Origin of the sequence: Ancylomarina subtilis (genome assembly GCF_004217115.1) — a bacterium.
GTDB lineage: Bacteria > Bacteroidota > Bacteroidia > Bacteroidales > Marinifilaceae > Ancylomarina > Ancylomarina subtilis.
Window position 1 is genome coordinate 499,781 of record NZ_SHKN01000001.1, and the last position, 230,686, is coordinate 730,466.

Below are 230,686 nucleotides of genomic sequence, written 5' to 3' on the forward strand. Positions count from 1 at the left end.
TGCAAGACTTTTGCTTGTCTTGTTGTGATCCCTCTGGGGTTCGAACCCAGGACCCCATCATTAAAAGTGATGTGCTCTACCAGCTGAGCTAAGGAATCAGTAAGAAGCTTTGTTTTCAAAAGCGTTGCAAATATAGATTCTTTAAATTAAATACGCAAACGGCAAATGCTCGTAATGCCCCGTTATTTTGATGCTGGAGCACGTTGAGAGCCCTTATGACGCTGGTTCGTAAAATGATATCAGAAAAGAAAAAAAACTGAAAAAAAACACATTTTCTTTTGTCAATGAATTCGCCTTTATGATAAGATTTGAAATGGGGCATTAAATCTGATTTTGTTTCTTGCAAGTTAAAACCTTTTTAGATTAATCTAAAGCTTTGTTTTAGAATAAACTGGCAGTGCCATTTGAGAAAAAATGAGAAAAATATAAGCCTGTTTAACCGTTTTGAGTGCATAATGGTCCGAAATTTCTAATTTCATAGCTTCAACTTATAATTTGTTCGAGATTGTACAATAAAGATTAAAAAAAATTAAATTTGTGCTTCTGTAAAAAGAAGATGAATTAAAACATGAAACATCTTCTAATCGCACTTCATAAAAAAAAAGAAAGAATAAGCATATGATCGATAAAATTGTTATTGTCACTGGAGCATCATCCGGAATAGGGAAGGCTTTGGCATTTGAGTTTGCATCGCGTGGATCGAAATTGGTCTTAGCCGCTCGTAATATTGAAAAACTAAGAGAGGTTGAGAAGACTCTAAGGGAACAAGGGACTGAAGTTCTCTCTGTAAAAACGGATGTAAGTATAGAAAGTGACTGTCAACAATTAATTTCAGAAGCGGTTGCCAAATTTGGACGGATTGATGTTTTGATTAATAATGCAGGTATTTCGATGCGTGCCTTGTTTAAAGATTGTGAACTATCCGTTTTGAAGAATCTGATGGATGTGAATTTTTGGGGAACGGTATATTGTACAAAGTATGCGATGCCCTATATCACACAATCGAAAGGATCAGTTGTAGGGGTTATTTCAATTGCAGGTTATGTGGGTTTGCCGGGACGTACTGGATACTCGGCGTCTAAATATGCCATTCGTGGTTTCCTTGATACACTTCGGGTTGAAAACTTAAAGACCGGTGTGCATGTTTTAGTGGCCGCTCCCGGATTTACAGCTTCGAATGTTAGGAATGTAGCTTTAACGGCAGATGGCAGCTCTCAGGGCGAAACACCGCGGGATGAAGCCAAGATGATGACGGCTGAAGTTTGTGCAGCACATATTGCTAAAGCGGTTGTAAAACGCAAACGTGAGTTAATTCTTACCTTTGTAGAAGGTAAATTTACGGTTTGGTTGAAAAAATGGTTTCCTTCTTTGTTGGAGAAATTAACTTATAATCACATGGCTAAAGAGCCAAATTCAGGATTGGAATAATTGACATACTGAAGCTTTGATCGTTTTCCATTCATTATTGTAATACATGGACATTTTTGGATCTGCGATATTAATCATCAAAAAATTTTATAGAATAAAAGGCAAGTGTTACATTTGCCCAAAATTATAATCATAAATCATGGGAAGAGCATTTGAATTTAGAAAGGCACGCAAATTTAAGCGTTGGGATAAGATGGCTAAGACCTTTACCCGAATAGGAAAAGAAATTGTAATGGCTATTAAAGAAGGTGGCCCTGATCCTGCATCTAATTCTCGCCTTCGTGCAGTAATCCAAAATGCTAAGGCAGCCAACATGCCTAAGGAGAATGTTGAGCGTGCGATTAAAAAAGCGACTTCTAAAGAACAAAAAGACTATAAAGAGATCGTTTATGAAGGATATGCACCACATGGTATTGCGGTATTGGTAGAAACAGCTACTGATAATCACATGCGTACTGTTGCGAATGTGCGTAGTTACTTTTCTAAAACAAAGGGAAGTCTTGGAACAACAGGTAGTGTTGAGTTCATGTTTGAGCATAAGTGTCATTTCAAAATTGAAAATACAGGTCAGGATCTTGAAGAACTAGAACTTGAAGTGATTGATTTGGGTGTAGAAGATGTATTTGCCGAAGAAGATGGCATCATGTTATATGCTCCATTCGAAGAGTTTGGTCGGATACAGGCATACCTTGAAGGCAATGATATTACACCACTAAGTTCGGGTTTTGAGCGTATTCCAATGGATACGAAAGAGCTGAGCGAAGAGCAAGTTGCTGATGTAGAGAAGTTGCTTGAAAAATTGGAAGAGGATGACGATGTGCAGCATGTTTTCCACAATATGGCCTAAGTCATACATTATTCAACAAAAAAGACCTTCAATAGCTGAAGGTCTTTTTTTTGTTTTTAAGAAAAATGGATTGTTGGGTGTTATTCCATTGTGTCAGTAAGAGATTTAAAACCTTTTCCTAATATCTCGTTTGTCTCCATAACAGTGATGAAGGCATTCGGGTCGATATGTTCAATAAAGTCTTTTAAAATTGATAGTTCACGTCGATTAACGACGATAAATATCATATTTTTATCTTGGCCGTCATACATGCCCTGACCTTTAAGGTAGGTTCCGCTTCGCTTCATATCTATCACAACCTTATCCCGAATTTCTTCGGTTTTATCTGAGATAATAAAAAGAGCTTTCTCAAATGTTGATCCCTGTATGGTGATGTCAATCACACGACCAGAGATGTATAGAACAATTAAAGAGTAAAGTGGAATTTGCCAATTCATTTCGACAGACAAACTGCATAGTATGATAATTAAATCAACGTAGATGATCATTTGTCCAACTGGGAGCTTGGTGTATTTGGATAGACTCATGCCAATGACGTCAGTTCCTGTGGAGGTGGCTTTCGATTTTAAGATCAACCCAAAGCCAAAGCCAATAAAGATACCACCAAATACACAGGATAGCAGTATATCATCAACCAAGGGAACAATTCCCCACCATTGGGTCAGAAGATCAATAAACAAAGCACTAAGAATAAAGCCGAAAATAGTTTTGAAGCCAAAACGAGGTCCCAATATCTTAATTCCACCCAATACCAAAACGATATTGACGATTAAACCTGTCAGACCAACAGGAATACCGCCCTCATACTGACGAAACATATCGTTTTGAAATGCCATAAAATGATAGGCGATATTGGAAAAGAAGTCTGAATATTCGGAAGCATCTAAAACATCAAACGGGCCGTGAGGGAATAAACCAATAGAAAGTTTGTGTACAATAATTCCGATACCGTTGGCACCTCCAGGGACTATAAAGTAGGGTGTGATAAAGAAAACATAACCCAGAGCCAGAATAAGAGCCCCAACCGCAAGTTGGGCATAATTATAAAACCATTTGCCAGAGAAAAGCTTGTCGTTTTGAATGAATGCCATGAAAGTCTTTGATTTTTAAGTTGTAAGACGAGTATGTGCACCCGTTTGCACTGTGCTCACTACAAAGCAAATAAGAATTTTCTAAATAATAGGGATTAAAGCGGTGAAATTTAAATTTATCTTATGGCAGGAACGTATTAAGCAAAAAAATCTGTGAACCCAAGCCTAATAGACTTTGAGATTCACAGATGTTTTTTTTAGGCTTTCTGTCGTTTACCTATTAAAGACCCGAACTTCTACGTCTTCTAATAGATTTGTAATTATTGATTTTGTAGCTTAAGCTTAATTTGAAAATAGGAGCGTCCATATCTACTTTATTGACTAGTATCAAATCTTCGTTCACATATGTCTTTTTCAGATCAGCTGTATTGAAGATGTCATTAATCGTAAGGTTGGCAGCAAGTCGTCTTTTGAAGAAGCTGTGCTTTATTGCTATTGTGGCTTTAAAACTATCATCGTTTTCGCCTTGTGCCCATTTTGATTTAGATTTGTAGAGCAAGTTTAATTGTATCTGAGTAATTTTACTAAGAGTGAAATATGAGATTTGTCGTAAATTCCAATTGGTATTTGAGGTTGAGAAACTGTACCTGTCCATGTAGTCACCTTCCACCTTATAATGCGAAACATCAGCAATAAGAATACTTTTCCACCATTTTGTAAGAGGTGAAATAAGAGATGATTCTAATCCAATTGTGTGATCAGTACCAATATTTTCAATGCCTGATAGAATGATGTCCGAGTTGTTTTCAACTAGAGTTTTAATATGTTCCATTTTATCTTCGGTCATTCTGTAGTACGTTTCAAAACTCAGACTATGCTTACCTAATTTTGTTTTGTAATTCAGTTCAAAAGAATTAATATACTGCGGTTTCAGATTTGGATTTCCCATTGTCCAATTATAACGGTCGTTCCAAATTACGAAAGGTTCAAGATTTGAACTTGAAGGTCTTTTTATGCGCCTTGAATAGTTGGCTGATAAACTACTTGTTTTATTCAATTTCAGATTGGAGTGTACACTTGGAAAGAAGTCCCAACGATTAATTCTAAAATTATCTCCAGCATACTTAATATCTCTATTGGTATTTTCAGCTCGAAAGCCCAATTGATAACTGAACTTATTCACTTTGCCTGAATATAGAGTATAAAGAGAATGAATTGTTTTATTATTATCGGATGTTTGCTCAAACTCAGGATGTGGGATATTTGTGCTCCCGAGTGTTTCTTCTAAGGTGCGATCACAATTGTATTCTTGCTTTTTAAACTCGTAGCCAGCTTCAAATTTATTATTTTTAGAGAGTGGGAGCGTGTAATCCGTGGTTATATATATGCCTTTAGCATCTTCATTAAATAAAGATTTAAATTGATTCTGAGGATCGTTTTCTCTCTTATTATCACTTAATATTGTTTTGTCATATTTCCTCTGTGTATAGTCGATAAAGATGTTTAGTTGATGTCCCTTTGTATTGAATTTTTTTAAGTAGTTAATAGTGGTCACAAAATAGTTGTTTTCACTCTCTGCTTCTTCCTTACTATTTTCGAAAATATGTGCGCCATTACTTTTATATTCATCGTATCGTAAATCATTGATGTTTTCGTAAAGTGCTCGACCATATTGCCCTGTAATACTAATTGAATTCATAGAATCAAGTTCCAAATCATAAGCACTTGATAGGTTTAGTGTTTTGGGTTTTCGATCCATGTCACCCGTAGCATCAAGATGCTCTTCTGGATTTGTATTGAGAATAGTTTTATTAATAGTTCTTTTTCCACCAATAGTTCTAATTGTATAATTAGCACCTAGTGAAAAATTATTTTTCTTTTGCTTCATATTAAGCATGCCGCTTGTTGAGAAGTTTTCGTGGCTACCAGGGCTTAGGTTGAAAGCAGCACTTGTTCCTTTAAGAGTGAATTTTTTACTAACGATATTAATTATACCTGCTTCACCATCTGAGCTATATTTTGCTGAAGGATTGGTGATGATTTCAATATTCTCAATTTGACTGGTAGGTATTTGGCTTAAAATTTCCTGAGCACTTCTTTGGCTTCGTTTGCCATCAATTAGAACCGTAAAATCGGAACTGCCTCTTAAGTTTACATTTCCATTGACATCAACATTTACCGAAGGTACCGTTTCCAGAACATCTATTGCTGTTCCTCCTGATGCTGAAAGCTGTTTGCTTACAGTAACAACCTTTTTGTCGATTTGATAGTTTATTGCGTCTTTATCGGAATTAACAACAATTTCTCGAAGTGCTTTGGTCGAAAGGTTCAGTTTTATGTCATTGAGTTTATTCTCTCGTTTATATGATCGGATGGCAATATCCGAAACGATCTTTTTTTCATAACCTATAAAGGATACTTCAATATAATAGTTTCCTGCATTTAGTTTTTTGATTTCGAAAAATCCGTCTTTATTTGTAATTGTACCATCAATTAATTTTGAATCATCTTGTTTAAATACAGAAACCGTGGCATATTCAATTGATGCGTTAGATTTCATGTCTTTTATATATCCATTTATAACTCCAAACTTTTCGTTATTGGTGGTTGTTGTAGCATAAATAGGATAGGTAGATAATAAAATAATGAATAGGGAAATGAGACGTTTCATAGATGTTGAAATTGACGAATGCATAAAAAGTTTATGCTAATTGGTATTTTAGTTAGTTAAAGGTTAAATATTGGTAGTGCAAATATAAGCTTGTTTTTCAATAAACCTAATTAATAACTTGTGTTTTTTTTACATAAAACTTGATTGCTATTGACTATAATGAAAAAGGCTGCTCTCAATTTATTGAGAACAGCCTTTTTTAAGTTATTATAGCTGAAGAATTAAATGTCTTTCAGGCAAGATGCAATGCCATTTTCAATTCTTGCATTAATATTGCTTGTATCGGCTTTTACAAATTTTTCTCCGATAATTTGTTCGTAAAGCTCAATATAACGCTCTGAAATTTGTTTGATACGATCTGCGTTCATTTCAGGAATTTCTTGTCCGTCTTTACCCTGGAATCCATTTTCCATTAACCATTCACGCACAAATTCTTTGGAAAGTTGTTTCTGGGGTTCGTTTCGGTCAATTTTTTCCTGATAGCCTTCTGCATAGAAGTAGCGAGATGAGTCAGGTGTATGAATTTCATCAATTAAATAGATTTGACCATCTTTTTTACCAAACTCATATTTGGTATCAACCAAAATCAAACCTTTCTCAGCAGCAATCTCAGTTCCTCTTTGGAAAAGAGCAAGGGTATAAGCTTCTAATTTTTCGTAGTCCTCTTTACTTACGATTCCTTGTGAAAGAATTTCTTCTCTTGAGATATCTTCGTCGTGACCTTCATGAGCTTTGGTTGTAGGTGTGATGATCGGTTTCTCAAATTTTTGATTCTCAACCATACCTTCAGGAAGTGCGACACCACAAAGTGTGCGTTTGCCAGCTTTATATTCTCTCCAGGCATGTCCGGTTAAATAACCACGAATCACCATTTCAACCATGAAAGGCTCTGCAAGGTGGCCAACTGTTACCATTGGATCCGGAGTCGCGATTTTCCAATTTGGAACGATATCAGCCGTTGCATCCAAAAATTTGGCCGCAATTTGATTTAAAACTTGTCCTTTGAAAGGAATACCTTTAGGAAGAACAACATCGAATGCTGAAATTCTATCAGACACAACCATGGCCAGGTACTCGTCGTTGATATTATATACGTCACGAACTTTTCCTACGTATAAATTCTTTTGATTGGGAAAGTTGAAATCTGTTTTTACAATTGCTTCGTTCATCTTTACAGATTGATTTATAATTTATAAAATGGTAATTTTTTAATTAAATAGGAGTTTGAGCTCCTTTGCCTGCAAATTTAAAAGATTTATTCCTCTTTTTTCCACTTTTTCGCCTTGTTTTCTTCATCTATTTCGTAGGCGCTTACAATTTTTTTAACCAAAGGATGTCGGACAATATCCGACTTGTCGAATTCGATCATAGCAATGCCTTTGATATCCTTCAAAATATGGAAAGCTTGCACCAAACCGGATTGTTGTTTTTTTGGCAAATCAATTTGAGTAATATCACCTGTAATCATAAATTTTCCACTTATTCCCATTCGTGTCAGAAACATTTTAAGCTGTTTACTGGTCGTGTTTTGAGCTTCGTCCAATATTACAAAAGCATCATTCAGCGTTCGTCCTCTCATATAGGCCAAAGGAGCAATTTGAATGATTTCAGCTTCTAAATAACCAGCTAGTTTTCTAGGAGGAATCATATCCAGAAGAGCATCGTATAAGGGTTGCAAATAAGGATCAATTTTTTCTTTCAAATCACCTGGAAGGAAACCTAAATTTTCTCCTGCTTCCACAGCGGGTCGACTCAGAATGATACGTTTAACTTCGTTGTTGCGAAGTGCTTTTACAGCGATGGCAACAGCTGTGTAGGTTTTCCCTGATCCCGCAGGACCAATGGCAAATATCATATCGTTATTTTTAGACGCTTCAACCAGTTTTTTTTGATTAGGCGTTTTGGAACGGATGATTTTACCATTATTACCAAAAAGAATCAAGTTTTTAGGGTCCTCAGGATTCTCAATTTCTTTGTTGTTTTCGAGTACAATCCGTTTTAGATTGGCTGCAGTCAAAACATTATATTGGTTGTAATGTTGAAGGATGAGATTAATCTTGTTTTCAAATAAATTCAGAGTTTTGACTTCACCTTTTACTATAAGTTCATTTCCTCTTCCAACAATCTGCAGTTTGGGAAACAATTCTTTTAGAATATCAAGTTTAGTATTGTTAATACCATAAAAGTCAAGTGGGTCAATTGAGCCTATAGATATTGTTCTTTCTATCATAAATTTTGATCGAGATTTATTACATTTGAGCCTACAAATTAGTTATTTTTTTCGATTGATTTAGATTTTATCCATTTGCACTTACAGGCTTTCTTTAAATTATTGACTGATAAGCAGCCACTATTTAATTATAGGATGAAAACCAAGCTTTTATAAAAAGATTTTATTCATGGGTGTTATTACGATATGCAGCGACTGGAATGATCGCGATTATTATTTGGGGGCTTTAAAGGGACGTTTGTTGTCGCTTTGTGAGGGGGCGCAAGTTGTCGATCTAAGTCGGAACATTGAATTATACAATATTTCTCAAGCCGCTTTTATTGTAAAAAATGCCTATCATTATTATCCCGAAGGTAGTATTCATATTATTACAGTGAACTCTGAAGAGGGCGCCGAGCAGTCACATGTGGTGGTGAAAAATAACGGACATTATTTTATTGGAACCGATAATGGCATCTTTAATTTGATGTTTAGGGATCAGCCTGATGAAATTATAAAACTGAAGGCGGATGAAATTGACAGTCGACTGATGAACTTTCCGGAATTGGCTGTTTTTGCACCGGCAGCGGCTCATCTATTTCATAAAAAGCCTTTGTATGACATGGGTGAAAAGATCAGTACGCTTTATAATATGGTACCTATTCGAGCCTTGATTCAAAAAGATACAATGACGGGAAAGGTTATTTATATCGACTCGTATAGCAATGCTGTTGTAAATATCTCAAAAGAGCGTTTTTATTCAAGTTTGGAAGGTCGGGATTTCGAAATACTGGTACAGAGTAATCAGCATTTAATCACAAAAATAAGTCAGCATTACAGCGATGTGCCAGAGGGAGACATTCTGGCTATATTCAATTCAGCGGGTATGCTGGAGATTGCTATGAATAAAGGTGAGCTATCTAAATTATTGCAAATAGATACAAATTCAGATATTAGAGTTAAATTTCATGATCGTTAGATTTGTTAAATTAGAAATACAGAATCAGCATATTGATGATTTTAAAGCATTGACTGCAGGGGAGAAAGAAGATATTGTGGCTTTTGAAGGCTGTTCTTTTCTCGAGATTTTGCAGGATGTGAATAATAAGAACCTCTTTTTTTCTCATAGTCATTGGCAATCAGAAGATGCACTTAACAGGTACCGGGAATCTGATTTTTTCAGAGGGAACTGGACACAGGTTAAAGAATGGTTTGCCGCAAAACCCGAAGCATGGAGCCTGGAGAGATAAGAATAACAGAAATGAGTGTTAAAAAAACGCAAGGAATGGATGAAAATTTGAAAGCTTTTGAAGAGCTGCTACATATTATGGACGAACTGCGTCTGAAATGTCCATGGGATAAAAAACAGACCCTTGAAAGTCTGCGAACCTTAACTATTGAGGAAACTTACGAATTGGCTGATGCCATTTTAAAAGATGATAAGCAAGAGATTAAAAAGGAGTTGGGTGACTTGCTTCTACACATTGTGTTTTATGCCAAAATTGGTTCGGAAACCAATGACTTTAATATTGCTGATGTTTGTAAAGGTATTAGTGAAAAGTTGATTTATCGTCATCCCCATATTTTTGCTGATGTACAGGTTGCAGATGCCCGTGAAGTGGAAGAGAATTGGGAGCAATTGAAACTGAAAGAGAAAAATGGCAAAGGAACGGTTTTAGAAGGAGTTCCTCAATCCTTACCCGCCATGGTTAAGGCCAATCGCATTCAGGATAAAGTTAGAGGTGTTGGTTTCGATTGGGAAGAGAAAGAACAGGTCTGGGATAAGGTGAAAGAGGAGATTGCTGAGCTCGAAGTTGAGATTAAAGCAGGTAATCAGGATAAAATCGAACAGGAATTTGGAGATTTATTCTTTTCACTCATTAATACGGCTCGTTTGTATGGGGTCAATCCGGAAAATGCTTTGGAACGAACCAACACGAAGTTTACCAAACGTTTTAATTATTTGGAGAGTCAAACCATCAGCCAGGGACGCAATCTAAAGGAAATGAGTTTAGAGGAAATGGATGTGATTTGGGAACAAGCCAAGCAATTCGACCGATAAGCAGTTCTGATTTATTAAGCCAAGCGACGCCTTTTATTCTATGAGATTTTTAAGTTTTATTTTTCTTCTGATTAGCCTCAATGCCTTTTCTCAACAACAGATGACTTTGTCTGTAAAAGTTGAGAATCACATTTCCGAACAATTTTATCTTCAAGGGGGGAGTGAAATGGGACTGGTTACTATTGACAGTTCCCGAGTGAAAGCTTTTGGGACTCTTTTTATTCAATGGAAGGGAAGACCTGATTTTTATCGTCTATCTGATGGTAAAGGGCATTTCCTCGACTTTAGGATGACAAATTCGAGTTTGTCCTTTGAGATAAAAGGCCGGTTTTCTGATGCTGAGTATATTTTTGACTCAGAGGATAAGAATAATCAGGTTCAATACTATTTGTCCGAATTTGATTATTACAAAAGTGAGGCAGAGAGCTTGGCAAAAGCATACAATCAGGCCCAGGCTGATGATCAGAAAGAAGTTGAAAAGACCTATAAAACCTTACAGAAAGAGAGCGAAAATTTAATCAAAGATTTGTGGTCGAAAAGAACGAATGATTGGTCCTTACAGCTTGCTTTGGCACATGCTGACAGGCTTCCGGATCTGGACAATAAAATAAAAACAGGCCCATTTATCGATCAGTTTTTTGAATACTTTGACTTTACGGATAGTTTGATCGTTGGGTCACCTTGTTTTTATGCCAAACTAGACCGCTTCTTTGATTCAAAGCAAATGCAATATTTAATTGAAAGCAATGATTCTAAGGAGATTGAGCTTGCTATTCAACATATTTTTTGGCTGTCAGAAGTGAATAATCATGCCCAGGAATGTCTGATGAATTACCTTTTGAATAGATTTCCTCATAAAACGCATGCTAGCATACACGAGCAGGTTATTAAAACGTATAAGATGGCCAACAGTTGCGAATATGTGTTGGCCAGTAAGAGTATGAGAGAGAGAATGGAAAATGATAAGAGTTTTACCAAAGGATCTAAGGCTCCAGACTTTGTCTTAAGCAATTGTTTGAACTTGAATCTGGAATCTTTTTCAAAAGTCAATAGCGATCTGACTCTTTTGATTGTGTGGTCGGCACATTGCGAGGAATCTCTTGATTTGCTGACACGGATAAATCGTTTGTATCATACTTATCAGGAAAAGGGGCTGGAAGTGGTTGCCATTTCAATCGATCACAATCTTATGGCTTGGGAAAATTTTGTTGAGGAGCATAACTATTCATGGGTAAATGCCTGTGATAAGGCGGGATTGAAATCAGAATTTGCTATGGCTTACAATATTACTTCTACGCCCAATATGTTTTTGATTTCTGCTGATCAGATCCTGGTTTCGAAACCACTTACTTTTTATCAACTTAAAAGGGAGATTGAAGATTTCCTTGATTAAGCCCTCAGTTTCCTGAGAATTAGTTTCCCTCTGGACTTAAAGCCGGGCGTTCCTTCATTCATATGTTCTTCTATAATCAGAGATAATTCGTTTTTGATATCGGGTTCTTGCTGAGAAAAATTAAACAGGATCTGCATGGCATAAACACGTACAGCCACAGGTGTCGCATTGGAAATGAGCAAATCGAAACAACGGTTAATAAAATCGCCGGATATTGTTTCAGGAAGTGGTTCTGAACTAATTAGTTTCAGGAGTTGTCTTTGCTTACTCTGGCATTCCAAATTGGGAATAAGTTCAATCATTTGTGAGATATAGGGGCGAACTAATTCGGGTGCCTCATCATAAACTTTATCCATCAACCAGGTGGCTCGCCAGGTATTCTTCTCAGGGCGTAAAGCGAACTCCCAGAGCTCAGTCATATATTTGGGTTCTTTAGATATATCTTTTGCGATGAGCATGGCGGCTTCTTTACCCGGGAAAGTAGAGAGGATTGCTTCAAAATCCATAGGTTATTTTTATTTTTTTGTAAGCTTATTAATGATCTCTTCGTATTCTTTTAAACGATGTTCCCTAATCGGTCTGATTTTGGGTTCAGTTGTGAAGTGTAATAACAAACAGGGGCTTATCGATTTGTATTCATCAACATACTCATAAGCTTTCAATTCATTATTTTTGATTCGCTGCTTTATTTTATTGTGGTAGGGATACATCTGAATTTGTATTTAGAAATATTTAGACGACTTTAATCTAATCAAATATCTTTTTAAATCTTTGAGGAAGTTCATCCTTCAGGTGTAAATTTTCATTTGTAAAGGGATGTATAAATTTTAAAGAATAGGCATGGAGGTACAAACCTTTCCCCTTTAAAATTAGATTCTCAATTCCATAGGTTTTGTCTCCTAGTATTGGATTCCCAATACTTGACAGATGAATACGCAATTGGTGTCTCCGTCCCGTTTGAGGTTCCAGTTGAACCAGATTGAGTTTTCCAAATCGTTCTGATGTAACAGATTGGCATACTGTGTAATTCGATTGTGATTTTTTGCCATCAATCTCTGAAATGATTTCTCCTTTAGATTCCATTTCGCCTATAGTGATTGCATAGTAGTTTTTGTTAAGCTCTTTGTTTTCGAACATCTTGTTGAGAGTACGAATACTACTATTTGTTTTACCAACCAATAGAATACCAGTGGTTGCATAATCCAATCGGTGAACAGGTTGGGGCCTGGTTGCATCTGAAAGGGGACTTGGCTTGATATTTTGAACCAGGGCGTTGGCAATGGTTTTAAAATGATTACCACTCACCAATATGCCTGCAGGCTTATGAATCACAGCTAGATAATCATCTTCAAATAAGACATCAAGAGGAAAGATGAGTTTTTTCTTAGGAGCGACTTCTTCCGGAATGAAAATGTTAATGGTTTCACCTCCTTTTATAAAAGTAGCTGTACTTGCAATATGGCCATTAACCCTAATCTGTTTTTTCTTTAAGGCTTTTTTTAGGGCCGATTTGGTTAAGGCTGCATTAAAAATCCCGACACCATATTCTTGCAGACGTGTAGGAGTGATTTGTTTGGGAACAAGATGACTTTCGCTTGGTTTTGTGGTGTTTTTCTTCATATTTAATACTGGTCTTGCTTAGTTTATTTGGATTTCGGGTTGTTATTTTATCAATAACACGTTAAGCAAGCCTTTTTTTTTCAAACAGCTGAATATACGACATATTTAGGGATCGGTCAAGTTTAGCTGTTTTGTTTTCTCATTCTCTCTTTTACAACATGATCAAGCAATAGGGGTTGAATGAATGGGTAGGTCAGTTCAGCTGGCATTTCACTGTAAGCCTTCTTTTCAGTTATCTCGAGTGTTAAAGCTTCACCAAATTCCTGAACGTCGGCATAAGCAAGCAGTCCGTAGGTTTTTTCTGAATCGACGCTCACCGAATAGATGCATATGGCTTTTAAACTAAAGCGAGTCGCTCCGGTTTCTTCAATCAATTCCCTTTCGGCTGTTTTCAGAATATCCTCATTGGATTCTCGTCTGCCACCGGGAATCTCCCATGTTGTCCGTTCTCTGTGTTTCACAAAAATCCAATTGCCCTTACTATCTGCTGTGACAATAACGGCATATTTTAACGAGTCATTTGCAACTTCATTTAGAGTATGGAATTCAACTTTTAGCATTTGTTTATTTTGAGATTTTCCACATATCGACGAGGATATGATATGGTCTTTAGAAGTGAGACTTATTAAATATTTAAGGTATGCGATGGCGGCTGGTTCTATCCATTAGCTTTTGTCAAAGCCAATGATTCAAATTAATGGTAATATTTATTGATTTTTGTTTTCACATGAAAGAAACGTACGATTCCAATTAGCATAACTAGGAATGCTATTATAATAAAGAAGTAGGCTAATAAGATTAGATTGTGCAACATGTCAATTTTTAGAATCGCAAAGCCCGAACTCAGGAAAACAATGCATGTCCTGAAATAAGCTAAAAACGTACGTTCGTTAGCCAATTTTGTTCTTTCTATAGCTAAGAGGTCCGTTTTGTTAATTTTCTCATGATCCATACTTTCTGTTTTTTGAATAGTGCCTAATTTGTTTTACTACTATTTCTTGTTGAATATCTTTAGCCGTTGATATTAAAAAGGTAAATTTCCCAGATCTACATTTCCTCCGGATAGGATGATGCCAATTTTCTTGCCTTTGAATTTGTCCTTTTCTTTCAGAAGGGCGGCCAGAGCCACAGCGCTTGAGGGCTCAACAATGATTTTCATGCGTTCCCATATCAGTCTCATGGCAGAAACAATCTCGTCTTCTTCTACACGGATGATTTTTTCAACGTAATCGCGAATAATGGAGAAAGTCTTGTCTCCCAAGGAGGTTAATAGCCCATCAGCAATGGTTTGAGGATTGGCTTGCGGAATCAGTTCTCCTTTTTCAAGTGATTGCCAGGCATCGTCAGCTCCTAAAGGTTCACCAGCGATGACTTTGGTTTTAGGTGAAAAGTGGCAGGCAGCCAAAGCTGTTCCTGAAAGCAGACCACCACCACCAACAGGAGCAATAATATAATCCAAATCATCATGTTCTTCAATCAACTCCATCGCAGCTGTCCCTTGGCCCTGAATCACCTGATAGTCGTTGTAGGGATGTAGAAATGTAGCACCTGTTTCTGCAACGACTTTATTTAGGGTCGTTTCTCGGGCTTCAAGATTTGCTTCACATTCTATAACTTGTCCACCATAACCTTTTACCGCTTTTTTCTTAACCTCAGGGGCATTTTCGGGCATAACGATATAGGCTTGTATTGCTTGCAATTTTGCTGAGAGTGCCAGAGCTTGAGCGAAGTTTCCCGACGAATGGGTTGCAACGCCACGTTTCTTTTGCTCATCGCTCAGTTGCAGAATGGCATTGATCGCGCCTCGCATTTTAAAGGCACCCATTTTCTGGAAATTCTCACATTTGAAATAGAGCTGTGCGCCTGCAATTTGATCAATTAAACCAGAACTTAAAACGGGTGTATTATGGATATATGGCTTGATTCGTTGATGTGTGTCGAGTAGATTTTTTTTACTGATGTGCATGATTTAGGCTTGAGTTTGTTATTGGATATAAGCTAAACGTAAATCTACAAAATTTGAATCAGACTTGACTTGACCAGAGGTAAAATCGTCCTTTGATTTGTCTTGCGATCACTAGTCAAAAAATCCCAAGCTCATTATCTGAACTTGGGATGATATATAAAGTCTTAAAAGGTTTACGCTTTCATGGCTTCCAATGATTCCTTAGCGGCCTGAATGGTTTTATCAAGCATCTCGTAAGTTAATGAGTTTGAAAGGAAATAACTTTCGAATGATGATGGTGGCAAGTAAATGCCGCGTTTCAACATTTCGTGGAAGAATTTAGGAAACAGCTCATTATTGGCCGTAGCTGCTGTGTCGAAATCAACCACATCCACATCGGTGAAGAAAACCGAGATCATAGAACCACAACGGTTAATTTTGTATGCGAATCCTGAATCAGCTAAGACTTTATCCAAGCCTTTGTGAAGGTATTCACACTTATCAGCCAGTTCGGTGAAATGCTGGGGTTTCTCATTCAATTCAGTCAGTAGGGTATAACCTGCAATCATGGCAATTGGGTTACCTGAAAGCGTTCCAGCCTGATATACGGGTCCAACAGGAGAAACCACCTTCATAATCTCGTCAGGACCTGCGTAAGCCCCAACCGGCATACCGCCGCCAATCACTTTACCAAAGGTGACCAAATCAGCTTTAACGCCAAAGTATTCCTGAGCACCCCCTTTAGCCAGACGGAAACCGGACATCACCTCGTCGAAGATCAATAGAATCCCTTCTTCGTCGCAAATTTGACGCAATTCTTCGAGGAATCCTTTTTTAGGCAATACACAACCCATATTACCCGCAATGGCTTCGATGATAATTGCGGCAATCTCACCCTTATTATCAGCCACAACTTGCTTGACGTTTTCAATATCGTTGTATTTGGCAGTCAGGGTATCGTTAGCCGTACCCGGCGTAACACCTGGTGAGTTTGGCTCACCAAAAGTACTGGCACCACTACCTGCTTTAATCAAAAACGAATCGGAATGACCATGGTAGCAACCTTCGAACTTGATAAATTTATTTTTCCCTGTATAACCACGAGCCACACGAATAGCCGACATACAAGCCTCTGTTCCTGAATTCACCATTCTCACCTTATCGATATTGGGAACCATATCCACAATCAGCTTGGCAATATCAATTTCCAATCCGGTTGGTGCCCCAAATGAGGTTGAATCTTCAACCTTATTCTTAATGGCTTTAATCACACTTGGGTGAGCATGGCCCAAAATCATTGGCCCCCATGACGAAATGTAATCGATGTATTCATTATCATCTTCGTCGGTCAGTATACTGCCTTTTGCTTTTTTGATAAAAACGGGTGTGCCACCTACGGATTTAAAGGCTCTAACGGGTGAGTTAACACCTCCGGGAATGTACTGCTGAGCTTGATCGAACAGTTCGGAACTTCTTTTGTATTGGTGCATATTAGTCAGTTTTATGAGTTTAAATATTGATTACAAGATTGTATTAAAGCGTAAACATTGGTTTGATCGGCCAGCATCACATTATCGGAGTAGTCGACAAGCGCCACAGCCGTTGTATAACCAATGGCAAAGCAGGGCTGGTTGTTCTTTAGTTGGTAGTTCTTAAAAAAACTGTGAACCGCACTTGGGCTGCAAAAACAGATGGCATCATAGTTCTCCAAATCGATTTCGGGCTGAATTAAATGCGTTTCGTAAACCTGTATTTCCTTATAAGGGGTGTCGTGCTCTTCGAAAAAGTTGATCAGCGTATCCTGACGCAGGTTGCCCGTAAAATACAAGAACGATTCAGAACTTTGCTCTTCGAGTAGGTGTGATAAGGCTTCGGCATTCTGACGTTGGGGAATCTCGGCTGTGAGATCGATGTTTTTGAGCAGTTCTGCTGTTTTTTCTCCCACAGCATAGCATTTATTCACCTTGTCAAACTGAATCTTTGCTTGAAATTGCATCAGACTCCGAACCGCATTTTGGCTGGTGAATATCCAATTGGGGTAATCTCCGGAATTGATGATATCGATGGTCTTTTGATCAAGCTGACACAAATCGATACGGATAAAAGTGTGATGATCAATCAAACAGTTTAGCTTCGTCCCAAATTCAACTTGTTCTGAATTCAGGTTTCGGGTAAAAAGGATGCGTTTAGGTGTCTTTGTCATGTGTAATTTTAATGATTCGAGCTGTCGAAGCAAACAAATTTAATAAATCATCGCATTATTTCAACATGAGATTGCCTCTATCTTAGGTAAAATTAATTACAGCCTGTCAAGCGTTAAAAAACGATAATCTATTTGCCATTGAGATGAAGCTTTTATACTTTTAGTCGAATTATAAAAGGGCATTTTCATTGTTCTTTTATCAGCTGATCGTTGAATTTAGAAAGGCGTTTGTTATATAACAGATATAATAAAAGCTCCGGATTTGAGTTCTAAATTGTAAAAAGAAACTTATGGTGGCTATAACACAAGAAGAAGAGGAAAGAAGACAAATACTCTATCGATATAAAAATCTCCTGAAATCATGTAAGAATATTATTTCTCAGGATGATATCAAACTGGTTCGAAAGGCTTTTAATTTAAGCCTGGAAGATCATGAAGGAAAGCGAAGAACCAATGGGGACCCAGCCATTTTCAGGACACTTGAAATTGCAGAGATTGTGGTGTCTGAACTGGGCTTGGGACGTACATCGGTTATTTGTTCCATGCTTTACGATATTGTTCAGAAAAAGCATATTAGTATTTCAGAGGTTAAATCGATGTTTGGTCCTAAGGTGACTCAAATTATTGAGGGCTTGGTCAAGGTTACTGAGATTTATGCACAAAATCCGACTTTGCATACGGAGAATTTCAGAAAGCTGCTTTTGAGTTTTGCTGATGATGTTCGCGTTGTGCTGATTATTCTGGCCGATCGATTGTTTCAGTTGCGTAATGCGGGAAATAAGAGCCGGGACATACAAATCTCTCTGGCCAAGGAAATCAACTTTCTTTATATCCCATTGGCGCATCGTTTGGGCATGTATCAGGTTAAATCATCAATGGAAGATTTAGCTTTACGATATCTTGAGCCTGAAATATATTTTGAGCTGGAGCAGAAACTTAAGGATACTGAAGAGGAACGTGAGGCCTATATTAAAGACTTTGTGGCGCCTATTCGCACAGAGCTGGATAATTTGGGAATCAAGTATAAGATAAAAGCCCGTACCAAGTCGATTGCTTCTATTCTGCATAAGATGAAAAAGCAGCAGGTTGAGTTCGAGGAAGTTTACGATATTTTTGCCATCCGAATTATTATTAAAGCTTCGGAGAAGAAAGAAAAGTCAGAATGCTGGCAGGTTTATTCGGCTGTTTCTGATTTGTATCGTCCCAATCCACAACGTATGCGCGACTGGATTACCATCCCCAAATCGAATGGGTATGAGTCTTTGCACACTACGGTGATGGGCTTGCAGGACCGATGGGTCGAAGTTCAGATTCGAAGTAAGCGAATGAACAATATTGCCGAGAAAGGTTTTGCGGCTCATTGGAGATACAAAGGCGATAAGGGCGATGGTGGTCTGGATAATTGGCTTCAGGATATTCGGGAAGTTCTTGAAAGTAGAGAGGACAGTAGTGTCGACTTAATCGATGATTTTAAAGCGGATTTATACAGCAAGGAAATTTATGTTTTTACGCCTAAGGGGGATTTAAAGCAATTAAAATCAGGCTCTACCTTGCTGGATTTTGCCTATTCCATTCATTCTGATTTGGGTGATAAGTGTATTGGCGGAACAGTCAATCAGCGTAATGTTTCCATTCGTCAGGTTTTGCAGAATGGCGATCGGGTATCCATAACCACCTCCAATAATCAGAAGCCTAAATCGGACTGGTTGAGTTTTGTGGTCACCACAAAGGCAAAGAATAAAATTCGTCAAACCATCAACGAAGAGCGGGTTAAGGAAGCTGATCTTGGAAAAGAGATGCTGATGCGCCGAATGAAGAACTGGAAAATTGAGTTCTGTGATGAGAATATCCGAAAATTACTGAATCGTTACAAATACAAGTTGGCTTCTGATTTGTATTACAATATTGCTATAGAAACGCATGATCTTTCAGAGATTAAAGAGATCATGGTGAAAAAGGAGGAAGAAAAAGCCACTGTTGAGCACAAAATCGCAGCCCCTAAAGCTCAGGAAAAAGGGGGTGAGGATGTTTTGATTGTGGATGAGAATATTGCCAATGTGGACTACACCCTGTCGAAGTGTTGTAATCCGATTTTTGGGGATGAAATCTTTGGTTTCATTTCTATTGGGAAAGGTATTCGTATCCACCGTGTATCCTGTCCCAATGCCAATGAGATGCTGACGCGTTATCCTTACCGTGTGGTTAAATCAAGCTGGACATCTAAAGGAAGTGCTTCCTATCAGGCCGTTTTGCATATTACAGGAGAGGATGAGTTGGGTATGGTGAATAACATCTCAGAGGTGATCACCAAAGACCTGCGGGTTAAGATGCGTTCCATTCAGGTTGAGACCAATGCCGGTGGTTTTGAGGGTAAATTAACGGTTGTGATTTCAAATATCGACCATTTGAATAACCTGATAGCCAAACTGAAACAAATTAAAGGTGTCAATAAGGTATCACGTTACGATATGGTTGTCTAGTCGTAAAAAGAAAAAAGCAGTGTATCGTCAGCTTAAGGTCAGAAGATTTTGTGGCGATACTCAATTAAATAAAAAGCCCTCTATAGTTCGTTTATCACTATAGAGGGCTTTCGTTTTTAGTCGATTGACTTACAGCTGATATTTCAGCAAATCAGCCAGTGCAAGCTGATATTCTTTCTCAACCTGCAGGTAGGTGTCGAAGCTGTCATAAAAATAGAGGCTTTCCATAAAGTATTCGATACTTGATATCTGCCCATAGTCCAGAGCTTTCTTTAAGAGCTCATCCATATGATTGCCTTCCAGAATCATTTGGTATTCAGATAGCGAAGCTTTTAGGTTTTGAACCTTCTGATAGGTTTTGTGCACATCTGACAAAAGAATTTTCTCCTGCGCCAAAAACTCACTCTCCTGGCTCAATTGATTCAATTTAGCAAACTTAAGCTTGTTTCGGCTTTCCCAAAGTGGAATGCTGATGCCAATATTGATGCCATTGAATGCTTTGTTGATATCCGAATTGAGATATCGGTAACCCAAATTGAATTTGGGTAAAACCTGATTCTTAACCAAGGCTGTTTGTTTTGAAGCAATATCCATATTGGCTCGCATCAAATCCAGTTTTGGACTGCCATTTAAAATGTCCAGTTCAAGTTTTGAATAATCCTCTTCCAAAGCAAGCTCCGGGTAGAGGGTGGTCTTGAAAACAATGGCTTGTCCACCGTTGAGCTGTTTGAGTTCCTCATTCAGATTGCTGATTTGAGTCTCACAAAGCTGAACCTGATTCTTGATGTTTAACAGAACAATCCTGACCTTATTCATTTCCAAGATATTGGCATCACCTTTTTCCAGTTTCTTCTGAAAAAACTCGACTAACTTTTGAGCATTCTCATAGCGAATGCTCAATTGTGCCTTCAGTTTGTTCTGGTAAATCAGATTGAAACAGGCCTTTTGAGCTGCCAGAAGAATATCCTGACGGCTTTGCTGTAAGAGGTTATCCAGATTAGCCGTCTTGGCTTTCTTCAGTTTATTCTTATGAAGATAAACCGTTGGAAAATCAAAGGCCTGACTGATCAGAATCTCATAAGGATTTCCTTCCTGATCTGAAAAGTTCTTTTCGTAGGCGATCTCAGGATTGGCCAGATTCAAGTCTGTTTTGTAGCCTACTTTCTGTGATTCGATGTATTGATTTTGAGCTTTTAAACTCAGATTATTCATCTCAATGGCCTGCAACACGTCTTTTAGGTCTGATTGAGCCTGAACATTCAGACTCAATACCAGTGCCAACAGACCGATTATTAATGCTCTCATATTGATTTCTTTTTAGAGTTTAATAACAGGTAAACAATAGGAATAAGGTAGATGTTCAGAAGGGTAGAGGTCAACAGACCACCCAAAATAACAACTGCCATCGGGCTTTGAATCTCGTTTCCGGGCTGATCACCTCCCAAAGCCATAGGAATCAGGGCTAGGGCAGCAGTCAGAGCGGTCATCAGAATGGGACTCAAGCGATGAATAGACCCCTGAATAATAATCTCCTTGAGTTCTATGCCCTTATCCAGCATATTCTGATAATTTGAGATGAGCAGAATCCCATTACGGGTGGCAATACCAAAGAGGGTAATGAAACCGATAATGGCCGGGATACTCAACATGCCCGAGGTGAAATAGATGGTGAAAACACCACCAATCAGTGCCAAAGGCAGGTTTAATAGAATGATACCCGCCAATTGGGCTGAACGGAACTCCTGAAACAGAAGCAAGAAAATGATCAAAAAGGAGATGATAGAGGTTAAAGCCAGAGTTCTAGAGGCATTTGCTTCACTCTCAAATTGCCCGCCATATTCAACTCGATATTCCTCTGGAAGTTCGATATCCTGATCAATCGCTGCCTTAATATCATTGACAACGGAACGCAAGTCTCTTTCTGCAACATTGGCTGATACAACCAATTTACGTTGCACGTTCTCACGGCTTACGGTATTGGGTCCCGATTGAGATTGAATATCGGCCACGTAACTTAAGGGAATCTTTTTGCCGTCCCAGGTGTCAATCAGGGCATTGCGGATGGCATCAATACTGCCACGATTCTCTTCATCGTATTTTACAACCAGATCGAAAGCCTTGATGCCCTCGAACACATCAGATACCTTTTCACCCGCAAAGGCGATATCGATAAAGCTCGTGAAACTCGCTATCGAGATGCCATACTTGGCCAGCATATCCCGTTTAGGGCGAATCTGGATTTGAGGGATTTCTACCTGCTGTTCCACATTCACATCCACAACCCCTTCGATTGGAGAAATGGATCCCTTAATTTGATTAGCCATCTGGAACATCTTCGACAAGTCGGGACCAAATATTTTAATGGCAATATTCGCCTTGGTTCCCGAAAGAATATGGTCGATACGGTGACTCAAGGGCTGGCCAATGGCAAAGTTAACCCCGGCAATTTTACTCAGTTTACTTCTGACTTCGGCAAGGAATTCAGCCTTGGTGCGTTCAGTCAATGTAAAAGGCACCTCAATTTCCGAGGTGTTTCCTCCAAATGAGTGCTCATCCAGTTCAGAACGCCCTGTACGTCGGGCTGTTAATCGAACTTCGGGTATTGTTAATATGGCTTTTTCAGCGATCACTTTAATCTTATTCGACTCCTCAAGAGAGATTCCCGGTTTTGTAATGGCTGTAATGGTTAAGGAACCCTCATTAAAATCAGGTAGGAAATTACGTCCCAGACCACTCAGGATAATAAGTGAGCCGATAAAGAGAACACTTGCTGAGCCTAGAATAAGGTATTTGTATGCCAAAGCCTTTTTCAGTGAATTCTCGTAGGCCTGATTCAAATTTCTAACCAGCCAGCTTTCTTTATTTTTGCGATTCAACATTTTGTCTCCCGTCAGCATAAAGCTGCACATGACAGGTGTCACCGTTAGTGCAGTGATGAGAGAGGCGAAAAGCGATACAATAAAAGCAATCCCCAGAGGTTGAAGCATACGTCCTTCCATGCCTGTTAAAAAGAAAAGGGGAACAAAAGCTGCAATAATAATAAAGGTGGCATTGATAATGGACGAACGAATCTCACAGGAAGCCTTATAAACAACAGCAAGAGAGCTCTCTCTTTCTTTTTTAGGCAAAAGATAATTTTGGCGAAGCCGTTTGTAAACATTCTCCACATCGATAATCGCATCATCCACCAGATCGCCAATTGCAATAGCCATACCTCCCAAGGTCATGGTGTTAATGGTAATACCCAAAAACTTAAGGGTGATAATGGTGAATAGGAGTGAGAGTGGAATCGCTAAAAGAGAAATCACCGTGGTTCGGTAATTCATCAGGAAGACCAATAAGATGACAATAACAAAAACAGACCCCTCGTATAAGGCTCCCTTTACGTTACCAATGGAATTGGTGATGAAATCTGCCTGACGGAAAATGTGGGAGTTGACTTTGACATCAGCCGGCAATGACTTTTGAATGTTGGCAAGAGCCTCGTCCAGCTTGTCTGTTAACTTCAGCGTATTAACACCAGGTTGCTTTTTTACAGTCATTAAAACAGCCGGTTCAGCATTGACGCTACCCAAACCAATTTTTGGAGCCGGCGCTTCAACCAGCTTGGCAATATCGCTGATGCGAACGGGTGATTTTTGATAAACCTTTACAACCGAATTGCCCAATTGATCAAGATCAGATGTCCGGGCAATCCCACGGATGTTGTACTGATTGCCAAATTCGTTGATGAAACCACCTGCCGAATTTTCGTTGGTGGCATTCGCAGCCTTCATCAGTTCGTCCATACTGACCTGATAGTATCGCATTTTCTGAGGATTGGCCAAAATCTGGTACTGCTTGTAGTCTCCACCGATGACCACCACCTGAGCCACCCCGTTAAGAGCCAGCAGTTGGGGGCGAACACTCCAGTCAGCAAGGGTTCTTAAGTCCATGGCCGAGCTTTTGTCCGATTGCAAACTGATCATCATGACCTCACCCATAATGGAGGATTGCGGGGCCAGAGTTGGTTTGCCTGCACCTTTTGGAAGTTGGTCCGAAATCGCCATCAACTTCTCGCTTACAATCTGACGGGCACGATAGATTTCCGTTCCCCATTCAAACTCCACCCAAACAATGGAGAATCCGGCTGAGGAAGAGGAGCGTAGGCGTCGGATATTGGTTGCGCCGTTTACGGCTGTTTCAATTTGAAATGTAACCAGCTTTTCCACCTCTTCGGGTGCCATGCCGTGTGCTTCGGTCATCACAACCACCGTGGGGGCGGTCAGATCAGGAAACACATCCACATCCATATTGGCTGTTGTGTAGCTTCCTCCTAAAATCAGAAGAAGAGTTGCAAACATCACCAACATACGGTTGTGTAGTGCGTATTGTATGATTTTATTTAACACAGTCTTTTTAATTTAATGATTGAAGATTTTCGATGCTTGATTCTCACCGAAATCTTTTAAAAAATTGTTTATTTCTTAAGCAGAAACCCCCCATTCTAATGGTTGTGGTTGTGGGCAGGTAGTGTTCCGGCCAAGGAAGCCAGTTTCACAAAGTAAACCCCTTTGCTGACCACACGTTCACCGGCTTTTAATCCGCTTGTGATTTCAATTTCCTTACCATTATCAGCTCCTATGGTCACAAAACGTTTTTCGTAGCTTTCTCCGTCGGTTTGTACAAATACAAAAAAGACGGACTGATCTTCCAAAACGGCTGATTTGCTAATGCTTAAAACCTTTCGGGTACTTTCCGACTGCAGGTAAACATCGACGTAAGAACCCATGAAAAGCTCCGGAATCTTATTGATTTCGAAATATACCGGTGTGGTGTAGTCTTCTTCGTGGATATCACGACCATAGGCAATTAGCTTACCCTTAAGTTCTGTTGTGTTGTAAATTTCATCACGATATGGCAACTTGAAGTTTGCCGAATGTATTTTTGATAACTGTGTTAAATGTTTCTGATACAAGTCAGCCTTAAGGATCAATTTTGAATCCCTGTCAACTATGCCAATGATCTGACCTTTTTCTACGTATTCGCCTTCGTTTACAAAAACTTTACAGATATAGCCCGTTGCTGGTGAGCTCACTTTAATTCCCTTTGTGCTGTAATCTCTGGAAATCAGTTGGTAGTTCACTTCAGCTTTCTCAAAATTCGATTTCGCTTCATTAAATTCCTTTTCGGAGATGATTTGATCAGCTCGTAAGGCTTGCGCTCTTTTAAAGTCAGCTGATGTTTTCTCATAGTCCGAACGGGCATTGATAAAACGGCTGGTCAGCGAATTATCCGAAAGGCCTTGTCCTGAAATAAAGAAGATGGCTTCGCCTTTCTTTACGGTCTTCCCGTTAACGATGTCTGATGATGGCATACGAATAATACCCGAAGACTGTGCAGAGATGCGAATCTCGCTATTGCTCGATGCAATCAGTTCGCCGGTTGTTTTGATCACTTTATTGAAAATACCATAAGCCACTTTCTCTGTGCCAAAGTCAATTTTCCAGGCTTGCTCTTTCAGAAATTTGATTTGATTTTCTTTGTGTTGAGTTTCCAGGGCCTCTTCGGCTTGTTCTTCGTTGGCGTAGACCTCAATATTCTTAGCAACGAAACGTTCTTTCCCGAATTGAGATTCAATTTCAAACACAAGGGTGTATAAACCGGCAGCCTTTGGTTTCAGACTCGGTGTGAAAATGCCCAAAGAAGCCGGCGCTTCAACCGTATTGCGAATACCCTTGCCGTCCTTTATCAGGGATACAGTCAATTTGCCTTCAGCATAGGGTTTGTAGCTGTCCAGACGAGTCAGGTGAGTTAAAAATTCAGAAACCTGTCCCGCAACCAGGGGGTGAAACTCGGCAAAAAGTTCAGTCTCCGGATTATAAAGGCTAAGCGTTTGGCTTTCATGTTCGTCATGTGTTTCGGCTGTCACTTCACCATGGTCGTGTCCGTCATGATCATGGCCTTCGTGACCTGAAGAAGCCGATGGCTTGCAGCTGATAATGGACAGGGATAGCCCCAGAGCGATTAAATATATTTTATTCATTGTGTGTGTATTAAAACGATGTATTGTATAAACTTATTGGCCTTTGCAATAAGTCGGGTCATTCATTTTTATGAGGGTGTTTTTTATTGATAATTATTGCCCAAAAAGAGGTGTATAGGGGAGGCCAAAGCCTCCCTATACCATCTTTTAATGCTGATGATCATGCCCCTCGTGTGCAGTATCTTCTTTTTCGGAACCGCAGCACGATTTCTTCTCATCTGCTGTACATGTTGTTGTACTCTCAGTGCAGCCGGCAGCGGTTGAATCCACTTTGAATTCCTCCTGATTGTGCTCGTGTGCCTCTGTACCATGATCGTGCGTGCAGCCTGCTTCATGCGTATGAGCTTCCTCTTTCTTGCTTTTTGCACCCGTGCTGTTGCAAGAGGTGAATACCAAACCACTAATGGCTAAAACAAATAATAATTTTCTCATGTGTTTCGATTTTTGAATGCTTCACAGCCTTAACCCTCTATGCTTTTTTCTCTGGAATGAGAACTGCTTAAACATAAGGCTTGCTTGTGAGATTCGTGTTGCGAGGAACAATGCCGTTTTTATACAATGCTTCGTAAAAAACGACACAGAAACCTCCTGGATTAACGTGTAAATAATTATCAATAAATGTTGTATGCTTATACAACGGGGATTCTTGTTTTGGAGTGATACAAAATCATAGTTTGACTGACTCAGCTTAAAAGCCGGCACAACGTTCGTGGAGGCCAACAAGAGTATGGCACCCGCTAAAAAAAAAGGCGATTTTGTAAAACAGTTTAGACCTGCGGAGGCCCACGCAGGCCTGAGGATTCCCTATTGGGTTCGGGGATTAGCGAACAATTGGATACGTAATGTTTGATGGGCGTATCCTCACCCATTTGCATCATATCAAGGATGATATGTGTCAGTATAACCTGAAATTTAAAGTCTTTGAAGAAACGCAAATTAACGAAGGTACAGCAAGAATCCTCATTTTCCTGATGAGAATGAGCCAGTTGCTGTGTGGTTCCATGTCCCTGACAATGTAAAGGGGTGGCTTCAATCTGATCATGAGTCCGGTTTACAAAATTTGCCGAGGTATGCGTATTGTGATGATGGTGAGGGATAATATCATGAGCCAGCATGACCAGCATGGGCACGACCAAAATAAGGCTCAATATGTTATTATTTATTTTCCTCACAAAAACTGAATTAAGTTTCAAAACTAGTTTATTATTCTGTTTAAGCAAACTTAATGATATGAAAAAATGTTAATTTATTTATTGCTGTCCCATAAGATCTTTTAAATAATTCGCTGTTTGTCAGCCTTTTATTCTAATTGGTTTTATTTGTATGTTAGGGGGCTTTGTTATATTACACGCGATTTATATTTGAGTTGGAATAGCTGCTAGCATTGCGGTGGATGAAATATTTAAATTTATATACTTTGTCCAATAAAATAAGTTTATTGAAAAACATAATTTTTAAAGGAGATATTATTCTGCTACTTTTGGTTTACTAACGATTCCTTAGATTCATAAGGTTTGATAAGATTAATAAAACAAGAATGAAATGAACTATAGCGAAATAGAAAATTGGTTAAAAGCCTCAAAAGGCAGGTATACCGAACTGTATAAGGGGAGTCCTTCGGTGTATCGCATGCGCCTGTTGCTATTCTTTTTGAGAATGTTCTTTGGTTTGGTTGCCATTGTTTCGGGCATTCTGCTTTTGTTTTCTTTATTTATGAATATTGGTCAGAGCATTGCTAATGTTTTTAATCTGACTGATGTGCCCCTTTATGAAGAAGGGAAATTGAGTTTTCTAAGTATTACTTTGGGTATCCTTATGGCCGTGTCATTATTTAGTTTGTGGCTGATTAAGCTGGTTCGTCGCAGAAACAATCACATGTCTGATTTGTATTCTCTTTTGGATACGCACTTTGCTGAAGGAGAAAAGCTCTTGGATGAATACAGGCATACGATCAGCTAATTAGGACGTTCTAACAGGTTCACAAGGAGACTAAAAATAAAGAGAGAAGAAAGACTTATGACTTATAGAGTAGGTCTACTGTTAATAAAAATACCATCTAGCTTGTACAATAGTTGTGACGATTCTAGAATAAAAGGAGTGAGTTTTTTGCAAGTTTTGATGAAGGGAATGGTAGCTTCGACAATTTTAATCGGTTTAATAAAGCGAGTAAGGAATTATTTGGTTTAATAGAGTGGTGAGATTATAAGTGTATAACAGATAGGTGTATAGTTGTTTTTTTAAGTTGATAAGATCACAATGGCAAGCTTTTTTTGTCGTTATCATTTGAAATAGATCTGTTTTTTTTGCTAAATTGATATGGGTATTCATACATTTTTAAAAAAGAGATTATGGACTTTGAGAAAATTCAATTAGTTGACATAAGAGATCTGCTTTCGAATAGTGTATATAATATTTTGATTGATAATAATATCTCAACTGTTGGTGATGTTCTGAATTTTTCTATTTCCTCCTTTGAATCAATTCGTGGTGTTGGACCACATAAGGGACACGATTATGAGCTGTTTAAACAGTTGTTAAAGAAAAAGCCTGCCAAAGTAATTAAAAGATATAAAGAAACATTGCCTCGGGTAATACCTGAGAATCTTTGTGCTATTGATATTGAATGCGTAGAACATTTAATGCACAAGTCTGTTTTTAAATTGCTTATTAGCAATGAATATAAAAAGCTGGGAGATCTTACTGATCTGTCTGTTGAAAAGTTTATGCAGTTTAAGACTTCAGGTAAGATCAAGGCTGAAAAATATGCTGATTTTCTTGTTGTTGCTCTTAAAAAACCAGACTTGATAATTCAGGCTTATCAGGTGAGTTTACCTGTGATTATTCCATCTGAGTTTCAGGTCGACGATTTTTATAATGGATTTTCATTGTTTATTAATGAGTGCTACAAATTAAGAATTCGTCATGCTGGTTCATCTAAAAAAAAGCGTATTATAGAAAAAAGTAAACGTATCGTTCAAAATCACTTTGCTGTCGCAGATAATAATGGTAAGGCTCAGTCTTGTTTAGAAATTTCTAAGCTATTGAATGATATATCTGTAGAGAGGGTAAGACAGCTTCTATATATTGAAATAGATTATTTCAAAAAACTATTTGCTGAAGGAACAGATTCAGGCAGTGGTATAATTATCTCAGAAGCTTTATTATCATTTTACACAGATTTAAAGGCCTGCTTATTCTCAAAGGTTTATGCAGAGGATCTGTTGTATAAAATAGTGAGAGATAAATTTTTTAATCTTAATTCGGATTCAAAACAGCATGGTTATTTGATATTTATGCTGCGAATTTTAGGTTTTTATCTAGAAAGAAGTAGTCATGATCTCTTAAGCCATGAATCTGTTTTCCTAAAATTATCAGAACTTAGAGATCCATTTAAAAAAAGATATTTTAATCTATCTGCACAAGTTTGTCGATTTTTAAATAACTATGTTTTATCTATTGATATTAATTCTCTTTTTATAGAGATAAGCAAGACAGTTGATTGTTCTTTAGATGAGATTTTGTTGGTTTGTGAGAACAGTTCTTTTGTTGATAATTTGTCTGTTAATGATGCTTACTTTTTTCAAATGAAGTTCTCACGTTTATCCTCTTTCGAAAAAATGGCATATCGGGTATTAAAAGAAGGTGAAGAGAAGCCTATTTCTAGATATGAGCTTGCAAGAAAGATTAATGAAAGACTAATTGAGACAGATAGACATGTAACAGCAGATAATTTAGTTGCTCAATTGGTTGTTCATGAGCGATTTAAGTGTCAGGTAAGAGTGTCTTGGGTGCTTAAAGAGTGGGATGTGAATATTGATAAAATTAAAGATGTGTTGGCTAAGTGTTTCCGAATAGAAAAAAAGCCATTAAGTATTATTGAAATTCATGATATTCTATTACATGTCTTTAAAAGAGACAATATTAGTATTGAAACTGTGCGTCAGTACATGCATCGACCTCATTTTTTTTCAATTACTAATGATGGTGAAAGGAAGTATATTTCTAAAGAATATGCTCATGTTTATTCTGACTTTTCAGTTAGGAGAAATAGCAATAAGCTTAATTGGCGATTAGTTTTAGATATTTTAAATAAATATCCAGCTTTAAGTTTAAGTAATCTACTTGCACATTGTCAGCGTGCTAATATAGACGTTAGTATGAATATGTTATCAAAATATTTATCTAATAAAGATTGGGTGAAGATAAGCTATGATGGTTTGAGAAAATACTCTGTTGTTTCTAATTATGTTGAAATATTGGAGGCTGAAGAACAAGCTAAACCAGTCAATAAAATAAAGTTTTCTATTTTGGAAAAATTAGATAGAAATGATAAAAAACCATTGTCTGATATAATTAAATTCTGTGAGTTAAAGCATAATATGACCAAGCCAAATGCATATAAGTTGGTAAGTAAAATGGAGGCTGATATGGAGATTATTAAAGACGTTATTGACCGTAAAACTTATGTGAGAAAATATTAACAGGTATCAGATAACTCAATTGGTCAAATACCTTATAGATATACTAATTTGAAAAATATTAGGGTCCCAGTGTATAATAAAATTGAAGTGTTGAGGGTAACTCAATAACATAAACTAAGGGGAAACTCTTTTGTAATCTGCATAAAGTCAAGCACTATTTAATCTAACTAGTTACTTCCGCTTGCCTCACAACAAAATCATGACAGCTGCTTAAATGTTTTACCTTTAATACACTTACTTCAAATTGGTTGCTGATATAATTTATAAAACAACATTATCATGAATTACAGCGAAATAAAAAACTGGTTATAAGCCTCAAAAGAGAGGTGTTCCGATTTATCTAAGGGCAGTCCTTCGGTTTACCGTATGCGCTTGTTGTTATTCTTTTTAAGGCTGTTCTTTGGTTTTGTTGCCATTGCCTTGGGCATCCTGCTTTTGTTTTCCTTATTAATGAATATTGGGCAGAGCATTGCTAATGTTTTTAATCTGACTGATGTGCCCCTTTATGAAGAAGGGAAATTGAGTTTTCTAAGTATTACTTTGGGTATCCTTATGGCTGTGTCATTATTTAGTTTGTGGCTCATAAAGTTGGTTCGTCGCAGAAACAACCACATGTCTGATTTGTATTCTCTTTTGGATACGCACTTTGCTGAGGGAGAAAAGCTCTTGAATGAATACAGGCATATGATAAGCTAATGTCAACTTAATCCTAAACCTGACAGGTTTACTAACATCTTGTAAATAAACCTGTCAGGTTTTTTTTTGGATAAGAAGAATTGACTGTCCCGAATTAATTGGGACAGGATCTGTTAGCGTTGAATAAGGTTGGGGATAAGGAATTTAACGCTGTTAGGTACCTGTATTCTGAAAGGTTGGCAAAATATTCAGACCTGACAGATTTACTAATATCATGTGAATAAACCTGTCAGGTTTTTTTAGGATAAGAAGAGAATAAGGTTGGGGGTAAGGAATTTAACGCTGTTAGGTACCTGTATTCTGAAAGGTTGGCAAAATATTCAGACCTGACAGATTTACTAATATCATGTGAATAAACCTGTCAGTTTTTTTTTGATAAGAAGAATTGACTGTCCCGAATTAATTGGAACAGGATCTGTTAGCGTTGAATAAGGTTGGGGGTAAGGAATTTAACGCTTTTAGGTACCTGTATTCTGACAGGTTTCCAAAACCAGTCAGGTCTATTTTTAAATCCCCAACCATTCCTCCAATTGCATCGTTTCAACTGCTTTGTTATGCATGTATTTAAAGTTCACTTCATCGTCGAACCATTCTAAGGTTTCATTACGATTTAGTCTTGTGGGTTTTAGGCTAAGGCAAGTCAAATATGAACTCCATCCGTATTCAGCAGGATTACTGCAAAAATCATGGTGAACGGGATTGTTATGGATATACAACACTAATTGCATTAAATAGGATTCATCTTCAATTATCTTCCTTTTGAAGGGGCGTTCGAAGAGGGCACCGTGGCGCTTGTTTCGTTTGTTAAAAGCCTTGGTGTAAGCATTAAATAGGTTTGAAAAATATTGGTGTGGTGGTTTCAGGCCCGACAGGTCTATTTCATCAACGTCTTTTATTCTGACCAATAAATGAAAATGATTTGGCATCAGTACCCAGGCAAATGTATCTGCAATCAGATTGATATACTTTTCGTATAAATTAAGGAAGTAAGTGTAATTGTCTTCTTCAGTAAATAAATTGCAGCCGTTTATTCCACGATTGTAGATATGATAATATCTGCCAGCTTCGAGCGTGTCTATAGTTTGCATATCCAGATTCCAATCATTTAAATTAGATATAAGATTAATAAAATTAGATGATTATATGTGAAAACGCAAGCCTCTATGACCCTCTATGATTTTATTTAAACACTACAGCCCTAACAAATATTAGAAATCTGTCAGGGCTGTTGGCTTGATGTATGAGGTTTGATTAAAGTTTTCGCAGTCTCTCATTGATGGCCTTCCAATAGGCCTTATGAAAGCTCATGCTTTCGTGATCCAACCAGTCGGCAAATGTTTTGGCTTCACCCTTTGGGGTAAAACGCACCTTGTTTTTCGGATTGTAAAAGTCTGTTCTTTCGGGATGAAACTGGATGCCCCACACATTGGGGTAAGTTTTGTGGCTGATGGCCTCAATAATTTTTCCATCCATAGAGCGTGCCGATATTCTAAAGCCTTTGCCTAATTTTTTAATGGCCTGATGATGATAGGAATTAACCATAGGGCATGCCTTTTTCTGTATTCCCGTTAGTTTAGTGAAGGTGTTTCCTTTGAACCTGATATGGTGAAAGTGAAAACCGGATAGTCCCCGTTTTTCATTTTCGGGCATATGGTTGTAATAGTTTCTGTGTATTTCATTCTCCCCGAGCTGATCCAGGCCTTCACTTTCGTTGCCATGATAGACTTCGGAGGGGATATCCTGTATCAGGCTGCCACCTGTAGCCACATTCATGCTTTGCATGCCCAGGCAGATCCCATGAACCAAATAATCGGGCTTTTGTTTCAGGAAAGCTTTAGGTTGATGATTTTGTCTGCCTCCCAACAGGTGATAGATAAAGGAGAGCTCGAAATAATGACGATAAGGATCGTAAACTTTGGTTAGCGGGTTTTGTTCCTCATGATATAAGGCTGCCGGTATATCGGGGCCTCCAAAAAAGAAACTGGCAACACTGTGAGTAAACAGCTCGTAAAATTTATCGGTCAGCTCGTTTTTCTGAAACAGGCTGTCGGCATATAAACTGTCGTTCAACTCCACCAAATACATATTAAAAGCCTTTAGGGTATCCAATACGGCCTGCGATTCAGCATAATCGTATTCTTCTTTGCTATGGTAAAGTCCCACCAGCTGAATAGAATCCAGATCGAGTAAACCTTTATTTGAAAGGGTGCTTAAAATATTGATATTGCCAGCAGTAGGATGAGCAATCAGTATGCGTTTGTTCAGATGGTCGGGTAGAGGCTTTAGCAGTTGAGCCTGCAAGAGACTGACAGGCAATAGCAGAATTAAGAGTAATTTGAATTTCATGATTTTCCTTTTGTATTAGACAGTAGCTGCAGAGAGCACAATCAAAAATAAGATATAATCTTGGTTTATACTTAATTCTCCTTTCTTTAAATTGATTTAAGATGTACAGATCGAAGATGCTCTTAGTGTCAATTAACTTTTATTATCTCTAATGTGGGAGTCCAAAAATGCTTGAGACTGATTTGATATGACTTGTGATAAAAGTGGCTTATTTATATTTAGACGTACGATAAATTAGGATGAAACACTCTTTTTTTCAAAGTTTAGGCTCCTAAAATTTGTTCTTTATAAATTAATATTATAATTTACAAGTTGTTTACTTATACAGACTTAAGTAAAATTAAGTCTGAAAACAAGCTGACTATACCAAATACACACTCGTATGACAAGCAAGCAACTGTTCCCGAAAGAGATGCTTGAGACTCGGCAGTCTGAGTCTTCCGATGCCTTTGTTTATTTTGAAAAGCGCTTATCTTTTGTTCTTACGGAATATCTTTATGAATCCCCCTCTGTAGATTTGCTAAGTCAGGCTGAAAAACAAATGATCTTTGATTTGTTGTGGTCGGTTCTTCCCCCAAAAAGACAGCCTGAAAATGCGATAAGTGACTCCGAATTAAACATGATAGAAGAGGGGTATCAGGAAATCATTCATGAATTTCGGCTTATGTATGAAGGAAAGCCGATTAGTTTGTTGGATTTTAATATATTAGCGGCATTTTATCATGTGCTGTATCATAGAATTGAATCGAAAGGTCGTGCACGAAAATTGAAACAAGCCTTTGCGGTTCCAAGTTTAGAGGGGATTTCCTTATTGAAAAAAGTACCCGGGTATTATTCAGGCTGTATGGCTATATTATTAAGTCGACTGAATGATGTTAGGAAAAAGTATTATGTCTTTGAAATGAAACGATCAGAAGATCCGGTTCATTTAAATATGACGCTGAGTCCTGTTCTTTCGGTTTATTGGGTCAGACAAGAATCGCTGGTGATACATCGCTCAAGGCGTTTGGTCTATAAGCTGTTCAGGCCGGGATATGCTTCAGGAATTCAAGGGCTGATGATCCCCAAGTCCAAGTTGGGACAGCATTATCAGGGGGCAAAAGATGCCTTGCATCTGTATATTCAAGATGATGCCATAAAAGGATTGGCGACAAGTTTGGATATATTCGATCAGAGGTCGGTGAATACCATTCTGAACCTGAACTTAGCGCTCTGGAATGATATTGAATACTATGAGGATAATCTGTTGTTGCCGCTTCAGATTTGTCAGATTCATGTGGGGTATTGGGTTTGTAATGTTGTAGAGGACAAGTTGGTGGCTCGCACATTTCGCTTAATCACCCATAACAATACCCCCCAGGGAGATCGTTTATCAGACGTTTTGGGACGTTCTAAGTTAGACATAAAGAACTGGAATAGTGATAGATTGGGCTTTTTTACTAAAGTGGAAAATCAAGAGGTCATCAGGTTATATAAAGAGGCAGGTTTTAATGAACTGTTTCGATTGAAGGATTTTAATTTAAATATCGAAGTCATGCAAGAAGCGAATTATAAAGATTTTCTGGCTTACATCAGGGAAGGTGAGCAAACGGAAGCTTGTGTTGGAGGAAGAAGTCATGAGGCACTGGAATTACAAAATCAGTCTTTAGGTAAATTAGTATACTTACTGCTTTTGAATACTGCGGGTTGGATAGCGGGTCTGTTTTTTAAGATGATGTATTCGGTTGTCTTTTGGTTTAGGGGGCTAAGCAAATTGCATTCTGAAGAGAAGTTTGAGGGTGTTAATCAGAAGACGGTTGGACTTCCGAATGATGAATTGCCTATGCAAAAGGAATACGATTTAAGCCATGATCAGTCAAAAGTTCTAGAGGAGCAAATCGGTTGATCGAATTGTTTTAGATTGCTTTTGTTATAAGATTTTACTCAAGTTATAAATTGTATACGATTACCTATATGCATGTGAAGATTAGCGACTGCACACAGATTGGGTATTAAAACTACTATTCGCATCTATTCTGCACGTTCTTTCTACTTGATTAGCCTTTTATCCTAAGTTAAAACTTAGGGTAAAAGGTTTTCTATTTTGATGCAATTGTAAAATGTATGCCTCAAGTTTTATGCACAAAAAATAGAAGCAATAAAGATGCATGCATAAAAATTGGTACGCCGTTTTCTTATATGACCGTTGATTGCTCATAAAGACTTTCGCCTTGTTGCGAGTGCTATAGACATTGGACAGATTCTGTCGGAATAAAAGACTTAAAGTTCTGTATTTAACTGAAAAATTTTTTTATAGAAAGTTTTATTCTTATTTTAGCTATAGGCTTCATTAACATATGGTTAAAATGAAAATAGTTACACGATGGATATTAGTTGTTAGTCTGCTTCTCCTTTTTTCTGCGAAAGAAAGTTTAGTTGCTCAGCGTACGGTATTCAGTATGAGTGAATATAACAAAGAAAATGGCCTGCCCGAAGAGTTGGTGAAAGATATCATAACTGATAGACAGGGGATACCGCATTTTGCTACAGATAATGGCTTATATGCATTAACACACAATGAATTCCACAAAATAACAATACCAGAAGGAAAGTCGTCCTATTTTAAAGCCTTCTTTTCTTTAAACGATCAGTCGATTTTGGTCGTTTCTGATGATGCCATCTATAAATTGATTCCAGATATTGAGGATAGTCGATTAGAGTTATTTATAGAATGTAATCAGGGGGCTGAAACGCCACAATACCCTAAAAATATTTACCAGGACTCCAGAAATCGAATTTGGATAGCCGACCACAGCAATATCTTTTTGTATACAGATGGTGGGCTAAAGAAGTTTGTGATGGATGAGAAGAATAAGTCAAGCTCTTACTTACGGTCTTATCAGTTTATGGAGTTGGATCAGGGGCAAATGATGGCGGTTTCTCAGAAGGGTTGGTTTTATCGATTCAATGAAGATTTGAATGCTTTTGAGGAGATGAATGATGAAGCAGAATTTTTGGTGCATTCACTCTTCCTGTATAAGAGTAATGAGTTTATTTTGGGAACCTCAAAAGGATTAATGAATTATAAGTATGATTCGGAAGGTGATCTTGTCGAGAAAAAAGTGCTGGACTCCTATATTATTGGTTCCTGTATTATTCCTATAAAAGAAGATTGTTTCCTTGTGGGGACCTGGTTTCAGGGACTTGTAGAGATATCTTTAGGTTCAAAACTTAAGGCTTACCCTGTTGGTGGTTTCCCTTCTTTTTCAGTAAATAATATGCATCGGGATCGTTTTGGATGTGTGTGGGCGGCGACCAATTCAGGTATTGTACATCTTGAGAAAGAATTCTTTTCGACTCAGCTTCTTAATCAGAATGCGGGTTGGGTAAAGGATTTTGTCACCGGTGATGATGGTGTTTATTTTCTTAATCCCCAATCTGTGTGTCGGATACATTCGGATTATAATGTTGATACTTACTTGGAATTTGATGCAAGAAATTCAACGAAACTGGGCATTTGGAATAATCTTGTTCTTGTAGGCAATTCAGAGGGGGAAGTTCGTTGTTATAAGAAGAATAAGTTGTTGTATCGTTTTAAGGTCTCGGATGACGATGTGACGGATATTGCCATTAATTCGTCGAGCGAGGCCTGGGTAATAAGTAATTCTGAGCTTTTTAGACTTGATCTCTCAGATGGTAGTCAGAGGTCTTATTTAAAGCAGTTCGGGGGAGAACGGCTTGTTCGTGATGTGGAATATCTCAATAAAAATGATCTGGTTATCAGTGGGGCTAATCAGAATTCTTACCTGTATTTCTACGATAGGTTTCAAGATAGCATTATAAATGCCAGTGTTGAAACTGATTTTTTGAAGGGCAAGGATTTTTGGACCAGAGATATTGAACTGGATGGAGATTCAATATTCACAGGAACATCTCTTGGTTTAATTAAGTATTTTAATGGGGCTGTTGAGCGAATTGATTTGGGTGATTTTACCGAAAAGGAAGTCAACTCGATAACTAAAGACAAACAAAATAATTTGTGGTTGAGTCAAAGTAATGGGGTGATCAGAAAGTCAGCTGATGATATCACTTTATTCACAAATAAAGATGGGTTGCCGTCAAAAACAGTTCATATTGGTAATATGAGGGTTGATACCAGAGGGGTATTATGGGTTGGAACTAGTAATGGTTTAGCTTATGCTGATGTAAAACAAAAACCGAGGCAAATACCCAAACCACTCCTTTATGGTGTTTTAGATGAGAAACACGTCTTGCTTTCAGATCGCGTTTATGATGTAATAAAAAATACAACGATCATTATTAATGTGAGTAGTTTGTTTTACCCACAAAAAAAGAATCAGTTTGAATATTGTATTTGCCCCGAAATAAGCAATGAAACCCAGTGGCTACCTCTGATTACCGAGAATCAAATTATTATATCCGATTTAAAGGTCGGTGATTATCAACTTAAAATACGGACAAAACATTCAGGTAATTATTATTGGAGTGAAGTGGCACATTTATCAATTCAAGTGAATCAAGTTTGGTATCTGAGATGGTACAGTGTTGTGCTTTTCATCTTATTTCTGCTTGCTATAGTCTATCTGACCTACCTGACTAGTAAGAATAGGGCTTACAAAAGGATGTTAAATTTGAAGCGAATGATTGATGAGAAAACGAAGGACCTGAAAGACGTTAATCAGGAATTGGAATCGGCCAATTTAGCTAAGGATAAGTTTATTTCGATTATTGCCCATGATTTACGTAACCCTTTTAATGCCATACGAGGTTTTTCTCAAATGTTGTTGGATCACACGTCGGTATTAGATGCAGAAGAGAAGGACGAAATAATTGAGATGATTTATAAAAGTTCGGATGATACTTTTAAACTCTTGGAGAATCTCCTGGACTGGGCTAATCTTCAAAAAGGAAATCTGAAAGCGACACCTGAGTCTTTTAACCTCAGGGACTTGATGCAAAGAAACCTTGATGTTCATAAGAAACTATCCGCAATTAAAAAGATAAATATTGAAGGTCATTTTCCTAATGTTATTGTTTTTGCAGACCACTGCATGATAGATACTGTGATCCGAAACCTTCTGTCGAATGCAATTAAATTTTCCTATCCTGAGGATGTTATCAAGCTTGAAATAGAAGAGCTGGATGATATGGCTCTGATTCGAATTAAAGATCATGGAGTAGGAATGAGTCCGGAAAAAATTGATCAGCTTTTCCGTATTGATGCCATTAGTTCAACGAATGGGACTTCGGATGAAACGGGCTCGGGCTTTGGCTTGATGCTGTCTAAGGAATTTGTAGAGCTAAACGGAGGCAGAATAGAAGTTCGTTCTGAAAAGGATAAGGGAACGGTCTTTTCGGTATATATCCCCCTAGATAAATAACTTACATCAATCAGTCTCAACAGAGCGATCTGTTCTTTAGTCATTCCTGCTTTGTTTTATTTTCATAATTATCATCCGGGAAGTAAAATACGTATTTGTCTTTTATTATGTTTTAGGAAGAATCTTTAGGAAACATGTATCTGTCTAACAGTTTACAAATGGGTCTTTTAAGATCATTATTGTCCTTTAATAACCTTGTGTTGTAGTTTATTTGATTGTAATTCAGTGTTTTGTATTTTTGTAATCCAGAGATTGCAAAATAATTAAATAATGCTTGCATAGCAATATTTAAAGTCTTTACTTTGCGGCCGTAAAAATGAAGGGGAAGCCTGATATTTCCTAGTAATTTTTACCGGATTATCTTTAATGGATAACCGATCTACACAACCAAAAGAACAAAAACTAGTTAGCATGACTAAAATGCAATTCAAGGCCGGAGAGTGGCAAAAAAAGATTAACGTTAGAGATTTCGTTAGCAATAACTTGACTTCTTACGAAGGAGATGCTTCGTTCCTGACTGAAGCAACAGAGCGTACAAAGAAATTATGGGACATCTGTAAGGATGCCGTTAAAGAGGAACGTGCAAACAATGGCGTTCGTTCAATAGATACTGAAACGGTATCAACTATTGCTTCTCATGGAGCAGGATATATCGACAAATCATTGGAGTTAATCGTAGGTCTTCAGGCTGACGAGTTGCTTCGTAGAGCAATGAAGCCTTATGGTGGTATTGCTGTTGTTGAAAAAGCATGTACTGAGCAAGGTCTTGAGGTTTCGGACCGAGTTAAGGATATCTTTCGCAACTTTGCAAAGACTCACAACGATGGTGTTTTTGATGCTTATACTGACGAAATTCGTAAATTCCGTTCATTGGGATTCTTAACTGGTCTACCAGATAACTATGCTCGTGGTCGTATTATTGGTGATTATCGTCGTGTAGCACTTTACGGTATCGATCGTTTGATTGAAGCTAAAAAAGAAGACTTACAAGGTTTAACAGGAACCATGACTGATGATTTGATTCGTCTTCGTGAAGAGGTTGCTGAGCAAATCAAAGCTTTAGGTCAGATCAAAGAGTTGGGTGCTAAGTACGACTTGGAGTTAGGTCGTCCGGCTGAGACTGCACAGGAAGCAATTCAGTGGGTATACATGGGTTACCTTGCTGCCGTTAAGGAGCAGGATGGTGCAGCTATGTCATTGGGTAACGTTTCTACTTTCCTTGATATTTATATCGAAAGAGATCTTCAGGATGGAACCATTACTGAAGAATTGGCTCAGGAAATGCTTGACCAATTTGTAATGAAGTTACGTATGGTTCGTCACCTTCGTATGAATGCTTACGATGAGATTTTCGCTGGTGATCCAACTTGGGTAACTGAGTCAATCGGTGGTAGAACAATGGACGGTAGAACAAAGGTAACTAAGACTTCTTTCCGTTTCTTAAATACATTATACACTTTAGGAGCTTCTCCAGAGCCAAACATGACTGTGCTTTGGTCTGATTGTTTACCTGAAGGATTCAAAAAATTCTGTGCTAAGGTTTCAATTGATACGTCATCTATTCAGTACGAGAATGACCAATTGATGCGTGATACTCGTAAATCGGATGATTATGGTATCGCTTGTTGTGTATCTTATCAGGAAATTGGAAAGCAAATTCAGTTCTTTGGAGCACGTTGTAATTTGGCTAAAACACTTCTTTTGGCTCTTAATGGTGGACGTTGTGAAAAAACAGGTACACTACTTATCGAAGGGATTCCTGCTTTGTCAAGCGAGGAGTTGAACTTCGACGAAGTAATGGCTAATTACAAAATTGCGATGAGAGAAATGGCTCGTGTTTATAACGACTCAATGAACATCATCCACTACATGCACGATAAGTACTACTACGAGAAAGCACAGATGTCTCTAGTTGATACCAATCCTGCCATTAACCTTGCTTACGGTATTGCTGGTCTTTCTATCGTAGCTGACTCACTTTCTGCTATTAAGAACGCTAAAGTAACTGCCGTTCGTAATGAAGAAGGTTTAACTTGTGATTTCAAAATCGAAGGTGATTTCCCATACTACGGTAATGATGATGATGCAGTAGACTGTTTTGCAGTTGAGATTCCAAACATCTTCAATGGTATGTTGAAAGAATTGCATACATACAAGAATGCTGAGTCTACGATGTCTATCCTGACCATTACTTCAAACGTGGTTTATGGTTTGAAGACTGGTGCGACTCCTGATGGTAGAGCTGCAGGTGTACCTTTTGCTCCTGGTGCTAATCCAATGCACGGACGTGATTCAAACGGTGCGATTGCTTCTTTGAACTCTGTAGCTAAGATTAACTACGAAGATTCATTGGACGGTATCTCAAATACCTTCTCAATTGTTCCTAAGTCATTGGGTGCTACCGAAGAGGCTCGTACTGAGAATTTGGTGACTATGATGGATGCATATTTTGTTAAAGGTGCTCATCACCTTAATGTAAATGTATTGAATCGTGATCTTCTTATGGACGCTATGGAGCATCCTGAAGAATACCCACAGTTGACAATCCGTGTTTCAGGTTATGCAGTTAACTTCGTAAGATTGACTCGCGAACAGCAATTGGAAGTTATTTCTCGTTCTTTCTTCGAGAAAATGTAATGATTTCCATTTGGAATGATATAATTCCGGGGCTCCTATGGGGTTCCGGAATCTTTTTATAGAAAGATTCATTTTTACTTAAAAACAAACATACAAATGCTAAACGTTCATTCATTCGAATCGCTTGGAACCTATGACGGACCAGGTATTCGACTCGTCGTTTTTTTGCAGGGCTGTGCATTTAAATGTTTATACTGTGCGAACCCCGATACCATAACTTTCAAAGGAGGAACTCCAACCCCCAATGCTGAAATTATGCGAAAGGCTCGCAATCAAAGACCTTTTTTCGGTAAAACAGGAGGGGTTACAATTTCAGGAGGAGAACCTTTGTGGCAAGCAAAAGATCTTTCTGTCCTTTTTCAGGAGTTAAAAGATGATGGTTTCAATACCTGCATCGATACCAATGGGAATGTATTTAATGATGATGTGAAAAATCTGTTGAAGAATACAGATCTGGTCTTATTGGATATCAAACATATAAACCCGGATTGGCACAAAACCATCACGGGTAAAACCAATGAAACAACTTTAAAATTTGCAAAGTACTTAAAGGAGACCAATACATCAGTATGGCTTCGTTATGTTTTAGTACCGGGTTATTCCGATCAGGAAGACTATTTACATGAAATGGGAAAATATTTTAAAGAATATTCGAATATTAAAAAATTAGAGATTCAGCCTTACCATAAACTTGGTGTTCATAAATATGAGCATTTAGGTATGGAATACAAACTTGATGGGGTGCCGGAGAATACATCTGAGCAATTAACCCGAGCTGAAGAGATTTTGAGTTTGTATTTTAAGGAGGTTATTATTAATTAAAAATAGAGTTCAACTCTTAGTTAAATACTTAAGTAATGTCATTTAATACATTTGAGGAAACTGTTGAAACAGTTGAGCATAAAGCATATGTGACACCTAAAGAGTCAAATCCATCTGTAGAATATCTCGGGTTTAATTCACCCAAAGAAACGGTTGAAGTTGTTAATCATACAGCTGAGGCTAAAAGAGATACGGCTTCAAAGAAAGTTTTTGTTTTGGCTATTTTAGCTGGTGGATATATTGCCATGGGGAGTCTTTTAGCTTTGGTCGTTGGTGGTGCAATGCCAGGATTGGCACAAAGCAATCCGGGTTTACAAAAGTTCTTTTTTGGGGCGGTGTTTCCGTTGGGACTTATTTTATGTGCTATAGCCGGGGCTGAACTTTTTACGGGGAATACAGCTTATTTTATTCCTTCAGTCTTATCTAAACGCATGTCTGTAAAGGTTCCTTTAAAAAACTGGACTATTGTTTATATAGGGAATTTTATTGGGTCAATTATAGTGGCTTATTTTCTGGTATATCTGACTGGAGTTATCATGCATTCTCCTTCAATGGATTCGGCAATAAATATTGCCATTGCAAAAACTTCAAATCCCTTTTATAAGACTTTTTTGAAAGGAATTGCATGTAACTGGATGGTTGCTTTGGCTATGTGGCTGGCTTATGCAGCGAAAGATACAACTGGTAAGATTCTGGGTATTTGGTTTCCTGTTATGGCTTTTGTTGCGATGGGTTTTGAACACTGTGTTGCCAATATGTTTTTTATTCCGGTTGCCATTTTTCATGGTGCAGACATAACCTGGATGGATTTTATTGTGAAAAACTTAATCCCGGCGACTTTAGGTAATATTGTAGGAGGGGCCTTATTCGTCGGAACAGCCTACTGGTATGCTTACGATAAAAAATAAAAACAATTATAAATTGTACATGAAGCAGTAATCTTAGGGTTGCTGCTTTTTTTTATCTTTTGATTTAGTGTGAATACAGATACGATAGACAGAACGGACTCAATTCTTTCAATTTATAAGGGAAAACTTCATATTAATGATAGATGATAATATTTATCCTGAATTTAAATACAAATCAGGCTTTATTTTATATTTTTGCCTTACAATACAGATGAACAATTTAAGCGTACAGTTTTAAGATATTCATCTAGAAAGAACAAATACAAACACCAAAATAAATCAAAATGATTACACGTTTAGATCAAATCATTGACGTTCTTAAGAACAACGAAAAGAAAAGATTGGTAGCTGCTTATGCTAATGATTCTCATACAATTGGAGCTGTAAATGATGCTGTTGAATTAGGTATCGTTGACGCAACTTTAGTTGGTGACGAAGCTGAAATTGAAAAAACTTGTAAGGCACATAACTTTGATATGTCCCGCTTTACAATTGTTCATGAGCCTAATGAACTTAAGGCTGCGCAAAAAGCTGTTGAGTTGATCAACAATGGTGAAGGCGATATGATTATGAAAGGCCTTGTAAGTACGGATAAGTACATGAAAGCCATTCTGAATAAAGAAAAGGGGTTGATGCCTCCAAAGGCTGTTTTAAGTCACGTAACTGTGATGGAAAACCCGAATTACCATAAGTTATTAGTTGTAAGTGATGTTGCTGTAATCCCACAGCCAGATTTGAATCAGAAAATTGCAATCACAAACTATGTAATTAAAGTTGCTCAATCGTTAGGAATTGAAAAGCCAAAAGTAGCTATGATTGCTGCTTCAGAGCAAGTATTGCCTAAGATGGATGCCTGCGTTGATGCAGCTATTATTTCTAAGATGGCTGATCGTGGTCAGATTAAAGGCGCTTATGTAGATGGTCCTTTGGCTATTGATGTGGCTATCGATAAAGAATCTGCTGAGATTAAGAAGCTGGATTCAATGGTTGCTGGTGATGCAGACTGTATGGTATTCCCAAATATCGAAAGTGGTAATGTATTCTATAAGGTAAACACCAAGTTAGCGAATGCCGAACTGGGAGCAATGGTTATGGGAGCGAAGGTTCCGGCTATTCTTTCTTCTCGTGGTGATAGCGTAAAAACAAAATTGTATTCTATTGCGATGGCAGCTCTTGTGGCTTCGAAATAAAAGCAATTATAGATCATATAAAGCAAAGAGGGCTAATTCATCAGAATTAGCCCTCTTTAATTAGATCAACTTTGAGCTTAAACAAGTGTTTTAGCGACTTCAATTGCTGCATCAAAATTTGGAGCATCAGTTACTTCAGGAACATACTCAACATACTGAATGGTGTTTTCTTTGTCAATAACAACTACACCACGAGTCAACAAACGTAATTCCTCGATTGAGAAACCATACTTGTATCCAAAATCCATTTCTTTGTGATCAGATAATGTGATTAGATTATCGATACCTTCTGCACCACAAAAACGGCCTAATGCAAATGGTAAGTCGTTTGACAAAGTAATGATTTGAACATTGTCTCCTAGATTAGAAGCTTCTTTGTTGAAACGGTGAGCCTGAGCAGAACAAACACCAGTGTCAACAGATGGGAAGATAGATAAAATCTTTACTTTTCCATCGAAATCTGATAATGATACTGGTGCTAAACCCTGATTTAAGGCTGTGAAATTTTCTGCTTTATCGCCTTTTTTCACTGGGTTTCCAACTAAGGTAATCGCACCACCGGCGAATGTCACTTTTGTATTGTCTTTCTTCATTTGATTTGTATTTTAATGTTATAACAATTGTTTAAATAAGAAATCAGGATTGTAAATTCCTTTTTTAATCTTTCGAGTATCAAAGATATGTAATATTGATTATTTAAACTAAATAGCAATAGAGATTTTTGTTGAATGATATGAAATAAATAATGCCAGCAATGCTGGCATTATAATAGTTTATTCAACTTCTTTATTTTGTTTTAAAATCTTAGTTGTGATTTTCCCTTTGTTTTTGTCCAAGCCAACTGATATGGTGTCTCCCTCAGTTAAAGAGGCTCGGATAATAACTTCGGCCATTTCATCTTCCAGATATTTTTGAATGGCACGTTTCAGAGGACGGGCTCCGTATTGAATGTCATAGCCTTTTTCGGCAATAAAGTCTTTGGCTGCGCCAGAAATTTTAATATTATATCCTAAGCTTTCAATACGGCTGTACAGACCTCTCAGTTCGATATCTATAATTTGGTGAATGTGTTTTTCACTCAGGCTGTTAAACATGATTAGATCATCCACACGGTTTATAAATTCGGGAGCAAAAGCCTTGCGAAGTGCTTTCTGAATAATATTATTGGCATAGTCGGTGTCTCCACTGTTCTTCGATTGGAATCCAATTCCTTTACCAAAGTCTTTAAGTTCTCTTGATCCGATATTAGAGGTCATGATAACAATACAATTCTTGAAATCCACTTTTCGCCCTAATGAATCCGTTAACTGACCATCGTCAAGTAACTGAAGCAGGATATTAAAAACATCAGGGTGGGCCTTTTCGATTTCGTCCAATAAAATAACAGAGTAGGGCTTACGTCTGACCTTCTCAGTCAACTGTCCACCTTCCTCGTAACCAATATATCCCGGAGGTGCACCAATCAATCGGGATACAGCAAATTTCTCCATGTATTCACTCATATCAATGCGAATAAGAGCCTCAGAGCTATCAAATAGATATTCCGAAAGGACTTTTGCCAGTTGTGTCTTACCAACGCCGGTAGGGCCTAAAAAGATGAAAGAACCTATAGGCTTGTTGGGATCTTTTAAACCCGCTCGATTTCGTTGAATGGCTTTTACAATTTTCGCAATTGCATCGTCCTGACCAATGACTCTTTTTTGGAGCTCATTATTCATTTGAAGCAGGCGAGAACCTTCGGCCTGAGCAATACGCTTGACGGGTACGCCAGTCATCATAGCAACAACCTCAGCAATGTTTTCTTCAGCAACTCGTTCTTTTTGTTGACTTAGATCTTTTTCCCATTTAGCTTTTTCGTTTTCCAGCTCGTCCATCAACTGTTTTTCCTTGTCGCGGAAACTGGCGGCGAGTTCAAATTTCTGAGCTTTGACAGATTTAATTTTCTGTTGGCGGGTTTCCTCAATATTAGTTTCTAGTTCTTCAATAATTTTGGGGACCAGAATGTTGGAAATGTGTACACGTGATCCAGCTTCATCAAGCGCATCAATTGCTTTATCGGGCAGGTGACGATCACTGATGTAACGTGTCGTCAGCTTGACACAGGCTTCAATAGCATCCGGAGTATAGAATACATTGTGATGATCTTCGTATTTTTCTTTAATGTTATTAAGTATTGAAATGGTCTCTTCCATTGAAGTGGGTTCAACCAAAATTTTCTGAAATCGTCTTTCCAGAGCGCCGTCTTTTTCTATATTCTGACGATATTCGTCTAAGGTTGTGGCACCGATACATTGAATTTCACCACGAGCTAAAGCCGGTTTGAGCATGTTTGCAGCATCAAGAGAACCTGTTGCTCCACCAGCCCCCACGATGGTGTGAATCTCATCTATAAAGAGGATGATATTGGTGGTTTTGGCCAGTTCATTAAGAATCGCTTTCATTCTCTCTTCAAACTGTCCGCGGTATTTTGTTCCGGCGACAATAGAAGCCAAATCAAGCGTAACCACACGTTTGTCAAAAAGGACACGAGAGACCTTTCTCTGAATGATACGTAAAGCCAGTCCTTCGACTATAGCCGATTTACCAACACCAGGTTCCCCAATAAGAATTGGGTTGTTTTTCTTGCGCCGGCTAAGAATTTGGGCTAAACGCTCAATTTCAATTTCACGTCCAACAATCGGATCAAGAGTCCCTTCTTCAGCGGCCTGAGTGATATCTATGCCAAAATTGTCAAGAACAGGCGTGTTTGATTTTCCTGTAGTACCAGATTTGGGGTTACTGCCATGCATGCCACCACCAGATCCTTCTCTTTCTTCAGAAGGAAAATCGGCTTGAGCTTTTGGTAAAGTAATATTGATATTATTCTTCACAGTATTATAATCTATGTTTTTAGCATCTAAGTAGCGTGTTACCAAACATTTTTCATCCTTTAAAATCGCCAATAACAGGTGACTGGTATCTATGGTTTGGTTTTTCAAAGCCTTTGCTTCAAGGTAAATGAGTTTTAAAACACGTTCGGCTGATTTTTGTAATGGAATATCTTCCTGACCCAATCGGTCTAGGGACGTGTTTTGTAGCTTAAATTCCAGGTCTTGCTTGAGGTCAAGCAGATTGATTCCTAGTGAACTAAGAATGCTGATTGCTACACCTTCACCTTCACGTAGAATCCCTAAAAAAAGATGCTCCGTACCAATGGCACTATTGCCTAATCTTTCAGCTTCATCTTTGCTAAAAGACAGGACATCTTTTACACGGGGTGAAAACTTTGAATCCATATATAATAATGTTTTAATTGTGTGCTTATGCTATTCGTCTTTGGTGAATTTAATAAGAATATTTTTATTCGAACTAAACTTAAGTCAAAAATATGGGTAATTTAATGGTCATTGTGACTAAAAGACGAAGATTAAAGGACTTAACCTGATCGATCTTGATGCAGGTGAAATATTTATCTTAATTGACCCTTAAATACCGGCCTATTTATTATCAAAATTTCGCATATTTTTTTACTTTTGTCTTTCTGTGATTTGAACTGTGAAATGAATGTTTCATCTGATCAAAACTCAGGAATTATATTTCCCATTAAAAGAATAGAATCTAAAAGACAAAATATATGACCACGGGAGAAAGAATCATACGCATTAATATTGAAGAGGAAATGAAATCGGCTTACATCGATTATTCGATGTCAGTAATTGTTTCCCGAGCTTTACCAGATGTTAGAGATGGACTTAAGCCTGTTCACCGCCGAGTGTTATTCGGAATGAATGAATTGGGTATAGCAGCCAATAAACCTCATAAAAAATCAGCGAGAATCGTTGGTGAGGTTTTAGGTAAGTATCACCCTCACGGTGACAGTTCAGTTTATATGGCCATGGTTAGAATGGCTCAACAATGGTCTTTGCGTTATCCTTTGGTAGATGGACAGGGGAACTTTGGATCGGTTGATGGTGATAGCCCTGCGGCTATGCGTTATACCGAAGCCAGAATGAAGAAAATTGCAGAAGAAATGTTGGGTGACTTGGAGAAAGACACTGTGGACATGTCTCCAAACTTTGATGAAACACTGCAAGAACCAACCGTTCTTCCAACACGTATACCTAATCTATTAGTCAACGGAGCCTCGGGTATTGCTGTAGGTATGGCAACCAATATGCCACCACACAATTTAACTGATACGATTGATGCTACCATCGCTTATATCGATAACAATGATGTTTCGGTTGAAGAGTTGGTTGATATCATTAAAGCTCCGGATTTCCCAACAGGAGGAATTATCTATGGCTATCAGGGTGTAAAAGAGGCTTACGAAACAGGTAAGGGACGCGTTGTTGTACGAGCTCAAACAAATATTGAAGTTACGGATTCTGGTCGTGAAAAGATTATTGTTTCAGAAATCCCATATATGGTTAATAAGGCCGAATTGATTATGAAAGCGGCTGACTTAATCAATGATAAGAAAATTGAAGGTATTTCGAATGTAAACGATGAGTCGGATAGAAACGGTATGCGTATCGTTTTTGATTTGAAACGTGATGCCATTGCGAATGTTGTTTTAAACAAATTATTCAAGTATACACAAATGCAATCATCGTTCTCGGTGAATAATATTGCACTTGTGAAAGGACGACCAAAATTGTTGAATCTTAAAGATTTGATTTTTTATTTTGTTGAGCATCGCCATGATGTCGTTGTTCGTCGTACACAATTTGAATTAAGACAAGCTGAAGCCAGGGCTCATATTCTCGAAGGTTTAATTATTGCTTCGGATAATATTGATGAAGTAATTAAAATTATCAGAGGCTCTAAAAGTCCTGATATTGCACGTGCGTCTTTGATAGAGCGATTTGAATTGTCAGAGATTCAGGCTCGTGCAATCGTTGAAATGCGTCTTCGTCAGTTGACAGGGCTTGAACAAGATAAACTAAGAGCGGAATACGAAGAAATCATGAAATTGATTGATCATTTAAAAGCAATTTTAAATGACCATGATGTTCGTATGGGTATTATCAAAGAAGAACTTCTTCAGGTAAAAGCTAAGTATGGCGATGAAAGAAGAACTGAAATTGTATATGCTTCAGAAGATTTTAATCCTGAGGATTTCTATGCCGATGAAGAAATGGTGATTACGATTTCGCATATGGGCTATATTAAGCGTACACCACTCACTGAGTTTAAAACTCAAAATAGAGGAGGTGTGGGAGCGAAGGGGTCTCATACCAGAGATGAAGATTTCCTTGAGCATATGATTATGGCGACCATGCATAATACCATGTTGTTCTTTACTGAAAAAGGGAAATGTTTCTGGTTGAAGGTCTATGAGATACCTGAAGGATCTAAACAATCAAAAGGTAGAGCGATTCAAAACCTACTTAATATTGAGCCAGATGATAAAGTGAAAGCATACATTAATGTATTGACTCTGAATGAAGACGAATACATTAATAATAACAACATCATTTTATGTACAAAGAAAGGGGTTGTGAAGAAAACGTCTCTTGAAGCTTATTCTCGTCCTCGTGTTAATGGTGTAAATGCGATAACCGTTCGTGAAGGTGATCAATTGCTTGAGGCAAGATTGACCAATGGTAATAAAGAAATCTTAATCGCTGCACGATCAGGAAAGGCCATCCGTTTTGCTGAAGATCAGGTAAGAGCAATGGGACGAACTGCCTCTGGAGTACGTGGAATTACTCTACGCGACGAAGCTGACGAGGTTGTTGGCATGGTTTGTGTTGAGAATTCTGACGAAGATATCATGGTGGTTTCTGAAAATGGTTACGGTAAACGTTCCAATATTGATGACTACCGAATTACCAATCGTGGAGGTAAAGGTGTTAAGACCATTAATATCACTGAAAAAACAGGTGAGTTAATTGCATTGAAATCTGTGAGTGATAATGATGATTTGATGATTATTAACAAATCGGGTATTGCCATTCGTTTAGCTGTTGCTGGATTAAGAGTAATGGGACGAGCTACACAAGGTGTTCGTTTGATTAATTTGAGTAAAAAAGATGATTCAATTGCTGCCGTTGCAAAAGTTAATGCCGCAGAAACTGAAGAATTAATCACTGAAGGCGATGAAAATGAACCGATTGTTGATCAGTCTGACAATCAAGTTGAGACTCTAACTGAAGAACAGGTGGAGGAACAAGTTGAAAAAAAGGACGAAGAGCAGTCAAATAACACCTTAGATGGTGAGCAGACGAGTCTATTTTAGAACTTAGATTTATTATAAAGAAAATAATCTTGTTTCAATTGTCGATTTATGGATTAAATTTGTGCAAGATTCTTATACAAACAAACTATAAAATGGGGCTTTCTTATTGGTCTACAGATCTTAAGAAAGCTTCGAAAGCAAAACAAAAACTATTTACTGATGAAAAAATTATCATTCATTATGGTTCTTCTTTTGTGTGTTTCAATGGTAAACGCTCAGAAGAGTAAAGTAACAGGAGCTAGTAACTACCTAACTTCTGGGAAACTGGACAAGGCAAAAGAAGCTATTGATGCAGGTATTGGTCACGAAAAATGTGTTGCATGGCCAAAAGCATACCTGATAAAAGGTAAAGTATATCAAGCTATCTTTGAGAGCCCACTTCCAGCTTATAAAAAATTATCTGATGCGCCATTACAGGTAGCTTATGATGCTTACATGAAATGCATGGAGCTGGATGTTAAGAATAAATATGCTAAGGCTGTTAAAGCTCAGATGACTAACTTGATTCCAGATTATACGAATAAAGCTGTTGAATATTATAACGGTGAAGATTATAGTGGAGCTTTAGGCGCATTTGAGAAAGTTTTAGAGATTGAAAACATGGACTTGTTTAAAGCAGACAAGTTAGCTGTTGATACTGCTGTAATCTTTAATGCGGGTCTTGCTGCACAAAAAGCAAATAATCTTGAAGCTGCTGCTAAATACTACAAGCAAACTATAAGCTATAATTATGGTGGCGCAAAAGCTTATGCTTATTTGTCTAAAGTATTGGCCGATAGTGATAAAGCTGAGGAGTCATTAAAATACCTTCATAAAGGTTTTGAGTTATTTCCAAACGATTCATACATGCTTGTTGAGTTGATCAACCATTATCTACTTGGAGGGGAGCCTAGCGAAGCTGCTGAATATCTTGATAAAGCAATTGCTTTAGATCCTGAGAATGGTTCGTACTACAGAGCAAAAGCAAATTTGTATGAAAAGACAAACGAAATTGAGAAAGCTAAAGAAATGTATAATATTGCTTTAGCTAAAGATCCTAAGGATTATATTTCTTATTATAACCTTGGTATTCTTCATCTAAACGTTTGTGAGGAAGCACGTAAGGCTGCTAATGACATTATGGATCAGAAAAAATATGATGCTGCTGTCAAGAACTTATTCAAATTATACGAAGAAGCACTTCCGTATTTTACTAAGGTGCTTGAAATCAAGCCAGATGAGCAGAATTCAATCACATATCTTAAGGAGATTTATTTCAAACTTAGAAATGAAAAGCCTGAGTACATGAAGAAATATGAAGAGTACAAAGCAAAAGCAGAAAGCTTGTAAATAATAATTGCTAATTTTTTTTAAAGCCTCCAGGAGTTTTCTCTTGGAGGCTTTTTTTATAGATATCAATATAGGGTAAAATAAACGAATGCATCTTATTTATCATAATATGAATTATAAGACTTTTGTAAAGGGGATCTATTTATGGCTACATTATAAAAAAATGACATAGTAGTCAGAAAACTATATTTAGAATACGTGTTTTAAATATTTAGTTGTCCTTAACTAAATCAGATTGGTTAAATTTAATGACATTTTAACAACTTACTTTATTATAGTAGCCTTCGAGTTGTTTGTCCGGATACAAATTGAAAGTTTATGATGACAAATTCTAATACTGTAGAAATAATTAGTGACAAACGTATTGAGCAGTTATTTAATGAACACTATTCGATATTGACTGTATATGCAAATAAATTTCTTAAAAATTTAGAAGAATCTCGTGAAGTTGTTCAGGATGTTTTTGTCAAGCTTTATGACAGAAAAGAACGTATTAGTATACACACTTCAGTTAAATCTCACCTGTATCAATCTGTTAAAAATGCGTGTTTAAACATTATTAAGCAAAATCAGAACAGGTCTCTGCATCATGAGAATATTCTGTATCTAAGTAATGCAGCCAGTTATGAGATTGATGATGTATTTGAACAAACCGAATTGGAATATCAGCTTTATAAGGCTATTAGTGAGCTTCCTGAACAATGTCAACGCATATTTAGAATGAATCGTATTGAAGGATTAGATAATCAAGAGATTGCAGATTATTTACAGATTTCGAAACGAACTGTGGAGACACAAATCTCGAAAGCACTAAAAAGCCTGAGATTAAAATTGAGTCCCACTCTCCTTCACCTTATGATTTTATGGCTGATTTATAATACTAACTGAAATATTTTTAGGTCTAAGTACGTGTTTTGATTTTGATTTTGTCTTAGTATAAGAAAACCTTTAAAATGAAAAATATTAATATAGATGAAGATTTGTTACGTGTAAATCTTCAAGATCGTGCTAATGAGAAAGAAAAGGCTGCGTTGGTGTTCTGGATGTCTGAATCTTCTGAGAACAAAGAACTGTTTGTAAGAATGACAGAGCTTTGGTCTTCAGCTTCAAATACAGAAGTGTTTGAGCAGATTGATTTGGAACTCGATTGGAAGAGAATTCAAATGAAGCGGAAAAAGAAGACTCCTATAATGAAATATGGATTGCAATATGCTGCAGTTGTTTTAATCTGTTTTGGCCTTAGTTTTCTTTATTTATACAACACCACACCCGGATTTGGTAAATTATCGAAAGTTCAAACCGCAGAATCTAAGGATAAAGTTGAATTAGCTGATGGAAGTCAGATTCAGTTGAATGTGAATAGTAAATTGATATATCCCAACCATTTTGGAGACAATAAACGCCTGGTTAAACTAAAGGGTGAAGCATTTTTCAATATAAAACGGGATACTTCGAAGCCATTTATAATTGAATCAGGTAAAACTCTGATTAAGGTTTTGGGAACCAGTTTTAATATTAGGAACATAACTGGTAATCAAACTCTTGTGAGTGTTAATACAGGCGTGGTTAGTTTTAAAGTTAAGAATAATGGTCAAGAAATAATCTTGAAAAAAGGGCAAGTCGGCTTATTTAAGGACAATCAACTTACCTTACTGAATAAACCGAATAGAAACTGTGATTCCTGGCGCACGGGTTCTTTGAGTTTTAAGAACACCCCTTTTATTCAGGTGCTTGAAGATATTGAGAGACTGTATAAAGTTAAATTTAAGAACGAAAACAAAAAGCTTGAAAACTTGAAGCTTACTATCGATTTTAATAATTACGACTTAGATAAAGTTTTAAAACAGTTAGAACTTTTAATACAGGCTAATATTGAGAAAAAAGAACAAGTCATTATAATAAAATAAATCATTGGTAAAATTCAAATACCAAAATCAGAATAATGTTTAAATTAAAAAATCACATGAGAAAATTATTATTACTAGCTTTAGTGGTAAGCGCGTTTGTTTTTGAATCTAGTGCACAAACAGTACAGTACAAAGTTGTTACCTCAGTTGAGTCAATAGTCCCAATGGGGCTCGGGCGATCAAGAATTATTGAAGAAAAGTCCCCTATCGATGCTCAGGCTTTTACAACAGAACGTACCGATGGCAAGAAAAGTAAACAAGGTTCAGTTAAAAGAAAAGATGCTAAGGTTAATTTGTTTGCAGAAACTAAATTGTTGAATTTCTATAGTGTTGCAGGGATTAATTTCCAGAATATAGCTTCGAATGATGCCCTTATATCATCCAAAATAAACACATTGGTTGCCGAAGGTTGGGAATTGGCATTTGTGACATCTGCTGTTGAAAGCGATAGCGGTAAAGGTGATGGGAAAGGTATTTTTATTACTCGTTATATATTCAAAAAAACAATGTAATAAACATTGAAATACTTGATTCAAAGCAGAATATTAAATTTTAGATTACAAATGGCTTGCCTTAACAGTGCAAGCCATTTTTGTTATATCTCCAAGTGAAGTTGCTTTCGATTTAAATAAATAATGCTTGTGTATGATTAATATAAAAAACTTCTGTATTAAATTTGCAGTCTATAAGAAAATACATCAAGTCTTTTGAATCATATCCGAAAATATATCCTATTCTTATCTGTTTTGTTTATAAATACACATAGCTATGCTCAAGATGTGTTATTGAAACAACAGCTTAATCTGCCCAAACAGGAATACATTGTATCTGAACTGTTTAAAGAGATAAACAAGCAAACCAAAATCGAATTTAATTACACCAGTGATTTGAATTTTGATGAAAAAGTAGTCTTGAAAAAGCAGCAGTTTAGTGTTGAAAATTGTTTGAAGCAAGTTTTCGATTTGTCATCATTTAAAATTGTTTGTTTGGATAACAAAATCTTTATTGTAAAGATCCCTTTTGAAGAACAGATGTTTCGAATTAGTGGCTTTATACGTGATGCAGAAACTGGGGAAAACCTGATAAATGCCAGCATTTATAATCCTCAAACATTTGAAGGAACAGTGAGCAACAATTTTGGCTTTTTTAGTTTTTACCAAAAGAAGAAATGCCCCAATTTTAAAATATCATACGTGGGTTATGAGGATAAAGAAATTAAATTCAGTAATGTTAAGGACACGAGCATTAATATAAAACTTCAGCCCAATAATTTACTGAGAGAGATAAAGGTTGTTGCTGATGATAAAACAAACAACATCAACCATCTCTTTTTGAGTACTTATAATATCACTGAAACCGATTTGAAACAAAAGTCGGTTTTAGGCATGAACGATCTTTTTCGAAATATCTCTTATTTGCCAGGTGTTCAGACAGCCAACGAGGCTTCTTCAGGTTTGATTATTAGAAATGGATCTCCGGACCAAAATCTAATTTTACTGGATGATGTGCCTGTTTATTACCAATCACATCTGCTGGGTTTATTTTCCATTTTTAATCCGGATGCAATTCATAAAGCACGATTAATTAAGGGTGGTTTTCCCGCTCAATATGGAGGTCGTGTATCTTCTGTACTCGACATTCGAATGAAAGATGGTAATCAAAAGAAGATTGAGGGTGAATTCAGTATCGGATTCTTAACATCCCAGTTAAGTGTCAGAGGACCTATTATTAAGGGAAAAACAACTTTTAATGTTTCGGTACGACGTTCTTATCTTGATTTATTGACAAATTTGTTGTTTTCACTTTCAGATTCTGAAGATCTGTATATGAGTTATTATTTTGGTGATCTCAATTTTAAGCTAACGCATAAGTTTTCAAACAGAGATAAAGTGTATTTAAGTACATATATGGGGAAAGATCTGGCAAAACAGAGATATATCCAGGATCTGACTGATAATTTAATGGAGAAAAGTCGAAATACAATTGGCTGGGGAAATTTCACAAATTCAATTCGATGGAATCATGTCTATAATGATAAGTTGTTTGGAAATACAACTTTTATTTTAAGTCGATATACTTATTCGATTAAAGACCGGCGTCTTTATAAAATTGATGATGGTGACTTTGAAGAGAACTATTACCGTGAATTCTATTCGGGAATTCGTGATTATACACTTAAGTCTGAATTTGATTATATCCCAAGCCCCAAATATTACTTTAAATTTGGATTTGAAGGTGCATTCCATTTAACAAAACCAGGTAGTAGTTTTTACAGTAGTAAGTATAATACCGATGAAAATGAGATCAAGGATAAAAGTATAAATGCTTTGGAGGTGTCATTATATGCTGAAAATCAAATACAGTGGACAAGTAAACTCCTAACCAATATTGGACTTAGAGCGAGTCGTTTTGCTTTAAAAGATAAGACCTATTTATCTGTAGAACCTCGGCTAACTGCACAATATAAACTGAATGAGCATATTAGTTTTAATTCTGGTTTTTCTGTGATGTCGCAGTACATGCATTTAATTACGAGCAGTGATTTAAGTTTACCCACTGATATTTGGCTGCCTGTAAACGATAAAATACGCCCTATACGTTCGAGGCAGTATAATCTTGGATCTGTATGGGAAATTCAATCAGGACTCAGCTTCGAATCAGAAATCTATTATAAAAAAACACGCAATATTTTAGAATTTAGTGAAAACTATTACACTAGTGATGGTGCATCAGCTTGGGATCAGAAAGTTGAACCTGGAAAATCCTGGTCAGCGGGTATTGAACTCATGCTTAAAAAAGATACTGGAAAAACGAAAGGACATTTGGTTTATACACTGGCTAAATCAGAGGTGAAATACAAATATTTGAATTCAGGTAAAGCATATGCTTCCCCCTATGATCGCAGACATGATTTAAGTTTTCAAATCAGTCAAAAATTAAATTCTAAAATTGATTTTACAGTGAATTGGACATATGGAAGTGGTTTACCTGTTACGCTTGCCACACAAATTGTGTCTACTGTATCTCCATATTATTCAGATCATACTGAAAGTGTGCCAATGTTCACAAAAAGAAATGATATACGTATGCCCTCTTATCACAGATTAGATTGTTCGTTTAATTTTAAAAAGAATAAAAAACATGGCACTCGAATTTGGAATATTGGCGTCTACAACGCTTATAATAGAAAAAATCCGAGTCTTCTTTATATAAATCAGACTTATGATGGCGACGGTAACAGTACTTATTCTTTGAAACAATTAAGTATTTTCGGATTCATACCGAGCATTTCGTACTCTTACCACTTTTAATATTTGTGTTCAATGAAAAAATATTTATATAGCATTGTTTTATCCCTTTTTATACTCAGTTCCTGTGAGGAAAATCTCGATTTGGCCCTAAAGAATCAGCCATCAGTTATGGTTCTTAATGCTTTGGCAGGAAAAGATAGTCTGGTTAAGGTGAATATTTCCCGAACATATAATTTAAAAGATGAGCCTATAGATCAGATACTAAATGGAGCTACAGTAAAATTGTATGAAGAAGAAAAACTATTGGGCAATTTAGAAGCTTTTAATAATGGCTGGTATCAGTTAAACACAAAGTTTGAATCAGAAAAAGAATATGAGATTGTTGTCAGTCATCCTGATTATACTGCAATTCATAGTAAAACGAATATCCCTGTAAGTATTCCTATTGTTGAGGTCATTTTTGAGAAAGAACATTCGAATCGTCAATATTACAGCATTAAATTCGATGACAAAGAAGAAAGTCAGGATTACTATATGATTTTGCTCAAAGGAATTTCTTTATATGAAAATAATGGCGAAACATATGAGTATTCGACTGATCTCACCTATTATAGCGATGATGTTGTTTTCAATGGTAACTTACTGGAAAATGCGACTGATCTGGAACAACAATATCTATTAGGGAGTAAAACTTTTTCTGATTTTACTTTTAATGGTCAGCATGCCGCGATTTCATTTTTTGTTGATAAAACAAGTAATTGGTCTGATTTTACAGAACTCAAAATCATGCTTTACCATATCAACAAGGATTATTATGCTTACGAACGTTCAAAAAAGATGATCGAAAACCGCAAAAATTTCCCTTTTTATAAAAAAATAAACCTGCATTCGAATGTCGTTTCAGGTTCTGGTATTTTTGCTGGATATGCTGTAAGTTCAAAGAATTTCAAACTCCCCTAGTCATTTTTTTAGTTGTTTAATTAGCCTATTACGAAAAAAATCGTAGTAGGATTTTGAATTACGACAAGTATCGTATATCTTTGATACGAAATAATTCGTATTACAGATTCACCACAATATGAGACCACAGAAGATTAAGCCAACTGAAGCTGAGTTAGAAATTTTACAGATATTATGGACTTATGGTCCTTCTACTGTTCGTTTTGTTAATGATAAGCTTAAAAGTGAGCGAAATGTTGGATACACAACCACCCTTAAAGTGATGCAGATTATGACTGAAAAAGGCATGCTGGATCGCTATAAGGATTCACGTACCCATATCTATTCTGCTCTGGTTGAAGAAAAAGAAACTAAAAATCAGTTGCTTGATAAATTTGTGAGTACGCTTTTTGGTGGATCAGCATCAGGTATGGTTTTACAAGCTCTTGGGAATCATAAATGTAGTACTGAAGAGCTTGACGAGATAAAGAAGTTGATTGAAAGTATTGAAAAACAAACAGATCATGAATCTAAGTAATATAACTATTCATAGTTTGTCAGAAGCTTTGGCCTGGACTCTTCTCCACTCTATTTGGCAAGCAGCAATAATTGCAGGAATTTTAGCTTTAGCATTTCGATTTCTGGATAAAAATAATGCCCGCTTACGTTATGCAATGGCTAGTTTAGGTATGTTATCCATTTTTATATTTGCAATTCTGACATTTATATCAGCATTGCCTGATAAGACCTTAATGACCAAGCTAAGTCTTTCTGATCTTGATCAAGAGATTGTTTCAGATAATCCAAAATTTATTATGTCCTGGGCTTGGTTTAAAAGCCTCTTGCCTGTTGATGTCCTTTTCCCAATTCTCTTAAGAACTTGGCTGGTTGGAGTCACTCTCCTTTCTCTAAAAATGGTGATGAATTATATAACTGCTCTTCGATTAAGAAAGCATAAGGCCTTTCAGTTAAATGGAAAGCACATGGCTTTGGCATCTGATCTGTTAGAGCGTTTTAATATAAAGAAGAAAGTTATATTCCGAGAATCGGCCTCCATTGATTCTCCATCTTTAATCGGGTATTTTAAACCCGTAATCCTTCTGCCCATTAGTTTAATTAGTGGGATTCCTGAAAATCAACTTGAAATTATAATTGCGCATGAATTGGCCCATATTCGTCGTCACGACTATTTGGTTCAGTTCATACAAGGCATTATTGAGATATTATTTTTCTATCATCCTATGGTTTGGTGGCTATCTTCTGTGGTTAATACCGAAAGAGAACACATTTGTGACGATCTGGCGGTAAAGGTTTGTGGTGAATCCTTAACCCTAATTAAAGCCTTAAATAATATGGAAAGTATCAGAAAGAAGAAACCTGAATTAGTATTGAGTTTTTCAGGTAAAAAAGCGAACCTATTGAATAGAGTTCGAAGAATTGTAATGCCTGAAACGGCAAAACATCAGGGATTGGAACGAGGTTTATTGAGTGCATTAACGGTATTTGCTTTGTTTGGTATGATTCTTTTTTCGAATCTGGCAAATTCTGAAAATCAAGTTGTGCCCAAACCTGTAAGTTCAACAAACTTAACGGCTGGTGATATCGATGGATCAGAGATGTTTCAAGCCTCTCCCATTGTTTTTGTTCCGCAAAAGAAAAAAGAAAGGAAAAAAGCTATTCCTAAAACGGCTAAGGCGCCTGCACCCGTTAAGCCAGTTGCACCAGAAGTACCCGATCTTCCTGATTTGCCGACTGTTTTGTCAGATACAATTAAGGAAGTTGAAGAGGTTATGGAAATTCAGAAAGAAGCTTTGGAAGAGGCTCTTGAGGAATTGGAGTCGGTTGAAATTGAGATAAATGAAGAAAGCTTGAAGGACCTTCAAGAGGAGTTGGAATCAATTGATGTTGATATTGAGAGAGAACTCATAGAAGCTCAGGAAGAAATCGAAAACGAATTGAAAAACTTTGAGGAAGAGCATCAAAAAATATCTTTTAAGGATATTGATGAAAATCCAAATCTGAGTCAAAAAGAAAAAGATGAATTAAAGGCTAAGATAAAATCGTCATTAGAAAAGATCAATTCGAAAGAATTTCGTCAGGAAATTCGTGAAAATCTGGAACGTAGCAAAAAAAGCATTCAGCGGCAAATAGAGAAAATGAAGTCCGGTAAGTTTAAAAAAGATTTGAAAATACAGAAAGAAAAGATCAAGGAAATGATCAAAAAGTTTGAATCTCCAGAGTTTCAGCAAAACTTGAAGGATAATATTGAAAAGAGTCGTATACATATTGAAAAATGTCTAGAGAAGAAAAAGGGTAAGAAGAGTAAAGTGAAGATTGATTCAACTCATATGCCTCTTTGTATTCTTGATGGGATTGAAATTAGCCAGCTCGAATTAAATAAGCTTGATCCGGATGCCATAGAATCCATTAACGTTTTAAAAGATGAAACCAGCACAAGCATTTATGGTGAGAAAGGAAAAAACGGTGTTATCTTAATTGATTCCAAGAATAAAAAAAGCCAAAAGAACATGGCGAAAAATAACAAGAGGATTAAAATAAAAGGCAAAACGAAAAATGCCCCAATTTATATTATTGATGGTGTGGAATTCTCAAAACAACAGGCGATTAATGATATTGATCCCAATAATATTGAGTCGATAAACGTTTTGAAAGATGATTTAGCAATTGATAAATATGGCAAAAAAGCAAAGCATGGTGTTATTGAGATTGTGACAAAAAGAGAGGCTCCCCAAACGCCTAGCTTGAATGACTATATGAAAAATAACTAGGCATTTATTTGCGTTTCGAATATTAAAAACGACTCCTATGAGTCGTTTTTTTTATTATTTGGCAAGTCAACAGAATTGATGCTCTAGTGTTTAAAATATAATTTTCTTAGTTTTGAATTTCATAAAATAAACACAATCATGACAAATAAAATTTATTACCTATCTACCTGCTCCACCTGTCAAAGAATCATGAAAGAGCTGGGTATCGACGAGAATTTTGAACAGCAGGATATTAAAATTGAAAATATAAGTGAACCCGATTTAGAGATGTTTGCCAAGCAGGCTGGATCTTATGAAGCTCTTTTCAGCAAGCGTGCTATGAAATATAAGTCTATGGGTTTAAAAGAAAAGAACTTATCCGAAGACGATTACAAACAGTTGATGCTTGACGAATATACTTTCCTGAAACGCCCGTTTATCCTTATAGATGGAGAAGCTTTTATTGGGAATTCTAAAAAGACAGTCGAGGCTGCTAAAGCTAAACTTGGTTTATAATAAAACCCATTTTATTTTGAAATTGTCCTGTTGCCATTCCAGCTTCAGGACTATTTTTTTGCTCTAAAAACGAATGCAACCTTTACCGATTCATTTTTGTTCGTTAATTAATGTTATATAGGCGGACAGAACTCATTAAATCCTTATTTTCGTCAGCCGTTCGTAATACGGACAATAAAAGATCAAAATACACAATTGATAAAGATGCAACAAAGAGAATTTGTGAAGAAGTTAGTACTGTTTGGTATACTAACACTTATTTGTTTGTTACCAGCTTGTAATATTCCTTTTGAATACAGTCCTTATGATATCATTGTTGAAAAGGAATTTCAAAATTTGACAGCTAAAAACTTAACGAAACTAAAAGCTATAGAGGCTGGGAAATCGTCTTTTAAAATAGCTCTTATTTCTGATACCCACACATTTTACGACGAATTTAAAGAAGCTGTTGAAGCTATCAATACTAGGGATGATATTGATTTTGTCATTCATGCTGGTGATCTCACTTTAAGTGCCCTCCACAAAGAATTCACTTGGTTTAACGAAATAATGGGAACTCTAAACAAACCGTTTCTCACAGTCATTGGAAATCACGACCTCCTTTCGAATGGGAAAGCGATATATGAAAAATCGTTTGGTCCAAACAACTACACCTTCACCTTTAGAGGATGTAAGTTTGTGATGTTCGACAATAACATATGGGAAAATAAAAATAATGACCCTGATTTCGAGTGGTTTAAAACAAACTTGAAGAATGATGGAGATTACAGATTTGTTATTCCGGTGTCGCATATCCCACCCTGGGCAGATCAGTATAATCATGGAAATGAACATGTGTTTAATGAGATGATGGCAGAAAATAACATTCAACTATCATTACATGGACATACCCATAGTTTTTATCATGGCAAACGATACGATCAGGTAGATTATCTGGTTATCGGAGATATTGCCGATAAGGCCTATGCTATCATAACGATAGAAGAAGATTCATACAGTATTGAACAGGTGTCTTTTTAGTGGTTACATCCAATTAGCTCGGTAATATTGAGTTGATGTTAGAATATATGAAAACAAAATGATTAAGAAATTCACGTATAGCATTCTTATTTTTACACTTTTGTCGACGATTACTAAAGGTGCTGAAAATCTGAAAATTAAAAATGATTCCATACAGCGAAAATGGTATGTCCCTCAAGCTGCAAAAATTCAACATGCAGGTAATATTGGTTTTATGTCACTTGGAGCCACTTATTATCTGGTTGACGATTGGTATCAATTGTCAATCATGTATGGGATGGCTACTGATCATACAGAGGCCAAAACGCTTAATACTTTAGCTTTAAAGAATACATTTCTGATTAAGAAGTTTCATTATAACGATTTTGTCTTGAGTCCTCTGGCAGGCTTAAGTATTAATTTCGGATCGACTCATAACACATATCGTAAATTACCCGATTATTTTCCCGATAAGTATTATTTTCAGAATAAGATTCACTTTACTCCCTTCGTAGGTGGCATGATTTATCATCCCTTGCCATTTAAAACCATTAAGGGGATTGATTTCTATTCTGAGGTGGCAACTATGGATAATTATCTACTTGAAGCAATTCGAACTGATTACGTGAAATTTGATGATATCTGGAATATTTCTTTAGGGCTAACCCTTTACTTCTAGGGTGATATAGAAATTCAAGTTACAATTTAATTAAAATATAAGGTCTTATTTCCCAAAGTTCTATACGACTAGGGAAATAAGACTTTTTGCTTTTGAGAATTGATTTAAAAGTTTTAGATTTGCAATCCTTATTAATTCTAAATAAAAGCAATGCAAGCTAATTTTTGGCACGAACAAAAAGCGCCTTCTTTTTCCCTGGCCCCTATGGAGGATGTGACCGATACAGTCTTTCGGGAGATGATTCTGAAGAATTCTGAACAAGATAGGTTACACCTTCTGTTTTCGGAGTTTACTTCAACGGATGGCATGTGCCACGAAATTGGCCACGATAAGGTGAAGCATCGACTTCAGATCAATTCAAGTGAAAAATTACTTTTGAAAGAGAAATCGGTGAAACTGATTGCTCAGATTTGGGGAAAAGATCCGGAAAAATATTACAAGACGGCTCAGTACATTGCTCAGGAAACCGATTTTGACGGGATTGATATCAATATGGGCTGCCCCGTAAAGAATGTTGTCAAATCAGGTTGTTGTTCTGCTCTTATACAAGAGCCTGAGCTTGCTAAAGAAATTATATTGGCTACTCGTGAAGGATCAAATTTACCTTTGAGCGTCAAGACTCGAATAGGGTTTAAAGAGGTTGTGACCAATTCATGGGTATCTCATTTGCTTACTATGCCTATTGATGCGCTTATACTTCATGGTCGTATCCAAAAACAAATGTCTGATGGACTGGCAGATTGGGATGAAATTGCTAAAGCAGTCCAGTTACGAGATGAAATCGCCCCCAATATAAAGTTGATTGGTAATGGTGATGTCATGTCTTATCAGGATGGTTTGGATAAGGTGAATCAGTTTGGTGTAGATGGGGTCATGATTGGTCGTGGTATTTTTAAAGATCCCTGGTTGTTTAGTCCCGGTTTATCAGTAGTTGATGAAGAGCGGAAACTAAATATGCTTTGGGAACACACCGATTTATACGAACGAACCTGGCAGGGAAATAAGAATTTTGCTATTCTCAAACGTTTCTTCAAAATCTACTGCAAAGAATTTCATGGTGCGGCAAAATTGTGCCATCAACTGATGCAAACCTCGTCGGCTAAAGAAGTGAAGGAAGCCTTAGATTTCCACAAACAAAATATTCAACAGGAAGAATTGGTTTAAGCATTAAAAATTTCAATCAAATTAAAATTTTAAGAATTCTTTTTAGAGAATCCTTTCTGAGAATTGAATATTTATGGGCAATGTGTCCCTTATCTCAGGATAGCTTCAAATTATGCTGTTAAAATGGGGTTTGTGTTGATGCAAGCCCCTGTTTATAGGCTTTTTATCTGTGATTATAAAAGGACATAATTTCTGTCCATTTAGGCAAAATCGATAAAAATGAGTGTTTGAGACTAGATTTTGATAACGAAATCAGGAATTTGAATTCGTATTGTTAATTTCAAACAAGACTTTTAGATCTTCAGACGATTCTTCTCGAAGCTTATCGAAAAGTTCAGTCTCTTTTAAAAAGGCCTTCCAATGCTTGCTTAAATCTTCGGCTTGCATATATGTGATACATTCTTCAAATTGTTTCAAAACTGAAAGAGGAATCGAATTTTCATTAGCCCACAGATAAAATTTCTCAAAAGACTTGGCAATTGCATCTTTGATATGTGCAGGAATGGCTTTGGTGTTATAATAATAAGGTCGTTCGAGTATATTGATATAGAAATCCTCTTTTTGAATCACATCCAGCTCCAGACAGGTTTTGTATAATTCAGGCAAGTTAGCAATGGATAGAACGGAAATGGTTGGTGCAATCTTAAATTTGATATGCGAGAATTCTCTTATAGCCTCTCTGTTCTCCACAAATTTGACCCAATTAAACCCCTTTCGAATGTATTCTCCCAATTTCTGGTGAGCATCTATGCTTGCCAGAATCTCAACATCATCAAACTGTTTCCAATAATTTAAAATTTGATGCCCTTTGAACTCCAGAACAGAAAAGTTGGTGTTATAACGCAGACGAAGTTTAGTGTGCTTATTATCAATTAAATATTGTAGAAGTGTATAGTGTTCTTCACTCATTAAGGGTTCTCCCCCTGCAAAATAGATTTCTTCAGCCTGCAGAAGTGCTTCTCCGTTTTCTGCAATGAAGTTTTCAAAATCGTTGATATTCTGCAGTAATGCGGTATTTCCCAAACTTCGTTTTAGGGGTTTGGCCTCAGTAAACCATGATGAACTAGCACCATGCCAGCAGGTTCGACAAGCAAAATTGCATGCATTAGAAAAACGAATGTCAAAATATACGGGTTGTTGTTTCTCTTCGTAAGCTTTAAAGGCGCTAAATCGCTCGTGAGTCTCTTGTCTAATACTCTTTCCTCCTGCTTCTTCGAGTTTTAAACAAACAGCACATCGAGGGTCAGATTCCCCATTTTTAAATTTTGCCCGTAGTTTATTAATAGCTTCGTCCTGCCAAATTTCATTGAAACTTTGCTTGTTGCAATTGCCGTATGGAATATTTGCGACACAACAGGCTTTAACATTTCCTGCATTACCCACATGGTAATGAATAAAGGGCATTAAACAAAAAGGGCGTTCTGAATTCATATTGCAAAGATAAGCGAATTGCTTTTCCTCTTTGCGTTTTCATTAGCTATTTTGGTTTGTTCCACCTATTAAATAAATACAGTTTTGTCTTAATTTAGGCTTTGTTATATTTTCAGGTCTCACCTATTTAGATTAATTTTAATTAAACTTTTAAATAAAAATTAGTTGTTATGAAAAAAATAAAAGTATTGGCTCTTGTATGCCTTATGTTTATGGGATTTGGAACTGTTAAAAGCTATGCCCACTGTGAAATACCTTGCGGTATATATGATGATGCTGCCAGAGTGAAAATGATGTATGAACATATTCAAACCATTGAAAAAAGCATGAAAATGATTATTGAACTTTCTGCTTCAGAGAAACCAGATTACAATCAGTTAGTACGTTGGGTCAATAATAAAGAAGAGCATGCTAAGAAATTACAGGATCTTGCAACTCAGTATTTTATGTTTCAGCGTATTAAGCTTAGTGACGATCCGATGATGAAAGCTAAAAATATGACACAGCTTGAATTGCTGCATAAAATATGTGTCTATGCAATGAAAGCCAAGCAAAGTACCAATATGGACATGATTAAAAAATTGAACGATACGGTTCATGATTTCGATCATGCCTATTTTAGCAAAGATGAACACAAGCATTAATTCAAACTATCAAAAAAACCTCTTCGTATTGATGAAGAGGTTTTTCTATTTTAAATAAACAGCTGCTTATTCGGCGATTGATTTTTTAGTCAACTGCTCGTGAATGGTATTTATCTCTTTAACCGCGGCTGAACCATACCAAGGATGTAATTCCATGATTAATCGGCCAGCCTTGACGGCAGGGTCGCTTTCAGTCAAACGCCTGGCTGCTTCCATGCTCTCTACATTAAAAATATAGATGCCTCTAATATCACCATCATCCATAAAAGGACCGGCAAGAACCAGAGTGCCCTCCTCTGCCATTTTCATGATATTTTTAAGATGAGCTTTTTGCAATTGTGCAGCAGTAATCGAATCTTGATTTCTATTGGGGCCTCTCTTTAAAAACGCCATCACGTACTGACTCATGCCATATTGATCCGCCTTCAATTTGAGTGCAAGTTCCTGATTATATTCTTTTTTATGGGATGTTTCCTGACAAGCACACAAGCAAACGCCTGTAATGCATAGAGATAGGAGGAAATGTAATGCTTTCATTTTTCAGATTTTAAATTGTATCTGTAAGATAAGAAAAACATTTAAGGCAACCGAAAACAGTTATTTCCAATATTGATAAAAGTGATGCACGGGGCCATGGCCTTTCCCAATGTTATAATCACGTCCTTCTTTTATTGAATTTGTAATATAAAGTTTAGCGCGTTGAGCTGATTCTGATATTGTGAACCCTTTTGCCAGAAAAGAAGCTAATGCTGAAGACAAGCTGCAACCTGTTCCATGCGTATTTTGTGTTTCAATTCTTTTCGATTTCAAATCATGGCTTTGTGATGTTTCAAAATCGTATAAAACATCGATTAAATCATCCCCGGTTAAGTGGCCGGCTTTTAATAAAACAGATACCTGGTATTTTTCAGCTAATTCTTTGGCTACTCCTCTAAACTCAGCTTGTTTTTCAATTTTTCTTCCCAGCAATATTTCTGCTTCAGGCAGATTAGGCGTGATAATCCTCACTTTAGGGAATAAAATTGTTTTGAGATTATCGATAGCTTCATTCTGAAGCAATTGATTTCCTGAAGTGGCCACCATTACCGGATCAAGCACAACATTCTTTATTTGATATTTATCCAGACAGGCAGCTACCATTTGTATGATTTCAGAGGAATGTAACATTCCAATTTTAATAGCATCTGTGCCAATATCATCAAGTACAGCTTCAATTTGAGACTTAACTGTCATTGAAGGTACTGGGTGAATATCTTTTACGCCAAGTGTATTTTGTGCTGTAATAGCGGTTATTGCAGAACTGGCATAGCATTGACAAGCTGAAATCGTCTTGATGTCAGCCTGAATTCCAGCTCCTCCGCCAGAATCACTTCCTGCAATGGTGAGGACTTTATGGTATTTCATGTCTTAGTTCAATTTAGGTTTAGGAACGTTTCAGACATAAATGTTGTTGTGGGATAGGAAATATAAGATAAGAGCCTGGTTAAAAGCTCTTAAAATGAATTCGTTTTCCTACGCTGCTATTATGCATGTCAGGTTCCAGGGTTTTATCTCAGCCTGATGGAATCAAGCACCCCTAACGGTATGACAAATATATTCTTTTTATGATTAAATCTATAAAATGCTATCACATTCAATTATTTCAATAAAATTGAATTCTTATGGAAAATTCGTGTGAAAATTTAAACAATATGTCTATTTTTGAGAAAAATATATACATATGCTTAGTATTTCTCAGATCGTAGAAAAAATCATTGCACATCAACCTTTTCTTGCTGAAGCCTTGGTTGAAGGATTGATAAATGTTTCCTCACTGGCTCGAAAAATTCAGCCTGAGGTGGAACAACATTTCGGTGACCAGGTAAAAAGTGGTGCCATCGTTATGTCTATCAATAGACTGATCCCTAAGATGAAAGGGAAAATCTCACATCTTGGAGCCGAAGTGGTTGTTCGGGATATCATTGTCCGTTCACAATTGGTGGATTATACTTACAAGAATTCGAGTATGTTGATCGAGAGACATACAGATTTGTTGAGAGCTATTGGTCCAAATCAGGAATTCTTCTACACGATGGTCCAGGGGGTTTTTGAGTCGAATTTGGTTGTTAGTCAATCTTTAGCCGATCAGGTAGAAACGATTTTTGAGGAAGAAAGTATGTTGAGTAAAAGTGGGCGTCTTTCTGCTGTCACCCTTAAATTACCAGATGTGAATGCACAGCAAGCTGGTTTCTATTACCATATTCTTAAAAGTATTGCCTGGGCTGGAATTAATATACGGGAAGTAATATCTACGACTAATGAATTTACGATTGTAGTGAATGATGATGCGATTGACAAAACCTTCTCTGTATTAAAGAATTTAGGACAAAGCTAGAATATAGAAATTGAAAAAATACAAAAAAAGGGATGCTCAAAGCATCCCTTTTATATTTTGAAGTGATTGTAGTTTACAATACAGCTTTTACTTCTTTTAATAAAGAATCAACATCTTCTCTGGCAGGAGCAAGAGTTTTAGCTTTTGTGTACTGAGCAACGGCTTTCTTGTAGAAAGACTTTGCTTTTGCAATTTCAACAGCAAATTTCTCTTTTTCAGTATTTGCTAATGGATTAGCAGCAGCTTGAATTTTAGCACCTTCTCCAAAGTATAGAGAACCGAGACTAACGATAGCGTCAGTTTTCATTGAAGATTTCAATTCAATAGCTTGCTTGTATGCTGCTTCAGCATCATCAAATTTAGAAGCTTTCTGAGCTTTCTGTCCTTCAATTAAATAATGCTTGGCTAAAGTTTTAGTCAATTTCGCATTTTTTGCAGGAACAGCAGCAATACCCGCTTTTAAGGTTGCAACCATCTCGTCATATTTGTTCAGTTTTTTAAGAGCAGTTGCTTTTCTTAAATATGAACTTGATAGTTTATATTTTGCAGTAATGGCTTTGTCAAAATAGATAACAGCCTTAGCGTAATCTTTAACTTTTGTTGCAGCATAACCAACGTTATATACTGTTTTAATATCATCTGCTGCTTCAGGTAGTCTTAGGTAGTTTTCTAAATGAACGATAGCTGCTTTGTAATCTTTCGCTTTCAGTGCAGCGTTTCCGTCATTTTTCAATTGCACTGCATCCTGTGCAAATGCACCTAAAACACTCATACAAACAACTAGGGTAAGAAATAACTTTTTCATATTTTTAATTTGGTTTAAATTTTTGATCTGGGCCACAATACAATATTAATCCAATTTTCACAAGGAATTAAAAGTGTTTTGTATTCCGATCGATGTCACTTATGTTATTAATTTTGTTCTTGATTTTTCAAAAACAAGCCTAAAAATAACGATTTCATTAAATAATCAAATAAAATTGATTAAAAAATTGTTAAAAGAAGTCTGGAGCCTGATGGATCTAGACATATAATCAGGCATTAAGGCTAAAATTTAATTTAAAATTCAAGCTGGACCAACTCACCAAAACCAGCCGGAGCCTCATTAAAAGCTTCTTTCAATTGAATATTCTTATGTATAGCTTGAAGCGTTCTGATGACTCCACCATGGGTTACAATGGCGACCTGTTTATGCTCCAATTTCTTTAAATCTTCTAAAAATTGGATCACACGCTCGTGAAGCATTACAAAAGATTCACCATTTGAACATTTCTTATTCACGAAGTCTTCCATCCATTTATCCAGAAAGGGGTCTTGAATCTCATCCCATGCTTTCCCTTCCCAATCACCGAAGTTTAGTTCCATTAAACGATCATCGAAAGTCACATTTCCGCCAAATAAATCGGTAGCCAATGTTTTAGCACGGGTTAGTGGACTCGAATAATATGCGTCAAACTTCAAATCATCTATGTTCTTTTTTATTGTCTCCAGTTCTTCCGGGTATGTTTCAAGTAATTCAACGTCTTTTTGTCCGTAACAAACGCCTGGTTCAACATTTACTTTTGTATGTCTGATTAAATGAAGTATCATGTTTTTATATTTTTTTGATATGAATAGACAAAAATAGTAATATGAAATGAATTGCAGCAAAAAAGCCACCTATTGCAGTGGCTTTTGTCAACAATTTTATTTTTAATAACAATTACAGCTGGCTTGAAATGATATAAATACTCAAATAAATTACAATTTCAACCACTTGCTGTGTGGCTCCAATACAGTCACCAGTGTAACCACCTATCCATTTCTGGTAGAATCGTCCTAAGAGATATTTAGTCAGGAATGCGGGGATAATAATCAGGAAATATTTAATATCCTGTAAAAGCAGAATGGGTAAAAGACCTGTTAGCCATAAAAAGGCTTGGTTTCCCCGACTTAGCTTGTGAGCATAGTCCTTAGCCTTGGAATTATCCACACGAGCATATTCGTGACTATTGACCAAACTGCCTGCCAACGTTCTACTAAAGGAATGAGCCACAATTAAAACCACGGGTAATGAACTTGCCGAAAGGGCTTCCATACCGAAGAAACGAGCCAGAACAACAAACAGAATTCCAGAAATACCAAAAGCGCCGACCAGAGAATCCTTCATGATCTCAAGAATACGCTCCTTGGTCCAACCTCCGCCAAAACCATCACAAACATCCATAAATCCGTCTTCGTGTAAAGCTCCAGTAAATAAAGTCGTGAATATCATACTCAAAATAAGAGAAATATGAAAGGGTAAAAGCCAATGGGACAAGACGAAAACCAAAGCACTCAAACCACCGATAATAATGCCCGACAGAGAAAAATACTTGACTGCCTCGTGTTGATAGACTTTTTCAAATTTAGCCCATCTTGGAAAAGGTATTCGGGTAAAAAAAGAAAGCGCTGTGAAGAAGATATTGAGTTCTCTAAACATAGAAAGTAGATTGGCGATTAACAATTAGTGGTAAAGATAGCTCCTAACTAATTGTTAATCACTCATTGTAAATTAATTAGTCGGCATTACTAACACCAGCTTCGTCGAAACTTGCCATTTCGTTTAGGAAATTGACTGCCGATTGAATTAAAGGAAAAGCAACGGCAGCACCAGTGCCCTCGCCCAAACGCATACCCATATCCAATAAGGGCTTTGCCTTAAGCTGATCGAGCATTAACTGATGCCCTTTTTCTTGTGACTTATGCGTGAAAATACAATAATCCAAAACATTAGGGTTCATTTTAGAAGCCGCTAAAAGAGCCGAAGTAATAATGAAGCCATCCACCATGATGCACATTTTAAGTTCAGCAGCCTTAAGCATGGCGCCTGCTATCATCACAATTTCGAAGCCGCCAAAGTAAGTCAGCACTTCTTCTGCAGAATTGTTTCCTCTATATTTTGAAAGGGCACGCCCCAGAATTTCATATTTGCGTTGAAGCCCTTCATCATCCCATCCGGTACCGCGACCAACACAGGCACTTAGCTCAATATTACTAAGAAGATGTAGAATAACAGCTGCAGAGGATGTGTTCGCTATTCCCATTTCTCCAAAACCAATAATATTAGACCCTTCAGAATGAATACGTTCAACTAAATCGCCACCTCGTTTCATGGCTTTTTCGAACTCCTCAGTACTCATCGCAGGTTCGTTAAGGTAGGACTTTGTTCCATAAGCGATCTTGGCATTTAAAACACCTGAACTCTTGTCAAAATCGTAGTTTACACCTGCATCAATAATACGAATGTCAATGTCGTGTTGTTTGGCAAAAACATTAATGGCTGCACCACCATTCATAAAATTGGCAACCATTTGCCAGGTCACCTCCTGTGGATAAGGACTCACCCCATCAAGAGCGATACCGTGATCGGCAGCAAAAACCATAATCACTGGTTTTTTTAGAGCCGGGCTTAATGTGTTTTGAATGCAACCAATGTGTTTGGCCATTTCTTCCAACTTGCCTAATGAGCCTAGAGGTTTTGTTTTTAAATCAATTTTTTGCTGAAGAGCTTCAGCTTTCTCTGTGTTAAGAGCTTCTATATTATATTGAATCATAATTCGATTTTTTTTGAGTGAATATTGGCTTAAGTCAATCTCTAAGGTAGTTATTTTGCTTTAAAAGTGGACTTAGCAACAAGGCCATTTTTTTACCTTTATTTACTTTATCCCTTAATCTTATAAGGCAGCCGCCTCTTCTACAGCTTCGCTAACACCAGCTTCTTCAAAAGAGGCCATTTCGTTAAAGTATTGTACTGCTGATTTCACAAGTGGGTAACAAACCATCGCGCCCGTGCCTTCTCCCAATCGCATGCCGATATCCATAATAGGCTCAGCACCCAAATGATTGAGCATGCTGATGTGTGCTTTTTCATTCGATTTGTGGGCATACAGACAGTATTCCAAAACTTTCGGGTTGATTTTAGATGCTGCCAAGAGTGCAGATGTGATGATAAATCCATCAATCAATAGGGTCATTTTTAATTCTGCTGCCTTTAGCATTCCTCCCATAATCATGGCAATTTCAAAGCCCCCAAAGTAAGTCATCACCTCCAGAGGATCAGTAGTATTACCTGTGAATTTTGATAGGCCTTCGTTTAAAAGCTCATATTTACTCTTTACACCAGCCTGATCGAGTCCAGTACCACGTCCCACACAATCCTCAAGGGGAATATTGGCCAAGAGGCTTAGGATAAGAGCTGCCGAAGAGGTATTACCAATCCCTTTCTCACCAAAAGCAATAAAATTACAGCCTTCGTTATGACAATCTTCAATAATACCAGCCCCTTTTTCGATAGCCTCAAGGCATTGTTCTTTGATCATGGCGGACTCAAAGCGATAGTTTTTAGTTCCGTAAGCCACTTTGCGGTTGATGATATTCAATTCGGGTTCGAAATCATGATCAACTCCCGCATCAACTACCTTAAAAATGATGCCATGCTGACGCGAAAAGACATTGATAGCTGCGCCACCTTGCATATAATTGTAGAGCATTTGATAACTCACCGATTTGGGATAAAAACTCACCCCATCATCCGCAATTCCGTGGTCACCAGCAAAGACGACTACTGTTGGCTCTTTTATTTCAGGGCTCAGACTGCCTTGTATTTTTGCTATTTTACAAGCAATACGCTCTAAAATCCCCAAAGAACCTAAAGGTTTGGTTTTATTATTGGTCTTGTTTAATATGTTTTCATCTAGGTCAGTAGATAGACTTTCTATTTTAAATTCTTGCATAGGTTTAGTGTGTTTTGTAAGGCTTGCAATTTACACAAAAAGCTAAGTTTCGTTAGGAAATTAACACTGAAATTTAGATGCTTGAGAATATGTTTTTAATTCTAAATCAAAAAAAATGTAACTTAGATAGAAGAACCTATTATATATCAACTTTCAATTTGGAGGAACTACAATGAAAACTGTTTTACACAAAGCCAACACCAGGGGACATGCCAATCATGGCTGGTTGAATGCTTACCATACCTTTAGTTTTGCCGATTATTACCATACCGATCGCATGCATTTTGGTATGTTAAGGGTTTTGAATGATGACCGAATAGCTGCGGGGAAAGGTTTTGGTATGCATCCTCATAGTGATATGGAGATTATCACCATTCCACTTACCGGTGCATTGGAACACAAGGATAATATGGGGAATTCTGCTGTAATTAAAGCGGGTGATATTCAGGTGATGAGTGCTGGTACTGGGGTGCTTCATTCTGAATTTAACCCCAATAAGGATAAAGAAGTCAATTTACTTCAGATTTGGATTTTTCCCAACAAAAAGGGAGTTGAACCTCGTTACGATCAGATTTCAATAAAAGATATTGAATCACAAAATGGGTTGAAACAAATCCTTTCACCTAATGCCGATGGTGCAGGTGTCTGGATTCATCAGAATGCCTGGTTTCACCTAGGTGTATTTGATCAGCAAACAGATGAAACTTATACCTTTAAGGATGCTGGCAATGGCTTGTATGTTTTTGTGATTGAAGGCGATATTTCTATCAAAGATTTTAAATTGACAAAGAGAGATGGGCTTGGTATATCCGAAACTCAACAGGTTGATATTAAATTTGGAGCCAAGTCGAAGGTCTTGCTTATGGAAGTGCCAATGTTCGATATCTAAATTGTAAAGCTAAGATTATCACTTTTATATTTTAAAAATTGGGATCAATAAATCCTGAAAACGAATCAGAACATGACATATACAGCTTGTTAATATTTAGAGTACGACGGTCCAGAGAATACAAAAGCGATCATTTCCGTAGAGATGACCGCTTTGTATTTTTCATAGTATGCTATTCGCTAGCTTTTTGAGCCTAAAAGACCTTTCAGTGCTTTTAAATTCTTTTTCAATTGACTTTTTATTTTGGTATCTTTTTCAGTCATTACAGCTGCTTCCAAATCGGGAATGGCATCCGTTCTTTCCAATTGAATCAGTGCCCAGGAAGCTTTCACTCTTACCATGGCATCCTTATCTCGAAGCATGCCTGGAATCCATTTCTTTGACGACCAGCAAGCTAGTTCGATTACTTTCTCGATACCTTCCAATTTCTCAGCTTTGCTACCACTTAATTGATTGTGGTATTTCGTCTGCAAATCGTTGATATCATCGGTATAGATAATTTCATTCTTAAAGAAATCCGGACGAACCACATTCTCAGGATAAGCAATCAATTCCTTATTGCAGGTCCAACGCACCATACGAGGCAACATCCAACGCATACCTGGTGTGCATTCCGGGTGACCTACAAATGAAGCCACTCTACCTTTTTCAACTTCAGCAGCCACAACAAATGGGCGATTGTTGGTCATATTAGCAGGCGTGCCTTCAACGGTATGCACATCGCTAAGCATAGTCGCCAGTTCCATAAATTTAGCACCCGATTTGGCAGGAACCAAAACAGGACCTTCGTAATACTGACAAAAAGAGATTTTTCTATCTTTCAGCTCAGGGAAGATCTCTTTCCCTTCTTTGGTCAACGAGAATTTTGATAAACCATGTCCACGATGATCGTGTTCAATGTCAATCGCTTCGCATCCATTTAATGCTAAGCTAGGATAATCAGGTGTTTCGGTCATGATATAAGCTCCAGCGCAAATACCCACAACAGCTTTGCCTTGTTCTTTCACCATTTTCACCAGTTTTTCCATACCCGTTTCACCCAAACTCTGGGTCTCGCCACGTCCGCTTCCACCTGGGAATACAATAGCATCGAAGGCATCGAGTTCACCCGACATAATTTGAGAAGCACGAACCACTTCGGCTTTCATATTGGGATCAATGCGTAAAGCTTCCAGAGCATCGGTAATACACCAGGGACTGTCTCCATTTTTATCGAAAACACCCACGCGTATGGTTTCTTGTGATTGATTTTGTTTTTCAACACGTTTGCAAGCACTTAATAGGCAGAAGCTCATGCAGACAATCAGTAAAAGATTGATTTTTAGTTTGGTCATTTTTGTTTAAGCTTTGTTAGTTGGTTATGTTGTCAGCTGATAAAGATAATAAATGGCTTGATCTTGCGAAAAGTTTATCTTTATGTTGTATTGGCATATTTTTCTAAAAGCTTTCTTTTTTATTGGGAGATTTTATTTCCAAAGGAATACCCGATATCACCAGGCTTACACGATCGGCTTTTTTTGCAATATATTGATTGATTCGGCCCTGTAAATCATTGAATCTCATGGCCACTTCATTACCCGGATGCCCACCCAGACCGACTTCATTACTGACAATAATCCAATCGCAATCCTGAGAAAGAATTTGATCTAAAATTGCTTTAGCTTCTTCCAGGCTTTTATCGTCCTGCTCACCATTATCAAAGAAGATATTGGTTAACCAAAGAGTGATACAGTCTAGAAGAACCATTCTTCCTGTAAAGTCATGAGAATCCAGAGCCTTTTCTTCTTCAATGTTTTCCCACTGCTCACCACGACGTGCTTTGTGTGCCTCAATGCGTGCACGATGACCATCGTCCCAAACACGAGATGTTGCCAGGTAGATGGGCTTATTTGATTGTTCGAGGGTCAGTTGCTCCGCGTACTCGCTTTTTCCACAACGTTGACCACCTGTAATAAGATGAATCATGATATTATACTTGAGTTGCTAGTCTGTAAAGAGAAGCAAATGATTTATAATCTTAAAGCTAATCAATCTATTTGACTAGCAGATTAATGCCTAGATAAAAAGCGGAGATCAATACAATTGTCACCAAACAAACCGCATGGTTGATATAGGCAATGCGTTTGATTTCTTTGTTCTCAATCTTTCGATCTATTTCACCAATATAGGGTTTCTCAACCAGCTTTCCGCCATAATCATGGGCACCACCAAAACGGCAATTCAAAATACCTGCAAGAGCTGATTCAGGATAACCCGCATTGGGGCTGGTGTGTGAGCGACCATATCGGAAGATGAAGACAAAACCTCTGTAACTCAGACTCACAAGCACCATCAGAAAGGCTGTGATACGGGCAGGTATAAAGTTAGCAGCATCATCGATACGAGCCGCAACCCGACCAAAGTAGAGGTATTTTTCATTCTTATAACCAATCATGGAGTCCAGTGTGTTGATCATCTTATAGGCCATCATAGCCGGTAAGCCACCCACAGCGTAATAAAAGAGAGGTGCCACCACACCATCCGAGAGGTTTTCTGACAGGGTTTCGAATACAGCCAGACGGATTTCCTGTTCGCTAAGACCTTTGGTATCACGACCAACAATCCATGACAGGCGTTGTCGTCCAGCCTCCAGACCTTTCTCTTCAAGCTCTTTGAAAACCTCGTAACCTTCCTGCAAAAGGCTGCGATTGGCCAGTCCGTAAAAGACAAAAACAGAGGTGAAGGCAATAAATGCCCACTTCTCCCAGCCTAATAGTAGTATGGATAGGAAATAAAAGGATGAATAGATCAGTAGGATTAAACTCAGGCTCATAAATGCGCCTTTTATAAGACGATGATTGCCATGATTGAGTTTTTCAGTCCCCAGACTGATCATATTGCCAAAACCCACGATGGGGTGAGGTAAGTTTCGAGGATCTCCCAATATGAGATCCAGGATATAACCGATAATAAGAGGTAGTATTATGAGTTCGATTTGCTCCATTGAGTCAGTGCGTCTATTAAAAGTTGGTTTTTGTCTTCGGATAAGGTTGCGACGCGAATAAATCGGTCACTTAGTCCTCTAAAGTTACTTGCATCACGAATCAGCAAGCCAAATTCCGTAATTAAGTCGTTTTTTAGCTCCGAAGCACTGGATTTCTCTAGTTCGATTAAAAAATAGGACGTTTTTGAAGGCCATATTTTAAGACCTGGAATTTGAGCCAGTTTTTCCGAAAATTTCTTTTGATCTGATTTGTATTGTTTTACAGGAGGCAGAAAAGACTGTTTCCTTTGCAAAATGTACTTTCCAGCCTCAATTGCTATGGAATTTACCGTCCAGGGAGGCTTGAAAAATCGAATATTCTGTACCATATCCTTGTTCGAGATCAAATAGCCCAATCTCAGGCCGGGTATCGAGAAATTTTTAGTCAATGACTTCACCAAAATCAGATTTTGGTATTCATCAATCAAATCGATTGCAGATGAAATTGCATCAGTAAAGTCGATGTAGGCTTCATCCACCACAAAAGTGCTCTTAGGGTTGTTTGTAAGAAGAGATTTTAGGAAAGTCTTCTCAACAACGCGACCATCAGGATTATTGGGATTGCAAAGCCAAACCAAACCTTCTGCAAAGAGGGTGGTAGCTTCTAGCTCTGCCCAATTAAGGTATTTAAGCTGATGTTTATTGACCAAACAAGCATCCTCATACTCAGCAAAAGTAGGGATGATAATGGTCGAACTCTTTGAATGAAAGGCCTGTGCAATCAAGTAAAAGGCTTCAGTTGCCCCGTTGCTGGCCAAGACCTGATCGGGCTTAATAGCCAAATCCTGAGCAATTAAATCGCAAAGGCTTTCTGCTGCAGGTTCGGGGTAAGCATGTATCTTATCCCAATTGGCTTGAATAAAGGCTTTTAGTTCCTCAGATTTGCCGCCATACCAGATATTCGTCGAGAAATTGGCTTTAATAGGATGTGTATAGAGATAGGCGTCATCGCCATGTCCGTGTAACATATTGAATATGAGTCGTATTTAATTTAGATTGTCTTATGAATTAGACGATTCAAATTAAGTGAATAAAGCCAATAAAAACAATAGGTTTACAGCTGTAATCACATCCGTAAACCTACCTTTAACCTATTAGAGAATTATTTCTTTAATTTAATTTTTCATTAAAGAAATAAATCTCCAATTACACAAATTGCTTTATTTCAGATTGATAGCACCAATTAAATCATTGATATCACTCACCTGATGACGTATCATATACTCTTTTATCCCTTCCACAATCTTCACACTCACCTGAGGGTCGATAAAGTTGGCTGTACCAATTTGAATGGCCGTTGCACCGGCAAGAATGAACTCAATCGCATCCTTAGCATTCATAATACCCCCTAAGCCAACAACAGGAATCTTAACCGCCTGAGCAACCTGCCACACCATTCTAAGGGCAACAGGCTTCACACAAGGCCCAGAAAGACCACCCGTTACTGTTGATAAGAGAGGTTTACGGGTTTCAGCGTCTATTGCCATACCCAATAAAGTATTGATTAAGGATACTGAATCAGCCCCTTGTCCTTCAACTGCCTTAGCGATGGCCGTAATATCAGTTACATTGGGTGATAGTTTCACCATTAAATGTTTTTTATACACTTTACGGACCTCGCGAACAACCTCTTCAGCCGATGCACAGGAGGTTCCAAAGGCCATACCGCCTTCTTTGACGTTGGGACAGGAAATATTAAGCTCAATACCTGGAATATGCTCCAAATCATTGATCATAGCAGCTGTTTCCACGTAATCCTGAATCATTGAACCTGAAACATTAACCATTACATTGGTCTGGTAGTCTTTAATGCGTGGATAAATGTCCTGGCAGAAGTTTTCAACCCCCTTATTCTGTAGTCCCACAGCATTTAACATACCTGAAGGCGTTTCAGCCATTCTGGGATAGGGATTGCCTTCTCGGTGATGTCTGGTGGTTCCTTTTACTAAAATACCCCCTAAATCGCTTAAATCGATAAAATCAGCGAACTCTTCACCAAAGCCGAAGGTACCTGATGCTGTCATGACCGGGTTCTTTAAAACCAGATCCTTAAGTTTTACTTCTAAATTTACCATTTTAAGTCTTTTATATTGAAGACAGGGCCCTCAGTACATACACATTTATTACCTTTTTTTGTGTCTGTCACACAGCACAAACAAGCTCCAAAGCCACATGCCATCGTGTTTTCAAGAGAAACCTCACATGGAATACCTTTTGACTCAGCATAAGCTGCTACGGCCTTCATCATGGGTTCCGGACCACATGTAAAGCTGTAATCGAAGCTCTCATTCTCCAATACAGAGTGTTGAGTGGGATAGCCCTTTTCACCTTGAGAACCGTCCTCAGTGGTTATCAAAATACGTCCATAGGGCTTATAGGCCTCTAAACCAACGGCATCATAAGAGGAACGAACACCCAAAATAGTGGTTACCTCGTTGCCGGCTTCATGTAGAAATTTAGATAAATATAATAATGGAGCGACCCCACAACCTCCACCAATAAGCAGAGTTTTAGAGTTTTTAGGGATGGTATAAGAATTGCCTAAAGGATAAACAATATTCAGTTTATCGCCAATCTTAAGCTCTCCTAAAGACTTGGTGCCTTCACCAATACGTTTAACAAAGAGTTGAATAACATTTCTGTCGTAATCCACATTGTGTATTGAAAGAGGGCGGCGTAAGAAAACCGCATTGTTATTGTCAACTCTCACATTAACAAACTGGCCTGGCAGAATCTCAGGCAAAGCTTCATAGGCTTTGACATCAAGCACAAAATGCTCACAATTAAGCTCTTCGTACTTAACAAGTTCAAAGTCCTGGATTAGTTTCTTCATACTTTTTTTATGGGTATAAAATGGAAGCATCAGAGCTTTGTGGGCTTCAAATGCTGTTTAATAGTAAATCGAGTTCAAAGATAAGCGAAATATTCGCTTGCTCAAAGGGAAATGAACTTCCCAAGAGACTTTAAAGTCATTCAAAACAAGAATACAGAATTAATGAAATAAAAAAAGCCATAGAAGGGAATCTAAGGCTTTAGAGCGGTTCAAACGGCTTATTACGGCTACATTTAGGCTGGATTGTATTCTTTAAAAGTCTTATCGCTGTAAAAGACCACAACTTTTTCAATTTTTTTGTCCGATAAAAAGGCAGACATATCCAGGTTAGGTAGCGGCTCACTTTGGGGTTTTGCTGTCTCTGATACTTCTTTTTTTAATCTGGGCGGCTGTGCAGACTGATAGGGTTCAGGCTCATCGTCCTTAATTATCTCCTGAAAAAGACTGCCTGAGTCTGATTTTTTACTCATTTCTCCGCTGCCAGATATTAACCAATCTCCGCTAACATGAGGAAAAGAACGCATGATCTTTTGTATAAAGTCCAAACTCGGATTATTACGGCCGGATAAGATATGAGACATGCTAGAGCGCTGAACACCAATAATATCAGCAAATTTCGAAGCACTTAGGCCTTCACTATTGAGTAATTGAATGATTCTATCTTTCATGCTTATGCGATTTAGGTCAAAAAGGGATGATATTTTCTGATTTTTTGAAATTGTTACAAGTGTTAATTCTGTCAACTGCACAAATGTAATTTAAAATTAACAATTATCAAAATTTAGGATTCACAAAAAGCAATTACTTTTGTACACAAAAGTAATCCCTATGAAAGTAGATATTTATTACAAATGTTACTCATTAAACAGTCAATAAGTATATCTGCATTTGAATGTATTCAAACAGAGGCCTATTAGCGTTAAAGTGTAATTAGTTTACAAATGACCAGTCTGCCAGGCCTGCAATATTAATCTTCTAATAACAGAGTGTAATTATCTCATTAATTAGTTAATTAGGTGTCAATTTAAAGTATAATCCGACTATGTAAACCCATATTACAACTGTATTTATAAGATTTAAAGTAAATTACGTATGATTATATATAAGTAATTGATTATGATGGAATACTAATATTTAAAAGCTTATGCATTGCACAGTATTCAACGGATATGTGACATATGTTACTTTAATCTTAAAGAATTACTTTATATAAAGCTTGTAAAAACTTGGTTTTATGATCATAGTCATATAGAATATTAGCTATACATGCATCATTAATATCATGTTCCATAACTGAATTTTTAGCGTGTTACAATTGTTGCCTTATGTAGTTTAAGTTACATATTGCAATCCACATTAAAGTTCATGTTTGTAAATTCAACCTTTATGGGTTTACAATAACCCAGTTCACTTATGTAACAATCATTTTTAACTTTTTTTCTTCAAAGATGTGACTTTGTAAATTTTGAAACTCGGGTCTAACTCCCCTATTCACCTTAAAACTCAATGACAATTGTAAAATACATGTAGGATAATACACCGAGAGTTAAATATGTAAATCTCAGATCGGTTTAAGGCCCCTTATTTCGCCATTAAAAAATTGAAAATCAATAAATACAGGTGGATTTGCATGCAATTTCAATGACCAATACAGGCGGTGAAGTAGAAGAAATGCCTTTTAAAATATGTATTCTAAGCCTTTTGTTTGGAAAATGAGGAATTAGGTGATTCTCGATAAGTTGAAAAGATGACTTTCGTCCCTATTGCTTTACTTTTAGATTTTTGGAATCGAATATGTCCTCTTTTTTATTTTAACAACCATAGAATGGAATAAAATATTAAAGGCTAATAAATGTTGAGGGATATTGAAAAATAAAAAGTGTAGAAACGAATTCCGTTTTTACACTTTCAATAGATTTATTCAACGATTACGGGTTATTCATCTCGGATAGCATCAATGGGTTTGATTGAAACAGCACGCTTGGCTGGGATAATTCCTGCAATAATACCTGATAAGATCAGGATGCCCAAGGCAAGCATGGCCAAATTGAAATTCACTTCGGGATGTGTGAACATGGGTTGATCTCCTCCACTTTTCTCAATAGCAAAACTCAATAACTCTAGCAAAACAACGCCAATTGTTAAGCCAACCCAACCCGCTATAGACGTTAACACAACAGATTCAGTAATAACAGAACTGATAATCATGGATGGCGAAGCACCAATCGCCCGCTGAATACCAATCTCCTTGGTTCTTTTTTTCACGATGAACAACATGATATTACTGACACCAATAATTCCAGCTAGTAACGTACCAATACCAACAATCCAAATTAAACCTGAAATACCTAAAAAAAGTTTATTAATCTTAATAAATTCCTGCTCAACATTATGACTCCCAATAGCCCTGTCATCATCAGGGTGTATTTTATGACGGCGTTTTAATAGATCCTTTACTTTACCTTCCACATAACTGGCCGTATAATTATCCTTGGAGGTGATGGAATAATGTCCAACCCGATTCCCATAATTGTATGTTTTTTGAAGCGTAGTAAAAGGAATGAAAACACATTGATCCTGCCATTCACCCCATCCCTGAGAATGCATGGAATGAAATACCCCAACCACTTGAAAAAAGATCCCATTAATCTTGATGTAGTCACCAACGGCTTCTTCATCATCTTTAAAAAGCACCTCATGCACACGTTTACCAATTACAGCGACCTTTCTGTTCTTTTGTAAGTCGATTTCATTTAAAAAACGTCCGGAAGTCATATTTAAGGGATCAATCTTATTTACGTCTGGCACATCACCCAATATGCTGAAAGCACCCGTTTTAAGACCGCGAACCACATTATTGTTGGCATTACCACCTCTGGCCTCAATACGTGGAGCCAGAAGCTTGATTTCAGGGATATTATCCAATAGCGCCTGCGTATCCTCATTGGTAAAATTATAACGACGCCCTTGTTTAAATCCTTTATAGGCCTTGCTGGTGGGTTGTGCCCAAACGAAAACGGAATTTGTGGCAAAATCTCCCATGCCATAATACACCCCATTTTCAAGCCCCTTGCCTGATCCAAGCATGATTATCAGCATAAATATTCCCCAAAACACACCAAATGCGGTTAGGAAAGTTCGCATCTTATTACTTTTAAGCGCCATATAGACTTCTGTCCACCTATCTTTATCGAACATCTTATTTAATTTATGTGTGAATCATTACCATCTTATTAATAGATTCTTTTAAGATTTATTCTTCAGAAAGTGCCTCAATTGGAAGAATGGAAGCTGCTTTTCGTGCTGGAAAAAATCCGGCAATCGCTCCGGATAAAACCAGTAAAACGGTCGCGCTGAATGCGACCCGTAAATCCACAGAAGGATTCATAAAGAATTCAATTTGAGTATGTGGGGCAAGTATTTCAAGAAGAATGACTCCCATAGCCAAACCAACATAACCGGCAACTGAAGTAATTAGTATAGACTCTGTTAAAACCAATGAAACTATTGATAATGGAGTTGCTCCCAGTGCTTTTCGGATACCAATTTCACGAGTTCGTTCCCTAACGACAATAATCATGATATTACTGACACCCACAATTCCGGCAATAATGGTTCCCAGGCCAATAATCCAAACGAACATCCGTATTCCGGCAAACAAAGCCATGGTTCGCTGATAATTTTCCATATTATTATTGATGAACATGGCTCGCTTGTCTTCTGGGTTGAATTTATGTCGCGCAGCAAACGTACGCTTCAATTGCTTTTCCATCTGTTTCAACTCTTCAATATTATGGGTATTGGTAGTAAAGGACATATTGGAAATGCGGTTCGCTCCATCGAAAACCCGTTGGGCAGTTGAAACAGGGATATACACCCGCTGCAAATCCCTCTCAGAATGATCTGTAAATGTTCCGATAACCAAAAAAGGGATATTGTTGATTTTGATATATTTGCCAACGGGTTCCTCCTTCTTGAACAAAGCATCTTCTACAACCGTTGAGATAGCAACAACCTTTCGATAGTCCTTAATATCGATTTCATTTAAGAATCGCCCTTTCAGACTTGTTGTATTCTCCAGCGTTTCGGTATCCGGATGGACAGCAACAATCGTGTAATTGACATATTCTGTTTTGTAAGAAATTAAGTTGTCGCCTCGGATAGTAAATCGGGAACTGATTTTATCCACATCCAAGCCCGATTCTTTCGTTCTGGAATAATCCTCATTGGTAAATTGGATGCGTCTTCCAGGTTGCATGCCAGCAAAGGCCATACTGGTTTGTCCACTGTAGAGCCAAAGGCTGTTTTCGGCATCAGCCTTAAATTGGTTTAAGACTCCATTTTGGAGACCATTCCCTGATCCCAACAAAATGATGAGCATAAAAATACCCCACGACACACTAAAGCCGGTCAGTATGGTACGAAGCTTATTTTTGCGAATGGTTTCGTAGATTTCTTGCCATTTATCAAGATCAAACATGGGCTTAGTTTTGGTTTAAAATATTCATACGGCAATGAATAGTGCCCAAATGGTGGTTTTAACAGACAATATGGTGGTTTTCTGTCTTCAATATAATCAAAGATTTGGAAATGAGCAAAATAAAAGGCCGCACAAGGCGGCCTTTTCTGAAAATTTTCAATTTGTATGCTTACAAAGCTAGATTTAATTTTACTCCTGCACGAATCCAACGTCCGGGTTGTGTAATATTCCCCATATCGAAATAATCGTGATCTAATAAATTACTTGCTTCTATATAGACAGTATAGCTTGGCTTTTGCCAGTATAACTTGGTATCGACCAACCAAAATGGACGATACGATCGCTCTTCGAATTGACTTAAATCATTTTTATTATACCAGGTATATGATCCATTTCTGTCCTGCCAGGCAAATTGCCATGACGCCCCCAAAGATTTATATATCTTGTGATTCAAAGATATGTTTAGCTTATGATTGAGTTGGTCTAATACATAGTTTGAGATAAATTCGTCACTTGATTTATCCATTTCCATGTATGCATATTTGATCGCAATAGACTTTATGAAAAAATCTGAATCAACCAGATACCTCATATTGATATTTGAAGAAAACTCAATTCCCCAGGTGTTCAAGTCAGTAATATTTTGAGCTTGCCACTTGTCTTCGGATTTGGCTTTTACCCAATCAATCATGTTCTTTCCCTCTCTTCTGAAGATGCCGGCATGAGCTTTAAGCCAGTTGGTATTAAACTTTAGACCTGATTCGTAAGTTGTAGCTTCTTCAGGCTCCAAATTAGTATTTCCGATATTGCTTGGGCCCACATAATACAAATCGGTAAAAGTTGGCATGCGTAATGACTTATTTACAGAAGCATAGAATTTGGTATTTCCCGTGATCTGATAACTCATATCCAAGCCTGGATAGAAGCTGAAACTTCTATCTAAATCCGAATTCCAATTGGCCAATACGCCAGCTGTAAATGTAAATTTATCAAGAAAAACATTGTGTTCTAAAAAGTAGCTTAAATTGGTTCGGGTGTGACTTTTAGTAAAGAAAGCCCCTGACTCACCAGGCACCTTCATCGATTTTTCCATCAATTCACCCAGCACATTACTCCAGACATTTTCAGATCTGAATTCAACACCGGCTGCAGTTTTTCCCAAACTCGATGAGAAAGCAAAATTCATACTCGATCCGTATACATCCGTCAGATGATAGTTGTGATTTGTATACCAGGAAGCCGGATTGTTTCGGAATAACTCAAACCTGTCCTGACTACGTCTCCAATAAATATTGGGCGTCATCTTTACTTTACCATTTGTGGTCAAACGTAAGCTGGCAAAAGAGGTTTTATTTTCTTCAAATTGATTAGGAAATTTGGGCGTGTAGAATGAATTAGCACCATAAGCCTTTTCATTATATCCCAATTGGAGATCCAATTGTCCGACTTCAGTTGAGAGCTTTCCCTGATAGAACGCATTGGTATTTCTGAAGTCTGTATTCTCAATATAGCCATCGCTTGATTTATGAGCCAAAGCCAGGTAGGATTTCAATTTCCCGCTAATGATGGTCGTATTGGCAGATCCGGAATAAAAACCATTTTCACCAGCTGAGATATTTGCTTTTAGCTTATTCTTATTTTCAGTTCCTGTTATAAAATTGATGGCTCCACTAAAAGCATTGGGACCATAAACCCGGGCTCCTGGTCCCTGAAGCACTTCTACCCTTTCGATACTCTCAATATCAACGGGAAGATTCATGCTTAAGTGCCCTGTTTGAGGATCGGTAATATTCACGCCATTGAGCAAAATCATGGTCTGATCGAAATTCCCCCCCCGAATGCTGACATCGGCTTGCACGCCATGATTTCCCCTTTGGCGCACATCCACATTTAAAACATACTCCAATAAGTCTTGCAAACTTTGAACCGGAGCAGCCTCAATTGCTTTTTTATCCATGATGGTAACGACTCGAGCCATCTGCGAATAGGTCACACTTGCCCGTTGCGCACTAACGACAACTTCATCGAGCTTTTTATTGTTATTTACAATGATCGTATCTGCCTGAGCAAAACTTTCATAAGGAACTGTGACAAGGCTGTAAGCAACCAGTAGAGATGAAATTGCACACTGTTTATTGAGACTTTTAAATATCGAATACGATTTGCGGGTCCATTTCCTGAAATAGGATATATCTGAATTTACTTTTAATTTCTTCATCTAAAATTTAATCTAATTTGTATGGTAAAAACAATTTTATTTTTATCGAGTCTTAATAAGACTCGGTAGTTTGAACAAATATAGATATTAAATTAGAAGATAAGCGTGATCTTAATTCGTATTTTTAATGTGTCCGCTTAATCTAAAAGAAGGTCCTTGAAAATCATTTAATAAGAGAATGAACAGATTTTGGTTAAAAGAAAATTACCATTCCAGGAAAGAATGGTAATCGCAGTGCTCATTATGCTTTTATTCAAAAATGAATGACATTTTAGTTTAGGTGGTCAGCGAAAATCTCATCAAAGATCTCCCCTTTGGTCAGTCTTCCATTTTTTAAACAAATCGTAAATACCTTCCCCTTGGCGCAAAGTTTATTGTCTGATAAACGATAAATATCTTCATGGAAAATCAGCTTTGGACCATCTCTATCGATATTCAATTTCACAACAAATTCATCTCCCGAACTCAATGAGATTTTAAAGTCGATCTCAACTCGTGCCACCATGGCATCTAAACCTTGATCATGCAAAACTTTAAAATTGTTACCTGCTGATTCTAAGAATTCATGACGGGCATGTTCAAGATAGTTCTGATAGACTGAATTGTTTACAACACCCTGCAAATCACATTCATAATCGCGAACTTTTAATTTTAACTCGTAGATATAGTTTTTCATTTGATCTAGTTTATCCTTTAAATTAGAAAGGCAAGTTCATAAAAAAAGGATTGCCAAACGACAATCCTCTTCAATATGTTTGTCTATCGTTAGATTTACATGTTCATACCACCACAAACGTGGATGGTTTGACCTGTAACATAAGCAGAAAGATCTGAACCTAAGTAAACACAAGTTTTTGCAATTTCCTCTGGTGTACCCCCTCTTTTCAAAGGAATTTTAGCAGCCCACTCTTTCACAACGTCTTCAGGAAGTTGTCCGGTCATCTCAGTGATGATGAAACCTGGAGCAATTGCATTAGAACGGATTCCACGAGAACCTAGCTCTTTCGCTACAGATTTGGTAAAACCAATGATACCAGCTTTAGATGCTGAATAGTTAGCCTGACCAGCATTTCCGCTAACCCCGACAACAGAACTCATGTTGATAATAGATCCGCTACGTTGCTTTAACATAGTACGCTGAACAGCTTTTGTAAAGTTGAATACAGACTTAAGATTTACGTTAATAACCATATCCCACTGCTCTTCAGTCATTCTCATCAACAATGTATCCTTAGTAATACCTGCATTGTTAACTAAAATATCTACAGCACCAAATTCCTTTACAATCTCAGCTACAACTTTATCTGTATCAGCAAAATTACTTGCATCTGAAGCGTATCCTTTAGCCTTAACACCATATGAAGCGATTTCTTTTTCAGTTTCCTGAGCTGCTTCATTATAAAATAAATCGGTGAATGCTACATTTGCACCCTGCTTTGCAAATTCAATTGCAACTGCTTTACCAATACCGCGAGACGCTCCGGTAATAATCGCTGTTTTTCCTTCTAATAACTTCATTTTTCAATATTTTAAGATATAAGACGACTTCATTTTATCCGTTAGAGTTAGAAATACCCAAATAATAAATATCATCAATTTCATGATGAATACGTCTTAATAATTAAAAATAATTCAATTTAATTCATTGATCAACTATATTATAAGTTAAATATTACTGATCAGAACAGACTTTTGATTTCTCAAAAATTGACCAACAAATATAGGATATTTTAAATAAAATAATGCTTTTCGTTTTGAACATATGCCTATAAATTCTCTAGTTCATTAGAAACAAGCCTTTTTGGACCAATATTGAAATACTTAATTTTATCTCTAATTCTCATTTCAATTTTCTTTTTCATATGTGCTGTATTCTAATCTATTATTATTAATTTCGCAAACCGAAAATGGTCCTTATATGAAGCTTTCAAACATTTCTGTAAAGAGGTGATTTTAAAGATGAAAGGCATTTTTTTTTCACAAACAATACATTGGTTTTTATGTATTGACATATTTATTTTTAATTGTCTCTCTACTTGTCCTAGATATAATGCAGAGGCATAAATTAAAAGATTCGCGTTTAAATGATTTCAGTTTCAAATCTATCTATTCAGTTTGGTAAACGTACACTTTTTCAGGATGTTAACTTAAAGTTTACACCCGGGAATTGTTACGGTATCATAGGTGCCAATGGTGCCGGTAAATCAACTTTCTTAAAAATTCTTTCTGGCGACCTAGATTCAACTACGGGTCGTGTTGCTATGGAACCTGGTGAACGTCTGGCTGTACTAAAGCAAGATCACTTCGAATTCGATGAATTCACCGTTCTTGATGCTGTTGTGGCTGGCCATTCGGAGCTTTGGGCAATCATGCAGGAAAAAAACGAGCTGTATGCCAAGCCTGACTTTTCTGAGGCAGATGGGATTAAAGCTTCTGAACTTGAGGAAGAATTTGCCGAAATGGGTGGTTGGAATGCCGAAAGTGATGCCGCAGAACTTTTGAGTGGTTTAGGGATTAAAGAAGCCCTTCATTACAAAATGATGTCTGAGCTAAGTGGTAAAGAAAAGGTTCGTGTTCTTTTGGCACAAGCCCTGTTTGGGAGTCCTGATAACCTCCTTCTGGATGAGCCAACCAATGATCTTGACCTTGAAACGGTTATGTGGTTGGAAAACTATTTGGCCAACTTTAACAATACAGTTATTGTAGTCTCTCACGACCGTCACTTCCTGGATTCTGTTTGTACTGATATTGTAGATATTGACTTTGGTAAGGTGAAGATGTTCTCTGGAAACTATACGTTCTGGTATGAGTCATCTCAGTTAGCTGCACGTCAGCAAGCAAACCAAAATAAAAAGGCTGAGGAGAAGAAAAAAGAGCTTCAGGAATTTATTTCTCGCTTTTCTGCCAATGTGGCAAAATCCAAGCAAACAACTTCACGTAAGAAGATGCTTGAGAAATTGAATATTGAAGATATTCAGCCTTCAACACGTCGTTATCCGGGTATTATTTTTCAGCAAGAGCGTGAAGCAGGTGATAAAATTTTCTCTTGTACAGGTTTAAGCAAGCAAATTGAAGGGGATGTTTTGTTTAAGAATGTGGAATTCACAATTGAAAAGGGAGAAAAAGTGATTTTCCTGTCACGTGACCCACGCGCCATGACCTCCTTATTTAATATTATCAACAACGAAGAAAAAGCTGACTCGGGATCATTCGAATGGGGCGTAACCATTACGTCTGCATATCTGCCAGTTGATCACAATTCATTCTTCCAAGAGGATATTTCACTTCGTGATTGGTTAGCTCAATACTCTCCTGATACTTCAGAGATCTTCTTAAGAGGTTATTTGGGTAAGATGTTATTCTCGGGCGAGGATATCTTTAAAAAAGCCAATGTTCTTTCAGGGGGTGAAAAGGTACGTTGTATGGTGTCCAAAATGATGCTAAACAATGCCAATTTATTGATTTTGGATACACCAACCAACCACTTGGATTTGGAATCCATCCAGTCATTTAATAATGCCTTGATTAATTTTGGAGGTACCGTATTAATGTCATCTCATGACCACGAGTTCATTCAGACGGTTAGTACACGTATTATAGAGTTAACGCCAAACGGAACCATCGATAAACTAATGGAATACGACGAATATGTATCGAGCGAAAAAATCAAAGCCCTTCGCGAAGAAATGTATAAATAGTCCGATCTAATATAGATACTTGAAGTCCCTCTAAAGCTTTTGTTTTAGAGGGACTTTTTCATTCTATTCGTGATGACTTATATGAATTCTTATTTATCTTTATAAAAGACTATCTTTCTATATAGAAAACTTTGATATATCGATAATTATTAACAAATATGCTGCTTCTTTTATTCTATCTCTGCTTAGCCCTTTTTATCTCTTTTCTCTGTTCTATTATGGAATCGGTTCTTCTCTCCACTCCCATGTCATTTCTATTGGTAAAGGAAAAAGAAGGACTTAAATCATCTCGTGTGTTTATAAAACTGAAAAACCATATTGATAGACCTCTTTCAGCTATTCTTTCATTAAATACCATAGCACACACTATTGGCGCAGCAGGTGTTGGAGCCGAAGCAACCAAAATATTTGGAGAAGTATATTTTGGACTTATTTCAGCCGTGCTTACGTTTCTAATTTTAATATTTTCGGAAATCATACCCAAGACTATTGGAGCAAGTTATTGGAGAAGTTTGGCTTTAACATCTGGTCTCATTATAAATTTCATGGTAATTATAAGCTACCCTTTAGTTATCATGTCTGGATATATTACCAAACTATTTTCAGCAGATTTAAAGGACCCATCCGTAAGTCGTGAAGAAATATCAGTTATGGCCGATATTGGAACTGAAGAAGGTGTTTTTAAAGAACGTGAAAATAAAGTCATCCAAAATTTAATCCGACTTCGGTCAATTAAGGTGACCGAAATTATGACGCCAAGGGTTGTGGTTGTGGCCGCAGATGAAAATATGTCCTTGGAAGAATTTCTTACAAAAAAGGAATTTCGTTATTATTCGCGTATTCCAATTTATTCCGAAAATATTGAGAATGTAAGAGCTTATGTTTTTCGCCAAACTGTATTCGAAAAACTTGCTGAGAAGAAAGAAAAATTAAGACTTAAAGATATTAGTAGAGAAATCGTCATTACTCACGAATTTCAAACACTTTTAAAAGTCTGGGATCAACTTCTTAAAAAGAAAGAACACATCGCCTTAGTCGTTGATGAATATGGTGGTATGGATGGGATAGTGACCATGGAAGATATTATAGAAACCCTACTCGGAATTGAGATTCTCGATGAAAAGGATAAAATCATCGATATGCAACAATACGCACGGGAACGTTGGGCTGAACGTAAAGCAAAATTTGATATGCTAGACAAATCAAATAATTCAGAAATATCAGATAATCAGTAAAACAAGCGCAACAAAGTTACTTTGCCGCGCTTATTTTATTATTTAATTAATTCTGTCAATAGGGTTCGAACGGCACTTACCGATTCAACTTTATACTTGGCAGCAGTGTGTTTTAAGCCCACTTTAATGGTATGTGCAGTATCGGGAAGTTCTCTGAACATATACTCATCTGTCCAGTCATCTCCTACAGCAAAAATAAAATCAAAGGGCTTGTTCTTAATAAATTGTAAGGCGGCGATTCCTTTGTTTATTCCACCGGTTTTCACCTCAATAACCTTATTCCCTTCTAATATCTCAAGATTGTGATTGGCAATCATGGTTGTCAATTCATCTTTTAATTCATTGGCTCTTAAGTCGGCTTGTTCGGGTTCGGCTTTTCTAAAATGCCAAACCAAAGAATAATTTTTCTCTTCAATAAAGGTGCCTGGTGTTCTGTCAACAAATGTTTCAAGTATAGGTTTGATGCTCGATTTCCAATTGTCCGTCACATTCGAGAGCATTTTCCAGTCTCGGTCCAACTTTTTACTCCAGACTCCATGCTCGACAATTAAGTTGATTTTATGTCCGTCAAACCAGGATTCCAAACTGGCTCGGTCACGTCCGCTAATAATGGTAATAACGTTGCGAGGGTCCTCTTCCAACTGATATAATAATTGGTGCAGTTCTTCGTTGGGTTTGGCTTCATTCGGATTTCTCCTAAAACCTGTTAGTGTCCCATCATAGTCTAAAAAGATGGCTCGCATTTTAGAATTTTGATAATCCGAGCGAATCTTATCCATTATGTTGGCATTAACGCGCTTGGCATGCATTGAATTTTGAATTCTCTCCACCTTAGAGAGTGATTTTACAAATTCACTAGCCCACTTAAACACATCGTAGCGTTTGATTCTGTCCTGAAGGAAAATCATACGTTCACGTTGTTCGTCAAGAGGCATTGTCAGTGCCTGTTTTATACTTTCAGCTATCTCACTGATATTATTCGGATTGATAATCAAAGCCTCTCCCATTTCTTTTGCCACACCAGCCATTTCACTGAGTATAATCACACCAGTACGGTTGGTCCGGGATGCCACATATTCTTTGGCAACCAAGTTCATTCCATCGCGAACGGGTGTAACCAGAGCGACGTCACAAGAGCTGTATAATTCGATTAAATTCTCAAAAGGCATCGATCGGTAAAAATACCAAACCGGAGTGTAATTTATATTCCCAAATTGGCCATTCACATTCCCAACCAACTCTTCAACTTCTTTCTTCAAATTGACATAGTGTTCCACTGTGCCACGAGACGGTACGGCAAGCATTATCAGAGTCACCTTTCCAACAAACTCAGGGTATTCTTCCAAAAACTTGGCAAAGGCTCTTAATCGGTTAGGGATCCCCTTTGAATAGTCCAACCTATCGATAGAAAGTATCAACTTTCGATCAGGCGACAGAAGAAAATATTTTTCAAGTTCACGATGAAGTTTCGATTTTTCCTGAAGAGGTTTTTGGAAAATTCCAGTTGCAGCATTCTTAAATTTATCGTAATCTATCCCCATAGGAAAAGCATCAACAATAATAATCCGATCTTCAATTTGAATCTGATTAAACGAGATTTCGTAACCCATTAAACGACGGACAGAACTGAAAAAATGTCGTTGATAGTCATAGGTATGAAAACCGATTAAATCAGCCCCCAGCATGCCTTGAATCAATTCTTTTCTCCAAGGCAGAATGCGTAGAACTTCGAATGATGGAAAAGGAATGTGTAGAAAGAAACCAACTGTGATATTGGGTTTCTTCGATTTAATCATCTCCGGAACCAATAATAGTTGGTAATCGTGTATCCAAATGGTATCTCCTTCTTCTAAGGTTTCGAGAGCTTTATCTGCAAATTTCTGATTCACCCCCACAAAGGCCTCCCAGAGCTCTGGATCGTAATCGATATATTGGGCGAAATAGTGGAATAAGGGCCAAATTGTTCGGTTACTAAAGCCATCGTAATACAAATCAATCTCTTTTTTAGAGAGATGAACTGAAATACAATCTTCTTCAAGTAATTTTTCTTCAATTCTACCAACCAGTTTGTCATCTATGTCATCACTGGCTAAACCCGGCCAGCCGATCCACTTTCCGTTATATTCTTTATAGACTGATCGCATGCCTGTAGCCAAGCCACCAACGCTTGGAATCAGTTCTATTTGGTCATCATTTACGTTTATACTAACTGGAAGCCTATTGGAAACTATGTGAATTCTATTCATAAAATCAAACTTATATTTATCTAATAATGAATTTATTTCTCATGAAAAATCCCTATTTTGAGATTTGTATTGTGTATGTATACTAAAGTAATCTTTTTTTATGGAAAATTTAAATTACGGCGTTATTGGGAATTGCCGGTCAGCGGCACTGATATCTGAAACAGGATCTTTAGACTGGTTATGCTTACCTAAATTCGACTCTTCTTCAGCTTTTGCTAAAATTCTGGATAAGGAAAAAGGGGGCAGTTTTGAAGTTATCCCTGAAAAATTAACTCGCAGTGTACAGTATTATAAAAAAAACACCAATATTCTGCATACGCGTTTTATTTGTGAAGATGGGATTTTTGAACTAGTGGATTTCATGCCTCGATATATTACAGAGAATAATGACTATTATGCACCGCCTGATCTGGTTCGCTATTTTAAACACATAAAAGGGAAACCAACCTTTCGTATCCTCTATAATCCGAAATTGGATTATGCACGTAATCATACTAAAAGCAAACATGCACAGTTTAATTTCATTAAATCGAAGACGACATCCGGAACATATGATTCCCTCTATCTGTACTCAAGTTTTGATTGCAACTCGATTTTAAATCAGGATATTATCCGGTTAGAGAAACATGAGTTTTGTCTTGTAACCTATAATCAAAAACTTTTAAGACAAACGGATGAACGAATTTATCTGAACTTACAAAGAACTAAAACCTATTGGCTCAATTGGTCTGAAAAGACAAAGGCGCATCCTAAATATAGAAATGAAATCAATCGTTCTGCATTGATTTTAAAACTGCTAAATTTTCAGAAATCGGGTGCTGTATTAGCTGCATTGACCACATCTTTACCCGAAACCATTGGGGAAGTTCGCAATTGGGATTATCGTTTTTGTTGGATACGGGATGGTTCCATGGTCGTGAAAATACTGACACAATTGGGACATTACAAAGTGGCTAAAAGCTATCTGGATTTCATTATGGATATTATTCCTGAGAAAAGGGAGAAAGTCCAGATTATGTATGGAATCAATGGTGAGAAGGTTCTGCCGGAATATGAATTAGGCCATTTGTCTGGTTTTGAAGGTTCGAAACCAGTACGCGTTGGAAATGCAGCCTACAAACAAAAACAAAACGACATATATGGTATTTTATTGGATTTGATTCATCAACAATTCGAATTGTTTGAGAATTCCTTAGAACACACCGAAGAGCTTTGCACCATTGTGAGAAGTATTGTGAATGTGGTGGAAGAAAACTGGCGTAAACCCGATAAAGGAATCTGGGAAATTCGGGGTAAGAGCCTTCATTTTACCTTTAGTAAGGTTATGTGCTGGGTGGCTTTCGATCGGGCTGTAAAAATTGCGAAACTCCTAAATGCGGACTACTATGTGAGCAAATGGATTCCGTTTCGCGAAGCTGTGAAAAAGGATATCATGAAAAATGCATGGAATGAAAAAATAAAGGCTTTTACACAGCATTATGGGTCGGATGACTTGGATGCCTCAGTTTTGTTAATGGAAAGTTATGGTTTTATTGAAGCTTCTGATGAGAAATATGTTTCTACTGTTCTCACTATTCAAAAGGAACTGGAACATGATGGCTTAATGTTTCGCTACAAAAACCATGATGATTTTGGAACGCCCAAATCGGCATTTACCATTTGTTCGTTTTGGCTGATAAACAGTCTATTCAAGATCGGAAGAAAAGAAGAAGCTAAGGAAAAATTTGAAATTCTGATGAGTTATTCCAATCATCTGGGTTTGTTCTCTGAAGATATTGATTTTGCATCAAAACGCTTATTGGGTAATTTCCCTCAGGCCTATTCTCATCTGGCTGTAATCGAAACGGCTCTAAATTTATCAAATGATCAAGCGTCTGAAACAGAAGGATTAATAGAACAATTAAATTGTTAATTTAATTTTAATCGAAAACAATTGAGTAAAACATTATAATTCTATTCATAATATAATTATTTTCGCGACTTATTTAAAATCGATACAAATTATATTATGAATCCTATACTCAATCGAAATCTATATTTCGTAAAGGAACACGTTGGTATGTTTAAGGCGGCCAACAATTTTGATATTCTGAATCCTGAAAGTCAAGAAATAATTATGAATTGCCGTGAGGAGAATCTTGGCTTTTTTACTAAACTATTTCGATTTACAGGTTATAAAAGGATGACACCTTTTAATGTTGAAATTAAGACTTCTACCGGAGCAAAAGTGCTTCGTGTAAAAAGAGGCCTAACGCTGTTTTTATCAAATGTTGAAGTATTTGATGAAAATGAGCAATTAGTTGGACGATTTAAACAAAAATTCTTCTCAATTGGCGGAAAGTTTAATGTTTTTGATGTTAATGACAATCACCTTTGTGCCCTAAAAGGCAAATGGACCAGTTGGGATTTTAAATTCATGAAAGATGACATCGAATTGGCTCATGTGAGTAAAAAATGGGCTGGAATAGGAAAAGAATTATTCACAACTGCAGATAATTATATACTTGAAATTAAAGATACTGTTCCTGCAGAACAGCCTATACGAGTTATGATATTGGCGGCCGTTATGTGTATCGATATGGTTCTGAAAGAATAAGGTATTAAACGGTTCATTTTCCAATAGGCAATCTCTGAAAATGTGATGCCTATTGGATTTTGAATTTTAATCACTCCTCAAAATCTTAAATTCAACTTAATCAAGAAGATATGAAACATGTTATATCTGATCGGGATGCTTTTATTCGGGAATTCAAATTCCAAACCTCGCGAAGTAGCGGTCCTGGTGGACAACATGTGAATAAGGTAAGCTCACGAGTTGAATTGCGTTTTAACCTAAAAGAAACACAATTGCTTAGCGAGGAAAATAAAGCGCTTCTGTACAAGAAACTGGCTACGCGAATCAGTCAGGAAGGAGTATTAAGCGTTGTCGTTCAGGCAGATCGTTCTCAATTAAAGAACAAGCAAACGGCAATTGAGAAATTTTTCGAAATGCTTGAGCATGCACTCAAGCCTGAAAAGAAACGTCGAGCGACTAAACCCAGTCGTGCAGCCCGAGAAAGACGTTTACAAGCAAAAAAACAAAGTTCTGAAAAGAAGACACGTAGGCGATCTTCGGATTGGAAAGACTAATCTTCCGATTCTTTACTGAAAATCAAAAAAAATAGGCTGCCCAATTACTCAGACAGCCTTTATACATCCTCCGAAGTGTTTTAATCTTCGTCTTCATCGAAATCATCATCATCACTGGCATACTTTTCTTCGTATTGCTCTCTTCTGCTACTTAAGAGTATACCATCGTCATCATAATCAGAATCCTGATCCACCAATTCCATTGCTTTACGCACAGACATTCGAACCATGTAGATTTTTTCATCTGTTTCGAATGGTAAAGCTGATACTAACTCACCTTTATGGTTTGTAAATTCAATAAGGTGTTCACTAAAGCCTTCTAAATAATTAAGTTTGATCTGCTCTTGTATTTCTTTTGAGAGCTTCTCATAATTTTGAATGACTTTTGGTTTGTTCGTTTCCATGATTAGAATAAAATAATTAAGTGTGAATTACCAGCCCAAAAGATAAGCAAAAATCAATGGTGCAACAATGGTTGCATCAGATTCTACAATAAACTTTGGGGTATTGATATCCAGTTTTCCCCAAGTGATTTTCTCATTAGGAACGGCTCCTGAATAGGATCCATAACTGGTTGTTGAGTCAGAAATCTGACAGAAATAGCTCCAGAAAGGCGTTTCGGTTCTTTCCATATCCTGATAAAGCATTGGCACGACGCAAATTGGGAAATCACCTGCAATTCCTCCACCAATTTGGAAGAAACCGATGCCATTATCTTGTGTGTTCTCTGTATACCAATCGGCTAACCAGGTCATGTATTCGATACCGGATTTCATGGTAGATGGCTTTAACTCGCCTTTCAAACAATATGAAGCGAATATATTTCCCATGGTTGAATCTTCCCAGCCCGGAACCACGATAGGTAAGTTCTTCTCGGCTGCAGCAAGCATCCACGAATTCTTAGGATCAATTTCATAATATTGCTCCAGTACGCCTGAAAGCAACATTTTATACATATACTCGTGTGGCAAATAGCGCTCACCAGCCTCCTCTGCGGCTTTCCATATTTCGAAAATATGCTTCTGCAAGCGACGAAAAGCTTCTTCTTCAGGAATACAAGTATCCGTCACACGATTTAAACCTTGTTCCAACAAATCCCACTCCTGCTGTGGTGTAAAATCACGATAATCCGGCACACGACGATAGTGTGAGTGTGCAACCAGATTCATAATATCTTCCTCAAGATTGGCACCTGTACAAGTAATGATCTGTACCTTATCCTGACGAATCATTTCAGCCAATGATTTACCCAACTCTGCTGTACTCATGGCACCTGCGAGTGTAATCATCATTTTATTGCCTTGCTCAAGCTGCTGCTCGTAGGCCTTAGCTGCATCAACCAGGGTTGCTGCATTAAAATGTTTGTAATGCTCAGTTACAAATTGTGATATGGGTCCTTTTGTTGTCATTTTATGCGTTATTATCTAATTGTAATCTTCAAGAGATCTAAATTGTTTTTACTTAGTGCTTGCTTTAAATCGTTTGATTTGCAAGCATGAATTTATAGGATAACATTTTATAATACAACTTAGCCACTAAGAATTCAGGGGCTTTATTGCCTTTAATAGGGGCTAATTCAACTAAATCAAAGCCTAGAACGTTTTTCTGTTCAAACACTTTTCTTAGGTATCGGATAGTGGTATTCCAATCCAATCCTCCAGGTTCAGGTGTGCCCGTTGCTGGCATGATTGATGGATCAAGTGCATCCAGATCGAAAGTAATATACACCTTCTCTCCCATCATATCGATCGATTTCTGCATCCACTCATCGGTTCCATAAATATCCTCAGCTAGAAAGCATTTTTCTCTATTAAAATAGGGTAGCTCACTGGTATCCATACTTCGTATACCAACTTGAATTAAATTGGTGTTTTTTGATGCGTCATGTAAGGCGCAAGCATGATTATAAGGCGTTCCCATATAATCAGAACGAAGATCGGCATGAGCATCCAAATGCAAAACTGTAATATCGGAATACTGCTCGTAAAAAGCCTTAATAACCCCTATACTAATAGAATGCTCCCCCCCAAAAAAGGTTGGGAATTTTCCCGTTTCAATCATTTTTTTAGCCACTCGGTATGATTCTTCAAAAACAGCCTCAGGACTATGATTCACAGTTAGCTCAGGAAGAATATGCACACCCTTTGTATAAACTTCTGAATCTGTTTCTATATCATATAGCTCCATATTTTCAGCAGCGTCCAAAAAGGCCTCAAAACCATTATCAGCACCTTTTCCCCAGGTACTTGTTCCATCGTATGGGATAGATTGCAATAAGACAGAAGCAGATCCGAAAGCTGCAAAATCATCTTCTATTCCAGCAAAATTATTCATACTCTCTTTTTTATTATTCGTTATAACCAAGAATATTCATCATATCATCAACACTTTGCTCGTTACGATAAACGTAATCTACAAAGTTGCCCGATTCATCCCGATCCACAATCACATGTTTAGGAGATGGAATCAAGCAATGTTTAATGCCACCGTATCCGGAAATAGAATCCTGATAGGCTCCCGTATGGAAGAAACCAATATATAGCGGTTCTTTTGCCTTAGGAGAAAAACGCGGAAGCATAATCTGTTGATTAAAGTCCTCTGAATTGTAATAGTCGGAATGATCACATGAAATACCACCAATATTAATTTTGGTGTAATCGTTATCCCATTTGTTAATAGGCAGTAGAATAAATTTCTCGTGGATAGACCATGCGTCTGGTATCGTATTCATCAATGAGTTGTTGATAATGTACCACAATTCATGATCGTTTTGTTGCTTTTGCTCAACCACCTCGAAAATAATAGCACCACTCTCACCTACGGTATATTTTCCGAATTCGGTATAAATATCCGGTTCGTGAACCCCTCCGTTATCACAGGCTTCCTTAATATTATTAACGATTTCACGAATCATATATTCGTAATCGTACTCAAATCCCAGATGATTTCTAATTGGAAATCCACCTCCCAGATTTAAAGCATCCAGTGATGGTGATTCTTTTTTTAAGGCAACAAAAAGGTTAAGCGCCTTCTGAAATTCTCCCCAATAATAAAGACTGTCTTTAATACCTGAATCAACAAAAAAGTGAAGCATTTTCAATTCCACATTTTTATTATCTTTGATATGCGCATTAAAAAACTCAAGCATCTCTTCAGGGCGAATTCCTAATCGTGAAGTATAATAAGCCGATTGGGGCTCTTCATTAATTGCCATTCGAACGCCAATCTTAATTTTTCGTTTTCCAACTAATTTTTGCAGGCGGCCCATTTCGCTGGTACTATCAAGAATGATAACACAGTTTTCAAATCCTGCATCAATCAACTTGATAATTTTGGCTAAATAGTCAGTGGTTTTATAACCGTTATGCACGATCGTACGAGTCTGATCCAATTCCCCTTTCTCATGGAGTTTTAAAATCAAATCGATATCGAAAGATGACGACGTTTCCAGATTAACGTTGTGCTTAAGTGCTTCACCAATCACATGATGAAAATGGCAGCACTTGGTGCAATAACAATAATGATACTTGCCTCTATAATGTGAGGCTTTAATAGCACGATTGAATAGATTTCGCGCTTTTTTGATTTGTTCTCCAATCCGAGGTAAATAGATTAACCGGAAGGGTGTCCCGTATTTTTCAATTAAATATTTGATGGATACCCCATGAAAAGAAAGGTAACCCCCACGCAAATCAAAACCTTCCTGAGGAAAATAATAGGTTTGCTCAATCAAATCAAAATATGTATTCTTCATTTACACCATAAAAAATAAGATCGTTTTATAAAAAAGTGAGCGAATATATGCTTTTTTTTAATCGCTTGTTTCTCTCTCAAATATTTTTGAGCAATTTTTGTTGTGTTACAAGATAAAATTATTCTTTGAACTTACATCTAATCTTTTTTCTTTAATATATAAAAAACAATATTCTAAATGGAAATCAGACAAGCCACTTCTGACGATGCACTCAATATTAAATACTTAAAAACGCAAGTTTGGTTACACACCTACGCAACCAGGGGTATCTCTACCGATTATTCAGAATATTTAGATGGCGATTTTACTGTTGAAAATTGTTTGAAAAAAATTGAAAATAAGCATACATTTTGTTTGGTGGCAAAACAAGATGGCTTTCTAATTGGATATTGCGAATTGGATTATACGGCTACATATCCTGAGAGTAAACAAAACACTGCAGAAATGACCGTTTTGTATGTATCTGAACATTTTCATGAACAAGGTATAGGAAAAGCCCTCCTTATTGAAGCCGAAAAGCAACTTGTATCTTTAGGCAGGTATACATACTGGCTGTCTTGTTTTATTGAAAATCAGAATGCCATTGACTTTTATAAACATCTGGACTTTAAATCGAATGCTTCAATCTTTTTCTCCATGAATGATCAGCAATACGAGAACCTTGTTTTTCTGAAAGAAATTAGAATGTAATAGCTAGCTGATGTGTTGCTCAACTGTCTTTATAAACACTGTATTTTATGAATTGAATACAGGTCTCCCTCTTCTCATCACAAAAATGGTCTGAGGCTTGCTATTTCGGATAAAAACATCTTATTTTGCGAAAGCTTATTTTGATCGATTCCAGATAATGCAAAATCGATCATATATGAACTGAAGTTTCAAAAAACAAGACAAAATAAATGAATTCGCATAAAGTTATCAGCATCAGAAATCTGACTCCATCAACTTATATTATTCGCATGGAGAAAAAGGATTTTACATTTAAAACAGGACAGTACATCACCCTTGGTTTTAGTGGCAGTATAGACCGTAGGGAGTATTCAATATACAGTGCAGAGCAAGATAATTACCTGGAAGTACTAATCAAGGAAGTGGAAGATGGTTTGCTTTCGAAAAGACTAAAGAAATGCAAACCAGGTGACGAATTGGATGTGGATGGCGCATTTGGCCATTTTTCATTGAAAGATGATGAAATTAAATCCAAGAAATTCATGTTTATCAGTACTGGGACAGGGATCTCTCCCATTCACAGTTTTATACATACGCATCCGGAAATGGATTACACCCTTTTGCATGGTATTCGTCACAAAGAAGAAGCCTATGAAAGAGAATCATACGACCCGAATCGCTACATTTTATGTACTTCAGGTGAAAATACAGGCGATTTTAACGGTCGTGTAACCGAATATCTTCTTAAAAACCCCGTATCACCAGATACAATCTGTTATCTTTGCGGAAATTGTCACATGATTTACGAAGCCTATGATATCCTTGAAAAACAAGGTATCAAGCTAGGCCCTATTCATACCGAAGTTTATTTTTAAGTCAATACACATGACAAGTTAAATCACTTATGAATTGGGATTCGTAAATTTATTTGATGGTTATTGAATCATCGCATCAACAAATAATCAGATTGAAATGAAATATCATCTAATATCACTGGGTTGTCAAATGAATGCTTCTGATGGAGAGCGCGTTAGAACCGTGATTGAACAAATGGGTTATACCTGGACTGAGGAAGAAACTGAGGCTAATTTAATTGGTATTCTGGCCTGTTCGGTACGACAAAATGCCATCGATAAGGTTTATTCTAAAATAGCGAAATGGAATCGATGGAAAAACCGTTCCAACCTGATCACATTTGTTTCGGGTTGTGTTTTGCCTTCTGATCATGAAAAGTTTTTAAAGCTTTTTGATATTATCTTTCAGATGAAAGATTTGCCAAACTTACCGGAGATGATTCATCAGTATGGGATCACAACACCAAACGGAATTCAAAATGGATTTGATACTCATAACGACAATATTTCTGAGTTCTGGAATGTGAAACCCGATTATGCTTCCGATTTCGAAGCCTTTGTGCCCATCCAGAATGGTTGTGACAAATTTTGTTCTTTTTGCGCAGTTCCTTATACTCGAGGGCGTGAAGTATCACGACCATCATTAGAGATTCTAGAAGAGGTTAAATCTCTGGTTGAAAGGGGTTATAAGTCCATTACTCTCTTAGGACAAAATGTGAACTCTTATGGTTTGGATAAACCTGATACTGAAATCATGTTCCCCGAATTGCTTCGTCGGATTGGTGAAATGGGGAATCAATTAGGAACCGAATTTTGGGTCTATTTTACTTCGCCTCACCCTCGTGATATGACCGATGAAGTGATTGAAGTAATTGCCCAATACAAGTGCCTGGCTAAACAAATTCATTTACCGCTTCAGTCTGGTGACGATAAGCTTTTGATTGCGATGAATCGTAAACATGGACTTGAAAAATACCGTCAATCTGTATCAACCATTCGTCGTCTGATTCCTGAAGCGACCCTTTTTACTGATATTATTGTGGGGTTTACGGGTGAAAGCGATGAACAATTTGATGCGACTCGTGCTGCAATGAAAGAGTTTGATTTTAATATGGCTTATATTGCTAAATATTCACCTCGTCCTGGAGCACTCAGCCATCGTTGGTTCGATTCAGTCCCTCTTGAAGTGAAGAAAAATCGCCATCAGGTTTTAACTGAAGATCTAAAACTGACCTCAAGAAGTTATAACGAAAGCATGATTGGTAAAATCTTCAGGGTTTTGGTGAAAGGTCATGCAAAACACGAAGGCTACCTGGCCGGGATGACAGAAGGTAAAATTAACGTTCGCTTTCTGAGTGAGAATACAGATTTAATTGGACAAATTGTTGATGTTAAGATTAAATCAGCAACTGATTTTTCTGTAGAGGGAGATCTTATCGATTAATTTTAGAATAGCTAAGCGTTCTGAAAAAGAATGCTAACAATATAGAATAAAATGAAAACAATAGCCTTTAAAACATTAGGTTGCCGTCTGAATCAGTATGAAACAGATGCTCTGGCATCTACCTTTCAGAACAACAACTTCAAGTTGGTTGATTTTGAAAGTGAAGCTGATGTTTATGTGATTAACTCTTGCACGGTTACACACCAGAGCGATCACAAATCGCGTAACTTTATCAGTCAGGCCAATCGTCGAAATAAGGATTCCGTTTTGGTTGTAACAGGCTGTATGGCCAATAATGCCAAAGAAGAGTTAGAAAGTAGGGATGAAATCAATTACGTGCTTGAAAACGATAATAAATCGGCTTTGTTCTCATTGGTTGATTCACATTTTAAAGGCGAATTAAAACATCCGTCACAACTCGATAAGGATCTTTTTGCTTACGGGGCTACAGAAAAAGGTTTTCACACCCGAAGCATGATTAAAATTCAGGATGGATGCGATAACTTCTGCACGTTTTGTATCATTCCATCTGTACGCGGTCGTGCCAAAAGCCGTCCTTTTCAGGCCATTCTCGATAATGTGAAGGACGTGATTGATCAAGGAGCCAAAGAGGTTGTGATTACCGGTGTGAATATTGGTCGTTATGAATTTGAAAATTACAAATTTGATGATCTGATTGAGGCTATTCTGAATTTGGATGGTGATTTCCGTCTACGAATTTCTTCGCTTGAACCCGATGGTTTTGGGGATAAATTCCTAAGCTTATTGTCACACCCTAAAATGACGCCTCACCTGCACCTTTGCCTGCAGTCAGGCTCTGATGAAGTGCTTTTGAAAATGCGCCGAATGTATACTACCAAAACTTTTAAGAACACCGTTGAGAAAGTTAGGTCTATTCGACCTGATTTCAATTTCACTACTGACATTATCATCGGTTTTCCGGGTGAAAGCGAAGCTGACTTCGCAGAAAGTTGTGATATGATCAAGAACCTTGAGTTTGGTCACGTACACGCTTTTAAATACTCCATTCGTAAGGGAACTCGGGCTGAAAGAATGCACGATCAGATTCCTGAGAAAATGAAGACGGAAAGAAGTGAGGTGTTAAGAGGTATTGCTGAGGACAGCAAATTGAATTACAGAAGCCTGTTTATTGGTAAGATTCAGCGAGTTCTTGTTGAAAATATAAATGGGAATATTGCTAAAGGTTATGGAGAGCATTATGTTCCGGTTCAGTTCCAAGGTGAGAACCTGAAGAAAAACACATTTTATAATGTGTTGATAAAAGAGATTATGCCTGAAAATGATAATTTATTGCTGGGAGAATTACTTTAATTCTCTGACAGGAATATCTAACATTTTATTTAACACCCTGGAAGATAACTGAATCCAGAGCTACAATTTGATCATCCAGAAGGACTTTGATTTTAACACAAAGTTCTTCGGTTGTTCTGACATTTAATCTAGATTCGGAAAGAGCATAAACAGACCGTTTCAATGCTAATATTTTACCTTTTTCAAGAGTCTTTTGCTTCTTAATTCTACTGCGACTGAATGTTTCCAATTCATAATTCAAAAAAACATTCTTTTCTCCGGTGTTTTCAATTTTTGCTTTAACAGATAAAGCATCTAATTCCCCTTCTATCTCAACCCATGCCTTTATCTGATGTTCTTTAGGCGCAGAATTAAGCCCAAATACAGATAAAAAGTGGAACAGTATGAGGAATTTACAGATCATAGATAAAGATTGAATAAAATGTTAGTATAAAAATAGATAAGATTGACATAAGTATTGCTAAGTTTTACAATATATTTATCAACGATATACACATTTTTATCAATAAATATTTTACTCGTCTTTGATTATGAATTGTTTGTCATAGATTATCAAAAAAAATGAAGATCTCAATTCTCATATAGAACTGACTATCTTCATATTGACATTTAAAGGACAGATGAATTTACTATGCAACAAAACTGGAATAATCCGCATTTAAAAAGCGACGCAATTCTTCCGTACTGATTCTGACCTTAATTTTTCCACCCATAATATAGGAGATATTACCAGTTTCCTCCGAAACAATAATCACATGTGCATCGGTCATTTGGCTGATACCTATCCCCGATCTGTGTCGCAAACCAAGACTACCCGGAATATTGGGGTTATCTGAGACAGGTAGTATACAACGTGCGGCAAGGATACGATTGTTATCCAAAATTAATGCCCCATCATGTAAAGGGGAGTTTTTATAAAAGATCGATTCTAATAAGCTAGATGAAATACGGGCCTTTATTATTTGTCCTGTTTCAGCAAAACTATATAAATCAGTTCGTTTCGTAATCACAATCAGAGCCCCTGTTTTCGTATTAGACATATCCTCACAAGCCTCAATAATAGCATCAATTTCATTGTCTTTAATTGATTTATCATCTACAGCCAACCATTTTTCGAAAGAAAACTTTTGGCTAAAATTATAACGAGACCCCAAATGAAGCAGGAATTTCCTTACCTCCTGCTGAAACACGATAATTAAGGCAATAACACCAACTCCTATAAACTGTCCAAGGATACTACCTAGCAGTTCCATATTGAGGGCCTTTACAAATAGCCACATCAGATAAAATAAAAACAGGCCTACAAAAATATTGATCGCTACAGTTCCTCGTATCAGCATATAAACCTGATACAGCAAGAAAGCCACCAATAAAATATCCAGGACATCGAAAAAACTTAGCGTTATAAAAGCTAGGGGCATATGTGAAATATTAGGCTAATTATGACTTTAGAATATGAAAAGCAGCTTATTTGAAAGTGTTTTCTTAACAAAAATAGAAATTTATAATAGATAATCCTTTATAGATAAGCTCAATTATTTCATCAACATCTGATTGTAGATTTTTACGCATTCAACCGCCTCTTTTACATCATGAACACGTAAAATATGAGCACCTCCCAAAAGAGCAACCATATTCAAGGCTGTTGTGCCATTCAAACTATCTTTGGCTTCACCACCCAGAAGTTTGTAAATCACCGATTTACGTGAGATTCCAATCAGTAAAGGTAGATTAAGCGCCTTGAAGGCTTCCAGTTGAGACATGATTTGGTAGTTATGCTCCAGTGTCTTACCAAAACCAAAACCAGGATCTAGAATGATCTGTTTTGCGCCTAGGGCGTTCAATTGTTTCACTCGTTCTTCAAAAAACATGACTAATTCAGCCATAAGATCTTTGTAGACCGCTTGTGACTGCATGGTTTGAGGTGTGCCTTTGATGTGCATCATGATGTATGGCACATTTAGTTCGGCAACGGTTGCAAACATATGATCATCCATTGTTCCTCCGGAAATGTCATTCACAATACAAGAACCAAATTCCCCAACAACTCTGCTCACCAGTTCCGACCGAAACGTATCAATCGACAAAATCACATCAGGCAATTCTTTTCGAATAATTGCCAATGCCGGTTGCATTCTTCTCCACTCCTCTTCAACATCAATATCTTTGGCACCCGGACGCGTTGAATATGCTCCCAAGTCGATAATATCAGCACCTTCAGAAATAATTTGCCTGGCTCGTTTTAAAATTGAATTGGCATCAATATACTGACCACCATCAAAAAAGGAATCGGGTGTTAAATTCAAAATCCCCATAACCAAAGGTTTATCAAAAGATATTAAATTCTTACCACACATAATTGATTCGATCTTCTGATTTGAAGGATTTGTTTTATATTTTTGCATGTGATGGCTATTTTCGTTAATAATTGAACAAAAATAAAAGAAAATTGTCAAAGCACTCGACTTGTCGTGACTTATGGCGTTTTTATTATTCATTTAGATTATCAAAATAGACTGATTCATTAAAAATTAAGCTTCACTTATAGATGACTACAATAGAACAAACTCAAAAATCCAATATGACAACCAACGAGCAATACGATAGCATTATCAAGATTTGTACTGATATCTATACCAAGAAAATGAAAGATTATGGTACTGCATGGCGTATTTTACGTCCGACTTCTCTGACGGATCAGATTTATATCAAAGCGCAGCGTATTCGTAGCATCGAGGAAAAAGGGATGAGTAAGATTGAGGATGATATTCGCTCTGAGTTTATTGGTATTGTAAACTATTGTATCATGGGAATCATTCAGCTTGAGCTCGGACCTTCCGATCAGGCATTAGAGCATGACAAAGCTTTAGAACTCTATAATACATACTTTCAGGAAGCTAAAAGCTTGATGGAAAAGAAAAATCATGATTACGATGAAGCCTGGAGAAGCATGAGAGTGTCCTCTTATACCGACCTGATTTTGATGAAGATTAATAGAACCAAGCAAATTGAAGATAATAAAGGAAAAACGATTATTTCAGAAGGGATTGATGCCAATTACTACGATATGATCAACTATTCGGTATTTGGATTAATTAAATTGGAATTTGGTGAATAAAAACGATTTGAATCAACACACCCAAAAGTAAATATTTGAATGAGTTTATTAAGATCTGTAAGCCGCCTTTTAGTCGGTTCCCTTTTTATATTTTCTGGTTTTGTTAAAGCCATTGATCCTATGGGATCGACCTTTAAGTTTAAAGATTATTTCTTGGCTTTTGGAATGGATTCATTGACAGGCCTTGCCTTTACAATGGCAATTATCCTTTCGACTCTCGAATTCAGTGTGGGGATGCTAATTTTATTTAATGTGTATAAAAAAAGTGCATCATGGCTGGCACTTCTGTTCATGTTATTTTTCACACCCCTTACCCTGATATTGGCTCTCACGAATCCTGTGACAGATTGCGGCTGCTTTGGCGACGCATTGATATTAACGAACTGGGAAACGTTCGGAAAAAATATTATTATTTTAGCTTTTACCCTTGTGGTATTCTACACCCGTAAATTGGAAAAAGACAAAAGCTCTAAACTTACTCAGAATCTCTTGCTTGCCTTTTCATTAACGATTGCATTAGGCTGTTCTTATTACTCCTACCGTCATTTACCCTTTATCGATTTTAGACCCTATCATATTGGAGCCAATATTCAAGAAAGCATGACTATTCCTGAAGGAGCACCGGCTGACGAATACCAGTCCATTTTTAAATACGAAAAAAATGGGGTCATTAAGGAGTTTGATGAAAGCAATTACCCTTGGCAGGATTCCAGCTGGACTTATGTTGATGTCGAACAGATTAAAATTAAAGAAGGCTATAAAGCGCCTATTCACGATTTCTCCATTTCTAACGAAGAATCGGGTGATATTACCGAGCAAGTTCTAAATGACGCTTCCTACACCTTTTTATTGGTCAGTCGCCAACTTAATGAAATGAAGCTTACAAATCTGAAAGAAATTGATGAATTGGCAGCATGGTGTAGAAATCACAAATACAATTTCATCTGCTTAACGGCCTCTACAGATGATGAAATCAATACGTTTAAAGAAAAGAACAATGCGTTCTATGATTTTTATGCTACTGATGAGATTCAGCTGAAAACCATTATTCGTTCCAATCCCGGACTCGTTCTTTTACAAAATGGAACGATTTTAAACAAATGGCATTGGCGAGATATACCAAAAACAACAGAAATAAAGGCTAATTTAGCAGCCTATTCAATAACACAACATCAAACACTGACTAATAAATTAGTTATTTTAAGTATTACAACAACTTTATTGCTTTTAATCGGATGCTTCCTTATACTAAAATTTCGATTTAAGCTTTAAAAAACAGATGACAGTTATGAGAAAAAAAATTGTTGCAGGAAACTGGAAAATGAACAACAACCTTCAAGAAGGTATCGAGTTGGCAAAAGAAATTAATGGTTTGGTTGAGTCTACCGATATCAAAGATGTTCAAGTTATCATTGGCGCTCCTTTCGTTCACCTTACTGAGCTAAATAAGGCCATTACCAGCAATAAGATTCGTGTTTCGGCTCAGAACTGTGCCGATGAGAAAAGTGGTGCTTACACAGGTGAAATTTCAGCTTCAATGATTGAATCTACAGGAACTGAATGCGTGATTCTGGGTCACTCTGAGCGTAGAAGCTATTATGGTGAAACCAGCGAGATTTTAGTGAAGAAAACCAACCTTTGCCTTGAAAATAATCTAACACCAATCTTCTGCATTGGTGAAGTTTTGGAAGAACGTGAGAGTGGAAAGCATTTTGAAGTGGTTAAATCTCAAATTGCTGACGGTTTATTCCACCTTTCAGCTGAAGATTTTGGAAAAGTAGTTTTGGCTTATGAACCCGTATGGGCAATTGGTACAGGAGTAACAGCTTCTGCAGATCAAGCTCAGGAGATGCACGCTTTTATTCGTAAAACGCTTGCAGAGCAATATGGTGACGAAGCTGCACAAAATTGCTCTATCCTATACGGTGGAAGCTGTAAACCATCTAATGCCAAAGAGCTATTTAGCAACGAAGATGTTGACGGTGGTCTTATTGGTGGTGCTTCGCTAGTGGCTGAAGACTTCATGGGTATTGTTACTGCTTTTTAATTTTAAAGATTAGTAAAACTAAAAAAAAGTCGGGAAACTCAATGTTTCCCGACTTTTTTTATGTCTTTTATCCAACTAGAAATAAGCTATTCCTGTAATCCTTTAATACATTCAAGAGCCTTTTCTGCATTATCCATATCAACCAATAACTCGATGGCTTCGGGTGATCCTCCAATAAATCCTGCATGAATCCCAGTCTGGAAATCATCTTTAATAAAAGATGAGATCCCTATTTCATCCAAGCACTCCATATAATAGTTAACATCAATAACTGATCCTTTAAATACGCAAATACTTTCTTTTCCTTCAGTCATAATATTTCGTTTTAGATAGGTTTTAATTCATGTTTCTATTAAAGATAAGATCTATTTCTTTTAATATCAAGTTGCAACAGGTTGAATCTCATCTTTAGATTATTATTTTACATCAGACTTAAAAAGAAACGTTCTCAAAGATAGCAGCGCATAATCGGTTTCTTCCCTGTTTCCACAGACACTTCCTTAAATCCCACAGCCTTATAAGCTTTAGATATACCCGTCCATGCAAAGGCATCCGGATATTTGCTGAATGTCGAATTACAAGGATAACCTTCAATCAATTTAGCACCCTTTGCAATGCAGTAATCCATTAAATGTCTCAATAGAGCTCTTTTAACACCCCTCCTTCTCCAATTCCTTTTAACAAACAGGCAAGTTATAACCCAGGCATCATGGTCTTCAATATCGAGGAGTTCATCTGATTTCGATAATCGAGGAAAATCTTCCCGATTGCCAAAAGAACACCAGCCAATGGGTTCATCATCATTGTAAACTATAATTCCAGGCACCTGACCTGACTCAACCATTTTCTTCATTGCAAGACGATTTCCGTCCCCTTTACCAGCTTCAAATTCCTCTGCTTGCAGGCGCCAATACATACACCAACACCCTTCACAAGTGCCTCTTTCTGCAAACAGATATTCAAAATCACTGAAGTTGGAAGTATTCACCGGTTGAAAACTGAGCTGATTCTTTTGATTAGGTTCATCCATAATTCTTTTTTTTGTTTTCAATATACAAAAAAAAGAAACTGATTTTACCTAAGAATGATTCAATTTAGGGCGAATTCGTTGGCGATAAATCTGACTTTTTGAATACTTGTCGTGAAATTTCGAACGCATCAGAATTCGTTCCTCTTGTGGCAAGGCAATAATGTCTTTACACTCATCGGTACAACAGCCATGATAGTGTTCGCGACAAGACTCACACTGGATAAAAAGCAAGTGACAATCATCGTTGGCACAATTGGTATGGGTGTCACAAGCTGCACCGCATTGGTGACATTTGCTTATAACTTGTCCATCAATACTTTCTCCCAAACGTTCATCAAACACAAAATTTTTACCGATAAATTTCGATTTAACCCCCATGCGTTTGATTTGACGCGCATATTCAATAATCCCTCCATGTAGCTGATTTACATCATTAAACCCATGATGTTTGAGATATGCACTTGCCTTTTCACATCGCACGCCCCCTGTGCAATAAAGCAAAACCTTATTATCCTTCTTATCTGAAAAGTCATCAACAACCTGTTGGATTTCTTCCCGAAAGGTATCTACATCGGGACATATCGCATTTTCAAATTTTCCGACTTCGCTTTCGTAATGATTTCTCATATCTATCACAACGGCATTGGGATCGTCCAGGGATTCGTGAAACTCCATCGGACTAAGATGTTTCCCAACATTGGTCACATCAAAACTCCCATCATCCAAACCATCAGCAACAATCTTTGGACGAACTTTAATAATCAATTTAAAAAAGGACTTCCCATCATCTTCTACGGCCCATTTTATCGGCATATCTTTCAATTCGACACGTGCATTCAAAGCCGCGATAAACGCGTCTAAATGATGCTCAGGAACACTCATTTGTGCATTTATTCCCTCACGGGCAATATAAATTCGTCCCAGACAATCCAGTTTATCCCATTCAAGAAACAAAGCATCTCTAAAGGCCTGAGGATCCTCAAGAATAACATAACGATAAAACGAGAGTGTGGTGCGCTTAAAACTCTCAGCATGAAGTTTCTTTAGCGCTTCATCCTTGCTTAATTTATTGTGGAGTTGCATTTTATTTTTATTTAGAATAATTTAAAATGCAAAAATAATGGATTTGAAAAGAGTTGCAAAGATTTGACCAATAAATCAGACGTCGAAGTATTTTATTGTATCGAATGCAAAAAAAATAGCCTCCCATTTCTGGAAGGCTATTGGTTTTATTTATCGTGGCTAGCTTACAAAGCAGCTAAGTCGTTGATAATTTTGTTAAGAGTTGCTGATGGACGCATAGCCTCGTTTGCTAATTTGTCACATGGCATAAAGTAACCTCCAATATTCATTGGTTGTCCTTGTACTGAGTTTAACTCCTCAATAATCTGAGCTTCGTTTTCAGCAAGTTCCTTCGCAACCTTAGCAAATCGTGTCTGTAATTCTGTATTCTTAGTTTGCGCTGCAAGAGCTTCAGCCCAATACATTGCTAAGTAGAAATGAGAACCACGGTTATCCAACTCATTCACTTTACGAGAAGGTGATTTGCTCTCTGCTAAGAATTTAGTTACACCTGCATCAAGAGTTTCAGCAAATAACTGAGCATCTTCATTACCTGTAGTTTGTGCTAAATGCTCTAAAGAAACACCTAAAGCAAGGAATTCACCCAAAGAATCCCAACGTAAGTGATTCTCCTTTTCGAACTGCTGAACGTGCTTAGGAGCTGATCCACCCGCACCCGTTTCGAATAAGCCACCACCATTCATCAATGGAACGATAGATAACATCTTGGAAGAAGTACCCAACTCGATAATTGGGAAAAGGTCAGTTAGGTAGTCACGCAATACGTTACCAGTTACTGAAATCGTATCTTCACCTTTACGGATTCTTTCCAAAGAGAAAGCAATTGCATCATCCGGGCTCATAATACGAATATCCAAACCTGTTGTATCGTGATCAGCCAGGTAAGTGTTTACTTTAGAAATCAACTGAGCATCGTGAGCTCTGTTTTCGTCTAACCAGAAAATTGCCGGAGTTTGAGTTGCTTTAGCTCTGTTTACAGCTAGTTTAACCCAATCCTGAATAGGAGCATCTTTAACCTGACACATTCTGAAGATATCACCTTCTTCAACAGCCTGCTCCATTACAACAGTACCATCAAACTCAACAACGCGAATAACACCTTCGCCCTGAGCCATGAAAGTTTTGTCATGAGAACCATACTCTTCAGCTTTCTGAGCCATCAAACCAACGTTTGATACAGATCCCATAGTCGCTACATCATATGCTCCATTCTTCTTACAGTCATCGAAACAAACCTGATACATGGTTGCATAACAACGGTCTGGAATCAATGCTTTTGTATCTTGTAATTCTCCAGCTGGGTTCCACATTTTACCACCATCACGAACAACGACCGGCATTGAAGCATCAATGATTACGTTGTTAGGAACATGTAAGTTCGTAATTCCCTTGTCCGAATCAACCATCGCGATATCCGGACGAGTTGAGTAAACGGCCATAATATCCGCTTCGATCTCAGCTCTCTTAGCTTCTGGAAGATTTTGAATTTTATTATAAAGATCGCCTAAACCATTATTGAAGTTTACACCCAACTCTTTAATGGTATCAGCATGCTTTTCAATAGCATCTGCATAGAATACCTCAACTGCATGCTTAAACATTACAGGGTCAGAGATCTTCATCATTGTTGCTTTAAGGTGAAGTGACCATAGCAAGCCTTCTTCCTTTGCAGCTTCAATTTCTTTTGCATAGAAAGCACGTAAAGCTTTCACATTCATCACTGATGAATCGATTACTTCGCCTTCCAATAAAGCTTGCTTCTCTTTTAATACAGTAACAGCGCCATTATTATCTACATACTCGATTCTTACATCAGTCGCCTTAGGCATTGTCACCGACTTTTCACTTCCGTAGAAATCTTTCTCAGTCATGTGAGCAACGTGTGCCTTAGAATCAGCAGACCATTTACCCATACGATGTGGGTTGTTTTGAGCATATTTCTTAACAGAAGCAGCTGAACGACGATCAGAGTTACCTTCACGTAAAACAGGGTTAACTGCTGAACCAAGCACTTTAGCAAAACGAGCTTGTAATGCTTTGTCTTCTTCTGTAATTGCTTCCTCAGGATAGTTAGGTAAATTGTAACCTTTTGCTTGTAACTCTGCAATTGCAGCCTTAAGCTGAGGAATTGATGCACTGATATTTGGCAACTTAATAATGTTAGCCTCTGGAGTCTTTGCTAGCTTACCTAATTCAGATAGGTTATCAGGAATTTTTTGATCTTCAGTCAAATTTTCCGGAAAGTTAGCGATAATTCTCCCAGCAAGAGAAATATCTTTGGTCTCAACTTCGATACCTGACGCCTCAACGAATGCCTTAATTATTGGCAATAGTGAATACGTTGCAAGGGCCGGTGCTTCATCAATCTTTGTATAGATGATTTTTGATGTTGTTGCCATGTCAGTTGGTGTTTTGTGTAATTTTTAATTAAAAAATAAACTTGATTGTGTGTTTTCATCGTGAATTAAACAACGTTCAATTCGAGGGTAAACATATGTATTTTTTTTATTTCAGAATATAAAAGTGCATATTTTTTAACGATTTTTTTCTCTAATGATAAAGGTCATTAAATCAAGATTATAGTCCGTGAAAAGTCTGAAATTTCATGTGATTTTTAGTCCTTTTTAGGGCAAAAAAGCCTTAACTATTCAAAATCGAGGGAAAATTTCTGCTTCAGCTGTTCCAAAACCGGATTTTTCTCACACAAATATTTGAATTTATCCGTGTCGGTATACAGTCTTTTTTTCGTTGCGGTCTCTATCACCTCCGTAATAAAATTAATGGTCGAATTTTGTAATTCTCTTTTCAGATAATTGACCATTTCATTCTTAACGGCTAAAATATCGTCTTCTTGAATTTGATTACTCACCTTAACAACCAACTGCCCATCTTTCCTTATTTCAGCTTCACAATTAGCTACTGCTAAACGAATTCGTTCACTTTTGCCTCTTATGATTGTATATTCTTTCAGTTTTTCAACAACGCTTTTAGCTGTATAGGGCTGGTTTTGGCTTCCACTGTAAGTCGCAGCAGATTCCTTTGATTTTAATTCTTGTTTGGGTGAAGCTGCAGGTCTACTGGCAATACCTCGGCTCATAGCCGCTTTTATTGATATGGATGAAGGACTTGTTCCTGGCGAAGAGGACACTCTTTGTTGAGCCTGTGCAGAAGCAGGTGGAGTGGTTCGCTGTGCTTCTTGCTGAGGATGAACAGGAGCCTTATCTTTGGCTCCTGATGCTTTGGGAGCTGAGGCGCGTCCCTCAACTCGTATTTTCAATAATCGTCGGAAGTTTTTCTTCAGACTAGCGCCTTTTTTTTTTGATTCAATTATCTGGGACAATTGAATTAGGGTAAGCTCGATAAGTAAGCGTTGATTTTGACTGCTTTTATAATGTATGTCACATTCGTTAAGAATACCCAGAGCATCGTATAAGAAATCAACCTCACATTTTTGGGATTGTTGGGTGTATTTTTCTTTAACGCTATCACTGACCTCCAGCAATTGCAAAGTTGCTGCATCTTTCCCCACCAGTATATCTCTTATATGAGAACTCAAACCTGCAACAAAATGATGACCATCGAATCCTTTTTCTACAATTTCATTAAAGAGAATTAAAACATCGGTAACTTTTCCCTCTAAAAAGGCATCCACCATTCTAAAGTAATAGTCATAGTCTAAAACGTTTAGATTCTGAATCACATTTTCGAATGTAATGGTCTTACCTGAGAAACTCACAATCTGATCGAAGATTGATAAAGCGTCGCGCATAGCACCATCCGCCTTTTGCGCAATCACATTTAAGGCTTCCTCTGCAATACTAATGTTTTCAGTTTCTGCAATATGCTTCAAATGACTCACCGCATCACCAACCTTTATGCGACTAAAGTCGAATATCTGACAACGCGACAAAATGGTTGGGATGATTTTATGTTTTTCAGTTGTTGCCAATACAAAAATGGCATGTGCAGGTGGCTCCTCTAAAGTTTTTAGAAAAGCGTTAAAGGCCTGCTGCGATAGCATATGAACCTCGTCGATAATATAAACACTGTATTTCCCAATTTGGGGTGGGATACGCACCTGATCAATCAGGGTTCTGATATCATCTACTGAATTATTCGATGCCGCATCCAGTTCATGTATATTATAAGAACGATTCTCGTTAAAGGCCATACACGACTCACAGGTATTGCAAGCTTCAAAATCAGAACTCACATTGGAGCAATTGATGGTTTTGGCAAAAATTCGCGCACAGGAAGTCTTCCCTACCCCACGCGGACCACAAAACAAGTAGGCATGAGCCAAATGATTGTTTTTTATGGCATTTTTTAGGGTTGTGGTAATAGACTGCTGACCAACGACAGTTTGAAAGCTGGATGGGCGATATTTGCGAGCCGAAACGATAAAATTCTCCATACTGAGGTATAAACGAAACGATTAGTTCTTATTCTTACTTTTTCAAGGAATTCAAAGATAAACAATCATCCTAAAAAAGCGATGATTTGAGAATAAATTGTTTTCAAATAAAACAAAAATACGAGCCAACACCTCTTTTCAAATTTAATTATCAATATGATTGTTTTATCATTAAAATTCTTCATATTCATTTAACATTTAAAGTTTTCCATCATTTTATAAACACCTAGTGTTATGCAAAAAATAATAAAATTACCATTCACGATTGGATGACTTAAATTAAGAAATGGAAGGAAGCGTTTGTTTTTATTAATTCGCATCAGGGCGTGGAGATTTCTTACAATTTTGTTGAGATCATTCCTGACGAAAACAACCCTTTTTACAAGGCTGAGAAGTTGAGAGACACGTTTGGGGACGTTATTGTTTCTAAACATACTTCAAAGGAATTAACGCACTACTTTTTCGATCAGTACAAAGAGCAGCTAAGTGGCCTTTCTTCAGAATTCGATGCCGTATTCGCCCCAAATCTGGATTTTCTAACACGATTTTGGAAGCATGATATCTATTTCAGTGAAACAGAATAGAGCGAATCCTGTTCTGTCATGTTTTTTTACTTACAATTCGCCCCTTTAGACCGAAAAGCTTTCGGAATAAGGGGCATTTTTCATTTTATCTTATTACGGTAAATTATTCTCATTCATAAAATTTATCCTTCATCCATTTTGAAGGATTGTTTTTGATGTAATCTCTTATTCGATATAAGGATTCATCATTCCGTATAATATGATCGTGATAACGTGATTGCCATGCAAAATCGGCATTTATTATTCGGGCGTTTTTGGTGACACCAATTTTAAACCCACGAATTATTGATGCCAGGTTTTTGGATTGTGGCCCAAATTTATTTCGTGATTCGGATGGTAGAGACGCAAAATTTTGCGTCTCTACATAACGTTCATCATTGGGTTTGTTGATTATAACAATACCATGTACATGGTTTGGCATCACAACGAATGAATCCAATTCGACAAATGGAAAATGTTTGGGGATTTCTGACCAATATTTGTTTGCCAAATGTCCAATTTCAGATAATTGCATTCTGCCATTTATAATATCACCAAAATAATGTTCGCGACCATGGGTACAGATCGTTACAAAATACGCCGCATTCCATCCATAATCCCACTGAGGCAAACGGGCAGATGCAATACGGTATTTATTTTGATATTTCTCTGTCATTATAAATTGACTTTTTCATGACTAGCCATAGGGTGAAAACAAAGTGGAGCTCAACGAATCTTAATTCGTGAATCGATTGGTAACATGCCTTGTTTTATGGGCTATCCCAATATTATACCCATAATAAAGCGTAATCAAAACAAGATCGACATCCTTATATTCGGGCACTTCTTCCGCAATGATATCATGAAATGTTGCAAAATATTTTGAATCGACATCCGATGCCTCCTGCATATCATCAATTCTAACCAACACTTCTATAGATGAGTAAGTATTCACAGGAGAATCAGTCATATAATGGCTTGTAACACTGGATTGGATTTTATTAACACCAATCACGCCTGCCTCCTGCTCAATTTTATCTTTCGCAGCAAGCAAAGGACTCAAATTTGTCGACTGAAAGGTTTGATAAAATCCCATTCCAAGCCCTAACAGAGCAAGAACACCCAAAGGAATTAATTTTAGCGAGCTTCTATCCTTACGCTCATCAATCTCAAAATCGGAGACGGATTGATTGATTACAACACTGGGAATTAATAAATCGTGTAAACATCGTCTCGACTTATTTACGATGACCAAATAGATGCTTGCAAGCATTAATAAAGAAACGAGACTCATAATAACAATCATGCCTTTTCCACTGGCAAGCAGTTCAACATTCATGATTGGGAAAACAAGAATGAATGCGCGTAATAATGATTTATTGAAACTTAAATATTGACCATTTAGATCGGTCACCTTTGAGCTTATCGCCATTTTTCCCAAAGATTGACCACCCCCTAGTTTAGATTGACAGATAGAAAAATAAATAATGACTATAGCCGTACCGATTAATGTACCATACTTACCCAGTGAGACGAAAAAATCTTCGAAAAATAAGCCCAAAACAAAACCAAAGATGCCAAGCACTATATAGTCGATCAGTAGAGCTACGGCTCTCTTTAAAATTGATGGTCTTAACTGTTTATTCATTTCTGTTTTATTCATATTAAACTTTACACATTACTTTTAACTACTGTAAGCTATTATCCTTTTTACTTACCGCACGATGAAATTGTACATCAACAGGCTTTCTGCCTTTGCAGAGCACTAGCTACAAGCTCCCGCTAGCGGGGGTTTTAACTATTGTTTTTCAACACCTTACACTCTTAACTTAATGACATTGAGCTCGCGCTAGCGGAGGCATGCTCTTTAAGCAAATTTGGATGTACGGAAGGTATGAGCGTTTGCTTAATGTGCATGACCTATTTCTTTGTAAAATCTGAATAAATAGTAATTGATTTAGTATCTTTATATGAAGGATCTAACTTCTTGTCTTGATGAATTCCAAATTCTCCATATTTAGCAATGAATTTATTCCAGATTAAATCATGATTATTTTCCTTAAGATATTTATCAAGTACTGTTCGTTCTATAAAAAGGAATTCAGAATTATTTGTTTTATAATACTTTGTGACAGGCTTTTCATTTTTGTCAATATGAGATAATTCTTCAATTTTAAAATCTAATTCCATTTTTTTTGCAATCATAGAATCCAGAAATACGAAATTCGGATTTTGATATCTGTCGCTAGTCCACGAAGACCAAGAATAGGAATTTACTAAGGGATAATACTCAGAATCTAATATATTTGATTCTTCATGATTAGATTCTTTAATGCTTCCGAACATATCATCAAATCCATCCTCATCTTCTTCATCTAAATATTCAATCTCTTCTTCGCATTCAACAAGATTTCTCCAAGGAATTTCACCTCCAAACATTTGACTTTGTCCCTCTGATCTATGAATATATCTTGATTGAAATGTTTCAAGAATTTCTTTTTTGAATTCTGAATTAAACCCATATGTACTAATGCTAATTGTAATATAAGTGTTATTTTCTTCGTTTTTTTGATTCATTGATGCGTAAAGGAGAACCATTTCATTTTTCTCGAAAAAAGGAATGTTTATATATTCTTCTTTTAATAACTCCGAAGCATCTTCGAGAATCCAATTCTGAATATTTTCATTATATGCTGGCAAAAAGCAATCATTTATAATTTGTATTTTACTAGTAACTGAGGGAAATGTGGGATCATAGAAAATATATGAAAAACGAAGTGCGTCTTTGTATTCAGGTTTGATTTGATTATTTAGTAAGAGAAAACCTGCTAACTCTAAATAAGCAGTATAAAGATATTTTTCATCATATTTCGTTACTTGCTCAGAAACTTCTTCTCTACGATATTTATTGTCTTCTGCTATTTTTGCTTCTATGGAAGAGTACAAATCCTTGGTATAACCATTCTGTTTGATTCTCTCATATATAAAACTAATAATTTCAGCTCTTGAATATTTACTTATGCTGCCATAGGAATGTTTTGAAAGAGATACAATTTGAAATTTTATAAAGTCATAATCCATCATCTCATAAGACCAAAAGAAGTCATCTCCTTCATTTTTCTTGATTAGTTCTTTGTTCAGAACCCAAACTTCGTCTTTATTTCTATATATAACATTATTATCATACTCTATTCCAAAATATGATAAACCAAATTCAAATATCGTTTGAATATAGTCCAATATTGCAATATGATTTGTAGTATTTTTTATTAGAAAATCCTCTTGTAAAAAGTGTTTAACTGTTTCAGTAAAATCTCTGTTTTTTAATCTAAGAACAACACCTGTTAACGCACAAATAAGGGATTCAAGAATAAAGCTATCATTTACAATAATAAAACGTTTAGCTAGCTTTATTATATTATCAGGATATATCAGACCCAATTGCATTAATGCTTTTGTAGCTTCATTTCGTAATAATTTATCTGAACTACCTGTTAAAAGCAAAACGAAAAGTAAAACATTGTCTTTGGAGTGTCCAGTGTCTTTAATGTTTTTTACTATCCATTTTAATTTTGATTGTAACTTATAAGAATCCTTTCTTATGAGCTCATTCCAAAATATATCAACCTCATACTGATTAAGTTTTAAGAAAATTGTTGTTATAATGTCAAAGGAGTTGAAAGTATTTCTTTGGACAACATCATCATATAGTTTCTGAAATAAACTATTATATGATTCAGATCCTAAGTTAATGCTTTCAATAAACCTAACAAACTTATCTTTATCAGCTTGTGTAGATGAAAGCAATTCGATATTCCCAATACTTTCTAAAATAATTGATTCCTCAGTAATCACTTCATAAATCTGCTTATTCGTTTTTAATGGAAGCAGATAAGAAATTGATTTTAAAATATCTTCATGTAAAGGATGTCGCTTTGTTTTATCATCACAAAATAGTTTCTCTTTTGCCTCTAGAGATTGTAATTTTTCAATTATTAAAGGAATAGATTTATTATTAAAAAAGACTGATTTAGCTATTTGATACCCTCCAACTAGATCATAAGTAAATTGAATCAATTCATCCTCATTATTTAAATCACGTTGAAAACAGAGTCCTTCATCAATTAAATTAAATGACAACTCTTCTTCAAAAAGAGGATAAAAATCAGAGAATTGAATTTCTCTCTTATTGTTATTCCAAAGTAATTGACCAATTTCCTGCAACCCCTTTTCTAATTTTGATTTTCGTATTGCATTAACGGCGCGTTCTTTTTTTGATATTTTTTTAATCAAATCAAGAATATAGCTTTCTATGCTTTCAATAATAGAATATAGGTTTATATCCAAGCTAACCTTTCCTTTGTTTACATCACAAAATATTTTTAGCCTTAGAGGATTTTCAAATAAAGTAATATCATAAGGCTTTGAACTTGGTTTAATAGCGTATTTCTCGAAATACTTTTCAACAGCATTATAAATATTCTTATCCGTAAAACCCTTTAAATAGACAAAGTTTTCAACTTCTTTATACGATTCTTTATCAAATATTTGCTGTATATATTCTCTTTTTTCCCTGCATGTTGTAATTAAGATAATGTTAGAAAACTTTCTTACATCGTTGATAATTGAATATAACTCATTATACCATATTTCACCCGCTGATGGATAACTTTCATTTAGACCATCAATAATAATGGGAACTTTACAATTATATGTTTCTCCCAATATATCTATTGCTCCAAGGAAGTCTTTAAATGAATAAGATCCTTCCAAATCAAGTAGCTGAATTATCCTTTGTTTAGGAGTTATCGAGTTACGGAATGAGCTACCTAATAAAAGCAGAGTAGGGTGTTCATGTTTTAGAAGGTTGTAACTGATTGAACATGCAAAGTGTGTTTTGCCATACCCTGCAGCTCCAAAAACATGAGCGTCATTAGAGAGTATTCTTACAACAGTTTTCAGCAGTGAATTGTCTTTTTTACTACCAATTAATAAATCAGAAATGTTATTCACGCTTTGAATCATAAATTCCACCCAATCTATATCTTGATAGTTTATTTTATTCTTATCTGATTTTTTGAATATTTCCTTTAAATGTATATTAAGTTGTTTTCTTTCAGATTCACTATTTTGAATAAAACTATCTATTGCTGTTTTACTTTGCTTTGCAAAATCGTAGACATCAGGAGAATCGGCATTAATAGCATTAACTTCATTTATTAAAACAAGGTGTTTTGAATAGTAATTTCTTGTCAAGTTGACAACTTCACTAGATAAATCACGGAATTCATCAGTTTTAATCCTATAATCCCTATTAATATCATCTATAACATCGTCTAGGAGTTTTATGTAAATATTAACATCTGCTCTAGCTTTATCAGGATAAATAGAATTAAGCAGATTTAATTCCCCCTCTTCTTTGATATGCAGATCAACATCAAATTTTCTTTCCAACTGTTTTAGATTAGTTCTTGTCAAGTTGGTTAAAAAATCCTTGCTAATAAGTTTAGTGTTAAAATATAAATTGAAAATTGAACTAAATCCCTCAGGATTGGAATGAAAAATTGATTCAAATATGTCTTTATGCCAATGAGATATGGAAATGTCATTTTTTATTGATTTTACATCTTCTAGAAATGAATCCCAAGAAGGTTTTGATTTTGTTTTTGTGTTAGAGAACTTACCTGGTGTGCATACAATCCAATGAGTTAGTTTCTCTTTATATTCTAATGTTTTTTCTAATCCCTTTACTAATTCATTTCTATGCTTAGAATCTAATGGTGAATTATCTTCATCTTTTTTGTTTAACCAGAATTTTGCCTGCCATCCGATTATGTCTCCAGCTTTTGCGTCTAATTCATCACAGTCTTTAGTCAATTGTAAATAGAATTCAGAGCCTGGAGTATTATAGTAAGATTCAAAAACTCCATAGCCTTTATATTTTTTTGTTGCTATTTGGAAACAAAAAGACTCAAAACTTAATTCCTTGGAAGAACTATTTTGTTCTAGCTGATGCCACGATATATCCTTCATATTAATTTTTATAACACGTTGTTATTTCAGGAAAATATGGACAACTTCCTTTACAGTTAATTTTAGCATTGCATTCCTGATTGCAAGTATTTGTAATGCGAGTTCTGAAGTTATCAAACTTATTATTCCATATGGTATAAAAGTCAAATTCCTTAAGACTATAACTATCCCTATTGTTTGAAAATGAACAAGGTGAAACCCTTAAATTTTCATCAATGTAGACAGAGAAATATCCAACTTCACAAGAATCTATAAAGTCAATATTAGTTTTAGTGAATCTCATTAACATAGGTACAAAACAAGCATCAAAACCAATATTGCAACTAGCACCATTGTTATCTACCAATTCAAGAAATTTAACTAGACTAGAATCATTTACTAAAACAAGTTCAGAGTTTCCTCTCCCTGAAGGTTTAAATGTTAGAAATATTATTGCATTGACTCCCTTTAGTTTATTGTTATAGTCTCCTTCTAAAATTTGGATTGCTTGTTTTATATTACTTCTATCAATAACATAATGAATGTTTGTTCGAATGCCTCCTTTTATTAAAAGTTGAATCTTTGAATTATCAATGTCATGCATGTTATTTAATGATATTGCAACCGCACCAACTTTCCCTTTTATCCTGTCGACTATTGTTTGGGTAATATTTTCCCCATTTGTAGTAAAATTAGGAACTAGGTTAAATTGTCTAGTAATATCTAAGATCTCAAAAATTTCAGGATGTTCTAAAGGTTCTCCTCCTCCTAAAGCAACTTGAAAAACATTACCATACTTTTTATGATTAAGACTTGACAAAACAAACTTATAATCATCAAGTGACATAAAGGAATGATTTGGCTTACTATCACGATAACAATAGTCACATCCCTTACTACAATGATTGGAAATAGAAATATCAACTAATTCAGGAACTGGTGCAAAAGTTGGGTCATCTTCAAAAGTTTTTCCCCATCGAAAGGTCATTCCTGATTCTTGATCAGCAATAAAATTATAATCACCTATGTGTCTTCTAATCTTCATTTAATATTGATCAACTTGAGTTATACCAAAACCTCTAATCTCTCCTAATTTCCCATTTAATATGTATTCTCCTCGAATATAGTTCCATAGTTCTTCATCGTCGATATTGGTAAAATCAAGTTCTCTATTTTCATGTTTTAGTAATTCTTTATCTATTGTAACTCCATCATCATCATTAAATTGCAGCTTTTTTACATATATTTCCTCTTCTTCGAGAAAGGTTCTTGTACCATTATCAAGCATGTAAACTTTAAGAGTATTTCTTATAGTTTTATGCTCATTCGCTACTGAATCACCATACCATCTTTCAAAGACTTCAACAATTTTCTTATGCATGGTAATAATGAAGCTCACAGAACTACTATTGGTAACAAAGTCAGTGCGTATTTTCATAGTTATTAATTTTATAAAGAGGTGTCAACTTTTGTAACACCAAAACCTTCAACATCACTTATTCTATTTCTCGCGATAAATTCACCATAGATTAATGCCCATATATCTTTCTCTTCAAAAACAGAAAAGTCTATTTCGTCGTAAGGCTTATCATATGAATCTGCAAACATGCAATCTCCACCATCTTCGAACTTAAAGTGCTTAGTATATATCTCTACTCCTTCTAACATTACTCTTGTGCCCTTTTCTTCCAATTCTTCTTTAAGAATTTTAACTGCTCTTTTTTTTCCTGTGTCAAATTTTTCTTCAAAAGTATTTAAGAACCTATTTAGCATACTTAAGTTCATCGTAACAATGAAACTTACAGAACTACTATTAGTCACAAAATCTGTCCGAATTTTCATAATATTAAACTTCTATTTTATTTATGAGCGTCTGCAAAATTTGGCTCTTTTACAAGCTGAAGCATCTGCTTGTGTGTCGGAGCTTGCAAATGTGCCAAATGTGCGCTGGCTGTCTTTTTTCAATGAACGCCAACGGTCTTGCTAAGTTGCGTGGGCGATTTTGAAGAATTTCCCTTTCAAACCGCTAATTAAGCAAGCCGAATAATTTTACATTTATAATATTTAGGCAAGACAAAGTTATTTGGCTTGCTGGTGTTTATTTATTGCACAAAACTTCCAAACTCCTCGCCACCGCCCATGACAATTTAGCTTTTGTTACCTGCTGGGCGTTTGCACATTTTATATTTCTCCAGCCTGTTTTAATTCTTCTCTTGCTTCTGCAGTCAAAATTATGCTCATAATATTAACATTTTTCGAATCATTGTATCCAAGTTCTTTTCGCAATTCCTTCATGAATTTATCGCCATCTTTTAGAATATTAAATGTTTGTTGGTTTTTCTGACTATTCACGAGTTTGGAATCAAAGTCTATATATTTTCTTATTAATCTATCGCTTCCCCAATTCATCAATCCCTTCTTAAATAAAAGCATTTCTTCTTCAGCTTTCCGAGAAAGTCCATTTTGTCCTTTTTTGATTTTGAAAAGCATCTCAAAATATGAATTATAAAAATGTTCAAAGACCTTTTGTTTCTCTTTCAAAATATGTAATTCATATTCTCTTTCTTTTGCTTTCTTATTATTTATACTCACGGTCAAAACAGACGTAAATGCAGCAACAATTATCGCAACAATTCCTAAAATTGAAATCTTAGACTGCAAATCATCGATATAGAAAATTCCCCAAATAAGAAATCCAATTAAGAGTAGAAATAGAAAAAGCATCCAAAATTTAGAAAATATATCTTTTTTCATTTTTATTTATGAGTTAAACTATATTTAGGTGACGTTTTTTTATTATTAAATTCTGGCAAGCATCCAAAATTGTCAACATATTCAGCAAAACAATCGTATTCAAATTTTGCGACTTCTCCCATTATTCTCAGATCATTTGGGGCATTTGATTTTACATCACATTCAAATGAACAAACTGAAACGTAAAGCTTATCCACAAGCTCCTGATAATTTTCATATTGAAATCTAAATCTGTCAGCTCCACCATGTCCATTTTTCCCAATGATTGTATTATCAAATTGTTTTAAACGTCCTTTTAAACCCGCTTTTGAATTTGTCATTCCAACATAAGTAATTTTCGGAATCCATTCAAAATCTTGTTCTGACAAAACTGTTTCTGATATTGCAATGCAATAAATTCCCGGATATTTAATTCCACTTATAGAATTTCTATCATCCCATTTTGTCCATTGTGAAAATTTTTTATCTATCATTCTGTTCTCTTTCTTCGCCTTGCAGGTAACTTATTTATGTATTCACAAAACCTGACCTACATTTCCTTATATAGGATGTATTGTGCTGGTTTGTTGTCTTCTATTATTTTTCAAAATAATAGAGCCTATCAAATTTATGAAAAACATGTGGCAAACAATAAAATAGAGCAAAGCAAATTAACTGGCTTACATAAAATAGAATAAGTCTACATTGCTATAATGTTCTTGTACATTAAGCCCCTTAAGGGCTTTGGGGTTAATGAACATAAGCACTGAAGCGTAATTGAGGGTCTCACTTATTTTTTGTGAGGCTCTCAATACGGCGCATCTCGACTCCGCTCGATGCCCGGCAACTCACACATAAAAAAAGCTGTGGCTCTCACCCCACAGCTTAGGTCTGTCTGTTTAAAAAGAAACCTCCAAGTTTTTTTAAACAGGCAGATGTTTCAACAATTATGGCCACTGTCGAAAGTTTTTAGCAAGTCTTAGGCAGGCTGCGTTTGCTCAACAGGAAGTGCCTCCATTTGTAAGTTCAGCTTCAGTTTTTCGGGCGCATACCGACTAATGGGCACATAAAGTGTCTTGTAATCCATATTCTCCACTCTCAACTGGTATTTACCCGATGGAATGCTCTTAAACCTGAAGGTGCCAGTTTGTGTGATGTTGGCCTTCATATCGAGTTCCTCAAGCCAAGCCGTACCATATGCAATAGGCTTGCCCGTTGCAGCATCGGTGATATAGCCCAGCAGGTCGTACGAATGATGAGCCGGTCTGCTAACTTTACGCAAGGAAAAATACTGGCTTACAAATTCGGGATAACTTGCCCTAAGATTCTCAATTCTACGATCCAGCTTATTATTCAACAGGCTATTAATCTCTTTCTTTAAGCTGGAAAATCCCTTTTTATCATCTTTTTTTGCATCCTTCCGAATGATGAGTTCCTCTAGTTTTTGAAGAAAAGAGGTGAAATCGGTTTCCAGGCTCACCAGTTTAGCCTCGCTCACCCCATAAGGCGCTAATTCATCGAGATGTTTCCGACTAAGGCTTATGACCTGTTTGGTATAGCTTATAAACTTAATCTCAGACATTCGGCCTAATTCGGCTTGGGAAACAAGCACTTTTTCGAACATGGAAGTATCCGAAAGACTATCAGCCAAACACTGTAAGGCATTAGAAAAAATTAAAACCTGTGAAATAACAGACTCTCTAATGGCATTTTTTTCTTCAACCAACCAGCTCAGAGACTCATCCATTCTATTGGAATAACTTAATAAAGATGCCAATAAACCTGAAAAAGATTCTGCTTCAGCTTTCGTTGTCACATCGGTTTCGTAATAAGTTTTATTCTTAACCAACAGTTGGTCGGTAGCGATGTACGAATTTACTTTTAAACTATCATACGTATTCATATTAATTGGGTTTTAGGCAGTACAAATAAATCGAGAGCATATGAAAAACAGGGCACTGCCTTAGATTGGATTATACTGCATGATTAACAATTGAATTGTTCGTATCGCACAAACAGTTCAGTTATATGAAGGATAGCCTAATTGATGAAGATCTTGTTTCATGGGGCTTCCAGCCATTTTCCTGGTCCTTATCAATCTTCATTTTCGTCTTCACTTTAAGTTTGTCAAGCGGCTCATCATTTCAATATTCACCTCTTGATTGTATTCGATTTACCTGTTAAAACATGGCGTGTAGCAGTTCTCGAATCCTTTATAGCAGTTTCCGAATTCTATATAGCAGCTTCCGAATTCGATATAGCAATTTCCGAATCCTTTATAGCAGTTTCCGAATTCATTATAGCTCTTAAAACATCGTGTGTAGCTGTTTCCGAAAACTGTATAGCTGACTTTGTAAGCCATGCAGCGATCACTTCGAATCGTTTTTAAAGCAAAGTAGTACGTTCTTTTTTAGAATTAAATAATTCTCTAATCGTAGATGGCTGACAGCGAAGGTTCCGATTGATATCGGTATCGTGGTGAGAGTTTCAGTCAATACAAAATACGTTTTGTTTATATTCAGAATCAACTTACAGTCAAAAAAACAAGGTTTATGATCTGTAATCCAGTACGCCTTGGAGGTTAAACCGTGACACTAAGTTAAGGATAAATCTCTTTAATATTCAATCATCAACTCAACTAATCATACAAATATTATCACTGGTCCTCGAAAATCATGCGTTCACAACAAATCAAATGCACTGTAATTATTAGGCTTTCATGCACAAATCATCAAACGATTTTTTTTTTGCGACATTTAAATTTTTACACCAGAGTTTTTTATTAATAAAGATAGATATCACTATTAGAGAGTGAAAAGTAAAAGTGTGTTTTTATGTATTGTTTAATCAAACGAAAAAACAAACTCACCTTAAATCATCTGAATAAATGATTTAACATGAGGCTTTCTTCGAACTATCTTTTTACTACCTTTGCGGCGTTGGCTGGTTTTATATTTCTTCTTATCGGGGTGTGAGTTATTCTATAATCTCGATCCAATGGCATTCCCGGCTGGAAGACAATATAAGGCAGTGGATAGATACCTGAAACTAAAAACGAATATTGGCTTATGCTGGTGTTCGTTTTTTTTGTTGACAGGATTTTTAGACTTGCTACAATAGCCTTAGTTTACCGAATGTGTTTACTCAATTATAAAGGATTTAAATCAGGATGATGTTTCAGATCTAACAACCATCACAAAATATCACAATGAGGGCATCCATATAACAGAATTTCTTACATTTGCCGGAAACATTAAATACTTCAAACAATCATGCAATCATTAAGAGAACTCTACAAAATAGGTTATGGCCCATCAAGCAGTCATACCATTGCTCCGGGGCGAGCAGCTAAAATGTTTATCGACAAGCATCCCACCATCAAAAGCTTTCGTGTGACCCTTTATGGAAGCCTTGCCGCTACCGGTGTTGGTCACGGGACCGATAAGGTGATTGAAACCGTTATTAAGCCTTTGGATGTTGAAATCATCTGGAAACCTGATGTTGAATTACCCCTTCACCCCAACGGTTTACTTTTTGAGGCCATTGAAGGCGATAAGGCTATTGACGCCTGGGAGGTTTATTCTGTTGGTGGTGGCGATTTACGCGACAACACAGGTCTTTTAAACGATGCCAGTCAGGTTTATAAACTAACCACCATGAATGATATTCTCGCCTGGTGTGTTGAAGAGGGACGTTCGTTTTGGGAGTATGTTGAGTTTTGTGAAGGCAAAGAAATCTGGTCTTTCCTTGAGGATGTTTGGGAAGTGATGAAGGATTCAATCGCACGTGGCCTGGAAGAAGAAGGTGTTTTGCCCGGCACTTTGCGTATTGCCCGCAAGGCTGGCTCCTATTACATCCGTTCCAAAACAACAACCGGGTCAACCGGTAATATTGGACTTATTTTTGCAGCAGCCCTGGCTGTGGCCGAAGAAAATGCAGCCAGTGGTAAAGTGGTAACCGCTCCAACCTGTGGGGCTTCGGGTGTTGTTCCTGCCGTCCTTTATTTCCTTAAGGTCGATCAGGAATACAGCGATAAACGAATTATTCGTGGCCTGGCAACCGCTGGTCTTATTGGAAATATTGTAAAAACCAATGGTTCTATTTCAGGTGCAGAAGTGGGCTGTCAGGGTGAGCTGGGAACAGCATGTGCCATGGCTGCCGGTGCTGCGGCACAAATTATGGGTGGTACGCCCAAGCAGGTTGAGTATGCTGCCGAAATGGGCTTTGAACACAATCTGGGGCTGACCTGCGATCCTGTTGATGGTTATGTACAGATTCCGTGTATCGAACGGAATGCCTTTATCTCTCAAAAAGCGAGAGAATGTGCGGTTTATTCTCTTTTCTCTGACGGTTCGCATAAGGTATCCTTCGATCAGGTGGTTGAAACGATGATGCAAACAGGAAAAGATTTGCAATCGAAATATCGGGAAACCAGCTTGGGTGGCTTGGCAAGAATTGTAAGGCCTGTCATCAAAAAAGGCTAACTATATTGTAAAAAGAAGAGGCATTGAAAATCTCATTTCAATGCCTTTCTTTTATGATCTTTATATCTTTTTAACATTTCAATCGGCCATATGTCTCTAAAAAACACTACATTGCGTACCGAATTGTAAAAATCAACTCATCCTACAGTTAGATTTTAAAACAATAATACCAATAGAGGCGTATGAATTCGAAGAAATTGATTGGTTACATTTTAATGACTTTAGCAGGTATCACCTTCATCCTTTACCTAAGCTTTCCCTTCTTTAACCTACCTACTGAAAACAAATTACTGATCATTGCAGGCACCTATATTGTCAATAAGGTCTTTTTCTATTCAGCCTTATATCTTCTCGGCAAACAAATCATTGTAAAAGTCGCATCTTATCTTCCCACTTGGGCTGAAAGACTGGTCTTTCGTTTGCTGAAAGTTCAAAAAGTCACAGCAAATTAATCATCGCCTATTCTAATGACTTCTTCTTATTTGTATTAGAAGAACGGGTGTATTGGGGTTTCCCTTTCAGGAAGCTCAAATAAAAGGCATTCCATAAAATAAGGAGTACCAAAGCCAGAATAGTGTACCACTGACTCAAAAAACCAGACACCGAATAGATAATCGCTGCAGAGGGTTTGTCTTTGGCGTAAATAAGCTCCAACTGTTTCCCAATGGGGTAATCCGCATTCTCGGGTCCTTGTATTTTGTAGGTCTTATCCCCTACTTTATACGTAATGATGGGATACGTTTCGTAGAATAACTGCTGCTTGATCTCTTTAATATCCACCACAGTCCCCTGGCAGCGTTTTCCATTACTGATTAAATCCCAATTGCCATAAATGGGTGCCATTATAATTAAAAGGTTGATGAATAAGTAGCGGAATTGTTTCATTGGGGAAAGTGTTGGTTAGACTGTTTGTTGAAAAAAGAGCTCACATCCTCAGATGCAAGCTCTCCACATGTTTTTTATAATCTATCTAGCAAAATCTTTTCTGCATCTTCAATTTTCACATCAGGTAGCATGCCAATAGAAGGCAGTTGCCTGTCTGTAAATCGTTTGATAATGGTATCAATGGTATCCTTTCCTACATTGTGCTGACTCAAACGAGTTTGAATACCAATTCGATTGAAAAAGTCCTCCGTTTTCACGATGGCCATTGCTTTTCTCTCCTCCTCACTTCCTTCGGTAATATTCCAGACTCTCTCAGCATATTGCAATAGCTTTACGCTTCGTTTATCCTTCAGATGAGTCATCAATCCAGGAAGAACAATAGCTAAAGTGACCGCGTGATCAATACCATGAAAAGCAGTCAACTCGTGCCCCATCATATGAGTTGCCCAGTCGCTTTGTACGCCGGCACCAATCAATCCATTCAGAGCCATTGTTGCAGCCCACATCACATTGGCATACTCGTCATAATTTGGCGTTTCAGAATTGTAAGCCTTTGTGCCTTCTTCAATTAAAGTCATCAATAAACCCTCTGCAAAACGATCCTGAACGGGTGAATTCACCGGATAAGTCAGATATTGTTCCATCACGTGAACAAAGGCATCAGCAATTCCATTCGAAATTTGTCTCTTTGGAAGCGAATAGGTCACCTCCGGATCTAAAATTGAAAATTTTGGGAACAATAAAGGCGAACCAAAAGCAAGCTTCTCTTTGGTAGCCACTTTTGTAATAACCCCACCGCTATTCATTTCAGAACCCGTCGCTGCAAGCGTTAAAACAGCACCCAAATCAATTGCTGACTCAATACGTGCTCGCTTTGCCAAAATATCCCAGGCATCTTCGCCTTTATAACATGATGCCGCAGCTATAAATTTCGTCCCGTCAAGAACCGAACCGCCACCAACGGCTAATAAAAAGTCAATCTTTTCGGCTTTTACGACTTCAACAGCTTTCATCAGAGTTTCAAAATGCGGATTGGGCTCAATGCCTCCAAACTCTTTTACATTATAGCCTTCCAAAGCAGCCATCACCTGATCGTAAACACCATTTTTCTTGATGCTTCCTCCTCCAAAAGTGACTAAAACATTAGCTTTTGCGGGGATATGTTTCTTTAATTCTGAAATTTTCCCTTTTCCAAAAAGAATCTTAACGGGATTGTAAAAATCGAAATTATTCATAATCTGTCTTTTATATTATTTTGTTATGAAATGACTCATGAAAATTTAAGTCTTCAAGTTAAGTTTAATTTCAAATAATTAAAAACAATATGTAAGACTTAAGCATTATTTAACAGCTTCAGGTTTTCAGATCCTTTTAATCAAAAAAAATCTGTCTATAAACATTGCATTTATCATGAAATAGCAAGTGTAAAAAAACTATATTGGGCATCTGAATTTTCACACAGTACAACCCATGCTAGAAATAGCAATTAAAACCAATATTAAACCTTTTAAACAACACATGAAAAAAACATTTTTATTAGCCCTTATGAGCTTCAGTATTGCTCTGCAGTTTACTCATGCTCAAGGCGTATTAGAACAAAAAAACGATCCGTTTTTTGGAGAAAGCTGTACCAGTATCATGGTCGGAAAAAAAGCAACAACTGATGGTTCAGTTATCACCAGTCATACCTGCGACGGACGTTACCGCACCTGGTTGACCATAGAGAATGCACAAAAATTTGACAAAAAAGCCACTCATAAAGTCTACAAAGGGACTTTGAAAACTGAAACAGCCTGGGATCAAAGAAATGTCAAGCTTGTGGGTGAAATTGATGAAGCAAAATCGACTTTTGCCTACTTAAATACCGCTTACCCATGTCTTAACGAAAAACAACTCGCTATAGGAGAAACAACTATTGTAGGTCCTGAAGAGTTGGTTAACGATAAGGGTATGTTTCTGATCGAAGAATTGGAACGAATTGCCCTGCAACGTTGCACAACGGCTCGCGATGCGATTAAATTGATCGGTAAACTGATTAAAAAGCACGGTTATGGCGATTGGGGTGAATGTATCACCATTGCCGACAAGAAAGAAGTTTGGCAACTGGAGATCTTTGGTGAAGGTCCTGATAAAATTGGTGGCGTTTGGGCTGCACAGCGTATTCCTGATGACCACGTGGGTATTTCTGCGAATATTTCACGAATTGGGAAGTTAGATCTTAAGAATGATGACTATTTTATGGCTTCAGACAATGTCTTTGATGCAGCTAAACGTTTGAAACGTTGGGATGGCAAAAAGGAATTCAAATTCTGGGAAGTCTATGGTGGCGTTGAGAAACCTTTTAACATTCGTGAATTTTTCGTATTAAGTCACTTTGCTCCTTCGCTGAATCTTGATTATGACGCTAAAGAGTTGCCTTTTTCAGTGAAACCTGAAAAGAAAATCTCTGTGAATGACGTGATGGCCATGTACAGAGAAACCTATGAGGGTACAAAATACGACATGACTCAGAACCTTAAGGTGATCAAGAAAAAATACAATGACAAAAAAGAAGTGATTGGTCAGGATACGGTGATTGCTCCCAATGCACATCCGTGGCCAACCGGAAACACACGTAACTTAAGTAATTTCCTAAAAGAAGGAACAATTGAATACCAACGTACTGTTGCTGTATCATGGTGTTCATATTCGTTTGTAACACAATTGAGAGATTGGTTACCTGATGAAGTTGGCGGTGTAGCTTGGTTCTCATTTGACAATCCAGGTCAAAGTCCACGTATTCCTATTTACGCAGGAAGCACTGAATTACCTGAAGCATTCAATTACTGCGGACAAAAACGTTTCCGTGCTGATGCCGCTATTTGGGCTTACCGCAAGGCCAACAAATTGGCAACAGTTGCATGGCAAACCACACGTGAAGAAATGATGGCTGATGTTGCACACTTTGAAAGCAAAGGTCTTGAAGATGGTGCAGTGCTTGAAAATAAGATTTCTAAACTTATTGAGGCTGGTCAGAAAGATGAAGCTCGTCAGCTTCTGAATCAATACACCAGAGACTTCACCGGAGCCACAATGCTTCGATGGAAAGAATTAGAAAACAAGTACTGGGGAAAATTTGGCTTGGGATTCTAAGCTCAACTCCTTATAAGATAAAGGCTCGTGCTATCATAGAACGAGCCTTTATTATTTAAGTCTGTCTGGTTTAATATTCTCTGCCCTTTTCATCAATCATAGGCACAAAACGAACCGGAATCACATCTTTCCGAACAAGTTCTCCATCTATTTTTTTCAAAAGAACCAAACTTTTTACATTCTTGGCACCAATTGGAATCACCAGATTACCATTTTCGCCCAATTGATCAATTAAAGGCTGTGGAATCTTACTTGGCGAACAGGTTACAATAATTGCATCATATGGCGCATGTTCCTCCCATCCCATATAACCATCTCCCCATTTTAAATGTAAGTTATCATAATTTAATGATTCGATGGTCGATTTTGCTTTTAGAGCCAGGCCTTCAACAATTTCAATACTATACACCTCTTTACACAACTCACCCAAGATAGCTGCCTGATACCCCGACCCGGTTCCAATCTCTAAAACCTTACTGTCAGGATTGATATCCAATAATTGGGTCATGATACCAACAATATAGGGCTGAGATATGGTTTGTCCAAAGCCAATAGGAAGTGGAGAATCTGAATAAGCTAAATGACGAAATTGACTCGGGACAAATAAATGACGCTCAACCTTTTGCATGGCCTTAATGACATTCTTATCGTTAATGCCACGAGCTGCAATTTGTTCCTTCACCATTTTATGTCGCAACTGCTTGTAATTCATCTTTTGAGCTCCGGCCTCTCCATTTTGTCCAAACATACTGACCAAAATCAAGAAGCTTATTAATAGATATTTGTTCATTATTTCCCTTTTTATAGGAAATAAAGTTACAATAATATCTGAGATAAATATTATACTCAATACACTTTAGAGCTATATAAGATCAAGCTTTCTTAAATATTATATTTAGTATATAAAAAAAGAGTTACTGGTAGAACCAATAACTCTTTAATATTTTCATAAAATATTAACCCAAAATAATATTTTAATTACACATCATTGCAGATTGAATTAAGCTCACTCTCAACACAATGTGTCCATTAGGCTTATTGCCTACAAACTCAGGTTTAAAGCCTGCAGCTTCAAGTTCTGATTTTACCAATCGAATTAATTCAGAACTTACATGATTAAAATGATGAGCAACAACCAAACTCCCCTTATTAAACTTCTTTTCGAATTTGTCTAATATCTTGCGTGCTTCAAGTTTATGTTGTTCGATTTCTTTTTCTACAATATGGCTATATTCTGCGACGTTCTTCATAATTTGATCTATTTTTCAGGTGAATGGTTGTAAGTATATTTTTATTTCAATATTAATGCTTGTTATAAAATGACTTTAGAGAACTATAAACCCATGCTCAGAAAGAAGGCAGGAAATATTTAATTATATTTCTCTCTGACAATTATAAAACTTTTTTATTAATAATTAATGATGAAATACAAAAATATTTAGATTAACGTCAATATAATTGTGATTAACGAAATCGACATAATTTATATCCCTCTCAAAAACAAGCAGTTTAATATCTAAAACGAAGAAAGACTTTAAATATTTTATATTTTAATTCATAATGCATCTAAATTCCACTAACATCAACGGATCATTTTCTTGTAAATGAGGGTAAAAACCAAGCAAAGCATCCCATAATTCATCTTTGGTCTTAAAGCCATCCTTTCGTACTTGATCCAAACTCATCTCATTAATAGTTAGATACGAGATTTCAACAATCTCAATAGGCAAACTTCTCCCGTCTGAAAAGTCAGCCATTGCTTTACCCAAAGGATAGTGTGGCTCCTCAATACGAGCCGTTTGAGTCTTCTCCCCCTGCTGAATTATGTCGTAAAAGCTTTCGTGAAAATGTATTCTTGTCATATGCATTTATTTTATCCCATTTAAATTAATTCTAAGGCTCAGATATCTATCTTAATATAAAATCGCTATTTTTAAATTTTATGATATCTAATATTCTGTATGAAACGATTCAGATTTTACCTCATATTATCCTTGAGCCTTCCATTGGCTAGTTTTTCACAAAACTATTCTAATATTGACTTCGCCCGACAGATTAAGGCGAAAGAACTCAAAAAAAATATTGAGATATTGAGCTCGTCCAGAATGGAAGGTCGGGAAACCGGTAAAAAAGGCCAGAAACTTGCTGCAAACTTTATCTACAATCAATTTAAAAATTGCGGACTTACAGGGATTAAGAAAAACACGGATAGCTTAAACTATTTCCAAAGTTTTAACTTATCGAAACTCAAATTGCCATCAGGTAAAATACGGACCGAAAGAAAGATATTCTCTAATTATAAAGACTTTATTGCTGATCCCCTGCAGGATTCAATTGCATTAGATCTGGATGTTATTTTTATTGGTAATGAGCCCATAGAAAACTTTTCAGAAATTGATTTTTCTGACAAAGCCGTACTTTTTCTAACTTCAAATTTTTATAAAGCATTCCGCAAAGTCCATCACATATGGAAACACTCAGCTCCCAGACTAATTCTTTTTAATGATCCCATCAACAATAAAGTATTCAATCGGTTTTTGAATACAAAAAAACGTGTGCGAAATCAACGATTTCTACTAAATGACCCCATTCAGGACTCAGTTTATCTCGCTGGTCAAACTGATTTGTACAAATGCTTAAAAGAGAAACTCATTATTCCCATCTCAACGCAGATGACAAAAAAACTGACAGGACTGAAAACAAAAGAACTAAAAGAAATAGCGAATAAACAAAGACACGTTAACAGAACCATAAGCAGTTCAATTCATTTTAGCCTCAATAAAGAAAACGATATTATCAAAACAGAAAATGTGTATGCGCTGATTGAAGGCTCTGAAAAACCCAATGAGTACATTGTTATTTCTGCACATTACGACCATTTGGGGAAACATGGCGAAAATGTGTTCTATGGCGCAAATGATAATGCTTCGGGAACGGCAGCTGTAATTGAAATAGCTAAAGCCTTTAAACAAGCTACCCGCGAAGGATTGAGACCCAAGCGCAGCATTCTGTTTGTTGCCTTTTCAGGTGAAGAAAAAGGCTTGTTAGGCTCTAAGTTCTTTGTTAATCATTCACCCATTGCACTGAAATCGATTAAAACAAACCTAAACCTGGATATGCTAGGGCGTTGTGATGACAAACATTCATCAACTGACTATGTCTATCTTTTGGGAACATCTCATCTTCAACCTAAGTTGAAAAAAATGAGTGACAGTTTAAACACTTTATATCCCAAACTTATTCTCGATTACGAATACGACCAACCACATAATCCCCTTTACGGGGCTTCTGATCAAGCTTCATTTGTACAAAAAGGTATTCCAGCCATCATGTATTTTAACGGCTTGCATCAAGACTATCATACAGAAAATGACACGGCAGATAAATTAAACAATAAAAATATTGAGCGTGTTGCTCAACTCGTTTTTCTTACTGCCTGGGAGCTTGCAAATCAACTTTGAGAAAAAACTCTAAGTCTTAAAATTGAGGTTACTCATCTGTAATTTTAATCCTTTTATCAACAATAAACCGAAATATAATTTCATTTAAAACTCTTATTTATTCAACTTATTTCTGATTTTCTAGATAAGAAGCACTATTTTTGTAGAATATAATCAACAATTTCATATTTATGAGAACTATTCTACCCCTATCGTTTATTACCTTGAGTATGCTATTTTTCTCTTGTCAGAAAGAGTCTGAGCATTTAGAATATGTTGATGAAAACGAAGCTTTAGTTGAGAAATTAAAAGAAGTAAATGGCGATGCGCGGACTTACAATTACGATTTTAAGATTTTGGAAGAGCCTAAAGCAGAAGGTGTCAATTTCTACATGCCAACTCTTATTCCCGAAGCTTTAACAAGTATTCCTGAAGAAATGAAAAATGCCATTCACTTGCCTAGTGTTGGTGATTTTCCATTTACACCTGGCACTGAGAAAGCCAACATTGTCACTTTTTGGAATAAGAGCAACAAACTCGTCTTTCAAATTCAAATTGCTTATTTCGAAGAAGATGTTGAATACAAGGCTAACAATCAGGATTTCCTTATTATATCAGCTACGCAACTTCCGGATAATCCCTTTGTTGATACAGCATCAGAAAATGATCCTATTGACCTATGGATTGAAGAATTCAAAATGGACGGCCCCAGTGAACCTGTGGATGTAAGAATCTATCAAAAATTGGAATTAACGTCAGAACTTCCCTTGTTTTATAAGGATCGATTCAGAAATTGGTCGAGCATGTACCCTTATTACTCCTTCGATTCATCTAAAAATTATATTGAACACACTTCAACCGGTGCTTCAATCTATTACGCATGGCACGATGGAATAATCTTCCAGATAGGTTATAAATTCTCAGATGATACAATTGATGCAGAAACGATTGCCAGAAAGATCATTCTTGGCTCATCATTATAAACCGATGCAATGTCTTTTCAGATGTCGTAAACCATTCTGAATATTATCATCAGAATGATGATGCCAAAAGCTGTCAAAACCATGTTCTACCCCATACAGATACTCAAAGCTGTGGGGTAGTTTTATTTTATCCAGAAAATCATGCATCTCGAAAGACGCCTTTCTGTTCTGATTTCTGACAAAACGATCTTCAGTTCCAATTTCAAGATACAAGTTCACTCCTGAATCAATTAAAGCCTGCCGGTTCAAATCAGCCATCTCTTTATTCTTCTCGAGGCTGTAATCGCTAACATAGCCCATAGCAATAACAGATTTAAAACTTTGCGGATATTTGAATAGATAATGCAGGGCTCCTCCGGCACCACGAGAATGCCCCTCCAGAGATACGCCTTTATCATTATCCCCAGCTTTAAAATTTGTTCTGCAATACTCAATAAATTCCCCATTAAGTTCCGGAACAAGTAAAGCTTCATTTTCAGGCGTAAACCATTGAATTAAATCCCGATCTTCATCTCCTCGAACACCTGCAATCACAATATCAGAAATCATATCGGACTTAAACCATTGATTTAAGTCATCTTCGCTAACATACTTTGAAAAAGTTCTTTCATCACCACCTTGCCCATGTAAAAATAAGAGCAATCGATAACTTCCATTGGGATTCCAATTGGGTGGTAGGTAAACAAAGTAAGGCACGCTTGATCGGACCTTACTCTCAAAAGTTGAAAAGGTGTATTGACCTCTGGCATTGGAATAATCGAAGTTTAAAGCCATAATGAATTCAATCGGAATTAAATGAAGGACAAAACTAATTATTTTAGATAGTAAAACAGAATATCGACATGACGTACGGTACTTATATTAAAAATAAAATCCCGACAGAGCTCAAAGCCTGACGGGATTTTTCTTGGTTAATGTGTTAGAAGTCTAGGATAAATAGTGGCTATAGGTATTGATATCCAATGTCTCCCGTGATTTTTTACAGAAAGAATAAATAAAAGCACTGGCTAATCTTGCATTGGTCACCAAAGGAACATTCAAGTCAATGGCGGCTCGTCTGATTTGATAATCATTATAAAGCTCATCTTCACTTAAATTCTTTGGAATATTAATAACAAAATCAACCTCTTTGTTTCGGATTAAATCCAAGGCTGTTTTCTCACCCTTTTCATCCGGCCAGGCGACAGCTTCTATCTCAACATCGTTCTCAGAAAGGAATTTTGCAGTACCTCTGGTTCCGTATATTTTATAACCTTTATCTTGTAACATCAGCGTACTCTGAAGCAATTCAATCTTTGAGCGAATGGGTCCACTACTAATCAGAACGGCCTTCTTCGGGATCCTATAACCCACTGAAAGCATTGACTTTAATATTGCATCGTAATAATCTGGCCCAATACAGCCCACTTCACCCGTTGAAGCCATATCAACACCCAAAACAGGATCCGCTTTTGATAGTCTGGAGAAAGAGAATTGTGAGGCTTTCACCCCAATATTTTCCAATTCAAACATAGAAGGCATTTGTGTTGGAATCGTTCCATTCAGCATGGCTTTCATAGCTAATTCCACAAAATTGTAATCCATAACTTTCGATACAAATGGGAAACTACGACTGGCTCTCAAATTACATTCGATCACTTTTATATCGTTATCCTTTGCCAGAAGCTGCATATTAAATGGTCCTGTTATATTCAACGATTTTGCAATTTCTTTTGCAATCTTTCTAATTCGACGAATCGTCTCGAAATAAAGTTTTTGAGGTGGGAATACCAGAGTGGCATCTCCTGAGTGAACCCCAGCAAACTCAACATGTTCCGAAATAGCATCAATCAAAACTTCACCATCTTTAGCCACACCATCAAACTCAATCTCTTTGGCTTGCTGAATAAACTCGCTAACCACAACTGGATATTGCTTGGATACCTGTTTGGCCAGATTCAAGAAGTGTTCCAGTTCATTTTTATTGGATACCACATTCATAGCGGCTCCCGAAAGCACATAACTCGGACGAATCAGAACAGGGAATCCTACTTCATCAATAAAACTGTGGATGGCCTTAATACTTGTCAATTCTTCCCAACGAGGTTGGTCAATTTTCAAATCGTCAAGCATTGCAGAAAACGTCTTTCTGTTTTCCGCCCTATCGATACTCTCAGGAGACGTTCCTAAAACCTCCACATCCGCTTTGTGCAGGCGCATCGAGAGATTATTGGGTATCTGACCTCCTACTGATACCACAACGCCCTTAGGCTGCTCTAATTCGATAATATCAAGGACTCTTTCAAATGATAGTTCATCGAAGTACAGACGGTCACAAACATCATAATCCGTACTAACCGTTTCAGGATTGTAGTTGATCATGACGGATCGGTAGCCTTCTTTCTTCACACCATTCAAAGCATTCACACTACACCAATCGAATTCCACACTGGAACCAATACGATAAGCACCCGATCCTAAAACGATAACAGACTTATTGTCAATCTCATAAACCAAGTCATTTTCACTTCCACTATAAGTCAAATAAAGATAATTGGTTTGAGCTGGATATTCAGCAGCAAGCGTGTCAATTTGCTTCACAACCGGAACAATACCGAGTTTTTTACGGGCATTTCTCACCTGTAAAAGCTCAGTTTCCATATTGCCATCTTTCGGTTTTAAAACAAAACGTGCGATCTGAAAATCTGAGAAACCATAGACCTTAGCTTTTCTGAAGAGAGTCGTATCTAAAGCATCGACTTGATTAAACTTTTTAAGCTCCCATTTTAGCTTGCTGATATTCTCCAATTTGCTTAAGAACCATTTATCAATCGCTGTTAAATCGTGAATTTGATTGACAGAGTAGCCCTTCTCAAAAGCCTGTGCGATAGCAAAAATTCGCATATCCGTTGGATTAGAGAGTTCCTGATCCACATCTTCAAACTTTGAGTGTGGATTACCAACGAAACCATGCATGCCCTGTCCGATCATTCTAAGCCCTTTCTGAATGGCCTCTTCAAAGTTTCGACCAATAGCCATCACTTCGCCCACCGATTTCATACTGGAACCAATTTCCTTGGTTACCCCTTCGAACTTATTTAAATCCCAACGAGGGATTTTACACACCACATAGTCAAGAGCAGGCTCAAAACAAGCCGTTGTGGTCTTTGTCACCGCATTCTTCAAATCCTGAAGTGCATAACCCAAGCCCAGTTTTGCCGCTACAAAGGCTAAAGGATAACCCGTTGCCTTTGAAGCTAATGCAGAAGAACGTGACAAACGAGCATTTACCTCGATCACACGATAATCCTCGGAATTTGGATCCAAAGCATACTGCACATTACATTCTCCAACCACACCCATATGACGAATGATTTTCAGGGCAAGTGATCTGAGCTTGTGATATTCTGAGTTGGTTAGCGTCTGTGATGGTGCAATTACAATACTCTCGCCGGTATGAATTCCAAGCGGATCGAAGTTTTCCATATTACAAACGGTAATGCAATTGTCGTAAGCGTCACGGACCACTTCATACTCAACCTCTTTCCATCCCTTCAGGGATTCTTCGACCAAAATCTGGGACGAATAGGATAAGGCATTTTCTGCCAGAGTTCTCAATTCATCCATATTGTTGCAGAATCCGGAACCTTGACCTCCAAGGGTAAAGGCAGCACGGACAATAATCGGAAAACCCAACTCTCCTGCCGCAGCTAAAGCATCGTCAATCGATTCTACAGCCATGCTCTTTGGCGTTTTCACATCAATTTTGCGAAGTTCATTGGCAAATATCTCTCTATCTTCTGTTTTGATGATTGTTTCGATAGGCGTACCTAAAACCTTCAGGTTATATTTCTTAAGTGTTCCGGCATTAAAAAGCTCAATCCCGCAATTCAAGGCCGTTTGCCCTCCAAAAGCTAAAAGAATACCATCGGGCTTTTCTTTAAGAATCACTTGTTCGACAAAATAAGGGGTCACAGGTAAAAAATAAATTTCATCTGCAATCCCTTTGGATGTCTGTACTGTTGCGATATTGGGATTAATCAAAACCGTTTTAATACCCTCCTCTTTCATGGCTTTTAAAGCCTGAGATCCAGAATAATCAAATTCACCCGCTTCACCAATCTTAAGCGCTCCTGAACCTAATACCAATACTTTCTTTATATTATGAGTCATACTTTTCTGAGTTAATGTTAAGTCACTTTTTCCTTTAAATTTTCTCCTTTTTACTTTACTCTTTTATCCTTGTATTTTTCCATCATTTCGATGAAGTCATCAAACAAGAACTCAGTATCAGTCGGCCCACTTGAGGCTTCCGGATGGAACTGAGATGCAAAGAAAGGTTTACTTTTGTGCTTAATCCCCTCACAGGTATTATCATTAGCATTCTCAAACAAAACCTCCCAATCCGATGGCAATGTGTCCGTATTGATTGCATAACCATGATTTTGAGAAGTGATAAAACAACGCTTGGTCCCATTTAATAGCACTGGCTGATTGTGAGATCTGTGACCATATTTCAATTTATAAGTATCTGCTCCGGCAGCTAAAGCCATCAGCTGTGTTCCCAAACAAATTCCCATAATAGGTCGATCCTGGCTAATAGCCGTTTTCACATGCTCAATCGCTTTGATGTTCAATTTTGGATCACCAGGGCCATTTGAAATAAACAAACCATCGTAATCTTCATTCGTAAAATCAAAATCGTAAGGCACACGGATAATCGTGGTATCCCGTTTCAGCAAACAACGGATGATGTTATTTTTAACCCCACAATCCAATAAAAGCACTTTATGTTTTCCATTGCCATAGCTCTTAATCTCTGTTGTGCTGACCTCAGAAACCAAATGGCGGGAATTGGGATCCTCAAAAGGCAGATCCTGATCATCAAAAACAATCTTGGCCTTCATACTCCCCCCATTACGAAGCTTCTTTGTAAGTGCTCGTGTGTCTACGCCATAAATACCAGGAATCTTGTGCTCTTTCATCCAATCCGAAAGACTCAAACTTGCATTCCAATGGCTAAAATCCTCGGTGTAATCCGAAACGACAAAACCTGATAGTTGAATTTTCTCAGACTCGAAGTGACGAAACAAATCATCTTCTTTTCTGTCGCCGGGAACACCGTAATTCCCAATCAAAGGAAAGGTTGTTACCAAAATCTGTCCGCGATACGAAGGATCACTCAAACTTTCAGGATAACCCGTCATAGCTGTATTAAAGACCATTTCTCCGGCTACAGATCCTTCATAACCAAAAGAAGTGCCCAGGTACTCACTACCATCTTCCAGTATTAACTTTGCTTGTTTCAACATAAATTGTAATTATATAATGGTTGTTATAATATTTAAAATCAATCGTCTATTAAGATACTAACTTCTCCCTAATAAATTTTGATATGCCTGATCGATCTTTTCGAAATTAAATGCCTCAAGTGTTTTTTCCAGTTTCGATTTGATTTGCGCATTGCATAAATTACCGATGCTTCCTTCATGTTGGTGTTTCAAATCACCTTCAAATTTGAATTTCCCCGATTCAACCAAAGCCCCAACTTCTTTATAAGCATCTCGAAATGGCACGCCTTTAAGCACCAACTCATTCACCATCTCAACGGTGAAGAGGTATTGGTATCTTTCGTCATCCAGCAAACTCTCATTAAGCTTAACATTCGACAACATGGTTTTAGTCATCTCTAAACATGAAATTAACTGATCGAAAGCCGGCATAAAAAACTCCTTAATCAACTGATAATCTCTATGATAGCCTGAAGGTAAATTTGAACTCACAGACTGTATTTGTGTGGGTAATACTTGTAGCGAATTCGCTCTAGCTCTTACCAACTCAAACACATCAGGATTCTTCTTATGTGGCATAATGCTACTTCCGGTCGTAAACTCGTCAGCAAAACTGATAAAACCAAAATTTTGTGAGTTGTACAAGCAGGCATCCATCGCTAATTTTCCTATGGTGTAAGCTATATTCGACAGAGCAGATACAACTGCGAATTCCATTTTCCCCCTACCCATCTGAGCGTAGACCACGTTATAGTTCAGATTTTCAAAACCCAACAAGTCAGTCGTCATCTGACGATTCAGTGGAAATGAGGAACCGTATCCGGCACCAGACCCCAATGGATTCTGATCAACCATTTTAAAAGCGGCTTGCAACAAGCTCAAATCATCAGCTAACGCTTCGGCATAAGCCCCAAACCATAAACCAAATGAAGATGGCATGGCCACTTGCAAGTGCGTATAGCCTGGTATAAGAGCACCTTTATACTTTTCAGAGTTTTCGATTAACAAATCAAACAGAGCTTTGGCTTCGTTCACCACTTGTTCAATCTGATGACGTGTAAACAGTTTCAAATCCAAAAGAACCTGATCGTTTCTTGAACGGCCTGAGTGTATCTTCTTTCCCACATCACCTAAAGTCTGTGTCAGAAGATATTCGACTTGTGAGTGCACATCTTCAATGCCCTCTTCTATCTCAAAATCTCCCTTTTCAATGCCAGTAAATATCTTTTGCAATTCCTTTTCAACCAAAGCTAACTCCTCAGACTCCAACAAACCAATACTTGCCAACATCTTACAGTGTGCTAATGAACCCAACACATCAAAAGGAGCCAATTGCAAATCAAGCTCGCGATCTTTCCCAACCGTAAAGTTTTCTACATTCTGATTCATCTTCGTGCCTTTATCCCAAAGTTTCATATCTGTGTCATTTTACGTTTAGTTATCCTTTTATTTCAAGATCAAGTCCATTCAAAAGCTGGTAATAGATCTCAACACCTTCTTCTATTTCTGACAAATTGATGTATTCGTTAACCGTATGTGAACGAGCTGAATCTCCTGGTCCAAATTTCAATGTTGGGAAGCCTTTCATAATGGCCTGATCTGATGTGGTTGGCGAGCCATAATAGCTTCTTCCTATTTTGATTCCGGCCTGAACAAGCGGGTGATTCAAATCGATGCCCGATGAATTCATTCTAAAGGATCTGGCTTTTACATCGCTTTCGGTTTGCTGATCAATCAATTTAAATAAATCCTGATTGCTGTAGTGTTCGTTACTTCTCACATCCACAACAAATCGGCAATTATCCGGCACCACATTGTGTTGACAACCGGCTTCAATTTGAGTCACCGTCATTTTCACAGGGCCGAGTATATCCGATTCCTTATCAAATTTGTAGGTTTGAAACCATTGCAAATCCTTCATGGCTTTATCAATGGCATTCACCCCTTCACCTCGGGCTGCATGCCCGGCAATGCCTTTGGTTTCAACATCCAAAACCATTAAACCCTTTTCGGCAATAGCCATCTGCATTAGCGTGGGTTCACCAACAATTCCCAGGTCTATCTTCCCAATCGCATCCTGAATCAGTTCGAAACCATTCACACCCGAAATTTCTTCTTCGGCAGAAGCTGCAAAAACCAAATTATAGGCTTGTTCCTTTTCATCAAGAGCAAGAAAAGTAGCCATTAGTGAGCATAAGCAGCCACCCGCATCATTCGATCCAAGACCATAAAGTTTTCCATCTTCCACATGAGCTTCAAAAGGATTCTTTGTCCAGGATGCAGAGGCATTGACCGTATCCAAATGAGAATTCAGTAACAATAAGGGTTTCCCTTCGGCATTGTGTTTGCCATAAACCCAAATGTTATTCGCTTTTCTATTGGTTTGATAAGCCTTTGATTTTAGAATTGTTTCTATAAAATCAGCAGCATGATTTTCCTCTTTACTGTATGATTGTATGCCAATTAACCCCTTAAGGCTTTCAATGGCAAGTGTTTTATATTTCTCTAAATTCATCACTTACAGGCTGTCAATTCGGTTCCACAATAGTCGTCACCCGACATTCTCAAAAGATCACCAATAAGCACGTCAACCCCTTTATTGAAAGCTCTGAAAGCATTTTCAGTCTTCGGTATCATGCCCTTGTTTATTGATCCATTCTCTTTCATTTCCTTATAGAGATTAAGGTCTAAACTCTTCAAAAAACTCGCATCATCATCAGGATGAGTTAAAACCCCGGGCTTTTCAAAGGAATAAATCAGTTTCACCTGATAATTCTCGCTCATTGCGATGGCAATTTCCGTAGCAATTGTATCCGCATTGGTGTTCAAGAGCTGTCCTTTCCCATCGTGTGTGATGGCTGATAGCACCAAGACCTTATTTTGCTCAATGAAATCTGATACAGCCTGTTTGTTAACCGCAACCACATCACCAACAAAACCATAATCGATACTGGCATGCTGACGTTTTTCTGCTAAAATCAAGTTGTCGTCTGCACCACATAAACCAATTGCTTTTTGATTCAAAGCCTGTAGTCCCGCTACAATCTTTTTATTGATCCAACCGGCATACACCATACTGACCACCTTTAAAGTCTCTGCATTGGTTATTCGCCGTCCATCAATCATGGGGGATTCAATACCCAATTGTTTAGCCATATCTGTAGCCAATTTGCCACCTCCATGAACCAGAAGTTTAGCCCCTTTTATCTTCGAAAAGGCTTCAAGACTGGCTGACAACTTTCTTTCATCATCAATCAGATTGCCTCCAATTTTTACTAGCGTTAGTTCTTTCATCTCTATTGCTTTTTGATTAGGGATGAAAACTCACTAATAAAGGTTTCGGCCTCTGCCAGTGTAAGCGTTAAAGGCGGTAGCAATCTTAAGGTCTTTTTCCCTGATGCGCCCGTGAAATAGCCTTTCTCAAAAAGTAAAGCCGACTTTATCTCAGCCATATTTTCCAAATCAACACCCATCATCAAACCCTTGGCTCTTACAGCTTTCTCTCCCATAAGCTTTATAAGTTCATTTGCCAAATACTGCCCCACTTTGGCCGCATTCTCAATCAGTTTTTCTTCTTTCATCACTTCCAAAACAGCGATTCCTGCCGCACAAGCCAGATGGTTGCCACCAAATGTGGTTCCCAAAAGTCCTGATTTCCCTTCAATTTTAGGATGAATCAGCACACCAGCAAGAGGAAATCCATTCCCCATCCCCTTAGCAGTTGTAATGATATCGGCTTTGATATCTGAGTGCTGGTGTGCAAAAAACATCCCTGTTCTTCCATAACCCGATTGAATCTCATCGAGAATCAATAGGGCGCCATATTTTTGACAAAGACTTTCCGCCTCCTTTAAAAACTTAGTCTCGGGTATGACAACGCCATTAACCCCCTGTATGCCTTCCACAATAAAAGCTGCAACATCGCCCTTTTCAAGCTCCTTTTTTAAAGCCTCCGTATCGTTCATCTCTATAAAAACCACCTCGTGCTTGGCATTATAGCTTGAAGCCAGCTTGGCATTATCTGTCACCGCAAGAGCGCCGCCGGTTCTTCCATGAAAAGCGCCTTTGATGGCGATGACCTTTGATTTCCCTGTATGGAAAGCGGCTAATTTCAAGGCATTCTCATTGGCTTCTGCTCCTGAGTTGCACAAAAACAGATTGTAATCGGTATAACCCGAAAGCTCACCCAGTTTCTCTGCCAATTGATCCTGCAGTTTGTTCTCAACCACATTGGAATAGAAACCCAGACATCTTATCTGATTTTCGAGACGAAACAGGTAATGTGGATGAGAATGGCCGATAGAAATCACACCATGTCCCCCATAAAAATCTTTGTATTCTTTTCCCTCCGCATCGGCGAGCGTAATGCCCTCACCTGATAGCAGGTTGATATCGTATTTTGTATATGTATTGAATAATTGCATTGTAAACTATATTTAGAAATTGAGACAGATGAATTAGAAATTTGAATGGCGTAGAAATCTCTAATCACCCATCTCAACTCAAAATTCATAAATTAAAAAGCGACTGGTTTCAGTCTTAAACCCGCATCTTCAGGCAATCCAAATAGGATGTTCATATTCTGTACAGCCTGTCCCGAAGCTCCTTTCAACAAATTATCAATCGTTGAAACGATCAAGAGCTTATCACCGTGTTTCTCCAAATGCAAAATGCACTTGTTGGTATTCACCGCTTGCTTCACATCGGTATTCACATCACTGATCACCACAAAAGGATGATCCTGATAATAGTTCTGATAATGAACCATGGCTTCGATAAGACTCCAATGACATTGGGTATAAACCGATGCTAAAATTCCTCGGGAGAAATTCCCCCGAACCGGGATAAAATTTACCGCTTGCTTAAAACTATTCTGTAATTTACAAAGACTCTCTTCAATCTCAGCTAAGTGTTGGTGTTCAAATGCTTTATAAAGTGACACATTATTATTCTTCCACGAAAAATGAGACGTTTCAGTAGGTGCCTGACCGGCTCCTGTCGAACCTGTAATGGCGGTTACATGCACGTCGTCGTTTAAAGCCTGATGTTTGGCCAAGGGCAATAATGCCAACTCAATTGCAGTCGCAAAACAACCTGGATTTGCAATGTATTTGGCCTTTGCAATCGCTTCTTTATTCATTTCCGGCAGGCCATAGACAAACGCATGGGCCTTGCTTTCTAATCTGAAGTCCATACTCAAATCGATGACCTTTAGATTTTCCGGCAGTTTGTTCTTTTCAAAAAAGCTTTTGCTCTGACCATGCCCCGAGCAAAGAAAAATAACATCTACCGCCTCAAAATTGGCCGATGTAAAATTCAAATAACATTCGCCTAATAAGTCTTTGTGCACCTTACTGATGGCCTGCCCATTATGACTACTACTCTGCACAAAAACAATCTCTGCCTCGGGATGCCAAAGTAAGAGTCTCAACAACTCACCTGCGGTATATCCCGCTCCTCCTATGATTCCAATTTTAATCATCTTACTTCGCATTTACGGTGTGATATATCTTCATCGAATTGGCCAGAATGGTTGTAAAACCTTTCACATCCTCTGCTGTCCAACCCTCATTTTTTTCACCATACTGACCAAAAGCATCACTCATTAAATCGTTGGGCGAATTCACCCCAATCAATTGATAGTATTTTGGATACAGCATCAACTTCACTTCTCCCGAAACGGTTTTTTGTGAATCTTCGAGGAAACACTCTATATTTCTCATCAATGGCTCAAGATATTGAGCCTCATGCAGCAACATGCCGTAAAAATCACCCAATTGGTCTTTCCAATGCATTTGCCACTTACTCAAACAATGCTTCTCAAGCATTTCGTGAGCTTTTAAAATTAAAACAGGTGCTGCTGCTTCAAAAGCAACCCTCCCTTTAGTGCCCAAAATGGTGTCACCTATATGCATATCACGACCAATTCCGTAGGCCGATCCTATTTTCTCTATGGTTTTAATGGCATCAAGAGGATTCTCAAATGTCTCTCCATTTACCGACACGAGTTCCCCCTTTTCAAAACCGATACTCAATTCAGCAGGCTCAGTTTGTGTCACCTGCGAAGGATAAGCCTCCTCAGGAATGGTTTTATCTGAAACCAAAGTTTCTTTCCCTCCGATACTGGTTCCCCAAATTCCAGCATTTATCGAATAAGCCATCTTCTCAAAAGCGTCATCAATTCCTGCTTCTTTCAGGTATTGGATTTCTTCCTCACGGCTCAGCTCCAAATCTCTGGTTGGGGTTATAATTTTGGCATTGGGAGCCATTATCTGAAAAATCAAATCGAATCTGATTTGATCATTACCTGCCCCCGTACTGCCATGAGCAATATAATCGGCTCCAATTTCATTGGCATATTGGGCAATGGCCATGGCCTGAAAAGCTCTTTCTGAGCTCACGGATAAAGGGTAACAATTGTTCTTCAGAACATTGCCCATTATCAGGTACTTGATGCACTTTGCGTAATACTCTTCCGTCAAATCGATACTGGTATGTTCAATTACGCCCAGCTTTTGAGTTTTCTTCTCAATTGCGGCCAGCTCCTGATCGCTGAATCCGCCCGTATTTCCCAATACGGTATAAACTTTCATCCCTAAATCCTTTGACAAGTGAAGGGCACAATAGGTTGTATCTAATCCGCCACTGTAGGCTAAAACGACTTTTTTATCTTTTGTTATCATGTTTTTCTTTTTGCAATGTTGACTACTAAAATGTTTTTTGAGGCTTATTCGGTTCGCACAACATCCCCGTACACAAACACATTTTGTGTTGCGTTCTTTGCAGAATGTCGTAGTTCACACAGGAGGCACATCCTTTCCAAAAGGAAGCATCGGTGGTGAGTTCCGAAAAAGTAACGGGCTTGTAACCCAAGTCTGAATTGATTTTCATGACAGCCAAACTGGTGGTGAGTCCGAAGATTTTAGCTCCGGGGAAACGCTTTCTCGATAATTCGAAAGCTTTCTCTTTAATTTGCTTGGCTAAACCAACATATCGGTAGTCCGGGTGGACAATCAGTCCCGAGTTGGCCACATACTGCTCATGTTCCCAGGTTTCGATATAACAAAAACCGATGACCTTATCGCCTGCAAAGGCAATTATCGATTTTCCTTCCTGAAGTTTTTGAGCGATGTATAAGGGATTTCTTTTAGCAATCCCGGTTCCTCTTATTTTAGCAGCTGTTTCAATCATTTCGCAAATTTCAGTCGCATACTTGCTGTGTATGACGCCTGCTTCGATAACAGCTATTTCTTGTTTTATATCTACAGTCAATTCCATTTGTTCTTAAAAATCTATGTTTCCCAGAATAAGGCTACACCTGTCAGGCTTAACCATTTGTTGTTAATGTCAATATTGAAGCTTTCTCTTAAGCCATTGGTTAGTTTACTTCGTCGGAGCCTTAGTTGGCTTTTCCTGGTCAAAAATGTGTTCATCTTGTTAAAATTTAGTTCTGATTGATATTTTTATTTTCTCTTTAAATCACTCTTTATCTGCGCATTTCATCACTAACAGGGCACAAAAAAAGCCCACCGTGGTCGACGGCAAGCTTATACATATCCTATTTCAGTTAATAGCACATCAGACTCATCCGCCCCTTCCGGGTAGCAGTTCGAACGCAAGTGGCGTCGGCTTACTGTGTAGATTGTTGTTGGCATATGAGTGACTCTTGTGAATTAAACTGCTGTAAAAAAAATAGTTTAAAAAAAAGGCTTACCGTTTAAACGATAAGCCTTTTAAAATATATCATGATCAATTCTGATTACACGACAATAAGACACCTACCGCTTTCTTTGAAAGTGCGCTTCGTCTTCGTCGGATGTTAAAAAATTGATTCATTGTTCTCTGTTTTACTCTTTGTTTATATTTTGAAATTGGGCATAAAAAAAGCCTTCCGCTGTAAAGGAAAGCCTGGACAATAATCCATATACAATGCTTCCTTATTGTTTAAATAAAGATCTGCGTCGTCGGATTATCATTTTTGTAGCCATGCTCTTTCTGTTTTTTTGTTGTGACAAATGTAGAAACAATTTTTCGATAAATCCAAATGATGATCCTCTGCTCCATCCCTGCAAAGGTGTTCGAAACCTATACTTTCCGAAGCTAAACACTTGTGAATACTCGCCTTAATGATAAATTATTTTTTTTTGAAAAATTTTAAATGAATTGCCGTTTTATTCCTCCAAATCGATAGTTGGCACCCCATAGTCAGAGTATGACGGAATAAGAATTTGAGGGTTTCACTCTTTTGTTACTGAAAAACCTGACAGATTAATTTTACATCCTGTAAGTAAACCTGTCAGGTTTAAAACCGCTGACATTTACAGATCGCCTATAGTCAGAGCATGACGATTCAGATCAGAACTCAATAGTATCTTATGGAAGTTTTTATCAATGTCAGAATGCATTATTTCAAAACAAATCTTATTTTTAATAGAGCATCCAATTTTTAATGATTAAAAACCTGAGCTCTATGATATTTGAAGAAAGTAATATCTATCACATATACAATAGAACTAACAATCACACCCCTTTATTTTATTCAAGAGAGAACTATCTTTTCTTCCTTGAAAAGTTTAAGCATAACATCCTTCCTTTTTCTAGTATACTAGCTTGGTGTCTAATGCCAACACATTTTCATATCATGGTTTACGTTAATAAAATCAAAATTGAGAATCGTAAGGAAGATTTGAATTCATCTATTGGTAAAATGATGAGTAGCTACACCAGATCTATTCAAAAACAAGAAAAAATTACCGGCTCCATCTTTCAAAGCCATACTAAAGCCAAATGTCTTAATCAGATTGAGAATCTATCTCCCAGTTTCTGGAATAAGGCCTTCGGTACTCAAATAAATATCGAACAAGACCATCACAACTATCCACTGGTTTGTTTTAATTATATTCATATGAATCCTGTTGCCGATCGTTTGGTTCAATCCCCTGAAGAATGGGAATTCTCATCCTATAGAGATTATTTTGATGGACGAAACGGGAAGCTCATTAATTATGACAGAGCTAAATCAGAGCTCGGAATTGATAAAAATATATGGCTCCCAACAAAAGTTAGCCAATAATATCTAGTCATACCCTGACATGTACAGCTTGCCTAAAGTCAGAGCATGACGAAAAATACTTGAGGGTCTCACTCCCAGTGAGGCTCTCAATAAAAAAAGTAAACTTTAGTCATACCCTGACATTTACAAATCGCCTATAGTCAGAGCATGACGGAATAAGAATTTGAGGGTTTCTTTCTATTGCGCTCAAAAAAAACCTGACAGGTTAATTTTACATCCTGTAAGTAAACCTGTCAGGTTTAAAACCGCTGACATTTACAGATCGCCCATAGTCAGAGTTTGACGGAATAAGAATTTGAGGGTTTCTTTCTATTGCGCTCAAAAAAAAACTGACAGGTTAATTCTCATTATTGTAAATAACCTGTCAGGTTTAAAACCGCTGACATTTACAAATCGCCTAAAGTCAGAATAAGACGGAAAATGAATTTGAGGGTTTCTTTCTATTGCGCTCAAAAAAAACCTGACAGGTTAATTTTACATCCTGTAAGTAAACCTGTCAGGTTTAAAACCGCTGACATTTACAAATCGCCTATAGTCAGAGCATGACGGAAAATGAATTTGAGGATTTCTTTCTATTGCGCTCCCAAAAAAACTGACAGGTTAATTTTACATCCTGTAGTAAACCTGTCAGGTTTAAAACCGCTAACATTTACAGATCGCCCATAGTCAGAGCATGACGGAATAAGAATTTGTGGGTCTCACTCTTTTGTTACTGAAAAACCTGACAGGTTAATTTTACATCCTGTAAGTAAACCTGTCAGGTTTAAAACCGCTGACATTTATAGATCGCCCATAGTCAGAGTATGACGGAATAAGAATTTGAGGGTCTCACTCTTTTGTTACTGAAAAACCTGACAGGTTAATTCTCATTATTGTAAATAACCTGTCAGGTTTAAAACCGCTGACATTTACAGATCGCCTATAGTCAGAGTATGACGGAATAAGAATTTGAGGGTCTCTTTCTATTGCGCTCCAAAAAAACCTGACAGGTTAATTCTCATTATTGTAAATAACCTGTCAGGTTTAATACCCCTGGAGTAAAACTGATTTCTAAATCTTTCCTTATGAAATCTTATCGTATGATGTTACAATTCCTTTAATTAAGGATGAACTCAGGCCATTGTGCTCCATCTCGTTCAAGCCAAGTATGGTGCAGCCTTTGGGCGTGGTCACTTTATCAATCTCAAATTCCGGATGATTCCCTCTTTCGATCAATAAATCAGCCGCTCCTTTTACGGTTTGATTCACTATGGCAGTAGCTGTTTTTGAATCCAAACCAATTTGAATTCCCCCTTGTACCATTGCGCGAATAAAACGCAGAACAAAAGCGGTTCCGCAAGAACCCAGAACTGTCGCTGCATCCATCAACTCTTCATTAATGACAATGCTGGTCCCGATTTTATCAAAAAAGTATTGTACGGTTTCAAGCTCAGATAAACCGGCTTCGTTGTGACAAAGGCTTGTCATCGATTCCTTCACATCGGCAGCGGTATTGGGCATAGCCCTAAAAACAGGTAAATTAGCAGGTAAAGCTTCCTGCAATTCGTTAACGTGCACATTGGTGGCCAACGAAACTACAACATGTTTTTCCGGATTCAGGTGCGCCTTAATATCGTTAAGCACACTTAAAACCTTATAGGGTTTTACAGCCACAATAATCACATCCGACTCGTCTACTGCCCATACATTATCGGTGGTAATTCTCACCCCATGTGCCTCGTACAACTCAATGGCTGCAAGACTTCGCTTGGTTGCTATAATATTTTCTGAAGGGTAATCTGTATCGTCAACTAAACCGTTTAAAATCGATTTTCCCAGGTTGCCACAGCCTATAATACAGACTCTTTTGTTTTTTAAATCCATGTCTTGTTTTCTTAAGTCTATTATGTACACAATCAAACCTGCTTTGAATAAACAAAGCAGTTCGTTTAACTTAAAATGATAATAGAAATTGTATTGTATGTGTTGCGTTTTCGGGCCGCAAGTTAAAGATATAAATTCGAATTAACGGCTTATGATGCTCGCATTTTCGAGCTCTTTCCCCCGGGGTTACTCAAACCAATCTTCCATAAAATTGAAATTGGCCTCAGAAACTTCAAACTCAAAAGTTTGGCCTTTCTCATTATTTCGTTGTCTAACCCTATCCCATCTTATTTCTTTAGGAAGGTTCATAAAATGATGAGTAACCGATTTTTGAACCGAATGGTTGCCGGGAATCTATTCATTCCTCAATTTACTGTAAATCTCTAAATCGGTATATATGCCACCCGTCAGCAACTCCCCGTCACGTTCGATGCCTTCGAACACAAAGCCCAATCGTTTGGGTATTTTTTTACTGGGAAAATTTCGCTCGGCACATTTAATTTGAATTCGATTCATTTCCAATTCTTCAAAAGCAAACTTACAGAGCCTTTGTACCGATTTGGTTACGATACCTTTCTTTTGAAAATCCTCGGAAAGCCAATAACCAATCTCAGTTTTTTTGTTTTGTTTATCCGTGTCCTTAAGTCCGATTAAGCCCGCAAATTTTCCTTGCAAATGAATCACAAAAACGTAATTTTCGCTGGGGTCTTCCAGCATTTTCCTGATAAAATACTCTGTATCTTCTATTTTTCGTGAGACTTCAACAAAGGGTAACCATTTCCCCAAATAAGCCCTTTGACTATCAATGGTTCGAAAGATATCTTTTGAATCAGACAATTCAATTTGCTTCAGTAGGATACTATCAGATACTCTGATTTTTTTAACACGTTCAGTTATTGCCATTAATTCATTTTTAGATTAGCCTAAATTAATCTTTTTTGGCAGATAAAAACTTATGTTGTTTTATTTTTATGAGGAAACATATTCTTCTTTACAAGAAAAAAAACAATCAAAGACTGATTCTATCCTATCGTACACACCCCATTTAAAATTGAAAAACGGCCAATACAGCTTTGTGATCTGATGGCCAAACCTTTGCTGGCTGACTAAACACATCCTTATCCTCTACAAACATCTCCGATTTTACAATTGAGGCATCAGGCCCCACAATCACAACATCTTTGAGTTCGAGCTGAGATGATTTGTTATAAAAGATAAAATCGATCCGTTCCCGTTCGTCAGACTTTGGTGCCCATGTCAGTTTATTAATTGGAATTTGAGGATTATATGAGGGATAGGTAAAACCCGGATTCTTCACCGGATCGGGGTATTGTTGGCGATAGGTATCGATAAATCCGGCTTCTTCCAATAATTTGGTACACTCCCATTCTATCACCACCCCATTGTGATCGTAGAGATCGCTATTTTCCGCAATCCAATCCCGATGAGAGGGTTCATTAAAATCGCCTCCTATAATCACCTGATTGCCAATTGCCATTTCTTTCTTTGCGTCTTCAATAAACACTTTTATAGCATCGTCGCGTTTTGAAGCTCTGCTTACGGCTAAAAGTTCAGCGACATCCGTCGTAGGCTCAGGCAATTCCTCCCAGGTGTTCCCCGAGTAGCCCCTTGGCATATAATAGCTGCAATTCAGATAATCGAGATGTGCCGAATAAAATGCCACAATATTGCCATCGATATTGATTCTGGCTTTGGTAATGGAACCATGATCATTTTTCACCGGATAGAGAGCTGAACAAGTCTCAATCGGATACCTTGAAATCAGTCCACTATCATAAGTCTTATCGCCATAGAATTTTAATCCCCGGAAATCCAGCTCTTTAATGATCCTTTCGATAAAGTTGCTGTTGTTGTAATTGCGAACCTCGCTAAACGCCACCAACTGGGCATCTGTTCGGACAATTTCGTCAACAATAGCATCGAAACCACCTGTAACAACGGTTCCTTCCTGCCAGATATTAAATTGAAGAACTCGCAACTCCTGTTTGGATTGGCAAGCACCTAAGCTTAATAACAAGCCTAGCATAATCAGGTGAATAAACTTGGGTTTTAATGGGGTTTTCATAAAGGTTAGATTTATTGACTCGTATAAATTATTAATCTTTCAATTAAGGCATAATGGCTCCTGTAGAGGCATATATCCGAAACCACTGTTCATGACTCAGGTCGATATTCAGGGCATCTACAGCACTTTTCACGCGTTCAATCCTGCTGGTTCCCACTATAGGCATAATACCCGCAGGATGTTTCAGCAACCAGGCATAAATCACCTGATCAATCTGTTCGAGATTCAATTCCTCAGCAATTTCAGAAAGCACCTTAAATATCGCCTTCCCTGTTTCGGTTTGTGGATCCAATAAACGGCCTCCAGCCAGTGGCGACCAGGCTATTGGTTTAATTCTTTCCTTCAAAAAGAAGTCCATATTGCCATTTTCGAAGTGGTCCAAACAATAAGGCGATATCTCAACCTGATTGGTTACCAATTTTTCTTCGGTATACGAATTGAGCATATCAAACTGCCTGGTTGAGAAATTCGAAACGCCAAAATGCTGCACTTTGCCCTCACGTTTTAAATCAGAAAAAGCTTTTGCCACTTCCTCAGGATTAAAAAAGGGTGATGGTCGATGCAGCAATAATACATCAAGGTAATCTGTTCGTAAATTTCTCAACGAATTTTCTACCGAATTCACAATATGCTTATAGCTGTAATCATAGGTCTTCAATTTCCGTTCAGGATATTTATCCGACATCAACTTAATACCACATTTACTGATAATCTCCATATTCTGGCGCAAAGATGGTTTTAAGGCAAGCGCATCGCCAAATAAGGATTCACAGGTATAATTACCGTAAATATCAGCATGATCGAAACTCGTGACACCCAGTTCCAGACATTGCTCAGTCAGTTTCAATAATTCCCGGGAAGATAGCTCCCAGTTGGCCAGTCGCCAATGCCCCTGAATAATTCTTGATAACTCCAGATTATCTGTTAGCTGTATACGTTTCATGCCTTATTGTTTTATGCGGTAAAAATCGAATGCCTGTCCCTATTGTTTCAAATCCTGAATTAATCGGTTGATCGATATCAAATCAAATTCACCAAATTGCTCTTGCTGGTAGTGCTTTATAAATTCTTTATTTATCAGAAAAAGTTTGCTGTTGTAGGTATCCTGAGGAAAGGTATTTTCGGTATGAAAATCATCAAATTCTGTGAAATTTAGCGGGCAAGCCGATAATTCCCAGGCATCTCCTCCCTCATTCATAAAGAGTAATGGCAAACCATGTGTTCTGCAAATAATCGGGCGTGCAGCATATACCTGACAGATATCCTCAATCAAAAAAGCACAATCGTCATGCTCAGCATCCAATTCATTAAATTGCTGAGGTGCATTTTCTCTCAGCTCTTTTAAAATGCTGAAATACTCAACTGGCAGAACCTGAAAATTCATGCAACAGGACGAACAACCTTTTTTACAAGCCATCTCATTTTTATGCAAAGCGCCCAACTTGTCACTCAATTCACTAATCTCTGTTCTTAATTGCAGGTATTTATCTATCTCTTGTATGGCTTTCTCGTTCATCGTTCTGTTTTTTTTTAATTTCAACAAAGATAAAATCTTAATTTGGTTATGAATAATTTGTGAATTGAGTTAATCTAAAAATTTATTTGCTAGCGCAACCTTCAATCGCGCCTGAGGCGGACTTCGTTTCACTCAGCCTTATTAACTTTAATCTTGTTAGTTGTCAAATCCACAGGTAGGCGTTTCACCAGCCTAATCCCTTCAGGATTGACTTCGGCTTGAAAAGCAAAAACTTCAACACCCCTTTCAATCGCTTTCTTTAGTGCCTCTGCATAAGCAGGGTCAATATCCCAGGCTGGCCCAAAATTGGAAACATCTGATCGTTGTATCACATAACACATCACGGCTCGCATTCCAGCTTCTTTAACTCTCATCAGAGTTTCCAGATGTTTTTTGCCACGCGTTGTGACTGCATCAGGGAAACGGGCATACTCACCCACTTTCATACTGACATTCTTCACCTCAATAAAGCAGGTTTCCTGTTCATTCTGCGCAAACACATCAAAACGGGAATCCTCGAATTTCACCTCTCGTTTAACTTCAGTATATCCGCGAAGCTCTTCAATTTCCTGATCGCGCACTGCTTCGTAAACCAAGACGTTGGGAATCCCGGTATTAATCCCAACCCAATCGCCATTTATCTGAATCATCTCCCAAGTGTATTTTGTTTTTCGTTTGGGGTCGTCAACATGTGTGAGATAAACTTCAGCTCCGTTTTCAAGACAGGTTTTCATGCTTCCCGAATTGGTGCAGTGTGCTACAACAATTTCACCCGTATCGAGTTCAATATCTGCTAAAAATCGTTTGTAACGTTCAATAAGTTTACCGTGTATCAAAGGTTTAGGAAATTGCATCAATTAACTTTTATAATTTTAAAAATCGTTAAATCTCATTCTATGAAAGACAGATTGAATGCTACCCTTTCTGCTTATAATCCTTTCAGCTTGAATCAGAAATATTACTTTTGCGGTAAATATACAATCTTATGAATAAGAAAGCACCCCATCTATATATTTTCAACGCGACCAGCGAAATGGCCATATCTAACGGAACGGTTAGCTTTATGCCCAATAAAATACTATCCCGTTTTGAACAGGATTTGGATGTATTGCCCATGTATTATGCTGAATCAAAAGATATCGTACTGGTTCATCAGTATCCCGATGATGCATTCATAAAATCCATAAAAGAAGCTGGTGTCAGTATTCCACGTTTTGCTTTATTCCCTCAAGCAATTACAGATCAGACTTTTTTAAAGGAAGAGAAGGCTTGTTTACGCCCCTGGGGCTGGAGTCCTCGTATCCATCACCAACTCGCAGCTTTCAAGAGTCAGTGCAGTGAAACCTATTTAAATCAACCCAATTCCTATTGGAAAAGCGAACACAAAGAACTGTATAGCCGTAAAATTGCCTTAGCTTGTCTTGAACACATCACTGCGAACAATCCTTCAGAAAAATATATCAGTAAAGATCTATTTCCAATTATCTGCACACAACAGTCTGAAGTGGAGGCTCTGCAAAACAAATGGCAACAAATTGTAATCAAATCCCCATGGAGTTCATCCGGAAGAGGTTTGCAAGTCTTGCGAAAAGCTTTTATTAATAAATCGGTTGAACAAGCTCTGGGCGGTGTACTGAAATCACAAGGCTATGTCATGGTAGAACCACTTGTAAACAAACAGTTGGATTTTTCAACTCAATTTTATGCCGATGGTAAAGGTAATTTAGAATTCCTGGGTTTTGCATTTTTCAACACCAATGACAATGGTCAATACCAAGCCAACTACCTTGGCTATACGCCTGAAATATTCCAGAAAACTTTAAGTCAAGTTGAACAGGAAAAGCTTGTTATAGGCGTAAGTGAAGCATTAAAAACAAACGACATTCCTCAAAACTATTGTGGCTATCTGGGAGTTGATTGCATGCTGTTTTTTGATGCCAAAGGAGAAAGTCGAATTCAACCCTGTCTTGAAATTAATCTGAGATATAATATGGGGACTGTCGCATTAAAACTCAACACCTATATTCACTCGGAATCGAAAGGTACATTTAACATTTATGCCGATGCCAAATCTGATTTTGTCAGCTTTCATAAAGAAATGATTAAAAAGTACCCTTTTGAGATGAAAGATGGAAAATGGTATAAAGGTTATTTACCTCTGAGTAGTCCAAATCAAGACAAGCTTTTTGGGGCCTATATTTTTCTGGAATAAGGAGACAAAAAGCCATAACACACACTCATAAAACCCAATATTTCTTATCCAAAACAAAAAAAACAACTTTTTATTTTTTCTGTTATTTTAAAACAATTCAATCTTAATAAAGACCTTGAAAATCGCTACAATCCTATACCCATGGCACATACAGAGGATTCACAATCTCATATCTTATCAAGGGAATGGTGAATCAACCATTTTTTTATCATAAATACACCTCTTTTTTAATAAACAATTGAAGTTTATTTTGGATACTGAGATTATTACTATTACATTTGTTGCGTTGTAAAGCATTAACAAGAAGATAATATCATTAATATTCGTTACGGTTCATTCTTTTAAGAATACAATTTAAATGAATCTTTACTTGGAATTATACTGAAAGGAAGGCTTTCCACAAATATTTATTATTTTAAAAAAATTACAATGCAAGGAACAGTAAAATTCTTTAATGAAACCAAAGGTTTTGGTTTTATTAAGCCAGCAGATTCAAGTGAAGACATTTTCGTACACTCTACAGGTCTTATTGACGAAATTCGTGAAGACGACAAAGTTGAGTACGATATGGAAAAAGGCCGTAAAGGTATGAACGCTGTAAACGTAAGAGTAATTGACTAAGTCCATTACTACGCAACATAAAGAAAACCACCTTTCGAGGTGGTTTTTTTATGCCCTAATTTTTCCTATTCTATTCTGATTTGCAAGCACCCCCATTTGAACTGATAAAGTTATATTTTATAATCTTAATGATATCTCAGGTTCCAATCTGACAGAGCTCACTATTTTATTCGCTCATAAATGGACACATTCCAATTGATCCTCGTTGGCCATCGTTAAGAAAGGATTAGATTGCTTCCACTAAACAAAAAAAAGGATACAAATCTTATCGATAAGTATCCTTAAATATTGAAGAACAGTTTTTATACTGTATCTGTATTATTTTTTAATCAAAGTCACATTCACAGCATTCATTCCTTTTGGACCACGCTCTGTTTCGAAGTTTACTTTGTCGTTCTCATTCACCTGATCAACCAAACCGTTAATGTGAACAAAAATGCTTTCTCCTGTTTCTGCATCCTTTATAAAACCGTACCCCTTACTTGTGTTGAAAAAGGTAACTGTTCCTTTACGGATAGGATCTTCTACATAACCTGCGTTACTATTTCTTGCACCCAGGACAATGCTATCAGCATCAATTTCTGTTTTTTTAGTTGGATCTGGAGGAGTCGATACGAGTTGTCCGTTTTCGTCAACATAAACTAACATATCTTCAAAAGAAACGCTACCACCGTTAGCTTTTCTTTCTTCTTTACGTGCTTCTTTTTCTTTTCTTTTCTTGAGTTTCTTTTTTTCTAACTCTTTTTTACCGAATGTTTCTTTTGATCTGGCCATTTAATTATTTAGTTCTTTTACAATGATATACCATTCAGGATTTAATCTTATAATAACAATGCTATCACCTGTCAAATCCTAAAGGTGCTGCAAGATACGGAAATTATTCAACTTTTACATATTTTTATCTATTCATCACGAAAAAGAGAGGATATATTTCATTGAATACCATTAAGAAAGTAAAATCGAGAATCAATAATATGTTTACTAGTAGCATCGTATTAAAGAGACAGGGGTTTAAGCACTATGAACTTACGTTTTTTAGTAACTTATACTCTTTCGTATCTTTTTAGAGCTGACACCATTCTTTCCAAACCTTCGAGAATAACTGCCTGAGGCGATCCAATATTTAAACGCATAAAATTTGAACCGTTCAAACCAAAGGATAAGCCTTTATTAAGGCCAACCTTGGCATCATCAACAAGGATCTGATGCAATTTTTCGTCCTCCAATTTTAATGCAGAAAAATCGAGCCATAACAGATAAGTCCCTTCAGGCTCCACCACTTTTATGGCAGGTAAATTCTCAGCAAAATAAGATTTCACCAATTCAACATTACTTTTAAGGTAAATCATCAGCTGATTCAGCCATTCTTCTCCGTGTGTGTAAGCTGCCTCGAAAGCAACTGTTCCAAATACATTGCCATTATCGAGATGAAGACGAGATGCTAAAGCTATAAATTGTTTGCGAAGTTTTTTATGAGGAATAATCGCAACCGAAGTTCCCAAACCTGCAATATTAAAAGTCTTACTGGGTGCAACAAAAGTCAAACTATTGTTATGTGCGTAGGAACTGATGCTAGCGATTGGTGTATATTGATGTGGCTCGAAAACAATATCAGAGTGAATTTCATCTGCAATAATTAAAATTTTATTTTTCTCACATATGGCTACCAACTTTTTAAGTTCATCCTTTGTCCACACTCGCCCTACCGGATTATGCGGATTCGAAATAATAATCATCTTCGTATCCTGATCGATACTTTTTTCAAGTTGATCGAAATCCATTCTGTAGTTTCCATCTTCAAATAGCAGCTCGTTCTGAACCAATACCCGATCGTTTGATTTCACTAAATGGAAAAATGGATGATACACCGGAGGCTGAATAATGATTTTGTCACCCGGATTAGTTAGTGCCATAATGGCTACCGAAATACCTGTCAATACCCCGGGAGTCACCTTTAACCACGAAGGTTCAATTCGGTGATTGTGTTTGTTCTTCATCCAGTTGATCAGAGACTGATAAAAGTCCTCACTAAAATATGTATAGGCATAAATTGGGTGATCCACCCTTTTTTTAAGGGCTTCACAAATAAAGTCCGGTGTTTCAAAATCCATATCGGCCACCCAAAGCGGCAGAATATCATCGGTTCCGAAAAATGTTTGAAGAGCGTCGTGCTTTACACTATTTGTGTTTTTACGATCGATTATTTTATCAAAATTATATTGCATGTAATTGTTTTTTAGCTTGCTACCTAATGAATAAGACTTCGAAATTTACTCTTTTTACTTCGTTCATTCAATTATTCCCAGAGAATTCAAACTTAAAAAAAGATAGACACATTTGCATCTATGTTATGTGAAATCATTACAAATAAGATTTGAATTTCATTATTTTGTTTTTACCTTTGCCTCACTACAAACAACCACGAGGAAATCCCTCCGATTGAATATTCAGAATAAATATTTAATCAATACAGATAACTACGAGACCATAACCCATTGTTTAGACAGTATATACTGTAACAAAGCTGTTATGATTACCCTACTCAAAAGGCTATCTTAAATAATTTAAAATTAAAGATATGATTCCTAAAATTGAACGCGCTACGATTGTAGTTCTTGACAGTGCTGGTGTTGGGGCTTTACCTGATGCTGCTGATTTTGGAGATGTAGGCTCAAATACTTTTGGAAATATTGCCAGCCATTGTGGTGGTATGCACCTTCCAAACATGCAAAAATTAGGTTTAGGAAACCTAACCGATATTCAAGGTGTTGAACCCACACAAGACGCTAAGGGTGCATATGGAAAAGCTGCCGAAGCGGCTAAAGGTAAAGATACAACCACGGGGCATTGGGAAATTGCAGGTGTTGCAATAGATAAACCTTTCCCAACCTACAGCAATGGTTTTTCTGAGGAAGTAATTCGTCGATTCGAAGAAAGAACAGAGCGTAAAGTCATGGCTAACAAGCCTGCATCCGGAACAGCTATTTTGGATGAATATGGTGAAGAACACATGAAAACGGGTAACTGGATTGTTTATACATCAGCTGACCCTGTTTTTCAGATCGCTGCTCACGAAGAGATTGTTCCTTTAGAAGAGTTATATAAAGCTTGTGAAATTGCCTTAGAAATTTGCACGGAACTGGCTCCTGTAGCTCGTGTGATTGCCCGCCCATTCTTAGGTAGTGGAGAAGGTCAGTTTTCACGAACTTCACATCGTCACGATTATTCAGTAACACCACCTCGTCCTACAGTTCTTGATCGTTTATTGGAGAACAAACTGGATGTGATTGGTATTGGTAAAACCAGCGATATATTCGCAGGACAGGGCATCTCTGATTCTCGTGGTACCAATAAAGACAATAATGATGGTGTTGCCAAAACACTGAAAGCTCTTGAAGAGGATACCAAAGGTTTAATTTTCACCAATCTTGTTGATTTTGACATGACCTATGGTCATCGTAGAAACCCGGAAGGTTATAAAGCCGCTCTTGAAGAGTTCGACCAACAATTACCAGATATTCAAAGTCGTATGAAAGAGGATGAAATCCTTATTCTTACTGCTGACCATGGTTGTGATCCTACTTATAAAGGAACCGATCATACACGTGAATATATTCCTATTTTGGTTTATGGTAAAAATATCAAAACCAATATCAATCTGGGAACCCGAACCTCTTTTGCAGATATTGCTGCAACCGTTGAAGAATTATTATTAGGAACAAAACCAGAAGGTAGTTTCGCAAAAGACTTATACCTGTAAGTTGCATTGTAATATTAATAGCTAAAGCCTTGACGTAAGCGTCAAGGCTTTTTTTGTATCCACACCTTCCCCATCAATACACAGAACAAATTGATCTTTAATTCGATAAATAAACATTTTTAAGTAAATTAAGAGTCAAAATCAATAAACACGCATCTATGTTTAAAGCAAGAGCAAGCATTTTACTCCTACTCTTATTGTTGGTCAATACCCTATTTGCACAACAACAGCATATCCAATTCAAACGTCTTACCATCAATGATGGCCTCTCTTTGAGCTCTGTCTACTGTATTTTTCAGGATTCAAAAGGTTTTATGTGGTTTGGTACCGAGGATGGACTTAATCGGTATGATGGCCAAAGCTTTACCATATTTCGAAATAAAAGCAACGATGCAAACTCAATAGCTTACAAGTGGATTGAACAGATTTTCGAGGACAGTAATGGCAAACTGTGGTTTGCTTCACAAGGTGGTTTAACTCATTTTGACATGAGAACAGAGAAATTCACTCAATTCACGACTTTATCTGATCCCACAAAACGAATCAGTAACGACACCATTACTCAAATATTTGAGGACAATAACAAAACGCTTTGGGTAGGAACAAAAAATGGCTTAAACCTTATAGATACTCAGAAGCTAAACGTACTAAAAAGTAAAACAGCAGGGCTTAATTTATCTTGTCGGATCAATGCTTTTCTGCCAAATTCAGATACTTCTATTTGGATTGCGACCGACAATGGTCTTTTTCTTCACAATAGAGAAACAGATGAATTTAAAACATCCCCATCTAAACAATTCAATTCACATAAAATTAACTGTTTAACTATACTGGATGATACTTTACTCATAGGTTGTCCAGATGGGCTTTACGCTTTAAATTCTCATCCGGAAATTAAGTCTAAAACATTATTAAGCAATTCTCATGTCGAAAGCATCTATATCGATAAAAAGAAAAACATTTGGATTGGCACACAAAATGGACTTTATGAAAGGCGAAACGGTGAGGAAAAATACAAGCTTATAATTGAAGCTTATGATTCGTCGAATAGTTTAGCCACAAATACAATCAAGCCAATTATCGAAGACCGAATTGGAAACATCTGGTATGGTTCATTTGGCTCAGGCTTATATAAAATCAACACAAAAGATGGTAGAATCAGCCATTACATGCACAATTCTGCCGATCCGCAAAGCCTTTCACAAAATTCGATCAATTGCTTATACGAAGATCGATCAGCTTGCATTTGGTTAGGAACCTTTGGTGCAGGCATCAGTATTTACGATCCTCAAGCTCACAAATTTGAGCTACTTAAACATGATGCTCTTTCGCCCAACAGTCTTGCCAGCGATTTTGTGTGGAGCATTTGGGAAGACCACAAACAAACCGTTTGGATAGGTACCAATAATGCCGGACTGAGTGCCTACGACAGAACAACAGGAAATTTCAAGCATTATCAATTCCCGAATAATCCGGCCATTCGTGAGGTTTATGAGGATAGTAAAAAACAAATATGGATTGGCACCGATGGTGAAGGTCTTTTTAAATTGAATTCCCAAACGGGACAAACCACCAACTACAAACACAATAATCAGAATGCAAATAGCCTGTCAAACAATTCGGTGCGTGTCATTTTTGAAGATAGCGAAGGTATATTGTGGGTTGGTACACGTCATGGCTTAAATCGTTTCAACCCTCAAACAAAAAACTTTAAAAGATATTTGCACAACAATTCAGATCCGTACAGCATCTCGCATGATTTTATCTATTCATCCATTTACGAAGACCGAAAAGGACAACTCTGGATAGGGAATTATGGCGGCGGATTTAATATTCTAAATAAAAAGACAGACCAATTCACCTCGTATCAGTTTATTCCCGATAGCAGCAATTCCCTTTCAAATAACGTTGTCTTTTCGTTTTATGAAGATACGGATGGCATATTTTGGATCGGAACAAACGATAAACTAAATCGATTCGATCCCCAAAGCAAACAATTTACACACTTCGGGATTAGCGAAGGTTTGCCCAATGAGGTTATTTATGGTATTCTGCCGGATGAGCAGAATCATATCTGGCTGAGCACCAACTTCGGGGTTTGCCGATTTAATATCAAAGACTATTCCGTTAAAAATTTCAGCACACAGGATGGACTTCAATCCAATGAATTTAATGGTGGCGCCTTTCATAAAGGAGCATCGGGTCTGCTCTACTTTGGCGGCGTTTATGGCTTGAATATTATCGACCCTGAAAAAGAGATTAAACCACGACCAGCTTATGATGCCGTCATTACCAAATTACAAATATTGGGAAAAGATGTTGTCGTTGCTCAGGAGAAGGATTCCATTCACGATGATTATTTACATTACGATTCACAACATGATAACTATAAACTTCAAAATAGTATCATCTACACAAACAATATTGTGCTTGATTACCAACAAAGACATTTTTCTCTTGAATTCTCATCCCTTTCAGGCTTTTCACCAGAAAATATTGCTTACAAATATCGCATGCTTGGCCTTTATAAAACGTGGATAGATGCGGGTGAACGAAATTTTGTATCCTATTCAAATCTAAAACCGGGCAACTATCTATTTCAGCTAAAGGCACAAAACTCTGATGGCATTTGGAGTCCTGAAACCCGTGAGTTAAGCATCACAATCAATCCGCCATTTTGGATGGAATGGTGGTTTATCCTTCTCGAAATTTTACTATTGATAGCCATCATTATCTTTAATTACCGATACCTCTTAAAAATCAGAACAAACAAACTGCTTCGGGTGCAGAATGAAAAAATTAGTACAGCCAATAAAAAACTTACTGAGTCCGAACAACATCTCAAAGAATTAAATGCAACCAAAGACACATTCTTTAGAATTATTTCGCACGATTTAAAGAACCCTTTCACCAGTTTAATGTCCATTTCACAAGTGATAGATGAAAACTACGAGGCGATTGACAACGGGGAGAAAAAAATGGGTATTAAACGGATTAATGAAGGCATCAATCATATTTATGCCTTACTGGAAAATCTACTCACCTGGTCGCGCTCGCAAACGGGCAAAATTAATTATGAACCTCAAAACTGCGATCTTGCTGATTTAATTAAAATGAATATCAACCTCTATTCGATTAGTGCTAAGAAAAAAGGCATTAAAATCGACTACAAACTACCTGATAATGCCATCGCCTATGCTGATAAAGAAATGGTCAGCACTATTGTTCGAAACCTTCTTAATAATGCCATTAAATTCACAAAATTGGATTCCACAATCCATATTACACTTAAATCGGAGAACTCTAATTATAAAGTAGAAATTGCTGATCAGGGCGAAGGTATTTCAGATGAGAATAAAGATAAGCTATTCAGAATCGATAAGAAATACAAGACAGTGGGAAGTTCTGGCGAAAAAGGTACAGGTTTGGGGCTACTCCTTTGTAAAGAATTTGTTGAAATCAACAAAGGGACAATCGGTGTCAAGTCCAAATTGGGTGAGGGTTCTTGTTTTTATTTCACGCTTCCCAAAGCTACAGATTAATCGATTAAAACCTACTTATACCCTTTCGGTTCTATATACAAAGAGGATGACCTTGATTTTGGACATCCTCCGTTTTTAGATAGCTTGATTTTATTTACTCCTTTTAAGAGAATAATTCTATTCTTTGCTATTCTTCCTTAATTCTTTTTAATTTTTCCTGCATTCATTAGAATTTTGTTTTTTTAGTGTTTAAGCTCACCTAGTTTTGGTACATCATTAATTCAAAATATGTACGACCATGAAAAACAATAGAAAAGAACTGACATTTTTAAGAGCTTACGCCCTGTTTACTGCAATAGGTTTTTTAGCCTTAGTATCATACGCTTTTAATACTTCAAACGATCGGAAATTTGGAACCATTGATGTCGAACGCATCAATGTGGTTGAAAAAAATGGTGATCTTAAATTGGTTATTAGCAACAGTGAACAGCAGCATTCAGGTGTTATTAATGGCAAAGCGTTACCTAAACGACAAAGACCTGCTGGTATGATATTCTTTAATTCGATGGGTGACGAATGTGGCGGACTGATTTATGATGCTATGGATAAAGAAGCAGAACTTGTCCTTTCAGTTGACAAATACGGAGACGATCAGGTCATGCAACTTCAGTATTCTGAAAACCCGGAACTCAAGAAAAGAAAATACGGTCTTCAGTTATGGGATTATCCAAAAGAGGATACCTTTAATGCAAGAATGACTCGTTTTAATGAAATCAACAAACTAAAAACAACAAAAGAGAAACAGCAAGCTTATTTAAAAATGCAAAAAGACAGCTTGTTGTCTAATGAAAGAATGTTTGTAGGTAAAAAAATAAACAATGAGCTTGGTGTTTTTATTAATGATAACACAGGAAAACCAAGAATAAAAATCTATATCGACAAAAATAATAAGCCTAAAATGGAATTCTTCGATGAAGAAGGGAAGCTTATCACTAAAAACTAAATAGATCAACCAATTGCATTGTAAAGACGGTAGATCTTTCGTTTTTGCAATGCTTTACTCCTATCCCAATAAAAACAACTTGTCTGGAATAAAAATTTGCTTTATATACATAAAAATCGACTTCTCTTTTGGGTGCGTCCCAATATTCGCTATTTTTACTTTTCAAAATAAAGTCATTAGCCATTTGAGTACTGATTCCAGATACAAAATCAAACCCCGTGAGAAGCCCCATCCCTTATCTTAAAAAACACAAATTATTTATTCTCTTCCTCTTTATCTTTAGTTGGGTTCTTACATTCAAATACCGAATAGGAATCGCCTACCTGACAGGAAATTTTATCTTCCATTATGATGCACCTAACTGGGTATTTTTAAATGCATTCATTATATTTATTTCCATTGATTTCATTAGAAAGAGAGCCATTTTAAATACTCAAACCCCAACCATATCTATAAAACCTTATTTGAAATATTTTGGAATTGGTTTTGTTTGTTATATGACCTATATCAATCTTTTTGGTATCTCAATTGCATTAATATTTGATACCTTTTCGCAAAACTTTGCTTCCAACTTACAGATATTCCATTCTTTAATTGATCAGATAATCGATTTTTTAATTTTTGGTGGGTTTTCATTGGCCTATTTTTATTTTATCGAAAACAGGGATTACAAACAGAAAATGAATGAATATGATATCAGTATTGCTAAAAGTAAAATACAACAGTTAAAAGCTCAATTAAACCCTCATTTCCTCTTCAATAATCTTAATATTCTGGATCAACTGATTGAGGAGAATCAAGAAAAGGCTTCTGATTTTTTAGCTCAGTTTTCAGAACTGTACCGTTATGCTTTAAACAGCTCTGATAAAGAATTAATATCCCTTAAGGATGAATTAGCATTTTCCCAAAACTATTTCGAAATGATGAATAGAAAATACCCTGACTGCTATCAATTACATATCGATGATGCAATTTGGAATACAGATGCCATTGTTCCTCCATTCTGTCTTCAGGTACTCATTGAAAATGCCATTGTCCATAATTTGGGAATAGAAGAAAATCCCGTAAACATTCATATTTCAAATCACAATGGCATTAGGGTCTCCAATACTAAAATAGCAACTCGCAAAAAGAATAAGGGCAACGGGCTTGCTTTAAAAAACCTTTCGGAACAATTTCTGCTATTATCCAATATTCCAGTCGCTATTAGCGAAGACAACAGTTATTTTGCAGTGACTTTACCCCTTATAAAGCTTAATAAGCATGATTAAAGTCGTAATAATAGAAGACGAAGCTCCGGCACGTAGAAAGCTTAAAAACTACCTTGAAAGAATTGACTCGTCAGTAAGCATTGTAAAAGAAATTGAAACCGTTGAGGAAACCAAAGCATTTTTTGAGAGCTCTCCCAAGGTTGATTTAGTTTTCTCGGATATTGAATTGCGAGACGGCAATGTTTTTGAAGCTTACGAACAGCAAGAGATTCGCATACCCATAATTTTTAGCACGGCCTACGATCAGTTTTGGATGAATGCCTTTGAAACCAATGGCATAGAATATTTGTTAAAACCATATTCATTCTCTCGTTTCGAAAAGGCCTGGAATAAGTATATCGTCATGAAAAACAGTTTTGCCAATAATCAGGATGATATCATTATAAAGCTGGATACTTACTATAAAAATCAGCACGAATCAAAACCTGTATATAAAGAATATATTCCGGTTAAATCAAAGAGCAGTATTTATTTTCTAAAGGTGGAAGATATTACCATTATTAAGGCTGATTATGGCATTGTTTTTGCCTTCGATTCTTCAAACAAAAGGCACACTTTAAACCAAAATTCCCTTAAAGAATTACAGGATTTGCTTAATCCTTCGGTTTTCTTCAAAATAAACCGGAGCGAACTTGTAAACCGGAGCTATATTGAAAGAATTGAACGTTACACAAAAAATACGATAGCCATTCATATCAAAGATCATTGTTTGAAAACAAGCCAAGCTACAACAGCAGCCTTTAATTCATGGATGGGTTTGTAAACAAAAGGACAATCGGTGTCAAATCCAAATTGGGTGAGGGTTCTTGTTTTTATTTCACCCTTCCCAAGGCTAAAAGTTAATTAACACACTTTATGTGTCCCTGTCGAATTTCAAAAAGAATCCAAATTCGACCTGACCGTCATTTTAATAGTTTCACAATTTTCTTGTCTCCTATTTCTTTTGCAACATCTAGGACTGATTGTTGTTTGTGCTTAGTTTTGAGTGTTACATCGGCACCTGCACGCATTAAAAGCTTGATTATTTTCAAAACCTGGCCTTTTTTAGTCTCCAGTATTTCTGATTTTCCCTTTAACTGATACATAAGAAAGTGCAAAGGGGTCAGGTTATCATCAAAAATGATATTTGAACTGAGTTCAGATAATTTTCTACTGTATATCGGTAGATTAACATCCGCTCCACTATCAATTAATAAGGAAACAGCCTTCATATTCAATGTAAGAATTGCATAATGGAGCGCCGACAGACCTCTTTTATCTCTTAGATTAACATTTAAACCATCTTTTATCAATTCTTTAGCCAGAACAAAATCACCACTCTCATCATTAGTAATTGCAGCAGCTAACAATAAAGGATCCGATGGATCTACAAATTCCATATATGGGGCATTTCGATAATCCACTTTATGCTTATACAATGACTCAACAAGCTTAGGCATCCATGCCGGACTAAGCGAATCGCCTGATTGATATCGATCAACCCAATACTGCATTTCTTCTGTTCGTGGATTGAATCCATGATCCAACAGAATACGGATAATATTCATATGTTCCTTTTCAATAGCCCAGTGAGCAGCAGTTCCATAAACCGAAGGTAAATTAGGATCAGCCCCCTTCGAGAGTAAAAACTTAACCATACCTTCATTCCCTTCGGAACATGCATAAAATAAAAGAGGTACTTCAAAACGATCTTCTACTAAATTAACATCTCTCCTCCCCAATGACTGACTTATAACTGTGGTATCACCAGATTTAACAATACGAACCAAATCATGATAATTTGGCAATGAACTTTTCTGCCCATATCCAATAAAAACAATAAATAATAAACCTGCAATTAAAACAATTCTTCTCATCCAATATATTCTCCTACTCTTATTATTAATAATTAGCTATAAAAAACATAAACTAATTAACTTAAAATTTAAATTTGCTCGCAAAAGTAGCAATTCAAGGTTAAAACTACATTCTGAACTATTCATTTAAATCTGATGATAAATAACATTAAACTTATCCAATCCGACTTCTATATATATGCAATGCCTCAAACTTAATTAAGTTTGAGGCATTGTTTGTTTTACATGCTTCCTTGCTACACGAGTTTTTTTATTTCTCTGAGACCTTCAATAATTCATTAATCATCTCAACCAATTCATTCAATTTCTCTTCGCTATAACCTACCGAAGTGTAAACAACTTTCCCATTTTGATCAATAAGGAAGTTTCGAGGAATAAAATCAGTAGCAAATTGCTTATAAATTTCCTGGTTAGGATCTAAACCCGCATTAAATACAATGCCTTTGGTCTTTAGCTTCTCCATTTTTTTTCTTACCACATCTTTTTGTTCACCTCGCGATACCGGAAGTAAAACAAAATTATTAGAAGCAAAAGGCTTAATAATCTTATCAGGGAACTCATAAAGTTCTTTCATACATGGTGTACACCATGTAGCCCAGAAATTAAGCAAAACAACTTTCCCTTTCAGATCCTTCAGTTTAATTTTTTGTCCATCTAACATATCAACGACAAAGTCCGGAGCCATATCACCTGTGTGAACCAATGTCGATGCCTTAATTTTTTTTGCATGCTCATCAGCATTCTTTTTGTTAATTGCCGCAGCTTCTTTTGGTGTAATTCGTTTTACGGTTTTCATTTCTTCATCAGTATAAAGATCAAATACAATCACCGAACTTTCGTTAACTCTTTCTCCATACTTTTTTATTAGGGCTTCTTTGGCCTCGCCTGAAACGCCCATATTCATTTGTTTAATTCGTTTAGAATCCAAACTAAACGCATACTCCTGAGTCACCTCTTCACCATTAATGATAAACATTTTTGCTGGTTTCTTACTATTGGAATCCTGAGCAAAAGAACCTAATGCAAATACCAAACTAATTAACACAACAGATAATAATTTCACTTTCATATCTATATTATTTTTAAAATTGTTACTAAGCTTATTTTATTCTTTTTACAGAAAAAAGAAAAGCTCTATTAAATTAATCATACTAAGACTAACAACAATCATACTAAACAGTATTTAAATTTAAAGTAAATTTAAAATTCTACATAAAATAGACTGAATCTTCATAATTTATATAAAAATAAGATTGAACTTTCTTACTTAAATCGATTTTAAAATACGCCTTAAAACCTGCAATTTAAAATTCACAACACATGGCACAACATTAGAGCTTGCCTTTCTTCCATCAAATCTGCACACCTTCTCTCAATCTCTATAAGCGATTAGGTCTTAGTCAATTCTACTATACAGGCTTGCTAAACTTAATTATCTTATCTACCTTATGGCTTCCAAAATTAAACCCCCACTATGCAGAAATTTAACCCAATAAAAAACTATCAGAATACCCGAAAAACCATAGGGTATGTCTCCAGAAAAGAGGCTACAGAAAAGGATTATAAACGTATCGGATTCATGTCGGGCCTCGAAGTTCATCAGCAACTCAAAACCGAAAAGAAACTCTTCTGCCATTGCCCGGCAGGTATTCTGCACAATCACAACGATTTTGATGCGGAAATTATCCGTCACATGCGCCCCACGCTTTCAGAGCTTGGGGAGTATGACGGAACAGCTTTGATGGAGTTTAAAACCCGAAAAGAAATCACCTATCGTTTGAACAACAATTCGGCTTGTACCTACGAAATTGATGATACCCCACCCTTTATCATTAATAAAGAGGCTCTGGAATATGCACTTGAAATCTCTTTGCTTTCTAATCTGAATATTGTGGGTGAAGTCCATATCACCCGTAAACAATATTTGGATGGCAGTATTCCTGCGGGTTTTCAAAGAACCGCTATTCTTGGTGTTGAAGGTCATATTCAACTCAAAAACAAAAAGGTCCGTTTAATTCAATTGAGTATAGAAGAAGATTCCTGTCGGGAGATTTCAGATATTGGTCATAAGAGAGTATATAAAACGGATCGTCTGGGGATGCCTCTGATTGAAACCGTCACCTATCCCGATTGTGAAACCCCTGATGAATTGAGAGAAGCAGCAGAATACATCCGTTTTCTCAATCGGAGTACCGGAAAAGTTAGAACGGGAATGGGTGCAGGTCGCGAAGACGTGAATGTGAGTTGCAAGGGCGGTACACGTATCGAAATAAAGGGCGTGGCCCATAATAAATGGATACCAGAACTGTCGCACAACGAGGCTTTCCGTCAATGGGCTTTGCTTCATATTCAAAAATTGCTTAAAAATCAGGTTAAGAATCAGGAGAACTGGAAAATCAAGAGCATGAAGATTGATCCCGATCAGCTTAAGAACAAGCAGATGGCATCCATTAATTTCTCCAACAATGAGGTTTATGCTGTCAATCTGGAAGGCTTTCGGGGCATACTCTCTCACTTTACCCAGCCTGGTCAGTGCTTTGCCAATGAAATAACCGATCGCTTAAAGGTTATCGCTTGTATCGAAAAGCCAAATATGATTCATTCTGAAGAAATTGATGGCTCAAGTGTTGAGGAAGATTTTAATCAAATTAGGAAACTTCTCAGTGCAAGAGACAAAGATGCACAAATCATCTTCTGGGGCCCCAAAGAAGATATTCCTACAGCTCTTGAAACCATTGAAGAAAGATGCCTGATGGCCTTTGACACCATTCCTCAGGAAACCCGCAAATCTTTTAAGGATGGCACCACCATTTTTGAAAGAGTTCTACCCGGAGCAGACAGAATGTATCCTGATACCGATTCGGCTCCTATCCCCTTACCCAATAACTATATCGAAGGGCTTAATAAAAACTTACCGGTTGAAATATTCAAGCGCTACGAGCAACTCCGCTCATGGGCCATACCAAGCGATACCGATCATTATATTCTAAAGAATAATTTGGTTCCGGTTATCGAGAAAATCGAAAAATTAAAGATCCCGGCAAAGTTTATTGGTACTTTCTTCGGACATACCTTTAAATATGTAGAGGGCAAATACAAAAAGCACGATGACTTTAAATATAATCGAATAGTAAAAATGTTCGAATACATTCAAAAGCACAAACTGCATTATACCATCTCCAAACTGATGCTTCCTGTGCTAATAGAGCATCCAAATATGGATTTCTCTTCAATTCTGACAAGCATTAATTTTAAGAAAAGAAGCCTTGACGAATTATTGGCACCTGTCAATTATCTATATGAAAAATACAGAGAATCCAACTCTCAAATTCATAAAGAAAAGGTTGTTAACTGGATTATGGGTCAGCTTCATCTGCAAGCTACCGGTAATTTAGCATTAAGCGAATTGAAAACTAAAATCGAAAAAGCTATTAAATAGTCAACTATTATGGAAGATATTTTTCAAGGATATAAAGGTGGTGCGTTGGAGATACTTAAAAACTATAATGTCAGAGTTTGGGGAACGGCAAAGATTACCACGACGCGCGGCGATTTTGTAGGCACCATCTTGCCCAGATCAGAAAACGATGACGATCAGCATATTGTTTTAAAAATCATTACAGGGTATAATATTGGTGTGGATATCATTACCATCACCGATATGCAGGAAACGGGCTACAAAAAAGCCAACTATAAAATTCCGGAAAAAGAGTTTCCTACTACGGAAGGTCTGCCCAATGTCAAACTTTTTGGTACAGGAGGGACGATTGCTTCACGTCTGGATTATAGAACCGGAGCCGTTATTCCGGCATTCTCCCCTGGTGAATTGTATGGTGCTGTACCTGAGTTGGCCGATATCTGTAATTTAACGACAGAGAAAGTCTTTGCCGTATTTAGCGAAAATATGGGGCCTAAGCAGTATTTGCAACTGGCTAAAGCCATCGGTAAAGAGATTGAGAACGGTGTTGATGGCATCGTCATTGGTCATGGTACTGATACCATGCATCACACAGGTGCAGCCTTGACTTTTATGGTGCAAAACTCACCTGTGCCTATCGTGATTGTAGGATCACAACGCTCATCTGACCGTCCCAGCTCCGATGCAGCCTTAAACCTGATGCATGCCATGTATGCTGCCGGAAATTCAGATATTGCTGAAGTAATGGTCTGCATGTTCGGCCCCACTTCGGACGAATACGGCTTGTTACATAAGGGAACCCGTGTGCGCAAGATGCACTCCTCTTACCGATCAACATTCCGAACCATTGGAGATACACCACTGGCTATGGTCAATCGTCATAAAATTGACTACATTAAAAAAGAGTATAAACCCCGAAGAAAAGACAGAAACGTAACGATAAAGCCTTATTTCAGTGATAAGGTAACCATGCTTTATTACTATCCAGGCATGAAACCCGACGTTTTAGATGCCCTAGTTGACTGTGGATACAAAGGAATTGTGTTTATTGGAACGGGCTTAGGACATGTGAATAAGGAATTGTATCCATCCATTGCAAGAGCCAAGAAAAAGGGCGTTTATATGTTTATGACTCTTCAAACACTTTGGGGCTATGTTCAGATGTTTGTTTACGAAACCGGTCGTGAAATGATGGCAAGAGGCATTGTTCCCGGAGGTAATATGCTGCCTGAGGTGGCCTACATCAAACTGGGCTGGGCATTGGGTCAGACAGACGATCTTGAGGAAGTTCATCGATTGATGCTAACCCCTGTCAACGATGAAATAACCGAAAGAGAACCTTATAATGGTTATCTTTTGTATCAGGGAGGAATTCCTGAGGTGGAAGAATTCATCAAGGCGGTTCACAAATAATGATGTAAATAATGGTAGAGATGTCATGCACTGCGTCTTAACCCTTATTTTTCATTGAATATTTTCAATATTAATGACATAAAATAATGCCCCAAACCGTAATCAGTTTGGGGCGTTTGATTAAATATAAAATCGTATTACTTGTAATTCTTCTTTTCAGTGATATAATAAATCAACGGAACGATTAACAGCGTTAAGAAAGTTGATGCAATGGTTCCACCCATAAGTGAAATGGCCAATCCCTGGAAAATCGGATCAAATAAAATCACCACAGCTCCAATCACAACGGTTCCTGCTGTTAGCAGAATGGGTGTTGTTCGCACCGCTCCCGCTTCAATCACAGCTTCCTTTAAAGGAATCCCTTCCGCCAACCTCAAATTAATAAAGTCGATGAGCAATATGGAATTACGAACCATAATTCCTGCCAGGGCAATCAATCCAATCATCGATGTCGCGGTAAAGAAAGCCCCCATCAACCAGTGACCAATCAGAATACCAACCAAAGATAAAGGAATGGCTACCATCATGACAAAAGGCACTTTAAAATTCTGAAACCAGCCAATGATTAGCATATAAATCACCAAAAGAACAACAGCAAAGGCGGTTCCCAGATCACGGAAAACTTCATAGGTAATTTGCCATTCACCATCCCATTTCAGGCTATAATCATCCTCAAAAAAGGGTTGATGTGTATATTCCTCCGTCAATGAAAATCCTTGAGGGACTTTAATCTCACCCAAGTTCTCTGAGATTCCCAAAATACCATAAACAGGGCTTTCAAGCTTACCTGCTACATCAGCTGTGACATATACCACACGCTTTTGATTCTTACGATAAATACTCTTCTCTTTGGTAACCTCATTCACCTCAACAATGTCACCAATGGCTATCATTTCACCTGTTTGAGTCAAAATATTCACTTTCTTCAAGTCGTTTAAACTCGATCTTTCTTCCTCTTTCAAACGCAAATTAATACCAATTTGCTCATGCTCATTTTCCTGATAAAATTGAGAAACATCCTGACCATTTAGAGTCATCGCAATAGATTGAACCACTTGCTGTGTATTCACTCCGGCCAGCATGGCTTTTTCCTTTTTTACATCAAATTGAAATTCTTTCTGATCATCTTCAATCAACCAATCCACATCAACCACATCAGGCGTCTTACTAAACAGTGTTTTCAATTGGGAAGCAATTGCAACTTGTTCCTGATCGTTAGGTCCATAAACCTCAGCCACTAAAGTTGACATAACCGGAGGTCCTGGTGGGACTTCTACCACTTTTACATTGGCATTAAACTTCTTACCAATGGCTTGTAAACCCGGACGCATGGCCTTAGCAATATCATGCGACTGCTCATCTCTATCTTTCTTGTGAGTTAGATTAACCTGAATATCAGCCATATTTGAACCTCTACGCAAATCGTAATGACGCACTAAGCCGTTGAAATTCATTGGAGCGGCAGTTCCTATATAACACTGGTAATCCAAAACATTCTCTTGCTGTGCCACATAGGTAGCGAGCTCTTTCGTCACCATTGCCGTCCGTTCAAGGGTTGTTCCCTCAGGCATATCAATAATCACCTGAAATTCATTCTTATTATCAAAAGGTAACATTTTAACCGCTACCATTTTGAAATAAACCAAGGTGGTTGAAGCCAATAATAGAACTGTTACTGAAATAATAAATGACCAGCGCAGTTTTGGAGATTCCAACATAGGGCGCATGGTTTTATTATAGATCTTATAGATAAAGCCATCCTCTAACTTAAACTTACTCTCAATCTTTTCTTTATCATCCTCGCCACCTTTCAACAAACGATAAGCCAAATATGGCGTAATGGTTAGAGCAACTAATAAGGAAAATATCATGGCAATCGATGCTCCAATGGGCATTGGACTCATATATGGGCCCATTAAACCTGACACAAAGACCATAGGCAGAACAGCTGCAATAACAGTGAAAGTCGCCAGAATCGTTGGATTACCCACCTCGTCGATAGAAACAAGAGCCGCATCCATAAAAGACATTTTCTTCATTTTGAAATGACGGTGCATATTCTCAGCAATAATAATGGAGTCGTCCACCACAATTCCCGTTACAAAGACCAAAGCAAATAAGGTAATTCTATTTAAAGTATAATCCAGATAATAGTAACTAAACATGGTCAAAGCAAATGTGATAGGTACCGAAAGGAATACAACCAATCCACCCCGCCATCCCATGGCCAACATCACAACAAAAGTTACCGCCAAGATGGCTCCTAAGAGGTGTAATAATAACTCTCCCACCTTATCTGATGCTGTTGCGCCATAATTACGAGTGACTTCCACATGAACATCCGAAGGAATTAAATCCTTTTTCAAGAGTTCCAGCTTATTTAAAATCTGATCTGCAATCTTCATCGCATCTGCTCCTCTGCGCTTGGCTACCGAAAGTGTTACAGCAGGGTATTCACCTTTAAAGGCTGCATGCTTATCATTTACTTTTCCATAACCAAAACTCACATATTGAGAAGGAATCTCTGGACCATCTAGGACTTCAGCCACTTGTTTTAAATACACCGGGCTTCCGCTGTTCACACCAACAACCAAATTAGAAAGCTCTTCAGCATTCTCGATAAAGTTACCCGTCTTAACCAAGAACTGATTATCGTTGTTATTGAAAGAACCTGAACCCATTTGTTGATTCGAAGCCTGAATTTTTTGTGCAATACTCAAAACATCGATATGGTAGTTAGCCATCAACTCACGGTTCAAAATCACCTGAAGTTGACGCGAACGGCCACCCCTAATTGCAGTAGATGACACTTCGCTCACTTTTTCAACCTCATTATTCAATTCCTGAGCCATTCGACGCAATTGAAAATCATCATATTTCTCACTCCAAAGCGTCAAGCCCAGGACTGGAACATCGTCAATCGCACGCGTTTTAATCAGTGGAAAAGAAACCCCTTTAGGCATCTCATCCATATGTTTCATAATCTCATTGTACATCTTCACAAGAGAACGTTCCACATCCTCACCCACATAAAATTGTACAATAAGCATGGCTTGTTCAGACATAGAAGTCGAATAAACATATTCTACGCCTGGTATATTTGCAACCACCTTTTCGAGTGGCTTTACAATTCTTGATTCAACCTCAATGGGTGTCGCTCCCGGGTAAGCTAAAAAAATATCAGCTATAGGGACATCAATCTGCGGTTCCTCCTCCCGAGGTGTTAGATACGAACTGTAAGCCCCAATCACCAAAAAGGCAATCATCAACAGTGGGGTCAGTTTCGATTTTATAAAGAGTTTGGCAATTCCGCCAGCAAATCCTGTTTTCATATGTTTTTAATTTCATGTTCTTGACATATGGAATTCGCCAAGTAATCTTCTTCCTATCTTGTGGAAGGCTTTGCTTATGGCTCGTTTCATATGATATAGAAAATTAGTCTTGAATTTTGAAAAACCTCATTTTGTTTATTTTGTGCCAGTCACCTTAAGTTTAGCTCCATCCCATATCTTACCCTCATAAGATACAACGTATTGCTCACCGGAACTTAAACCTGAAAGCACTTCAATTGAGCTGCCATAAGTCTTTCCAACACGAATCCAACGTAAAAGAGCGGTACCACTCTGACTTAAAGTATAAACCCCCACAAGTTGGCCTCTCTCTACCAGTACCGATTTTGGAATAAGAATACGATTTTCTTCTCCCATACAGATTAAAACTTTGGCAAACATCCCTGAATACAGTTTGAATTCTGAATCCTTCATGTCATCGAGCTGCAGTTTCATTTCGTACTGATTACCTGAATCAAGTGCTGAGGGGTTAATCTCAGACACACGCGCCGGTATACGGCGATTGTCTTGTGCAGAAAGTTCAACTTCTACAAAATCCCCAACCTTTATCTGCGAAATTTCGGATTCAGGAACCTTAGCAATGACATCATATCCTCCTTTTTTCTCAATTGAAAGCAAGGGCATTCCCGGAGTAGCCAAATCACCAGCTTTTACAAAGTGCTTGGTTACTCGCCCATTATAAGGTGCTCTGACATTGGCATATTTCAAAGTTTCTTCAACTTCAACAAGCATTCCCCTGGCAGCCTGTAATTTCGACTCCGCGACCTGTTTTTGAATTTGCATTCCTTCAAGTTCCTTCTTTGAAGCCGATTTTTTATCAAATAAAGATTGATAACGTTCTAAATTCTTTTCGGCATCTGCTAAAAGCGTTTCAGCAACCCGAACATTTGCCTCTGCTTGCTTCTTTTTTGCAAGTATATCCGTATTTCGAATTTGTAAAAGAAGTTGACCTTTCTTAACCGTCTCTCCTAATTTGACATATACTTTCTCCACCTGCCCCATGATTCGCGTACTCAACCTTGAATGGGTTGCAGCCTCAAGCTTTCCTGTAAAACTCAAAAGTTCAGGTTGTTTTATGGTCTTTGCCTTTGCAACTTCAACCATCAGGTCAAATCCTTCAGCTTTCTTTTTAACAGGCTCACTGCTACATGAAACCAAAAATCCTAGAGCAATTAAAACGCTTAAATAATATCGTGTATTCATATCTTCTTTTTTGAATAGTTCTTGTTGATGATTTTGATTTTAGTTTAACTCTTTCTCCAATAGAAATTCTAAATAGAACTTAGCTGTATAATAGTTAAAGATTGCATTTAGATATTCTAAGTTTTTAACCGCGGATAAGCTTTCGGCTTGAATTAAATCGGTCGTTTTTTCCAGTCCATTCTTAAAACGATTGGTTCGAATTCGCATGGCTTCTTCAGCCTGTTCTTTTGCTAATCGTCCGGTTTCAATTTTTTGGAGACTCAGGATTAGTGAACGCTTGGCTTCTTTCAGCTTCAAGTTGTTTTGCTCAAGGTAATCCTGAAAATCAAGTTCCTGAAGTTGAAGTTCTGCTTTGGCTTTTTTTATCTTTCCAACATTCTTATAACCCTTAAATAAATCCCACGACAAAGAGGCACCTATCATATAATTATTAGCTTTTGTACCTAAAAATTCTTTATCATTCCATTCGTAGGCTCCAAAAGCATTAATTCTGGGCAGAAACTTATTCCGAGCCGATTTTAACATCTGCTCCTTTGCCGATACCCCCTTTTTATAGGCTAATATATCTGATCGATTTTCATTGCTTGTTTCATCCTGAATAGTCGATCCCCCTAGAGGTTCTTGGAAGTCATCAACAGCTATTAAACTATCTGCAGATTCAAATCCAAGTAAAAAAGCCAAATAATCTGCCGCTCCCTTGCGTTGATTCTTGGTCTGATTCAATTGATTTTCGACCTCTAAAGCACGAACTTTTGCTGACAAAACATCGGCCTCAATAAGTAAGTCTTCTGTGAACAAATCCAAACTCTGTTTCAAGTTAGCATCAGCACTTGCTTTTGCCTTTTCAAAAACTTTAACAGCCTCCTGTGCAACTTGCAATTGCTTATAGGCCTTCTTCACTTCGAATTTAATATACTCACTGGTTCTCTCCGCTTGCAAACTCACGGCTTCGAAACCAAATTTGGCAGCCTTACGCTCATGAATCCCATCAAAGTTTAACAAGGGTTGCTCAACTTTAACCTGTGTTTGGAAATTTTCCATTGAACCTGGATCATTAAGTAAAACCGGGTTAAAATCAGCACTTGTTACCACCTCTTGTTTCAGTTTAAAACCAAAACTTGCTAAGGGATCATTCGTTCTGATAGCCGTGTGAGAAAGATTAATTCCCGGAAGAAATAAGGAATGTGATTGTTGATAATTTGCTTTAGCAATATCAATACGGGCTTTTGATTTCTTAATCTCTTTATTATTCTGTTCTGCTTTTACCAAAGCCTCTTTGAGGCTGATAGCTATCTCATTAGTCTGTGCAGCTCCGTAAAAAGCATTAAAAAAAACAAAAAGGATTATCAATCGATAGGATAACTTTTGCATATATATTCTGATTTTAGATTCTTTGATGGCTCAAAACTATATAAAAATCAACACATATCCAACTATCTATATATATAAAGAATTTATATCATCATAGATTAACCCCGCATATTTTTATATTAAAGGAAATTAACACTTTAGCTCGATAAGTACAAATAATATTTTGTATTAAATACGATAGGTTTATCTTTGCCAACTAATCATCAGAAATGTTTCAAACCAGACTAAGTTTGAGGATTTTCATGATGCATGAAGACATTAAAATTGAAAGCTAGTCGTAAAATACAACTAAAAACCATGAAAGATTCCATAGTAATATTATGTGGCGGAGGTCCTGCTCCAGGCATAAACACCGTAATAAGTAGTGTTGGAAAAGTATTCTTAAAAAATGGCTACCGCGTTATTGGTATGCACGAAGGCTATAAAGGGCTTTTCTCTGATAATCCTGAAACCATAGAATTGGATTTCCCATTTTTGGATGGCATCTTCAGTAAGGGAGGTTCTTCTCTTAAAATGAGCCGTTTTAAACCAAAAGATACTGATTTCAACACAAATTTCTTTGTTAAGAATAATGTCAAACTACTGGTTACCATTGGTGGTGACGATACAGCTTCAACAGCCAATCGTATAGCGAAATATCTGGAAGATAATCAGATTTCGATATCAAATATACATGTTCCTAAAACCATCGATAACGATCTTCCTTTGCCGGTTGGTTCACCAACATTTGGTTTTCATTCTGCAAAAAATGAAGGGGTTCGTATTGCAACTACGGTTTATGAAGATGCCCGCACATCTCAGAATTGGTTCGTTTTATCAGCCATGGGTCGTGAAGCAGGACACTTAGCCTTCGGCATTGGAACATCATGCCACTTCCCAATGATTATCATTCCTGAAATGTTTGATAAAACAGATATCTCAGCTGAGAAAATTGCCAACTTAGTTATTTCGTCCATCATCAAACGTCGTATCCTGGGACTTAATTATGGTGCCGCCATTATTAGCGAAGGGGTTTTCCATTTTATGGATCAGGAAGAAATTGAAAGCACGGGTATTAACTTTACTTACGATGCACACGGACATCCTGAATTATTTAATGTCAGCAAATCTCATGTTTTCAACATGTTTATTCAGCGTAAAATTAAATCATACAAGCTAAATATTGGGACACGACCGGTTGAATTGGGATTTGGATTACGTTGTTGTCCACCTGTTGCTTACGATTTAGATCTTTGTACCATGCTTGGAAATGGCGTTTATAATCTATTTAAAGCAGGTGAATCCAAATGTATGATTACCGTTGATCCTAAGGGCGATGCTTCTCCTCTATTCCTTAAAGATGTTGAGGATGAAAACGGAAAAGTTAGACCTCGTTTGGTTGATATCAATAGCGAAAAGGTTCAAACCGTTATGAATAACAACCTGCATTACTTATGCGAGGAAGATTTAGAGGCAGCAAGAGCTTATTTGCCTGATGCCGAAAACTATCTATTCAAAAAGATCCTGAATTGGGAATAAACACATTTCTCATTATATAAATTTCTTAAAATCCATTTCGTTTATTCGGGATGGATTTTTTCTTTTCCCTTATTTTCTCTTGTATAAAGAAAGTATCCCCTACTCTAAACAATAATATATCTGATTCATATTTTTATTATAGTAAATTTTTCGTAATTTACTGTAACCTAATCGTTCTATTTAAAACCCAGCCTATGCAATTCCTAAGTAGCTATCAGATTTTTCTTGATAAGAGATTTATTATTGAATATCATGAAGGGGTTATGACTCTGGAAAGAATGAAGACATTTATTCTAAAGGAGTCTTCAGATCAGGATTATTCACCTAATTTTGACATGCTTCTTGATATCAGACAAATCACTTTTAAAGGTTTTATTAAAGATATCAAGGATTATATCGAATTTCTCAGATCCCATAAAGGCATCTCAGGTAAAAGAAAATTAGCTGTATTAACAAGCAAACCTCATCAAGTCGTTTTTAGCACATTTCTGAGCATGTTTTCTGTTAAACTACCCCAGACAATGAAAATATTTAGTTCTCTGGAAGCAGCACTGTTTTGGCTTGGAGACCCAGTAGATACCTACAAGGTAAATTCGTGTTTAAATCATTTGAAAGAAAAAAAGGAGCTTTGTGTGTAAGCTATTGCTTAACGATTCAACTTAGGCGTTTTCTGTTTTAAAATTCAAAGATGTTAGGATCAAGCCTTTAAAATATTTTTTAATGGTTCCACACATCATGGGCAAAATTATTTTAAATAAATTCTTCTCAAAGCCTTGTATTATCTAATAAAAACAATACTTTTGCCAACGCTTTGAAACAATACAGACACTGTATGTTTATAAGTTTAAACTGGTAAATCATTCTTCTTAATAAGAATTCGATATAAAGATCTTTCTCACACTTGGCTTCCACCTGTGTGAGCTAAGCTAAACCCTTATCATTTATTTGGTAAGGGTTTTTTGCATTAATTCCTACCTCAATTTTCAATCTATCATTCTATTTAAAACAGCTCTAAGCAAGGAACCTAAACAGCAACAACAATCGCATATTACCCTGTTTATCAAACTCTTTCACAACACACCAAATGCATCCACTTTTACTTTATTTTACATTAATTCCGGACAGTCACAAGCATTTGATAATAATCGATTTTTGACCTTGCCATATTTGATAAAAAGAATACTTTTGCGGCTGCTTTTTACAACAAAAATCTAATATGGAAAACACACAATTCATTATTCAAAAAGACAACACAGCAAATCCAGGACCATTAGGACTTTGCGGGTTTGGTTTAACAACCATCTTATTAAACTTGCACAATGCAGGTCTATTCGGTATGGATACCATGATTCTAGCGATGGGTATATTTATGGGAGGTATCGTACAAGTTATTGTAGGTACGATGGAATGGAAAAAGAACAACATCTTTGGAACCATGGCTTTCACATCTTATGGTATCTTCTGGCTAACACTGGTATTTTTAATGATGCTTCCTAAAATGGGATTAGGCACAGCACCTACAACAACTGCAATGGGATATTACCTGACTGTTTGGGGAATTCTGTCACTGGGATTTTTTGTAGCAACACTCAAATTGGGTAAAGTAATCGCTATCCTTTTTGGAACCGTTGTTTTATTATTTGCCCTATTGGCAATTGCAAACTTCACTGGCAGTCATATGATACACACAATAGCGGGTATCGAAGGCGTTATCTGTGGCTCAATCGCTGTTTACATGGCCATAGCAGAACTTTTAGAAGCAGTTTACGGACGTCAACTTCTTCCTTTAAAATAGGATTATATAAAAATCTTTTCAGGCTTAGCTTCCACAAGCCTGTTTAAGTGAATCCCTCATCATTTATTTGATGAGGGATTTTTAATTGGCTTCATTTCTCAACTTAGAAAAGTTATGGTAACTTTAGTACACATGAATTAAAGATTCCCCAGCTATGTCAGATCTAGTTCACATTGTTTACATGAGTTTTTCATCAAAAAAACTAAGCGAATCAGACTTGAATGATTTTTTAAAATTAATCCGGAAAAAAAATCAGGAACGTGGTGTGACAGGATTACTGCTCTACAAAGATGAAGCATTCATTCAGCTTATCGAAGGGAATAAAGAAACAATAGACCAACTTTTCAATATCATTTCTAAAGATTCTCGCCATTCTAACATCCTTAAACTTTTAGAAGAGCCTATTAGAAAAAGAGCATTTCCTGACTGGTCAATGGGCTTTCGTACAATAAATAATGATCAGATCAATCAAATACCCGGCTTCTCTGATTTCATGCAAAACAATCATTCTAAAATTGATAATAACAAATGTGCTGAAGCTGTCAGCCACTTATTATACAGCTTTCGAAAACACACCTAAAATCATCCGTTTCTAAATAAAAAAATGAGACGCAACTAAAAGCTACGTCTCTTTCTATTTATTCAAGAATACACTCAGCTTCTTTCTCTTCAACTTTCCGCTTTTCAGGTTCTGCCAGATCGATAAGGGAAGGTTCTTCCTTGTATTCCGTTAAGGATTTATAAAAACTGTAGCACATGACTATTAAAATGATTGCAAATGGTATAGCCGTTAAAATTGATGCCGTTTGTAAAGCTGTCAAACCACCTCCAATCAAGAGAATTGCAGCAATTAACCCCTCCATAGAGGCCCAGAATATTTTCTGACCTTTAGGTGCATCATGTCGTCCACCGGAAGTCAATGTGTCGACAACAAATGAACCCGAATCTGAAGACGTAACAAAAAAGCTAGCCACCAGAATCACGGTAAGCAAGGATGAAAATGTTGTAAATGGATACTGTTCAAGAAGATGATAAATGGCAGTTGCCACATTATTATTTACTGCTTCAGTAATCACATGGTTTCCTATAAGTTCCTGGAAAATAGCACTCCCTCCAAACACGGTTAACCAAAGCATAGTCAGTAGGGTTGGAACCAACATCACCCCTAAAATAAACTCTTTGATTGTTCTTCCTTTAGAAATACGGGCTATAAAAATCCCAACAAAAGGCGACCAGGAGATCCACCATGCCCAGTAGAAAACCGTCCATGAACTTTGCCAGTTTTTAGCTTTACCTACCCCATTATAAGTATTGGTCCAAAAACTCAACTCAAAAAACTCACCTACATAATGTCCAATATTTTGAATAAACGATTTGCACAAAAACAGCGTTGGACCAACCAAAAGCATAAAGACCAACAGAAAAATTGCCAATCGCATATTCCATTCACTTAACTTTCGTATCCCCTTATCAAGTCCTAGTATTAGTGATAAGGTTGCAAAAACGGTGACAACGACAATAATGATGACCTGAATTCGATCGCTATTTTCCCAATGGAAAAGGTATTCCAAGCCAGCATTAATTTGTTGAGCACCCAGTCCTAAAGATGTCGCCAGTCCAAACAGGGTTGCAATTACCGAAATAATATCAATAATATCACCAATAGGACCGTATATCTTATCTCCCAACAAGGGGTGAAAAATTGAACGTATGGTTAGAGGCAATTTCTTGTTGAAAGTAAAAAAAGCCAAAGCAACCCCAACAATCGCATATAATGCCCAGGCATGTACACCCCAATGCAAAAAAGTAATCCCCATGGATGTTTTGGCAGCAAACACATCTGCCCCTGGCGTTTTTAGAAAAGGGTTGCTATTAAAATGAAAAATAGGCTCAGCCACGCTCCAAAATAAGAGTCCTATTCCCATTCCTGCACTAAAAAGCATAGCAAACCAGCCCATACGTGAAAACTCAGGTTTAGCATCCTTGCCTCCAATTTTGATTTTAGAAAATTTACCAAAACCCAGGTATAAAGCAAATATCAATAAGGCATTTACCAGAAGGATAAAGAACCATCCAACTTTATTGGAAACGTAATTTTGTGTATCAGCAAACCATTGTTCCATCGGTTTACCTACGATCAATGTTGTACTTACTAGTGCTACTATTATTAGTAAAGAGGTAATAAAAACCGGTCCGTTGGCCTTTATCCCTAAAAATGTTTTCTTGTCACTACGTATTATCTTTTCACTCATTCTATATAATTCCTTTTTGATTAAAAGTAATAGCCTACATTAATATTAAAGCGCATCTCCCACTTGGCATCCAAGGTCCCAGATGCCAATGCGTTCGTCCATTCAGATCCTAACCAAGGCTGATTTTTACCCGCAGCCAAGTCAAAATAAGTGTAAATGTTACCTGCAGTAAACATAGCGCCTGTTACATTCATGATTGAACTTTCGAAATTGCTTTCTGCCTTATCCATGTAACCAAAATCATTGTAGATAACGACATTCGATACGGGGCCCCATTTTAAAGGAATGGTATAACTTAATCCCAGGGTATACAAATTTGCTTCAGAAGCGACCAAATAAGGTGCCCCATAAGCAGTCATAGCAATCACATTCTCGGGTTCGCTATCCAGATTTTTAGCACTGTATTTGTAGTTGGCAACCTGAGCTTTCACACCGAATTGACCTGCTTGCAACTCATAATAAGCAGCAAGAGCATAATGGTTTCCCATTTCTTCGGTATCTAAATTATATAGGCCACCATATTGTGCTGATACCCCCAGACGATGTTTTGCTTTCGAGTTTTCAATTTTATAGGATAAGTTCCCATTCAATTGATTCACCTCTTTATTTCTAATATTCGATTGACCGTCTCCAGTCAAATCAATTGAACTGACATCGTAGGAATAGCGGCTATTGGAAACATCAGATTTATTCCCAAAGCGAAGTTCTTCGGCATTTTTGAAGAAAGCCAGACTGTAGTCCCATTTTTCACCCTGATGAGTGAACTTGAACCCCATATCGTGATCATCCTCCAGACCGACATAATAATTTAGACTGAAAAACCAGGAGTTTGAATTGTATTTTGTAATGCCAAAAGGCACTTGGGTTAAACCAAAATGCAACTCGTCGTTTTTATTAAAATCGTAGGCAATCCAGCCTTGTTTTAACATGGCGCCTCCAAAATCTTCAGAATAGAATCGATATTCTGCATTGACTTTTAATCCTTTGTACTGTGCCTTAGCGTTTAATCGGAATACATCGTAGCCCAAATCGCCACCACGTTTTTTTTGTGCGTCTTTCCAGCTGGAATAATTGTAATTGAATCGTAATGCACCGCCAATATCAACAACAGGTTTCTCCTGTGCATGCACGAAAATAGTGGACATAAGGAAACAAATCCCCAGCCACGTTTTTAAATAAAACATAGATGTAAATTAGATGAATATGACATGCAGAATTAGGTGCATGCAATTGGGTATCCGTTCTACAACGGATATAAAGTGAGCCTAGTTATGGGATGGTGGGAGAAACTTATCAGACAGTATTCTGAAAATAAGAAACTGAAAGCTATAAATTCTGGTATTCCTTTTATCGTGAAGATTACTTGGTTTTAATTCCATAGCGCACAAAAGTAGGTATTAATTATTTGTTTGCACAATAATTAACGAACTTATCTGACTATTTCATTTCAGAAACACATCAATACCATCATATTACGACCAGATTCAGAACATGTTATATTCCTTTATAAGTTGGGTGATCGTTTAAAATAGTTAGCTTTTATAATGTGAAATTGAAGACCTTATAAGAGAAAGAAAACCTCGACTGATCACTCTCGACATGTTAAGATTTAACCTGCTTATAGATGTTTATTACTGAATAAATTTATAATCTTTCAGGATAAGACTTCAAATGGAAGTGCTGTATTCATACACAATATTTGTAGTTTTAGCAGAAATTCAAAAAACTTTCAAAACGAATAAATACACCCATGATACTATTAGATAAACCCTACGTATCTCAATTCCTTAAAGATACAATTACAGAATATAAGTTTCAGGCCATTGATACGGGCGATATTATCGAAGATGGAGAAATCTCTTTAATAAATCCGGAAGAGATTATTCAAACCTTTAAAAACGAGCCCAATAGTCGTCTTTACACCAACTCCGAAAATTCAATCAATTGGGTGATCAACAATCTTGGCTTTACAAGGCTACCAGAATATATCAACTTGTTCAAAAATAAGGTTGAGTTTCGTAAATTAATTAAAAGCATTTATCCCGATTTCTTTTTTAAAGAAGTGTCCTTAAAAGATCTTGATCAGATTAATTTAGAAGAACTTCCTATGCCCTTCATTATTAAGCCCTCTATTGGCTTCTTAAGTTTAGGCGTACATAAGGTCGTTAATAAAGAAGAATGGCTCAAAGTCAAACAAGATATCCAAAATGAATTTACAAATGCGAAAAATTTATTCCCCATCGAAGTTGTTAATGCCTCATCTTTTATAATTGAAGACGTAATTGATGGTGAGGAGTTTGCTTTTGATGCTTATTTTGATGAAAAGGGTGATGCTGTTATCCTTGGCATATCAAAGCATTTATTTGCCTCTGAAAAGGATGTGAGCGATCGTGTTTATTATACTTCAAAGAAATTGATTCAATCCTATTTGCCTCAGTTCACCCAATTTGTTGAAGCATTAGGTCAACGCGCTGACATAAGAAATTTCCCGGTCCATATCGAGGTGCGTGTGGATGCAAAGGGCAAATTAATTCCCATCGAGGTCAATCCTATGCGATTTGGGGGCTGGTGTACCACGGCCGATCTGACTCACGCTGCAACTGGCTTAAATCCCTATTATTCATATCTGAATAACACGCCTCCGGATTGGGCACAAGTATTAGATAAAATGGACGATGAAATTTATAGCCTGATCATTCTTGATAATTCCACAGGTATTCCATCAACCGATATCTCTCACTTCGATTACGGAAAACTGCTGACCAAATTTTCAAATCCCTTGGAGTTGAGAAAAACCGATTACAAGACCTATAATATCTTTGGCATACTCTATACCAAATGCAAGGAAGATGAATTCATTGAAATTGAAGAGATTCTTGTTTCAGATCTTAATGAGTTTGCTCATCGATAGTAAAGCATCGACTCAGATATAAAAAAAGAGATGTTGTGATATGCAGCATCTCTTTTTCTTTATAAAGTCAAATTTAAGAATGCTATTAGACTTCACCTAAAGTACGTCCGGTTTCCCGAATTTTAGTGGCGATTTTCGTTTCCCCAATAACCTGTGAACTGTAGATTCCATGATGTCCCGAAATCAGGTAAGCCACAATACAGGCAATGGCAACATAAGGACTGCAAGCTATCCCAAAAAGCTCAATCGCCATAATACTTGAAGCCAATGGCGTATTGGATGCTCCGGAAAATACAGCAACAAAGCCCATAGCCGCTAAAAGGCCAACTGGTAAAGGTAAAAATAAGGATAGAGCACTTCCTAAAGCTGCTCCGATAAAGAACAAGGGGGTCACCTCTCCGCCCTTGAATCCTGCCCCCAGCGTAATAGCAGTCAGCAGAAGTTTAAAAAAGAAAACGTATGGCGCTTGCTGAACGGTAAATGATTCAGCAATTGTGGGCAGTCCCAAACCCAAGTATTTTGTAGTGCCTAAAAGCCCAGCTATTAATAAAATCAAAAGTCCACCAAAGAATGGTCGCATATAGGCTCTTTTGATGTATTTACTACTGAGTTTACTGTATGAAGATGTCAACTTAATAAAGCCCAGTGAAGCTAAACCGAAGCATATTCCTGCCAATATTGTAATTAGCAAGCCCTGCAAATCGATATGCGGTACAAAACCCAGAATATAATGCGAATGCGAGACGCCGTATAATCGGGTGACATAATCGGCCATAAAGGATGAAGCAAAGGCTGGGAAAATAGCATTGTACTTGATTTTTCCCATATGATAAACCTCCAAACCAAAGATCGCTCCCGCCAAAGGCGTTCCGAAAACCGCACCAAAACCAGCACTCATCCCCGAGATTAGGATCACTTGTCGATTGTACTTACTGAGTTTGAATATCCGGGTCAGTTGATCTGATATCGCAGCACTCATCTGTATGGCTGTCCCCTCTCGACCTGCCGATCCTCCAAAAAGGTGAGTAAAAACAGTCCCTCCCAGAATAAAAGGAGCCAAACGAAAAGGAAGAATCTTCTTTGGTTTATGAATATTACTAATCACCAGATTGTTTCCCGGTGCAATCTCTTTCCCCCATCGGTAAAATACATATCCCAATAAAATTCCAGCTAAGGGTAACAGGTAAATAATCCATTCGTGGGCATTTCGATAATCAGTAGCATATTCCAGACTAATTAAGAAAAACGCACAAGCCGAGCCGACACAAATGGCTATCACAATGGATAAGAGGAACCACTCTAATATAGATAAAAGAGCAGGTTGTTTGGTCAGAATAAATTTACGAACACGTGAATATGAGCGGTACAGATCTTTTTGCATAACAATCCTGTGAAGTTGGATACTATTTTCGCAGGAGTCATCAGCCACCAGGCAGTTAAGTAGGAAAACCCCATTTCCTTTAGAGCTTGCAAATTTATGACTTTTTTTTTAGATCAAAAATCTTAATGTGAAAAGTGGTGTCTAAAGTGTTTCTAAAAACCTGATGAGCTTCACAACCGTCGTATCACCATACTTATTTTAATATGATATTTCATCGATATTTCTTAACTTGAATTAAGTCCTGTTTAGCGAATTACAGAACTCTATTATTGAGTCATACAAACAGAATTACAATGATTTATAATACTTATTAAAAAAACTATAACACCATGGGAACAAACTATTTATGTCCACATTGCAGAGGCATATTAAATGTAAAAGAGTATCTCATTTTCGCTGCTAAAAATTCGAACAATGAAAGTGGTCTTTTGCTACTTCATCCCGAAATAGGAAACTACACCAGTTTTAAGAATAAAGACTTTAAACTTGATATTGGCGAAGAAGTCACTTTATACTGCTCCATCTGTCATTCTAATTTGGAGAGTAAAAAACACAAAAATTTTGCACAAGTACAATATCTGGACCTTAACGGACATGAGTCAACAGTCATTTTCTCAAAAATTTATGGCGAAAAAGTAACCTATCATGTGGATAATAAAAAGATATTATCCTATGGAGAACATTGCAAACGCTATGCCGATCCGGAATGGTTTTTAGATAATTCTATAGATTAAAAAAAGGGATAGAACTAAGCTCTATCCCCAATTGAATTTCAAAACACCATCCTTTATTTGGCTCTTTCGTATTGACAACAGCCAGCCAGTTTTTTATAAGCCTCATCACTTGCCTTATGCATATCAGTATCATGACCTGCTTTCGCTATGGCCATATGTACCTTATGCAAATCTGTTTTTTTCTCATCAAATGTAACGACAATCATCTTTGTTTCTTTATCCCAGTCGGCACTCGTCACACCATCTACTGACTGAGCAGCTGTCTCAATACGCTTCTCACACATACCGCAGTTACCATACACCTTAAATTTCTCCGTTTTGCTTTGAGCCAAAACACTCATTGTTCCCATTAAGAACAATACCAATACACCTAAAATTTTTGTTTTCATCTTCTAAAATTTAATTATGCCCTGATAATAATCATGATAATACATTTGATTATAAAATTATTTTCTATCGTACTGACAACATTCAGGTAAACGCTTATAAATACTATCAGAAGCCTTATAATTCTTAGTATCGTAACCTGAAGCACTTATAGCTTTTTCAACAGCATCAACATCATTTAAACCCGATTCGAAATCTAAATTCAGCATGTGAGTCTCACTATTCCAATTCGCACGAAGGACACCATTAACTGATAGTGCAGCCTTTTCGATAGTAGCCTTACACATATCACAATTCCCATTAACCCAAACTGAAGCTTTTTCCATTCTCGGATATTGACAACATTCAGGTAACTCAGCATATACCCTATTGTCTGCACGAAAATCACCTGCATCGTAGCCTTTTTCTGTAATTGCTTTTTGCACTTTTTCAGGATTCACTAGTTTAGCATCATAATGCATGGTTAATTCCTTAGCTTCCTTATCCCATAAAACATGAGCAACACCTTTCACTGCCAAAGCAGCCGTTTCAATATTTTCTTTACACATTTCACAAGCACCATTTACAAAAAACTTAGCCTCATCCATATTTGGCATCATTTTTTTAGTATTTCCTCCATGATTGTGACCTGTAGGAACTGCACCTCCACCAGGATTCATCATACTAGGTAATCCTTGTAATTGTGAAGCCGCATCAATTTTGAAGACACCATTGGTTGCAATCTCTTCGCCTTCTTTTAAACCTTCTTTAATCACATAAAATGCACCAGCTTCCGGGCCTAAAACCAATTCGCGATAAAGGAATAAAGGTGATTTTCGATCGGGTACTTTCACATAAACTACCGATCGTTTACCTGTCCACAGTACAGCCGATTTTGGCACCATGATTTCCGTTTTATTTTCAGCAATCTCAGATTGCAAAACCCCTTGAGCAAACATTTCAGGTTTCAAGAGTTGATCCTGATTCGAAACTTCGAGTCGAACGTTTGCAACCCGGGTCTTACTGCTGATAAAGGGATCGATATAGCTCACCCTAGCAGAATACGTTTTTCCGGGTATTGCCTGAAGTGTAAAATGAACCTCATCACCCAGTTTAATCCATGGCAAGTCCCTTTCGTATGCATCGAACATCACCCAAACTTTCGACAAATCAACGACCTTAAACAAAGGCATTCCCTCTTTCACATAATCACCAATAGCCACATGACGCATACTTACCGTTCCCGTTATGGGCGATAGAATATTGAAATAAGACTGAGGTTCTCCTTTTTCTTCTATAGCTTCAATTTGCGCATCGGTCAAATCCCAAAGTTTCAATTTCCCCTTAGCTGCCAAATACAAACCCGGACGACTCTCTTTAAATGAAATGGCTTCAAGCAATTCGCGCTGGGCACTCAATAAAGCTGGCGAATAAATACTGGCTAATTTTTCACCTTTCCTCACATTTTGCCCAGTAAAATTAACAAAGAGCTTTTCAATCCGACCACCAAAACGTGAGGTCAATTCCGATATACGACGTTCATCTACCTGAACTTTTCCTTGCAAATTAACCGTTATAACGGGCTTTCCCTTTTTCACAATTTGGGTCTGCACATCAGCCAGCTTAGCGGCTGATTCCGACATCACAATCTCATTGGGATCGACATGCTCACCGTCTGATTGCATACTTTTTAATGGAATTAAATCCATAGCACAAATAGGACATTTCCCAGGCTTATCCTGTTTAATTTGAGGGTGCATGGAACAGGTCCAAAGCTGCGGGTTTACACTTTCATGCTTATGACCTGTATGATTCTTAATCCCTTGTTCTGATTTATTTACATCAGATGAACTTCCTGATATTAACCATCCCAGAAACAAGCCTAGAAATAGAACTCCAATAATCAATTTGTAATTCTCTTTAATATTATCGATTATACCTTTCATCGTATTGTATTTTTATTAATCTATTACCACCCTTCGACTCCGCTCAGGGTTCGAAATTAGTTCCCCATTAAATAGGAAATAAATGAAATAGCAGCTTGCTTATCTGCTTTGGCTTTTTCTAACTCTAAGTTATATTTCAACACCCTGCGTTCCATTCTTAGGATTTCCTCGAAATTCTTATTTCCGCTTGCATAACTGGTTTCTAGTAGATGCAAGGCCTTTTGTGCCAATTCGAGTTGTGAATGAAACAGATCAATGCGACGATCACCATCACGATAATCTTTCCATCCCTTCTCAAAAAGAGTCTCAAGAAGATTACTTTTATTATCCAGTTCAAGTTCTTTCGCTTTTTCAAGATAAACCACCTCTTTAATCATCGCTTTATACTTATTTCGATAAAGAGGGATGGTTAAACCTATTTTGGGAAAAACAAAAGCATCGGTTCCCGCCAAATTCATATCCCCCTTACCTGTTACGATATAATCAAGACCAATATTGATATTAGGATTTCCAGATTTTTTAGCCACTTCTTTCCTAAAAGCTAAAGCTTGTTGCTGAAAGTTTAAACTTAAAAGCTGATGATTATTCCTTTGAATTGAATCCAGCAAGGCTTCCTTGCTTAATGGTAAATCTGTCTGCCATAGGTCATCAGGAATCAAAATTTGACTTTTACTTTGGGTATTCAATAAATTATTAAACATCACTTCAAAAGCAAACTGCTTATCCTTTAGCAGAGCCAATTGATTTTCCAGATCACCCATTTCAATCTCGATGCGATAACCATCCAAGGCAGATACCAAGCCTGCCTCTAATTTAATCTCAGCCATTTTTCTGAAAGACTGAAGAATATCAATATTCTCCAAACTGATGGCAATGGCTTTCTTATTAAAATAGAGATTGTAATAATTACTACGCACCTCATGAAAGAGCTTCGCTTTAGCTTCTTCAAAAGCCTCATATTTTCCCTTTGCAGCCTGAATGGCACTGTTCTCTTTCGCCTTTAGTGTTCCAAACCAGGGAAACATCTGAGAAACAGAAAACTTAAACTCCTGAGGCCCCTTTCTTGTTTCAATGGGTTTTATAAAATATGCAAATGCGACTTGAGGATCAGGCAAAGCCTTTACTTGTGGTGCGCGTTCCAGTGCAGCCATATAATCATTGAACTTCGCTTGAAGTCCGGGGTTATTTTCAGCAGCATTCTCTAAATAAGTCCCCAATTCAGTTTGCCCTAATCCAACAAATGGAATTGCCATCAGCAAGCATAAATAGAAACAGATCGATATATAATATTTTTGTGTATTCATAATCTCGCCATTTAATTAGAAACCTGATTTTTTACTCGCCTTTCCTGCCACATACTGTATAAGACAGGCACCACCAACATCGTTAACACCTCAATAGTCATCCCTCCAAATAAAGGGATCGCCATCGGGATCATAATATCCGAACCTTTTCCTGTTGAAGTTAGCACAGGTAAAAGTGCGATGATGGTTGTAGCCGTCGTCATAATGGCTGGACGTACTCTTTTTGAACCTGCTTCGATAATCAATTCCCGAACTTCCTTTACCGATTGTGCAGGATTCTTATCTTGCAATTGCTTGATATAAGTACTAATCAATACACCATCATCCGTAGCCACACCAAAGAGAGCTATAAAGCCGACCCAAACGGCTACACTCAGATTAATGGTATGCACCTGGAATAAGTCCCGAAAATTCATCCCTCCCAATGAAAAGTCTAAAAACCAAGTCTGACCATATAGCCAAAGCATAATAAAACCACCCGACAGTGCAACAAGAATACCTGTGAAAATCAGAGATGTTGATACAACAGATCGGAATTGAAAATAAAGAATCAAGAAAATAATGATTAGAGATACAGGTACCACAATCATCAAACGTTTGGTTGCTCTGATTTGATTTTCGTAATTTCCTGTAAAAACATAGGAGACCCCTGCAGGTAAAACAAGTTCACCATCATCAAGTTTTTTATTCAAATAAGCCTGAGCATTCTCAACCACATCAATCTCAGCAAACCCCTCTTTTTTGTCGAAAATCACATAACCGACTAAGAACGTATTCTCAGACTTGATCATCTGCGGACCACGTGTGTACTTTAGTGCGACCAGATCTCCCAAAGGGATCTGAACACCTGTTGGTGTTGGAATCAGAATCTTCTTTAAAGCTTCCGGATTATCACGATATTCACGTGCATATCTTAGTCTGACCGGGAAACGCTCACGCCCCTCAACGGTTGATGTCAGTTTCATGCCACCAATGGCTGAACTTATAACGGCTTGCAAACTTTTAATCGATAAACCATAACGGGCAATAGCATCCCGATTAATTTCCATCTCAAGATAAGGCTTTCCGACTACCCTATCGGCAAACACAGACATGCCATTCACACCTTCAACCTGCTTAAGCTGCTTTTCCAATTCAAAGCCTACTTTCTCAATACTTTCCAAGTCAGGACCAAAAACTTTAATTCCCATCGGAGCACGCATCCCGGTTTGCAACATCACCAATCGGGTTTGAATAGGCTGTAATTTAGGTGCTGAAGTCAAACCTGGAATACTTGATTGCTTGATGATTTCATCCCAAATATCATCAGGGGATTTGATTTCATCACGCCACTGACGAAAATATTCACCATTCTTATCAATAATCAAATCTTCCTGTGGTATCAAACGAAAACCATCTTCTTTCGGATTATAAACAGAACCATCCTTTAAAATAAAGGCTTCATCACGATTTACTTTAAAACGCATTTTGTGCCCATCCTCATTCAAAATATATTCTGATTTGTAATTAATTACATTCTCATACATAGAGGTCGGTGCTGGATCCAGTGCTGAATTCACACGCCCCCACTTACCAACTACCGATTCGACTTCAGGGATGTGATTCAGTTTTTTATCAAGCATACGAATCACCTCAAGGTTTTCCGCTATGCCCGAATGAGGCATGGTTGTCGGCATCAGTAGAAAAGAACCTTCATCCAAAGAAGGCATAAATTCTTTTCCAATACCAGGTAATTTTTCATTCAAGTTCTGATAAAAAGCGGTTTCTTTTACAAATTCAGGAGCGAAACCAAACATCTTATCAAAACCTTGCCAACTCGTTAGCCCGAATAAAATAATGATAATTGGCAGACTCAAGAACTTCCATTTGTTGTTTAAACACCAAGTTAAAATTCTTGGATAGAAATACACAAAGCCTGACATCAGTCCTAAAATCAATGCTACAATTAGAATAACAAACAGGAAATTGACAAACAGGCTGTATTGTGCCCCCATAGGCATCCAGGCCTTTGTTAGGAAGAATACAATGACCACAATTGTGATGGCACTATTGATAATATTAACCAAGAACATTCTGTGTTTTTTCCATCTATCAGCCATTAAACTGTTTAATCCATAAGCTGAAATCACAATGGCTATATAATACCCCGAAAAGATTGAAATAAGGAGTCCTGCAGCAATCAAGAAGATACTCCATATTTTTCTAAATTTATTTTTATCAATCCGGATAGAAAAAACCAGATGAGCCAGTGTCGGTATAATAATTAAACCAATCAGCAGGGCTGCCAGCATGGTGAAAGTCTTTGTGAAGGCAAGTGGTCTAAAGAGTTTTCCCTCGGCAGCTTGCATGGCAAATACCGGAAGAAAACTAACAATAGTCGTCGTAAGCGCCGTAATAACAGCACCTGCAACCTCTACTGTTGCCTCATACACCACGTTTAAGAGTTGCTTTCCCTTTGCTCCAATATTGTTTGGCATATCGATATGCCGAATAATGTTCTCGGTAAATACAATACCCACATCAACCATGACACCAATGGCAATGGCAATCCCCGAAAGGGCCACAATATTGGCATCCACACCAAACTGACGCATGGTGATAAAGGTGATTAAAACACCAATAGGTAATAGACTGGAAATCAGAAAGGAGGCCCGCAAATTAAGAACCAAAACAATCACAACCAGAATACTAATCAGGAGTTCGAGTGATATCGCTTCTTCAAGCGTACCAAGCGTTTCTTTAATCAGACCTGTCCGATCGTAGAATGGTACGATGGTTACTTTCGAAACGGTTCCATCCTCTAACGTTTTAGAGGGTAAGCCTGGTGTTATTTCTGCAATTTTAGCCTTTAAATTATCAATGGCCTCTAATGGATTTGCGCCATAACGTGCAACAACAACACCCCCTACAGCTTCAGATCCACCCTTATCGAGACCTCCACGTCGAGTGGCTGGTCCAAAGTTGATTTTAGCCACATCCTTCAATCGAATGGGCACATTATCACGCACCGTAACAACCGATTTCTCAAGATCTTCAAGGCTCTTAATATACCCCAAAGCTCTGATTAAATATTCAACGCGATTAAATTCCAGGGTGCGCGCCCCAACATCAAGATTACTATTTTTTACGGCAGACATGATTTGAGACACATTTACCCCATTCGCTCGCATGGCATGTGGATCAATGTCAATCTGATATTCCTTTACAAAACCGCCAATAGAAGCGACTTCCGCAACACCTTCAGCAGCAGTTAAAGCATACCGAACCTGAAAATCTTGTAAACTTCTCAATTCATGGGGATCCCATCCTCCAGCCGGATTGCCGTCTTTATCTCGTCCTTCGAGGGTATACCAATAGATTTGTCCCAAAGCTGTTGCATCAGGCCCTAAGGCCGGCGCCACCCCATCAGGCAAGGTTCCTGATTGAAGCGAATTTAATTTCTCTAAAATTCGTGTTCGACTCCAATAGAATTCGACCTGCTCATCGAAGATGATATATATACTGGATAATCCAAAAATAGAGTTACTTCTGATTGTTTTAACACCAGGGATTCCCAACAATGCAGTGGTTAATGGATAAGAAATTTGATCTTCGATATCCTGAGGCGAACGACCCGGCCACTCGGTATATACAATTTGTTGATTTTCTCCAATATCAGGAATGGCATCAACAGGCACAGGATTTTTGGGTAAAAAACCAGTATCCCATCCAAAGGGAGAATTAATAATTCCCCATGAAATGAAAATAGTAAGTACCAAAAATGTAACCAGTTTGTTCTCAAGGAAAAAACGGATGATTTTATTTAACATACTTGTCTTTTTATGAATTTTATAACATAATAATTTAAGCAAATCATGAGTGATAACTCAAAAAATGCATGAATTCATAATGTTTAAATCATAAACGATAGACTTGTAAATCAGAAAGAACCCTTTGAATTTTTAAAGGAGGCGGCTTACAATAAGCAATTTGCTCAACCTCTTCGGTGTTAATGGAATCCTGGAAGAGTTGAATCAGTGCCGGAAGGGCTATTGGATAGGCTGTAAAATCAACCGTAAAAGTACTAATTGAAAAATCATCTTCAATTTTCACTTTTATAATTTCATTGTGACAGGAATCACAAGCAGCTCCACAACAGGAAGCTGATGCCTGAAATAACTGAACCGATTTCAGTTCACCTCCACAATAATGTGCAGACACAGTCATCCCCACGGTGGTTACCAATACGAGTAGGGCTAAAATAATATGACTGAGCTTTTTCAACATTCTATTAAAATCTTTTGTTTAAAAATAGGACAAGAAAAATAAAATATGGGTTAATGATTTGTTAAATTATGAGATCGTAAAAAAAAACAAACATTACCTAAGATTAAGGCGATAGACAAGTTTTGAATAAACTCTAAGCTTCTTTGTCACAGGATTCAACTGCGCAGGACGAACTTGAACCCTCACATGTCTCTCCTCCCGTGCCACTTGGTTCGAAACAATTTCAACAAGCTTTTCAGGAAAAAAATGATTCTTCTTATAAATATTAGCATCCTTATAAAAAAGCGGCACCTTTGCACCATAGACATCTGAAATGGGTGCCGATGCCGGATAAATCGTGAAATTGTCATATTCGATATAATCGCTCCCCACAAGCTCCAAATACACTTTACTATCCTTGGGAACCTTCAACAAATCGTTGTGCATTGGTAATGCAGGTGCACCCTCCTGTCCCATTTTACCAAAACCTTTAATGTGTACAAAATAATAGCTCTCATCCTGATGTTCCTTCTTCACTAGCTTCGCTCCTGCAAAATTATAAATGACTTGCAGATAATCATCATCAAACTGAACTTGTTCACGAGTAGGCAGAACAAACACTTTCTCAGAACTTAAGTTTTTATTTTTAAAAGATAAATAATCTCCTGATATGCCTTGCGTCATTGAACAGGAAAAAAAAAATGGAAGTAATATATAGAACGATATTTTTTTTAGCATCTGGAGTAAATTTTAATTCAGTATGAAGTTATATAATTAAAGACATATCAACTCAGATATAAGGGTTGAATTCATATAACTTAAAACATTTTTTATTGAAGAAGTATTTATAAGATTTTTTTCATCAATAAAGATCTATATAAAAAAAGGAAGACGGCTATAATAGCAGCCTTCCTAATTAAAAAAAAACAATAAATTACTTAATAATTAATTTCTTAACTACATGCATATCTCCAATACGAATACGTACTAGATAAAGTCCAGGTACAGAAGAAACTGATATTACTTTTTCTTGTTCGAACATGCTGCCTTGATAAACAAGACGACCTGTAACATTACAAATTTCTATAATAGCCTCCGCTTGAGGACGCTCATTAAGATGAATTTTGAATGCACCTCGACAAGGGTTAGGATATAGAGAAACTGCTTGTACAGTAGCATCAATATCTTCAATACCTGTAACTAAAGCCTTCACGGTAATTATAACTGTCGTTTCTGACACATCAGTACCATTTGAAACTGTTAGTTGAATCTCAAAATCAGTATCAACATCAACCTCAGGTGCAATAAAACTAGCCTGTACCTGTGTATTATTTTCAATACTAATTCCATCTTCAGATGTCCATGAGTAAGTCAATGTTACGTTAGCATCAACATCACTAGAAGCACTTGCATCTAATGTTACAACATCACCCTCGTTGACTGTTTGCGCATCACCTGCGTTAGCAACTGGTGCATGGTTCACTGGAACAACATTCTTTACTGTAACAACGACTGTTGATGTTGATGTTAATTCACCATCACTAACCGTTAATTCAAATGTATAATCTTTATCAGCATTTACTGATGGTGCAGTGAAACTTGGTGCAGATGTATTTGCACCTGTAAGTACAACTCCATCTTCTGATGTCCATGCAAAAGTTAATTCTTGATTGTCAGCATCAGTGGAAGATTTACCATTCAATGTTACAACATCACCCTCGTTGACTGTTTGCGCATCACCTGCGTTAGCAACTGGTGCATGGTTCACTGGAACAACATTCTTTACTTTAACAACAACTGTTGATGTTGATGTTAATTCACCATCACTAACCGTTAATTCAAATGTATAATCTTTATCAGCATCTACTGATGGTGCAATGAAACTTGGTGCAGATGTATTTGCACCTGTAAGTACAACTCCATCTTCAGATGTCCATGCAAAAGTTAATTCTTGATTGTCAGCATCAGTGGAAGATTTACCATTCAATGTTACAACATCACCCTCGTTGACTGTTTGCGCATCACCTGCGTCAGCAACTGGAGTTTCATTCTCATTTTCTATTTGAATAAGAATAGTTTGAGTCGAAACACCATTTTTGGCATCTGTAGCAACTAATTCTATTGAATATTCAGCTTCTTTCTCAAAGTCAAATATTGCATTAGAATAAAGCTCGCTTCCTTCGATGGTAAATAATGCATTATCACTAGCTTCAGATAAGCTAAAGGAAATCTCATCACCTTCCTGATCGTTTGCACTGATACTTCCAACAAGTGTTTTAAAAACATTATTCTCTTTAATTGAAGTCGCAGAAAGAGCAATGTTCTCTGGAACATCATTTACATCTTTTACTGTTATGGTAAAAGTATCTTCCTCGAATAAACCAGCCTTATCCATCACTTTAGCAGTAATACTATACTCAGCTTTTTCTTCAAAATCAAGAACTCTAGTAGTGTAAAGTGTACCATCATCAATTCTGAAAGTACCTTCAGCATCATCTAACAACTCAAAAGTAACATCGTCACCCTTGTCTGGATCGTAAAATAATAACATTCCAACTTCTGAATCAGCTAGTTTGTTTTCATCAATCTCCAAAACTTCGCCATACATAGAAAAATATGGAGCCTCATTCACATCAACAGCTGTAAAAGTAAGCGTTTGATTAAAAGAGTGTCCACTTTCAACCTCAGTTACTTTAACGACTAGATCATAATTGTTGGAGCTATAGCTAGAAACATATATATAACCGTCCAGAATTACTTTATTACCTTCAAGAATAAGTTTGTCTTTTCTACAGGAAACTAACTCGTATGTGAAAGTGTTTGCATTTTCATCCTTATCTTCATCCTCTACACTCAAAAGAGCCACTAAATCACCTGAAGATAAATCATCTCCTATTTCCAGGCCATCAGAGATAAGCTTGGTTGGTAAATCATTGGCATCTGTCACAGTAATTTCAAATTTTTCAGATACAGATAACCCCCCTTTATCAGTAGATTTTAATTTTAAGCTATAAGAATCTTTAGCTTCGAAATTAGCATTTTCCAATAAGTAAAGTCCATCACCAAGAATTGAGAACATTGAATTATCCAATAAATCTCCATCTAAAGAGTAAGTGAATTTTTCTTCAGACAATAAATCCTCATCAATAGTAGAAATAGTAGCTACTCTAGTATCAACATTAGTATTTTCAACTACATTTAGAGCGTCTAGATTAATAGATGTAGGAACTTCGTTTACGTCTATAATATTAATGGTGTAGTTACGCGAATCAAGGCCTTCAACATCAAGCTTAATGTTCAACATTTTATCAGACTCAAAATCGAAAGAAGATTTTGCAAATAATTGCTTATCCTTAATGTAGAATAGATTATTATTTTCAACATCAGCCTTTAGTGAATAAACATATTCAGCAACATCAGTATCGGAGCTAAGAACTTGAATATCGGCAATAACAATATTATCACCTGCATTTTCGGCAAATTCATAGTTCGAAAGAATAATATCGAAATCTGTTTTAGTTTCAGTATCAAGATTAGCCGTAGCTAAAGACTCAATAGCAGATTCAGAAGCTTTATATCTAACTTGGAAATTATTGTCTCCATTCAAATAAATGGTCATAGCCGCATAGCAGTCTTTCCATTCTGTTGAATTGTATAAATATTCCATACTTGCGTCAGCACCTACAACGCTTGCTGGCTTACCTGAAGCATCTGAAATAGTAACAGCTGGCGCATCCGCTTTAGTCATAGCCGTAATAGTTGCTACTGGACTATCTAAAGAAGCAGTAAATGGTTTTGCTCGTTCAGCAGCAGAAATCGTATTCCAAACATTTGTTTTATATGCCCAAAAATAATTTTCTGCATTTATGTCAAGTCCTGCAAAAGAACAAGTCACATCAACAGGAACAAGCTTCATGATATCATCCCCATCAATCTTCCAATTGGCACTCAGTACTGCATCAGCTATTACACCTTCAGCTTGACTGTTATCAAAAGAGAAATACAAGGAAGCATCTTTCGAAGGTGCCTGTTTTAGACTTACATCCATAATAGAACCTAGAGATCCTTGACCAATAGGAAGAAAAAAGCTTTGATCTGCAACAGCAGCCGTAAATTGTTTTACAACTTTAGCATTGTTAAAGGTTTCAACATGCTTAGTTCCGCTTGCAAGCAATTGACAATCTTTTGCAAGTAACAAGTCACAAGCATCAAGAACTAAATTATTACTTAGTAGATTAAGATTACTTGCTATAGATATGTCATTCTTAACAAGAACATTTGCATCACCTTCACAAGACAAATCAAACAGGCTTGCATTAAGATCTAAAGTTTGATCTCCTACGGCATTTAACAACAAAGTACCATCAATCTGAACCAATGCTCCTTTACCTATAGCGTTTCCTTTGATGAAACTTGAAGTAGAACTAATATCCAAACTTGCTCCATCAACAATCTCTAATTCATTAATATTGAATGTAGATAATGCTGCACTTGTGTTCTTACACATCACTGTACCTGCAATAATATTTAGTTTGTCAGTTACAGTAAAGTTCTTTGCATTTTCCTGATCATCAGTAATCAAATACACCGTTTCACCTGGAGTATTTACCGATAAGTTTTTAAATTGCATATCGGCATTAGATGCAGAAGCAGAAATAGTATGCGCAGGATTACCTGCTAAAATATTTACCTGTCCTTGAACGCGATCTGCCCATCCAGTAACACTCATTGCAAGATCTCCACTCACATTCATTACAAAGCCTTCGGCCATGGCACCCGTTACACCAGAACTTGAGAACTTAGCATCTCCAGTAGTGATTACACCAGCATTTAAATGAATGGTTCCCCTTGCCCAAGCGCTGGATGCTTCACGCCCCCAATAGCTCATGCTTAAGTTACCGCCATTAATATCAACCTGACTGCTTGCAAGCGTATTGAAAGCTCCAGTCACAGCAATATCTCCACCGTTAATAATAACAGTTCCTGCAATATCAATATTTTCATCAACATTAAATGTAACGCCATCTTCTATTGTAAAGCAAGCATCAGCATCTACTGTTACCGATTTAACATGAGATTCGCTACTCAGTACAGGGTAATTTGAATCCCCAGCTTGAATCATAACAGCTGTCGTTTCAGAAGGAAGCTTCCCTTCGTCCCAGTTACCTGCATCCTCCCAGACAGTGGAATTCTTACCTGTCCACAAACCAGGAACAACTGCATTTGCATCAACATTTACAGTATAGTCTTCAGCAGTACAATACTTCGCACTTCCCCACGACTTTGGCAAGGTTTTTCCATATACATAAACCAAGCGCAAAGTAGTCTCACCCATCATTGCATCAGCAGGAACAACAAAACTTTTCGACAAAGAACCAGCATTCGTATAAGAACCAAAATCTACAACTTCAGTTTCGCTATCGAACCAACCGTCATGATTCCAGTCAATCCATCCAGCTAAATAGTACTCGTAGTTTCCTCCTGGATCGAAAGACACTGTCGCCTTATAAGACTGATTCGGTTTTAGATCAGTTGAAATATTTGTGAAATCGTTATATCCAGCGTTTGGACGCTCAGCAGTGTTATTTATGGTATTTAAATGGAAAGCCAAAATACATTTCTCAGGACTGGAGATATTGTAAGGCAGATATTCTCCAAATGGAAGTGTATTTGCATCAAACACGGGCACATCACCTTCTGTGTAATAATCGATAGCATCGCCCTCATTCGTATAAGGATAAATTTTATAGAAATAATGCGTGTCATAATCAAGCTCTGTTGCTACAGCAAACTCTTCAGCAGGATCGACATACATACAATTCTCACTTTCAACTAAACCATCAACAGGCGCTACAACATTAGCAGCATCGTCTTTTGCCCATTTAATCATATAGCCCCAAGGCTTTATAGTACTTTTGGAATCCAACCATGACATGGCCTGCCAGGTACTTAGTGATAACTCTTTCGCAAAAAGAGTAACATGTGCATCTGGTTCTCCAAAAAATGTTTCAAAGCTAAGTTCCTCACCATAAGAAATACCAAATTCATTAATAATATAAGCTCTATATGAATAGGCTGTTCCCTTTTCCAGATCTTTTGCTTCTATAACAAACTCTGCGGTCGAACTATTGTCTACTAGCTTTATGTCTGCTACTGTAGGTAGAGTGTGTTTCGAAAGAACAATTCCTCTTTCTGTAACAGCGCCTTTTCCGTCAGAGATAAATTTAGCTTTCAATTTCGCAAAATCGAATCCGCGTTCTGTAAATTCTAAGGTTTTAATTGTTGCTAGACCAGGCTTTATCAAAACTGAATAATCCTCAGTCTGTCCATTTTCAGAAGCATAACATGCATCAGTTATATCATTACCTGTATAATCAGAAATCACACGTAAGCGCAACATTTTATTTAACTCCGCATCATATGGCACAGTTAGATCAAACTGATTCTCACCTTTGAGATCTTCAAGTTCAATTAACTCCTCACTTACATCAAGAGTGCCATCACCATTTTTATCCAAATATACTTTTACTCGTTCAGGATTAGTTCCACCAACGGTAACTTTAGCCTTATATGTCTTACCAGGAATCAAAGTCGTATAATGAACTCCAGAGAAATCTTTATAACCACCATCTTGAACAGCAGCACCAGAACTTGAGTTTATCGTATTTAAGGCAAATGCTTTGATACCAATACCGTAGTTATTATTTAAATCTGTAGTTTGACCAAAACAAGAAGCCTCTGGTGTACCTGCATACACATTAATTGCTTTATCTTCTACAAATTCCGAATTTCCATTCTCATTTGTCGCAGTCAATTTCACATCATAATCTCCCTTAGTTAAATATTTAACAACTGGGTTTTGAGATGTCTCACTTGTTTCATCCTCAAATTCAATATCTGTTGTACCAAAATCCCACAACCATGAAGTAGGTGAATAAGTAGAAAGATCGGTAAATTTAACCGCTTGGTTGTTATCACCTAAAACGATCATTGATTTTGATGCTGAAAAGCTGGCTTCAGGAGAGCTGGAGCAACCTGTTACAACGTATTCCTTAAACACTGGGCGATGATTGGGAGCACTTACAGTAACAACAAGCTTGTCTATATTATCAACAGCTGCAAACTTAATTTCAGCTTTACCAGCTACAACATTAGCCTTAGCTAATAGTTTGTCAGCTTGTACCACAGTAACTATAGCATCAGGATTGCTAATGTTAGACACTGTAAGCGAAGTCGCACCACACTCAACACTTGATGGTAAATCAGCAGTAAGAACCTGAGGAGCTTGCGTCCACATTTTCATCGCAGGATCACCAAAAAGATGAAATAGGCGATAGGTATACAATCGGTTCGCCTCACCTGGCGCCCAGGTTTGATCCATACGCATCAGTCCCATATTTAAGACGTCACCCAGCGAAGTTACCGAATTTTCAAATCCTGATGGACCCGGATTTTCAATACCTGCTCCATTACCAAAAGATGGATTAATACCAGGATTAGGCCAAATAGCTTCTACCATCCCAAGTGACAAACCATCATTAGGTCCTGATAAAGAATAATATGCAGCTCCAAAAACAGCAACAGCACCACCACCTTTTTGTCTTAAGAATTTTTCTGCAAAACATTCAGGCAATTGATATTCACCTGTATGGCAGTTAATAGAAAATACTACAGGTAGCTTATTACCATTTTTAAGATCCCCAATATGATCTGATAAGAACTCAGGATGAGCCCAACCAGTACCACCAGCATAACCATGATCTCTATGGAAAAGATAGAAACGACCATCATTTATGGCTGTAGCTATATCGTCAGCTCCTCCATCCCAGGCGAAACCATTCTCCCGCAAGAGCTCATCAGGCAGAGCCTCACCATTTGAGAAATAACCATTATCAAAATGAGTCGGATTATTAGCTGCGTCAGTATAATAGATTCGTTCTACATCATAACCTTGTTCGGTAATGTAATCACGAATATCTTCACTTGTGTGGCAGAAACGACGGGCAGCAAAACCATCTGGAGCTTCTCCATCGTATACATCCTGAAATTGAGCACAATTCAACCCTTTTTGGTAAAAGTTTGCATCAACAACAGGATTTTTCTCATAATTTATGATTTTATCAATAGTAACTTCAGACTGTTCAACTGTAGCAACAGAAATGCGTCCACGAGCAATATCCGGCGTATAATCATCTGCACCATCCATACATGAATAGTATAGGTCTGATGCATATATTTCACCTTTTGATGTTTGGAAATTCATTCCAGGAACCTGCTCATTATCACCAATGATCACAAAATAACTTGGTTTAGGAACCCATGTATTATACCTCGTATGAATAGCCTCCTTAACCTCATCAGTTGTCCATGAATCTTTAGATACAATTTCTACTTTATAACCAAGACTAGCTTTCCATGATGCTAATTTTTTAGCCGCATGATCAAACATAGAATGAGTAATGATGATATAATCTTTAGAAGCATCGTCCCCTTCTGAATCCATCTTTAGGTTTCTCGTTTCCTTTTGAACAGCCTCTGGGTTAAGAACCATTCTTTTAAGAATATTCAAATCATCTGTCGTGGTATTCACTCGCGTTTTATCGATTCCCGTATGAATTTGGTAAACCATTTTTGAATAAACTCGCAAGGTCTTGGTCACTGGGTTAAACTGAACCGGACAAACCTGTACTCGAAGCATTCGAGCATCCTTCATTATTTGATCAGAAATGATATTAACCACATTATTAGGAAAAAAAGCATCCTTTTCGTACACTGAAGCATCCTTTTCAAATTTTGGTGCAGGAGCACCCTGTGTATCCATTGGCAATTCCAATGCTGGATAAACATTATATCCAGAATAGTCGATATATTCAGAATCAACAAGTTCAACTGAAGGACGAATATTCTTTGATACAGCAATCATATCGTTACGCATTGGTAATGCAGGAGCTCCGACCTGCCCTAGTTTTCCAAATTGTTCAATATGTAAAAAATTATACATTTCCCCTTTTTCGGCTTTTTCTGCAAGCATAGCGCCCGGAAATGTATATGAAACTTGCAAATACCCAGCACGCATTGATTCCAATGTTCGACTGGGTTTAATGGATTGTAGAGCATCAACTGAGCGTTGATTACTTTTGGTAAAAGGCAGAAATTGATTCTGACCAAAAGTAGAGCTACAAAAGATCATAAATAAGATCCATAAATAGTAATGTTTCTTCATGTAGTTATTTAATTTAATTAGTTAGTCGAGCCAATGGATAATTGAAATCAACACAAACTCCACTAGCGAACATAAAAAAACGAAATAGATAACACTAAAAAAACATATTAAAAAACATAAAAACAACAAATACAAAAATTAACAAAACATAATACACCGTGTATTACTGAGTGCAGGCAACCAAAAACCAAGCATGCAGCAGTCTTTAACACTCTATCAGACTCAAACTCATAATTCAATCAAAACAGGCTCTAAGTAATGTGGAATCATTAAAAACTACACTCACTGAATACAATGCAAATCCTAAACATTGATCTTCAACCCAATACACTCAAGATCAGACAAACAAGCAAAATAATTGTAATTTACAAACAAAATAAATAAAACATAAGCTAGGAAAATACAATAACAACAACAGCGCATCACAACTACATAATTCACAAAACAATACAACCAATAAAGATAAACAGATTAACAATTTCAATTAATTATGCGCAAATAGCATTGTAGGTTTATAATCTATCGAAAGGTCTAGTGTTATTCTCATTAAAACTTTCTCTTAAACCTAGGTAGCTATAATTAATTAAATGAATAGAGATCTGTTATTCGATTTTCAGAACAAGAGTGTTTCCTTACACATAAAACACAAGCCAAACTAAATGGGCACACATCTAATTAACATCCCATCCTTTGTTGAAAGTGTAAAATACCGAGAAGCTATTACTTAGCTATCTCAGTATTTATTTTATCACAATATTTACAATAAATCAATTGAAAATGTCAAGTATAAGCTTCTTCCAGGAGTATAAATAGGCTCCTGGCTCCCTTTTACTAATCGATTTAAATGTTCGTAATAGGCCTCGTCAAAAATATTGCGGACACCAGCTCTCAATTGAATATGATCATTGAACTGATAGGAGCTTTTAAAATCTAAAAGGCTAAAGGCAGGTGTTTCCGTTTCACCATAATCTGATGATATCCGGTTTTGCTTGATCACATGTCTCATCAAGAATTCTGCATTAAACTTATCCTTTAGAAAATTTCCGCCCAACTGATAGCGCAAATCAAGAGGTGGAATCTCCGGCAATGCCTGGTTTCTATCCTTATTCTTACCATAGGTATAGGCCACATTAACCTGATGATATACGTAAGAATTAATATTTTGATTCCACGACAATTCAAAACCTCTCATAATCGCCTTATCGATGTTGACGTATTGCTTTACCCCCGGAGCCGTAGCCATCATGGGTGTTAAATCCGGCCTTATCTCTGAACTGATATAGTCGCTCAAATACGAACTAAACAGGTTAATCCCCAGTTCAAACTTTTTCTTCTTCCAGCTAAAATTATAATCAAGCTGATAATTTACTTCTGGTTGAAGTCGGGTATTTCCAATTCTTTCATAGGGATCACGATCAACAGCAAGGTAATTGATGAAGCGCTCGGTTAAACTCCCACTTCGTTCGGCACGTCCAATCCACAGTCCCATTCTCACTTCCTTTGACAAATCGTAAATGGCTCCCAAACTTAAAGACAGATTAATATTATCCGATGGATCGTCTTTATTCGTATCAACAAATTTTGTCGCCTTATCCCGGCTTTCTGCCTGGTTAAATTCCAGACGTGAAGACGCAACAAAATAAACCTCATTCAACGAAAAATGTGACTCTCCAAATACCCCCAGCTTTTGCACCCGACTATCCTGCCAAATGTTATCTACAAGCGTTTCACCCGCCATAGGTCCCATTAACATTGCACGGGAGCGATTTCCTTCAGCTTCTTCCGATTTAAAATCCAAACCAGCAAACAAAGAGCTCGTCTTAAATTCAAAACTAGCTTCGGTACGTGCTCCGTAATTTCGGGTGTTAGCACCGGTAGTGGCATTGAGCTTACGAGGATTCAATTCTTTCGTCAAATTGTCCATCGTATGATCGACGAAAGAACCATAAAATGAGGTCGAAAGTGAAGTGCAATGCGAATCTTGGAAATTGATTTTGTGTTGTATATTCAGCAACCAGGTATCATCTTCACGTAAATCCATATTGAGTGCAGGAAAATCGACATTCTCAGCATAGTTGTTGTTCGCAGCAACTTTCAGACTTTGTTGATCAGACAGTTTGAAAACTGAACTCAAGCCCAGATTACGTCGCTTAAAACCGGATGGCACCTTATTCCCTTTTCCGTCTTCATAATCGTTTCCTTGATTATAGGCTCCCAACAGGGCAATATTATAGACTTTTCCCTTTAAGCCGACCAGAGCTTCTGTTCTGAAAATATCACCATTCGTTTCGTAACCGGCACTTGATCGTCCAAATACTTGTGCCTTATCTGTAAAAGCTGCAGGTAACGATTTAAAGTGAATACTTCCACCAAAGGCACTCCCAAAACGAAGCGAATGGGGGCCTCTAATAATTTCAACCTGATCAACCATTGCCATTGGAATCTGACTTGTCGGTGGATCCATACGGTTGGGACAAGCAGCTGTAGCACTTAAACCATTATCCATAACGATATTGAGCTGATCATATTTGAATCCTCTCATTACAGGATCGAATCCATAGCTGCCACTCTTACGAATACCTCCAACAAAAGCATTTTGACTTAAAAATTCCCCTGCATCATGTGAAAGCTTATCGCTATTGTTTACCGAAAGTGTTCGCTTCTCAGTCTTCGATGGATTGCGTGCAATAATCGTGGCCGGCATTAATGTAACGTAAGATTCGCTTAAATTAAGCACCCCCAACCTAATTGCTTCAGCAACACTGGAATTATTAATTTCAATTTTGCCATAATTGACGTGTGAGATCAGGAGGTTTGCCTCAAAGTCTGGCTGTATCCTGATTAAACCATCTTCGTCAGACACACCTGACTGAGCTCCATAAATGTAATGAGCATCTGTAATAACCATGCCCGTCGTCTTATCCTGAAGTCTTATTGATTTTTGGGCATACGTTTGTAAACCTATCAAAAGCAGGCATACAATAAAAAAGTTTTTCATTCTTGATCAATTTCATCCAATACAAATCCTGAATATGAAGCGAGCTGACGCGTAGAGACAGCAATCCTAATGCCCATAAGATTTGAACTGAAAAATGTTATCAAATAAAAGATTGATTTGGTTCGAGATAAATTTGAATGCATATCTCTGAATAAAATGTAGAATTTAAATTCGGGGAGGATGAAAAATATCGTAATAATAGGCAGATGGTAAAATCAATTTTAAGACTGAATACCCATCAACCAATAGATTCAAGTTTGGTTTCTGAATTTCGACAGAAATATATTCGACAAAGAGTTCAAGAGCTTTTTTAGTCTCCAACTTGTCATCTGACGACTTGTCCTCTTCACTTTGTGCAAGCTGCTTTTTCAGATGACAACAACCATTACAATTCAATTCAGGCTTATCCTTATTGGTACAAATCGAAGCAAAATAGTCCTGATTCAACTTAAAATTTAAGCCAATCAAAACCTGCTCAAAACTTTGTGCCGAGAATAGGATTAATAAGAGATATATAATGAACTGTTTCAATGACGTAATTCGATGTTTTAAAGACTAAATGTACGAGACTTTCCTTTGAACAAAAAGATAAATTAGACATATTCTAATCGAGTTATTCTTTAGGTATATTGATAAACTCTATATGAGCTTGGATTGATGAATTTAGGTCGATTCAATTCAATCATTGGAAATGATCAGTTCAACTTGTAAATTGACTGCTACAACGATATTAGTTTTAAAATTCATTATTTTTCACTTTTTTGTATGTGCTAAATCACAAAAAAAAATAAACCCAAAATGACATTTCATTCAGACCTACGCAAAAATATCCAATCTCAATTTATAGCTAAATGGAACGAATGTCCTGATCAGTTTCCAGAATCGAAAAGGCAGTTCAACTACCTTGAAAAACGAATTTGGGAAATCAAATTCAACCATTTTCTTCGCCTCATCAAAAAGGAAATTAGAACTGAAAATCCGAATAAAAGCAAAATATTAGAGCAGTCTAAATGTTTTTTTGAGGAGAATTTAGCCTATCCCCAAGATCAGATGCAACTCATTTTTTCGGAGGAAATGCTCGACGCGACCAAAGATTTTATTCGAAAAGCCTGGGCTTTTGATTACGAATTGAGCTTCGGGGATATTTTTCAGGCTCTTCGCAATCTTTGGATCATGCTTGGCTTGCAATCTTTCTTTGGCAAAGAGATCCAAACCACTCCCTCGCTCATGGCTTATAGTTTGCTGTATCCATACACCGACAATTTGATCGACAGTGCAACGATTAATCAAAATGAGAAACTGGATTTTTGCACTCGCTTTGCGCTTCGATTAACTGGCGAACAGGTTGCAGCTAAATCACAAATTGAGAGTCGGATTTTCGATTTAGTGAGTCTGATAGAAAGTGAATTTGAAAGACAAACCTACCCCGAAGTTTATGAAAGCTTACTGGCTATACATCATGCTCAAACCGATAGCCTTAAATTAGTCAAGCCAAAATCGGAACTTTCTGATGCGGAAACCTTTCTGATAGCAATAGAAAAAGGGGCAACTTCGGTAATTGCTGATGGTTACCTGGTTTTAGGAAATTTGAATCAAAAAGAATATCATTTTCTCTATGAATATGGGGCATATCTTCAGATACTCGATGATTTGCAAGATGCCCGGGACGATTTCAAGGAAGGGATCATGACCCATTTTTCTAAGAATCTGCAACACGCCAAACTGGATCAATTGCTTTGCAAAACGTATTATTTGGGTAAATCCTTCTATCAGGATATTAAGGATTGGTATCCTAATGAACTTTCTTTTCAGGGCTTGATTCAACGCAGTTTTGGTTTTCTAATTTTAGCCTCTGTTTTTCAAAATCAAGATGATTTTAGCGATCATTTTATTCAAACTGCCGAAAGACATGCCCCATTTCGATTCTCCTTTATTCAATCGAAACAAACTGAAATGGAACCCTTTCGTCAGCATCTAATCAAAATGGCCGAAGCCTATAAGACCAAAGAATTTGTTGTCTAAACCTCAACTACAAGCTTCCAAACTTTAGTTTCATGTTTCTATCGTACATGATGATACTACCGGCTACCGATACATTCACACTCAAACGGGTATCGAATTTGACCAAATGATGTGACTTCTCAATGGCATTTTTGGTTAATCCGTTATCCTCAGCACCCAGCAGGTATACACAACGACGAGGATGCTTAAATTCTTCCAAAGCAACCGCCTTTTCATCTAATTCAACACCAACTAAAACGGCACCCTTGGGTAAATGCTGATAAAAATCGTCGAAATTTTCGTAATGAAAATAAGGCATGGCTCCCACTGCCTTGTGCGTGTCACAAGCTTGCTTGGCATATCGTTTTCCCACCGTAAAGATGAAACTGGCTCCCATATTCTGTGCCGATCGCCAAAGCACACCTAAATTTTCCGGTGTTTTTCCATTCTGTATACCAATACCAAAAAATCCCTGTTCCAATGTATCTATCATCACGTCCTTGTTTTTTCTATTTAAGTCGCAAATATAAAGCTATTCGGGCTTGATGAAAAAATTAAAAGCTGCACATTTTAGTACAGCTCTAATAATATTCTCAACAATCTCCTGTTCTCTAAAAAAACTCAACGACAAACAGACTTCAATTCTTCAATTAAAGCCACTTGTTTCTTTTTAGTTAATTGCAAGGGTTTCAATAAATCCAAATTGTTCAAAACCTGAACACAACTGACAATCCCCTCTCTCATCAATAAATCTTTATCTTTCTTAGTTAACTTATGGAGAATGGTTATCGGATACAATTTCAGCTCTTCAACCAAATGCTTGAGTCCTCTGTTTTGTGGATAATCCCAAGCCAAAAGCTTTAGTCCATTTGCTTCACCGTACTGTGTGGAATCAGACGAAAATCGCGTATTGGTCACCACCCAGCCTACAAAAGACAAACCTTTATACTCGCTCATGCTTTCTCTCTTACGAGCGATATCATTCACCCTGGATCGCACATACAAAGGCACCTGAACACTCACTTGCTTACCCTGATCTTTATGGTATTTGCATTCAACCAAATGCTGAACCTGATTTTTAGTCGCAATCACATCCATTTCATGTGTTACCGAGTAACCATCAACCACCACTCCCACTTCAGTAGAGTAACCTTGCTTTTCAAACAACTGACCAATAAACTGCTCAAAGGGATAACCCGTAGGGCCCAGTGAAATAATGGCTTCTTTCAGCCTGTAACGCATGGCTGTGTGAGCCTTTTCACGACGTAATATTTTAAAGGCCCGTGAATAGATCTGTTTGGTGGTAACACCTGGATAGATCCAAGCCTCAATATCGGCAATTATCAATAGGATGCTTGACTCCTCTGCTCCGGCATTTTGCAAGGAACGTTTCAATTTATCAAGAGCAAAGGGCTCAAGATCACCCGATGCTTTTCTAATAAGAATGGGCTTATGACTCAGATCTGTTTGACTCATATAAATTTAAGGGTAGGTTTAGATTCGTTTTGAAGATATTAAAAGTCATGATTCCCCGACTTCCATCAATCCTGATATAAATCTAAACAATCTTCTGATAAATTAAGTCTGTCAGACTGGCCAATTTTCATTTGCGGCCCTATCAATTTAATACAAGGCCATTATCATTCGGTATGACTATGTTTTTATTAGACAAGATGAAAAAATACTGTCTGTATTCATCCCTTTTTAAATTTATCGAATCGCCATTCGCATAGCTGTTTAAACCGATTCATCACATTTAAGGTCACCCGATCGTGAATCGCCTCCCACATTCGGTTAATCAAATTTCTGTTAGACCATCTTTCTTTGCCATAGAAATTAAAACCAACCACCAAAAATAGTTGAGACTGCTCTTTTTCATTCTGATCTGCAATAGACGATCGCACATACATGGAAAAGATACCAATGGGATAACCACCTCGGCATTTATACAACAAATACCGGGCATTATCAGCCCCAACAGCATCAGGTATTTTCTTTATAGTGATTGCACTTAGCTTGAACAAGGGAATAAATTTTGTCCATCCAAATAAATAGATGGACAGATTTTCCAAACGATTGTTTCGATTCACCACTTTCGCAATATGATTAGGCCAACAACTCGAATCCCCATTCCATTGAAGCAATTCCTCAAAAACATTTTTTACCGGAGCATTGATCCCTATTTTATGAACATTCAGAATCTTAAACGTGGTAACCTCAACACCAAGTCGTTGTAAAATACGAAACGTGTAATTTTCCCTCTCGGCGAGACTATCAAAATGAACCAGAGTGGGCTCATCGGGTTTATGTAACAAAAAGTATCGGATATCAGAAATGAATCCCATGCTTTTATGTGGAGGCCCCAAAACCTGGGGCTGTAAGCCCAATTGAGAAACATCGTTCCCCTTTTTATGAATAGGATTTCCCTTCGGCTCGATTGGCAAAGCATTTACAAGTGCTTCTCTGTAACTTAGGGGTTCATAAGGAATCATGTTTTTGATATCCGTATTGAGACAAAGCACATCATTGGTGCAACTTTCCAGAAGCACTTTGATCAAGTCATGATCAACAGGTGTTAAGGCATTAATCATTCGGATATAAATCGACATGGCCGAAAATCCGGAGTTCAGAAACAATCTTTTCTTTCTTATAATTTGTGCCTCTATTTTGATCATATCCCGATAGGTCAAAATATCCTGACCGCCAATGTCCAGAACTTTCCCGCTGGTCTCTTTATTTTCGATACAGCCGACCAAATACCGGATTACATCGCGAATAGCAATGGGTTGACACTTTGATTTTGCCCAAACAGGAAATAAAAACACCGGACAATTCCGAACCAAATGGTGAATGATTTGATAGGAAGCACTTCCTGATCCGATAATGACAGCAGCTCTCAAAAAAGTGACAGGTATGTTACCTTTTTGTAGCTCTTCAGCTACTTTTATACGACTTCGGATATGATCGGATAATTGGGATTCGGGATCACCCAAACTCCCCAGGTAAATAATACGTTTTAGATGATTCTCTTCGGCTGCCTGCCTAAAATTTCTTGCCGCTAAAGCATCCAACTCCTGAAATCGACTGGCTGAATGTAAGGAGTGAATTAAATAATAAGCACAATCAATACCTTCCAAAGCTTCTTTCAATTGTGAATAATCGAGTACATCAGCCACAACAACTTCAACCGATGGCCAACGTTCTCTGTACATAGCTACATTAGATCGAACCATTATCCTAAGCTTATAGCCCCTTGCTATCAATTCCGGAATGAGTTCTCCACCAATAAAACCACTGGCACCCGTCACCAGAATTTTATTCTCAGTAGCTGGTGCTGTGGGTAAATCGATACAATATTGATCAGAATGAGATGCCATTATTTATCAGTCTTATTTGATAATCACACAAAACATAAAGGCTTTCCTGGATAAATCTGCAATTCAATTGAAAAGAAGTCTCTATCTAATCACTATAAATAGAGTTAAGCCGATATCTTCACGGAAGATTACAAGTCTTAAGTTACAAAATCACACCTAAGCTTCCAATTCTGATAAAAAAAGTCAGGCTGCCCCTTTCGGAACAGCCTGACAGACTTTCTTGAATCAAATTCATTTAAGTCATCATTCCCATTTTAATATCTAAACTATAAATAATAAAAACACGTTAGATTTTCTAATTTTGCATCTCAAACAAATTTCATCTTATGCTAAAATTAAATACCTGCATCATATTCCTTATCTTTATGGGGCTTACCTCCTGCCAGCAAAAAACAGTTGAAACCTATGCCCTGCGATTAAAACCAGGCATGGATCTGAAACAGGGAATGGCTGATTTTGTTGAAGCCAATAAGTTGGAATCGGCTTCCATTTCAACCTGTGTGGGGAGTTTAAGAGACTTGGTTATTCGACCTGCCAACCAAAAGGAGCTTCTGCATTTAAAAGGACATTTCGAAATTGTTTCACTAACAGGCACATTTGCCGATAAAGGCAAACACAATCACATTCACATATCGGTATCGGATAGTACAGGCCATACCCTTGGAGCACACCTGGTAAAAGGCAACATCATCTATACCACTGCAGAAATCGTTCTTCTCAACAACAAAAACCTGAACTTTACCCGTGTTAAAGATCCGGAAACGACATTTTACGAACTGGAAGTCATCAAAAAATGAAAAAACAGAAATTCAAACATAAGAACGAAGAGGAAATCAAAGCGTATATAGCCAAGCATCAACTAGAGGCGCAGAGAACAGAGAGCGGCTTGTATTATCAGATAGTCAAGCAAGGCGAAGGGGCATCTCCTGATCCTGATTCGAATATTACAATTGCCTATTTGGGTTATCTGACTAATGGAACCATCTTCGACCAAAACGAAAGGCTGGAGATTAATCTCTCGGAGGTTATTTCGGGCTGGATTGAAGGCATGCCCTATTTTAAGGAAGGGGGCGAAGGGATTCTACTGATTCCTTCACATTTGGCTTATGGGAAAACCGACTACGGCAATATCCCGGGCGGTTCTGTTCTAATCTTCGACATCCAACTCATCTCGGTGTCATAATCCTGTTGATTAGCACAAAAAAGAAATGTGATCTATTTACCGATTTCAAAAAAAAGACCTGACTGATTACAAAATCTGTCAGGTCTAAATATCTTATACCAAATAAGACAAAAGCTTTAAATGCGTTTCATCATGGCTTCTATTTCCTTAATTTGAGCGGATAACATTTTTTGTTTATCCAGTTTTTTTGCTTCTCTTAAATAATAGCTGGATAGTTTCTTATTTCTTTGCGACAGATAGATACCTGACAAATTCAATTTCGCCACAGCCTGATCTGTTTTCAATCGAAGGCCTGTGTTAAGTGCTTTCTTAAAATGTTTCTCTGCTTTAGAGCTGTTGTTCCTTTGTGACTCAACCAAGCCCGACAGATAATAAAAATAGGCCTCCTGACTTTTTATCATTGCTTCCGGATGTTTTACCTTTGCCAACACACCTGCAGCTTTTTCAAACTTATTTTTCCTAACAAAATAAAAAGCAGCTAAGTTTTTCTCGTTCTTGAAATGAACCAAAACAAACAAACCAGAAAGCAAAATTCCCCATACGCCTAATGCTACTGAACTATAAACAATCAGCGCGATGCTTCCCAACAATAGGATTCCGGCAATAATCAGCCTTAGGTATTTTCTCACCATAATAGATATTTTAAAATTTGATGTTACAAAACAAACCATTTTTTAATACAAACAAGCATAATTAGCCTGTATTTTCTTATTTAATTCCTTATACTTTTGAGAACCAGTCTTCAAAAGAAACGTCATGCAAATGGTTCAATACAATTCGGCCATCAACAATACGATTCATTAAAAGCAAAACGCTTCATATTCAGCTTTTATGCAAGGACTCATGCTTAAGTGATTGTCCTGAATGTTAGATTAATGCGAGCCTCAACTTCTTTTTTTGTTTTTGGCACCTGATGTTGCCAATAAGCTTGCAATTCGCCTTTCATGATTAACAAACTGCCATGCCCCAGTTCAAACTGAATCTTTTCTTTGGTCGCATTATGCCTTAATTGAAATCGGCGTGTGGCACCAAAACTAACAGAGGCGATCATGGGTTTGTCTCCTAAAATCTTTTCATTATCAGCATGCCAAGAAATAGAATCATTTCCATTACGATAGAGATTTAAAAGAACCGAATTAAAGATACTTTGCGTTCTAATTTCGACTTCATTCTTGATTTCCAATAAAGTATCAGTCCACTTTCGTGCCTCATGTGTGATACCAGAATAGGCATATGGCCTTTCACCATACCAGGCAGTCAATCTGGGAAATTTGACTGTTTTACCAAATATGAGAATTTCTTCCTGCCTCCATTCACTATTTTTTATGAGATCGTTGAAATAATAATCACTTTTAGCCTTATCAAAAAAATCAGGCACAAAAAGATATGCTCCATTTCGAATTTTAACAAACTCTGACTGAGGTTTAGACATATTAAAAGGATCATATGACTTCATATAAACGTCTTTTCGATTATAAAGTAGCTTAGCCATCTATTCATATTAGTCCCAAAGATGCTACTCCTTACAATTTACTCAAATAATAAAGAAGATCTAATAAAATAACACGCAACATATGATGCTTCTGTTCCCAAGAGGCTCCCTAAGGTTAATCTTCGTAGACCACATGAACAATAACTTAAAAGTGACGGGACAAATAAACCGAAAAGGCTCTGTTTTAGCAGATAAAACAGAACCTTTTCAAGCATAATTTACATTAGTTTTAAAGCGTTTATTGCCATTATACTACAGAATACCCAATGGGTCATTAACAACAGGTTCAAATATATCTGCACTTACTAATGATATACCAAACCTTAAATTAATTAAAGTATGTTGTTTATAACAAGCAGGACACATGGGCACAATTTTCACCCCATTAACTTTTTCATTAACGATATGAGCACCTAAAGTTGGTTCATTTGAGCAAAAAGCGACAGAACACTTTTCGGGCCATGATCTACCAGTAGAATCTATCCAATGTTGTTTCCAAGATCCATTTGTACAATCATTTACTGCTGTTCCATTTGTGTTTTTCCAATTTCTGGGAGTAACTGACATAACCTTTATCTTTTATTGTTAATAATCTCAATATATTTATCGACTGAAAAATTTAAGCCACAATAAGCCTTGTATTAGTAAGACTTGCCTTCTTTTAACTCTCTTTAAAACTTAAATCAAGAGTAAAACTAACAGCTTTCAATGAAAAATCTGCTTGTCAAATCTGTCAAGTCTGTCAAATTGAATTGTTTATAAAACATGAAAGACGATTTTTTCAAATCAACAATCATCGCTTGAGCTTAGACCTCAGGTATATGAGATCAAAACAAGAGAGTCTTTGGAGTTCCATTTGAGTGCTCTTTTAAACGATGATCAGGCTATAAGACATTTAAGCCTGACAGAATAAAATTTTATTGGAGCACACGGAACGAAATACGATCTAGGCAAAACGAATAAAGCCCCGTTTTATCCTCTAAAACGGGGCCTTTTATAAACAATTTCTATTCAGAATTTATTGCTGATATTCCGAAACTTTAAAGGATCGTTGCAAATCATCCTGAAGCTTTGAAATTTCGCCACCGATTGTTTTTAAGGTTTGCTTATCGATATCTGTTAAGTTCTTCAATAAAACAGAATTATCGGGTAAGTCATTATCTAAAAGCAAATCAACCTGCCACTTAATACGCAAATGCATTAAAAAGTTGTACATTCTTTCAATTACCTCACCCTTTTTTCTGAAATTTCACCCAGTGCCATCAATTGATTCAAACGCAACAAACTACTAGTTTCCGGTATGGCGTGATAAAGAGCATGAATGCATAAATAACCAATAATAGGTACAAGAACCTGCTTAATATCGACTCTTTTTTTTATCAATACTCGGCTTCTGTCGAATCACGGTCTTAGCCAATTGGTTAAAGAAAGGAAGCTTACCTTCTAAGGTCTCATTTACATGATCAAACAATCGATTCACCAAGCGATTGTCACCATCTCACCGGTATGTATAATCATATCGGCCTCGACCAAATTAACATCCCGATGCTTACCATGTGTATCAGATCTACAGATAATTCTCATGGCCTTTCTTTATCCTTATAATTAGCTCCTGAAGGTATTCAGTTCATTTATGATTCAAAAATAAAGGTGATCCACATTGTGAATCACCTTTAAATAAAATATCTTTCTATAAGACCATAAAAATCTACTTCCCGATACAGAATATAAACATATTGATTTTAGGACATTATAGAAGATAGGGCAACACATAGGCATCACCATCTATTTTAACAAAGGAAAATGCAAAACAACCATACATAAAACACACAATACATCAAACATTTAGACATGATGAGATATTTGGAAATATCTTCTATACTTTTCACCTAGCATATCATCATCTGAGCATAAAAAAAACCGCTACACGAATGCAACGGTTTAATTTCAGAATGTGTGTTTTAAGCTACTGTGACAGCACCTATATAAACAGAGTTCGCAACTTCAGTACCATCTTCTGAAATAAAGCCAAGATAAGCTTGAACCTCATCTCCTGAAAAATCAGTAGGTACAGATAAATTTTGAGTTCCCACAGTTCTTACTGCCCCAGCAGTGTCATAAACAGCGATTTGTTTGTCTGCATTGTAAAGCAAGATTAAAGCCTTGTCTGTGGCTTTTGCTCCACCTGATGCCGAATTATCAATCCATGATAGTTTTACAACACCAGCTACGGTTGACTCTACAGCTCCACCTACGGCTCTTAACAGATTACCTTTACTGACTAAGACTTTAGAATAGTCAATTGAGTAGTCCGGATAATCACCTGTAATTGCATTTTGCAATTGATAGGACATCGCACTATTAAACTGCGTCATCTTAATTGCATACAACTTATATCCGACTCTTAAAAACTCAGTCATTGGTTGAAGGAAATTCAACACTTTAGCAAATTTTGTACGCTGGTCAAGCTGACCTTGAGTACGAGGATTTGCTACATTGGAAGGCTTGATACGCATGTAATCAATACCTTTCCATGATCCACCTACGATGTTCCCGACCTTGCCGGAGAAACCACCTAATACACCTTGTGAAATTTTACCCATTTTCTGTAAATATTAATTATTAAAACTGCTTTTACTTGGACTTGATACGGACTTAATACGTACTTGTCCTTTGTTATCAAATACTATGTGATTGTTAGTAATGTATGAGCACTGGTTGAATAAAGAGAACTTTCATCATTTTGGAAATAGGCATAAACATGAACAATGCTGCCTGTACCAAACGGCACATTGAAATTTGCCCATTCTGTCTGCCTTGAGAAGGATAATCCTTGTAATTCTACCAACTCACCATCACACATTGCTATAATTCTAATTTTGTCTGTTGGTAATGCAAACCCTATTCCTGAGTTGTCGACCCAGGTAGCCCTAAGTGCACCACCGCCAGCCCCATTGTTTATGATGACGAGGTCAGTTGGTAATGGAAGCTGTCCAATTGAGAATTTAAGATTTGGATAATCGCTTATAGCGCCACTGTTGTCGAATACCGGAAGGTTCGTTTTGACAAACAGATTAAAGCCTGTCATTTTAATTGCTTTCCTATTCCAGATAGGTCTGACAATTGTCGTCATTACCGATTTTGCTAGACTAACGCAAGCTTTAAACTTTGCTCTTTGGTTTTGCTGCTTAATGGTGTTTGCATCTTTGACAGAGCTAGCTTTTACTCTCATATAGTCTATTCCCTTCCAAGAACCACCGATGATATTCCCGACCTTGCCGGAGAAACCACCTAATACACCTTGAGAAATTTTACCCATGATAAATATGTATAAGTTTAAAAATGAATTGTTCCTGGACTTGAAACGGATTTAATATGGTTCTGTCCTTGAACTGTCATGGCATGTATATCAAACATCGGGCAAATAGGTTTTGAGTGATAGACCTGCGTTCTTTTGCATCAGGATAGTATGCCTGATTGTCAATTGTCCAAGTTTAATTGTAAGAGAGGGCTTGATTGCTCGCTTAAACACCAAAAAGAAAACAGGGCGTAGCAAGCAAAAGGAAACGGAATAAATTGATAAACCAACTGCCCCTTAAATACGAAACTGAGATTTTATGCCGTAGTCTTTTGAGTGCGCAGGGGTCTGTTATTTAAATTTGTGTAAGCGACAATTGAGCTAAAAGGAATGATAGACCATAAGAGCTATTAGAACCTTCTTTTTTGCTGTCAACGAACCACAGCAATGATAAAAGAAAAAAGGTAATAGAGGCGACAGTTATACCATGCGTTGTCGGGAAAGGAAAAACAGCCATGAGCTAGCGGTTGGGAGTGGATGCAATGAGTGAGGTACGAACGGGTTGCAGTCCACTGTGGTGCGAGCCGCCTGCGAGCGGAGCAAGACTGGTGACAAGAGATAGGCTGTGAAGAATGAACAGCCCTTGGCAGCTACTGCTTGCAGCAAGGTTTTGGCGGTGTTTTTGATTGTGTGATTGGCTTTTGCGGGTCGGGTCAAAAACGGTGACAAAACCGCAGGGCGAAGCGACTAGCAGGCGAGCCTATTATTGGCAGCGGATGGATTTTTAATTACTGAAGAGAGGAACGAACGAAGTGGCTAAAAAGACATAGTAGCTGCCGTGAGAATGACGATTGAGCAGCAAGAACTATGACAGCCTGATCCCGATTTAGTGTTTTGTTGTTTTTTGGAACAAAAAGCTTACAAACACTTAAACGGGAGAACCCTTCAGGGCAATTGGTTCTTTTTTATACCTTATAAATATTGAAGAAAATAAAAATGTGCCAGTTGGGCTGGCATTGGACTTGCCGAATGAGGAAGACGAACACCGCTTTTCCTTTATCAAGCTTAATATGACCAGTAGATAAAATTATTGAACTGGGATAAGAAACTTTTTATAAAATCACTAAACTGATCTGTTGGTATTTTAATGATATCCTGATTGTTGTAGTGCCGATTGATCTCTTGTTTTATTTCCTGATCATGGCTTGAATTATTGATAGAACACAAGGCATCGTATTGTAAATCTATAAACTCAAGCATTTCATTGAGAGCATTTTATCTAAAGGTGATAAGCCTACAGCTTTGCTAAAATCAATTATAAAAAGGATTAAATCGGGTGCGCATTTTCCCAACTGATCGTTTTGTCGCCAATTGGGAAATTGTTCATTTAGAAAATCTACTATCACCGCATAGATTTCAGTATGAATATAGTTTTCATATAGTTTCTTTGCAGCTCCATTGCATTCCAATATTCTATTATCGAAGCCTATAAGGTACTCTTGTTCCATTTTATATGACTTGAGATATTTTATAAAAACCACATGTTTGTTTTGCCGAATTCGGAAATATCTTCGTTTTCGAAGTAAGGGTACATTTTAGCCACCATTTCGGGATATTTAACGGTTACAGGTAAGCATTGTTGTTTGACTGATTTCCAATACATGCGAGAGAATTGATAAATTTGATCTATCATCTCCTGAATAGCTTCTTTATCATCCAACAGTTCTCGTTTTGTACACTGAAATCGTAGTTTGATTGGACGATGATAGCTTTCAACGTTTTCTTCTTCTTCATCGGTATAACGGGTATTATTAAAAAGAAGGTATTCATTACGTCCTATTTTAATACTTGTTCCACTATAAGGGATCAACTCCTCGGAATTGGTATCAAAAGCAATATAATCGTTTGAGAAACTTTTATTTATATTGATGATGAAAATTGGAATATTCTCACACCCCAATTGGAAAAGTGCTTTTTTGATTGGAGCAATTTCATCTTTACTCATCTCTTTGTAGAAATGAATAATTAAGCGATTAATGCCCTTATTCTTCTGAATGAATTCCTCGATAGATACCTTTATTTTGGCTGCTAACAGGTACGATTCGCTTTTTGCAGAACATGTGAATTCGGTGAATTGTCCATTATTAGAAAAACTGAAAGCACTACCCACATATTGAACATCGAATTCTTCTGATTTAAAAGCCCCAACACCCACAATTAACTCATCTTTGATTGTTGTATCTAAGCGCCATGGTGTACCTCCTACTTTAGCTAGAATTGCAGCAGCAATGTTGGCATAATAATATGATTTAAATTTTTTATCGAGGATATTTTCACGATAAATAACCTGGGAAGTGATATGATGATGCAGTAAGGTTTCTTTGACACTGTAATAGATACGCTTTTTTTCAGTATCTGTCTCATCTTTATTAAAAGGACTCAGATAGATGGCAACATATTGATATTTTTCTGTGTCAATTTCGTTATTGTCTAGAAAGTCATGTATAGCTTCATGTGGATTCATTAGATCGTCAAAAGCAATGGAATGTTTTTTATCCAACTCAAAACCAATGCGTATGTAATCGTATAAAGATGTTCCATATAGATCAGTCATCATTTTTCCATCAGGCTTTTTATAAAGCTTTTTCATATACATATAAAGCTTGTTGGCGTAGTCTGAATCGTCTTTATGGTAAATGACTATAAATTTCACTTTCGTATTATCGGGTAGTTTATATGGTCCATATGTTTTTAGGTTCTCTTTTGGTGTAAACACTTTCACCTTTTCTTTAAGCCCTAATTGAATAGAGTTACACACGCTAGGTGTATTGGATATAATGTCATCAGGTACCGTTAAAAAATCAGTTGAGGAAAGATTTATCAGTTCCTTAAATTCTCGATTATCGAAATAATCAAAAACAAAATTATTCAGTACAGGATAAAGCTCTTTGTATTTATTGGAAAAAGGGTTGTTTGAATTTTTAATTTTAAAGTGTTTTTCCAAAGCTTTATTTACAACTGGATAAACCTTGTCGTGGTTATACTTAGCCGCCTCAGGTAAACTATCGTTGTTATAAAACTTAGATTCATACAGTAAATTAGAATATGTGTCCTGTTCTATATCCCAAAGTTCACTAAGATTACTTTTTAATATTTTAGATAAGCTATTGTAATATATTAGTAGTTCAGGCTTTTCGGTGATGCGAGCAATTTGAACTCTGACACCAAAGACTCTATAGGCGTTGTATTGCGGAGTTGATTCTCTTTCATCGTGTATCCAAATTTCAATATCTTTTATGAAATTATTATTGATTAATAAACCCTTGCTTATAAAATATTGACGAATCAGATAAGAGTAATAGTATTTAACTATTGATGGGTTAAAAGTTGAATTCTCAGACTCATCGTTTCTTGCTTTCCTGGTGATAGGAAGAAAGTCTTCCTTTTTCTCAAGAAATGAGGTGTAATAAAACTCCTTCTCCCCAAAATATTCTGTGACTTCGATAGGGACTAAGGAATTATGAACACGACACAAACCTACTTGCTCTTTATCGGTAAAATAGAAGGTGTATTGTTCGGAAGGATGATCGAATGTAAGTAGGTTAAGGGATAAGTTTTGCGTCGTCATAATTCATTATTTAGATAGAAGAATACTAAATGTAATAATTTTATCTAAGAATGATATTGTTTAGGATGAAATATTAACAGACTAACAACTAGTTAATTTGATGCAAAATCACGATCTCTTATTTAGAATAGAGGATTGGGGAAGTGTAGGAAATGTAGGATTTGTGCTAGAAGGAAACTCTGACAGGTCGAAAAAGACGCTGTCAGGTTTTTGGCATCCGATGTTTCCTATGAATCCTATGTCCTATTTGGGTTGGAAGACGAATATTTCTGCTTCTCAAAGTACGAGGTACAAGCTTGCGCTATCGGGTCTCGATTTGTGTATATTCTTTATTTTGTTATATTACTTGTAAATCAAATAAAATTTAAGTATGAGTGTGAAATTTGGAGCAAATCTCCTAGAAAGAAGTGAAGAGCAGGGTAATTATTCAATTGCTAAAAAAGAATGGTCAGTGACAGGCATTATTATTGATTACTTTACAGACTTTGACAATAATGAAGACCTAATGGGTAGGTGTGAATTGTGTGGTAAAGAATCATTGAGGTGGCATTATGAAATTGAGAATACCAAGAATGGAGATAGGATGTATGTTGGTTCTAAATGTATAAAGCAGTTTGATATCCCTTACTATGATGAGCAAGGATGTGAACTTAGTGGCGATGAAAAGGATAAGAGATTAGCCGCCTTATTAGCGAATAAAAAAAGAAATATTGAAAATGATGAGGTAATTCATAACCTACGAGGTCTTTACAGGAAAGATAAAAAATACAGAGAATATATAAAAAGTGCAGCTGAATATTATAAAGCTAAGAATGGGTTCAAAGCTTTACAATTAGCTACAATTTTTTGGCGATTCACAGAACATCAAATTGATGTTGACAAGAAGAAATATAAAGTCCGTATTAAATCAAATGAAGAGAAATCGCAGATAAGGGAAATTCCAGCTTGGAGGCTTCAAAACATTATACCATCATTAAACCCTAAGCAAAGGGCGTTGTGTCATTATATCAGACAAGAAAAACAGGTTGCATAGTAATAATATATAAAAGTGTATCTGAAAAGTATCGGTGAAGGATTTATAAAAAAGGGTATTAGAGCCCTTTTTGGATATGTCCTGCTTTTTTTAGATATTACTATTTAACGAATAAATAAAATATATGTACAGAAACATTTCAGAAAAAGAAAG

At 37.1% G+C, this 230,686-nt stretch carries 186 protein-coding genes, 1 tRNA gene, 1 pseudogene and 2 riboswitches (1 of these 190 only partly in view); of the genes and pseudogenes, 71 read left to right on the plus strand and 117 right to left on the minus strand.

All coding sequences use genetic code 11. The annotated features are described in order from the left end of the window. Positions 1 to 25: 25 nt before the first annotated feature. A tRNA-Lys gene (locus EV201_RS02085) sits at positions 26 to 98 on the minus strand. A gap of 520 nt (positions 99 to 618) precedes the next feature. Between EV201_RS02085 and EV201_RS02090 the strand changes: the two genes are divergently transcribed. Together EV201_RS02090 and EV201_RS02095 are read left to right on the plus strand one after the other, a co-directional pair. Further along, the gene (locus EV201_RS02090) at positions 619 to 1,428 is read left to right on the plus strand and encodes an SDR family oxidoreductase (RefSeq protein ID WP_130305742.1); all 810 of its coding nucleotides are present in this window, start codon (positions 619 to 621) and stop codon (positions 1,426 to 1,428) included. A gap of 139 nt (positions 1,429 to 1,567) precedes the next feature. Next, complete coding sequence (locus tag EV201_RS02095; protein WP_130305743.1) at positions 1,568 to 2,275, plus strand: YebC/PmpR family DNA-binding transcriptional regulator; 708 nt, start codon at positions 1,568 to 1,570, stop codon at positions 2,273 to 2,275. Positions 2,276 to 2,355: 80 nt separating this feature from the next. Here the strand turns inward: EV201_RS02095 and EV201_RS02100 are convergent, their stop codons facing one another. From EV201_RS02100 to EV201_RS02115, 4 genes are all read right to left on the minus strand, one after another. After that, the gene (locus EV201_RS02100; RefSeq protein ID WP_130305744.1) at positions 2,356 to 3,366 is read right to left on the minus strand and encodes a YitT family protein; all 1,011 of its coding nucleotides are present in this window, start codon (positions 3,364 to 3,366) and stop codon (positions 2,356 to 2,358) included. 220 nt (positions 3,367 to 3,586) lie between these two features. Beyond that, positions 3,587 to 5,977 carry a TonB-dependent receptor gene (locus EV201_RS02105; RefSeq protein WP_165389562.1) on the minus strand — a complete coding sequence of 797 codons (2,391 nt, stop codon included), beginning with the start codon at positions 5,975 to 5,977 and terminating at the stop codon, positions 3,587 to 3,589. Positions 5,978 to 6,198: 221 nt separating this feature from the next. Next, positions 6,199 to 7,146 (minus strand): phosphoribosylaminoimidazolesuccinocarboxamide synthase, encoded by a 948-nt coding sequence (locus EV201_RS02110; protein ID WP_130305746.1) that lies wholly within the window; start codon positions 7,144 to 7,146, stop codon positions 6,199 to 6,201. Positions 7,147 to 7,232: 86 nt separating this feature from the next. Then, positions 7,233 to 8,207 carry a PhoH family protein gene (locus EV201_RS02115; protein WP_130305747.1) on the minus strand — a complete coding sequence of 325 codons (975 nt, stop codon included), beginning with the start codon at positions 8,205 to 8,207 and terminating at the stop codon, positions 7,233 to 7,235. A 169-nt stretch (positions 8,208 to 8,376) separates the two neighbouring features. Here EV201_RS02115 and EV201_RS02120 point away from each other — a divergent pair, with 169 nt between their 5' ends. The 4 genes from EV201_RS02120 to EV201_RS02135 are packed head-to-tail and all read left to right on the plus strand — an operon-like array spanning position 8,377 to position 11,641. After that, entirely contained in the window at positions 8,377 to 9,165 is a 789-nt protein-coding gene (locus EV201_RS02120) for an SAM hydrolase/SAM-dependent halogenase family protein (RefSeq protein ID WP_130305748.1), read from the plus strand. Beyond that, a complete protein-coding gene (locus EV201_RS02125) occupies positions 9,155 to 9,436 on the plus strand; it encodes a putative quinol monooxygenase (RefSeq protein ID WP_130305749.1) in 282 nt (93 codons plus the stop codon). Before EV201_RS02120 ends, EV201_RS02125 begins: the two co-directional genes overlap by 11 nt. Before the next feature lie 11 nt (positions 9,437 to 9,447). Continuing rightward, positions 9,448 to 10,248, plus strand: coding sequence for a nucleoside triphosphate pyrophosphohydrolase (gene mazG, locus EV201_RS02130; RefSeq protein WP_130305750.1), 801 nt, complete (start codon positions 9,448 to 9,450; stop codon positions 10,246 to 10,248). 40 nt (positions 10,249 to 10,288) lie between these two features. Further along, positions 10,289 to 11,641, plus strand: coding sequence for a peroxiredoxin family protein (locus EV201_RS02135; protein WP_130305751.1), 1,353 nt, complete (start codon positions 10,289 to 10,291; stop codon positions 11,639 to 11,641). On the opposite strand, the gene EV201_RS02140 is transcribed toward EV201_RS02135, so the two are convergent. The 8 genes from EV201_RS02140 to EV201_RS02175 all read right to left on the minus strand — a co-directional run bounded on the left by EV201_RS02140 (position 11,638) and on the right by EV201_RS02175 (position 17,409). Beyond that, complete coding sequence (locus EV201_RS02140; RefSeq protein ID WP_130305752.1) at positions 11,638 to 12,147, minus strand: hypothetical protein; 510 nt, start codon at positions 12,145 to 12,147, stop codon at positions 11,638 to 11,640. The two genes, EV201_RS02135 and EV201_RS02140, sit on opposite strands and share 4 nt — an antisense overlap. A 9-nt stretch (positions 12,148 to 12,156) precedes the next feature. Further along, positions 12,157 to 12,351 carry a hypothetical protein gene (locus EV201_RS02145; protein WP_130305753.1) on the minus strand — a complete coding sequence of 65 codons (195 nt, stop codon included), beginning with the start codon at positions 12,349 to 12,351 and terminating at the stop codon, positions 12,157 to 12,159. Between the two features lie 37 nt (positions 12,352 to 12,388). Further along, positions 12,389 to 13,261, minus strand: coding sequence for an RluA family pseudouridine synthase (locus EV201_RS02150; protein WP_130305754.1), 873 nt, complete (start codon positions 13,259 to 13,261; stop codon positions 12,389 to 12,391). A gap of 122 nt (positions 13,262 to 13,383) precedes the next feature. Further along, on the minus strand, positions 13,384 to 13,821 hold the full coding sequence (locus tag EV201_RS02155; protein ID WP_130305755.1) for an NUDIX hydrolase: 438 nt from the start codon (positions 13,819 to 13,821) through the stop codon (positions 13,384 to 13,386). Between the two features lie 134 nt (positions 13,822 to 13,955). Then, a complete protein-coding gene (locus tag EV201_RS02160; protein ID WP_130305756.1) occupies positions 13,956 to 14,213 on the minus strand; it encodes a DUF202 domain-containing protein in 258 nt (85 codons plus the stop codon). 72 nt (positions 14,214 to 14,285) lie between these two features. Next, positions 14,286 to 15,227, minus strand: coding sequence for a pyridoxal-phosphate dependent enzyme (locus EV201_RS02165; protein ID WP_130305757.1), 942 nt, complete (start codon positions 15,225 to 15,227; stop codon positions 14,286 to 14,288). A 173-nt stretch (positions 15,228 to 15,400) separates the two neighbouring features. After that, entirely contained in the window at positions 15,401 to 16,696 is a 1,296-nt protein-coding gene (hemL, locus tag EV201_RS02170) for a glutamate-1-semialdehyde 2,1-aminomutase (RefSeq protein ID WP_130305758.1), read from the minus strand. 11 nt (positions 16,697 to 16,707) lie between these two features. Beyond that, positions 16,708 to 17,409: a uroporphyrinogen-III synthase gene (locus EV201_RS02175; protein ID WP_130305759.1), complete on the minus strand. Its 702-nt coding sequence runs from the start codon at positions 17,407 to 17,409 to the stop codon at positions 16,708 to 16,710. A gap of 290 nt (positions 17,410 to 17,699) precedes the next feature. On the opposite strand from EV201_RS02175, the gene EV201_RS02180 reads away from it, so the two are divergent. Continuing rightward, a complete protein-coding gene (locus EV201_RS02180; protein ID WP_130305760.1) occupies positions 17,700 to 19,889 on the plus strand; it encodes a RelA/SpoT family protein in 2,190 nt (729 codons plus the stop codon). 129 nt (positions 19,890 to 20,018) lie between these two features. On the opposite strand, the gene EV201_RS02185 is transcribed toward EV201_RS02180, so the two are convergent. The 5 genes from EV201_RS02185 to EV201_RS02205 all read right to left on the minus strand — a co-directional run bounded on the left by EV201_RS02185 (position 20,019) and on the right by EV201_RS02205 (position 27,062). Beyond that, entirely contained in the window at positions 20,019 to 21,194 is a 1,176-nt protein-coding gene (locus tag EV201_RS02185) for a TolC family protein (RefSeq protein WP_130305761.1), read from the minus strand. Then, entirely contained in the window at positions 21,191 to 24,280 is a 3,090-nt protein-coding gene (locus EV201_RS02190) for an efflux RND transporter permease subunit (protein WP_130305762.1), read from the minus strand. Before EV201_RS02190 ends, EV201_RS02185 begins: the two co-directional genes overlap by 4 nt. 95 nt (positions 24,281 to 24,375) lie before the next feature. Next, positions 24,376 to 25,914 (minus strand): efflux RND transporter periplasmic adaptor subunit, encoded by a 1,539-nt coding sequence (locus tag EV201_RS02195; RefSeq protein ID WP_130305763.1) that lies wholly within the window; start codon positions 25,912 to 25,914, stop codon positions 24,376 to 24,378. 147 nt (positions 25,915 to 26,061) lie between these two features. Continuing rightward, positions 26,062 to 26,346 carry a hypothetical protein gene (locus EV201_RS02200; RefSeq protein WP_130305764.1) on the minus strand — a complete coding sequence of 95 codons (285 nt, stop codon included), beginning with the start codon at positions 26,344 to 26,346 and terminating at the stop codon, positions 26,062 to 26,064. A 335-nt stretch (positions 26,347 to 26,681) separates the two neighbouring features. Beyond that, positions 26,682 to 27,062, minus strand: coding sequence for a hypothetical protein (locus tag EV201_RS02205; RefSeq protein ID WP_130305765.1), 381 nt, complete (start codon positions 27,060 to 27,062; stop codon positions 26,682 to 26,684). Between the two features lie 394 nt (positions 27,063 to 27,456). Between EV201_RS02205 and EV201_RS02210 the strand changes: the two genes are divergently transcribed. From EV201_RS02210 to EV201_RS02220, 3 genes are all read left to right on the plus strand, one after another. Then, on the plus strand, positions 27,457 to 27,873 hold the full coding sequence (locus EV201_RS02210; protein WP_130305766.1) for a hypothetical protein: 417 nt from the start codon (positions 27,457 to 27,459) through the stop codon (positions 27,871 to 27,873). Positions 27,874 to 28,262: 389 nt separating this feature from the next. Further along, positions 28,263 to 30,395, plus strand: coding sequence for a hypothetical protein (locus tag EV201_RS02215; protein WP_130305767.1), 2,133 nt, complete (start codon positions 28,263 to 28,265; stop codon positions 30,393 to 30,395). Positions 30,396 to 30,761: 366 nt separating this feature from the next. Next, the gene (locus tag EV201_RS02220) at positions 30,762 to 31,091 is read left to right on the plus strand and encodes a hypothetical protein (RefSeq protein ID WP_130305768.1); all 330 of its coding nucleotides are present in this window, start codon (positions 30,762 to 30,764) and stop codon (positions 31,089 to 31,091) included. Between the two features lie 506 nt (positions 31,092 to 31,597). On the opposite strand, the gene EV201_RS02225 is transcribed toward EV201_RS02220, so the two are convergent. Next, on the minus strand, positions 31,598 to 32,179 hold the full coding sequence (locus tag EV201_RS02225; RefSeq protein WP_130305769.1) for a transposase: 582 nt from the start codon (positions 32,177 to 32,179) through the stop codon (positions 31,598 to 31,600). Positions 32,180 to 32,342: 163 nt separating this feature from the next. Then, positions 32,343 to 33,437: a gamma-glutamyl-gamma-aminobutyrate hydrolase family protein gene (locus EV201_RS02230; protein ID WP_130305770.1), complete on the minus strand. Its 1,095-nt coding sequence runs from the start codon at positions 33,435 to 33,437 to the stop codon at positions 32,343 to 32,345. Positions 33,438 to 33,819: 382 nt separating this feature from the next. Here EV201_RS02230 and EV201_RS02235 point away from each other — a divergent pair, with 382 nt between their 5' ends. The 6 genes from EV201_RS02235 to EV201_RS02260 all read left to right on the plus strand — a co-directional run bounded on the left by EV201_RS02235 (position 33,820) and on the right by EV201_RS02260 (position 44,375). Then, a complete protein-coding gene (locus EV201_RS02235; protein ID WP_130305771.1) occupies positions 33,820 to 35,322 on the plus strand; it encodes a hypothetical protein in 1,503 nt (500 codons plus the stop codon). 460 nt (positions 35,323 to 35,782) lie between these two features. After that, positions 35,783 to 38,818, plus strand: coding sequence for a sensor histidine kinase (locus EV201_RS02240; RefSeq protein ID WP_165389563.1), 3,036 nt, complete (start codon positions 35,783 to 35,785; stop codon positions 38,816 to 38,818). Positions 38,819 to 39,229: 411 nt separating this feature from the next. Beyond that, on the plus strand, positions 39,230 to 41,455 hold the full coding sequence (gene pflB / locus EV201_RS02245; RefSeq protein WP_130305773.1) for a formate C-acetyltransferase: 2,226 nt from the start codon (positions 39,230 to 39,232) through the stop codon (positions 41,453 to 41,455). 96 nt (positions 41,456 to 41,551) lie between these two features. Further along, the gene (gene pflA, locus EV201_RS02250) at positions 41,552 to 42,277 is read left to right on the plus strand and encodes a pyruvate formate-lyase-activating protein (RefSeq protein ID WP_130305774.1); all 726 of its coding nucleotides are present in this window, start codon (positions 41,552 to 41,554) and stop codon (positions 42,275 to 42,277) included. 35 nt (positions 42,278 to 42,312) lie between these two features. Beyond that, positions 42,313 to 43,185: a formate/nitrite transporter family protein gene (locus tag EV201_RS02255; RefSeq protein ID WP_130305775.1), complete on the plus strand. Its 873-nt coding sequence runs from the start codon at positions 42,313 to 42,315 to the stop codon at positions 43,183 to 43,185. 284 nt (positions 43,186 to 43,469) lie between these two features. Next, on the plus strand, positions 43,470 to 44,375 hold the full coding sequence (locus EV201_RS02260; protein ID WP_130305776.1) for a bifunctional enoyl-CoA hydratase/phosphate acetyltransferase: 906 nt from the start codon (positions 43,470 to 43,472) through the stop codon (positions 44,373 to 44,375). A gap of 77 nt (positions 44,376 to 44,452) precedes the next feature. Here the strand turns inward: EV201_RS02260 and tpx are convergent, their stop codons facing one another. Together tpx and EV201_RS02270 are read right to left on the minus strand one after the other, a co-directional pair. After that, positions 44,453 to 44,968, minus strand: coding sequence for a thiol peroxidase (gene tpx, locus EV201_RS02265; RefSeq protein WP_130305777.1), 516 nt, complete (start codon positions 44,966 to 44,968; stop codon positions 44,453 to 44,455). A 180-nt stretch (positions 44,969 to 45,148) separates the two neighbouring features. Then, on the minus strand, positions 45,149 to 47,650 hold the full coding sequence (locus tag EV201_RS02270) for an ATP-dependent Clp protease ATP-binding subunit (protein ID WP_130305778.1): 2,502 nt from the start codon (positions 47,648 to 47,650) through the stop codon (positions 45,149 to 45,151). Positions 47,651 to 47,988: 338 nt separating this feature from the next. Between EV201_RS02270 and gyrA the strand changes: the two genes are divergently transcribed. The 13 genes from gyrA (at position 47,989) to EV201_RS02335 (ending at position 64,150) form a co-directional block, all read left to right on the plus strand. After that, entirely contained in the window at positions 47,989 to 50,598 is a 2,610-nt protein-coding gene (gene gyrA, locus EV201_RS02275) for a DNA gyrase subunit A (RefSeq protein WP_130305779.1), read from the plus strand. 159 nt (positions 50,599 to 50,757) lie between these two features. After that, positions 50,758 to 51,927, plus strand: a complete 1,170-nt coding sequence (locus tag EV201_RS02280) for a tetratricopeptide repeat protein (protein ID WP_130305780.1) — start codon at positions 50,758 to 50,760, stop codon at positions 51,925 to 51,927. Between the two features lie 318 nt (positions 51,928 to 52,245). Further along, positions 52,246 to 52,815: an RNA polymerase sigma-70 factor gene (locus EV201_RS02285; protein WP_130305781.1), complete on the plus strand. Its 570-nt coding sequence runs from the start codon at positions 52,246 to 52,248 to the stop codon at positions 52,813 to 52,815. A gap of 65 nt (positions 52,816 to 52,880) precedes the next feature. Next, on the plus strand, positions 52,881 to 53,834 hold the full coding sequence (locus EV201_RS02290; RefSeq protein ID WP_130305782.1) for a FecR family protein: 954 nt from the start codon (positions 52,881 to 52,883) through the stop codon (positions 53,832 to 53,834). Positions 53,835 to 53,890: 56 nt separating this feature from the next. After that, on the plus strand, positions 53,891 to 54,346 hold the full coding sequence (locus EV201_RS02295) for a hypothetical protein (protein ID WP_130305783.1): 456 nt from the start codon (positions 53,891 to 53,893) through the stop codon (positions 54,344 to 54,346). A gap of 195 nt (positions 54,347 to 54,541) precedes the next feature. Then, positions 54,542 to 57,145 (plus strand): TonB-dependent receptor, encoded by a 2,604-nt coding sequence (locus EV201_RS02300; RefSeq protein WP_130305784.1) that lies wholly within the window; start codon positions 54,542 to 54,544, stop codon positions 57,143 to 57,145. A 12-nt stretch (positions 57,146 to 57,157) separates the two neighbouring features. After that, the gene (locus tag EV201_RS02305) at positions 57,158 to 58,045 is read left to right on the plus strand and encodes a DUF4249 domain-containing protein (RefSeq protein WP_130305785.1); all 888 of its coding nucleotides are present in this window, start codon (positions 57,158 to 57,160) and stop codon (positions 58,043 to 58,045) included. A gap of 118 nt (positions 58,046 to 58,163) precedes the next feature. Next, positions 58,164 to 58,562, plus strand: coding sequence for a BlaI/MecI/CopY family transcriptional regulator (locus tag EV201_RS02310; protein ID WP_130305786.1), 399 nt, complete (start codon positions 58,164 to 58,166; stop codon positions 58,560 to 58,562). Then, positions 58,549 to 60,813 (plus strand): M56 family metallopeptidase, encoded by a 2,265-nt coding sequence (locus tag EV201_RS02315; protein WP_130305787.1) that lies wholly within the window; start codon positions 58,549 to 58,551, stop codon positions 60,811 to 60,813. The genes EV201_RS02310 and EV201_RS02315 overlap by 14 nt, the downstream gene beginning before the upstream one ends. Before the next feature lie 138 nt (positions 60,814 to 60,951). After that, positions 60,952 to 61,308 carry an arsenate reductase family protein gene (locus tag EV201_RS02320; RefSeq protein WP_130305788.1) on the plus strand — a complete coding sequence of 119 codons (357 nt, stop codon included), beginning with the start codon at positions 60,952 to 60,954 and terminating at the stop codon, positions 61,306 to 61,308. 222 nt (positions 61,309 to 61,530) lie between these two features. Then, positions 61,531 to 62,328 (plus strand): metallophosphoesterase family protein, encoded by a 798-nt coding sequence (locus EV201_RS02325; protein ID WP_165389564.1) that lies wholly within the window; start codon positions 61,531 to 61,533, stop codon positions 62,326 to 62,328. Between the two features lie 58 nt (positions 62,329 to 62,386). Further along, positions 62,387 to 62,986: a hypothetical protein gene (locus tag EV201_RS02330; RefSeq protein ID WP_130305790.1), complete on the plus strand. Its 600-nt coding sequence runs from the start codon at positions 62,387 to 62,389 to the stop codon at positions 62,984 to 62,986. Positions 62,987 to 63,136: 150 nt separating this feature from the next. Next, entirely contained in the window at positions 63,137 to 64,150 is a 1,014-nt protein-coding gene (locus EV201_RS02335; protein WP_130305791.1) for a tRNA dihydrouridine synthase, read from the plus strand. Positions 64,151 to 64,402: 252 nt separating this feature from the next. On the opposite strand, the gene EV201_RS02340 is transcribed toward EV201_RS02335, so the two are convergent. Next, positions 64,403 to 65,581 carry a twitch domain-containing radical SAM protein gene (locus EV201_RS02340; protein WP_130305792.1) on the minus strand — a complete coding sequence of 393 codons (1,179 nt, stop codon included), beginning with the start codon at positions 65,579 to 65,581 and terminating at the stop codon, positions 64,403 to 64,405. Positions 65,582 to 65,751: 170 nt separating this feature from the next. Between EV201_RS02340 and EV201_RS02345 the strand changes: the two genes are divergently transcribed. Beyond that, positions 65,752 to 66,225, plus strand: coding sequence for a superoxide dismutase [Ni] (locus tag EV201_RS02345; RefSeq protein ID WP_130305793.1), 474 nt, complete (start codon positions 65,752 to 65,754; stop codon positions 66,223 to 66,225). Between the two features lie 66 nt (positions 66,226 to 66,291). Here EV201_RS02345 and EV201_RS02350 read toward each other — a convergent pair whose 3' ends face one another. Both EV201_RS02350 and thiD read right to left on the minus strand, forming a co-directional pair. Beyond that, positions 66,292 to 66,762 carry a YciI family protein gene (locus EV201_RS02350; RefSeq protein ID WP_130305794.1) on the minus strand — a complete coding sequence of 157 codons (471 nt, stop codon included), beginning with the start codon at positions 66,760 to 66,762 and terminating at the stop codon, positions 66,292 to 66,294. 60 nt (positions 66,763 to 66,822) lie between these two features. Continuing rightward, complete coding sequence (gene thiD, locus EV201_RS02355) at positions 66,823 to 67,629, minus strand: bifunctional hydroxymethylpyrimidine kinase/phosphomethylpyrimidine kinase (RefSeq protein WP_130305795.1); 807 nt, start codon at positions 67,627 to 67,629, stop codon at positions 66,823 to 66,825. Between the two features lie 88 nt (positions 67,630 to 67,717). Beyond that, positions 67,718 to 67,813: riboswitch (TPP riboswitch) on the minus strand. A gap of 132 nt (positions 67,814 to 67,945) precedes the next feature. On the opposite strand from thiD, the gene EV201_RS02360 reads away from it, so the two are divergent. Next, on the plus strand, positions 67,946 to 68,599 hold the full coding sequence (locus EV201_RS02360) for an aspartate kinase (RefSeq protein WP_130305796.1): 654 nt from the start codon (positions 67,946 to 67,948) through the stop codon (positions 68,597 to 68,599). 73 nt (positions 68,600 to 68,672) lie between these two features. Here EV201_RS02360 and EV201_RS02365 read toward each other — a convergent pair whose 3' ends face one another. The 5 genes from EV201_RS02365 to cobT (EV201_RS02385) form a co-directional block, all read right to left on the minus strand. Next, a complete protein-coding gene (locus tag EV201_RS02365) occupies positions 68,673 to 69,404 on the minus strand; it encodes a tetratricopeptide repeat protein (RefSeq protein ID WP_130305797.1) in 732 nt (243 codons plus the stop codon). A 254-nt stretch (positions 69,405 to 69,658) separates the two neighbouring features. Continuing rightward, positions 69,659 to 70,189 (minus strand): alpha-ribazole phosphatase, encoded by a 531-nt coding sequence (gene cobC / locus EV201_RS02370; RefSeq protein WP_130305798.1) that lies wholly within the window; start codon positions 70,187 to 70,189, stop codon positions 69,659 to 69,661. A gap of 112 nt (positions 70,190 to 70,301) precedes the next feature. Next, entirely contained in the window at positions 70,302 to 71,060 is a 759-nt protein-coding gene (gene cobS, locus EV201_RS02375) for an adenosylcobinamide-GDP ribazoletransferase (RefSeq protein WP_130305799.1), read from the minus strand. Between the two features lie 76 nt (positions 71,061 to 71,136). After that, entirely contained in the window at positions 71,137 to 72,174 is a 1,038-nt protein-coding gene (cobT, locus tag EV201_RS02380) for a nicotinate-nucleotide--dimethylbenzimidazole phosphoribosyltransferase (protein ID WP_130305800.1), read from the minus strand. Between the two features lie 120 nt (positions 72,175 to 72,294). After that, the gene (cobT, locus tag EV201_RS02385) at positions 72,295 to 73,353 is read right to left on the minus strand and encodes a nicotinate-nucleotide--dimethylbenzimidazole phosphoribosyltransferase (RefSeq protein WP_130305801.1); all 1,059 of its coding nucleotides are present in this window, start codon (positions 73,351 to 73,353) and stop codon (positions 72,295 to 72,297) included. A gap of 172 nt (positions 73,354 to 73,525) precedes the next feature. Here cobT (EV201_RS02385) and EV201_RS02390 point away from each other — a divergent pair, with 172 nt between their 5' ends. After that, on the plus strand, positions 73,526 to 74,242 hold the full coding sequence (locus EV201_RS02390) for a pirin family protein (protein WP_130305802.1): 717 nt from the start codon (positions 73,526 to 73,528) through the stop codon (positions 74,240 to 74,242). 179 nt (positions 74,243 to 74,421) lie between these two features. Here EV201_RS02390 and EV201_RS02395 read toward each other — a convergent pair whose 3' ends face one another. The 12 genes from EV201_RS02395 to fabG form a co-directional block, all read right to left on the minus strand. Next, positions 74,422 to 75,576, minus strand: coding sequence for a BPL-N domain-containing protein (locus EV201_RS02395; RefSeq protein WP_130305803.1), 1,155 nt, complete (start codon positions 75,574 to 75,576; stop codon positions 74,422 to 74,424). A 103-nt stretch (positions 75,577 to 75,679) separates the two neighbouring features. Further along, positions 75,680 to 76,207, minus strand: a complete 528-nt coding sequence (gene cobU / locus EV201_RS02400; protein WP_130305804.1) for a bifunctional adenosylcobinamide kinase/adenosylcobinamide-phosphate guanylyltransferase — start codon at positions 76,205 to 76,207, stop codon at positions 75,680 to 75,682. Positions 76,208 to 76,274: 67 nt separating this feature from the next. Continuing rightward, on the minus strand, positions 76,275 to 77,225 hold the full coding sequence (gene cbiB / locus EV201_RS02405; RefSeq protein ID WP_130305805.1) for an adenosylcobinamide-phosphate synthase CbiB: 951 nt from the start codon (positions 77,223 to 77,225) through the stop codon (positions 76,275 to 76,277). Beyond that, the gene (locus EV201_RS02410) at positions 77,204 to 78,232 is read right to left on the minus strand and encodes a pyridoxal phosphate-dependent aminotransferase (protein WP_130305806.1); all 1,029 of its coding nucleotides are present in this window, start codon (positions 78,230 to 78,232) and stop codon (positions 77,204 to 77,206) included. The genes cbiB and EV201_RS02410 overlap by 22 nt, the downstream gene beginning before the upstream one ends. 192 nt (positions 78,233 to 78,424) lie before the next feature. After that, the gene (locus tag EV201_RS02415; protein WP_130305807.1) at positions 78,425 to 79,339 is read right to left on the minus strand and encodes a dihydroorotate dehydrogenase; all 915 of its coding nucleotides are present in this window, start codon (positions 79,337 to 79,339) and stop codon (positions 78,425 to 78,427) included. Beyond that, a complete protein-coding gene (locus EV201_RS02420) occupies positions 79,333 to 80,097 on the minus strand; it encodes a dihydroorotate dehydrogenase electron transfer subunit (RefSeq protein WP_130305808.1) in 765 nt (254 codons plus the stop codon). The genes EV201_RS02415 and EV201_RS02420 overlap by 7 nt, the downstream gene beginning before the upstream one ends. A 233-nt stretch (positions 80,098 to 80,330) precedes the next feature. Further along, positions 80,331 to 80,765: a helix-turn-helix domain-containing protein gene (locus tag EV201_RS02425; protein WP_130305809.1), complete on the minus strand. Its 435-nt coding sequence runs from the start codon at positions 80,763 to 80,765 to the stop codon at positions 80,331 to 80,333. A 1,267-nt stretch (positions 80,766 to 82,032) separates the two neighbouring features. After that, positions 82,033 to 83,295 carry an ABC transporter permease gene (locus tag EV201_RS02430; RefSeq protein WP_130305810.1) on the minus strand — a complete coding sequence of 421 codons (1,263 nt, stop codon included), beginning with the start codon at positions 83,293 to 83,295 and terminating at the stop codon, positions 82,033 to 82,035. A gap of 55 nt (positions 83,296 to 83,350) precedes the next feature. Beyond that, positions 83,351 to 84,577, minus strand: coding sequence for an ABC transporter permease (locus EV201_RS02435; RefSeq protein ID WP_130305811.1), 1,227 nt, complete (start codon positions 84,575 to 84,577; stop codon positions 83,351 to 83,353). Positions 84,578 to 84,746: 169 nt separating this feature from the next. Further along, on the minus strand, positions 84,747 to 86,795 hold the full coding sequence (locus tag EV201_RS02440) for a TonB-dependent receptor plug domain-containing protein (protein ID WP_130305812.1): 2,049 nt from the start codon (positions 86,793 to 86,795) through the stop codon (positions 84,747 to 84,749). A gap of 271 nt (positions 86,796 to 87,066) precedes the next feature. Next, on the minus strand, positions 87,067 to 87,471 hold the full coding sequence (locus EV201_RS02445; protein WP_130305813.1) for an acyl-CoA thioesterase: 405 nt from the start codon (positions 87,469 to 87,471) through the stop codon (positions 87,067 to 87,069). A gap of 95 nt (positions 87,472 to 87,566) precedes the next feature. Beyond that, positions 87,567 to 88,313 (minus strand): 3-oxoacyl-[acyl-carrier-protein] reductase, encoded by a 747-nt coding sequence (gene fabG / locus EV201_RS02450; RefSeq protein WP_130305814.1) that lies wholly within the window; start codon positions 88,311 to 88,313, stop codon positions 87,567 to 87,569. Between the two features lie 566 nt (positions 88,314 to 88,879). Here fabG and EV201_RS02455 point away from each other — a divergent pair. Further along, the gene (locus EV201_RS02455; RefSeq protein ID WP_130305815.1) at positions 88,880 to 90,493 is read left to right on the plus strand and encodes an ABC-F family ATP-binding cassette domain-containing protein; all 1,614 of its coding nucleotides are present in this window, start codon (positions 88,880 to 88,882) and stop codon (positions 90,491 to 90,493) included. A 158-nt stretch (positions 90,494 to 90,651) separates the two neighbouring features. Then, a complete protein-coding gene (locus EV201_RS02460) occupies positions 90,652 to 91,728 on the plus strand; it encodes a CNNM domain-containing protein (RefSeq protein WP_130305816.1) in 1,077 nt (358 codons plus the stop codon). 38 nt (positions 91,729 to 91,766) lie between these two features. Here the strand turns inward: EV201_RS02460 and EV201_RS02465 are convergent, their stop codons facing one another. Next, positions 91,767 to 93,974: a bifunctional alpha,alpha-trehalose-phosphate synthase (UDP-forming)/trehalose-phosphatase gene (locus EV201_RS02465; protein ID WP_130305817.1), complete on the minus strand. Its 2,208-nt coding sequence runs from the start codon at positions 93,972 to 93,974 to the stop codon at positions 91,767 to 91,769. 100 nt (positions 93,975 to 94,074) lie between these two features. Between EV201_RS02465 and EV201_RS02470 the strand changes: the two genes are divergently transcribed. From EV201_RS02470 to arfB, 3 genes are all read left to right on the plus strand, one after another. Continuing rightward, positions 94,075 to 95,886, plus strand: coding sequence for a glycoside hydrolase family 15 protein (locus EV201_RS02470; protein WP_130305818.1), 1,812 nt, complete (start codon positions 94,075 to 94,077; stop codon positions 95,884 to 95,886). 96 nt (positions 95,887 to 95,982) lie between these two features. Further along, the gene (locus tag EV201_RS02475) at positions 95,983 to 96,570 is read left to right on the plus strand and encodes an LURP-one-related family protein (RefSeq protein ID WP_130305819.1); all 588 of its coding nucleotides are present in this window, start codon (positions 95,983 to 95,985) and stop codon (positions 96,568 to 96,570) included. A gap of 110 nt (positions 96,571 to 96,680) precedes the next feature. Then, entirely contained in the window at positions 96,681 to 97,103 is a 423-nt protein-coding gene (gene arfB, locus EV201_RS02480) for an alternative ribosome rescue aminoacyl-tRNA hydrolase ArfB (RefSeq protein ID WP_130305820.1), read from the plus strand. Positions 97,104 to 97,183: 80 nt separating this feature from the next. Here arfB and EV201_RS02485 read toward each other — a convergent pair whose 3' ends face one another. The 4 genes from EV201_RS02485 to EV201_RS02500 all read right to left on the minus strand — a co-directional run bounded on the left by EV201_RS02485 (position 97,184) and on the right by EV201_RS02500 (position 100,857). Further along, positions 97,184 to 97,507: a hypothetical protein gene (locus EV201_RS02485; RefSeq protein ID WP_130305821.1), complete on the minus strand. Its 324-nt coding sequence runs from the start codon at positions 97,505 to 97,507 to the stop codon at positions 97,184 to 97,186. A 27-nt stretch (positions 97,508 to 97,534) separates the two neighbouring features. Continuing rightward, positions 97,535 to 98,512, minus strand: a complete 978-nt coding sequence (locus EV201_RS02490; RefSeq protein WP_130305822.1) for a deoxyhypusine synthase family protein — start codon at positions 98,510 to 98,512, stop codon at positions 97,535 to 97,537. A gap of 64 nt (positions 98,513 to 98,576) precedes the next feature. After that, positions 98,577 to 99,437, minus strand: a complete 861-nt coding sequence (gene speB / locus EV201_RS02495; protein WP_130305823.1) for an agmatinase — start codon at positions 99,435 to 99,437, stop codon at positions 98,577 to 98,579. A gap of 13 nt (positions 99,438 to 99,450) precedes the next feature. Then, positions 99,451 to 100,857 (minus strand): type III PLP-dependent enzyme domain-containing protein, encoded by a 1,407-nt coding sequence (locus EV201_RS02500; protein WP_130305824.1) that lies wholly within the window; start codon positions 100,855 to 100,857, stop codon positions 99,451 to 99,453. A 177-nt stretch (positions 100,858 to 101,034) separates the two neighbouring features. On the opposite strand from EV201_RS02500, the gene EV201_RS02505 reads away from it, so the two are divergent. The 4 genes from EV201_RS02505 (at position 101,035) to mtaB (ending at position 105,156) form a co-directional block, all read left to right on the plus strand. Continuing rightward, positions 101,035 to 101,547, plus strand: coding sequence for a GNAT family N-acetyltransferase (locus tag EV201_RS02505; RefSeq protein WP_130305825.1), 513 nt, complete (start codon positions 101,035 to 101,037; stop codon positions 101,545 to 101,547). A gap of 209 nt (positions 101,548 to 101,756) precedes the next feature. After that, positions 101,757 to 102,401, plus strand: coding sequence for a ferredoxin--NADP reductase (locus EV201_RS02510; protein ID WP_165389565.1), 645 nt, complete (start codon positions 101,757 to 101,759; stop codon positions 102,399 to 102,401). Positions 102,402 to 102,498: 97 nt separating this feature from the next. Next, complete coding sequence (gene miaB, locus EV201_RS02515) at positions 102,499 to 103,824, plus strand: tRNA (N6-isopentenyl adenosine(37)-C2)-methylthiotransferase MiaB (protein WP_130305826.1); 1,326 nt, start codon at positions 102,499 to 102,501, stop codon at positions 103,822 to 103,824. A 51-nt stretch (positions 103,825 to 103,875) separates the two neighbouring features. Beyond that, the gene (gene mtaB / locus EV201_RS02520) at positions 103,876 to 105,156 is read left to right on the plus strand and encodes a tRNA (N(6)-L-threonylcarbamoyladenosine(37)-C(2))-methylthiotransferase MtaB (RefSeq protein WP_130305827.1); all 1,281 of its coding nucleotides are present in this window, start codon (positions 103,876 to 103,878) and stop codon (positions 105,154 to 105,156) included. A 25-nt stretch (positions 105,157 to 105,181) separates the two neighbouring features. On the opposite strand, the gene EV201_RS02525 is transcribed toward mtaB, so the two are convergent. From EV201_RS02525 to folP, 3 genes are all read right to left on the minus strand, one after another. Next, the gene (locus EV201_RS02525; RefSeq protein WP_130305828.1) at positions 105,182 to 105,559 is read right to left on the minus strand and encodes a hypothetical protein; all 378 of its coding nucleotides are present in this window, start codon (positions 105,557 to 105,559) and stop codon (positions 105,182 to 105,184) included. 226 nt (positions 105,560 to 105,785) lie between these two features. Next, the gene (gene cdaA, locus EV201_RS02530; RefSeq protein WP_130305829.1) at positions 105,786 to 106,577 is read right to left on the minus strand and encodes a diadenylate cyclase CdaA; all 792 of its coding nucleotides are present in this window, start codon (positions 106,575 to 106,577) and stop codon (positions 105,786 to 105,788) included. Positions 106,578 to 106,691: 114 nt separating this feature from the next. Beyond that, positions 106,692 to 107,561 (minus strand): dihydropteroate synthase, encoded by an 870-nt coding sequence (folP, locus tag EV201_RS02535; RefSeq protein ID WP_242610445.1) that lies wholly within the window; start codon positions 107,559 to 107,561, stop codon positions 106,692 to 106,694. Between the two features lie 143 nt (positions 107,562 to 107,704). Between folP and EV201_RS02540 the strand changes: the two genes are divergently transcribed. The 3 genes from EV201_RS02540 to tpiA are packed head-to-tail and all read left to right on the plus strand — an operon-like array spanning position 107,705 to position 110,321. After that, complete coding sequence (locus tag EV201_RS02540) at positions 107,705 to 108,274, plus strand: DUF1599 domain-containing protein (protein WP_242610446.1); 570 nt, start codon at positions 107,705 to 107,707, stop codon at positions 108,272 to 108,274. 39 nt (positions 108,275 to 108,313) lie between these two features. Further along, positions 108,314 to 109,546: a BT_3928 family protein gene (locus tag EV201_RS02545; protein ID WP_130305830.1), complete on the plus strand. Its 1,233-nt coding sequence runs from the start codon at positions 108,314 to 108,316 to the stop codon at positions 109,544 to 109,546. Between the two features lie 16 nt (positions 109,547 to 109,562). Then, a complete protein-coding gene (tpiA, locus tag EV201_RS02550) occupies positions 109,563 to 110,321 on the plus strand; it encodes a triose-phosphate isomerase (protein WP_130305831.1) in 759 nt (252 codons plus the stop codon). 86 nt (positions 110,322 to 110,407) lie between these two features. Here tpiA and EV201_RS02555 read toward each other — a convergent pair whose 3' ends face one another. The 5 genes from EV201_RS02555 to EV201_RS02575 form a co-directional block, all read right to left on the minus strand. Beyond that, on the minus strand, positions 110,408 to 110,635 hold the full coding sequence (locus EV201_RS02555; RefSeq protein ID WP_130305832.1) for a putative signal transducing protein: 228 nt from the start codon (positions 110,633 to 110,635) through the stop codon (positions 110,408 to 110,410). A gap of 134 nt (positions 110,636 to 110,769) precedes the next feature. Further along, on the minus strand, positions 110,770 to 111,351 hold the full coding sequence (locus EV201_RS02560; RefSeq protein ID WP_130305833.1) for a GNAT family N-acetyltransferase: 582 nt from the start codon (positions 111,349 to 111,351) through the stop codon (positions 110,770 to 110,772). Positions 111,352 to 111,399: 48 nt separating this feature from the next. Beyond that, complete coding sequence (trhO, locus tag EV201_RS02565; RefSeq protein ID WP_130305834.1) at positions 111,400 to 112,434, minus strand: oxygen-dependent tRNA uridine(34) hydroxylase TrhO; 1,035 nt, start codon at positions 112,432 to 112,434, stop codon at positions 111,400 to 111,402. 164 nt (positions 112,435 to 112,598) lie between these two features. Next, positions 112,599 to 114,833, minus strand: coding sequence for an NADP-dependent isocitrate dehydrogenase (locus EV201_RS02570; RefSeq protein WP_130305835.1), 2,235 nt, complete (start codon positions 114,831 to 114,833; stop codon positions 112,599 to 112,601). 245 nt (positions 114,834 to 115,078) lie between these two features. Further along, on the minus strand, positions 115,079 to 116,848 hold the full coding sequence (locus tag EV201_RS02575; RefSeq protein ID WP_130305836.1) for a DNA polymerase III subunit gamma/tau: 1,770 nt from the start codon (positions 116,846 to 116,848) through the stop codon (positions 115,079 to 115,081). Positions 116,849 to 117,126: 278 nt separating this feature from the next. Here EV201_RS02575 and EV201_RS02580 point away from each other — a divergent pair, with 278 nt between their 5' ends. Beyond that, complete coding sequence (locus EV201_RS02580; RefSeq protein WP_130305837.1) at positions 117,127 to 117,432, plus strand: DUF3843 family protein; 306 nt, start codon at positions 117,127 to 117,129, stop codon at positions 117,430 to 117,432. 109 nt (positions 117,433 to 117,541) lie between these two features. Here the strand turns inward: EV201_RS02580 and EV201_RS02585 are convergent, their stop codons facing one another. The 9 genes from EV201_RS02585 to EV201_RS02625 all read right to left on the minus strand — a co-directional run bounded on the left by EV201_RS02585 (position 117,542) and on the right by EV201_RS02625 (position 128,059). Then, positions 117,542 to 118,087, minus strand: coding sequence for a transposase (locus tag EV201_RS02585; protein WP_130305838.1), 546 nt, complete (start codon positions 118,085 to 118,087; stop codon positions 117,542 to 117,544). A gap of 60 nt (positions 118,088 to 118,147) precedes the next feature. Beyond that, the gene (locus tag EV201_RS02590; RefSeq protein WP_165389567.1) at positions 118,148 to 119,059 is read right to left on the minus strand and encodes an RDD family protein; all 912 of its coding nucleotides are present in this window, start codon (positions 119,057 to 119,059) and stop codon (positions 118,148 to 118,150) included. A 272-nt stretch (positions 119,060 to 119,331) separates the two neighbouring features. Then, entirely contained in the window at positions 119,332 to 123,444 is a 4,113-nt protein-coding gene (locus EV201_RS02595; protein ID WP_130305840.1) for an NACHT domain-containing protein, read from the minus strand. Position 123,445: 1 nt separating this feature from the next. Further along, the gene (locus EV201_RS02600; protein ID WP_130305841.1) at positions 123,446 to 124,468 is read right to left on the minus strand and encodes a radical SAM protein; all 1,023 of its coding nucleotides are present in this window, start codon (positions 124,466 to 124,468) and stop codon (positions 123,446 to 123,448) included. Next, positions 124,469 to 124,861: a hypothetical protein gene (locus tag EV201_RS02605; protein ID WP_130305842.1), complete on the minus strand. Its 393-nt coding sequence runs from the start codon at positions 124,859 to 124,861 to the stop codon at positions 124,469 to 124,471. Between the two features lie 11 nt (positions 124,862 to 124,872). Then, positions 124,873 to 125,265, minus strand: coding sequence for a hypothetical protein (locus EV201_RS02610; protein ID WP_130305843.1), 393 nt, complete (start codon positions 125,263 to 125,265; stop codon positions 124,873 to 124,875). 339 nt (positions 125,266 to 125,604) lie between these two features. After that, complete coding sequence (locus tag EV201_RS02615; protein WP_130305844.1) at positions 125,605 to 126,177, minus strand: hypothetical protein; 573 nt, start codon at positions 126,175 to 126,177, stop codon at positions 125,605 to 125,607. A 2-nt stretch (positions 126,178 to 126,179) separates the two neighbouring features. After that, positions 126,180 to 126,650, minus strand: coding sequence for a hypothetical protein (locus tag EV201_RS02620; protein WP_130305845.1), 471 nt, complete (start codon positions 126,648 to 126,650; stop codon positions 126,180 to 126,182). A 485-nt stretch (positions 126,651 to 127,135) separates the two neighbouring features. Next, positions 127,136 to 128,059, minus strand: a complete 924-nt coding sequence (locus tag EV201_RS02625; RefSeq protein ID WP_130305846.1) for a carboxypeptidase-like regulatory domain-containing protein — start codon at positions 128,057 to 128,059, stop codon at positions 127,136 to 127,138. 1,369 nt (positions 128,060 to 129,428) lie between these two features. Here EV201_RS02625 and EV201_RS02630 point away from each other — a divergent pair. Then, complete coding sequence (locus EV201_RS02630) at positions 129,429 to 130,640, plus strand: L-serine ammonia-lyase (RefSeq protein ID WP_130305847.1); 1,212 nt, start codon at positions 129,429 to 129,431, stop codon at positions 130,638 to 130,640. 182 nt (positions 130,641 to 130,822) lie between these two features. After that, positions 130,823 to 131,092, plus strand: coding sequence for a hypothetical protein (locus EV201_RS02635; RefSeq protein ID WP_130305848.1), 270 nt, complete (start codon positions 130,823 to 130,825; stop codon positions 131,090 to 131,092). Between the two features lie 7 nt (positions 131,093 to 131,099). On the opposite strand, the gene EV201_RS02640 is transcribed toward EV201_RS02635, so the two are convergent. Then, a complete protein-coding gene (locus EV201_RS02640) occupies positions 131,100 to 131,525 on the minus strand; it encodes a DUF3592 domain-containing protein (RefSeq protein ID WP_130305849.1) in 426 nt (141 codons plus the stop codon). 74 nt (positions 131,526 to 131,599) lie between these two features. Next, the gene (locus tag EV201_RS02645) at positions 131,600 to 132,760 is read right to left on the minus strand and encodes an iron-containing alcohol dehydrogenase (RefSeq protein WP_130305850.1); all 1,161 of its coding nucleotides are present in this window, start codon (positions 132,758 to 132,760) and stop codon (positions 131,600 to 131,602) included. 283 nt (positions 132,761 to 133,043) lie between these two features. On the opposite strand from EV201_RS02645, the gene EV201_RS02650 reads away from it, so the two are divergent. Then, on the plus strand, positions 133,044 to 134,657 hold the full coding sequence (locus EV201_RS02650; RefSeq protein WP_130305851.1) for a dipeptidase: 1,614 nt from the start codon (positions 133,044 to 133,046) through the stop codon (positions 134,655 to 134,657). A 70-nt stretch (positions 134,658 to 134,727) separates the two neighbouring features. Here EV201_RS02650 and EV201_RS02655 read toward each other — a convergent pair whose 3' ends face one another. The 3 genes from EV201_RS02655 to EV201_RS02665 form a co-directional block, all read right to left on the minus strand. Beyond that, the gene (locus tag EV201_RS02655; protein WP_130305852.1) at positions 134,728 to 135,447 is read right to left on the minus strand and encodes a protein-L-isoaspartate(D-aspartate) O-methyltransferase; all 720 of its coding nucleotides are present in this window, start codon (positions 135,445 to 135,447) and stop codon (positions 134,728 to 134,730) included. A gap of 184 nt (positions 135,448 to 135,631) precedes the next feature. After that, positions 135,632 to 135,907 carry a hypothetical protein gene (locus tag EV201_RS02660; RefSeq protein WP_130305853.1) on the minus strand — a complete coding sequence of 92 codons (276 nt, stop codon included), beginning with the start codon at positions 135,905 to 135,907 and terminating at the stop codon, positions 135,632 to 135,634. A gap of 300 nt (positions 135,908 to 136,207) precedes the next feature. Beyond that, positions 136,208 to 136,519, minus strand: coding sequence for an ASCH domain-containing protein (locus EV201_RS02665; protein WP_165389568.1), 312 nt, complete (start codon positions 136,517 to 136,519; stop codon positions 136,208 to 136,210). Positions 136,520 to 136,618: 99 nt separating this feature from the next. Here EV201_RS02665 and EV201_RS02670 point away from each other — a divergent pair, with 99 nt between their 5' ends. Together EV201_RS02670 and EV201_RS02675 are read left to right on the plus strand one after the other, a co-directional pair. Beyond that, on the plus strand, positions 136,619 to 138,118 hold the full coding sequence (locus tag EV201_RS02670) for a M28 family metallopeptidase (RefSeq protein WP_130305855.1): 1,500 nt from the start codon (positions 136,619 to 136,621) through the stop codon (positions 138,116 to 138,118). Positions 138,119 to 138,288: 170 nt separating this feature from the next. Continuing rightward, positions 138,289 to 139,080, plus strand: coding sequence for a hypothetical protein (locus tag EV201_RS02675; protein ID WP_130305856.1), 792 nt, complete (start codon positions 138,289 to 138,291; stop codon positions 139,078 to 139,080). On the opposite strand, the gene EV201_RS02680 is transcribed toward EV201_RS02675, so the two are convergent. From EV201_RS02680 to EV201_RS16335, 11 genes are all read right to left on the minus strand, one after another. Continuing rightward, complete coding sequence (locus tag EV201_RS02680; protein ID WP_130305857.1) at positions 139,075 to 139,854, minus strand: alpha/beta hydrolase; 780 nt, start codon at positions 139,852 to 139,854, stop codon at positions 139,075 to 139,077. The genes EV201_RS02675 and EV201_RS02680 overlap by 6 nt on opposite strands. 153 nt (positions 139,855 to 140,007) lie before the next feature. After that, on the minus strand, positions 140,008 to 143,232 hold the full coding sequence (gene carB, locus EV201_RS02685; protein ID WP_130305858.1) for a carbamoyl-phosphate synthase (glutamine-hydrolyzing) large subunit: 3,225 nt from the start codon (positions 143,230 to 143,232) through the stop codon (positions 140,008 to 140,010). 50 nt (positions 143,233 to 143,282) lie between these two features. Beyond that, positions 143,283 to 144,371 (minus strand): glutamine-hydrolyzing carbamoyl-phosphate synthase small subunit, encoded by a 1,089-nt coding sequence (gene carA / locus EV201_RS02690; protein WP_130305859.1) that lies wholly within the window; start codon positions 144,369 to 144,371, stop codon positions 143,283 to 143,285. Between the two features lie 57 nt (positions 144,372 to 144,428). Next, the gene (gene argH, locus EV201_RS02695) at positions 144,429 to 145,766 is read right to left on the minus strand and encodes an argininosuccinate lyase (RefSeq protein WP_130305860.1); all 1,338 of its coding nucleotides are present in this window, start codon (positions 145,764 to 145,766) and stop codon (positions 144,429 to 144,431) included. 22 nt (positions 145,767 to 145,788) lie between these two features. Continuing rightward, a complete protein-coding gene (locus EV201_RS02700; protein WP_130305861.1) occupies positions 145,789 to 146,865 on the minus strand; it encodes a M20 family metallo-hydrolase in 1,077 nt (358 codons plus the stop codon). After that, positions 146,865 to 147,644 (minus strand): acetylglutamate kinase, encoded by a 780-nt coding sequence (gene argB, locus EV201_RS02705; RefSeq protein ID WP_242610447.1) that lies wholly within the window; start codon positions 147,642 to 147,644, stop codon positions 146,865 to 146,867. The genes EV201_RS02700 and argB overlap by 1 nt, the downstream gene beginning before the upstream one ends. 2 nt (positions 147,645 to 147,646) lie before the next feature. Continuing rightward, a complete protein-coding gene (locus EV201_RS02710) occupies positions 147,647 to 148,774 on the minus strand; it encodes an aspartate aminotransferase family protein (RefSeq protein ID WP_130305863.1) in 1,128 nt (375 codons plus the stop codon). 92 nt (positions 148,775 to 148,866) lie between these two features. Next, positions 148,867 to 149,832, minus strand: a complete 966-nt coding sequence (argC, locus tag EV201_RS02715; RefSeq protein WP_130305864.1) for an N-acetyl-gamma-glutamyl-phosphate reductase — start codon at positions 149,830 to 149,832, stop codon at positions 148,867 to 148,869. Between the two features lies 1 nt (position 149,833). Further along, entirely contained in the window at positions 149,834 to 151,033 is a 1,200-nt protein-coding gene (locus tag EV201_RS02720; RefSeq protein ID WP_130305865.1) for an argininosuccinate synthase, read from the minus strand. A 25-nt stretch (positions 151,034 to 151,058) separates the two neighbouring features. Continuing rightward, the gene (locus tag EV201_RS02725; RefSeq protein WP_130305866.1) at positions 151,059 to 151,628 is read right to left on the minus strand and encodes a GNAT family N-acetyltransferase; all 570 of its coding nucleotides are present in this window, start codon (positions 151,626 to 151,628) and stop codon (positions 151,059 to 151,061) included. Positions 151,629 to 151,642: 14 nt separating this feature from the next. After that, the gene (locus tag EV201_RS16335) at positions 151,643 to 151,783 is read right to left on the minus strand and encodes a hypothetical protein (RefSeq protein ID WP_165389569.1); all 141 of its coding nucleotides are present in this window, start codon (positions 151,781 to 151,783) and stop codon (positions 151,643 to 151,645) included. Between the two features lie 1,037 nt (positions 151,784 to 152,820). On the opposite strand from EV201_RS16335, the gene EV201_RS02730 reads away from it, so the two are divergent. Continuing rightward, positions 152,821 to 153,423 (plus strand): transposase, encoded by a 603-nt coding sequence (locus tag EV201_RS02730; protein WP_130305867.1) that lies wholly within the window; start codon positions 152,821 to 152,823, stop codon positions 153,421 to 153,423. Between the two features lie 1,062 nt (positions 153,424 to 154,485). On the opposite strand, the gene proC is transcribed toward EV201_RS02730, so the two are convergent. From proC to sfsA, 6 genes are all read right to left on the minus strand, one after another. Continuing rightward, positions 154,486 to 155,286 carry a pyrroline-5-carboxylate reductase gene (proC, locus tag EV201_RS02735; RefSeq protein WP_130305868.1) on the minus strand — a complete coding sequence of 267 codons (801 nt, stop codon included), beginning with the start codon at positions 155,284 to 155,286 and terminating at the stop codon, positions 154,486 to 154,488. Positions 155,287 to 155,640: 354 nt separating this feature from the next. After that, complete coding sequence (locus EV201_RS02740; protein WP_130305869.1) at positions 155,641 to 156,189, minus strand: GNAT family N-acetyltransferase; 549 nt, start codon at positions 156,187 to 156,189, stop codon at positions 155,641 to 155,643. Positions 156,190 to 156,331: 142 nt separating this feature from the next. After that, entirely contained in the window at positions 156,332 to 157,372 is a 1,041-nt protein-coding gene (locus EV201_RS02745) for an endonuclease/exonuclease/phosphatase family protein (RefSeq protein ID WP_207224365.1), read from the minus strand. 43 nt (positions 157,373 to 157,415) lie between these two features. Further along, complete coding sequence (locus EV201_RS02750; protein ID WP_130305870.1) at positions 157,416 to 158,315, minus strand: aldo/keto reductase; 900 nt, start codon at positions 158,313 to 158,315, stop codon at positions 157,416 to 157,418. A 39-nt stretch (positions 158,316 to 158,354) separates the two neighbouring features. After that, positions 158,355 to 158,888: a YkgJ family cysteine cluster protein gene (locus EV201_RS02755; RefSeq protein WP_130305871.1), complete on the minus strand. Its 534-nt coding sequence runs from the start codon at positions 158,886 to 158,888 to the stop codon at positions 158,355 to 158,357. Between the two features lie 128 nt (positions 158,889 to 159,016). Beyond that, on the minus strand, positions 159,017 to 159,742 hold the full coding sequence (sfsA, locus tag EV201_RS02760; RefSeq protein ID WP_130305872.1) for a DNA/RNA nuclease SfsA: 726 nt from the start codon (positions 159,740 to 159,742) through the stop codon (positions 159,017 to 159,019). 131 nt (positions 159,743 to 159,873) lie between these two features. On the opposite strand from sfsA, the gene EV201_RS02765 reads away from it, so the two are divergent. Further along, entirely contained in the window at positions 159,874 to 161,100 is a 1,227-nt protein-coding gene (locus EV201_RS02765; RefSeq protein WP_130305873.1) for a hypothetical protein, read from the plus strand. A 429-nt stretch (positions 161,101 to 161,529) separates the two neighbouring features. Next, on the plus strand, positions 161,530 to 161,721 hold the full coding sequence (locus EV201_RS02770) for a cold-shock protein (RefSeq protein WP_129253834.1): 192 nt from the start codon (positions 161,530 to 161,532) through the stop codon (positions 161,719 to 161,721). Positions 161,722 to 162,039: 318 nt separating this feature from the next. On the opposite strand, the gene EV201_RS02775 is transcribed toward EV201_RS02770, so the two are convergent. After that, positions 162,040 to 162,495, minus strand: coding sequence for a cold-shock protein (locus tag EV201_RS02775; RefSeq protein ID WP_130305874.1), 456 nt, complete (start codon positions 162,493 to 162,495; stop codon positions 162,040 to 162,042). Between the two features lie 269 nt (positions 162,496 to 162,764). After that, a complete protein-coding gene (locus EV201_RS02780; RefSeq protein WP_130305875.1) occupies positions 162,765 to 163,946 on the minus strand; it encodes a MalY/PatB family protein in 1,182 nt (393 codons plus the stop codon). 353 nt (positions 163,947 to 164,299) lie between these two features. On the opposite strand from EV201_RS02780, the gene EV201_RS02785 reads away from it, so the two are divergent. The 5 genes from EV201_RS02785 to EV201_RS02805 all read left to right on the plus strand — a co-directional run bounded on the left by EV201_RS02785 (position 164,300) and on the right by EV201_RS02805 (position 172,000). Next, on the plus strand, positions 164,300 to 165,481 hold the full coding sequence (locus EV201_RS02785; RefSeq protein ID WP_130305876.1) for a phosphopentomutase: 1,182 nt from the start codon (positions 164,300 to 164,302) through the stop codon (positions 165,479 to 165,481). 158 nt (positions 165,482 to 165,639) lie between these two features. Beyond that, positions 165,640 to 169,023: a ligand-binding sensor domain-containing protein gene (locus EV201_RS02790; protein WP_130305877.1), complete on the plus strand. Its 3,384-nt coding sequence runs from the start codon at positions 165,640 to 165,642 to the stop codon at positions 169,021 to 169,023. Positions 169,024 to 169,261: 238 nt separating this feature from the next. Continuing rightward, positions 169,262 to 169,966 (plus strand): RNA-binding protein, encoded by a 705-nt coding sequence (locus tag EV201_RS02795; RefSeq protein WP_130305878.1) that lies wholly within the window; start codon positions 169,262 to 169,264, stop codon positions 169,964 to 169,966. 218 nt (positions 169,967 to 170,184) lie between these two features. Continuing rightward, positions 170,185 to 171,237, plus strand: a complete 1,053-nt coding sequence (locus EV201_RS02800; RefSeq protein WP_130305879.1) for a sensor histidine kinase — start codon at positions 170,185 to 170,187, stop codon at positions 171,235 to 171,237. Then, entirely contained in the window at positions 171,230 to 172,000 is a 771-nt protein-coding gene (locus EV201_RS02805) for a LytR/AlgR family response regulator transcription factor (RefSeq protein ID WP_207224366.1), read from the plus strand. The genes EV201_RS02800 and EV201_RS02805 overlap by 8 nt, the downstream gene beginning before the upstream one ends. 139 nt (positions 172,001 to 172,139) lie before the next feature. Here EV201_RS02805 and EV201_RS02810 read toward each other — a convergent pair whose 3' ends face one another. Next, on the minus strand, positions 172,140 to 173,093 hold the full coding sequence (locus tag EV201_RS02810) for an ankyrin repeat domain-containing protein (RefSeq protein ID WP_130305881.1): 954 nt from the start codon (positions 173,091 to 173,093) through the stop codon (positions 172,140 to 172,142). Positions 173,094 to 173,343: 250 nt separating this feature from the next. Then, complete coding sequence (locus tag EV201_RS02815; RefSeq protein WP_130305882.1) at positions 173,344 to 174,162, minus strand: TlpA family protein disulfide reductase; 819 nt, start codon at positions 174,160 to 174,162, stop codon at positions 173,344 to 173,346. 405 nt (positions 174,163 to 174,567) lie between these two features. Between EV201_RS02815 and gatE the strand changes: the two genes are divergently transcribed. Together gatE and gatD are read left to right on the plus strand one after the other, a co-directional pair. Then, on the plus strand, positions 174,568 to 176,532 hold the full coding sequence (gene gatE / locus EV201_RS02820) for a Glu-tRNA(Gln) amidotransferase subunit GatE (protein WP_130305883.1): 1,965 nt from the start codon (positions 174,568 to 174,570) through the stop codon (positions 176,530 to 176,532). A gap of 9 nt (positions 176,533 to 176,541) precedes the next feature. After that, entirely contained in the window at positions 176,542 to 177,924 is a 1,383-nt protein-coding gene (gene gatD / locus EV201_RS02825; protein ID WP_130305884.1) for a Glu-tRNA(Gln) amidotransferase subunit GatD, read from the plus strand. Positions 177,925 to 178,061: 137 nt separating this feature from the next. On the opposite strand, the gene EV201_RS02830 is transcribed toward gatD, so the two are convergent. The 3 genes from EV201_RS02830 to EV201_RS02840 form a co-directional block, all read right to left on the minus strand. Further along, entirely contained in the window at positions 178,062 to 181,256 is a 3,195-nt protein-coding gene (locus EV201_RS02830; protein ID WP_130305885.1) for an efflux RND transporter permease subunit, read from the minus strand. Between the two features lie 135 nt (positions 181,257 to 181,391). Then, positions 181,392 to 182,477: an efflux RND transporter periplasmic adaptor subunit gene (locus EV201_RS02835; RefSeq protein ID WP_130305886.1), complete on the minus strand. Its 1,086-nt coding sequence runs from the start codon at positions 182,475 to 182,477 to the stop codon at positions 181,392 to 181,394. Positions 182,478 to 182,516: 39 nt separating this feature from the next. After that, positions 182,517 to 183,848, minus strand: a complete 1,332-nt coding sequence (locus tag EV201_RS02840; RefSeq protein ID WP_130305887.1) for a TolC family protein — start codon at positions 183,846 to 183,848, stop codon at positions 182,517 to 182,519. 297 nt (positions 183,849 to 184,145) lie between these two features. Between EV201_RS02840 and EV201_RS02845 the strand changes: the two genes are divergently transcribed. The 4 genes from EV201_RS02845 to EV201_RS02860 all read left to right on the plus strand — a co-directional run bounded on the left by EV201_RS02845 (position 184,146) and on the right by EV201_RS02860 (position 187,741). Beyond that, positions 184,146 to 185,366, plus strand: a complete 1,221-nt coding sequence (locus EV201_RS02845) for a 6-phosphofructokinase (protein ID WP_130305888.1) — start codon at positions 184,146 to 184,148, stop codon at positions 185,364 to 185,366. 194 nt (positions 185,367 to 185,560) lie between these two features. Then, positions 185,561 to 186,004, plus strand: coding sequence for an STAS/SEC14 domain-containing protein (locus EV201_RS02850; RefSeq protein ID WP_165389570.1), 444 nt, complete (start codon positions 185,561 to 185,563; stop codon positions 186,002 to 186,004). A gap of 578 nt (positions 186,005 to 186,582) precedes the next feature. Then, entirely contained in the window at positions 186,583 to 187,161 is a 579-nt protein-coding gene (locus EV201_RS02855; protein WP_130305890.1) for an acetate uptake transporter, read from the plus strand. A gap of 154 nt (positions 187,162 to 187,315) precedes the next feature. Further along, positions 187,316 to 187,741 carry a BLUF domain-containing protein gene (locus EV201_RS02860; RefSeq protein WP_130305891.1) on the plus strand — a complete coding sequence of 142 codons (426 nt, stop codon included), beginning with the start codon at positions 187,316 to 187,318 and terminating at the stop codon, positions 187,739 to 187,741. Between the two features lie 58 nt (positions 187,742 to 187,799). Here the strand turns inward: EV201_RS02860 and EV201_RS02865 are convergent, their stop codons facing one another. Both EV201_RS02865 and EV201_RS02870 read right to left on the minus strand, forming a co-directional pair. Further along, entirely contained in the window at positions 187,800 to 189,413 is a 1,614-nt protein-coding gene (locus EV201_RS02865) for a BCCT family transporter (protein ID WP_130305892.1), read from the minus strand. A 20-nt stretch (positions 189,414 to 189,433) separates the two neighbouring features. Further along, the gene (locus EV201_RS02870; protein ID WP_130305893.1) at positions 189,434 to 190,558 is read right to left on the minus strand and encodes a hypothetical protein; all 1,125 of its coding nucleotides are present in this window, start codon (positions 190,556 to 190,558) and stop codon (positions 189,434 to 189,436) included. Positions 190,559 to 191,163: 605 nt separating this feature from the next. On the opposite strand from EV201_RS02870, the gene EV201_RS02875 reads away from it, so the two are divergent. After that, positions 191,164 to 192,324: an ATP-grasp domain-containing protein gene (locus tag EV201_RS02875; RefSeq protein WP_130305894.1), complete on the plus strand. Its 1,161-nt coding sequence runs from the start codon at positions 191,164 to 191,166 to the stop codon at positions 192,322 to 192,324. A gap of 85 nt (positions 192,325 to 192,409) precedes the next feature. Here the strand turns inward: EV201_RS02875 and EV201_RS02880 are convergent, their stop codons facing one another. Beyond that, complete coding sequence (locus EV201_RS02880; protein ID WP_130305895.1) at positions 192,410 to 193,705, minus strand: voltage-gated chloride channel family protein; 1,296 nt, start codon at positions 193,703 to 193,705, stop codon at positions 192,410 to 192,412. A gap of 24 nt (positions 193,706 to 193,729) precedes the next feature. Next, a riboswitch (Fluoride riboswitch) is annotated at positions 193,730 to 193,792 on the minus strand. Positions 193,793 to 194,034: 242 nt separating this feature from the next. Between EV201_RS02880 and EV201_RS02885 the strand changes: the two genes are divergently transcribed. After that, on the plus strand, positions 194,035 to 194,439 hold the full coding sequence (locus tag EV201_RS02885) for a hypothetical protein (RefSeq protein WP_130305896.1): 405 nt from the start codon (positions 194,035 to 194,037) through the stop codon (positions 194,437 to 194,439). A 53-nt stretch (positions 194,440 to 194,492) separates the two neighbouring features. Here the strand turns inward: EV201_RS02885 and EV201_RS02890 are convergent, their stop codons facing one another. The 9 genes from EV201_RS02890 to EV201_RS02930 form a co-directional block, all read right to left on the minus strand. Beyond that, entirely contained in the window at positions 194,493 to 194,828 is a 336-nt protein-coding gene (locus EV201_RS02890) for a heavy-metal-associated domain-containing protein (RefSeq protein WP_130305897.1), read from the minus strand. Between the two features lie 57 nt (positions 194,829 to 194,885). Continuing rightward, positions 194,886 to 196,751: an efflux RND transporter periplasmic adaptor subunit gene (locus tag EV201_RS02895; RefSeq protein WP_130305898.1), complete on the minus strand. Its 1,866-nt coding sequence runs from the start codon at positions 196,749 to 196,751 to the stop codon at positions 194,886 to 194,888. A gap of 56 nt (positions 196,752 to 196,807) precedes the next feature. Next, a complete protein-coding gene (locus tag EV201_RS02900) occupies positions 196,808 to 198,055 on the minus strand; it encodes a TolC family protein (protein ID WP_130305899.1) in 1,248 nt (415 codons plus the stop codon). Between the two features lie 11 nt (positions 198,056 to 198,066). Beyond that, the gene (locus tag EV201_RS02905) at positions 198,067 to 201,864 is read right to left on the minus strand and encodes an efflux RND transporter permease subunit (protein WP_130305900.1); all 3,798 of its coding nucleotides are present in this window, start codon (positions 201,862 to 201,864) and stop codon (positions 198,067 to 198,069) included. A gap of 88 nt (positions 201,865 to 201,952) precedes the next feature. Continuing rightward, entirely contained in the window at positions 201,953 to 202,321 is a 369-nt protein-coding gene (locus tag EV201_RS02910; protein ID WP_130305901.1) for an HYC_CC_PP family protein, read from the minus strand. 93 nt (positions 202,322 to 202,414) lie between these two features. Then, the gene (locus EV201_RS02915; protein WP_130305902.1) at positions 202,415 to 203,038 is read right to left on the minus strand and encodes a C25 family peptidase propeptide domain-containing protein; all 624 of its coding nucleotides are present in this window, start codon (positions 203,036 to 203,038) and stop codon (positions 202,415 to 202,417) included. Between the two features lie 196 nt (positions 203,039 to 203,234). After that, positions 203,235 to 211,523 (minus strand): C25 family cysteine peptidase, encoded by an 8,289-nt coding sequence (locus tag EV201_RS02920; RefSeq protein WP_130305903.1) that lies wholly within the window; start codon positions 211,521 to 211,523, stop codon positions 203,235 to 203,237. Between the two features lie 757 nt (positions 211,524 to 212,280). Further along, positions 212,281 to 214,521 carry a TonB-dependent receptor domain-containing protein gene (locus EV201_RS02925; RefSeq protein ID WP_130305904.1) on the minus strand — a complete coding sequence of 747 codons (2,241 nt, stop codon included), beginning with the start codon at positions 214,519 to 214,521 and terminating at the stop codon, positions 212,281 to 212,283. 165 nt (positions 214,522 to 214,686) lie between these two features. Then, positions 214,687 to 215,052: a hypothetical protein gene (locus EV201_RS02930; protein WP_130305905.1), complete on the minus strand. Its 366-nt coding sequence runs from the start codon at positions 215,050 to 215,052 to the stop codon at positions 214,687 to 214,689. A gap of 267 nt (positions 215,053 to 215,319) precedes the next feature. Here EV201_RS02930 and EV201_RS02935 point away from each other — a divergent pair, with 267 nt between their 5' ends. Further along, positions 215,320 to 216,543: a hypothetical protein gene (locus tag EV201_RS02935; RefSeq protein ID WP_130305906.1), complete on the plus strand. Its 1,224-nt coding sequence runs from the start codon at positions 215,320 to 215,322 to the stop codon at positions 216,541 to 216,543. Between the two features lie 7 nt (positions 216,544 to 216,550). Here EV201_RS02935 and EV201_RS02940 read toward each other — a convergent pair whose 3' ends face one another. From EV201_RS02940 to EV201_RS02950, 3 genes are all read right to left on the minus strand, one after another. Beyond that, positions 216,551 to 217,015 (minus strand): RNA methyltransferase, encoded by a 465-nt coding sequence (locus EV201_RS02940; protein WP_130305907.1) that lies wholly within the window; start codon positions 217,013 to 217,015, stop codon positions 216,551 to 216,553. Positions 217,016 to 217,143: 128 nt separating this feature from the next. Continuing rightward, on the minus strand, positions 217,144 to 217,998 hold the full coding sequence (locus tag EV201_RS02945; RefSeq protein ID WP_242610448.1) for a restriction endonuclease: 855 nt from the start codon (positions 217,996 to 217,998) through the stop codon (positions 217,144 to 217,146). A gap of 218 nt (positions 217,999 to 218,216) precedes the next feature. Continuing rightward, positions 218,217 to 219,899, minus strand: a complete 1,683-nt coding sequence (locus EV201_RS02950) for an NAD(P)H-binding protein (RefSeq protein WP_130305908.1) — start codon at positions 219,897 to 219,899, stop codon at positions 218,217 to 218,219. 326 nt (positions 219,900 to 220,225) lie between these two features. On the opposite strand from EV201_RS02950, the gene EV201_RS02955 reads away from it, so the two are divergent. Beyond that, positions 220,226 to 220,696 carry a PPC domain-containing DNA-binding protein gene (locus EV201_RS02955; protein ID WP_207224367.1) on the plus strand — a complete coding sequence of 157 codons (471 nt, stop codon included), beginning with the start codon at positions 220,226 to 220,228 and terminating at the stop codon, positions 220,694 to 220,696. Then, positions 220,693 to 221,082, plus strand: a complete 390-nt coding sequence (locus EV201_RS02960; RefSeq protein WP_130305909.1) for an FKBP-type peptidyl-prolyl cis-trans isomerase — start codon at positions 220,693 to 220,695, stop codon at positions 221,080 to 221,082. Before EV201_RS02955 ends, EV201_RS02960 begins: the two co-directional genes overlap by 4 nt. Before the next feature lie 116 nt (positions 221,083 to 221,198). Here the strand turns inward: EV201_RS02960 and EV201_RS02965 are convergent, their stop codons facing one another. The 9 genes and pseudogenes from EV201_RS02965 to EV201_RS03010 all read right to left on the minus strand — a co-directional run bounded on the left by EV201_RS02965 (position 221,199) and on the right by EV201_RS03010 (position 229,500). Continuing rightward, complete coding sequence (locus EV201_RS02965) at positions 221,199 to 221,714, minus strand: tetratricopeptide repeat protein (protein ID WP_130305910.1); 516 nt, start codon at positions 221,712 to 221,714, stop codon at positions 221,199 to 221,201. A gap of 215 nt (positions 221,715 to 221,929) precedes the next feature. Beyond that, positions 221,930 to 222,574 carry an alpha-ketoglutarate-dependent dioxygenase AlkB family protein gene (locus EV201_RS02970; RefSeq protein ID WP_242610449.1) on the minus strand — a complete coding sequence of 215 codons (645 nt, stop codon included), beginning with the start codon at positions 222,572 to 222,574 and terminating at the stop codon, positions 221,930 to 221,932. Positions 222,575 to 222,826: 252 nt separating this feature from the next. After that, positions 222,827 to 223,141 (minus strand): hypothetical protein, encoded by a 315-nt coding sequence (locus tag EV201_RS02975; protein ID WP_130305911.1) that lies wholly within the window; start codon positions 223,139 to 223,141, stop codon positions 222,827 to 222,829. Between the two features lie 451 nt (positions 223,142 to 223,592). Beyond that, positions 223,593 to 223,957 (minus strand): annotated as a pseudogene (locus EV201_RS16605) (putative nucleotidyltransferase substrate binding domain-containing protein). 578 nt (positions 223,958 to 224,535) lie between these two features. Beyond that, positions 224,536 to 225,177 carry a DUF6266 family protein gene (locus EV201_RS02990; protein ID WP_130305914.1) on the minus strand — a complete coding sequence of 214 codons (642 nt, stop codon included), beginning with the start codon at positions 225,175 to 225,177 and terminating at the stop codon, positions 224,536 to 224,538. Between the two features lie 83 nt (positions 225,178 to 225,260). Then, complete coding sequence (locus EV201_RS02995; protein WP_130305915.1) at positions 225,261 to 225,893, minus strand: DUF6266 family protein; 633 nt, start codon at positions 225,891 to 225,893, stop codon at positions 225,261 to 225,263. 1,044 nt (positions 225,894 to 226,937) lie between these two features. Then, positions 226,938 to 227,132: a hypothetical protein gene (locus EV201_RS03000; protein ID WP_130305916.1), complete on the minus strand. Its 195-nt coding sequence runs from the start codon at positions 227,130 to 227,132 to the stop codon at positions 226,938 to 226,940. Further along, on the minus strand, positions 227,117 to 227,380 hold the full coding sequence (locus EV201_RS03005; RefSeq protein WP_130305917.1) for a hypothetical protein: 264 nt from the start codon (positions 227,378 to 227,380) through the stop codon (positions 227,117 to 227,119). Before EV201_RS03005 ends, EV201_RS03000 begins: the two co-directional genes overlap by 16 nt. A gap of 20 nt (positions 227,381 to 227,400) precedes the next feature. Next, positions 227,401 to 229,500, minus strand: a complete 2,100-nt coding sequence (locus EV201_RS03010) for a Piwi domain-containing protein (protein WP_130305918.1) — start codon at positions 229,498 to 229,500, stop codon at positions 227,401 to 227,403. Positions 229,501 to 229,870: 370 nt separating this feature from the next. Between EV201_RS03010 and EV201_RS03015 the strand changes: the two genes are divergently transcribed. Both EV201_RS03015 and EV201_RS03020 read left to right on the plus strand, forming a co-directional pair. Next, complete coding sequence (locus EV201_RS03015) at positions 229,871 to 230,533, plus strand: hypothetical protein (RefSeq protein WP_130305919.1); 663 nt, start codon at positions 229,871 to 229,873, stop codon at positions 230,531 to 230,533. Between the two features lie 124 nt (positions 230,534 to 230,657). Then, positions 230,658 to 230,686, plus strand: partial view of a hypothetical protein gene (locus tag EV201_RS03020; protein WP_130305920.1) — the 5' portion only. 283 nt of this gene lie beyond the right edge of the window; 29 of the gene's 312 nt are visible here — the first part of the coding sequence; it begins with the start codon at positions 230,658 to 230,660; its stop codon lies beyond the right edge, outside the window.

Excerpts from the sequence above, each read along its gene's own strand:
- EV201_RS02090 (WP_130305742.1), top strand. The coding sequence starts at position 619 with ATGATCGATAAAATTGTTATTGTCACTGGAGCATCATCCGGAATAGGG.
- EV201_RS02095 (WP_130305743.1), top strand. The coding sequence starts at position 1,568 with ATGGGAAGAGCATTTGAATTTAGAAAGGCACGCAAATTTAAGCGTTGG.
- EV201_RS02100 (WP_130305744.1), bottom strand. The coding sequence starts at position 3,366 with ATGGCATTCATTCAAAACGACAAGCTTTTCTCTGGCAAATGGTTTTAT.
- EV201_RS02105 (WP_165389562.1), bottom strand. The coding sequence starts at position 5,977 with ATGAAACGTCTCATTTCCCTATTCATTATTTTATTATCTACCTATCCT.
- EV201_RS02110 (WP_130305746.1), bottom strand. The coding sequence starts at position 7,146 with ATGAACGAAGCAATTGTAAAAACAGATTTCAACTTTCCCAATCAAAAG.
- EV201_RS02115 (WP_130305747.1), bottom strand. The coding sequence starts at position 8,207 with ATGATAGAAAGAACAATATCTATAGGCTCAATTGACCCACTTGACTTT.
- EV201_RS02120 (WP_130305748.1), top strand. The coding sequence starts at position 8,377 with ATGGGTGTTATTACGATATGCAGCGACTGGAATGATCGCGATTATTAT.
- EV201_RS02125 (WP_130305749.1), top strand. The coding sequence starts at position 9,155 with ATGATCGTTAGATTTGTTAAATTAGAAATACAGAATCAGCATATTGAT.
- mazG (WP_130305750.1), top strand. The coding sequence starts at position 9,448 with ATGAGTGTTAAAAAAACGCAAGGAATGGATGAAAATTTGAAAGCTTTT.
- EV201_RS02135 (WP_130305751.1), top strand. The coding sequence starts at position 10,289 with ATGAGATTTTTAAGTTTTATTTTTCTTCTGATTAGCCTCAATGCCTTT.
- EV201_RS02140 (WP_130305752.1), bottom strand. The coding sequence starts at position 12,147 with ATGGATTTTGAAGCAATCCTCTCTACTTTCCCGGGTAAAGAAGCCGCC.
- EV201_RS02145 (WP_130305753.1), bottom strand. The coding sequence starts at position 12,351 with ATGTATCCCTACCACAATAAAATAAAGCAGCGAATCAAAAATAATGAA.
- EV201_RS02150 (WP_130305754.1), bottom strand. The coding sequence starts at position 13,261 with ATGAAGAAAAACACCACAAAACCAAGCGAAAGTCATCTTGTTCCCAAA.
- EV201_RS02155 (WP_130305755.1), bottom strand. The coding sequence starts at position 13,821 with ATGCTAAAAGTTGAATTCCATACTCTAAATGAAGTTGCAAATGACTCG.
- EV201_RS02160 (WP_130305756.1), bottom strand. The coding sequence starts at position 14,213 with ATGGATCATGAGAAAATTAACAAAACGGACCTCTTAGCTATAGAAAGA.
- EV201_RS02165 (WP_130305757.1), bottom strand. The coding sequence starts at position 15,227 with ATGCACATCAGTAAAAAAAATCTACTCGACACACATCAACGAATCAAG.
- hemL (WP_130305758.1), bottom strand. The coding sequence starts at position 16,696 with ATGCACCAATACAAAAGAAGTTCCGAACTGTTCGATCAAGCTCAGCAG.
- EV201_RS02175 (WP_130305759.1), bottom strand. The coding sequence starts at position 17,409 with ATGACAAAGACACCTAAACGCATCCTTTTTACCCGAAACCTGAATTCA.
- EV201_RS02180 (WP_130305760.1), top strand. The coding sequence starts at position 17,700 with ATGGTGGCTATAACACAAGAAGAAGAGGAAAGAAGACAAATACTCTAT.
- EV201_RS02185 (WP_130305761.1), bottom strand. The coding sequence starts at position 21,194 with ATGAGAGCATTAATAATCGGTCTGTTGGCACTGGTATTGAGTCTGAAT.
- EV201_RS02195 (WP_130305763.1), bottom strand. The coding sequence starts at position 25,914 with ATGAATAAAATATATTTAATCGCTCTGGGGCTATCCCTGTCCATTATC.
- EV201_RS02200 (WP_130305764.1), bottom strand. The coding sequence starts at position 26,346 with ATGAGAAAATTATTATTTGTTTTAGCCATTAGTGGTTTGGTATTCACC.
- EV201_RS02210 (WP_130305766.1), top strand. The coding sequence starts at position 27,457 with ATGAACTATAGCGAAATAGAAAATTGGTTAAAAGCCTCAAAAGGCAGG.
- EV201_RS02215 (WP_130305767.1), top strand. The coding sequence starts at position 28,263 with ATGGACTTTGAGAAAATTCAATTAGTTGACATAAGAGATCTGCTTTCG.
- EV201_RS02220 (WP_130305768.1), top strand. The coding sequence starts at position 30,762 with ATGCGCTTGTTGTTATTCTTTTTAAGGCTGTTCTTTGGTTTTGTTGCC.
- EV201_RS02225 (WP_130305769.1), bottom strand. The coding sequence starts at position 32,179 with ATGCAAACTATAGACACGCTCGAAGCTGGCAGATATTATCATATCTAC.
- EV201_RS02230 (WP_130305770.1), bottom strand. The coding sequence starts at position 33,437 with ATGAAATTCAAATTACTCTTAATTCTGCTATTGCCTGTCAGTCTCTTG.
- EV201_RS02235 (WP_130305771.1), top strand. The coding sequence starts at position 33,820 with ATGACAAGCAAGCAACTGTTCCCGAAAGAGATGCTTGAGACTCGGCAG.
- EV201_RS02240 (WP_165389563.1), top strand. The coding sequence starts at position 35,783 with ATGAAAATAGTTACACGATGGATATTAGTTGTTAGTCTGCTTCTCCTT.
- pflB (WP_130305773.1), top strand. The coding sequence starts at position 39,230 with ATGACTAAAATGCAATTCAAGGCCGGAGAGTGGCAAAAAAAGATTAAC.
- pflA (WP_130305774.1), top strand. The coding sequence starts at position 41,552 with ATGCTAAACGTTCATTCATTCGAATCGCTTGGAACCTATGACGGACCA.
- EV201_RS02255 (WP_130305775.1), top strand. The coding sequence starts at position 42,313 with ATGTCATTTAATACATTTGAGGAAACTGTTGAAACAGTTGAGCATAAA.
- EV201_RS02260 (WP_130305776.1), top strand. The coding sequence starts at position 43,470 with ATGATTACACGTTTAGATCAAATCATTGACGTTCTTAAGAACAACGAA.
- tpx (WP_130305777.1), bottom strand. The coding sequence starts at position 44,968 with ATGAAGAAAGACAATACAAAAGTGACATTCGCCGGTGGTGCGATTACC.
- EV201_RS02270 (WP_130305778.1), bottom strand. The coding sequence starts at position 47,650 with ATGGATTCAAAGTTTTCACCCCGTGTAAAAGATGTCCTGTCTTTTAGC.
- gyrA (WP_130305779.1), top strand. The coding sequence starts at position 47,989 with ATGACCACGGGAGAAAGAATCATACGCATTAATATTGAAGAGGAAATG.
- EV201_RS02280 (WP_130305780.1), top strand. The coding sequence starts at position 50,758 with ATGAAAAAATTATCATTCATTATGGTTCTTCTTTTGTGTGTTTCAATG.
- EV201_RS02285 (WP_130305781.1), top strand. The coding sequence starts at position 52,246 with ATGATGACAAATTCTAATACTGTAGAAATAATTAGTGACAAACGTATT.
- EV201_RS02290 (WP_130305782.1), top strand. The coding sequence starts at position 52,881 with ATGAAAAATATTAATATAGATGAAGATTTGTTACGTGTAAATCTTCAA.
- EV201_RS02295 (WP_130305783.1), top strand. The coding sequence starts at position 53,891 with ATGAGAAAATTATTATTACTAGCTTTAGTGGTAAGCGCGTTTGTTTTT.
- EV201_RS02305 (WP_130305785.1), top strand. The coding sequence starts at position 57,158 with ATGAAAAAATATTTATATAGCATTGTTTTATCCCTTTTTATACTCAGT.
- EV201_RS02310 (WP_130305786.1), top strand. The coding sequence starts at position 58,164 with ATGAGACCACAGAAGATTAAGCCAACTGAAGCTGAGTTAGAAATTTTA.
- EV201_RS02315 (WP_130305787.1), top strand. The coding sequence starts at position 58,549 with ATGAATCTAAGTAATATAACTATTCATAGTTTGTCAGAAGCTTTGGCC.
- EV201_RS02320 (WP_130305788.1), top strand. The coding sequence starts at position 60,952 with ATGACAAATAAAATTTATTACCTATCTACCTGCTCCACCTGTCAAAGA.
- EV201_RS02330 (WP_130305790.1), top strand. The coding sequence starts at position 62,387 with ATGATTAAGAAATTCACGTATAGCATTCTTATTTTTACACTTTTGTCG.
- EV201_RS02335 (WP_130305791.1), top strand. The coding sequence starts at position 63,137 with ATGCAAGCTAATTTTTGGCACGAACAAAAAGCGCCTTCTTTTTCCCTG.
- EV201_RS02340 (WP_130305792.1), bottom strand. The coding sequence starts at position 65,581 with ATGAATTCAGAACGCCCTTTTTGTTTAATGCCCTTTATTCATTACCAT.
- EV201_RS02345 (WP_130305793.1), top strand. The coding sequence starts at position 65,752 with ATGAAAAAAATAAAAGTATTGGCTCTTGTATGCCTTATGTTTATGGGA.
- EV201_RS02350 (WP_130305794.1), bottom strand. The coding sequence starts at position 66,762 with ATGAAAGCATTACATTTCCTCCTATCTCTATGCATTACAGGCGTTTGC.
- thiD (WP_130305795.1), bottom strand. The coding sequence starts at position 67,629 with ATGAAATACCATAAAGTCCTCACCATTGCAGGAAGTGATTCTGGCGGA.
- EV201_RS02360 (WP_130305796.1), top strand. The coding sequence starts at position 67,946 with ATGCTTAGTATTTCTCAGATCGTAGAAAAAATCATTGCACATCAACCT.
- EV201_RS02365 (WP_130305797.1), bottom strand. The coding sequence starts at position 69,404 with ATGAAAAAGTTATTTCTTACCCTAGTTGTTTGTATGAGTGTTTTAGGT.
- cobC (WP_130305798.1), bottom strand. The coding sequence starts at position 70,189 with ATGATACTTCATTTAATCAGACATACAAAAGTAAATGTTGAACCAGGC.
- cobS (WP_130305799.1), bottom strand. The coding sequence starts at position 71,060 with ATGTTTAGAGAACTCAATATCTTCTTCACAGCGCTTTCTTTTTTTACC.
- cobT (WP_130305800.1), bottom strand. The coding sequence starts at position 72,174 with ATGATTCAATATAATATAGAAGCTCTTAACACAGAGAAAGCTGAAGCT.
- cobT (WP_130305801.1), bottom strand. The coding sequence starts at position 73,353 with ATGCAAGAATTTAAAATAGAAAGTCTATCTACTGACCTAGATGAAAAC.
- EV201_RS02390 (WP_130305802.1), top strand. The coding sequence starts at position 73,526 with ATGAAAACTGTTTTACACAAAGCCAACACCAGGGGACATGCCAATCAT.
- EV201_RS02395 (WP_130305803.1), bottom strand. The coding sequence starts at position 75,576 with ATGACCAAACTAAAAATCAATCTTTTACTGATTGTCTGCATGAGCTTC.
- cobU (WP_130305804.1), bottom strand. The coding sequence starts at position 76,207 with ATGATTCATCTTATTACAGGTGGTCAACGTTGTGGAAAAAGCGAGTAC.
- cbiB (WP_130305805.1), bottom strand. The coding sequence starts at position 77,225 with ATGGAGCAAATCGAACTCATAATACTACCTCTTATTATCGGTTATATC.
- EV201_RS02410 (WP_130305806.1), bottom strand. The coding sequence starts at position 78,232 with ATGTTACACGGACATGGCGATGACGCCTATCTCTATACACATCCTATT.
- EV201_RS02415 (WP_130305807.1), bottom strand. The coding sequence starts at position 79,339 with ATGGTAAATTTAGAAGTAAAACTTAAGGATCTGGTTTTAAAGAACCCG.
- EV201_RS02420 (WP_130305808.1), bottom strand. The coding sequence starts at position 80,097 with ATGAAGAAACTAATCCAGGACTTTGAACTTGTTAAGTACGAAGAGCTT.
- EV201_RS02425 (WP_130305809.1), bottom strand. The coding sequence starts at position 80,765 with ATGAAAGATAGAATCATTCAATTACTCAATAGTGAAGGCCTAAGTGCT.
- EV201_RS02430 (WP_130305810.1), bottom strand. The coding sequence starts at position 83,295 with ATGTTCGATAAAGATAGGTGGACAGAAGTCTATATGGCGCTTAAAAGT.
- EV201_RS02435 (WP_130305811.1), bottom strand. The coding sequence starts at position 84,577 with ATGTTTGATCTTGATAAATGGCAAGAAATCTACGAAACCATTCGCAAA.
- EV201_RS02440 (WP_130305812.1), bottom strand. The coding sequence starts at position 86,795 with ATGAAGAAATTAAAAGTAAATTCAGATATATCCTATTTCAGGAAATGG.
- EV201_RS02445 (WP_130305813.1), bottom strand. The coding sequence starts at position 87,471 with ATGAAAAACTATATCTACGAGTTAAAATTAAAAGTTCGCGATTATGAA.
- fabG (WP_130305814.1), bottom strand. The coding sequence starts at position 88,313 with ATGAAGTTATTAGAAGGAAAAACAGCGATTATTACCGGAGCGTCTCGC.
- EV201_RS02455 (WP_130305815.1), top strand. The coding sequence starts at position 88,880 with ATGATTTCAGTTTCAAATCTATCTATTCAGTTTGGTAAACGTACACTT.
- EV201_RS02460 (WP_130305816.1), top strand. The coding sequence starts at position 90,652 with ATGCTGCTTCTTTTATTCTATCTCTGCTTAGCCCTTTTTATCTCTTTT.
- EV201_RS02465 (WP_130305817.1), bottom strand. The coding sequence starts at position 93,974 with ATGAATAGAATTCACATAGTTTCCAATAGGCTTCCAGTTAGTATAAAC.
- EV201_RS02470 (WP_130305818.1), top strand. The coding sequence starts at position 94,075 with ATGGAAAATTTAAATTACGGCGTTATTGGGAATTGCCGGTCAGCGGCA.
- EV201_RS02475 (WP_130305819.1), top strand. The coding sequence starts at position 95,983 with ATGAATCCTATACTCAATCGAAATCTATATTTCGTAAAGGAACACGTT.
- arfB (WP_130305820.1), top strand. The coding sequence starts at position 96,681 with ATGAAACATGTTATATCTGATCGGGATGCTTTTATTCGGGAATTCAAA.
- EV201_RS02485 (WP_130305821.1), bottom strand. The coding sequence starts at position 97,507 with ATGGAAACGAACAAACCAAAAGTCATTCAAAATTATGAGAAGCTCTCA.
- EV201_RS02490 (WP_130305822.1), bottom strand. The coding sequence starts at position 98,512 with ATGACAACAAAAGGACCCATATCACAATTTGTAACTGAGCATTACAAA.
- speB (WP_130305823.1), bottom strand. The coding sequence starts at position 99,437 with ATGAATAATTTTGCTGGAATAGAAGATGATTTTGCAGCTTTCGGATCT.
- EV201_RS02500 (WP_130305824.1), bottom strand. The coding sequence starts at position 100,857 with ATGAAGAATACATATTTTGATTTGATTGAGCAAACCTATTATTTTCCT.
- EV201_RS02505 (WP_130305825.1), top strand. The coding sequence starts at position 101,035 with ATGGAAATCAGACAAGCCACTTCTGACGATGCACTCAATATTAAATAC.
- EV201_RS02510 (WP_165389565.1), top strand. The coding sequence starts at position 101,757 with ATGAATTCGCATAAAGTTATCAGCATCAGAAATCTGACTCCATCAACT.
- miaB (WP_130305826.1), top strand. The coding sequence starts at position 102,499 with ATGAAATATCATCTAATATCACTGGGTTGTCAAATGAATGCTTCTGAT.
- mtaB (WP_130305827.1), top strand. The coding sequence starts at position 103,876 with ATGAAAACAATAGCCTTTAAAACATTAGGTTGCCGTCTGAATCAGTAT.
- EV201_RS02525 (WP_130305828.1), bottom strand. The coding sequence starts at position 105,559 with ATGATCTGTAAATTCCTCATACTGTTCCACTTTTTATCTGTATTTGGG.
- cdaA (WP_130305829.1), bottom strand. The coding sequence starts at position 106,577 with ATGCCCCTAGCTTTTATAACGCTAAGTTTTTTCGATGTCCTGGATATT.
- folP (WP_242610445.1), bottom strand. The coding sequence starts at position 107,561 with ATGCAAAAATATAAAACAAATCCTTCAAATCAGAAGATCGAATCAATT.
- EV201_RS02540 (WP_242610446.1), top strand. The coding sequence starts at position 107,705 with ATGACTACAATAGAACAAACTCAAAAATCCAATATGACAACCAACGAG.
- EV201_RS02545 (WP_130305830.1), top strand. The coding sequence starts at position 108,314 with ATGAGTTTATTAAGATCTGTAAGCCGCCTTTTAGTCGGTTCCCTTTTT.
- tpiA (WP_130305831.1), top strand. The coding sequence starts at position 109,563 with ATGAGAAAAAAAATTGTTGCAGGAAACTGGAAAATGAACAACAACCTT.
- EV201_RS02555 (WP_130305832.1), bottom strand. The coding sequence starts at position 110,635 with ATGACTGAAGGAAAAGAAAGTATTTGCGTATTTAAAGGATCAGTTATT.
- EV201_RS02560 (WP_130305833.1), bottom strand. The coding sequence starts at position 111,351 with ATGGATGAACCTAATCAAAAGAATCAGCTCAGTTTTCAACCGGTGAAT.
- trhO (WP_130305834.1), bottom strand. The coding sequence starts at position 112,434 with ATGCAACTCCACAATAAATTAAGCAAGGATGAAGCGCTAAAGAAACTT.
- EV201_RS02570 (WP_130305835.1), bottom strand. The coding sequence starts at position 114,833 with ATGGCAACAACATCAAAAATCATCTATACAAAGATTGATGAAGCACCG.
- EV201_RS02575 (WP_130305836.1), bottom strand. The coding sequence starts at position 116,848 with ATGGAGAATTTTATCGTTTCGGCTCGCAAATATCGCCCATCCAGCTTT.
- EV201_RS02585 (WP_130305838.1), bottom strand. The coding sequence starts at position 118,087 with ATGACAGAGAAATATCAAAATAAATACCGTATTGCATCTGCCCGTTTG.
- EV201_RS02590 (WP_165389567.1), bottom strand. The coding sequence starts at position 119,059 with ATGAATAAACAGTTAAGACCATCAATTTTAAAGAGAGCCGTAGCTCTA.
- EV201_RS02595 (WP_130305840.1), bottom strand. The coding sequence starts at position 123,444 with ATGAAGGATATATCGTGGCATCAGCTAGAACAAAATAGTTCTTCCAAG.
- EV201_RS02600 (WP_130305841.1), bottom strand. The coding sequence starts at position 124,468 with ATGAAGATTAGAAGACACATAGGTGATTATAATTTTATTGCTGATCAA.
- EV201_RS02605 (WP_130305842.1), bottom strand. The coding sequence starts at position 124,861 with ATGAAAATACGCACTGACTTTGTTACCAATAGTAGTTCTGTGAGCTTC.
- EV201_RS02610 (WP_130305843.1), bottom strand. The coding sequence starts at position 125,265 with ATGAAAATTCGGACAGATTTTGTGACTAATAGTAGTTCTGTAAGTTTC.
- EV201_RS02615 (WP_130305844.1), bottom strand. The coding sequence starts at position 126,177 with ATGAAAAAAGATATATTTTCTAAATTTTGGATGCTTTTTCTATTTCTA.
- EV201_RS02620 (WP_130305845.1), bottom strand. The coding sequence starts at position 126,650 with ATGATAGATAAAAAATTTTCACAATGGACAAAATGGGATGATAGAAAT.
- EV201_RS02625 (WP_130305846.1), bottom strand. The coding sequence starts at position 128,059 with ATGAATACGTATGATAGTTTAAAAGTAAATTCGTACATCGCTACCGAC.
- EV201_RS02630 (WP_130305847.1), top strand. The coding sequence starts at position 129,429 with ATGCAATCATTAAGAGAACTCTACAAAATAGGTTATGGCCCATCAAGC.
- EV201_RS02635 (WP_130305848.1), top strand. The coding sequence starts at position 130,823 with ATGAATTCGAAGAAATTGATTGGTTACATTTTAATGACTTTAGCAGGT.
- EV201_RS02640 (WP_130305849.1), bottom strand. The coding sequence starts at position 131,525 with ATGAAACAATTCCGCTACTTATTCATCAACCTTTTAATTATAATGGCA.
- EV201_RS02645 (WP_130305850.1), bottom strand. The coding sequence starts at position 132,760 with ATGAATAATTTCGATTTTTACAATCCCGTTAAGATTCTTTTTGGAAAA.
- EV201_RS02650 (WP_130305851.1), top strand. The coding sequence starts at position 133,044 with ATGAAAAAAACATTTTTATTAGCCCTTATGAGCTTCAGTATTGCTCTG.
- EV201_RS02655 (WP_130305852.1), bottom strand. The coding sequence starts at position 135,447 with ATGAACAAATATCTATTAATAAGCTTCTTGATTTTGGTCAGTATGTTT.
- EV201_RS02660 (WP_130305853.1), bottom strand. The coding sequence starts at position 135,907 with ATGAAGAACGTCGCAGAATATAGCCATATTGTAGAAAAAGAAATCGAA.
- EV201_RS02665 (WP_165389568.1), bottom strand. The coding sequence starts at position 136,519 with ATGACAAGAATACATTTTCACGAAAGCTTTTACGACATAATTCAGCAG.
- EV201_RS02670 (WP_130305855.1), top strand. The coding sequence starts at position 136,619 with ATGAAACGATTCAGATTTTACCTCATATTATCCTTGAGCCTTCCATTG.
- EV201_RS02675 (WP_130305856.1), top strand. The coding sequence starts at position 138,289 with ATGAGAACTATTCTACCCCTATCGTTTATTACCTTGAGTATGCTATTT.
- EV201_RS02680 (WP_130305857.1), bottom strand. The coding sequence starts at position 139,854 with ATGGCTTTAAACTTCGATTATTCCAATGCCAGAGGTCAATACACCTTT.
- carB (WP_130305858.1), bottom strand. The coding sequence starts at position 143,232 with ATGACTCATAATATAAAGAAAGTATTGGTATTAGGTTCAGGAGCGCTT.
- carA (WP_130305859.1), bottom strand. The coding sequence starts at position 144,371 with ATGTTGAAACAAGCAAAGTTAATACTGGAAGATGGTAGTGAGTACCTG.
- argH (WP_130305860.1), bottom strand. The coding sequence starts at position 145,766 with ATGAAACTTTGGGATAAAGGCACGAAGATGAATCAGAATGTAGAAAAC.
- EV201_RS02700 (WP_130305861.1), bottom strand. The coding sequence starts at position 146,865 with ATGAATTTAGAGAAATATAAAACACTTGCCATTGAAAGCCTTAAGGGG.
- argB (WP_242610447.1), bottom strand. The coding sequence starts at position 147,644 with ATGAAAGAACTAACGCTAGTAAAAATTGGAGGCAATCTGATTGATGAT.
- EV201_RS02710 (WP_130305863.1), bottom strand. The coding sequence starts at position 148,774 with ATGCAATTATTCAATACATATACAAAATACGATATCAACCTGCTATCA.
- argC (WP_130305864.1), bottom strand. The coding sequence starts at position 149,832 with ATGATTAAAATTGGAATCATAGGAGGAGCGGGATATACCGCAGGTGAG.
- EV201_RS02720 (WP_130305865.1), bottom strand. The coding sequence starts at position 151,033 with ATGATAACAAAAGATAAAAAAGTCGTTTTAGCCTACAGTGGCGGATTA.
- EV201_RS02725 (WP_130305866.1), bottom strand. The coding sequence starts at position 151,628 with ATGGAATTGACTGTAGATATAAAACAAGAAATAGCTGTTATCGAAGCA.
- EV201_RS16335 (WP_165389569.1), bottom strand. The coding sequence starts at position 151,783 with ATGAACACATTTTTGACCAGGAAAAGCCAACTAAGGCTCCGACGAAGT.
- EV201_RS02730 (WP_130305867.1), top strand. The coding sequence starts at position 152,821 with ATGATATTTGAAGAAAGTAATATCTATCACATATACAATAGAACTAAC.
- proC (WP_130305868.1), bottom strand. The coding sequence starts at position 155,286 with ATGGATTTAAAAAACAAAAGAGTCTGTATTATAGGCTGTGGCAACCTG.
- EV201_RS02740 (WP_130305869.1), bottom strand. The coding sequence starts at position 156,189 with ATGGCAATAACTGAACGTGTTAAAAAAATCAGAGTATCTGATAGTATC.
- EV201_RS02745 (WP_207224365.1), bottom strand. The coding sequence starts at position 157,372 with ATGAAAACCCCATTAAAACCCAAGTTTATTCACCTGATTATGCTAGGC.
- EV201_RS02750 (WP_130305870.1), bottom strand. The coding sequence starts at position 158,315 with ATGAAACGTATACAGCTAACAGATAATCTGGAGTTATCAAGAATTATT.
- EV201_RS02755 (WP_130305871.1), bottom strand. The coding sequence starts at position 158,888 with ATGAACGAGAAAGCCATACAAGAGATAGATAAATACCTGCAATTAAGA.
- sfsA (WP_130305872.1), bottom strand. The coding sequence starts at position 159,742 with ATGCAATTTCCTAAACCTTTGATACACGGTAAACTTATTGAACGTTAC.
- EV201_RS02765 (WP_130305873.1), top strand. The coding sequence starts at position 159,874 with ATGAATAAGAAAGCACCCCATCTATATATTTTCAACGCGACCAGCGAA.
- EV201_RS02770 (WP_129253834.1), top strand. The coding sequence starts at position 161,530 with ATGCAAGGAACAGTAAAATTCTTTAATGAAACCAAAGGTTTTGGTTTT.
- EV201_RS02775 (WP_130305874.1), bottom strand. The coding sequence starts at position 162,495 with ATGGCCAGATCAAAAGAAACATTCGGTAAAAAAGAGTTAGAAAAAAAG.
- EV201_RS02780 (WP_130305875.1), bottom strand. The coding sequence starts at position 163,946 with ATGCAATATAATTTTGATAAAATAATCGATCGTAAAAACACAAATAGT.
- EV201_RS02785 (WP_130305876.1), top strand. The coding sequence starts at position 164,300 with ATGATTCCTAAAATTGAACGCGCTACGATTGTAGTTCTTGACAGTGCT.
- EV201_RS02790 (WP_130305877.1), top strand. The coding sequence starts at position 165,640 with ATGTTTAAAGCAAGAGCAAGCATTTTACTCCTACTCTTATTGTTGGTC.
- EV201_RS02795 (WP_130305878.1), top strand. The coding sequence starts at position 169,262 with ATGAAAAACAATAGAAAAGAACTGACATTTTTAAGAGCTTACGCCCTG.
- EV201_RS02805 (WP_207224366.1), top strand. The coding sequence starts at position 171,230 with ATGATTAAAGTCGTAATAATAGAAGACGAAGCTCCGGCACGTAGAAAG.
- EV201_RS02810 (WP_130305881.1), bottom strand. The coding sequence starts at position 173,093 with ATGAGAAGAATTGTTTTAATTGCAGGTTTATTATTTATTGTTTTTATT.
- EV201_RS02815 (WP_130305882.1), bottom strand. The coding sequence starts at position 174,162 with ATGAAAGTGAAATTATTATCTGTTGTGTTAATTAGTTTGGTATTTGCA.
- gatE (WP_130305883.1), top strand. The coding sequence starts at position 174,568 with ATGCAGAAATTTAACCCAATAAAAAACTATCAGAATACCCGAAAAACC.
- gatD (WP_130305884.1), top strand. The coding sequence starts at position 176,542 with ATGGAAGATATTTTTCAAGGATATAAAGGTGGTGCGTTGGAGATACTT.
- EV201_RS02830 (WP_130305885.1), bottom strand. The coding sequence starts at position 181,256 with ATGAAAACAGGATTTGCTGGCGGAATTGCCAAACTCTTTATAAAATCG.
- EV201_RS02835 (WP_130305886.1), bottom strand. The coding sequence starts at position 182,477 with ATGAATACACGATATTATTTAAGCGTTTTAATTGCTCTAGGATTTTTG.
- EV201_RS02840 (WP_130305887.1), bottom strand. The coding sequence starts at position 183,848 with ATGCAAAAGTTATCCTATCGATTGATAATCCTTTTTGTTTTTTTTAAT.
- EV201_RS02845 (WP_130305888.1), top strand. The coding sequence starts at position 184,146 with ATGAAAGATTCCATAGTAATATTATGTGGCGGAGGTCCTGCTCCAGGC.
- EV201_RS02850 (WP_165389570.1), top strand. The coding sequence starts at position 185,561 with ATGCAATTCCTAAGTAGCTATCAGATTTTTCTTGATAAGAGATTTATT.
- EV201_RS02855 (WP_130305890.1), top strand. The coding sequence starts at position 186,583 with ATGGAAAACACACAATTCATTATTCAAAAAGACAACACAGCAAATCCA.
- EV201_RS02860 (WP_130305891.1), top strand. The coding sequence starts at position 187,316 with ATGTCAGATCTAGTTCACATTGTTTACATGAGTTTTTCATCAAAAAAA.
- EV201_RS02865 (WP_130305892.1), bottom strand. The coding sequence starts at position 189,413 with ATGAGTGAAAAGATAATACGTAGTGACAAGAAAACATTTTTAGGGATA.
- EV201_RS02870 (WP_130305893.1), bottom strand. The coding sequence starts at position 190,558 with ATGTCCACTATTTTCGTGCATGCACAGGAGAAACCTGTTGTTGATATT.
- EV201_RS02875 (WP_130305894.1), top strand. The coding sequence starts at position 191,164 with ATGATACTATTAGATAAACCCTACGTATCTCAATTCCTTAAAGATACA.
- EV201_RS02880 (WP_130305895.1), bottom strand. The coding sequence starts at position 193,705 with ATGCAAAAAGATCTGTACCGCTCATATTCACGTGTTCGTAAATTTATT.
- EV201_RS02885 (WP_130305896.1), top strand. The coding sequence starts at position 194,035 with ATGGGAACAAACTATTTATGTCCACATTGCAGAGGCATATTAAATGTA.
- EV201_RS02890 (WP_130305897.1), bottom strand. The coding sequence starts at position 194,828 with ATGAAAACAAAAATTTTAGGTGTATTGGTATTGTTCTTAATGGGAACA.
- EV201_RS02895 (WP_130305898.1), bottom strand. The coding sequence starts at position 196,751 with ATGAAAGGTATAATCGATAATATTAAAGAGAATTACAAATTGATTATT.
- EV201_RS02900 (WP_130305899.1), bottom strand. The coding sequence starts at position 198,055 with ATGAATACACAAAAATATTATATATCGATCTGTTTCTATTTATGCTTG.
- EV201_RS02905 (WP_130305900.1), bottom strand. The coding sequence starts at position 201,864 with ATGTTAAATAAAATCATCCGTTTTTTCCTTGAGAACAAACTGGTTACA.
- EV201_RS02910 (WP_130305901.1), bottom strand. The coding sequence starts at position 202,321 with ATGTTGAAAAAGCTCAGTCATATTATTTTAGCCCTACTCGTATTGGTA.
- EV201_RS02915 (WP_130305902.1), bottom strand. The coding sequence starts at position 203,038 with ATGCTAAAAAAAATATCGTTCTATATATTACTTCCATTTTTTTTTTCC.
- EV201_RS02920 (WP_130305903.1), bottom strand. The coding sequence starts at position 211,523 with ATGAAGAAACATTACTATTTATGGATCTTATTTATGATCTTTTGTAGC.
- EV201_RS02925 (WP_130305904.1), bottom strand. The coding sequence starts at position 214,521 with ATGAAAAACTTTTTTATTGTATGCCTGCTTTTGATAGGTTTACAAACG.
- EV201_RS02935 (WP_130305906.1), top strand. The coding sequence starts at position 215,320 with ATGACATTTCATTCAGACCTACGCAAAAATATCCAATCTCAATTTATA.
- EV201_RS02940 (WP_130305907.1), bottom strand. The coding sequence starts at position 217,015 with ATGATAGATACATTGGAACAGGGATTTTTTGGTATTGGTATACAGAAT.
- EV201_RS02945 (WP_242610448.1), bottom strand. The coding sequence starts at position 217,998 with ATGAGTCAAACAGATCTGAGTCATAAGCCCATTCTTATTAGAAAAGCA.
- EV201_RS02950 (WP_130305908.1), bottom strand. The coding sequence starts at position 219,899 with ATGGCATCTCATTCTGATCAATATTGTATCGATTTACCCACAGCACCA.
- EV201_RS02955 (WP_207224367.1), top strand. The coding sequence starts at position 220,226 with ATGCTAAAATTAAATACCTGCATCATATTCCTTATCTTTATGGGGCTT.
- EV201_RS02960 (WP_130305909.1), top strand. The coding sequence starts at position 220,693 with ATGAAAAAACAGAAATTCAAACATAAGAACGAAGAGGAAATCAAAGCG.
- EV201_RS02965 (WP_130305910.1), bottom strand. The coding sequence starts at position 221,714 with ATGGTGAGAAAATACCTAAGGCTGATTATTGCCGGAATCCTATTGTTG.
- EV201_RS02970 (WP_242610449.1), bottom strand. The coding sequence starts at position 222,574 with ATGGCTAAGCTACTTTATAATCGAAAAGACGTTTATATGAAGTCATAT.
- EV201_RS02975 (WP_130305911.1), bottom strand. The coding sequence starts at position 223,141 with ATGTCAGTTACTCCCAGAAATTGGAAAAACACAAATGGAACAGCAGTA.
- EV201_RS02990 (WP_130305914.1), bottom strand. The coding sequence starts at position 225,177 with ATGGGTAAAATTTCACAAGGTGTATTAGGTGGTTTCTCCGGCAAGGTC.
- EV201_RS02995 (WP_130305915.1), bottom strand. The coding sequence starts at position 225,893 with ATGGGTAAAATTTCTCAAGGTGTATTAGGTGGTTTCTCCGGCAAGGTC.
- EV201_RS03000 (WP_130305916.1), bottom strand. The coding sequence starts at position 227,132 with ATGCTTGAGTTTATAGATTTACAATACGATGCCTTGTGTTCTATCAAT.
- EV201_RS03005 (WP_130305917.1), bottom strand. The coding sequence starts at position 227,380 with ATGGAACAAGAGTACCTTATAGGCTTCGATAATAGAATATTGGAATGC.
- EV201_RS03010 (WP_130305918.1), bottom strand. The coding sequence starts at position 229,500 with ATGACGACGCAAAACTTATCCCTTAACCTACTTACATTCGATCATCCT.
- EV201_RS03015 (WP_130305919.1), top strand. The coding sequence starts at position 229,871 with ATGAGTGTGAAATTTGGAGCAAATCTCCTAGAAAGAAGTGAAGAGCAG.